This is a genomic window from Hyalangium ruber, from assembly GCF_034259325.1.
Taxonomy (GTDB): Bacteria; Myxococcota; Myxococcia; order Myxococcales; family Myxococcaceae; genus Hyalangium_A; species Hyalangium_A rubrum.
This window is the reverse complement of record NZ_JAXIVS010000015.1, coordinates 1-227,651: the sequence shown is the minus strand read 5'-3', so window position 1 is coordinate 227,651 and position 227,651 is coordinate 1. Positions and strand designations below refer to the sequence as shown.

Here is a 227,651-nt window from a genome sequence, read left to right as displayed (position 1 = left end):
GGTGCTCAAGGGAGCGCGAGGCTTGGTGACAAAGGCCCCCGGGTCCTGCTTCGCTGAGCCATGGAATGACCGAGCGTCCCTCTGTGCTACCGCTGATGTCGCTGCCGCCGGACGAGGTGCATGTCTGGATCACGGAGCCGGAACGGATCACGGATCCACGGCTGCTGGAGGCATACCTGGCGCTCCTGGATCGGGCGGAGCGAGAGAGACACCAGCGGTTCCACTTCGAGAAGCACCGGCGGCAGTACCTCGTCTCGCACGCGCTCGTGCGCCTCTGCCTGTCACGCTACGCGGCTGTGCCTCCCGAGGCATGGTCCTTCGTCACGAATGACCATGGCTGCCCCCGGATAGCAGGAGAGGGGAGCCCGAGGCTGCGCTTCAACCTCTCCCACACGGACGGGATGGCGATCTGCGCGGTGACGAGCGAGGCGGACGTGGGAGTGGATGTAGAGGACGCCATGCGCCCCGGGGAGACGGTAGGCATCGCCGACCGTTTCTTCGCACCCGCTGAGGTCGCGGCGCTTCGGGGGCTGCCGGTGGAAAAACAACGGGAGCGCTTCTTCGAGTACTGGACCTTGAAGGAGGCGTACATCAAGGCAAGGGGAATGGGGCTCTCCCTGCCGCTGGAGCACTTCGCCTTTGAGCTGCAAGCCGGGCAGTCGCCTCGAATCTCCTTTGATGCGCGGTTGCGAGATGACCCCGAGACCTGGCGGTTTCGCCAATGGCGGCCCTCGGAGCGACACCAGGCGGCGCTGGCTGTACGCCGGCCCTCGGACCTGTCACTTCAAGTTCGCTGCCAGCGAACAGTGCCCTTGTCCGGCGACGAACCGCCTGAGTTCATTGTGGCGACCTACTGACACTCGGCCCGCTCGGTCTATCCGCGGTCCGGCTTTCGTTGCGTGGATCGGTCGACCTGCTATAAACCGCTCGTTGTCCGGCCCCGTAGCTCAGTTGGATAGAGCGGCGGTTTCCTAAACCGCAGGTCACAGGTTCGATCCCTGTCGGGGTCACTTCTTTCTCGCCGGCGCGGCTGATGCTCGCGAACCTTCACAACGCCGACATCCCGCGTCCCGTCCTCGACGTCCTCCGCCGCCTGCGCGAGCTGGGGTTCGCCGTGTTCCTCGTCGGTGGCTGCGTCCGCGACATGGTTCGGGGCGTCCCACCCAAGGACTTCGACGTCGCCACCAGCGCTCACCCCCACGAGGTCCAGGGCGGGTTCAAGAAGGTCATCCCCACCGGTATCCAGCACGGCACTGTCACCGTGGTCATCGGTGGCACCCACGTGGAGGTCACCACCTTCCGCAGCGAGGGCGACTACCACGACGGCCGCCGCCCCAGCACCGTCACCTTCGAGAGCGACATCACCGAGGACCTCTCGCGCCGGGACTTCACCATCAACGCGATGGCCTACGATCCGCTCAGCCGCGAGCTGGTGGACCCGTTCGGGGGCCAGACGGATCTCCAGGCCCGTCTCATTCGATGCGTGCGAGACGCGCACGAGCGCTTCTCGGAGGACGGCCTGCGCCCCATGCGCGCCGTTCGCTTCGCGGCCGTTCTGGGCTTTACGATCGAGCCTGCCACCCAGGCCGCCATCCCGCCCACCCTGCCTGTGTTCCGCAAGGTGGCCCTGGAGCGCGTCCGCGAGGAGTTCGTCAAGCTGCTCCTGACTCCCCGCGCGGAGTTCGGTCTCACGCTGCTGGCGTACACCGGGCTGCTGGATGTCTTCCTCCCGGAACTGGCCCGGGCCGAGCCTGAGGCCGCGCGCCAGGCTCGCGCCGCGGCGCAGGCGGCTCCTGCCGAGGTGGAGATACGGCTGGCGGCCTTGCTGGCGGACCTCGTCAGTGGCTCCCAGGCCAAGGACATCGGTGTCCAGCTGAAGTTCCCCACGAAGGTCGCCGAGACGGTGGGGCTCCTCGTCGAGCACGCCAGGCTCGAAGCTCGCACGGAGGAGGGCGATCCGGCACTCCGGCGCCTGCTCGCCAAGCTGGGGCTTGGTTCCTTGGAGTCCTTGCTGGCGGTGGCTCATGCGCGCATTCAGGTCCGTGCGCCCGAGCGGCTCCCGGACTTCCTCCGACTTCAGGAGCGCCTGCGCGCCCTGGCTGCCGCGAAGCCCCCTCTGAGCGCCAAAGAGCTCGCGCTCACGGGCGGAGACATCATGGCCACGCTGGGCGTGGGGCCTTCTCCCATCGTCGGACAGGCCACCCGGTTCCTCTTGGACTCGGTCCTCGATGACCCGACGCTCAATCAGTCCGAGCGGTTGAAGGAAATGCTGCGCACCTGGCAGGCAGGGAAGGGGAGCTGAGGCGTTCTTCGCTTCCCGCTGGGCGCACAGTGGCGGTAAACCCGCACTGTCCGGCAGCGTTCGAGGCGCCCGTCCTCGAATCACACCCGGGCTCGCCGGTGTGTAGGAAGGATGTCATGCGAGTCGTCATTGCCATGAGCGGTGGAGTGGACTCCTCGGCCGCCGCTGCTCTCCTCAAGGAGCAGGGGCACGAGGTGATCGGCATCACCCTGCGCGTCTGGTCCTACGAGGGCAAGGCCCAGTGTGGCAGTTGCTGCAGCCCCGATGACATCGATGACGCTCGCGCCGTCGCTCAGACGCTCGGCATCCCGTTCTACGTCGCCAACGCCGAGGAGATCTTCAAGGACCGCGTCATCAGTCCCTTCGTCCAGTCCTACCTCGGCGGGCGCACCCCCATCCCCTGCGTGGCCTGCAACCGGGATGTGAAGTTCAACTTCCTCCTCAAGCGCGCCCGTGCCCTCGGTGCCCGCCTCGCCACCGGCCATTACGCCCGAGTCGAGCAGCAGGGCGAGCGTTACGTCCTGCGCCGCGCGAAGGATCTCGCCAAGGACCAGAGCTACTTCCTCTTCACGCTAGGGCAGAGCGAGCTCAGCGACATCCTCTTCCCCGTGGGTGACATGACCAAGGCCGAGGTTCGCGCCGTCGCCGAGCGCCACGCCCTGCCCACCAGCCACAAGCCGGAGAGCATGGAGATCTGCTTCGTGCCCGACGGCGACTATGCCGGCTTCGTGGAGAAGGTGGCCGGGCCGCAGCCCGCCGGCGAGATCGTCGACACCGAGGGCCAGGTGCTCGGGACCCATGATGGCATCCACCGCTACACCGTGGGCCAGCGTCGTGGGCTCAACCTCGGAGGCGGCGAGGCCCGCTACGTCCAGCGCATCGAGCCGGAGACGAAGCGCGTCGTCGTGGGCCCGGCCTCCACCGCGGGGCGTGACTCCTTCGGGCTGCTCCAGCCCCACTGGGTCGACGGCCCACCGCCGCCGGACCAGCCCGTGGAGGTCCGCATCCGTCACCGTCACGCGGGCGCTCAGGGCCGCGTGGAGATCTCCCCGCACGGCCTGGTCTCCGTGAAGCTCGATGAGCCCGCGCGCGCTGTGACTCCGGGACAGGCCGCGGTGGTCTACGATCGTGATCGCGTGGTCGGCGGAGGCTGGATCGTCTGACCGCGCGGGAGGTGGGCATGGCTCGGCACCCAGGCGTTCTCCTGATCGCAGTCCTCGCCCTCGCGGGAGGCTGCAAGAAGCCCTCGGACAAGCCCATCGCGGGCCTGCACTCCGCGGGTGCCCCGGTGTTGCTCATCCAGGAGAAGGAGAAGACGCCCATCCCCGTGGGTTCGCACCTGCGCGCCCAGGATCAGATCGTCGCCACCGGCCCCGCGCTCCTGGAGTACTTCGGTGGGGGCATGCGCTTCCTCGAAAGCGGCGACGAGCTGGAAGTAGGCGACGTGAATGAGGCCAAGCTGGTTGGCTCCAACATCCCGTCCCACCAATGGGTGGAGGGCCAGGTGCAGGAGGCCCCTCCTGCCCAGCGCATCGTCGCGGCGCGCTACACCAACGTCGCCGCCACACCGACCCTCGCCGGCGGCGGCCAGCTGACGAACGCCGACTACTTCAAAGCCTTCTTCGCGCCCGGCGGCATGGAGAACCTCATGTCCGGGCCTCGAGGGGAGGGGCCTTCGAAGAAGCTGCCCGCGCCTCCCTTCCGGCCCAAGGTGCCGTTCATCCACGCGGGGGCCCTCGGAGAGGGGGGCTTCGTGGCCGAGGTGACCGATGGCTTCGCGGTCGCCGAGACGGATGACCTCGCCACCGCCGTGCTGCTCGAGGATCGACAGGTACCCCTGGGGCGCACGGGCCGGCTGATCGTCCCACGTGGCGCCGAGGTGGTCCTCAAGACCCCCGAGGGCAAGGAAGTCGAGCTTGAGGGCCCCGCCGACCTGCGCTTCCGCTGAGCTTCCCCCTTGGTACCCGCTCGGGGACGTGTCACCCCCGGCCGGTAAAGTCCCTCGCTCCCCCCCGAGGCAGCCAGGCGTGGCCCCTCGGCTTCGAGAGTCGAGGTGCGGCCATGACCAAGAGCCAGCTCATCGAATGCATCGCGAAGAAGGCGCCGCATGTGCCTCCCCGGCGAATCGAGCAGATCGTCAACGCCATCTTCGAGCAGATGACGGAGGCCCTGAAGGCCGGAGAGCGCATCGAGCTGCGCGGGTTCGGGTGCTTCACGGTGAAGTCCCGCCGCGCTCGGCTCGGGCGCAACCCCAAGACGGGCGCCTCCGTGGCGCTCCCCAAGCGGATCGCCCTGTCCTTCGCCGCGGGCAAGGAACTGCGTGAGCGCATCAACCGCGCGGCGCTTCCACCTCCCGTCGAGCCCTCTCCGCGTCCCCTCATTCCGCGCGCACTGGAGCGGGGAGTAGAGGAGGGGCCGCGAATTTGACCCGCCCGGAGGCGGGGCGTACCTTCCGCTGCGTTGGCGCTACATGCCGCAACACGGCGTGCATGAGGCCGGCCGGATTGCCAGCGCGAGGAACTTCAGGACCATGCGGGATGCTCATCGGATGAAGGAGAAGTTCGACGTCTCCCTCGACAATCGGCAGATCGTCAGCCTGTTGATCGCGGGCATCGTCGTGATGGGCGCCGTCTTCGTGCTCGGTGTCGTCGTCGGCAAGAAGCTCGCTGGCAACGCCCAGACCGCCGCCGCCCCGGACCTGCTGTCCGCGCTCGACGCCAACGCCCAGGCGCTCCAGGAGGTCCAGAAGGAGCCGCCGCTCACGTTCCAGGACGAGCTGACCCGCAAGTCCGGCTCCGAGCCCGTGGCCCCTCCGCCCGAGCCCAAGCCCGCCAAGCCCGCGGCTCCCAAGCCCACCGCCACCGCGGCGGCCCCGGCCGTGCCCGCGCCGAAGCCCGCGGACAAGCCCGTCGAGAAGCCCGCCGAGAAGCCCGCGCCGGCCAACGAGTCGGAGACCGCCATGAACTCGGCGGATGACGAGCTCGCCGCGCTGGCCGCCAAGCGTCCCCAGCCCGCCGCTCCCGCCGCCACCGCTCCCGCCCCCGTCGCCGCGCCGAAGCCCGCGCCGGGCAAGGTGGAGGAGGAGCCGGTTCCGACCCGCACCGCGACTCCGAGTGGAGGCCTGACCGAGGCCATCGCCAAGGCCTCCCAGCGGCCCACCGAGGCCGTGCCGGGCGGGGCCTTCACCCTGCAGCTCTCCGCCTTCCAGACCCGCGAGGAGGCCGATCGCTTCGTTGCCCGGTTGCGTGACCGGGGCTATGCCCCCTATATCGTCGCCGCCGAGGTGCCCAAGAAGGGCACCTGGTACCGGGTCCGCATGGGCAGCTTCCCCAGTCGGGATGCGGCCACGCGGTACCTGGCGGACTTCAAGCGTGAGACCCAGCTCGACGCGTTCGTGGCCGGTGCGAACTAGAGCGGTTCAGGAAGAACGAGAAGCGACAATGACGACGAGGCGGGTGGAGAAGCCCTGGGGCCATGAGCTGATCTGGGCTCACACCGAGCGCTACGTGGGCAAGCTCCTGCACGTGAAGCAGGGCCACAAGCTCAGCCTGCAGTACCACAACAAGAAGGACGAGACGATCCACGTCCAGAGCGGCAAGCTCCTCTTCCAGGTGGACGAGGGCCAGGGCCTCATCGACAAGGAGATGAGCCCCGGCGAGAGCTACCACATCAAGCCGCTCACCAAGCACCGCATGGTCGCGCTCACCGACTGCGACATCCTCGAGGTCAGCACCCCCGAGCTGGACGATGTGGTGCGGCTCGAGGACTCGTACGGCCGCGCTGGCACCAGCAAGGCGTAGCCGCCTGCCGCGCGAGGGCCCTCCGCCGGGAAGGGGAGGGCTGGGCTACTGGGTGTTCGGGTTCTTCGTCCAGCGGTCCACGTTGCCGTCGCCATCCAGGTCATCGCCGATGCGATCCACCTGGCCGCCCTCCCAGTACTCCCAGTTGTCCACCTTGCCGTCGGCGTTCGTGTCGCGCTCCTTGCGGACCAGCTTGCCCTTCTCGTAGTACACCCACACGTCCGCCTTGCCGTTGCCGTCCACGTCCCGCTCGGTGCGCGTGTTCAGGCCCTTCTCGAAGAACAGCACCGAGTCCACCCGTCCATCGAAGTCCTGGTCCATCGACTCGCGCACCTTCTCCTCGCGCTCGTTGAAGTACTGGGTGATGTCGACGCGGCCGTCGCCGTTGAAGTCGATCTCCTTGCGCACCCGGCGCTCGCGCTCCTGTCCGTCCGGACCCTTCGCCATCACCGAGTACGTCCACACGTCCGGCTTGTTGTCGCGGTTGACGTCCAGCTCCTTCATCTTCTCGTCCTTGCTGCGCGGGGGACGCACCGGTTCGGGCACGTAGGGCGTCTCCCCCAGGGGCTCGGCGGTGATGGGCTGCCGCGAGGCGGCCTTGTCCCCCGAACAGCCCACCAGCCCCGACAGGGCCAGGAGGCTCGCGCAAACCCATGATTTCATTGAGGACATACCTGCTCCCGGAGAGTTCGGGCGCTGAAGATATCCACGACGGATGGCGGCAGTTCCTTCACGCGCCACGTCATTCCATATAGCTTCACGTATTGCCATGGCCCGAAAGAAGATCAGCACCACCATCTACATCACCCCTGAGCAGAACGAGCGCCTCAAGGCGCTGAACCAGAAGACCAAGGTGCCTGTGGCCGAGTACATCCGCCAGGGCATCGATCTGGTGCTCGACAAGTACAAGGCGCAACTCCCCGGTCAGGCCACCTTCGACGAGCTGAGCTAGGCGGGAGACACGTGGCCAACAGCATGCGAGGCAAGCGGGCGGTGGTGCTCGGTGGGGCGGGCTTTGTGGGCTCCCACCTGTGTGAGCGGCTACTCGAGGACGGGGCGGCCGTGGTGGCCGTGGACAACTTCATCACGGGTGCGGAGCAGAACCTGCGCACCCTGCGGGGCAGGCCGGGCTTCGAGTTCCTCCAGCAGGACATCATCGAGGGGCTCTCGGTCGAGGGGCCGGTGGACTTCGTGTTCAACATGGCCTCGCCGGCCTCGCCCATCGACTACGCGCAATTGCCGCTGGAGACGCTGCGCGTGGGCTCGCTGGGCACGGAGAACGGGCTGAAGCTGGCCGAGGCCAAGGGGGCGGTGTTCCTCCAGGCCTCCACCTCCGAAGTGTACGGTGACCCGCTGGTTCACCCCCAGCACGAGGGCTACTACGGCAACGTCAACCCCATCGGCCCGCGCGCCGTGTACGACGAGGCCAAGCGCTACGCGGAGGCGATCACCTCCGCCTACGCGCGCACGCGCGGGGTGAAGACGCGCATCGTCCGCATCTTCAACACCTACGGGCCGCGCATGCGCCTCAACGACGGCCGGGTGGTGCCCGCCTTCGTGGGCCAGGCCCTGCGCGGAGAGGACTTCTCCGTCTTCGGAGACGGCACCCAGACGCGCTCGTTCTGCTACGTAAAGGACTTGGTGGACGGGCTGGTGCGGCTGATGCTGTCGGACGTGGCGGACCCGGTGAACATCGGCAACCCGCGGGAGATGACCATCCTCCAGTTCGCCGAGGCGGTGCGCGCCGCCGCCGGCGGGGGAGGGAAGATCCTCTACCAGCCGCTGCCCCAGAACGATCCGAAGCAGCGCCAGCCGGACATCACCCGCGCCCGCACCCTGCTGGGCTGGGAGCCGAAGGTCCCCTTGGAAGAGGGTCTGCGGGAGACCATTTCCTACTTCCGCACCGTTGCCACACCCCCCGGTGCTCCTTAAGTTGGCGGCAACTTTGAATTTTTTTCAGGCCACGGCGGTGGCGGGAGTTTCAGCGTGAAAGTGTTGGTCACGGGTGGGGCGGGCTTCATCGGGTCTCACGTCAGCGACGAGTTCCTGCGCGCGGGGCACGAGGTGATCGCCCTCGACAACCTGTCGAGCGGTCGCAAGGAGAACCTCGATCCGCGCGTGCGCCTGGCGGTGCTGGACATCCGCAGCCCCGAGGCCGCCGCGCTCATCCGCTCCGAGCAGCCGCAGGTCATCTGCCACCTGGCGGCGCAGATGGACGTGCGGCGCAGCGTGGAGGACCCGCGCTTCGACGCGGACGCCAACATCCTGGGCATGCTCAACCTGCTGGAGGCCGCGCGCTCCTCGGGGGTGAAGAAGTTCATCTTCAGCTCCACCGGCGGCGCCATCTACGGCGAGCAGGACGTGTTCCCCGCGCCCGAGTCCCACCCGACGCGGCCTGTGTCGCCCTACGGCGTCTCCAAGGCCTCCGGTGAGCTGTACCTCGGCTACTACCGCGCGCAGTACGGGCTGCCCTATGTGGCCCTTCGCTACGCCAACGTCTACGGTCCGCGCCAGAACCCGCACGGCGAGGCGGGCGTGGTGGCCATCTTCGCCCAGCGCCTGGTCGCCGGCCGCGAATGCACCATCTATGGCGACGGCGGGCAGTCGCGTGACTTCGTCTTCGGGCCGGACGTGGCCCGCGCCAACCTGCTGGCCTTCGAGAAGGACTACGTGGGCTCGGTGAACATCGGCACTGGCATCGAGACGGACATCAACCGGCTCTACACGCTGCTGGCCGAGGGCGCCGGCTCCAATATCAAGGCCCAGCACGCTCCGGGCAAGCCGGGCGAGCAGCGGCGCTCCTGCATCGACGCCAGCCTCGCCAAGAAGGTGCTGGGCTGGGAGCCGAGCGTGGGCCTCGCCGACGGGCTGAAGAAGACCGTGGAGTACTTCCGCAAGCAGGCGCGGGAGCCGGCCCGCGCGCTGGGCTAGGCCGGGAGCAGGGCAGGGGGCCTGACTCGAAAGCCGACCCGCTGACCGCCGCGCCGGTCAGCGGACGCGCGGATGCATGGATTTTGGCCGGGTTAGGTGTTACTCACGCGCGCTTCGACACGCTGCGACGAGCCCTGATCCATGCCGGCCGAGAACGCCCACATCCGCAACTTCTGCATCATCGCCCACATCGACCATGGCAAGTCGACGCTGGCCGATCGCCTCCTCGAGAAGACGGGGACTCTCACCAAGCGTGAAGCCCAGGCTCAGTTCCTGGACAACATGGACATCGAGCGCGAACGGGGCATCACCATCAAGGCCCAGTCCGTGCGGATGACCTACAAGGCCAAGGACGGGCAGCAGTACGTCCTGAACCTCATCGACACCCCGGGACACGTGGACTTCGCCTACGAGGTCAGCCGCTCGCTGGCCGCGTGCGAGGGCTGCCTGCTCGTGGTGGATGCCAGCCAGGGCGTGGAGGCGCAGACGCTCGCCAACGTCTATATGGCGCTGGACCACAACCTGGAGATCATCCCGGTCATCAACAAGATCGACCTGCCCAGCGCGGACGTGGCGCGGACCCGGGAAGAGATCGAGGACGTGATCGGCATCGACGCCTCGGTGGCGGTGCCGGCCTCCGCCAAGGAGGGCATCGGCATCGAGGACATCCTCGAGGCGGTGGTCCAGAAGGTGCCGCCTCCGCGGGGCGAGCCGAGCGCGCCGCTCAAGGCCCTCATCTTCGACAGCTGGTACGACAACTACCGCGGCGTGGTGACGCTGGTGCGCGTGCTGGAGGGCACGCTCAAGCTCAAGCAGAAGATCAAGCTCTGGAGCAACAACAAGGTCTTCGAGGTGCAGGAGCTGGGCGTGTTCAGCCCCTTCTCCCGGCCGGTGCCCCAGCTCATGGCGGGCGAAGTGGGCGTGCTGGTGGCCAACGTCAAGGAGCTGCAGGACGCCAAGGTGGGTGACACCGTCACCGAAGAGGCGCGCTCCACGGACGCTCCCTTCCCGGGCTTCAAGGAAGTGAAGCCCATGGTGTTCAGCGGCATCTTCCCGGTGGACTCCGCGGAGTACGAGGGCCTGCGCGACGCGCTGGCCAAGCTCAAGCTCAACGACTCGGCCTTCACCTACGAGCCCGAGTCCTCCACGGCGCTCGGCTTCGGGTTCCGCTGCGGCTACCTGGGCCTGCTCCACATGGAGATCGTCCAGGAGCGCCTGGAGCGCGAGTACAACCTCAACCTCATCACCACGGCGCCCTCGGTGGTCTACCGCATCACCACCAGCAAGGGTGAGACGCTGCTCATCGACAACCCGGCCAAGCTGCCGCCGGTGCAGAACATCGAGAAGTTCGAGGAGCCCATCCTCACCTGTCACATCCACGTGCCCAACGATCACCTGGGCGCCATCCTCAAGCTGTGCCAGGACCGGCGCGGGGTACAGAAGGACATGAAGTACCTGGGCTCGTCCGGCCAGCGCGTGCAGGTGACGTACGAGATGCCGCTGGCCGAGGTGGTGTTCGACTTCTTCGACAAACTCAAGAGCGTCTCGCGCGGCTACGCCAGCCTCGACTACGAGCTCGCCGGCTACGTGGAAGCGGACCTGGCCCGGCTGGACATCCTCATCAACGGGGAGCCGGTGGATGCCCTGAGCGTCATCGTCCACCGCGAGCGCGCCTACCTGCGCGGCCGCGAGGTGTGCCAGAAGCTCAAGGAAGTCATTCCCAAGCAGATGTACGAGGTGGCCATCCAGGCGGCCATCGGCGCGAAGATCATCTCCCGCGAGACGATCTCCGCCATGCGCAAGAACGTGCTCGCCAAGTGCTACGGTGGTGACATCAGCCGCAAGCGCAAGCTGCTCGAGAAGCAGAAGGAGGGCAAGAAGCGCATGAAGCAGGTGGGCACGGTGGAGATTCCCCAGGAGGCCTTCCTCGCGGTGCTGAAGACGGAGGAGTAGATGACCGCCGCGACCACGCCCGTGAAGCTGGAAGAGGCCATGGCCTCGCGCCGCAAGCCGGAGCAGCTCCGGGCGCGGCGCCTGCTCATGTGGCAGCAGCTCCTCACCAGCCTCTGGACCCCGTTGCTGCTGGTGGGCATCGTTCTCCTGCCGTACCTGTTCATCATCGAGAGCTTCCCGGCGGCGGCTTCCTGGGCCAAGCCGGCGATGCAGTACTTCGGCGCGGCGATGTTCTTCGCCTGGGTGGGGCTCATCGCCTGGCGCTTCGTCTCGCCGAAAGAGCGCACCCTGCGCCGGCTGCGCGGCGAGGCGCGCGAGCTCGTCCACGAGGCCGAGCGCGTCTTCCAGCAGTTCCCCGGCAAGCTGCAGGCCAACGCCGCCGAGCGCATCGCCGAGCAGGCCGTGCGTGTGGAGGATGCCTCGCTGGCGAGCGACGTGCCCGTATTGGAGAAAGAGGTCAAGGCGCTCGACAAGCTCCACGAGGAGATGTTCGGCGCCTTCCGCAAGCAGTCCTCCTGGGAGACGGTGTCCGGCTTCGCCAAGGCGCTGCTCATCGCCTTCATCTTCCGCACCATCTTCATCGAGCCGTACCGCATCCCCTCCGGCTCCATGCTGCCCACGCTGGAGATTGGCGATCAGGTCTTCGTCAACAAGTTCATCTACGGGGTGCGCATCCCGTTCATCAACAAGGTGCCGTTCCAGATCGTCCGGCCGCCGGCGCGCGGAGACGTCATCGTCTTCAACAACCCCGTCGAGACGGACAAGGACTTCATCAAGCGCGTGGTGGGCCTGCCCGGGGACCGCGTGGAGCTGCGCAACGAGGTGGTCTACGTCAACGGCGTGGCGCAGGAGCGCACCCTCGTCTCCCGGGAGTTCATCGTCCGCAACCAGCACCAGGACAGCGGGCAGTGGTACGACGACGAGGAGGTCTACTACCGGGAGAACCTGGACGGCGTCGTCCACGCGGTGCTCCAGGATCCGCGCCCCATGACGCCGCGCAACGAGGGGCCCTTCAACGTCCCCGAGGGCCACGTCTTCGTGATGGGCGACAACCGGGACAACAGCTCGGACAGCCGCGTGGGCTTCGTCGGCTACGGCCACGAACCCGCCTACGTCCCCTATGGCCACATCAAGGGCAAGGCCATGGTGGTGTGGGTGTCCTTCGGTTACGGCGGCCTGTTCAACAGCTTCTTTGGCGGAACGGGCCTGCGCCTGGACCGCTTCTTCGAGCCCGTTCGGTGAGGGTCTCGGGGATGCTTGACGCACCGCATGGGCGCTGCTAGGGCGCGGCCCTGGTCTATGCGACACCTGCTCGGAATCGAAGGCTGGCGGCGCGAGGAACTCGAGACACTTCTCGATCGCGCCGAGGCGCACCTGCCCGGTGGCTCGGCGCGATCCCCTGTCCTTCAGGGGAAGGTGGTGGCCAACCTCTTCTTCGAGGACTCCACCCGGACGCGCACCTCCTTCGAGATGGCCGCCAAGACGCTGGGCGCCGAGGTGCTCAACTGGACCGCCCAGGGCTCCTCGGTCTCCAAGGGCGAGACGCTGCTGGACACCGCGCGCAACATCGAGGCCACGGGACCGGCCGCCATCGTCATCCGCCATCGCTCTTCGGGCGCACCGCACCTGGTGGCCCAGCACGTGCGCTGCGCCGTCATCAACGCCGGTGATGGTACCCACGAGCACCCCTCGCAGGCCCTGCTGGATGCCTTCACCCTCCGTCGCCACTGGGGGAAGCTCGAGGGCCGCACGGTGCTCATCATCGGCGACATCCTCCACAGCCGCGTGGCGCGCTCGAACCTCCTGTGCCTCAAGGCGCTGGGCGCGCGCGTGGTGATGTGTGGCCCGCCCACGCTGCTGCCGGTGGGCCTGGAGGAGATGGGCGCCGAGGTGACGACGAAGCTGGACGCGGCGCTGCCCGAGGCGGACGCGGTGATGTGCCTGCGGCTCCAGTTGGAGCGGCAGACGGAGTCCTTCTTCCCCTCCACGCGCGAGTTCTCCCGCCTCTTCGGCCTCACCCCGGCCCGCGCCGAGCGGATGAAGGCAGGAGCGCTCGTCATGCACCCGGGGCCCATCAATCGCGGCGTGGAGCTGGCGCCCGCGGTGGCGGATGGGGCCCGCAGCGTCATCCTCGAGCAGGTGGCCAACGGGGTCGCCGTGCGCCGCGCCATCCTGGAGGTGTGTACGTGAGCGCTCCGGTCCTCTTCAGCCGCGGGCGGCTCATCGATCCGCGCCATGGCGTCGACGGCGTGCGCGACGTGCTCGTTCGGGACGGGCAGGTGGCCCAGGTGTCCGAGGCGCCGCTGACGGTGCAGGGCGCCCAGGTGGTGGACGCCCGGGGGCGCTGGGTGCTGCCCGGCTTCATCGACCTGCACGTCCACCTGCGCGAGCCGGGCGAGGAGGGCAAGGAGACCATCCTCACCGGCAGCCGCTCTGCGGTGGCGGGGGGCTTCACCGGGGTGGTGGCCATGCCCAACACCAAGCTGGTGAACGACAGCGCGCTGGTGACGGAGCTGGTGCTCTCGCGCGCCCGGGCCGCCAACCTCTGCCGCGTCTACCCGGCGGGCGCCATCACCAAGGGCCTCAAGGGCGAGGAGCTGGCGGAGATGGGCGAGCTGATCTCCGCCGGCTGCGTGTGCATCACCGATGATGGCCGTCCGGTGATGAACGCCGCGCTGATGCGGCGCGCGCTCCAGTACGCCACGCTCTTCGACATCCCCGTCATGGTCCACGAGGAGGACCTCACGCTCTCCGGCAAGGGCGCGATGACGGAGGGGCCCACCGCCACGCGTCTGGGGCTGCTGCCCATTCCGCCGTCGGCGGAGGTCGCGATGGTGGCGAGGGATCTCATCCTGTTGGAGGAGACGCGCGGCCGCCTGCACATCGCCCACCTGTCCTGCGAGGGCAGCGTGCGGCTGGTGCGCGAGGCGAAGAAGCGGGGCCTGCGCGTCACCGCCGAGGTCACCCCGCACCACTTCACCATCGATGACACGGCGGTGGGCCAGTACGACACCCACGCCAAGATGAACCCACCGCTGCGCCTGCGTCGGGACGTGGAGTCCCTGCGCGAGGCCCTGGCCGACGGGACGATCGACGCCATCGCCACGGACCACGCCCCGCACGGGGTGCTCGACAAGCAGGTGGAGTTCGAGAAGGGCATCAACGGCGTGGTGGGCCTGGAGACGGCGCTCGGCTTGACGCTGGCCCTGGTCCACGAGGGCGTGCTGAGCCCGAGCCGCGCGGTGGAGTTGCTGTCGGCGGGCCCGGCGAAAGCGTTCGGCCTGCCGGGCGGTCACCTGGCGCCCGGTGCGCCTGCGGACGTCGTACTCGTAGACCCCGAAGCGGAGTGGGCCGTGGATGCCGAGCGGTTCTTCTCCAAGAGTCGGAATACCCCCTTCCACGGCCGGCTGCTCAAGGGGCGCGTCACCCAGACCTGGGTGGGCGGTCGCCTCGTCTTCGAGGACGGTCAGATCAAGGAGTCGCGGTCATGAAGCGGGCAGTGCTCGCGCTGGCGGATGGGAGCCTCTTCGAAGGCCGTGCGTTCGGCGCAGTCGGTGAGACAGTGGGCGAGGTGGTCTTCAACACCTCCATGTTCGGCTACCAGGAGATCCTCACGGACCCCTCCTACGTCGGGCAGATCGTCACCATGGCCTATCCGGAGATGGGCAACGTGGGGACCAACGCCGAGGACCAGGAGTCCGTCCGGCCGCACGCGGTGGGCATGGTGGTGCGCTCCTGCACGGAGCTGCACTCCAACTGGCGCGCCAACGAGACGCTGGATGCCTACCTCAAGCGCTTCGGCGTGGCCGGCATCCAGGGCCTGGACACCCGCCGCCTCGTGCGCCACCTGCGCACGCACGGCGCGCAGATGGGTGTCATCTCCAGCGAGAACCACTCGACTGCCGCCCTCGTGGAGCGCGCTAAGAACGCCCCCGGCATGGAGGGCATGGACCTGGCCACGGGCGTCTCCACGAAGGAGCCGTACACCTTCACCACGCCGTCTCCGGACGTGTTCAGCGGGGCGCCGCGCCCGGCTCCGGAGCTGCGCTTCGACGTGGTGGCCTACGACTACGGCCTCAAGCGCTCCATGCTGCAGTTCCTGGTGGATGAGGGCTGCCGGGTGACGGTGGTGCCCGCCAGCACCCGCGCCGAAGAGGTGCTCGCGCGCAAGCCCCACGGCGTCTTCCTGGCCAACGGGCCCGGAGACCCGGCCGCAGTGAAGGGCGCTGACAAGACGGTGGCCGCGCTGCTGGGCAAGGTGCCTGTGTTCGGTATCTGCCTGGGCCACCAGATCCTCGCCCTCGCCCTGGGCGGCCGGACATACAAGATGAAGTTCGGCCACCGTGGCGCCAACCAACCCGTGAAGGATCTGACTACCGGGAAGGTGGAGATCACCGCGCAGAACCACGGCTTCGCCGTGGATGACGCCAGTGTAAAGGGAGGGGCGATCGTCACCCACATCAACCTCAACGACGGAACTGTCGAGGGGTTGTCGATTCCCGACGCGCGGGCCTTCAGCGTGCAGTACCACCCCGAGTCTTCCCCCGGCCCACACGACGCGCGCTACCTCTTCAAGCGTTTCGCCCGGCTGATGGCGCAGTAAGATCCCCGCGCTCCATGGACGCTCCTTCCGCTTCGCCGCTGTCGTATCAGCCCTACCTGGACCAGCTCATCGCCTTCGGAAGCCAGGAGCCGCGCAAAGCGGATCTCCTGGAGGCCAAGGCGGAGTACTTCCGCCTCACGGGCGAGGTGTTCGAGGACGACAAGATCTTCGAGCTCCGGATGGCGTCCTTCCTGGACTACTACCTCTATGACCGGGTCTCCCCGCTCACGGGGAAGACGCCGGCCGCCGAGCTGTACGAGCAGCGGCTGCAGACGGCCGCGCCCGAGGAGGCCAACGCCTTCCGCAGCTTCACCGAGACGGTCCACGGCCTGTTCGAGGTGCGCAAGCTGGCCAAGGGCCTCATCCGCCTGCGCGAGCTGTTCTCCGGCAAGGACTTCGACGTCACCGAGCGCCGCAACATCGCCGGCCTCGAGGTTGGCGACGTCATCGAGGCGCGGCTCATCCCCTTCGGGGGGCACCTGCTGTTCTCCTCGGCCTTCTGCTACCACCCGAAGGTGGCGGTGAAGTCCATCAAGGCCGAGGTGAAGCGCCGCAAGAAGAAGCAGCCGGACGCGCCTCCCAAGGAGCTCGTCTGGGAGTGTGCCCTGCGAGCCCTCAAGGTCGAGCGCTACCGGCAGATCGCCGTCGAGAAGCTGTACGACTTCACGCAGAAGACGCTGTGAGCCTCAGATGCGGTGCACGGACATCATGTTCGTGTTCCCCGGCTCGTTGAGCGGCACGCCGGCGACGATCACCACCGGCGAGCCCACCTTGCACAGGCTTTGCTCCCGGCACAGGCGGCGCACCTGCCGCAGCATCGCGTCCGTGGACTGAAGCCGGCCCACCTGCAGCCCGCGCACGCCCCAGTAGAGCGCCATCCGGTTCACCGTGTCCGCGTTCGGCGTCAGCCCGATGATCTGCGCCCGGGGCCGGAACTCGGAGATGAGCCGCGCCGTGTGGCCCCGCTCGGTGTACGTGATGATGGTGTCGATGCCGAGCTGCTCGGCCGCCGCCACCGCCGCCGCCGCCACGCCCGTGGACAGGTCATTCGTGTGCTCGACCAGCGAGGGGTGCAGGCGGGTGCCTCCTCCGCGCTCCGTCTCCTCCACGATGCGCGCCATGGTCGCCGCCGCATCGATGGGGTACTTGCCCGCCGCCGTCTCGCCCGAGAGCATGACCGCGTCCGCTCCGTCCAGGATGGCGTTCGCCACGTCGGATACCTCGGCGCGGGTGGGGCGGGCGTTGCCCACCATGCTCTCCAGCATCTCCGTCGCCACGATGACGAGGCCGCCCATGCGGTTCACCTCGGCCACCGCGCGCTTCTGGATGCCGGGCAGCTGCTCCAGCGGCATCTCCACGCCCAGGTCTCCGCGGGCGATCATCACCCCGTCGGCCACCGCCGCGATGGCCTCCAGGTTGTCCACCGCCTGGGGCTTCTCGATCTTCGCGATGAGGGGCGTCTTCAGCTTCGCCACGTGCGCGCGCGCCTGCTTGATGTCATCCGCCGAGCGCACGAACGAGAGCGCCACGTAGTCCACGCCCAGCTCCTGGCCGAACGCCAGGTCCTCCGCGTCCTTCTCGGTAATCGTCGGCACCGAGATGGCCGCGCCTGGCAGGTTCAGCCCCTTGTGGTCCTTGAGCACCCCGCCGATCTCCACCTTCGCGGAGACATCCCGGCCCGCCACCCGCAGCACGCGCAGGCGCACCCGCCCGTCGTCCATCAGGATGACATCCCCGCGCGTCACGTCCTTCGGCAGGGAGCGGACCGGGGTGGGGATGATCGTGCCCGCGCCGAGCACGCTGCGCGTCGTCACCGTCACCGTCTGCCCCGGCTTCACGGTGATCTGCCCACCCTCGAACCGACCGAGCCGGATCTTGGGCCCCTGCACGTCCTGCAGAATGGCCACCGGAATGCCGAGCTTGCGCGACACCTTGCGGATGGTGTTCACCCGCCGACGGTGATCCTCCTGCGTCCCGTGCGAGAAGTTGAGGCGCGCCACGTTCATACCGGCGCGGATGAGCCCTTCGATGACCTCTGGCGTGTCCGAGGCCGGTCCCAACGTGCAGATGATTTTCGCCTTGCGCATGAGCGTCGCATCCTAGGCCGAGCCTGGGTGCTCTTGACAGCTTCACCGCGCCAAAGCGAAGGTGAGCCTCGCGCCCGCCGATTTGCGTTTGGCGATCGCGGCCCTAAGATCTCGGCCGTCGTCCCCGTAGAAAGTGAAAGCCCGGCGTCCCTGGGAGGGGGGGCCGGGCTTTCGTGTCTGAGGCGCGCGTGGGGCGGGCCTACAGGCTGATCTCCTTGGCCTTGTGTGGCGGCACGGTCGGCACCGCCTCCTGCTCCATGCCGCTCGGGCCGCTGCCGCCCACGGCGGGGCCCTCGTGCAGCGAGTCGATGTCCGAGCGGCTGATACCGGCCATCGCCAGCACCTTGCGCGTGACGCGGATGCGGGCCTCCCCGTCCAGCGCCATGGCGATGGAGTCGGCCGGGCGGGCGCTCAGCTCCAGGCGCTTCTTTCCCTGCTGGAGGAAGACGCGGCCGGTGTAGATGTCGCCGCGCAGATCGTCGATGCGCACCTCCGTCACCTCGGCCCCGAGCTTGGACACCACATCGTCCAGCAGGTCCTGAGCCAGGGGCTGGGGCGGATCCATGTGGGCCAGCCGGAAGGCGATGGCCACGGCCGCGGACTCGTCCACGAAGATGGGGAGCACCACCTCGCCATCCTGGGTGGTCAGCACCACGGCGTGGGTCTGCGCCTCGATCAGGGGAACCACGTCCCGCACCACGAGCTCGATGAGCTCCTTGCACGCGGCCGGATCCCCGCCGGCTTCAGTGAGGCAGGGTTCTTCCAGGGCCGCCTGCGCGGCCGGCGCGGCGACCGCGGGCCAGGTGGCGAACGAGGGCAGGAACAGCAGGCCACCCAGCGCCAGCGTCACGGCGGAGAGCGGAGCGAGAAACAGCCTGGCGAGATTGGGTGTTTTCACACCACAAAACTACGCACCCGCCTGGGGACGGGGAGGGCACGAACCATGCCTGGACGTGGCCCTCGAAGGCCTCCCGCTCCCTGGGACGAGGGGCAGGCAGGCAGGCGTGCTCAGCGCTCGTCGTCCTCGTCCTCGTCGTAGTCCTCGTCGTCCTCGACGTCTTCGTCCTCGTCGAAGTCGTCGTCGTCGTCCTCGTCGGACTCCTCTTCGTCCTCGTCGTCGTCCTCTTCTTCCTCGAGCTCGTCTTCCAGGTCCTCGGACTCGAGCGTCATGCTGACGGCGAACTTCTTGCCCAACGCGGCGATCTGCGCGCGCATCTCCGTGAGCGCCGCGACGAAGTCCTCGGAGAGGTTGGAGGGAGCCTTCGCATCGCAGTGAGGGCACACCAGCTTCTCGGTGCCTTCGATGAGATCCTGCGCGTCGAGCTCGAAGCTCGCCTCGCACTTCTGACAGGTGAAGTCGATGCTCATGGTCGTTGCGCGGAATACATAGCCGCCCCGTTGCCTGTCAACGCCGGAGACGCACCCGGTCGCCGAGACGACATGGTTCCCGCCGCCGGGTTTCTGTAGCCTCCCAGGTCATGGAACAGCCCCGGACGATGGTGCATGTGCTGCACGAGCAGGCTACCCGGCACGAACATCGCCCCGCGCTCTGGACGCGGCGCGGGAAGACGTACGTACCCACCTCCTGGCGCGAGTACGCCCAGCGGGTGACGCGCTTCGCGCTCGGCCTGCACGCGCTCGGCTTCCAGCAGAAGGGCAATCTGGCCATCCAGAGCTTCAACCGCGAGGAGTGGCTGGTGGCGGACCTCGCGGCCATGGCGCTGGGCGGAGCGCCGGTCGGCATCTACACCACCAGCAGCCCCGAGCAGGTGGAGTTCATCCTCGCCCACAGCGAGGCGGAGTTCTTCCTGGTGGAGAACGCGAAGTTCCTGGCGGGCGCGCTGGCCCTTCGCGAGCGGCTGCCGAAGCTGCGCCACATCATCGTCATGGACGCGCCCGAGCCGCTGCCGCCCGGGGTGCTGCGCTACTCGGACGTGCTGGACAAGGGCACAGGCGCGGACGAGGGGCCCTACTGGGAGCGCGTCAACGCGCTGGAGCCCGACGCGCTGGCCACCCTCATCTACACCTCGGGCACCACCGGCAACCCCAAGGGGGTGATGCTCAGCCACCACAACCTCGTGTGGACGGCGGGGCGGCTGCTCCAGGCGGTGAACTTCACGGGCGAGTCGCTGCGCCTGCTCTCGTACCTGCCGCTGTCGCACATCGCCGAGCAGGTGCTCTCCCTGCACGCGCCGCTGCTCTTGGGCGGCCAGGTCTACTTCGCCGACTCCGTGGACTCGGTGCCCCAGAACCTGCGCGAGGTGCGGCCCACCTTCTTCTTCGGCGTGCCGCGCGTGTGGGAGAAGTTCAAGGCGAAGGCGGAGGAGGGCATGCGCTCGCAGCCCGCGGTGCGCCAGAAGGTGCTCGGGTGGGCGCGCGGGGTGGCCACCGAGTACCACACGCTCTCGATGCGCCACGAGAAGGTGCCCCTGAGGCTGGAGGCGCAGTACCAGCTCGCCCGCAAGCTCGTGTTCGGGCCCCTGCACACGCGCATCGGCTTCGATCAGGGCCAGTTCTTCTCCACCGGCGCGGCGCCCATCTCCCGGGACGTGCTGGAGTTCTTCGCCTCCATCGACATCGTCATCCGCGAGGTGTGGGGCATGTCCGAGCTGACCGGGCCCGCCACCCTCAACACCGTGGAGGCCACCCGGCTCGGCTCCATCGGGCGGCCCCTGGTGGGGGTGGAGGTCCGCATCGCCGAGGACGGAGAGATCCTCGTGCGCGGCGGGCTCACCTGCATGGGCTACTACAAGGAGCCCGCCTTCACCGCGGAGCTGCTCGAGGGCGGCTGGCTGCACACCGGAGACGTGGGGCACCTGGATGGCGAGGGCTACGCCCACATCACCGGCCGCAAGAAGGAGATCATCGTCACCTCGGGCGGCAAGAAGACGCCCCCGGCCAACATCGAGGGCCTGCTCAAGGGGGTGTCGCCCGTCAGCCAGTCCGTCGTCATTGGCGAGCGGCGCAACTACCTGGTGGCCCTGCTGACGCTGGACGCGGAGAAGGCGCGCGCCCTGGCCAAGGAGAAGGGCTGGACGGAGGACGTGGGCGCGCTCGCCCGCGACGCCCGCCTGCGCAAGTACCTGGAGGAGGCCATCGAGCGGGACGTGAATCCGAAGCTGGCCCGCTTCGAGACGATCAAGCGCTTCGCGGTGCTCCCAGAGGACTTCTCCATCGACAAGGGGGAGATGACGCCCACCCTCAAGGTCCGCCGCTCCGCGGTGGAGCAGAAGTACGCCGACGTCATCGAGTCGATGTACGCGGAAGGGGCGGGCTCCGAGAGCAAGGCGGGCTGAGGAAAGCAAAAGGGGCGGGGGACCGAAGTCCCTCGCCCCTTCGTGCTTCAGGCGGCTTGCCGCGCCCGGGTTACTTCCCGGAGCGCTTGTCCATCGAGACGTAGTCGCGGCGCTGGGAGCCCACGAAGATCTGGCGCGGCCGGGCGATCTTCTGCTCCGGATCCTTCACCATCTCCTCCCACTGCGCGCACCAGCCCACCGTGCGCGGGATGGCGAAGAGCACCGGGAACATCTCCACGGGGAAGCCCATCGCCTCGTAGATGAGGCCCGAGTAGAAGTCCACGTTCGGGTAGAGCTTGCGCTTGACGAAGTACTCGTCCTGCAGGGCGATGCGCTCCAGCTCCACGGCGATGTCGAGCAGCGGGTTCTTGCCCGTCACCTCGAACACCTCGTCCGCCACGCGCTTGATGACCTTGGCGCGCGGGTCGTAGGACTTGTAGACGCGGTGGCCGAAGCCCATCAGCTTCTTCTCGCCCTCGCCGCTCTTCACCGCCTTGATGAAGTCGGGGATCTTCGAGACGTGGCCGATCTCGCGCAGCATGCGCAGCACGGCCTCGTTGGCGCCGCCATGCAGCGGGCCGTACAGGGCGCCGATGCCCGCGCTCACCGCCGAGTACGGATCCACCTCGGACGAGCCCACCGTGCGCACCGACGTGGTGGAACAGTTCTGCTCGTGGTCGGCGTGCAGGATGAAGAGCAGGTCCAGCGCGCGCTCCAGCACCGGATGCACCTTGTAGGTGGCCGTGCCGATACGGCGGATCATCGCCAGGAAGTTGGCGACGTAGGACAGGTCATTGTCCGGGTAGATGTACGGCAGGCCCATGCTGTGGCGGAACGAGAAGGCCGCCAGCGTGGGCATCTTGGCGATGAGCCGGGTGATCTGGATGCGGCGGCTGCGCTCGTCCTTGGTGTTCTTGGCGTCCGGGTAGAAGCCCGAGAGCGCCGCCACCGTGGAGCCCAGCATGGACATGGGGTGCGCGTCGTAGCGGAACCCGTCCATGAAGGTCTTGATGTTCTCGTGGACGTACGTGTGGTGCGTCACGAGGTGGATGAACTGCTCGAGCTCCTTGGGGTTGGGCAGCTCGCCGTTGAGCAGCAGGTAGGCCACCTCGAGGAACGAGGACTTCTCGGCCAGCTGCTCGATGGGGTAGCCGCGGTACTCGAGGATGCCCTTGTCGCCATCGATGTAGGTGATGGCGCTGCGGCAGTTGGCCGTATTGAGGAACGCCGGGTCGTACCCCATCAAGCCAAAGTCTTCGTCATTGACCTTGATCTGCCTGAGCGCGTGGGTGCGAACGCATCCGTTCTCGATCGGGACCTCGTACGTCTTCCCGGTTCGGTTGTCCGTGATTGTCAGCGTGTCCTTGGGCATGGGCGGGAGATTTCACGGGGGACAGTTTGCTTTCAACAAAAAAGAGAGCCCTCCGACCGTCCCCGACACTGTGGGTTGCCCGAATCATTCCGAGAGGCGTACACCCGCTTTTTCTAACTGCCGCCAGAAGCCCGGGAAGCTCTTCTCCACGCACTCGGGGCCGGTGAGCGTCAACCGGGCGCCCGACAGCACGGCGAGGGTGGCCGAAACCATGGCGAGCCGGTGGTCTCCGTGGCTGTCCATGGCGAAGTGCGCGGGAGGGGCCTTGGGGGGCGTCACCGTGAGCGTCTCGCCCTCCAGGGTGGTGGTTCCTCCATAAGCCGACACGAACTTGCGGATGCCCTCCAGCCGGTCGCTCTCCTTCAAGCGGAGGATGCCGACGTCCGTGAGGGTGGAGGGGCGCGGCAGGACGCAGGCGAGCGCCGCGAGGGTGGGGAGCAGGTCCGGGCACTCCTTGCCGGAGGCCACGAGCCCGTCGCGGGCCTGGCCCTCGACGCGCATGGTGAGGTCCGGCCCGGGAACCGGGGTGAGGCCCGCGGGCTGGATGAGCCGCAGGAGCGCCTGGTCCGGGTGGGCGCTGGACGGGTCCGCGCGCTCGACGCTGCCGCCCGTGCGCCAGGCGATGAGCAGCAGGTAGCCCAGGGAGGACCAGTCTCCGGGGATGGGTGGGGCACTCGGGGAGGGCTGGTAGCCGGTGACCGAGAAGCGGGAGGCGGTCTCCTCCACGGTGAAGCCGAAGCGCCGCAGCCAGGTGACGGTGAGCTCCAGGTAGCCGGCGCTCGTCAGCGGGCCTTGGATTTCGACGCTCCAGGGGCGCTTCTCGCGCAGGTAGAGCGCCGCGCAGCCCAGCAGCAGGCTGGAGGCGTACTGGCTGCTCTGCGCGCCCGGCACCCGGAAGACGGGCGCGCCGGCGGTGGTGGGCGCGTGAATCTCCACGGGCCAGGGCTTGCCCTCGGTGAGGACGAGCCCCGAGGGCCCCAGAGTTTCTCGGAGCGAGTCGAAGAGCGGGCCGTGTGGGCGCTCGCCCAGGCGAGGGGTACCGGTGAGCCGTACGCGGGCGCCGGGGGTGACCGCCGCCTGGGTGACGAGGATGCGGAACGGGGCGCCGCCATCCGCGCAGTCCACGTCCCGCACCGGGCCCGGAGGCAGGCGCAGGGCTTCCACGCCCCGCGTGAGGACGCGGACGTCCGCGGCCCGGTCCGACTCGGGCTCGGCCTGGAGCGTGGCCAGGGGCCAGTGACCCGTGAGGTGCGCGAGCACCAGCGCCCGCTGCGCGTCCGACTTGGACAGCGGAGGAGTGAGGCGCGCGGCGGCGAGGTGGCTGGGGTCGACGTGCAACTGACTCATGGGAGGATTCCCCGTGTCCAGGCGGGCCAGAGGGTGCGCCAATCGTTCTCGGTGACGTCCTTGATGTCGAAGGCGCCAATGGCGGAGAGCAGCACCATGCGCAGCTCGCCCGCCTTGCCCGCCTTCTTGTCGGCGGCGAGCAGGGTCGTCACGTCCTTGAGGGCGGCGCGCTTGCACAGGGCCGCGATGCGATCCCGGCCGAGGATGCCAAGCCCGCGGTTCAGCGCCTCCTCCACCTGGATCGCCACGTCCTGCGGCGTCACTCCGAGCAGCCGCCCCACGTCCAGCGCGCAGAGCATGCCCAGGCCCACCGCGTCCCCGTGGGACAGCTTGAAGCGGGACAGGCCCTCCAGCACATGGCCGAAGGTGTGGCCGAAGTTGAGCACCCGCCGCAGACCCGTCTGCTCGTAGGGGTCCTGCGCGCAGACGTTCTCCTTGAGCCGCCGCGCGTCTTTCACCAGCCGCTGCAGGGGCGGCGGCTTGCGCGAGTAGCGGCGGAAGAGGTCTCCGTCCAGGCAGACGGCCATCTTCCAGGCCTCGATGGCGCCCTCGCGGAGCTGGACCTCGGAGAGCGAGGTGTACAGCTCCGGGCAGATCCACGTCTCGTCGGCATAGTGGAAGACGCCCACGGGGTTCTTCACCACGGCGCCGCGCACGGACATGTCCACCGCGCCCTTGCCGCCGAGGCTGCTGTCCACCGCCGCCAGCAGGGTGGTGGGCACCTGCACCAGCCGCACGCCGCGCTTGAGCAGGTGCGCGGCCACGGTGGCCACATCTCCGATGGTGCCTCCGCCCACGGCCACCAGCGTGCCGGAGCGGGGCAGGGTGAGGCCGCCTGCGAGCACCTTCTGCAGCGTCTCGAAGTTCTTGGCCCGCTCACCGCCGACGAGCTGGAGGATGGCGCGGGGGTTGCGCGCCTCCAGGGCGGGGATGAGGCCGGGATGCAAGCGCGCCACCGTCCGGTCGACGACGGCCACGCTGCCCTCGGGCAGCCGCTTCGAGAGCTTGGTGAAAGTGCCCCAGTGATCTGCTGCGGGGCGATAGGCGCCAGGGGGAGTAGGGCTCATAGGGAGTGCGGTCGGGCGTTCATCTGCAGGACGAGATCGGCGATGACCATCGACACCATCGCCTCCAGGACGGGCACCGCGCGAGGCATGATGCACGGATCGTGGCGTCCGCCCTTCGCGTGGTCGGCGAGCGTGGCGGGCGGCTTGAAGAAGGCGCGCACCTGCATCGGCTCGCCGTTGGCCAGGCCGCCCTGGATGCCGCCGTACATCTCCTTCTGGGTGTGGAAGACGCTGCCGGGCTGCTCGATTCGCGAGAGCAGATCCGGCGGGCCCCAGACCACGCCCGTCACGGCGCCGACGCTGCCCAGCGCCTGGGCGATCAGCGCCTTGAGCTTGCCGAAGATGGGCTCACCGAGCCCCACCGGCAGGCCCTCGACGCGGATGTCGATGGAGCCCCCCAGGCTGTCTCCGGCCTCCTTGGCCGCGAGGATGCGCTGGGAGATCTCCTCGCGCAGCACCGGATCCGCGCAGCGCGTGGGGTGTGCGTCCACCTGCGCGCGCGTGAGACCCGGAGGGGGCACCGCCGCGACGAGGTTTCCCACCTGGGAGACCCAGCCCACCGTGCGCACCTGGGGCAGATCCCGGGCGAGGTAGGCCTCCGCCACCGCGCCGCCAATCACTCGGCAGAGCGTCTCGCGGCCGCTGGTGCGCCCGCCGCCCCGGTGGTCACGGTGCTTGTAGCGCTCGCGCCAGACCGCGTCCGCGTGGCCGGGCCGGTCCTCCGTTTTCAGCTTGTCGTAGTCGCCCGAGCGCTGGTTCGTGTTGCGCACGATGGCCGCGATGGGCGTGCCCAGCGTCTTGTCCTCGAAGACGCCGGAGAGGATCTCCACCTGGTCCGGCTCGGAGCGGGCGGTGACGATGGCCGATTGGCCGGGGCGTCGCCGATCCAGCGCGGCCTGGATGTGCTCGCGCGTGAGGGGGACGCCAGAGGGGCACCCGTCGATGATCGAGCCCAGCGCGGGGCCGTGGCTCTCGCCGAAGGTGGTCAGACGGAACAGGACGCCAAGGGTGTTCATGTCGCGCTCTCCCAGAGTTCACGCTGCCGCCGAGCTTGTGCGATGAACCACGCCGAACCCAGCATGACTGGAGTGCCGCCGCGTCGCGCAATCTCCTGGGCGACACGCCGACCCGGGGCACCGTAGGCGATCACCGCCACGCGCGCCCCATCAAACCGCAGGCCCTCGGGTGGGGCTATCCGATCCGGCCAGGTCCAGAGGCCCGCGCCGCGCAGGGGCTCGTGGACTTCCGAGCGCTTGAGGACGCGCAACTGGACGCCGGCCTCCGGGGCGATGGCGCGGAGCGCGGCGGTCGAGCCGCCGTCACCGAGGACGAACACCTCGCGGGCCCCGAGCCGCTCCAGCACGGCACGCGCTCCCGCGACGTCGGTGTTGAAGGACTCCCAGCGGTTGCCCCGGCGCACCAGGGTGTTGATGGCCTCCAGGGGCGCGCGGGTATGGCGGGCCAGCCGCAGCTTGAAGGGGCTGGTGACGGCGAAGCCGGCGTAGTGGGGCAGCAGCGAATCGACGAGCTCCTCGACGGGCCCATCCTCGGGGATGTCGATGCGATCGAAGGGCTGGCGGTGGATGCGCGGCGAGCGGGAGTGGACGATGCTCGTGCCCAGGATGCCGAGCCGCGAAGCACCCCCACGCGCGGTTCCCCGCTCCACCGCGCGCAGCTCGCGGACGGCGTCATCCAGCAGCCGTTGTCCCGGCGCCGCGCTCCAACTGCCTCCCGCGGCGACGTAGTCGAGCGCGTTGCGTCGGGCGAGCACCACGCGGGCCGGAAGCGCTGCGGGCCCCATTCCCAGCACCGTTACCCGACCGGCACCGAAGCGGGCAATGAGCCGGGACTGCGTCTCCAGCAACTCCTCCACGCGCGAGGAAGGGCCCAGGGGCTCGACATGCTTCACCCAGGCATTCGCGGGCAGCGTCTGCTCCCAGAGGCACAGGGCCTCGTCCGAAGAGAGCGGGCGCGCGGCATGGTGCGAGGCCACCAGCCGCCACTTCGACGAGGGGACCTCCACCGAGACCGTCACATCCCGGTCCACATAGGTGGCGGCCTCCATCCAGGAGGAGGGCAGGGGCTTTCCCCGCTCGGAGATGAGCAGCGGCAGCACCCGCGCCAGGGCCTGGCCGTCCACGGCCTCCGGCGCGTGCAGATCGGTTCGCACCTCGAGCACGTTCGCACCCCGGCGGCGGACCTCCTCCGCGAAGCGGATCGCCTCGGAGCCCAGCAGGGTGGGCGGCAGGGTGACGACACGTAGCAGCGGCGTCATGGCATCACCTCGCTTCGGAAGGCCCGGAGGAAATCCACCAGCGGCACGCTCGGGACACGGGCGTGCAACACTTCACGCTCGTGAAACACGGTGGAGAGCTCTTCTTCCAGTGACACGCCCGGACGGAGCCGGGGCCGCGTGGTATCGGCCAGCAGGCGCTCGCGGTACGTCTCGAAAGAGATCGGCACGACCAGGGTGAACCGTCCCGCCAGTGCCTCAGGGTGATGGGAGAGGAAGCCCCCTCCCACGGCGACCAGACTTCCAGGGGGTAGCTCCAGGAGCGCCCGGCGCTCGGCGGCGCGGAAGGTGCTGGGCTCCTCGGCTACCCAGGAGCGCAACGAGCGCCCCGTGGCGCGCTCCAGCTCCGCATCCAGGTCCAGCCCGGCACGGCCGAGGAGCCGTGCCACCAGCGGCAGGAGCCGCGTCTTGCCAGCCGAGCGGTGCCCGGCGATCACCACTGTCTGCCCCGCATCCGGCAGCGCCGTCGGCCCTGGCCGGGCAAGCTGGGCTCTCAGCCCCGGGGACAGCCGGGGGTCTACAGCATCGAGAATCTGTTCGAGAGTCTGTCGCCGTGCGTCAGCGGACCGTTCCGACATAGACGTAGGATGTCCCAAACGTCAGCGGATGGGCCACCCTTTCGCGATAGGCATCGGCTTGGTCCATGAGCGCCAGGAAGCGCTCGCCCGCGGGGAACGCCGCCGCGGTGCGAGGCAGGTACTCATATGCCGCCCTGTTGCCCGTAAGCAGCCCGCCGATCGCTGGCATGATCGTCTTGCTGTAGAAGCGGAAGAGCGCGCCGAACAGGCCCTCGGGCTGGCCGAACTCGAGCACCACCACGCGCCCGCCCGGCTTCACCACGCGCGCCATCTCCTTCAGGCACTTCACCGGATCATCCACGTTGCGGATGCCGAAGGAGATCGACGCCACGTCGAAGGAGTTGTCCGCGAAGGGCAGGGCCATCGCATCGGCCACCTGGAACTCCACCTGGAGCCCCGCCTGCTCGGCCTTCGCGGGAGCGCTCTGCAGCATCTCCGGGCAGAAGTCGGTGCCCACCACGCGGCCAGAGGCGCCCACCGTGCGCTTCCAGACCAGCGCCAGGTCTCCCGTTCCCGTCGCGCAGTCGAGGATGCTGTCTCCCTGCTTGGCTCCGCTCAGGCGCACCGTGGTGCGGCGCCACAGGCGGTGGATGCCAAACGAAAGCACCTCGTTCGTCACGTCGTAGCGCGTGGCGATCGAGGAGAACATCTGTCGGACTTCGGTGCTCATCGTGCTCCCGCCAGCTGGATCGGACTCTCCGGCTTCCAGAGGTGCCGGTCCACGGCATGTAACACAGCCGGCAGCCGCTGCATCAAATACTGGAACTGCTCGGGCGTGAGCGCCTGCTTCCCGTCGCACAGCGCCTGCTCCGGCCACGGGTGGACCTCCACCAGCAGCCCGTCAGCGCCCGCCACCGCCGCCGCCATCGCCATGGGCAGCACCAGCGAGGGGCTTCCCGTCGCGTGAGAAGGATCCACGATGACCGGCAGCGGCGAGCGCTCCTTCACGTAGGCCACCGCGGACAGATCCAGCGTGTTTCGCATGGCCGTCTCGAAGGTGCGGATGCCACGCTCGCACAGCATCACGTGGGTGTTGCCGCCATCCAGGATGTACTCGGCCGCCAGCATCCACTCCTCGATGGTGGCCGCCAGCCCGCGCTTGAGCAGCACCGGCCGCTGCACCTTGCCCAGCGCGCGCAGCAGCGTGTAGTTCTGCATGTTCCGCGCGCCCACCTGGAGGATGTCCGCGTACTCCACCATGAGTGGAATCTGCGAGGCGTCCATCACCTCGCTAATGAGAGGCATTCCGTGACGCCGCCCCGCCTCGGCCAGCATGTGGAGGCCAGGCTCTCCCAACCCTTGAAAGGAGCGAGGACTGGTGCGAGGTTTGAACACGCCTCCGCGCAACACATGCGCTCCCGCGGCCGCCACGGCCTCGGCGGTCACGGAGGTCTGCTCCGCGTTCTCCACCGCGCACGGTCCGGCCATGACCACGAAGCCGGGCCCTCCTACTTCGAGTCGTCCCACCGGAATGCGTCGGCACTCAGGGTTCGAGTTCTTCAGGGCTCGGCTCGGCTCTGGTTGCGGGGCAGTGCTCTCTCGCGTGGCTTCTTCAGTACGCCTCGCTCCCACATCGCCTCCCGGGGCATGAGTTCACGTGGTTTTGAACTCCTTAATCTTGTATAACGAGAATCACGATTAAAACAAGCGTGAGCCGTACACGAAGGAACATGACCCGTTGGCTCTAGAGAGGCTCAAATGCCGATGCTCAATCCTGAGAAAGCACAGCGTTGGGTGGCTGGGACGACGACCTTGAATGGCGTCGATCCGCTCTCGGGAGCAAGCGTGTTGGGCGTGCCCTCCGTCTATTGGGAGCGCCCCACGGTGGGGCAGGCGGTAGCGGGTTGGGGTGAGGCGGCGGTCCGGGAGGCTCGGAGCGCGGCCGAGGTGAATGAGGTGCTCTCGACGCTCGCCTCGCGGGCCGAGATTCGCTGGATGGAGGGCGTGCCGAAAGGGATGCCCGGTCCCTGGTTCGGGGGCATGCGCTTCGCCGCCTCGGCGCCGTCGGACGCGCGCTGGGAGGCGCACGGCTTCGCGCGGTGGACGATGCCCGAGGTGCTCGCCTGGCGGGTGGGGACGGGGGTGAAGGTGGCGGCGTTCGCTTTGGAGGATGCGGGGGGCGAGGATCTCGTCCGCTCGCGGCTGGAGCGGGTGCGCGCGAGCTTCCCGGACAGCTACTACCACCCGAAGGGTGGGGTGGTCGGGTTGCAGCTCTCCTCGTCGCGCCAGGATTTCGAGGCCCGGGTGAGCCGGGCGCTGGAGGCCATCAACGCCGGCTGCATCCAGAAGGTGGTGATGGCGCGCGCGGTGGAGGCGGTAGGGTCGGCCCCCTTCGATCTGGTGGAGGTGCTGGCCCGGCTGCGCGAGCAGAACCCGCGCTGTGTCACGTTTCTGTTTCGCGCCAAGAGCGAGACGGCGTTCCTGGGGGCCACGCCGGAGACGCTGTGCCGCGTCGAGGGGCGCACGTTGGAGACGGAGGCGCTGGCGGGCTCCGCGGCGCCCGGGCAGGCCGAGGGGCTGGGCGGGAGCGACAAGGAGAGCCGGGAGCACCAGTCCGTGGTGCGGTACATCCTCTCGGCGTTGCGGCCCGTCGCCGAGCACGTGACGGCGGACGCCGAGCCCTCGCTGCTCACGCTGAAGAACGTGGTGCATCTGCGCACCGGCATCCGCGCCGAGCTGCGCGAGGGCGTGAGCCCGGCGCAGGTGGTGGCGGCGCTGCACCCCACGCCGGCGGTGGGCGGTGTGCCGAGGGAGCACGCGCTGGGCTTCCTGCATGAGCACGAGGCGCTGGATCGCGGCTGGTACGCGGGGCCGGTGGGGTGGATCGGCCCGAGCGGGGCGCACATGGCGGTGGCGCTGCGCTCGGCGCTGGTGACGGGCGCGCACGCCCGGCTCTTCGTGGGGGCTGGCATCGTCCAGGGCTCCAGTGCGGAGGCGGAGTGGCGGGAGACGGAGATGAAGAGCCTGGCGATGTTGCGCGCCTTGGGAGGCAGTGATGTCCGACGCGAATCTTAACCAGCTCTGGGCGCGAGCCTTACTGGAGGAGCTGGTGCGCGGCGGCGTCCGTCACGCGGTGGTGTGCCCAGGCTCGCGCTCCTCGCCTCTGGCGCTGGCCTGTCTTCGCGTCGAGGGGCTGAAGATCTGGTCCGTCATCGATGAGCGCAGCGCCGGCTTCTTCGCGCTGGGCGTGGCCAAGCACTCGCGCGCGCCAGCGGTGCTGGTGGCCACGAGCGGCACGGCCGGGGCGCACTTCTACCCGGCCGTCATCGAAGCGGCGCAGTCGAATGTGCCCCTCATCGTGCTCACGGCGGACCGGCCGCTGGAGCTGCAAGGGTGGGGCGCGCCGCAGACCGTGCCGCAGGCGCGCATGTTCGGGGAGCACGCCCGCTTCTTCGCGGACCTGGGGCAGCCCGAGTCGAGCGACGTGGCGGTGGCCCACCTGCGCGCCACTGTCTCTCGGGCCGTGAGCACGTCCCTGCGCGCTCCTCGGGGCGCGGTGCAGCTCAACGTTCCCTTCCGCGAGCCGCTGGCGCCCACGCCGGAGCCCTTCGGCGCCGAGCGCCTGTCCGAGCTCGCCCGCGAGGGGCGCTCCGGGGCGCCGATGACGCGCATCACCCCGGCGGCGCGTCAGCCGGATGCCCAGGCCATCGATGAGGTGCGCCGTCGGATCTCCGCCACCGAGCGAGGGCTCATCGTCTGTGGGCCCCGGGACGAGGACGATGGCTTCGCGGAGGCCATCGCCGCGCTCTCCCAGGCTACTGGCTACCCCGTCATCGCGGAGGCCGTCTCCCAGGCGCGTTATGGAGGAGGCGCCGCGACGCTCTCCCTGTACGACGCGCTGCTGCGCCACCCGCCCTTCGCCCAGGCCCATCGGCCGGAGCTGGTGCTGCGCTTCGGAGGCGGGCTGACGCCCAAGGGCCCGCAGCAGTGGCTCGACGCCTCGGGGGCCCACATCGTCCTGTTCAGTGACGACGGCTCGCTCTTCGACCCCGCTCACCGTTCGGCGCAGGTCATCGAGGGCTCCGCCGTGGCTGCCTGCGAGGCGCTGGGGCTCGGGATGTCTCGCGGGCTGGGACGCTGGGCACAGGGCTTCCTCCAGGCCGAGCGCCTGGCCCGAAACGCCCTGGAGGCCGCGTTCGCCGAGCAGGCCGGGCTGAACGAGCCGCGCATCGCCCGCGAGGTGGTGGCCGCGCTGCCGTCCGGGGCGAACCTCTTCGTCTCCAGCAGCATGCCCATCCGGGACGTGGACGCCTTCGCACCCTCGAATGGCGTGGCGCTGCGGGTGCTCGCCAACCGGGGCGCCAACGGCATCGACGGCATCATCTCCAGCGCGCTCGGGGTGTCCGCGGCTTCGGGGCGGCCCACGGTGCTGCTCACCGGCGATCTGGCCCTCCTGCACGACGTGGGCGGGCTGCTCACCGCGCACCGGCACCGGGTCCCGCTCACCGTCGTGGTGGTGAACAACGATGGGGGCGGCATCTTCTCGTTCCTGCCCATCGCGAAGGCCACGGAACACTTCGAGCAGCTCTTCGGCACGCCCCACGGTGTCGATCTCTCGCACGTGGCGACGCTCTACGGAGCGCGCTTCCACCGGCCGGAAACTCCGGCCGCGTTGCGCACGGCGGTCCAGGCGGGCTTGGAAGGGGGGCTGCACCTCATCGAGGTGCGCACGGAGCGGACGGACAACGTGGAGCTTCACCGCGAGCTGTTCGCGCGGATGACCCAGGCCCTGGGCGCAGGCCCCTGGGCGTAACGAGAATCGCCGTTAGCCACGAGGAGTCACCGAATGCAGGGACGGGCCAAGAATCTCGGAGGCGAAGAGGAGCAGGGCGCGACACCTGATCAGGCGGCGCAGCTTCGAGGAGACTCGAAGCGGGAGTATGTGCGCTCGCTCTTCGACACCATCTCCCCGCGCTATGACTTCCTGCGGCTGTTGGTGTTCGCCGGTCATACCAGCCTCTGGTACCGGCGGGCGCTGCGCGATCTGGCCCTGCGCCCCGGAGATCGGGTGCTGGACGTGGGGTGCGGCACCGGCGAGTCGACCCGCTTCCTGAGCCGCCAGTACACGGGTGTTCGCGTCGAGGGCATGGATCTGTCTCCCGGTATGCTGAGCGTCGCGCGGAAGCACGATCCCCAGGGCGCGTACTTCGAAGGTGACGTGTGCGCGATTCCGCGGCTCACCGGTGCCTACGACGTGGTGCTCACGGCGTTCACGTACCGCAACTTCCCGGACCAGGAAGCCGCCATGCGGGAGATGCTGCGGGTGCTGGCGCCGGGCGGGCGGCTGATCATCCTCGACCACTTCTACCCTCGGGACTCGGAGGTGTGGCGCGCCGTGTACACGACGTGGATGCGGAAGGTGATGCCCCATGTCGTCAGCCCCTTCGTCAAGGACAACACCCCCTACCGCTACCTTGCCGAGAGCATCATCAACCAGCTGAGCATCTCCGAGTTCTCGGAGCTGATGTCCCGGTGTGGCGCCGAGCTGGTCCACAGCGAGCGCTACAGCGGCGGCGCGGCGGCGCGGCTCATCGCCAAGCACCACCCCTCCAGCAACCCCGGGAGCCGCTCGCGATGACCCAGAAGATCGACGCCTATACGCACCTGAGCCCCCCGGGGTTCCTGGACTTCCTGGAGGGGCTCAGCGGCAGCCCGCACGTCTTCCGCAAGCTCTTCGCCAACACGCCCACGCTGGTCGACACGGATCAGCGCCTGCGGCAGATGGACAAGTACGGCATCGACTCGAACGTCGTGGTGCCGTTGCCGTGGATCGAGGGGATCCGGGGCGTCTATGACGATCCCGCCCTGTCGGTGAAGGCCGCGCGGCTGTGCAACGACGGGCTCCGCATGGTGACCCTGGCGCACCCGGGACGCTTCCACGGGGTGGCGCTGCTGCCGTCGGCGGCGGGCCCCCAGCAGATGGTCTCCGAGCTGGAGCGCTCCGTGGAGGAGCTGGGCCTGGCGGGCGGAGTCCTCTTCTTCGGGCCGACGGTCAAGCCGCCGGATCACCCCGACTACGAGCCGCTCTATCAGAAGGCCGAGCAGCTCGACGTTCCCCTCTGGCTGCATCCGTGCCGGCCCGGCTCGCACGCGGACTACCCGGAGGAGAAGTTCTCCAAGTACCTCATCTGGCAGACGCTGGGCTGGGTCACCGACAGCAGCGTGGCGATGGCGAGGTTGGTGTTCAGCGGGGTGTTCCAGCGCTACCCCGACCTGAAGCTCATCACCCACCACCACGGCGCGCTCATCCCCACCTTCGCGAAGCGGATGCAGGCCTGCTACGAGTCCTTCGAGGAGTGCAGCGGCATCGATCTGCAGACCCCGATCGAGCAGCCGTACATCGACCACTTCAAGAAGTTCTACTGCGACACGGCCTCGCTCGGCTTCGAGCCGGCGACCATCCAGCTCGCCTGCGACTTCTTCGGCGTGGAGCGGGTGCTCTTCGGCAGCGACTCGCCGATGGACTCGCGCTCCGGAGAGATCTTCACCCCGGAGACCGATCGGACGGTCGCGGCGCTGAAGCTCACCAAGGCCGAGCGGCAGAGCATCTACGGCGGCAACATGCTCCAGCTCCTGAGCCGCGGCAGGAAGAAGAAGCAGAAGAAGGCCGCGGCGCGGACCGCGCCCCAGAGACCTGTGCGCCGGGCCGCCGGCAGGCGCTGAGGGACGCGGGCATCCAGCCAGGCGAGCAGCCGGGGTTCCTACTCGGTGTCCTGGTTTGTTCACCTTGCGCCCACATGGGCTCCTGATGTGGAGTTCACGAGGTTTTGAACTCCGTGCGCAGCTTCATCCGGGGTCACATAGAAGCGCTGGAGAAGTTCGATGGGTGTGACACTGGCATACAGCATGTGGGGGCAGGGGACTCGGCCGCTCGTGCTCCTGCATGGCTTCACTGGCAACCGCAGTTCCTTTGATCACCTGCGCCCGATGCTGGGCGGCGCGGTAAAGGCCATCGCGGTGGATCTGCCGGGGCACGGAGAGACGCCGCTGCCCGAGCGCAAGGGCCGAGAGGGCTTCATCGAGACGGTGCAGGCGGTGGTGGAGCTGGTGGAGCGGCTGGGGCTGCACTCCGTGGATCTGATGGGCTACTCGCAGGGAGCGCGGATCGCGCTGGGCGCGGCGCTGCACTCCCCGAGGCACTTTGGCCGGCTCATCCTGGAGAGCGGCTCGCCAGGCCTGCACCGGCGCATGGAGCGCGCGGAGCGGCGCGAGGAGGACGGCCGGCGCGCCTCCTTCATCCAGCTCAACGGCGTGGAAGCCTTCATCGATCGCTGGGAGGCGATGCCCCTGTTCGACGGCTTGAGGCGCCTGCCGCCCGAGCAGCAGGCCGCCCTGCGGCAGCGCCGTTCGTCCTGCACCGTCGAGGGGCTGGTGGGCGCGCTGGGGTGCCTGGGGCTCGGGGTGCAGCCGGATTACTGGTCCGAGCTGCACCGCCAGCGCCTGCCGACGCTGCTGCTCACCGGAGCGCAGGACGAGAAGTTCACGCAGCTGGCGCGGCGCATGGCGACCGAGCTGCCCGTCGTCTGGCGCCACACCTTCGAGAACTGCGGGCACGCTCCGCACCTGGAGGTTCCGGAGGCGTTCGCGCGCGAGGTGCTCGCCTTCCTCGATACGCCTTGGTACGAGTCGCCCGAATTCGAGAGCGCCTCGCCCGAGAGTCCTTCCTGAAGCCCGAGGCTGCCTCGCCCGTTATGAATTCTCCTGCTTTGTCTCTGGAGCCTCAGGCCCGCCCCCGTGCCACGCTCAAGACGTGGTTCATGGCTGCTCGTCCGAAGACGCTCACCGCCGCCCTCGTGCCGGTGGGAGTCGGCACGGGCCTGGCGTTTGGCAATGGGGTGGGGCGCTGGCTGCCGGCGGTCGCCGCGCTCGTGGGCGCGCTGCTCATCCAGATCGGCACCAATCTCACCAACGATTATTACGACTTCAAGAAGGGCGCGGACACGTCCGAGCGTCTAGGGCCGGTGCGCGTCACCCAGAGTGGTCTCATCGCCCCGGGCTCGGTGCTGGCGGGGGCGCTGGCGTGCTTCGCCTTGGCCATTCTCTCGGGCATCTACCTGGTGTCGGTGGGTGGGTGGCCCATCGTGGCGATTGGCCTCACCTCGGTGCTGTGCGGCTACGCCTATACGGGCGGGCCGTTCCCGCTGGCCTACAACGGCCTCGGGGATGCGTTCGTGTTCGTCTTCTTCGGGCTCGTGGCGGTGACGGGGACCTATTACGTCCAGTCGCTCACGGTGAGCCCGGGAGCGTGGTGGGCCGCGGTGCCGGTAGGCGCGTTGGGCACGGCGCTGTTGGTCGTCAACAACCTGCGCGACGTGCATACGGACGCGAAGGCCGGCAAGCGCACCCTGATCGTGCGGTTAGGCACCCGGGCGGGCAAGGCGGAGTACATCCTGATGCTCCTGGCCGCGTACGCCACGCCGTTCGCGATGTTCGGGCTCGGCCTGGCGGGCCCGTGGGTGTTCCTGGCGCTGCTGAGCGCTCCGTTGGCGTTGGGGCCGCTGCGGCTCGTGCTGGGGGCGCAGGGGGCGGCGCTGAACGCGGCGCTGGGTGGTACGGCGCGGCTCCAGCTCGTTTTTGGCCTGCTCTTCGCCGTGGGGTTGAGCCTGAGGTGAGGGCCGCATGCGTATTATCGAGACGCGGCTGGCCCCCTCGCGGCTGGAGTTCGTCCGCCCGCTGAAGACGGCGCGGGCGACGTACGCGGCTCGGGAGGGCTTCCTCGTCCGGCTGGTGGATGAAGAGGGGCGCGTGGGCCAGGGCGAGGCGATGCCCCTGCCGGAGTTCGGCACGGAGTCGCTCGACACGTGCGAGCGTGTCCTGCGTGGCCACCTGGCGCGGTTGGGTGAACAGCTGATCGCCGACCGCCTCGAGGCCATCCCGGAGGTGTTCACCGAGCCAGGTACGGGCAGCTCTTGGGCTCCCGCCGCGGCTCACGCGGTGGAGCTGGCGCTGCTGGATCTGCTCGCCCAGCGGCGGAAGGTGCCGCTGAGCCAGCTCCTCGAGCCGAACGCGCGCTCCGAGGTTCGGGTCAACGCGCTGCTCACGGCGGAGAAGCCGGAGGCGCTCGCGGAGGAGGCTCGGCAGGCGGTGGCGGAGGGCTTTCAGACCCTGAAGCTCAAGGTCGCGGGCCGTCGGCTGGCAGAGGACGAGGCGCGTGTTCGCGCGGTCCGGGAAGCGGTGGGTTCCCAGGTGAATCTCCGCCTCGATGCCAACGGAGGATGGTCGGAAGGGGAGGCGGCCCAGGCCTTGGACCGGTTGAGCGCATACCGCCCGGAGCTGTGCGAACAGCCCATTCCGGCGAACGAGCTGCAAGGCCTGGGGCGGCTGCAGCAGCAGGCGCCGTTCCCACTGGCAGCGGACGAGGCGATCGCGTCGCCAGAGCTCTTCCCCCTGCTCCTGAAGACCGCCAGCGGGGTGCCCGCCGCGCGCGTCTTCGTCCTCAAGCCGATGGTCCTGGGAGGGCTGCTGCCCGCGCTGAGGTTCGCCCAGCAAGCCGCCCAACTGGGCTTGGAGTCCTTCGTGACGAGCTCGCTCGATGGTGTCGTCTCGCGCGCGGGTGCGTCACATCTGGCGGCGGCGTTGCCCTCGGGGCGTCTGGCTTCGGGGCTGGGCGTCGGCAGGCTCTTCGTGCGCGAGGAGCCTCCGGAGCACCCCTTTCGCCCGGTCCAGGGCTGCATCCGTCTCCCGGAGACACCAGGGCTCGGACTTTCCACATGAACTTCACGTGTCCCATCCGAGAGGGTGCCTCACTCTGGCCGGAGCAGGAGGCCCTGACCTTCGCCGGACGCCGCTGGACCTACCGCGCGCTGGACGCGGAAGTGGGGCGCTGGGTGGGTGCGCTCCAGTCGCGGGGCATTCGCGTGGGAGATCGGGTCGCATCGCTGGCGACCAGCCACGCCAGCTCCGTGTTCCTCTTCTTCGCGCTGGGACGCCTGGGGGCAGTACACGCTCCGCTCAATGCCCGGCTGACCTCGGCGGAGCTGGCGCCGCTCGTCGAGGACATCTCCCCACGGCTGACACTCGCCCTGAAGGCGCTGGTGGATCGCCTCCCGAATGCCGAGCCCCTGGAGACCTGGGCCGATGCCGTGGAGGCTCCCTCTTCGACCTGTGAGTCCCTGGAGGAGGCCACCCCGCGCGTGGTGCTCTTCACCTCCGGCACCACCGGTCGGCCCAAGGGAGCGGTGATCACGGAGGGCAATTTCCGAGCATCGGCGCGGTGCTCGGCGGCGAACCTGGGAGCTCATCCGGCGCCGCGTTGGCTGGGCACGCTCCCGCTCTTCCACGTGGGCGGGCTGGCGATGATGACCCGCACGGCCTACGACGGCGGCTGCCTCGTCTTGCACGACCGGTTCGAGCCGGAGTCGGTGAACCAGGCCATCGATGCCGAGGGCGTGAGCCACGCCAGCTTCGTGGCCACCACGCTGGAGCGGGTGCTCGACACGCGCGGCGATCGTCCGATGCCCGAGACCTTCCGGCTCGCGCTGATCGGCGGAGGACCGGTGCCCGCGCCGCTGCTGGCACGGGCTCGGGCGGCGAGGCTGCTAGCGCTGCAAACCTATGGATTGACGGAGGCGTGCTCGCAGGTGACGACCGAGCGCCCCACCGAGGCGGACGGACGCACGGCGGGACCCGCGCTGCCCGGGCTGGAGGTGCGCATCGTCTCCCCCGAGGGCGAGGTGCTCGGGCCGGGGAGGGAAGGGGACATCGAGGTCCGAGGCCCCACGGTGATGGCGGGCTACCTGAACCGCCCGGACGCCACGCGCGAGGCGCTGCGGGACGGCTGGCTGCGCACGCGAGACATGGGGATGCTGGACGAGCGCGGGCGCCTGACGGTGCTCTCCCGGCGCACGGACCTCATCGTCCGGGGAGGAGAGAACCTCTACCCGGCGGAGATCGAAACCGTGATCGCCGCGCACCCCGCGGTGCAGGAAGTGGCAGTGGTGGGCGTCGCGGACGCGCGCTGGGGCGAGGTGCCGGTGGCCTTCGTGGTGCTCCGCTCCGGGCAGGCGCTCCCGGAGGATCTCGACGGCTGGTGCCGGCGCTCCCTGGCGGGCTTCAAGGTCCCCGCGCGCTTCCTTCCCATCGACGCGCTGCCACGCAACGCAATGGGCAAGGTGGAGCGCACGGTGTTGCGCCAGCGAGCCTGAGGCCGTACCGCATCAGCACTCGGCGGACGGGTGGCCCCAGGGGTTGGTGCGTGGGCAGCGGCGCAGCAGCGACTGCAGGTGATAAGCCTGTGCCAGGGTGACCTGGGGCTTGGCTACCGGCTGCGAGAGCGTGTGCAACCGCGCCGCCTGGTTCGCGAGGCGCTGCTCCACTTCCCGGGTCCACGGCTTGAACTCGAGCCACTCCATGTGCCAGCTCCTTCGCGGGGGTCTAACGAAGCACCCATCCTGGAACGCGGGCGCCAGCGAAATCACGACGCCGCGCGTTGAGAACGTCAGGGGGTGACGCTTTCCCGACGTTCCCGGAGCTACTTCTTCGGAGGCGGGCTCTTGGGCGGAGGCTTCACGTCCGTGTTCTGTCCGGAAGTGATCTGCCACTTCCCGCCGCTCTTCTTCATCACGTACTTCATCCGGGTGCGCAGCACGCCGGGCTCCTCGGTGTTCTGCACGCCCGGAGGCAGGCCGGAGTGCCCCGTCACCTCGTGCTCCGTGTCCACCACGGCCACGTCGGGCCCGAGGAACACCAGCCGGCGCACGGTCACCTTCGATCGGCTGCCCTTGAAGATGCTGGCGAAGATGCCGGCATGCCGCTTCTCGATCTCGGCGCGCCCCTGGAACACGGTGCCGACGATGTTCACGAAGTCGGCGTCCGGTGAGAAGTCCTTGCTCCACTCCGCGGCGTCCTGGCGATTCCAGGCCTCGGTCTGGGTGGCCACCATCTGGCGCAGCGTCGCCTCGTCCTGGCTCTGGGGTGCATCGGCCCAGGCGCCCCTCGTCAGCAGCAGCGAGACCCCCAGCACCAGCAACGACGCTCTCGAAACTTGGTGTGTCACGGGCAATCCTCCCTCTGGATTCGATAAGTCCGGCCTCTTGTCGGGCAGCCAAACAGCTTGACTGCAAGAGGCGGGTTCCGGACTATCCGCCACCCTCCTTACACGGTCACACCTTCCAGGAGCTCTTTCAAATGGCGCCTCCGTCTGGGCAGAAGATCACCCTTCAGAACGGCAAGCTGAACGTGCCGGAAAATCCGATCATCCCCTACATCGAGGGTGACGGCACTGGCCGCGACATCTGGCGTGCCTCACAGGCGGTGTTCGACGCCGCCGTGGAGAAGGCCTACAAGGGCAAGAAGAAGATCTCCTGGTACGAAGTGCTGGCCGGCGAGAAGTCCTTCAAGCAGGTCAACAACTGGCTGCCGGACGAGACCGTCGAGGCCTTTCGCACCTACCTCGTGGGCATCAAGGGCCCGCTGACCACGCCGGTGGGCGGCGGCATCCGCTCGCTCAACGTGGCGCTGCGCCAGATGCTGGACCTGTACGTCTGCCTGCGTCCCGTGCGCTACTTCAAGGGTGTTCCCAGCCCGGTGAAGGCGCCCGAGAAGGTGGACATGGTGATCTTCCGCGAGAACACCGAGGACATCTACGCGGGTATCGAGTTCGAGGCGGGCTCCGCGCAGGCCGAGAAGTTCCTCGGCTGGCTGAAGCAGGAGTTCCCCAAGGACGCCGGCAAGGTCCGCTTCCCCACCAACGTGGGCATCGGCATCAAGCCCGTGTCGAAGGACGGCAGCGAGCGGCTCATCCGCGCCGCCATCCAGTACGCCGTGGAGCACAAGCGCAAGAGCGTCACGCTGGTGCACAAGGGCAACATCATGAAGTTCACCGAGGGCGCCTTCCGCAAGTGGGGCTACGAGCTGGCCGCCCGGGAGTTCGGTGACAAGGTCTACACCTGGGATCAGTGGGAGGCCACCAAGGCCGCCAAGAGCGAGGAGGCCGCCAACGCCGAGCAGAAGGCCGCCGTCTCCGCCGGGAAGATCATCATCAAGGACTCCATCGCGGACATCACCCTGCAGCAGGTGCTCACCCGTCCGGACGAGTTCGACGTCATCGCCACGCTGAACCTCAACGGCGACTACCTCTCGGACGCGCTGGCCGCGCAGGTGGGCGGCATCGGCATCGCGCCGGGCGGCAACATCAACTACCTGTCCGGCCACGCCGTCTTCGAGGCCACCCACGGCACCGCGCCCAAGTACGCGGACCAGGACAAGGTGAACCCCGGCTCGGTCATCCTCTCGGGTGAGATGATGTTCCGTCACCTCGGCTGGCACGAGGCGGCGGATCTCATCATCCAGGGCATGGACAAGGCCATCGCGCAGAAGACGGTCACCTACGACTTCGCCCGCCTGATGAAGCTCGAGGGCCAGGGCACGGTGACCGAGGTCAAGTGCTCGGAGTTCGGGCAGGCCATCATCAAGAACATGTAGTCCTCTCCACGGGAGACATTCCTCATGGCTCAGACTCGCAAGAAGAAGATCGGTCTCATCGGCGGTGGCCAGATCGGTGGCAACCTGGCGCTGCTCGCCGTCCAGAAGAACCTGGGCGACGTGGTGCTCTTCGACATCCCGGCCGCCGAGGGCCTGGTCAAGGGCAAGGCGCTCGACATCAACCAGCTGTCCGCGGTGGATGGCTATGACTGCCGCGTCACCGGCTCCACGGACTGGAAGGACGTGGCCGGCTCGGACGTCATCATCATCACCGCCGGCGTGCCGCGTAAGCCCGGCATGTCCCGCGAGGACCTGCTGGACATCAACCTGAAGATCATGCGGGACGTGGCGGCCAACATCAAGCAGCACGCCCCCAACGCCTTCGTGATCAAGGTGGCCAACCCGCTGGACGCGATGGTGTTCGCGCTCCACAAGATCGCCGAGCTGCCCAAGAACATGGTGGTGGGCATGGCGGGCGTGCTGGACACCAGCCGCTTCAAGTGCTTCGTGGCCGAGGCGCTGGGCTGCTCCATCCGTGACGTGGAGGCGCTGGTGCTCGGCGGTCACGGCGACGACATGGTGCCCCTGGTGCGTCACAGCACCGTGGGCGGCGTGCCCCTCACCGAGCTGATCGCCAAGGACAAGCTGGACGCCATCGTCAAGCGCACCCGCGAGGGCGGCGCCGAGCTGGTGGGCCTGTACAAGACGGGCAGCGCCTACTTCGCTCCCGCCTCCAGCTCCATCGCCATGGCGGAGAGCTTCCTGCTCGACCGCAAGCGCGTCCTGCCGGGCGCGGCGCTGCTCGAGGGCCAGTACGGCATCAACGGCTACTTCTTCGGCGTGCCGATGCAGATCGGCGCCGGCGGCGTGGAGAAGATCCACACCGTGCAGCTGGATGACGCCGAGAAGGCCCTGCTGGAGAAGTCCTTCCAGTCGGTGAAGAAGACGGTCGACAGCGTCAAGCTGTAGGCCCGTACGTAGGGCGGTCCGGTCTGCCTGGAACCTGCCGGGTAGGCCGGGCCCTTATGCCCGGGATGGCGCGTGCTTATCGCGCGCGTCGCCCCGATTGCGGCGAACATTCGCCAAGTTATCTAGCCTGTAGGTCCCGCACCAGGGGTCCGTCGTGGAGCGCTCGTCCTTGCGGGCGAGCCAGCCGCTCCCAGGCCCCCGGCAGTGAAGGAGACGAAGCATGGCAGCAGCAGCGCGGTTCACGGTGGTGGGTGGTGGTCTGGCGGGGCTGATGACGACGATCAAGCTGGCCGAAGCCGGCTACCACGTCGACGTCCTGTCGATCGTCCCGGTGAAGCGCTCGCACTCGGTCTGCGCCCAGGGCGGCATCAACGGCGCGGTGAACACCAAGGGCGAGGGTGACCACCCGGACATCCACGTGAAGGACACGCTGCGCGGCGGCGACTTCCTCGCGGAGCAGACGTCCGTGAAGGGCATGTGCTACGCGGCTCCGGGCATCATCTACATGCTGGACCGCATGGGGGTGACGTTCAACCGCACCTCCGAGGGCCTGCTGGACTTCCGGCGCTTCGGCGGCACGCTCCACCACCGGACGGCCTTCGCGGGCGCCACCACGGGCCAGCAGTTGCTCTACGCGCTGGACGAGCAGGTGCGCCGCTACGAGTCCGAGGGCAAGGTCACCAAGTACGAGTTCTGGGAGTGGCTGGGCACGGTGAAGGACGAGTCCGGCCGCTGCATCGGCAGCGTGGCGCTGGACCTGCGCACCATGGAGATCCGCACCTTCCCGGCCGAGGCGGTGTGCTTGGCGACGGGTGGTCCGGGCATCGTGTTCGGGCGCTCCACCAACTCCATCATCAACACCGGTACCGCCGCGGGCCGCGCCTACATGGAGGGCGCGATCTACGCCAACGGCGAGTTCATCCAGGTTCACCCCACCTCGATTCCGGGCGAGGACAAGCTGCGCCTGATGAGCGAGTCGGTGCGTGGCGAGGGCGGCCGCGTGTGGGTGCCCCGGAAGAAGGGCGACACGCGCAGCCCGCTGCAGATCCCCGAGAGCGAGCGCTTCTACTTCCTCGAGGAGAAGTACCCCAAGTACAAGAACCTGGTGCCCCGCGATGTGGCCACGCGAGAGATCTTCATGGTCTGCCGCGAGCTGGGCCTGGGCATCGGCGGCAAGGATGGCGTGTACCTGGACGTGACGCACATCCCCGCCCCCACGCTCGACGCGAAGATCAAGGGCGTGATGGAGATCTACGAGAAGTTCGTGGGCGATGATCCGCGCAAGGTGCCGATGGTCATCTTCCCGGGCATGCACTACTCGATGGGCGGCCTGTACGTGAACTTCGAGGCGGATCCGCGCACGCAGACGCCGGCCGAGGGCAGCCCGAAGAACCAGTCCACCAACATCCCGGGCCTGTACGCGGCCGGAGAGGCGGACTACGCCTTCCACGGCGCGAACCGCCTGGGCGCCAACTCGCTCCTGTCCTGCATCTACTCGGGGATGATCGGCGGGCCGGCGATGGCGGCGTACGCGAAGAACAACGCCACCAGCGCGGCGGCCAAGGGCGACAAGTACTTCAACGACGCGAAGAAGTACTGGGAGGACCGCTTCGCCACCCTGAAGGCGATGAACGGCCCCGAGAACCCGTACCAGATCTCCAAGGAGCTCGGAGAGCTGATGACGGAGAACTGCACCGTCGTCCGGTACAACGATCGGCTGAAGAAGACGGTCGAGCAGATCCGCGAGATGAAGTCGCGCTGGCACAAGTGCAACGTGCTGGACACGGGTGGGGTGGCCAACCGCTCGCTGTCGTTCACCAACCAGCTCTGGAACATGCTGGAGCTGGGCGAGGTGATCGCCAAGAGCGCGCTGCTGCGGGATGAGAGCCGCGGAGCCCACTACAAGCCGGACTTCTCGCTGCCGGAGCCCAAGAGCAAGGATCCGCGCGAGGACGCCGACTGGATGGGGCTGTGGAAGAAGCGCCACGAGAAGTGGGCGAAGACGACCATGGCGAAGCACTCGGTGGAGGGGCCGCAGATCTCCTACGAGGACATCGCCACGCCGGTGCTGGATCCCGAGCCGCGCTGGTACGCGTAAGTTGAAGCAACCGTTCTGGAAGTGAAGGGAAGGGCGACCGCATCTATGGACACCGCACAGCCGAGCACCGTCTCCACCCGGACCGTGACCTTCCGCATCTGGCGGCAGGATGGGCCGGAGAAGGAGGGCCGCTACGACGAGTTCCGCATCCCGTACGCCAAGGGAGCCAACGTCGTCTCCTGCCTGATGGAGATCCAGCGCAACCCCGTCACCGTGGATGGCCGCAAGGTGGCCCCGGTGGTGTGGGACGCCGCGTGCCTCGAGGAGGTGTGTGGCAGCTGCGCGATGAACATCAACGGCCGGGTGCGCATGGCCTGCTCGGCGCTGATCGACAAGCTGGAGCAGCCGATCACGCTGGAGCCGATGAAGAAGTTCACGGTGGTGCGCGACCTGACGGTCAACCGCGACCGGATGTTCGAGGCGCTCAAGCGGGTGAAGGCGTGGATCCCGGTGGATGGCACGCACAACCTGGGCCCGGGGCCTCGGCAGTCGCCGCATGACCAGTCGACGATGTACGTGCTGTCCACGTGCATCACCTGTGGAAGCTGCCTGGAGGCGTGCCCGCAGGTGACGCTGGGCAACGACTTCGTGGGCGCGGCGGCGATCAGCCAGGCGCGGCTGTTCAACATGCACCCGACGGGCAAGATGAACTCGGAGGAGCGCGTGCGCTCGCTCATGGGGCCCGGGGGCGTGCAGGACTGCGGCAAGGCCCAGAACTGCGTGAAGGTGTGCCCGAAGGAGATCCCGCTGACGACGTCGATCGCGGCGATGAACCGCGAGATGACCAAGGTGCTGATCAAGGATCTCTTCTTCCAGGAAGAGGAGAAGAAGGGGCACGCGGGTCCGGGATAGTCCCTCGGTCCACGGCTTCCGTTTACACGGCCCTGCACTCGGGACTTCGCTTCCCGGGTCGGGGCCGTGCCATTTGGGGGCCCCCACATTGCCAAACTGTATAGTTGCCTCCAAAGCCCCGTAATCGGCCGTGCGCATGATGGAACTGTTCAGGCATGTCGCCTGAGCGGTTCAGGGAGATGACCCATGGCACGGCTGAAGAACCTGTTCACTGCGGTCGCGGTACTGGCGGGACTGGGAGCTGGCTCGGCACTGGCTTCCGATGCGGACGAGATCCGGATGCTCGGGCAGACGAAGATCACCTTGGTGCAGGCCATCGAGGCGGCCCAACGGCACCAGGGCGGGCAGGCGTACGAGGCCTCGATCGACGACGACAGCTTCGAGCCGGTCTACGAGGTCAGCGTCGTCAAGGACAACCGCGTCTATGACGTCCGGGTGAGCGGCACGGACGGCAAGGTGCTGGGGGCGCGCGAGGACCGGAAGGACTGACGCCAGGAAGGCTCGCTTGCGCATTTTGCTGATCGAGGATGACGCGCAGACGGCGGAGTACATCCGCCGTGGCCTGACCGAGCTAGGGCAGGTGGTGGACCATGCGAAGGATGGCCAGGAGGGCCTGCTGATGGCGACTTCTGGCCAGTACGACGTGCTGGTCATCGACCGCATGCTCCCCAGGCTCGACGGGCTGACCGTGCTGCGGATGCTGCGTGAGGGGCATGTCCGGACCCCCACGCTGTTCCTCACGGCTATGGGCAGCATCGATGACCGGGTGAAGGGGCTGGAGTCGGGGGGAGACGATTACCTGGTGAAGCCCTTCGCCTTCTCCGAGCTCTATGCCCGTATCTGCTCGCTGGGCCGCCGGCCGCCGCTTCAGGACGTGCAGACGGTCTTCACGCTCGCGGACCTGGAGATGGACCTCATCAAGCGAACGGTGGTGCGCTCGGGGAGGAGCATCGAGCTGCAGCCGACGGAGTTCCGGCTCCTGGAGTACCTGCTGCGTCACGCGGGCCGGGTCGTCACGCGCACCATGCTGCTGGAGCACGTCTGGAGCTTTCACTTCGACCCGAAGACCAACATCGTCGAGACGCACATCAGTCGCCTGCGCGCCAAGGTGGACCGTGGGTTCGAGCCGGAGTTGATCCACACGGTGCGCGGCGCGGGGTACAAGCTCGATGTGGCGCCCTAGGGTCCTGCGCACGGCGAACTTTCGCCTGGCCCTGAGCTACGCGGCCGTCTTCAGCCTGTCCGTGTTCCTGCTGGGGCTCATCGTCTTCTTTGGTGTCCGGTCGTCGCTCGAGCAGCAGCTTCGGGGACAGATCGAAGCGGAGGTTGGTCAGCTCCTGGTGGACTACCGCGACGATGGGGTGGAGGAGCTTCGCCACGACATCCGGGAGCGCATCGAGTCCAACCCGGCCCGTCGGCTGCGCTACTTCCTGCAGAGTCCGGAGGGTAGGGTGGTCTTCGACCGGCTGCCCGCCATACCCACCCCGGACGGCTGGCACACCGTGCGAGTTCCCGTCGAGGGCTCGCGAGACGCCACGACCTCCGTTCTGCTCCATGCGCTGACCCTGGACGAGGGCTACAAGCTGGCTGTGGCGGCGGATCTGGATCCCATCCAGGACGTCGCGCGGGCCATCCGCCGGGCCTTCGGGTGGGCCTTCCTGTTCACCCTGGTAGCGGGGGCAGCGGGAGGGCTGTGGCTCGGTCAGCGCTTCCTGTCGCAGGTCGATGCCATCACCCAGGTGGCGGACCGGATTGGCAAAGGCGATGTGACGGAGCGGCTGCCCATCCGGGGGACTGGGGATGACCTGGACCTGCTCGCAGCGGTCATCAACCGCATGTTGGATCGGATCCAACAACTGCTGGAGAACGTGCGGCAGGTCAGCACGAGCATCGCCCATGACCTGCGGACGCCGCTGGGGCACTTGAGACAGAAGCTGGAGGCCATGCGCGTGGAGGCGCCGCAGGACACGCTGCGGAACGAAGCCTTGCAGCAACTGGACGCCATCCTGGACACATTCACCGCCTTGCTGCGGATCGCCGAAGTGGAGTCCGGTTCACGGAAGGCGGGCTTCGAGATCCTCTGCCTCTCGGAGGTGTTGGAGACGCTCGTGGACGCCTATGGGCCCGTCGCGGAGGACAACGGCCAGCGCCTCACGGAGCAGATCGCTCCGTGGATCTATGTGTACGGCGACCGGAATCTGCTGATGCAGCTCTTCGCGAACCTGGTGGAGAACGCCTTGCGCCACAGTGGTAAGGGCAGTGCGATCCACCTGGGGCTGGAAGCGGGGGCGAACGGGGAGTTCACAGCAACCGTGTCCGACACGGGCCCTGGCATTCCCACCGCCGAGTATCCGCATATCTTCAAGCCCTTCTACCGGCTGGATGCGAGCCGCACCGACCCGGGCAGCGGGCTGGGGATGGGCCTGGTGTCGGCCATCGCCAACCTCCACGACCTCTCCATCACGCTTGGGAACAACGCTCCAGGCCTGAAGGTGCGCCTCCAGGGGCATTGCCGGATGCCGGCCCTGGAGGGTGACGCGGCGCCTTGACGGTATGGAGGCACCAAACCAGATAGGGAGGGTGCCTGCGGGTCCACCCATGAGGTAGGGTACCGTGCGGAGCGGGCGAGGCCGTCCGCTCTCTCTCGGAGAGGATGCCCATGGAGACAACGCGGCCCTGGTTGGAACTGAACCCAGCCTCCCTGCCCGTGGAGACACTGGTGGGGCCGTGGCGGGTGAAGGGCTGGCGCGGCATCGGCACGTATGGCGCTGTCTACCGAGTGGAGCGCGTGGGCGGGGAGGCAGAAGGCTCATTCGCTCTCAAACTGGCCCTCCGCTCGCGGGATGAGCGTTTCGAGCGTGAAGCGGACCTGCTTGCGCGCATCCAACATCCGAACGTTCCGCGGTTTCAGGAACGTGGCTTGTGGCAACACGCCGCCGGGGCCTTCCCCTATCTGGTCATGGATTGGGTGGAAGGGGTGCCGCTGTACACATGGGCTGAGGAGCACAACCTCACTTCACGCCAGACGTTGCGGTTACTCGCGCAGGTGGCCCGTGCGCTGGAGGCAACGCACGCGGTGGGCGCTGTGCATCGAGACGTCAAGGGCGACAATGTTCTGGTGCGGCCGGAGGATGCCAAGGCCTTCCTCACGGACTTCGGAGTAGGGGACTACCGCGGCGCGGCGACGATCACCCAAACACCGCTGCCGCCGGGGACGCCTGTCTACCGCAGCCCCGAGGCGTGGGCCTACGAGCAACTGTTCGCCCGTCATCCCGACGCGCATTACGAGGCCTACACCTGCGATGACCTGTTCGCTCTGGGAATTACGGCGTACCGACTGGTGACAGGCAGGTACCCTCCGCCTACAGACCCGAGTCTGCCAGGTTCCATGGTGTGGAAACCGCGTGGGCCTGGGCCGCGCTCGCCGAGGGCGATCAACGACCGGGTGATCCCGGCACTGGAGGCGATCATCCAGAGGCTTGTGGCGGTATCGCCCGTGGAGCGCTTCAAGGGCAGTGCCCAGAAGGCGGCAGAGGCGCTGGAGCAGGCGGCGGAGAGTGCTGGGCCAGAGGCGGATGTGCTGCTGTTCAATCCCGAAGGCGACAGGTCCATGTCGACCACGGAGAAAGAGGAGGGAGTATGGGTGGAGCCGCCGCGCCACCATCCTCAGTGGCAGGAACCACCTGCTGTGCGGTCGGCCCACGGGCAGGAGGCCCCTGCTCAGGGGGCAGTACTGAGTAGGTCGCCCTCCGTGCCCGCTTCGAGCTGGGGTGTTTGGCACACGCTCACGGCCTTGGGGCTTGCACTGATCCTCGTGAGCGTGCGGTGGCAGGAGCATCCTCCTCAGAACAGTGCGCCTCCAGCGGTGGTGGATGCTGAGCCGGTCGAAGAGTCCCGTGATGGAGGTGTCACCTCTCTAGGCGACACGGCATTGACCGCACACGTGCCTCCCAGTGGAGCGCCGGCGCCATCGAGGAACCTGGCACTCGAGATGCCCAAAGAGCCATTCGCGGGACAACGCCGCCCGCCCTGTCCGAAGGGAATGGCGGCGATTCGAGGAGGGTGTTGGGTCGAGTTGGCCGCCAGGGGTAAGGGATGCGAGGAGTACGCCTACGAGTGGCAGGGAAGCTGTTACATGCCCTTCTTCCCTCCGCCGCGAGAGCCGACGTCCGATCCTCGGTAGGCCCGTAGAGCCGTACCTCCCTACGGGTCACCAGCAACCCAGCCCTGTCAAACGCCCTTGCACTCCGGGCCGTCTTGGGCGAAGAGGCTGCCCGCGCTGGCGCTTCAGGGCCATCGCCATTCAGCCGGAGCCTCGATGAAGATCCACGAGTACCAGGGCAAGGAAATCTTCCGGAAGTACGGTGTCCCCACTCCCCGGGGAATCCTCGCGCTCTCGCCCAATGAGGCGGAGGCTGCTGCCAAGGAGCTGGCCACGCCGGTGGTGGTGGTGAAGGCCCAGATCCACGCGGGTGGCCGCGGCAAGGGCGGCGGCGTGAAGCTGGCCAAGAGCGCCGCCGAGGCGAAGGACCTCGCCAAGGCGATGCTGGGCATGCAGCTCAAGACCATCCAGACCGGCCCCGAGGGCCAGACGGTCCACAAGCTCTACATCGAGGAAGGTCTCGCCATCGCCCAGGAGCTGTACCTGGGCGTGACGCTGGACCGCGCCACCTCGCGCATCACCTTCATGGCTTCGAAGGAGGGTGGCGTCGAGATCGAGGAGGTGGCCGCTCATCACCCCGAGAAGATCCTCCGCGAGTCGGTGGACCCGGCGGTGGGCTTCCTGGACTTCCAGGGCCGCAAGCTCGCCTACGGCCTGGGCCTCACCGGCGCCACGGTGAACAAGTTCGTCCAGTTCTGCTCGGCGCTCTACAAGATGTACGTCGAGACGGACTCCTCCCTCGTGGAGATCAACCCGCTGGTCATCCTCAAGGATGGCGGCGTGGTGGCGCTCGACGCGAAGGTGAACTTCGACGAGAACGCGCTCTACCGGCACAAGGATCTGCTGCACTACCGCGACATCGCCGAGGAGGATCCTCGCGAGGCGCAGGCCAAGGAGTTCGACCTGGCCTACATCGCGCTGGACGGCAACATCGGCTGCATGGTGAACGGCGCGGGCCTCGCCATGGCCACCATGGACACCATCAAGCTGGTGGGTGCCAACCCGGCCAACTTCCTGGACGTGGGCGGCGGCGCCAGCAAGGAGAAGGTGACGGCGGCCTTCAAGCTGATCCTCGCCGACCCGAAGGTGAAGGCGGTGCTCGTCAATATCTTCGGCGGCATCATGAAGTGCGACGTCATCGCCGAGGGCATCATCGCCGCGGCGAAGGAAGTGCAGCTCAAGGTGCCGCTGGTGGTGCGGCTTGAGGGCACCAACGTGGAGAAGGGCAAGGAGCTGCTGCGCAACTCCGGCCTGGCCATCACCCCCGCGGACAACCTGCGGCAGGCGGCTGAGAAGGCCGTCGCCGCCCTCAAGGCCTAGAGAGCGCTACCATGAGCATCCTCGTCAACAACGACACGAAGGTCCTCTGCCAGGGCATCACCGGCTCGGCGGGTTCGTTCCACGCCAAGCAGATGCTGGAGTACGGCACCCAGCTGGTGGGTGGCGTCACCCCGGGCAAGGGCGGCACCGACTTCGAGGGGAAGGTCCCCGTGTTCAACACGGTGGCCGATGCGGTGAAGCAGACCGGCGCGAACACCTCGGTCATCTTCGTCCCGCCCCCGTTCGCCGCTGACTCCATCATGGAGGCCGCTGACGCGGGCGTGGCCCTCATCATCACCATCACCGAGGGCATCCCGGTCAACGACATGATCCGGGCCAAGCGCTACCTGCAGGGCAAGCCGGGCGTGCGGCTGATCGGCCCCAACTGCCCCGGCGTGATTACCCCGGGCGCCAAGTGCAAGATCGGCATCATGCCGGGCCACATCCACAAGCCGGGCCGCATCGGCGTGGTGTCCCGCTCCGGCACGCTGACCTACGAGGCGGTGCATCAGCTGACCCAGCTCGGCCTGGGCCAGAGCACGGCGGTGGGCATCGGCGGTGACCCGGTGAACGGCACCGACTTCGTGGACTGCCTGAAGCTGTTCAACGCCGACCCGGAGACCGACGCGGTCATCATGATCGGCGAGATCGGCGGCAGCGCCGAGGAGACCGCCGCCGAGTACGTGTCGCGCGAGTTCACCAAGCCGATCGCGGGCTTCATCGCCGGCCAGTCGGCGCCCCCGGGCAAGCGCATGGGTCACGCCGGCGCGATCATCTCCGGTGGCAAGGGCACGGCCTCCGAGAAGATCAAGGCGATGGAGGCCGCGGGCTTCCTCATGGCCCCCAGCCCCACCGAGCTGGGTACGACTCTGCAGGAGGCGCTCAAGCGCGGCGCCCCGAAGAAGCGCTAGCTGTTTCCACCTTTCACTCAAGACTCAACGAGGACCACGACAATGGCCATCGAGCGTACGCTGTCCATCATCAAGCCGGACGGGCTGGAGAAGGGCATCATCGGCAAGATCATCTCCAAGTTCGAGGAGAAGGGCCTGAAGCCCGTTGCCGTTCGCCTGCAGCACCTGTCCCAGGCGCAGGCCGAGGGTTTCTACGCCGTTCACAAGGCCCGGCCCTTCTTCAAGGATCTGGTCAGCTTCATGATCTCCGGCCCCGTGGTGCTCATGGTGCTGGAGGGTGAGAACGCCGTGGCCGCCAACCGCGAGATCATGGGCGCCACCAACCCGGCCAACGCCGCCCCGGGCACCATCCGCAAGGAGTTCGCCACCAGCATCGATCAGAACACGGTGCATGGTTCCGACAGCCTGGAGAACGCGAAGAACGAGGTCGCCTACTTCTTCCGCGAGACCGAGATCCACTCGTACGAGTACAAGGGCAAGAAGTAGTCCCTCTCGCCCCGTCGAAGCTCGAGGCCCGGCTTCCGCGCACCCCGCGCGGGACCGGGCCTTGTGCTTTGTGCGACCATCGCCCCCATGGCGAAGCCCGGTCGACTCCTCCTGCTCCTCGTGGCCCTGCGGACGCTCGTGGCCTGCGGGGAAGAATCGCCCTGCGTGACCCCGGACACGTCTTCCCCCACGAGCGGGGCGATGGCGATGGCGGGAAAGCTGGCGAACCTTCGGATCTTCTCGCATGTCGCCATCCCGTGTGAGGGGCCCGTCCCCACGCCCGCCTCGGTCACCGTGGAGATCTCCGATCCGGACAACCTGCCGGTGGGGCACCAGTCCTTTCTCAATACGTCGCCCAAGGCCTCCGCCATCGTCGAGTTCACCCCGACGAAGGCGGGCCGCCACCACATCCTCGCTGCGTTCGAGCCCGTTGGAGGCATCCACCAGCTCGAGCTGCAGGTGGTGGGGGACCGCTCCGCCAAGGCCACTCGCCTCGAGTACGGGAAGACGTGCAATGCGCTGGAGCGCACGTGCCTGGGCGCCTGGGTGTGCGACTCGAACGTCACGCGCGAGGGCGCGGTGCTCAAGAGCTTCCCGAATGGCCGGCTGGCGGTCGCGGGAGACGTGGTGTGGGTGGTGGAGCCCCTCCAGATCCAGCGCTACGTGGACACGGGCGTGGCCCTGGAGCTCACCGCGACCCTGGCGCACTTCCATGGCGCCGCCGAGTTCCTCCTCGCGTCGGAGGAGGAGTTGGTGGTGCTGCATTCCGCCGTGCTCCAGCGCATCTCCTTCAGCGGGGCAGGGCTGAGCTCCACGGGGCCAACTGGCTGGGAGAAGCGCGAGAGCCCATTCACCCAGGACGGTCCCCCGGGACTCCTGATCCGGTCTGGAGATCGGCTGGGCGTCGTCACCCGATTCACCCCAAGCCCGGGCACTCCCCCCGTGAATCAGGTGTGTCCCTACCGGCTGGAGGGAGGGCATTTCGTGCGCACGTCCGAGCCCTGCCAGCAGTTCAGCGGCACCATCGTGGGCTTCGAGCCCCAGGGGCTGTGGGTTGGAGATCCGAGGTTTGTCTTCATCGAAGGCGAGTTCGTCGGCCTGAAGTGGATGGAGTGGACCGCCACCGGGCTGGTGGAGCAGGCCTCACTGTCCCTGAACTCCGACCTCGAGCTCATCGACCTCCCGGTGCGCCAGCGCCTGTCGGTCGCGCCTGTCCTCAGCCACAAGTTCGCCCTGGGGAATGGGTCGCTCATCGCCGTGGCGACCTATGCGCCCGAGCGCCACACCATCCTGCTGGAGCATCTGGGCGGGGAGGTGCTCGAGCCCTTGGTGTCCACCTCCCTGCTGTGGGGCGTCCCCGTCACCGGGAGTCCCGCCACGGGCATCTCCGTGCGGCTCCGGCCGCCTCGGGACTGAGGGTTCCTGGGGAGCAGGGGAGGAGCCGAGCCTTCCTTTGACTTACCGGCCTGGGATGTGGGAAGGCTCCCCCCACACCTCCCGTTAGAACCTGAAGATGTCCGAGCCTGCTCTCACCACTCCCGACACCACGCCGCTTCCGGCTCCCGCGCCGGCCAAGCTCGTGGACGTCTCCAGCCTCACGCTGGAGGGCCTCACCCGCTTCCTCACCGAGCAGCTGGGTGAGCGCTCGTTCCGCGCTGGCCAGGTCTACCGCTGGATCCATCAGCGCGGCGTCACCTCGTTCGACGAGATGACCGACCTGTCCAAGGGCCTGCGCCAGAAGCTCAAGGAGCGCGCCGAGATCGTCCCGCTGATCAAGGACCTCGAGCAGCGCTCCATCGACGGCACCATCAAGTACCGCTTCAAGACGCGCGACGGGCGCTTCATCGAGTCCGTCTACATGCCCTCCGAGGACCGCAAGACGCTGTGCGTGTCCACCCAGGTGGGCTGCGCCATGGCCTGCTCCTTCTGCATGACGGGCACCCTGGGCCTCAAGCGCAACCTCACCCCCGGTGAGATCGTCGCGCAGGTCCACACGGTCAACCGCGAGGTCCGCAAGAACGAGCAGCTGGAGACCTGGCGCCCGCTCTCCAACCTGGTCTTCATGGGCATGGGCGAGCCCCTGCACAACTTCGAGAACCTCAAGACGGCGCTCAACATCCTCCAGTCCGAGGAGGGGCCCAACTTCTCCCACCGGCACATCACCGTCTCCACCGTGGGCCTGGTGCCGATGATCGAGCGCTTCGGGCAGGAGACCGACGTCAAGCTCGCCATCTCGCTCAACGCCAGCACCGATGAGCAGCGCAGCAAGACGATGCCCGTCAACCGCAAGTGGAACATCGCGGCCCTCCTGGAGGCCTGCCGCAAGTTCCCCCTGCGCCAGGGCCGGCGCATCACCTTCGAGTACGTGCTGCTGCGGGGCTTCAACGACAGCGACGAGGATGCCCACCGGCTCATCGAGCTGCTCCAGGGCATCCCCGCCAAGGTGAACCTGATTCCCTACAACGAGAACCCCGGCCTGGGCTTCCAGACCACCATGGAGGAGCGGGCGGAGACCTTCCGCGCCATCCTCGCCGAGGGTCACATCGCCGCCTTCATCCGACAGAACCGCGGGCGGGACATCGCCGGCGCCTGTGGGCAGCTTGCCAATCGGAGCGGGGAGGATGCCTCGCAGCCGACGCAAGCTACCGAGCTTCCTTGACAATCCCGAGGCAGGGACGCTAATAGCGCGCCCTCGTTCACAAATTTTTACCAGCTGTTTTCATCTGGAGCATCCGAAATGGCCGTTGTCCTCCGTCTCGCCCGCGCGGGCGCCAAGAAGAAGCCGTACTACCACGTGGTTGCCACCGACTCCCGGAACCCCCGGGATGGCAAGTTCATCGAGGCCGTGGGCGCCTACGATCCGAACCTGAACCCCCCCAAGGTGGAGTTCAACCAGGAGCGGCTCCAGTACTGGCTGAAGACGGGCGCGACGCCTTCCGAGACCGTGGGCGAGCTCATCAAGCGCGCCGCCAAGAACGCTCCTCCCGCGGCCTAAGCCCCCTGGGCTGACCGGACGTGGAGCAACTCCTTACGTATCTCGCGCGGGCCCTGGTCGATCAGCCGGACCAGGTCGGCATGCGTGTGTCCGAGGTGGACGGCGCCCGGCTCTATGAGCTGAAGGTCGCCCCCGAGGACGTCGGCAAGGTCATCGGCCGTGACGGGCGGACCGTGAACGCCCTCCGGACGCTGCTCAATGCCGCCGCGCACAAGCAGGGGCAGAAGGTCCGTCTCGAGATCCTCGACGATCGGCGCGCGGCGCCCGCCCCTGGCGCGGCTCCCGCGGCGCCTCCTGCCCCCGACGCCCAGTGACGCCCCGCCCTCTGCTGGAGCTCGGCTATGTGGCCCGGGCCCACGGCATCCGGGGCGAGGTCGCCGTTCGCCCCTTCGATCCCGGCTCCGAGACGTTGGACGCCGTGGAGCGCGTGCGCGTGCGCACCAAGTCCGGCGAGGAGCGGGACTTGAAGATCGAGTCCGTGCGGCCCACCCCCAAGGAGGACATCATCGCCTTCGAGGGGGTGAAGGGTCGCGAGGCCTCCGAGGCCCTGGTGGGCTCCACCGTCTTCGTCTACCGCGAGGATCTGGAGCCTCCGGCCGAGGGTGAGTACTTCCAGGGAGACCTGGTGGGCCTCTCCGCCGTGGATGAGGCGGGCCAGGAGCTGGGCAAGGTGGTGGAGGTGTGGGCCACCGGCGAGGTGCCCAACCTCGTCATCCGCGCCCCGGGCAAGCCCGAGCTGGTGGTGCCCTTCGCCGATGACTTCGTTCCCTCGGTGGACATGCCGGGCGGGAAGATCGTCATCCGCCCGCCCGAGTTCCTGGACGCGGGCGACAAGGAGGGCTGATGTACCCGGTGGAGATCCTCACGCTCTTCCCGGGCATGGTGTCCGGGTACGTGGGGCAGAGCATCCTCGGCAAGGCCCAGGAGCGGGGCAAGCTGGCCGTCACCGCCACGGACATCCGCGAGTACGCCGAGGGCAAGCACCGCGTCACCGACGACACCCCGTACGGGGGCGGCGCGGGCATGGTGATGAAGGTGGAGCCCCTGGTGGCGGCCATCGAGGCGGCGCGGGCCCGGCACCCGGGCGCCAAGGTGCTGCTGATGAGCCCCCGAGGCCCCGCCTTCACCCAGGCGCGGGCGCGGGAGCTGGTGGATCATGCCGCGGGCCTGATCCTCGTCTGCGGCCGCTACGAGGGCGTGGACGAGCGGGTGATGGCGCACCTGGACGGGGAGCTGTCCCTGGGGGACTTCATCCTCACGGGTGGGGAGATCGCCGCCCTCGCGGTGGTGGACGCGGTGGCGCGGCTGCTCCCTGGAGTGCTGGGCAACCAGGCGTCCCACGTCAGCGAGAGCTTCGAGGAGGGGCTGCTGGAGCACCCCCAGTACACCCGGCCGCCGGTGTTCCGGGGCGCCGAGGTGCCCGCGGTGCTCCAGTGCGGCGACCACGCGCGCATCGCCCGCTGGCGGCGCTGGAAGGCGCTGAAGCTCACCCAGGAGCGACGGCAGGACCTCTTCGCCCGCCTGGAACTCGGGCCGGCGGACCGGAAACTGCTCGCCCTGCGGGAGGAAGAGCTGTAGCGCTGGCGTTGGTCCGGAGAACAACGGATGATCTCCAGACTTGTCGGGTCCGCCGCTCTCTGCTAGTAGGCGCCCCTCTTACTGGTCATTCGCACCACAAGATTTCTTGAGGTTCCGTCATGCGTCGCAGCGCTATCGAGTACGTCGAGTCCAAGTTCCTCCGCAAGGAGGGGGTGGTCGACTTTCGGACCGGTGACTCCGTCCGGGTCCACTGGAAGGTGAAGGAGGGCGAGAAGGAGCGCGTGCAGGCCTTCGAGGGCGTCGTCATCCGCAAGAAGCGGGGCTACAACCGCTCGACCTTCACGGTTCGCAAGGTGTCCTTCGGCGTCGGCGTGGAGCGCATCTTCCCGCTGCACAGCCCCCGCTACGAGAGGATCGAGGTCCTCAGCCGCGGCGACGTGAACCGCAACCGCCTGTTCTACCTCCGCGACCTGAAGGGCAAGGCCTCTCGCGTGGACGTGCAGGAAGAGAACGAGAGCAAGAAGGCGACCAAGCCCGCCACCGGCGCTTAGTCACCGGGGGCCCCGCGGGGCTCTTCTCAGTGTTCGCTGTACCGAAAGAGGAGTGTCCGTGCTCGGACGCTCCTCTTTTCGTTGGCGCCAGGTAGGATGGGGGGCGCATGAACTTCGTTGAGGTCGCCGTCCAGAACGTCCGGGGTTTCTCGGCGCAGGGCCGCTTTCCGCTCAAGCCGGGCTACCTCGTCCTCAAGCCTCCCGCCTCCGAGACCAGTCCGTTCGCCGGGCTCGCCCTGGCCTTGCTGTACTCCGATGGCCGAGGCGGAGACACGGGCTTCGTGGCTTCGGGCCAGAAGGGTGGCAAGGCCGCCTTCACCTTCGTCGGCCAGGACAACCTCACCTACCGCCTGCTGCGCGATCTGGGAGGGCAGGGGACGCTGCACAAGCAGACCGTCCCCGGTCAACCGCCGGAGCTGGTGTCCGATGAGACGGCGGAGATCTCCCAGTATCTGCGCTCGCAGGCCGGGCTGCCCTCGCGCACCATGTTCGAGCAGGTGTACTGCTTGATGCCCAACCAGCTGCCCTCGCGGCGGCCCAGGCCTCGCACCTCGCGGCCCGATGTGAAGCGGCCCTCGCTGTCCTCCGGCTCCGGGCTGGCCAGCAATCAGGCCGTGCAGCCCGCCGAGGACATCCCCGCCGCCGAGGCCCGGGTGCGCGAGCTGGAGCAGGAGATCATCCGCTCGCGCGACGTGGACGAGCTGCAGTTCAAGCTGGACGGGCTCAACTCGACGCTCTTCGAGGTGGAGCGCAAGCTCAACAGCACCGAGGGGCTCAAGGTGGCCATCCGCGACGCGGAGAACGCCTGGAGCGCCGCGCCCACGCCCGAGTCGCTGGGCCTGCCGGCGGACATCCTCACCCGCGTGGAGCGCTACCCCAAGGCGCTGTCCCGGCGGGACGACGCGCTCAACCGGCTCAACGCCGAGCGCGAGCAGGAGGCGCAGGCGGTGCCCGTCGCGGTGCAGCCCCTCAAGCGCAACCCCTTGTTCTGGGTGGGGCTGGGCGCGGGCGCGCTGTTCCTGCTCGCGGGCATCATCCTGAGCGTGGTGCTGGAGAACGTCGCCTGGCGCTATCTGGTGCTGCTGGACATCCCCGCCTTCGGCTGGGCCGCCATGCTGGCCGTGCGCTACGTGGACGACTTGTCGCAGACGACGACCGTGCGCAGCAAGGAGGGCATGTTCGCCGCGCGCGAGAAGAAGATCCTCGAGGAGTTCGAAGCCGAGACCCTGCCGGTGCGCAAGGCCATCAAGGCGCTCGAGCTGGAGAGCCACGAGGAGCTCCCCGCCGTCTTCGAGCGCAAGGCGCTGCTGGAGCAGAAGGTCCACGAGCTGCGCGATCAGCTCACCGCCATGGAGTCCGCGCCGGACTTCCTCGCCGCGGGCGAGCAGCGCGAGTCGACCAAGCGGGAGATCGAGGAGCTCAACGCGCAGATCGGGAAGATCGGCACCTACGTGCGCGACGTGCGCGAGGTGGAGCGCGAGATGGCCCGCACCAAGGAATCCATCGCGCTGGCCAAGGCACCGCCGTCGCCCTCCGCGGGGCCGGTGGGTGGGCCCGCCGAGCCGCTGGAGGATCCCTCTCCGCTGTTGATGGCGCAGGCGGCCGACATCTTCTCGGTGGACATCTCCACCGTGGCGGGTCAGCTCCGCGAGCGCTGCAACCAATACCTCACCGCCCTCACGGATCGGCGCTACCAGGGCGTCGACTGGGACAGGGACGGCCGGGGTTATGTCATCGCCGCGGGGCGCCAGGTGCCCGTGGGGGAGATCATCCCCCGGGATCTCGACATGTACTACCTGGCGCTGCGGATGACGGTGGTGGAGAAGGCCAGCGCCAAGGTGAAGTACCCGTTCCTGCTGGAGCACCCCTTCGCGGGCATGGACGAGGTGAAGCTGCCGCTCGTGGGGCGCATGCTCAAGCACCTGGGAACGTTGACTCAGGTGCTCCACGTCACCGCGCACCCCGGCTTCGCCCAGCTGGCGGATGGGACTGTGAACATTTGACTCCCCAGGTGGATGACCAGTGCCATGCAGGTGCGGTAGCGATGGCATTGAGACCATCTCTTCTTGGGTGAGCGTTGACCTCGATGGCACAGGTCCCCGTAGGAACCATGGCCCTCCTGGAGGGCATGAGTGATGCCTTCTTCGCGATCGACCGGGACTGGCGTTTCACGTACGTGAACGCCGCCGCCGAGCGCATGCTGCGCAAGCCCCGCGAGCAGTTGCTCGGGTGCAAGCTCTGGGATGAGTACCCGGAGGCGCTCGGCACTTCCTTCGAGCTCCACTACCGACGCGCCATGGCCGAGAACGTCTCCTCGCGCTTCGAGGAGTTCTTCGCCCCGCTCGCCGCCTGGTTCGAGGTGCAGGTCCACCCCTCGCAGACCGGCATCTCCGTCTTCTTCGACGACATCACCACCCGCAAGAGCGTGGAGGAGGCGCTACGGCAGGAGACGGCCCTCGTCGAGGCGCTGAACCGTACGGGCCAGACGCTGGCCGCGGAGCTGGACCTGGAGCGGCTGGTGCAGCTGCTCACCGATGAGGCCACGCGGCTGACCGGCGCCCGCTTCGGCGCGTTCTTCTACAACGTGCTCAACGACGAGGGGCAGTCGTACATGCTCTACACCCTGTCCGGTGTCCCTCGGGAGTCGTTCGAAGGCTTCCCCATGCCGCGCAAGACGGACATCTTCCGGCCGACCTTCGATGGAGAGCGCCCGGTGCGGCTGGCGGACGTGACGAAGGATCCGCGCTATGGCCAGAACCGGCCCTACCACGGCATGCCCAAGGGGCACCTGCCGGTGCGCAGCTACCTCGCGGGGCCGGTGAAGGCCCGCTCCGGCGAGGTGCTGGGAGGGCTCTTCTTCGGCCACCCGGAGACCGACGTCTTCACCGAGCGGCACGAGCGCATCCTCCTGGGCATCGCCTCGCAGGCCGCCATCGCCATCGAGAACGCGCGGCTCTACCAGAAGCAGCTCGATGCCGTGCGCCAGCGCGACGAGTTCCTCACGGTCGCCTCGCACGAGCTGAAGACGCCCCTCACGTCGCTCCAGCTGCAGCTGCAGCTCATCGCCCGAGGACTCCACGCCGAGCCCCCGGTCTCGGGGTCGCGGCAGGAGGAGCGGCTGGAGCGGGCCCAGCGGCAGATCCAGCGCCTGGCCAACCTCGTGGACAGCTTGCTGGATGTTTCCCAGGTCGCCGAGCGCCGGCTGGAGCTGAGCCGCGAGCCGGTGGACCTGGCCAGGCTGGTGCAGGACACCGTGGACATGCAGCGCGAGTCCTTCGTGCAGGCCGGCTGCGATGTGCTCCTGAAGGCGGAGCAGCCCGTGTGGGGGGAGTGGGACGGCTCCCGGCTGGAGCAGGTGCTCACCCACCTGCTCGACAACGCCGCGAAGTACGGCTCCGGTCAGCCCGTGGAGGTGGCCGTGAACGCCGAGGGCGAGCAGGCCGTGGTGACCGTCTCGGACCGGGGCATCGGCATCGCCTCGGAGGACCTCGAGCGCATCTTCAGCAAGTTCGAGCGCGCCGTCCCGGTGCGGAACTATGGAGGGCTCGGCCTGGGGCTCTACCTCACCCGGGAGATCGTCCGCGCCCATGGCGGCACCGTCTCCGTGCGCTCGCGCCGGGGCGAAGGCGCTACTTTCGAGGTGCGGCTGCCGCGCATCATGTAGGTCCAAGGGTGTGAAAGACGCACAGAAACCCGGGCATCTCGATTTCCGATAATCCTGAAGCAGAATTCCGGATTTCGAAATTCGAGCGCTCCCCGTTTCTCCAGCGCTCCCCCAGGAGACCAGGCCATGACCGTCAATAATTCCGCTGCCGCCGCAGCCGCCGCCCGTGCCGCCGCCGAAGCCGCACGACGGGCCGCCGAGGCTGCCCGGAAGGCGGCGGAAGCAGCCGCCAAGAAGGCTGCGGAGGCGGCCCGGAAGAAGGCGGAGGCGGCCAAGGCGAAGGCGGAGGCGGCCAAGAAGGCCCAGGCCGAGGCCAAGAAGGAGGCCGCCGCGGCCAAGAAGGAGCTCGCCGCCGAGAAGGCGAAGCTGGCCGAGCAGGAGAAGGCCCTCAAGCCCAAGGAGGAGCCCAAGGCCAAGGAAGAGCCCAAGGCCAAGGAGGACCCCAAGAAGCTCGAGGAGGACAAGAAGGCCCTGAAGGAGGCCGAGGCCCAGAAGGCCAAGGTCGCCGAGGCCGAGAAGAAGCTGGAGGCCGCGGAGAAGAAGCTGCAGGCCGCCGAGGAGCAGACGGCGGTGGCCTCCAAGGAGGCCGAGACGCGGATGAAGGAGGCCAACGAGGCCGCCAAGTCCGAGGGCCTGAAGCCCGCCTACTCCGACCAGGAGATCAAGGCCAACGAGCTCACCGCCGATCAGGTGAAGGCCGCCTTCGACGGGGCCGCCGGCCGCCGCAAGGAGGACATGGCCAAGGCGCTGGGCGTGGATGGGACCCAGGACACGAAGGCCATCTCCCGCGAGCTGGACGCGGACCGTGAGCTGGCCAAGCTCTCCTCGAAGCCCGAGAACAAGGCCACGCTGGATCAGCTCGGCATCCGGGACGGCAAGGACCTCGTCAAGCTGGCGGACCGGGTGGACGCGCAGGCCAACCGCGCGGACGGTGCGCAGCGCACGGGCGACCTCGACTTCAGCAAGGTGAAGGACAAGGAGGCGCTCTCGCGGGTGCTCCAGGGGGCGGGCAACACCCTGGAGGGCAACAGCAAGGCGCTGCTCACGGACAAGGCGTTCGCCGACGCGGTGGCGGGCGGCAAGTCGCCCCAGGAGGCCGCGAAGAACCGCACGGACCTGAACGCCGAGGAGAAGGCGGCGGCGACGGGTGATGCGCGCCAGGGCCTGGACAAGCTGGGCGTCAGCCAGCAGCAGTTCCAGGAGCTCAAGCCCGAGGAGCAGGCGCAGTACCTCAAGGCGGCCGAGGCCACCTCGACGGGCAAGTACTCGGAGGCGGTGAGCGCCTTCGGCGACAACGTGCCCAAGGACGTGGCCACCCGCATCTACGACACGCCCGAGGTGAAGCAGGGGCTGGACAAGCTCGGCCTGGACAAGGAGACGTTCCTGGCCTCGGGCAAGGGCATGGCGAACCTGACGGCCGCCTCGCAGGCCAAGGATCCCAAGGCGGCCATCGCGGACCTGACGCGCGCCTCCGAGAGCAACCCCGAGCTGCGCAACGTGTCCAGCGAGGCGATCTCGCGCAAGGCCGCGGAGCTGCCCGAGGGCCCCGAGCGGAAGATCCTCGAGGACCGCGCGCTGGTTCGGGACATGCTGCAGAAGCCCGAGACGCAGCAGACGCTCAACAAGCTGGCCGAGGGTGACCTGTCCGCCATCTCGGGCGTGCAGGACGAGAAGGTGCGCAACGGCCTGCTGGACAAGGCCGCCACCGACCCGAGCATCAAGGCCACCCTGGACAAGGCCGGCCTCAAGCCCCAGGACCTCAAGGGGCTGGGCCAGGGCCAGGCGGACGTGCTCAAGGCGCTGGAGACCTCTCCGGAGCCCTCGCTGCTCAACCGGATCAACCCCTTCGACAGCAACCCGAAGACGGATCCGGTGAAGTCGCTGGAGCTGTTGCAGAAGGCCGCCTCCGCCGACCCCAAGGCCAAGGCCGTGGCGGACAAGCTGGCCAACTCGACGATCGACTCGGCCAGCAACGATCCGCGCTTCAAGGAGGGCCTGGACAAGCTCGGCCTGGATGCCAAGGCGCTCCAGTCGAAGAACATCGCCGCGGGCGATCTGCTGAAGGCCTCCGAGGCGGCCACCCAGGGCGACACCGAGGGCACCCTGAAGGCCCTGCGCACCGCCAGCGCGGGCGCGCCCAACGTGGCGCTGGACGCGGTGACGAAGTACGCGGGCGGGCTGAAGTCCGAGGGCACCGAGGGCCAGATCAAGACGCTGCTCGGTGACAAGAAGACGGCCGAGGCGCTGCTGAAGGATCCGGCGAGCGCGGCTGCCTTCGACTCCATCGCCAAGGGCGAGGTGGGCAAGGCGCTGGAGCAGCTCGGCCCGAATGCGCAGCTGCGCAACCAGGTCATCGACCAGGCCGCCACCAACCCCGAGTTCAAGAAGGGCCTCGAGGAGGCGGGCCTCACCGCCCAGCAGCTCAAGGGCTACAACGGCCCGGCCATGGAGCAGCTGTACAAGGCCGTGGAAGGGGCGGGGAAGGGTGACTTCGAGGGCTCGCTGCGCACCTTCCGCGACGCGGTGACGAAGGATCCCCAGCTGGCGGACCTGGCCACCGACGCCGTCACCAGCTACGCGAAGAAGGCCATCGACGGCACGGATGGGGCGAGCAAGGCGCTCCAGTCGATGCTGGGCGACAAGGCCACGGTCAAGTCCCTGCTGACCAACCCGAAGCTGTCGGGGGCCTTCGACGCGCTCTCCAGCAAGGACCTCATCTCCGGGCTGAAGGACGCCAAGGGCAACCAGGAGGCCGCCAACGCGGCGGTGGACGCGCTCTACCAGAACCCGGACGTGAAGAAGGCGTTCGGGGACCTGGGGCTGTCGGCCGAGACGCTGAAGCAGAACCCGGCGGGCCTGGACAACTTCGTGGGCGCCGCCGTGGCGATGATGGACGGCGACAAGCTGAAGGCCGCGGGCGCCCTGCGCGACGCGATGGTGGACAACAAGGTCCCCTTCAAGCCCGTGCTGGAGGAGTCCTTCAAGAAGCTCACCGAGCAGCTCTCGGACAAGGGCCAGGAGGGAGTGCTCAAGACCCTGCTGTCGGGTGAGAACACCGAGAAGCTGCTGGCGGCGGACAGCAAGGGCTTCGACTCGATCGCCAGCGGGGACATCGCCAAGGGCCTCACCGAGCTGATGGCCACCGACTCGATCAAGGAGGACGTGGCCAAGCAGGTGATGGAGCATGAGCCCACGGCCGCCTTCCTGGGCAAGCTGGGCATCGACAGCCCGGAGAAGCTGCTGCAGTACCGTGACTCGGTGGGCAGCCTCATCTCGGCTGGCACGAAGATCGCCGACGGGAACATCGCCGAGGCCCTCAAGGATCTGGGCTCGGCCGTCACCACGCTGCCCTCCAATCTGAAGACGAAGCTCACGGACGCGCTGGCCACGGCGCTGCCGCTGCCGGCCAAGTACGAGGGCCTGTTCTCCGCGGCGGCGGGCATGCTCTCCGAGCCCGGCTTCCTGGAGCACATGGGCAAGGGCATCGAGGAGCTGACGAAGAACAACAACCCGGCGGCCTTCATCCGCGAGCTCTCCACCGGCCTGTCCTCGGCGGTGGAGAGCAACCCGGAGGCGGCCACCGCGTTCCTGGACGAGCTGCACAAGTCGCTGCCCAAGGACAACCCGGTCTCGAAGTTCCTCAGCGATCCGCAGCTCAATGCGGCGCTGGTGGAGACGGGCTCCATCTCCCAGGTGCTCAACGGCGTGGCGAAGCTGGCCGAGGGCGACATCACCGGCGCGCTGGGGGAGATGGGCGGTGCGTTCGGCAGCCTGATCGGCGCGGGCGACGGCTTCCTGGGCCAGGACACGGTGGGCAAGGAAGGCCTGGAGTCGGTGGGCCGCCTCTTCAAGCAGATCTACGGCGTGCTGCCCGAGGGCGTGCAGGACAAGATCGAGAAGAAGGCCGCGGAGATCGCCGGCAAGGGCCTCATCGGCAGCATCCCGTTCGTGGGGGATGCCATCAACATCGCCGGCTCCATCGGCCCCTTCGTGGATGCGCTCCAGGGCGACGACAACATCGAGAAGATCCTCACCGGCTCGCAGTTGGCCCTCGACGTGGTCGGCGTGGTGCCCGGCGCGGACGTCTTCACCACGCCACTCAAGCAGGGCGTGGCCATCGTCCAGACCGTCCGCGACCTGTCGCAGTCGGCCGAGACGATCAACGACTTCAAGAACGCCTTCGCGCCCTGATCAGCGCGAGAGCTTCTGGACGAACTGCACCGCCAGCTCCTGCTTCTCCTTCTCGGAGGAGAAGCCCTGGAGCTGGAGGATGCGGTCGGCGGGCAGGCGCTTCTTGGCCTCGGCGAACAGGTAGCTCTTCACCTTGAAGAACTCGTCGTCCATCTTCTTCTGGGCCACGCCCTCGACGCTCTTCTTGCGCTGCTGCTCCAGGCCGGCGTAGTCGAGGATGCACAGGTCCACCTTCTCGGCGAACACCAGCCACCCCCAGCCGTGCAGCGCGACCTTGGGCTCGGGGACCTTCGTCTCCAGCACCTTGAGGTAGTACGGCGTGAGGCTGGGGTCCGGGTTGGAGAAGCTCTTGATGTTCGGGGCCATGATGGCCTTGCGGAACTCCGGATCCTCCGAGAGCCACTTGCCCACGTCATCCTGCTGGACGAGGGTCAGCCCGCCCGCCTTCGCGGCGGCCTCCATCCACGGAAGGACGCCGAGCGGGGCGCAGTCGAACACGGCGACGAAGCTCTTCATGGCGGGCTCCTGAGCGGGGCGCGAAGCGGCGCCGCGCCCCGAACTGTCCTCCAGCCCGCCGCCGGGCACAACAGGGTGCTACTCGTAGAACTTCAGGCTCCAGCCCGTGTTGCTCGCCGAGCCGCGCGTGTACGTGATGTTGCCCCACCACTGGAACGTGCCCGAGTACCAGTAGCGGCCCGACCAGAAGGGGTTGGGGTAATCGTTCTTGGGCACGCCGTGGTAGGCCAGGGGGAACTGCGGCCCCGCCGGCGGGCTGGTGTTGGGGTCTCCGTTGAGCAGCACGAAGGAGTTGTGCCCCACGCCCTTGGCATACAGCGTCGGGTGCCAGCCGCTCATCATGATGCCGCCATTGGCGCCGAACAGGCAGCCGTTGGACTTGAACCAGTCCCAGACGTAGGTCGGGTCGCCGCCGGCCCGCAGGCGCAGGTCCGCCAGGCAGTAGTTCGTGTCCCAGCTCCCGTTGGCCGAGTACACGACGTGCAGCTGTCCGCTGGGATCGATGAGAACCTCGGGGCCCTCGTTGACGCGGGTGGGCGGGTTGACGTCAACCTTCTCCCACCACTCGCGAGGCTGGGAGATGACGAAGCGCGCGCCCGTCACCGTGGTCGGGCTCGACATGCGGGCGATGTACAGCGTCTGCTCCCCGTTGGTGTCGCCCTCCCAGCCGGACCAGACGAAGTAGCGCTGGCCCTGGTAGACGAACATCGTCCCGTCGATGGCCCACTTGTTGTTGGGTAGCGCCATCAGCGTCTCGCGCGAGTAGCCCGAGGCGGGCGACTGGGACTGGATGACGTACATCCGGTGGGCGCTGCCGGCCCCCGCCGTGAAGTAGATGTAGTAGGTGCTGCCGTCCTTGACGAGCTGCGGCGCCCAGACCTCGGCGAGGCCCGCGGGGTTGCCCCAGATTTGGGTGCGGACCGCGCTCGCCAAGGCATCGACGGAGGAGGCCTGCCGCACGTAGATGCGCCCGCCCTCCGTCTCCGCGGAGATATAGGTGCTGTTGACCCGGATGACCGTGGGATCGGCGTTGCGGATGGAGAGCCGCCCCACCTCCTGCTCGACGGCGCTCGTGGACTCGGGCACGGGGGCGGCTTCGGGGCCACAGGCCTGAAGTGAAGCGAACAGGGGCAGGGACAGCAGGGCTTTCAGGACGCGCATCGCTCTCTCCTTGGGGGGCCCGGCCTTATCGACCGTCCTGGATAGGACCTCCAGTAAAATCTGATTAATCCGCCATCCTGGATGGTTATGGAGTCAACCCTGTGTCGGAGTGGGCTGGAAGGATGGGCAGGTCAGCAGGGAGGGGTGGATGGGACGGGCGGGAGTGGATCGGCGGGGGTATGGGAACGAGGCGGAAGGAGCGGCGGTGCGCTTCCTGGAAGCGCGGGGCTACCGCATCCGCGCGCGCAACTTCCGGTGCCGCTACGGCGAGCTGGACGTGGTGGCCGAGCGCGGCGACACCGTGTGCTTCGTGGAGGTGCGGATGCGCTCCTCGGCCGTGTGGGGAGACCCGGCGCACACGGTCTCGTTCGCCAAGCAGCGTCGGGTGGTCAAAGCGGCGCTGCATTATCTCTTCGCCCACGAGCTCCGGGACCGGATGATGCGCTTCGACGTCGTCTCGGTGGTGGGCCAGGGCGAGCAGGCCCGTGTGGAGCACATCCCGGACGCCTTTGACGCGGGGATGTGACTTCATGGCTGGGACGCTCTACCTCGTTGCCACGCCCATCGGGAACCTGGGGGACATCTCCTCCCGGGCGCTGGAGACGCTGCGGAGCGTGGCCTTCATCGCCTGCGAGGACACGCGGCACTCGCGCGTGCTGCTGGACCACTTCGGCATCTCCCGCGAGACGGTGAGCCTGCCCGCCTTCGCGGAAGGGCAGCGCGCCGGGCGCATCCTCGATCGGATCGCCGCGGGCGAGGATTGTGCCCTGGTCACGGATGCGGGCAGTCCGGGCATCAGCGATCCCGGGGAGCGGCTGGTGGCCGAGGCGCTCGAACGAGACGTGAAGGTGGTGCCGGTGCCGGGGCCCACCGCGCTGGTAGCGGCGCTGAGCGCCTCTGGGCTGCCCACGGGGCGCTTCCACTTCCTGGGGTTTCCGCCGCGCAAGGGCCCCGAGCGCCGCGCCATGTTGGAGGAGGTGGCGCAGCTGTCGGCCACGCTGGTGCTCTACGAGTCGCCCCGGCGGCTGGGGGAGACGCTGGCGGACCTGCAGGAGGCCTGGGGAGACCGGCGCGCGTGCGTGGCGCGGGAGCTCACCAAGCTGCACGAGGAGTTCGTGCGGGGCTCGCTCTCGGAGCTGGCGGCGCGCTACGGAGCCGAGGAGCCCCGGGGCGAGGTGGTGGTGTTGGTGGAGGGGCGCACCGGTGAGCGTCGCTGGTCCGAGGAGGAGCTGCGGCGGGCGCTCGCGGAGGGGCTGGAGCGCGGCGAGAAGCTCAAGCCACTGAGCACAGAGCTCGCTCGGCGCGCGGGCTGGTCCGGCCAGGACGTCTACCGGCTGGGGCTGAGCCTCAAGCGGTAGTTGCACTCAAATACACGAAAACACTCTTCCTCCTGTCTCGTGAGACAGGGGGGAGGCGGGCCTCGTGTGTGCTTCGACCCAACTTATAAGGTTCTGTCCGCTTTCTTGTCCAGCGACGGAGCGAAGGGGCCTCGCCCTCTCAGGAGCCCAACGCATGGGGTAGGATCGGCAATCCAATTACGCTATTCTCCCGGTAGGCCTCAGCCGATTGGTTGTGGCGGCCCTCATCGGGAGAGACATTCATGACAACGCGCGTAGTAATCGTGGGGGGCGGCACCGCTGGCTGGATGACCGCCTCGTATTTGAAGCGGGCCCTCAAGGAGAACGTGGAGGTGACCCTGGTCGAGTCCTCGCACATCAAGACGGTGGGCGTGGGCGAGGCGACTTTCAGCACGCTCAAGCTGTTCTTCGACTTCCTGGGACTCAAGGAGTCCGACTGGATGCCGTCGTGCAATGGCACGTACAAGCTGGCCATCCGCTACGAGAACTGGTCATCCAAGGGCGGGCACTTCTACCACCCGTTCCAGCGGTTCGAGACCATCCAGGGCTTCAACACGGGCGAGTGGTGGCTGAAGCTCAAGCGCAACGAGCTGCCCTTCGACCAGGCGTGCTTCACCATCCCCGCCATGTGCGAGGCGAAGCGCTCGCCCAAGTTCCTGGATGACACGGTGTTCGACGAGGGGGTCAGCGCCTACTTCGATCCGAAGGCGCCTCCGCCCAACAACGTCATCGCCCACCACATGGTGCAGTACCCCTACGGGTACCACTTCGATGCGTCCCTGCTGGCCGACTTCCTGATGAACTACGGGACGAAGCTCGGGGCGCGCCGCATCGTGGACGACGTGCTCGAGGTGGGGCAGCGCGAGAACGGCTTCATCTCCCACGTGCTGACCAAGCAGAACGGGCGGGTGGAGGGAGACCTGTTCATCGACTGCACGGGCTTCCGCGGGCTGCTCATCAACCAGACGCTGAAGGAGCCCTTCATCGCCTTCAACGACGTGCTGCCCAACGACAGCGCGGTGGCCCTGCAGCCGCCCTGGGACGTCGAGGCCAACGGCATCCGGCCCTATACGACGGCCACGGCGCTCAGCGCGGGCTGGGCGTGGACCATTCCCCTCTACCACCGCAATGGCAACGGCTACGTGTACTGCAGCCGCTACCTGAGCAAGGAGGAGGCCGAGAAGGAGCTGCGCGCCTTCATCGGGCCGGCGGCCGAGGGCTGCACCGCCAACCACATCAAGATGCGGGTGGGGCGCAACCACAACTCGTGGGTGAAGAACTGCGTGGCCATCGGGCTGTCCAGCGGGTTCGTCGAGCCGCTCGAGTCCACGGGCATCTTCTTCATCCAGCACGGCATCGAAGAGCTGGTGAACCACTTCCCGGAGGGCGCGGACACCTCGGACGGGCAGCGGCTCAGCTACAACAAGGTGATCAACAACTGCATCGACGGGGTGAAGCAGTTCCTCATCCTCCACTACCGTGCCAGCGACCGGGCTGACACGCCGTACTGGAAGGCGACCAAGACGGAGCTCAGCATTCCGCCTGATCTCGAGGAGCGCCTGAAGATCTGGCGCGCGCGCCTGCCCGGGCACCGCAACATCTACCCGTCGTTCCACGGCTTCGAGGCCTACTCGTGGGCCGTCATCAGCATGGGCGTCAACTACGTGCCGGAGAACCACCTGGCGCTGTTGGATCTGCTGGATCCCGAGCCGGCGAAGAAGGCGTTCGCGGCGCTCCAGGAGCGCTCGCAGCGGCTGGTGAGCACGCTGCCCTCGCACCACGAGTACCTCAAGCACATGCGAGCCCGCTGAGGCGAGCAGGGGCGGCGGCGCTCCAGGATGAGTGCCGCCCGCCCTCGGGGAGGCCTGGGTTGGGGGGCCCAGGCCTCGCCGGTGGAAACTACGGCTGCTGCTCGGCGATCATCTCCGAGTACTCCTCGGCGGAGATGGAGTTGCGCCACTTCGAGGAGAAGCCCAGCGCGTGCTGCGGGTTCACCACGTGGGAGGCCGAGTCCTTGGCCAGCTCCAGGCGGGAGATCTCGTTGCGGAAGAGATCCAGCATCAGGCCGTACTGGGCCGCGGTGATGTAGGTGCGCTTGAGCATCTTCTCCGCCATCTCCTGGCGGGAGATCTCGTTCGACTGGCTCTTGAGCGACTCGTAGAAGCCGGCCCAGGTCTGCGCGTCCATCGGGTACTTGCCGTCGCGCATCATGGAACAGCCCGCGTCGTTCCCGGTGCCACAGTCACGAGCTGCGACCGGCGGGGGGGGAGGGGGCGGGCGGTGACGGGTGGGGGCCTGCTGGTGGACCTGCTCCTGCTCCTGCTCCTGCATGGGCTGCATGCCGGAGCCCTTCACCTTCACCTGCATGTTGGCGCTGTTGCCGCCAGCGCGAACGCGCATGTTCACGTTCTGCTCTTCGCCGTTCTCGTCCTGGCCCTTCATCTGGATGTTGGTCGAGGGCATGCCGTTCTCATCGACCTGGATGTTCATGTTCATCTCCATGTCCTGGGCCAGGGCGGCGGAGGAGGCGAACAGAGAGGACACGAGTACTGCACGCAGGATCTGCTTCAAGGGAAACTCCGTAGCGATGGAAGAGGCGGCAGCCTGCTCGCATGGGCAGGTGCCGTGCCTTCTGTACGCCGCCTGACGGAACTTATTCAAGCGGGGGGCCCCGGAGCTCCTGGAGGCGGAGGCTTGCTGCTCCGCGTCAGAACATGAAGGTTGCTTGGAGGTCCAACCGGAACGTCTTGCCTTCGCTGGCCCGGAAGCGCCGCGAGGGCAGGTCGATGCGGAAGTCGTAGTTGGGGTTGACGTCGCCAGGGCGCTCGTCGATGGCGTCCGGTTGCACCACGAGGTCCTCGCCCGTGAGCGCGTGGTCCGTGGTGTAGAGGAAGGTGCCGGCGGCACGCAGCCGGAAGGAATTGCCAGCGATCGCGGTGGCACCCAGCTGGCCACCCACCTGGAAGTAGTCCTGCGTGGCCAGCAGCTTGCGCAGGGCCGCGCTCAGCTCGTTGTAGTAGCGGCCCGAGGAGACGTAGTTGCCGATGCCGCGCAGATCGAGCGAGAACTTCTGCCCCTTGGTCCGGTCATTGAACGCGGTGAACTCGGAGCCGAACATGAAGCCGCCCTGGTGCGGGTACTTGATGCCGGTCTCCTTGCGGTTCCAGCGCCCCGTGAAGCAGTTCTCCGGGGTGCCCAGGGTGGGTGAGGTGAAGCCCTCTCCAGCAACTTCCGCTCGGTTGAAGCAGTTGGAGTAGATGCCCGGGCCAGCTACCGGCAGCGTGTAATGGACCCGGAAGTAGGGGTCCGCTACGCCCATGCGGCGCGAGAAGGCCGTATAGAAGGTGTACTTGTGTACGCGGTCACCCACGTTGCCGCGGTTGTCCTCAACCGTGTTGTCCAGGCTGGGGTCACGCATCTTCGCGGTGGGGGCTTCGTAGTCGATGCCGACGACCCACATCGGCTTGGTCGGGTCCTTCTCCTCGTTGAAGAAGGCGTAGGCCAGCCCGAAGCGCATGTTACCCAGGCCGCCACGGCGGTGCGTGGAGGGGACGGTGAAGAGCGAAGCGGAATTGGCGGGGTTACTCGGCGTGCAGTTCGTGCGGAACGAACCGTCGGGGTTCACGCAGTTAAGGACGATCGTGGAGTTGGTCGTGTCCGTCCCACTGATGAACCCGTAGCTGTCGTTCTGCTGAAGGATAAGCGGCAGCGAGAACGAGAACTGCAGATCCTGGTAGAGCCCGATCGCCAGATCGATGTTCAGCCGAGAGTCGACGGCCGAGTGCCAGATCTCGGTGTGCTCGCTGATCGTGGTGGTACCAGGTTCTAGCTGCTCGCGGACGATCTTCGATCGGCTCTGCGTGCGCGCGAAGCTCACGTCCAGGAACAAGTCGAATGGATCATCCTCGTCGAGCGAGGAAGCGATGCGGGTAATGTCCGCCGCGTTGGCAGCCAGTGGTGCGCCCAGCAGCAGCGCGGCGAGAACGGCGCGAAGCCTCAACATCCGACCTCCGAAGAGCCCTCAGGGAGCCCCCAGGGCCCGCGGATGCCGGCAGCCCCCTCAGGACTGCTGCTTACGGTGGCCTAACCCCTGGGAACTGTTGAGAAATTGCCAGGGACGCTAGCCCCCATGGTTGGGGGTGTCAAGAAATGGGTGGCTCAGTTTCCGGCGACGGAGGGCGCCAGCAGCGAATCCAGGCGGCGAATCTCCGCCTCGAGCGCCGAGCGCTGCTCCTGCGGCAGCGAGCGCCGGAAGGTGCGGTGGCTGTCGAACGGGTCCAGCACCCGGTCATCCTGCGTCATGAGCTGGTAGTGCAGGTGAGGGGCGAAGGACCTGCCGCTGTTGCCACTGGCGGCGATGACCTGGCCGGTCGAGAAGCGCGTGCCGGGCTTGAGATCGCGCGGCAGCTCCGAGAGGTGGAGGAAGAGCGCGCGGCGACGCTTGCCGCCGAGCTCCTCCAGCTCCACGCAGTTGCCGTTGCCGCTGAAGTTCCAGTTCTTGCGCTTGACGATGCCGGTGAACGGGGCCTTCACGGGGGTGCCCACGGCGGCCTTGAAGTCCACGCCCTTGTGCCGGCGGCCATCGCGCAGCAGCGAGGTGATCTGCTCGTAGTGCTCCAGGGGCGAGTGCTCCAGGCGCATCTCCATCTCCTCTCCGGAGGGCAGGTAGTAGCGCGCGTTGCTGTCGCCCTGGGCCTGGAAGCGGTAGGCGGCGTGCGTCTGGCCGGTCTTGTTGCTGGTGAAGCGCACGGCATGCACCAGCGGCTCCTCGTTCGGGCGCACCTGGTAGAGCACGTCCAGGGTGTCGCCCCGGAGGATCTCGTTGGGCACCGCGACCCACCACACGAGGCTGCGCGTCACCACCTGTGCCAGCGCGGGGCCGACCGTCGGGTCCGTGCCCTGCACGAGCGCCGTCTCCAGCGGGCCGTCGATCTTCACCGAGGCGCGCGCCAGGCCTGCCGCCACGAGCGGATCGGCGGGGGGCGGGGGTGGGGTAGGCGCCGCCGCGAGCGCCGCGCCCGCGTCCGGCGTGGCGTTGGCGGTCACCGCGGTGGGCGCGCCCGAGGGCAGCATCCCGCCCTTGTTCTGCTTCCACCACCACACGCCGCCGGCGACGCCGCCGAGTACCAACGAGACGAGGACGACCGAGCCAAACCGGCTGCGCTTCGGAGGTTGACCGAGAGTGGGGAGAGATGGCCGCATGCTGGCTTCCTGGGTCGAGCGGGTTCGCCGGGCCGAAACCACCGTCTTCACGGCGTTATTTCGGCCTCCGTCATTCGTCCGGGCCTTCGTCCTTGCCTGCTCCCTCGTCCTTCCCATCGGGAGCGGTGTCGCGAAGGCCGAACTCCTTCATCTTCGTCTGCAGGGACTTGCGACTGATCTGCAGCAGCTTGGCGGCCCGGGTGACGTTGCCGCTGGTTTCCTCGAGGGCCTTGGTGATGAGGTCCTTCTCGAGCTCGGCGGACTTCATGCGGATGATGTCCTTGAGCCCGGTCTCGCCGGTGGGCGCCTCCACCGTCGAGGAGCCAGCGAGCGAGCCTGCCTGCCCCCCACCGCCTTGACGGACGGGCTCGGGCAGGTCCTTGGCGGTGATGAAGGGCCCATCGGCGAACAGCAGCACGCGCTCGATGAGGTTCTCCAGCTCGCGGATGTTGCCGGGCCAGGAGTAGCCCTGCAGGGCCGCCATGGCGTCGTCGGCGATGCCCTCGATCTTCTTGTTGAGGCGGCGGTTGTACTTGTCCACGAAGTGCCGCGCGAGCATGGGGATGTCGCTGCGGCGCTCGCGCAGGGCCGGCAGCCCGATGGGCACCACCGCCAGCCGGTAGTACAGGTCCTTGCGGAAGCGCCCGGCCTCGATCTCCGCCTGCAGGTCGCGGTTGGTGGCGGCCACCAGGCGCACGTCCACGCGCGTCGTCTTGATGCCGCCCACGCGCTCGAACTCGCCCTCCTGCAGCGCGCGCAGCAGCTTCACCTGCATCTCCACGGGGATCTCGCCGATCTCGTCCAGGAAGAGGGTGCCCCCGTCGGCCAGCTCGAAGCGGCCGGGCTTGGAGGTGACCGCGCCGGTGAAGGCGCCACGCTCGTAGCCGAACAGCTCCGACTCGATGAGGTTGTGGGGAATGGCCGCGCAGTTGATCTTGATGAAGGGCTTGTCCCGGCGGCTGGAGGCGCCGTGCAGGGCGGTGGCGATGAGCTCCTTGCCCGTGCCGCTCTCTCCGGTGATCAGCACCGTGGAGGGCGTGTCCGCCACCTTGTCGATGATCTTGTAGACCTCCTGCACCTGTGGGGACTCGCCGATGATGGCCGCGCGCGCCTTGATGTCCGGGCGCACCGAGCGACGGGCGTTCTCGTGGGCCTTGGTGGCCTTGTTGATGACGGCCGACAGCTCCGCCTGATCGAAGGGCTTGGTGATGTAGTCGAACGCGCCGGCCTTGATGGCCTCCACGGCGGAGTCCACCGTGCCGTGCGCGGTCATGATGATGACGGGCACGTCCGGGTTGGCGGCCTTGACGGAGCCCAGCACCTCCATGCCGCCCACCTTGGGCATGACGAGGTCCGTCACGACGATGTCTGCGCCGTTCTTGTTGAACTCGGCGAGCCCCTGCTCGCCGTTCTCGGCGACGGTGACGTCATAGCCGTCTCGCCGCAACATGGCGGCGAGCACCTTGCGGAGGTTCGCCTCGTCGTCGAGGACCAGGACTTTGGCCATGCGCGGGTTCGGCGCCCAGTTACTTGCGGGGGGCGCCGCCTTCGAGCGTGCAGATGGCGTCCGGGTGCTTGATGCGCAGGATGAGCGCCTCGAGCACGCGGAAGGGGTGATTCATGCGCGAGGCGCCCAGGTAGGCGGTGACCATGTCCATGGCCACGGCCAGATCCATGTTCTCGCGGCCCGTGGACACCACCACGCCCGAGTCGCCGCGCAGCCGGTTGGACTGGAAGACGCCGTCCGAGGCGAGCTGGCGGATGGTCTCGATCTCGAGCACGCCCGTCTTCTCGAAGATGCGGTGCAGCAGCGAGAACAGGCGCGGCGAGAGCACCACGGCATAGGGCCCGTAGTGGCCGTGCTCGTTGAGCTTCCGAGTGGCCTCGACGATGGCCATGTAGCCGGCGCCCGGGGTGCTCCAGTCGCCCAGCGGCACGGTGAGCCGGCCGTTGGCCGTCATCAGCCCCTCGTGGCCGAGCTTCGGATCCCCGTAGAAGATGAGCTCGTCTTCCTGCTGCGCGCAGAGGGCGGCGGCGCCGGCGGCGGCCGACACGTCCAGCGGCATGTTGTGGATGCGCGCCGCCTCGATGTCCCGCCAGTGCAGCAGGAAGTCCTTGTAGATGATGGGGATCGTCTTGAACTTGCGAGCGTCGGTGAAGACGGTGGCCGTCTCCTGCTCGCCGACGATGTCCACGGCGCCCGGGGACACGCCCTGGTACTCGTCGTGGGGCACCGTCTGCACGCCCGCGCCCAGCGGGCCATAGATGTCCAGGATGCGACGGGCCACGAGGGAACGGCGCGCGACCTGGATGACGGTCTCGTTCAGGCGCGCCCACTCCTCCTCGCGCAGGGGGTTCTCGGCATGTCCAAGGAAGTCAGGCATGAAAGGCTCCTCTAAAGGAGGAATCGTCAGCGGTTGCCGCCACGGCCACCGCCCCCCTGGCGCCGGAGCGATCCCACGGTGAGCGGGTAGGCATTCTCGGAGGGGGGAGCAGTCAGTCCGTACATCAGGCGTTCAGGGGGAAGGTTGACAGCAGGCTCGAAGACCGAGCGGCCGTTGGGGCCAGCCGCGGCAGGCGCGGGAGGAGCCGAGGGCGCGGGGGAAGGCACCGAGGCGGCTGGAGCGCCCACGGCCTTCTGGAAGTGGCCCGGCGCGATGGGCTGGGCAAAGTGGGCATTCTGGGCGGCGTCCAGCAGGCGGAGCATCTGGGTCGCCTCGGCGACGTGCTCCTTCTCCTCGGCGGCCAGGTGGGCGAAGAAGGCGCGGACCTCGGGGTGGCTGGAGGCCTGAGCGAAGGCTTCGTACTCGTTGATGGTCTCCAGCTCGCGCGCCAGCACGCGGCGGATGCGCGCCACGTCGTTCAGCAGCTCGGTGTTGGAGTCGGAGGGACCAGCCATCGCGCAGGGACCATTGCGGCCTGCCGGGGGGACCGTCAAGCAAAACAGTGGTCGGGTGTCTTCTTGCTTCATGGAGGTGAACGTCCCGCGTAGATTGCGACGCCCGCTTGACTGTTCCCCCTCCACGCCAGAGTCCCTCTCCGGATCCCACCCCCAGCGCGCCCGTCCGGCCCCCGGACTCGGGAGGTGCGGGAGGTGGACGGGGCGCGCTGCTCGTGGCGGCGGGGATCCTCGCCTCGCGCCTGATGGGGCTGGTGCGCGAGCGCGTCTTCGCGCACTACCTGGGCAACGCGGAGGCGGCCGCCGTCTTCAAGGCCGCGCTGCGCATCCCCAACTTCCTGCAGAACCTCTTCGGAGAGGGCGTGCTCTCCGGCTCCTTCATCCCCGTCTATGCCCAGTTGCTGGGGCAGAAGGAGCACGAGGAGTCGGACCGGCTGGCCGGGGCCATCTTCGGGCTGCTCGCGCTGGCCACCAGCGTCATGGTGGCGGTGGGCATGGTGGCCACGCCCCTGTTCGTGGACGCCATTGCCCCGGGCTTCGAGGGCGAGTCGCGGGCGCTGGCCGTGCGGCTGGTGCGCATCGTCTTCCCGGGCACGGGGCTGCTCGTGCTGTCGGCGTGGTGCCTGGGCATCCTCAACAGCCACCGGCGCTTCCTGCTGTCCTATCTGGCGCCGGTGGTGTGGAACCTGGTGCTCATCGCCGCGCTCGTCGTCGCGGGAGGGCGGGGGGACGAGGCGTATCTGGTGGAGGTGCTCTCGTACGCGGTGGTGCTGGCGGGCTTCTGCCAGTTCGCCGTGCAGGTGCCCTCGGTGATGCGCCTGCTGGGGCGCTTCCGCCCGTCGCTCTCGGTGGCGAGCGCCTCCGTGCGTCGGGTGCTGCGCAGCTTCGTCACGGTGGTCATCGGGCGGGGCGTGGTGCAGATCAGCGCCTATGTGGACACGGCCATCGCCTCGCTCCTGTCCGAGCGGGCCCTGTCCTCCCTCTTCTATGCGCAGACGATCTACCTCATCCCGGTGAGCCTCTTCGGCATGGCGGTGTCCGCGGCCGAGCTGCCGGAGATGGCCCGCGCCAGCGGCGGCGCCACCGAAGAGGTGAACGCGAAGCTGCGCGAGCGCATCGAGGCCGGGGCGCGCCGCGTGGCGTTCTTCGTGGTGCCCTCGGCCGCCGCGTTCCTCCTCATTGGAGACGTGGTGGCCGCCACGCTGCTGCAGACGGGCAAGTTCACCGCCGCCGACTCTCGATATGTCTGGTACCTGCTGATGGGCTCCTCCGTGGGGCTGGTGTCCTCCACGGTGGGGCGGCTCTACGCCTCCGCCTTCTATGCCTTGAAGGATCCGGGTACGCCCCTGCGCATGGCCATCGTCCGTGTCTCCCTGGGGGCCGCCATGGCCTGGGGGCTCGGGCTGTATCTGCCCGAGGTGCTGGGCCTGCCACGGCACCTGGGCGCCGTCTTCATCACCGTGGCCAGTGGGCTCGTGGCCTGGCTGGAGTCGTGGCTGCTGCGTCGGCAGCTCTCCCGGCGTGTGGGGGCCGCCGTGGGCGCGCCTCCAGGGCTGATTCCCAAGCTGTGGGCCTGTGCCGCCGTGGCGGGAGCCGTGGCGCTGGGCGTCAAACTGGCGCTCGCCCGGGCCCTGGGCCCCATGGTGGGGGTTGCCCAGGAGTGGGGTGGGGGCCTGCTGGCGCCCCCCGCGCTGCACCCGGTGTTCACCTGTCTGGCGGTCGTTCTTCCCTTTGGCGCTGTGTACTTCGCTCTGACGGGAGCCCTGGGAGTCCCCCAGGCGCAGGCGGTGTTCCGCAGGGTGAGAAGGCTCATCCGGCGGTAGAGACGAGGCTGGCAGGTAGGTGAGAAACCGGGCGGTCTTTGGTGGTAAAGAGGGATGGAGCGGCGATCGTGCCGCGTTAAACGAGGATTGGGTTGTGCGCGAAAGGACGCAAGCGACTTCCGTCCCAGCTTGCGCCGTGTGTAGAGTGCGCCGCCTTTTTCAGGAGCCCGGTTTTCCTGAAACCTGGGCAGGAATTCCTTCAGGAAGGTCTCGGCAGTGAGCGACGAGAAGAGCGGCGGTTCTGGAGCAGGTGGGTTTGGCCCTAAGAAGCCGAAGGCCACCTTCGGTGACGTGATGCTCGGTATCCCTTCGGGCCGCGGTGGTGAGCGCGAGGGCGGCCGAGGGGGTGACCGTGGCGGCGATCGGGGGGGTGACCGAGGCCGTGGTGGTCCTGACCGCCGGGGTGGCGGCGAGCGAGAGGCTCGTCCGAAGCCCGAGGGCGAGGCCGGAGGCGCGGCTGCCTCCGCGCCCCGTGAGGAGCGCCGCCCCAAGGGTGGCGATCGCGGCCCGCGTGGCGGCGGTGGTGGTGGCGGCGGTGGCGGTGAGCGCCGTGGCGGGGGCGGGGGCGAGCGCAAGCCGCAGGGCCCGTTCGTCGTCGTGAAGCGTGCCTCGGGCGTCATCGAGACGCGTGGCCCCGTGGGTGACCAGCCTGCGGCCGGGACCGAGACGGCTCCCGCGACGGAGGCGGCTTCGACGGTTGCTCCCGCGGCCGAGGCGTCCGCGCCCACGCCTGCTCCCACGCCGCGTCCGGCTCCGGCTCCGGCTCCGAGCAGCGCCCTCTATGAGGAGGTGCCGGAGAACGAGACCTTCGCCGAGATGTTCGAGGCGCAGGTAAAGGAGGGCGGCGTTCCCGCGCGGCGCAGCGTGCGCATCGGCGAGAAGGTCACCGGCAAGATCTTCCAGCTCGGCGCGGATACGGCCTTCGTGTCGCTCGATGGCGTCAAGAGCGAGGCGATGATCGAGCTGCGCGAGTTGAAGGACGACGAGGGCATCCTGCGCTACGGCGTGGGCGATCCCATCGAGGCGCACGTCATCGAGGCGGGCGCGCGCGGCGTGCTCCTGAGCCGGGCGCTGGCCAAGGGCAGCGCGTCCATGGCCATGCTGGCCGAGGCGCGCGCCTCGGGCATGCCCGTCGAGGGCATGGTGCTGAGCGTGAACAAGGGCGGCGTCGAGGTCGCCATCGGCGACATGCGCGCCTTCTGCCCGATCAGCCAGTTGGACATCCGCTTCGTGGAGAAGCCGGACCAGTTCATCGGTGAGAAGCTGAAGTTCCGCGTCACCGAGGTGCGGGAGCGCAACGTGGTGCTGTCGCGCCGCTCGCTGCTCGAGGAGGAGCAGCGCAAGCTGGCCGACCAGACGCGCAAGACGCTGTCCGAGGGCAAGGTCCTCAAGGGCAAGGTCACCGGCGTGCGCGACTTCGGCGCCTTCGTGGACCTGGGCGGCGTGGAGGGGATGATCCCCGTCTCCGAGATGTCCTACCAGCGCATCGGTCACCCGAGCGAAGTGGTGAAGGTGGGCGAGGACGTGGAGGTGGAGATCCTCCGCATGGAGGCGGCCCAGCCCAACTCTCCGGACAAGGCCAAGCAGAAGGAGCGCATCACGCTCTCCATGCGCGCCCGTCAGGAGGATCCGTTCAAGGCGGCGCTGGCCTCCATCAAGGAGGGCGACCGGCTGCAGGGCAAGGTCGTCCGCATCCAGCCCTTCGGCGCGTTCGTGGAGCTTCGCCCGGGCGTGGATGGCCTGGTGCATATCTCCGCGCTGTCGGATCGCCGCATCGCGCACCCGCGCGACGTGGTGCAGGTGGGTGAGACGATCTGGGTGGCGGTCGAGAAGATCGACACCAACGAGAAGCGCATCGGCCTGCGTCGTATCTCCGAGGAGGACGCGCAGCGTCCCGTCGAGGAGATCCAGGCGCAGCATCAGGCGAAGGAGGCCGCCAAGGCCGCCGAGGCCCAGATTCCTCGCCCGAAGGTGGGCCAGGTCGTCACGGGCAAGGTCGATCGCATCGAGCCCTACGGCGTGTTCCTGGTCTTCCCGGGCGGCAAGGGGCTGATTCCCGCCGCGGAGACGGGCACGGATCGCGGCACGGATCTGCGCAAGCACTACTCGCTCGGCCAGGAGCTGAAGGTGGCCGTGCTGGACATCGACGCGTCCGGGAAGATCCGCCTGTCCATCACCGCGGCCGAGCGTGCGGAGGAGCGCGCGGAGCTGGAGGCCTGGACGAAGACCCAGAAGCCGGCGACCGGTGGCGGCCAGAAGGGATTCGGAACCTTCGCTGACCTGTTGAAGAACAGGAAGTAGCCGAGGGGTGGACTCCGGAAAAAGGAGTTGACGCACCAGGGGGAGGGCGGTACTTAGCCTCCCGCTTTTGCCGCGGGGTGGAGCAGCCTGGTAGCTCGTCGGGCTCATAACCCGAAGGTCGCAGGTTCAAATCCTGCCCCCGCAACTGAAGGTCCGGGGGCCCTTCCGGAATAAACGGAAGGGCCTCTGGTGTTCTAGAAAGAGTCGCAACGGTTATCGCGGGGTGGAGCAGCCTGGTAGCTCGTCGGGCTCATAACCCGAAGGTCGCAGGTTCAAATCCTGCCCCCGCAACTCAGACGGCCCGAGACCTCGAAAGAGATCTCGGGCCGTCTTCTTTTCAGCCTCGGCGCGCGGCAACGACGTCGGCCAGATAGGCGCGAACGGCGGGCTCCGCGGACGAGCGCTGGCACGCGTCCGCTGGACGGAGTTGCTCACGGAGCGTGGTGTAGAGGTCGACGGCTGCGCTCAGCGCTTGAAGGCACTCCGCCGCGTCATGCCTCGCGCAGACCCGCGAGAGCGCTGCGGCCTGGGGAGAAGCCTCGAGCCGTCGTGCGCCCCGCCACTCGCCTCCCTCGGTGAGTCGGATCAACGGTGCCAGTGACTGGGCGCGCAGGAACGCCAGCATGTCCAGGCTCTCGAAGAGTTCGCCGCGCTGGATCTTGTCGAGGCCATAGTGAATCCAGATCCAGAAGCGATCTTCGATCCACTGGGCGGAAGGTGCCGTTAGTGGCTTCGGTCGGGTGGCGCGCAGGCGTGAGGTGATGACGCCCTCTCGCTCGAAGAGGACCTCTGGATCCTCGATGCGGACATCGAGTTCGGCCACGGAGATGAACTTCAGGTCCACATGGAGCAGGGGAGGACCGTACAGGCAGATCAGCAGGCGAGGCTCGCCGACATGCTCTCCCGTGAAGCCTTGGAGTAGAGGCCCTGCGGCTCGCGCGATCGCGGTGCGCTCCTGGGCGATGGTGGCGCGCAGCGCATCCGAGAGTACGAGGACGAGATCCAGGTCCGAGAACGCGTCCATCTGCCGAGTGAGGAATGAGCCACCGGCAGCGACACCCAGGATGCGAGGGTCCGCGCGCCAGGCTTCGAGCGCGGCGCTCAGGAACTCACGGTGTTGGGGAGGCATGTGGTCCATGCCTTCTTGATATCACCGCGGACTGGGGGGGGAGGCGTGCCGCTCCCGGTGTGAGTCCAGATAGGCCCCGAAGCCCGCTTTGGAATGGATGCGGAAGGGAGTGATGCGCGCCAGGGCCTCGGGGCCAAAGGTGTACTGCTCACAGACCAGGCTCGCGCGCAGCGCTCCCTCCGGGCCGCCCGTGAAGGGTTGGACCTCGTGCTGGAGATCTCCGCGGAACTGCACGAGCAAGCCAGGGCGGGGACGCACATGGCCTACGGGGCGATCCTCCCGCAGTAGACGCAGAGCGCCGCCTTGGATGCCTGTGGGCACCTCCAGGTAGAGGACGCTGACGTGCTCGGGCACCGCGCCTGGAACGCCGCTGGGTTCCTGGAGCGTGGCGTCGATGTGCCGCCCCACGGCCTTGCCCTCCTCGAGCAGCAGCAGGTTCACGTAGAAGGCGTTGGGACGAGGGCGCTCCTGGCGCGGACCGAAGAGCCGCTCACGCCAGGGCCTCAAGCCGCGCGTCGTCGCCGGATCCCGCACCCGTGCCAGGTAGTCCGTGAGGAAGGGGAAGCGCTCCAGCAGCGTGGCCTGGCCCGCCTCGGTGAAGACGAAGGCGAAGCCACGGCTGGCCTCGAACGTGCCCATGAGCGGGCTGCTCGCCACGAAGCGCGATGAGAGCAACGCCTCCCGGAGGGAGCCGAGCTGGGGGCCCGCTAACGCGGCGCGGTGGGTGACGTACTCGCTCACGCGCTGAAGCGTAGCGGGTTCTGGCCAGGGTGGGGACTTCAGTCCCCGGAACCTTGCAACTGGCCCGGTGAGTTTCTCGCCCTCCAGGCAGGCGTCAGCGGGGGGCCGTGGGTTGCCTTTTCAAGCCCAGAGGGACGTTACTCCATGGGTCTCTTCCGTTGCTCCACGGGCATCTGCTTAGACTGCGCGCTCCTCGGAGGAACGACATGGCCCGCTCCACTCCCGCACTCACGCTCACCCTCGATCGCGCGCGTGGGCACTGGCACCGCCGGCAAGGGCTCGCCGAGCCGGGGAAGGGGAGCCTCGAGGAGATCGTCGCCTCCACGAGCTGGCCCCGCACGCTCGGAGGCGTGGACGTCTACCTCGCGGTTCGTGCGCGCCTGCCCAGCCTGCGCCGGCAGGACCTCGATGAGGCGGTGGCTCAGTCCCGGCTCCAGGTCATCCCCGCCGTGCGTGGCTGCATCTATCTGGTGCCCCGGGCGCAGGTGCCGCTCGTGCTGCGCTTCGCAGAGGACCAGTCTCGCAAGCGCATCGAGAAGGAGATGGAGAAGGTCGGCGTCCCCCAGAAGGAGCTGGCCGATGTCGGGGAGGCCGTGATCAAGGCGCTGCGCAAGGGGCCACTGACGACGGACGCGCTGCGCAAGGCCCTGCCCGAGGGCGTGGTCCGCAGCCTGGGCGAGAAGGGTAAGAAGGTGGGGATTTCCTCGACGCTGCCGCCCGCCCTGCGCCACCTGGAGTTCGAGGGCAAGGTGGAGCGCACCCTGGACACGGGCCGGCTCGACACCGAGCGCTACCACTGGCGGCTGCCGGCGAAGAACCCCTTCACGGGCGCCAAGGTTCCGAGCGACGTGGCCGAGCGGAACGCGCGTCTGGCGGAGATCTTCCTGCGGCAGACCGGGCCGGTGGCGGTGGCGAGCTTCGCGGCCTGGTCAGGGCTGTCGCAGCGAGATGCCCGCGCGGCCATGGAGCGTCTGCCCGTGGTGCCGGTGGTGGTGGAGGGCTACGACGACGAGGCCTTCGTGCTGGAGCAGGACGTGGCGGTCCTGAAGGAGGCGGTGCCCGCGGCCACCTCCATCTCGTTGCTCTCGTTCGAGGACAACTACCTCACCTTCCACGGAGGTCCCGGGCTGCTCACCGAGCTGAAGCACCACGGGGTGAAGGTGACGAAGTGGGGGAACACGAAGGGCACGACGCTGGGAGACGTGAAGCACGTCTCGGCACGCACCCTGTTCGATGGGGACAAACTGGTCGGCTTCTGGGAGTTCGATCCGTCCTCCGGAACCGTCGCGTTCAGCACCTTCGACCCGCTGCCGCCCAAGCGGAAGCGCGCGGTCCAGGAGCAGGCCCAGAGCGTCGCCACCTTCCTCAAGGACGACGTGGGGCACGCGCGCAGCTTCAGCCTGGACACCATGGAGGCCGTCCAGGAGCGCGCCGACCTCATCAAGAAGATGTGAGTCGGCGCGCGACGGCCCCGCTCAGGACGTCGGCCGACCGGTGGTGGCCTGAGCCAGGCGCACCGCGCGGTCCATCAGCTCGCTCTGGGCCCAGCGCTTCTCGCCCTGGGGTGCCCGCCGGCGCCAGGTGCCATCCGCTTCGAGATCCCACGCGTGGGTGTTGTCCGCGAAGCACCGATCGAGCAGGTCTCGTATCTGGGAGAGCAGGTTCGCATCCTCCACGGGCGTGAAGGCCTCCACGCGGTGGTCGAGGTTGCGCGGCATCAGGTCCGCCGAGCCGATGAAGCACCGCGTCTCGCCACCCCGATCGAAGAAGTAGATGCGCGCGTGCTCCAGGAAGCGCCCCAGTGTGGACACCACGCGGATGTTCTCCGAGACGCCCGCGAGCCCGGGGCGCAGGCAGCAGATCCCTCGGATGTTGAGGTCCACCTTCACTCCGGCACGAGAGGCCTCGTAGAGCGCGCGGATCATTACCGGGTCCACCAGCGCGTTCATCTTCATCTGGATGCGTGCGGGGCGCTCCGCCGAGTGGGCGGCCACCGTGCGGCGAATCTCCGCGAGCAGTCCTTCGCGCATGTTGATCGGCGCCACCAGCAGCTTGCGGAAGGACTTTGGCCGGGCAAAGCCCGTCAGGTAGTTGAACAGGTCCGCCACGTCCGCGCCGATCTCCGGATCCGTGGTGAACAGCCCCAGGTCCGTGTAGAGCCGCGCCGTCTTCGGGTTGTAGTTGCCCGTGCCGATGTGGACGTAGTGCCGGATGCGCTCTCCCTCCCGGCGGACGATGAGAATCGCCTTGGCGTGCGTCTTCAGCCCGGGGATGCCGTAGACGACATGCACTCCCGCCTCCTCCAGCGAGAGCGCCCACTGGATGTTGGCGCGCTCGTCGAACCGGGCCTTGAGCTCCACCATGCACACCGCCTGTTTGCCGCGCTCCGTGGCGCGGATGAGCGCGGGCACCAGCGGTGAGCTGTCCGACGTGCGGTACACCGTCTGCTTGATGGCCAGCACATCCGGGTCCTCCACCGCCTCGGTGACGAAGCGCTCCACCGAGGTGGAGAAGGACTCGTATGGGTGGTGAACGAGCAGATCTCCCCGGCGCATCGCCGCCATCACCGTGCCGCCGCCCTCCGCGTCCACCTCGGGCCGCAGCCGGGGCTGGGTGATGGGCGTCCACGGTGGATCCCTCAGCTCGGGGAAGCCGGGCGTGGCCACCACCGCGTGCAGATCCGCCAGCGCCAGCAGGTTCTGCTCCGCGTACACCTGCCGCGGCTCCAGCCCCAGCGCCTCCTCCAGCGGCTCGAGCAGCTTGGGGTTCATCCCCGCCTGCACCTCCAGGCGGATGACGTCCCCGAAGCGGCGCTGGCGCAGCTCGGTCTGCACCGCCACCAGCAGATCCTCCGCGTCCTCGGACACGGTGAAGTCCGCGTCTCGGGTGACGCGGAACAGCCCGTAGTCGAGCACCTCCATGCCCGGGAAGAGGGTGCCCAGGTGGTGGGCGATGACATCCTCCAGCGGGACGAAGGCCGAGGTGCCCTTGATGGGCAGGAAGCGGGGCAGCAGCTCCTTGGGCACCTTCACCCGGGCCACGTTCTCCACCTCCGCCACCGGATCGCGCAGCAGCACCGCCAGGCTCAGCGAGAGGTTGGAGATGTACGGGAAGTGGCGCCCCAGCCCGATGGCCAGCGGGGTGAGCACCGGGAAGATCTGCTCGCGGAAGCGCTGGTCCACTTGCGCCCGGGCCTCCGCGTCCAGCTCCTTCATGGAGAGGATGCGCAGCCCCTTGTCCGCCAGGGCTGGGCGCAGCAGCCGCTCGAAGCAGTGGCTGTGGCGCCGCCCTTGCTCGTGAAGGCGCGCGTGCAGCTTGTCGAGCGTCTCCCCCGGACTGGTCCCATCCGGGACAAGCCGCGCCACCCCTCCCGTGCGCGCCTGTTCGTGTAGCCGCGCCACCCGGATCATGAAGAACTCGTCCAGGTTGCGGGCATAGATGGCGCAGAACTTCAGCCGTTCCAGCAGGGGCACCGAGCTGTCCTCGGCGAGCTGGAGCACCCGGTCGTTGAAGGACAGCCAGGACAGCTCCCGGTTGAAGAAGAGGTTGAAATCCGAGACCTCCACTCCTGCGGGGATGATGTCCCGCTCGCTGGGCTTCTGACTGGCCCCCCGGCTCCTGGAGGCGCGCTTCGGCATACCCGGACTCCCCGTCTGGATTCGCTACAACCCGGCAAAGGTGTGGCCGGTGGGCGCCAGACGCCATCGGCCCACCGCGTCATTCCGGCCTACCCCTCAGATGGGATTTGGGCTCACGTCGGGTTTGAGACAGAGTGCGCCCCGCAAATGTCGGGAGGGGTCATCGTGTCTAGACGTGTTCATCTCGCCCGTGGGCTGTGTCTCGTGGCCGTATTGCTCGGCTCGGGGGCGCTGGCTCAGGGTAACTCGGTCATCACCGGCACCATCTTCAACACGGAGAACAAGCAGCCACTCGTGGATGCCGTCGTGACGGCCACGTCCCCCTCGCTCCAGGGCGAGCGCACGGTCCTCACGGACAAGACCGGCCTGTATCGGCTGCCGCAGCTGCCGCCCGGCGACTACACCCTCCGCGTGGTGGCGGATGGCTTCCGGCCGTATGAGCGCGGTGCCATCGCTCTGCGCATCGACCGGACCATCCGCGTCAACGTGGAGCTGCTCCCCGAGTCCATGAGCGAGGAGCTGATCGTCACGGCCGCTCCGCCCACCGTGGACCTGGGCTCCAGCTCGATGGGGGTGAGCATCGACGCCGACTTCCTCAAGAACGTGCCCGTCATCCGTCCCGGCTCGAAGGGCTCGGCGTCACGCTCCTTCGAGTCCCTGGCCGAGCTGGCCCCCGGTGCCGTGGATGACCGCTACGGCGTGAGCGTGAGCGGCAGCAGCTCGCCCGAGAGCCAGTTCGTCGTGGATGGCCTGTCCGTGAATGACCCCAGCGTGGGCACCCTGGGCACGCCCCTGTCCGTGGAGTTCGTCAAGGAGGTCAACGTCATCACCAGCGGCTACATGCCCGAGTTCGGTCGCTCCACGGGTGGCGTGCTCAACGTGGTCACCAAGTCCGGCTCGAATGAGTTCCACGGCTCGGTCTTCGCCAACGTGGCCCCGGGTTTCCTGCAGACGACGCAGACGGCGGTCCAGAGCTCGGGCACCGTCATCACCGCCCAGGGCCGTCCGTGGAACCTGGGCGACTTCGGCTTCGATCTCGGCGGCCCCATCGTCAAGGACAAGCTCTGGTTCTATGCGGGCGTGGCGCCCTCGTTCAATCGCATCCGGGTGGAGCGCCAGCTCAACACGCTGGACATCTGCACCGCGCGGGACGTGGAGAACGGCTGCAGCGGGCCGGGCGTTGCTCGGATCGATCCGGTGACCCGCTACCAGATCTCGACGCCCATCGAGGGCACGCGCGTCGACCGGTTCGCGGACGAGCGCAGCCTCCAGTACACGGCCAAGCTGACCTACCTCTTCAGCCCCGATCACAACCTGTCGCTGTCCGTCTTCGGTGTCCCGCGCTCCTCGGGCGGGCAGGGCAAGTACTCCTTCAGCGATGACGGCGATCCGGAGGTGTGCTCCGGGCTGTCCTGCACCGCGTTCGTGCAGGGCGCCTACAACTCCATTGCCACCCAGCGGGAGAACAACGCGCTGGACCTCGTGGCCAAGCAGTCCTCGTCCTTCTTCAACAAGAAGCTGCTCATCGACGCCACGGTGGGCTGGCACCACCAGGAGGACTCCATCCTGCCCTCGGATGACTCGGGGCTGAACACGGGGGAGGGGCTCTCGTCGCAGTCGCGCATCAACTGGCGGCGCACCCGTCGCGAGGGTGTGGCCGGTGGCCGCGCCGTGCGCGACTACCACAGCATCACGGAGTTCGAGTCGCTGCTGGATCCTTCCATCTGTGACTCGCCCATGGAGCTGCCCGAGCACCAGCGCGCGACGCGCTGCCCGGTGACGTCGTACGCGACGGGCGGGCCCAACACCATCAGCATCCAGGAGCTGGATCGCATCCAGGGCAAGGTCCTGGGCACCTACCTCTTCGAGGCGGCCGGCCACCACATCATCAAGGCTGGCTTCGATCTGGAGCGGACGAGCTTCTACAACAACCGCGCGCGCACCGGCGGCACCCCCTGGACTGAATGCACTGACGGCACGTGCTTCTTCACCTCCACCCAGTACGGCTTCCTGGAGGCGCCGGACCAGCCCGTCTTCCTCCCGAACAAGGAGGGCACCTCCCGCTCGATGACGATGGGCGGCTTCATTCAGGACAGCTGGGCCGTCGCCGACAAGGTCACCCTCAACGTCGGCGTCCGCTATGACGTGCAGACGATCTGGGGCCTGGACGACAAGGTGGGCCTGTACCTGCCCAACCAGTGGTCGCCGCGCCTGGGCCTCATCTACGACCCCACGCAGCAGGGGCGCTCGAAGCTCTTCGTGAACTTCGCGCGCTTCTTCGAGAACGTGCCGCTCGACATGGCGGATCTCTCGTTCCCGCAGCAGCAGCTGCTCACGTCCACGTATGACACGCCGCCGTGCAAGCCCTCGGAGCTCGACAGCCTGGAGAGCGACTGCACCCTCGACGAGAATCGGCAGGTCATCGGCAACCCGGAGAACCCCAACCAGGTCTGGGGCGACGAGGGTGGAGACCGGGTCCCCGTGGATCCGCAGATCAAGCCTCAGTCCGTGGACGAGTTCGTCGTCGGCGCCGAGTACGAGGTGCTGCTGGGTCGCTTCGGCCTGGCCTATACGCGCCGCGAGCTCAACGACGTCATCGAGGACATGAGCCGGGATGACGGCAGCACCTTCTTCATCGGCAACCCGGGCAAGGGCTACTCGACGGACTTCCCGGAGGCCGTCCGCAAGTACGACGGGGTGAGCCTCTACTACCAGAAGAACTTCTCGAACAAGTGGCTGGCCCAGGCCAGCTACACGTGGTCGCGCCTCGTGGGTAACTACTCGGGTCTGTTCCGCGCGGACACCGGACAGCTCTCGCCCAACCTCACGCGAGACTTCGACCTGCTGTCGCTGACCTTCAACCGGTACGGACTGCTGCCGGGCGATCGCACCCACAGCCTCAAGGCCTTCGGTGCGCGCGAGATCGACATCACCCGCGGCATCAGCCTCAACCTGGGCGGCGGGTACCGGGGTCGCTCCGGCACGCCGCTCAACTACCTGGGCGCCCACCCGCGTCGCAGCGGCTCGGAGACGTTCATCCTTCCGCGCGGCGCTGCTGGACGGACGCCCTGGGTCCACAACTTCGATGGGCACCTGGCCTACAACCAGAAGCTCGCCGGCAACTACACGCTGAGCCTCTCGCTGGACGTCTTCAACATCTTCAACTTCCAGCAGTACACGGCCGTGGATCAGACCTTCACCTTCACCCGCGTCATGGCCCTGGAGAATGGCCAGGCCACCGCGGCGGATCTGGAGGCCTGTCGGTCTCAGCCGGCGTCCCAGCCTTGTACGAAGGTCGTCACGGCCACCGCCACGCCGACGCCCATCACCTCCGGGGAGATCAACCCCAACTTCAAGCGTCCGATTGCCTACCAGTCGCCGCGGTCCGTCCGCCTCGGCGCCAAGATCAGCTTCTAGCCAGCTCTTCCGGAGAACACCTTCCATGAAGCGAAACCTGATGGAACTGGGCATGGGCGTGGTGGCCGTGGCGCTCATGAGCAGCGGCTGCAACACGCAGGACCCCGAGCGGCAGTGCTCGGTGGCGCGGGCCTCCTCGGATGGCTCGTTGGGCTCGTTCGCCGCCACCTACACCTTGAAGGAGGGGCAGGATCCGGAGGCGGTCTGCGCCCAGCTCGAGTCCGGGGCCGTGGGCCTTCAGAAGTACTTCAATCGCGATCCCAACGCGCCGGACAGCGTCGCCATCCGCACCGAGCGGATGAACGAGCTGCTGGAGCTTTACTCCTCTCGGCAGGATCCGGACTCCTCGCACGAGCCTTACGCGCTGGGCTCGCTGGCGAGCGAGCTGCCGGGGGCGGACAACTTCTGCACCGTGCCGGAGCTCGCACCGGCGCGCCTGGAGGTGCCGGCCTCGGGGGCCGATCCCGCGCAGAGCTTCGCCTATGAGTGGTCCAACCTGCGCATCTACAACACGCCGGAGATCCCCGGTACGCAGTTCGTCGCGGACCTGCGCTACACGGAGAACGGCTGCACCGCGGAGTACCAGGTGAAGGGCATCTGGCCCGTGGTGGGCTGCGCGACGGGCTCGAGGCCGAATGATGACCTGTGCGATCCGTATCCGAACCCGGAGCAGGGCCGGCTGCGGGGCTCGGGCATCAACCCCCTGTTTCCGGTGAAGTGCGACCCGGTCGCGTTGATCTGCGTGCTGACCGGAGACGTGCCCTCGCCCTCGAAGCCCTGAATCCGGGTGCCTTCCGCCCCGCTGGAGTCCGGCGGCGGGGCGGGGGCCGGCTCGAGCCACCCGCGCCCTACACGAGGGCCGTGTCCTTCGCGCAGTCCTTGAGCAGGTTCAGCAGGGACTTCTCCGAGCAGTGCAGGTCCGGCCCCTCGTGGTTCGTCAGCTCCTCCACGGATTCGAAGTAGCGGCCCACGACCTTGCCCTGCTCGAACATGGCCAGCACGGACGGGTAGATGTACGAGGAGCGCGCAACCGCCGGCGTGTTGCCCAGGTGCTCGGCCGCCTCCTTCACCGCGGCCACCACGGTCTTCTTCACCGCCGTCTTGCCCCCTTGTGCCGCCGCCTGCTTCACCCGCTGCCGGGCCCGGGCCAGCGCACACGCGCAGATCAGCGTCCCCGCCCACGTCCGGAAGTCCTTGGCGCTGTACTGCGCCCCCATCACCTCGCGGATGTACTCGTTGATGTGGCGGCGCCGCACGTCCACCACGAAGCCGTCATCCAGTACGAACTTGAAGACGTCTCGCCCCGGCACCTTCAGCAACTGCCGGATGACTGCTGCCACGCGCCGATCCTTCAGCTCCCGGTGTTGCTGCTGGCCGCTCTTGCCCGGGAAGTCGAAGTACACCGTGTCGCCCTTCACCTTCACGTGCTTGGCGCGCAGCGTGGCCAGCCCGAAGCTGCCGTTCTCCTCCGCATACACCTGACTGCCGGGCCGGATGAAGCAGGTCCCGAGGATGCGCAGCATGCACGCCAGCACCTTGTCCCGCCCCAGCCCTGGCCGCCGCAGATCGGCGCTCACCCGGTGCCGGATCTTCGGCAGGGCTCGCGCGAAGCCCACGATGCGCCGGTACTTCGCCTCCTGCCGCCGCTGGGAGAACGCCTCGCTGTAGCGGTACTGCCACCGTCCCGCGCCGTCCTTTCCCACCGCCTGCAACTTCGCCTTCACGGAAGGTGAGATCGCCACGTCCGTCCAGGCGGGCGGAATCTTCAGGGCCTCGATGCGCTCGCGCTCCTGGCGGGCGACCGGGCGACCGTCCGAGCGAACGTACCGGAAGCCCCGCTTCGGGCTCCCCACCCGCCGGACTCCCTCGCTCTGCAGCCGCTCGATCTGAGTCATCCTCGATAGCTGCGCAGCCCGGCTCCTTGTTGCAAAGCGCTACAGGCAGGTGGCACCCAGGGCAGGCAGGCTTCCGCGGGGGAGGGCTTCCCCGAGGGGTGGGGCCCTGGTCTAGACTTCCGCGAAACTCCTGTCGTGGGACCGATGACCACCTTCCTCGAATCGATCCTGGCGTTCCCTACCGTCTTCTTCACCATCCTGCTGGGGGTGACGCTGACGTATTGGACGTGCGTCATCCTCGGGGCCGTGGGGGTGGACATCCTCGATGGAGACGTGTCCGGCGCCGCCAAGGCCGCCGGGGGAACCCTGGAAGGAGCCGCCAAGGCCGCCGGGGGCCTGCTCGAGGGTGGTGCCAAGGGCGCCGCCGAGGGGCTGCTGGGTGGCTCCAAGGGAGCCGCCGAGGGCCTCGTGGGCAGCGCCAAGGCCTCCGGGACGATGGAGGGTGCCAAGGCCGCCAGCGGTCACGACATGGACGCGGATGGCGGAGGCCTCTCCGAGGCGCTCGGCTTCGCCGGCATTCCGATCACCATCTCCGGCAGCTTCGTCATCTTCGCCTCCTGGGTCCTGTCCCTCATGGGCCGCAACGTGGCGTTCGATCTGCTCGGCTCCATCCTTCCCACCGTCGCCATCAGCGGTGGGGTGGCGCTCTTGAGCTTCGTGCTGGGCACGCTCCTGGCTTCCCTCGCCGTGCGCCCGCTGCGTCCCATCTTCGTCGCCCAGAAGGCTCCGGGCCGCGACTCGCTCATGGGCCGCGTGTGCATCATCAACAGCGGCAGCGTCAGCGGTAACTTCGGGCACGCCACCTTCGAGGATGGCAGCGCGGGGATGATCCTCAACGTCTTCTGCGCCAAGGAGAACCAGCTCAAGCGCGGGGACCAGGCGCTCATCCTGGGATACGACCCGGAGAAGGACATCTACGAGGTGGAGCCGGTCGACTGGCTGCTGCCCGAGGAAGTAGCCCAGATTCAGGATCCCTCGCGGGCCGCCGCCATCGCCGCCCGCGCAAGGGACCGCGCTCACTAGGTTTTTGGAACTTTCGGCGACGCGCCCGCGTCGCCTCATCGGCCGCTCGGGGGCTGTTTGCGGGGGACTCCGAGCGCGTATTACAAAGCCCGCCGGTTCTTAATCAGAAGGAAAGCAATGGATCTCCCTACCGTAGCTGGAGCCGTGGGCGTCGGCAGCGTTCTGCTGTTCGGCACCCTCGTCATCATCGCCCGGTTCTACCGCCAGGTGGACCAGGGCAAGGTGCTGATCATCAACACGCTCAAGAGCGAGCCGACCGTCACCTTCACGGGCGCGGTGGTGATCCCCATCATCCACCGGGCCGAGGTGATGGACATCTCGCTGAAGACGGTGGAGATCGACCGGCGCGGCAAGGAAGGCCTCATCTGCAAGGACAACATCCGCGCGGACATCAAGGTCACCTTCTTCGTGCGCATCAACAAGACGCGCGAGGACGTGCTCAAGGTGTCCGGCGCCATCGGCTGCGTGCGCGCCAGCGACCAGTCGACGCTGGAGAACCTCTTCGAGGCCAAGTTCTCCGAGGCCCTCAAGACGGTGGGCAAGAGCTTCGACTTCGAGGAGCTCTACACCAAGCGTGAGGAGATCAAGGACCAGGTGGTCCGCGTCATCGGTCGCGACCTCAACGGCTACATGCTCGAGGACTGCGCCATCGACTATCTGGAGCAGACCCCGGTCGAGATGCTCGACAAGGACAACATCCTCGACGCTGTCGGTATCCGGAAGATCACCGACCTGACCACGGTGCAGAACGTCAGCACCAACGAGCTGCGCCAGAACGAGCGCATGGCCATCACCAAGCGCAACGTCGAGGCGGACGAGGCCATCTTCGCCCTGGACCGTCAGCGCGCCGAGGCGGCCGCCAAGCAGAAGCGCGAGATCGAGAGCATTCAGGCGCGCGAGACGGCCGAGGCCGAGCGCGTGAAGAGCGAGGAGCACGCCAAGAGCGAGCTGGCGCGCATCAAGGCCGAGGAAGAGATCCAGATCAACGAGCAGAACAAGCAGCGCCAGATCGAGGTCGCGGAGAAGAACCGCGAGCGCGTGGTGGGCGTGGAGACCGAGCGCGTGGAGAAGGATCGCGCGCTGGAGGCCATCAACCGCGAGCGCGAGACGGAGCTGCAGCGCATCGCCAAGGAGAAGGCGCTCGAGGGCGAGAAGAAGCTCATCGCCGACGTCGTCCGCGCGCGCATCGCCGTGGAGAAGACGGTGGCCGAGGAGGAGGAGCGCATCAAGGACCTGCGCGTGAAGGCCGAGGCCATGCGCCACAAGGACGCGGCCATCATCAACGCCGAGGCGGAGGCGCAGGAGAAGCTGGTCAAGGACATCAAGGCCGCGGAGGTCAGCGCCGAGGTGGCCAAGAACATGGCGAAGGAGCGGCTGATCCTCGCCGAGGCGGACCTCGAGGCCGCCGACAAGACGGCCAAGGCGAAGGCGCGGCTGGCCGAGGGCGTTCAGGCCGAGACGGCCGCCCCCGGCCTGGCCAACGTGCGCGTGCGCGAGGCGGACGCGGTGGCCAGCGAGAAGCAGGGCATGGCGCAGGTGCGCGTGAAGGAGGCCGAGGCCGAGGTCATCCGCAAGCAGGGCCAGGCGCAGGCCGAGGTCGTCCGCGAGCGGCTGCTGGCGGAGGCCGCCGGTGAGCAGGAGAAGGGTCTGGCCAAGGCCCGCATCCAGGAGGCCGAGGCGCAGGCCACCCAGAAGAAGCTGCTGGCGGAGGCCGCTGGCGAGCAGGAGAAGGGCCTGGCGCACGCCCGCATCCAGGAGGCCGAGGCTCAGGCCATCCACAAGCGCGGCGAGGCCGAGGCGCACGCGGTGCGCGAGAAGATGATGGCCGAGGCGAACGGTACGCAGGAGAAGCTGATGGCCGAGGCGAAGGGCCTGGCCGAGAAGGCCGCCTCCATGAAGGCGCTGGACGGCGTGGGCCGCGAGCACGAGGAGTTCCGCCTGCGGCTGGCCAAGGAGCGCGATGTGGAGCTCGAGGCCATCCGGGTCCGCAAGGACATGGCCGAGGCCCAGTCCAAGGTGCTCGCGGAGGCCTTCAGCCACGCGAAGTTCCAGATCGTCGGCGGCGACGGCCAGTTCTTCGAGCGGTTCGTCAAGGCCGTGTCGATCGGCACCTCGGTGGACGGCGCGCTGGAGCACAGCGACTCGCTGCGCACGGTGATGCAGGGCTACCTGTCCGGTGAGAAGGATCTGCCGGCGGACCTGAAGGAGATCCTCTCCAAGCCGGGCCTGACCAACGACGCGCAGAACCTGGCGGTGGCGGCGCTGCTGCACCGCATGGTGAGCAGCGCTCCTCCTCCGGCGGCCGCCGCGCAGACGCGGCCCGTGGTGGAGGGCAGCTCGCGCCCCGTCTCCGGCGAGAAGCTGGCCGAGTAGTCGCAGGCGCGAAGCGGCAGTGAAGACCCTCACCCTTTGCCCTCTCCCACGGGAGAGGGGCAGGGGTGAGGGTGTGTGTTCCCTTTGATTTTGATCTCTGTTCGATCCCGGTGAATCACCATGGCAACTGACGGCGCGAAGCCCCAGGGCAACGCCCCCGCGGGCGAGACGACGCTGGAGGGCGGCAGCTACGAGGTCATCCGCGCCCGCCTGCTCTCCCAAGCGGAGGAGCTGGGCACCCGGGCCGCGGACCTCAACACGCGGCGCAAGGCGCTCTTCGGCGGCACGGAGCTGACCGTCATCGGGAACGAGCGGGTCCGCACGGAGAACAACTGCGTCCCGCGCGACATCGTCAGCGTCGGGAAGTACCTGCTCTTCGGCTACAACGTCTTCATCGGCCTGAAGAAGGAGACGGCGGTCGCGGACGTCTTCTCGCTGCACAAGTTCGAGAAGACGGCCGAGGGCTTCGACTTCTCGCCCGTGCCCGCCACCGAGGCGGGCGGCTTCCTGGCCGATCCGCGCTTCGTCAAGGACTTCGGCGAGCTCTACAAGTACTACAAGGACGCGAAGCTCACGCAGCTGCGGCGCACCGAGTCGCGCCTGCTGGCCATCTTCCAGACGGGCCAGTCGCTGCGCGACATCAAGGTCTTCCGCTTCAGCGTGGACGTCGAGGGCCGGGCCACCTACGTCGACAACCAGGGCGAGCGAGACCACGTCTTCCCGCCGTCGCACGACTTCGAGTGGACGGTGGCCACGCGCGAGAACTACGTGCTGGGCACCCACCCGCACGTCAACGTGCTGGACCAGGTCTTCGTCGAGACGGTGAAGGGCGACCTCACCATCAAGGTGGAGAACAACACCAGCTCGGGCCTGGGCATCTACAGCGAGCAGGTAGATGACGCGGACCAGTCGCTGGACGACGCGGAGGTTGCCTACGCGAAGGTAGGCGGCCTCATCCTGCTGCGCGTGCTGCCGTTCCGCGAGCGGGCGCACCGCTACCTGGTCTTCAACACGCGCACGCAGCACGTGGTGCGCGTGGACGCCATCGGACAGGCGTGTGTCCGGCTCCCGGAGGATCAGGGCGTCATCTTCCCCGGTGGTTTCTACCTGCAGACCGGCGACTACAAGGTCTTCGAGGGCACCTCCGAGGGGATGGAGTTCAAGCAGGCCATCCGCTCTCCCAACGGAGAGGACGTCCTCTACATCTTCTATCGCCGCGACGAGGGCAGCTACGTCCTCTTCCCGTACAACCTGGTCCGCAAGGAGGTACAGAACCCGCTGCTGGCGCACGGCTTCAGCACCTTCGCGGACGGGCGCCTGGTGGTGTTCCGTGCCGCCACGAACGAGCCCACCCGCGTGCATCCGATGCAGGTGTGGCAGACGCCCTTCGTCTCCGCCGAGCACGCCGCCGCCACGCCCCCGGCTCCGGGCTACCTGGGCAAGGTGGGCAACGCGGAGCTGGTGCGCGGTATCTCCGACGCGCTCACGCTCCAGCGCGTCGCGAAGACGGACAAGCCCAGCCGGCGCACCTACGAGGACCTCATCGCCGGGGTGACGCGCGCGCTGGATGCGTACTACTGGCTGGGGCACGCGGAGACGGGGCTCCAGGCGCCCATGGAGGCGCTGCGGCGCACCGCCGATCTCATCATCGATGAGTTCGAGAAGGTGCAGGCGCTGCGCAAGCGCGCCACCGAGGCCATCACCGAGGCGGACGCGAAGCAGGCGTCCCTGCTGCTGAAGGTGCGGCCCGAGGAGCTGGCGAACGCCGAGGCGTACATGCAGGCGCTCACCGAGCTGCGTCAGCAGCGTGGGCACCTCATCACCCTGAAGGAGATCCGCTACATCGAGCTGGGCCGGGTAGAGGGCCTGGAGAAGCAGATCATCGAGGAGACGGACCGGGTCAGCGCCGGGTGCGTGGAGTTCTTCCAGAAGGGCGAGGCGCTGCAGCCGGTGGGTGAGCGGCTGGACGTGCTGCTCGCCAAGCTGGAGCCGGTGCAGACCACGATGGAGCTCGCGCCGCTGGGCGAGGACATCGAGAAGGTGGGTAAGGGCCTGGAGGTGCTGGGCGAGGTGGTGGGCAGCCTGCAGGTGGGCGATCCGCTGGCGCGCGCGAAGATCCTCGAGGGCATCTCCGAGCTGTTCTCGCGCCTCAACCGCGTGCGCGCGGGCCTGCAGGTCAAGCGCAAGGAGCTGGTGGGCCGCGAGAAGCGGGCGGAGTTCGGCGCCCAGTTCAAGCTGCTCGGGCAGAACATCGAGAGCGCGCTGTCGGTGGCGGACTCTCCGGAGAAGTGCGACGAGGGCATGAGCCGCCTCACCGTCCAGCTCGAGGAGCTGGAGGGGCGCTTCGGCGAGTTCGATGAGTTCCTCGAGCCGATCACCCAGAAGCGCGAGGAGCTGCTCGAGGCCTTCGGCGCCAAGAAGCAGGCCCTGGTGGACGAGCGCCAGCGCCGCGCGCAGAACCTGTTCAGCGCCGCCGAGCGCATCCTCGTGGGCGTGCAGCGCCGGGCCAAGTCCTTCAAGTCGGACGACGAGCTGAACACGTACTTCGCCTCGGACGCGATGATCCAGAAGCTGCGGCAGCTGGCCGATCAGCTCATGGAGCTGCAGGACAGCGTCCGCTCGGACGAGGTGCTCTCTCGGGTGAAGACGGCGCGCCAGGACGCGCTCCGGGCCCTGCGAGATCGCCAGGATCTCTTCGAGGACGGCCAGGCCGTCATCAAGTTCGGTAAGTACCGCTTCAACGTCAACACCCAGGCGTTGGACCTGACGTTGGTTCCGCGCGAAGGCGCGCTGTTCATGCAGCTGTCCGGCACGGACTACGCCGTGCGGCTCGAGGATCCGGCGCTCGAGAAGTACAAGGAGCTGTGGGAGCAGCACCTGGTCTCCGAGACGCGCGAGGTGTACCGCTCGGAGTACCTGGCCGCGTGCATCCTGTCGGACGCGGAGGAGGGCAAGGGCGGCCTGGGCCTGACGGCGCTGCACGAGGCTTCGACCTCGGGCACCTTGCTGGAGCGCATCCGCGCCTACTCCGCCGAGAAGTTCGACGAGGGCTACGAGCGCGGCATCCACGACACGGACGCCGTCGCCATCCTGGAGAAGCTGCTGCACCTGCACCAGGGCGCGGGCCTGCTGCGCTTCGCTCCCACGCCGCGCGCCTGGGCGGCCTTCTACTGGGCCTTCGATACGGACGAGGCGGGTCGCGCCGTCCTCCACCGCCGGGCGCGCAGCCTGGCCCGGCTGCGCACTGTGTTCGCCAGCGGGGCGGAGCTGGTGGCGCTCGGGGATGAGATGGGCGAGCGCGTGGAGGCCTTCCTCACAGCGCACAAGATCGCGCACTCGCCGGCGGAGGCCCGTCAGGCTGGCCGCTACCTCGTGGAGGAGCTGGGCGCCGACCGGCCGCGCTTCACCACCAGCGGCGAGGCGGTGGCGCTGCGGGACGCCTTCAGCGCGCAGTTGGAGCGCCAGGGCAATCGCTCGGCCTTCGAGGACGATCTGCGAAGCCTGGAGAAGAACCTGCCGGAGCGCCTGCGCATTGCCCGGGCGTGGCTGGCCGGCTACCTGGCCCAGCGCGAGGGGGGCCCTGGCGAGGCAGCCTATGTGGCCCTGGAGGCCGCCGTGCTGCTGCTCACCGAGCGCAAGCTGGATCGCGAGGAGGCAGGCGCGCTCAGCTCGCTGGAAGTGACGGGCCTGCTGGGACAGCACCCGCGCATCACCGACCGCAAGATGATGGTTCGGTTGGATGAGTTCCTGGCGCGGCTGGGCGAGTTCCGGCAGCTCCGGGTGCCCGCCTACCATGCCTACCGCGCGCTGCTTCGCGACTTGCTGGATCGCGAGCGCCGGAAGCTGCGGCTGGAGGAGCTCAGCCCCAAGGTGCTCAGCTCCTTCGTGCGCAACCGGCTCATCGACGAGGTGTACCTGCCGCTCATCGGCGCGAACCTGGCCAAGCAGCTGGGCGCGGCAGGAGAGAACAAGCGCACCGACCGCATGGGCATGCTGCTGCTCATGTCTCCGCCCGGCTACGGCAAGACGACGCTCATGGAGTACGTGGCCAGCCGGCTGGGGCTCACCTTCGTGAAGGTGAACGGCCCGGCGCTGGGGCACGCGGTGAAGTCGCTGGATCCGGCGGAGGCGCCCAACGCCACCGCGCGGCAGGAGGTGGAGCGCATCAACCTCTCGTTCGAGATGGGCAACAACGTGATGCTCTACCTCGACGACATCCAGCACACGGATCCGGAGCTGCTCCAGAAGTTCATCTCGCTGTGCGACGGCCAGCGCCGGATCGAAGGCGTGTGGAACGGCCGCACGCGCACGTATGACCTGCGCGGCAAGAAGTTCTGCGTGGTGATGGCGGGCAACCCGTACACCGAGACGGGCGAGCGCTTCCGCATCCCGGACATGCTCGCCAACCGCGCCGACACGTACAACCTGGGCGACATCCTCGACGGCAAGGAGGAGTTGTTCGCGCTCAGCTACATCGAGAACGCGCTGACCTCGAATCCGGCGCTGGCGCCGCTGGCCACGCGGGACCCCGGCGACATCCACAAGTTCATCCGGATGGCGCGCGGCGAGGAGATCAACAGCAGCGAGCTGTCGCACGGCTACGCGGCCGCGGAGATCCAGGAGATCTCCTCGGTGCTGCAGCGGCTGTTCAGCGTGCAGAAGGTGCTGCTGAAGGTGAACCTGCAGTACATCGCCTCGGCGGCGCAGGACGAGCGCTTCCGCACCGAGCCCCCGTTCAAGCTGCAGGGCAGCTACCGCAACATGGGCAAGCTCGCCGAGAAGGTGGTGGCGGCGATGACCGACGAAGAGCTGGAGCGGCTCATCGACGATCACTACCAGGGCGAGTCCCAGACGCTCACCACGGCGGCGGAGCAGAACCTGCTCAAGATGCAGGAGCTGCGCGGCCGGCTCACGGCGGAGAAGGCGAAGCGCTGGGAGGAGATCAAGCAGGGCTTCGCGCGCGTCAAGCGCATGGGCGGCAAGGAGGACGATCCGGTCGCCCGCGTCACCGGCCAGCTCAGCGCCATCGAGGAGCAGCTTAGCGCGGTGAGCCAGGCGGTGTCGCAGGCGGCGGAGACGGTGCGCAAGGGCCAGCAGGACAAGAAGCCCGGCGCCGATCCGGTGGCCGCCGTCACGCCGCGCCTGGAGGCCCTGCGCGAGGCGGTGCTCGAGGTGGCCAAGGTGGCGCGAGAGGCGAAGGAGAACCCGCCGCCTCCGGCTCCCGCGCCGGTGGTGAACGTGCCTCCGGGACCGGACCTCTCGCCGTACCTCCAGCACCTGGCCAAGGTGCTGAAGGCCCTGGCCGAGCGGTCGCTGCAGCCCGCGACCGCCCCGGTGGCTTCCGCGCCCGCGGCGGACATGGCGCCATACATGGAGCAGCTCACCAAGGCCGTGGCGGCCATGGCGGAGCGGCCGGTGCAGGTCGCGCCAGCGCTCGCGCGGGCCGCCTCCGGGGCGCTGCCCGTGGATCTGCCCCGGCAGCTCGTGCTCATCCAGGATGCCCTGGAGCCGCTGGAGCGCGCGGCGAAGCGCAGCCTGCAGACGAACCAGGAAGCTCTCAGCCCCATGCAGGTGTGGCAGGCCATCGATCAGGCGCTGGAGCTGGTCAAGGCCATCACGCAGCAGCGCTGATCCCCCCACAGACCTGGCGCCCCTCACACCTCGAGGCCTTCACCGCATCTGCGCGGTGAAGCGCCCGAGAGGTGCGTCTTTGTCCACTGAATGACGGGGAGCACGGGAATTGCAGCGATTCCGCGATGAGAGGGGTGTGGTCAGTCAGACCCGTTCCTCAACGTAGCGACGAGCGCGCAGTTCACCTGTGAATAGGAGGAGCCATGGTCGTCGTAGGCGGCGTTCTGGTCCGCAGCCTGTCGAGAGTTGTCTTCGCAGTAACACTTTGCGTGAGTGTGCTGGCGGGTGGAACGTCACCCACTGCGTCCGCGTTTACCCTCTTCGAGAGCGGCCAGGTTCGCCCCCTGGCCATGTCGCCCAACGGCAAGTTCCTCTTCGCCGTCAACACCCCCGACAATCGCCTGGAGATCTTCGAGATCTTCTCGAGCGGCCTCGTCCACCGCTCCTCGGTACCCGTGGGGCTCGAGCCCGTCGCGGTCGCGGCGCGCACCAATGACGAGGTTTGGGTCGTCAATCACCTCTCCGACAGCGTGAGCATCGTGAAGGTCGGCACGGGTGGGTACAGCGGGGTCGTCACGCGGACCCTGCTCGTCGGCGACGAGCCTCGCGACATCGTCTTCGCTGGCACCGCCAAGAACCGCGCCTTCATCACCGCGGCCCACCGTGGCCAGAACGTTCCGTTCGATCCGCAGTTCACCACGCCGGGCGTCGGCCGGGCCGATGTCTGGGTCTTCGACTCGGGCAGCCTGGGCTCCACGCTTGGGGGAACGCCCCTCACGATCCTCACGCTCTTCGCCGACACGCCCCGCGCGCTCGCGGTGACGCCTGACGGTACGCGCGTCTACGCGGCGGCGTTCCACTCGGGTAACCGCACCACCACGCTCCGCGAGACCTTGGTGCCCGACGGGGGCCAGACGGCGGGCGGAGTGCCCGGGCCGAACACCAACTTCGCGGGAGCGCCGGCGCCCGAGGTCGGCATCATCGTCAAGTTCGACGGGCAGAACTGGGTGGACGTGCTCAACCGCTCGTGGACCAACGACGTGAAGTTCTCCCTGCCGGACAAGGACGTGTTCGTCATCGACGCCACGACCAACCCTCCGGCGCAGGTCTCGGGCGCCTCCGGCTTCTACGCCGGCGTGGGCACGATCCTGTTCAACATGGCCGTCAACCCGGTGAACGGGAAGGTGTACGTGAGCAACACCGAGGCGCGGAATGACCTGCGCTTCGAGGGACCTGGCACCTTCGCAGGCACCACCCTCCGGGGGCACCTGCACGAGAGCCGGATCTCGGTGCTCAGCTCCACGGGAGTCGCGCCGAGGCACCTCAACAAGCACATCAACTACGGGACCTGCTGTGCAGCGATCCCCAACACCGAGAACGATAAGAGCCTGGCGCAGCCGCTCGGGATGGCGGTGACGGCCAACGGCGCCACCCTGTACGTGGCCGCGTTCGGCTCGTCGAAGATCGGCGTCTACGCCACCTCCGCGCTCGAGGGCGACACCTTCGTGCCCAGCACGGCGAACCAGATCCCGCTGAGCGGCGGAGGCCCCACCGGCATGGTGCTGGATGAGGCCCGCTCGCGCATGTACGTGCTGACGCGCTTCAACAACGCGGTCTCCGTCGTCAACACCACCACGAACCAGGAGATTGCCAGCCTGTCCATGTACAACCCAGAGCCCGCGAGCGTGGTGCAGGGGCGCCCGTTCCTCTATGACGCTCGGAACAGCTCGAGCCACGGCGACTCGTCCTGCGCCAGCTGCCACATCTTTGGCGACCTGGACACCCTGGCGTGGGATCTCGGCAACCCCGACGGCGCCGTGGAGACCAATGGGAATCCCTTCGCGCCTCCGGTGGTGCCCGGCTTTGGCACCGACGGGACGTTCGGCCAGGACATCAGCTTCCATCCGCTGAAGGGGCCAATGGTCACCCAGAGCCTGCGCGGCATGGCCAACCACGGGGCGATGCACTGGCGCGCCGACCGCACCGGCGGCAACGACGAGGCCAGCGTGCAGCCGAATGACGGGACGTTCGATGAGCAGGCCGCGTTCAAGGAGTTCAACCCGGCCTTCATGGCCCTGCTCGGGCGCGACGCGCAGCTCACCCCCAGTGAGATGCAGAAGTTCACCGACTTCATCCTTCAGCTCGCGTACCCGCCCAACCCGATCCGCAACCTCGACAACTCCCTGACGCCCAACCAGCAGGCGGGGCGAGACTTCTTCTTCAACCAGACGCTCGCGCCTCAGGGCACCTGCGAGACGTGCCACCGGCTCGATCCCACCGCCAACCCGGGAGAGGGGCCCTTCGCGGGCTTCTTCGGGACGGACGGCACCTCATCGATCGATCCCGAGCCGCAGGTCTTCAAGACTCCGCAACTGAGGGGCATGTACCAGAAGATCGGCATGTTCGGCGTCGGCTACGCCATGGGCTTCGTTCCCCCGGATCCCTTCCTGGGCGATCAGATCCGGGGCTACGGCTTCGCCCATGACGGAACGATCCCCGACCTGTTCCGCTTCAACAGCAGCTTCGACCAGAGCACGATCAACCCCGTGGGGCTTCAGAACACCCCCGCGAACGTCACCGGCAAGCACAACCTGGCGGAGTTCATGCTGGTGTTCGACAGCAACCTCGCGCCGATCGTCGGCCAGCAAATCACGCTCACGAGCAGCAACCTGTCCGTGGTGGGCCCTCGGATCGATCTCCTCGTGGCGCGCGCGGAGGAGGACGAGTGCGACGTGGTGGTGAAGGGCCGGGTCTGGCTGCAAGAGGTGGGCTTGCTCTACGTGGGGAATGATCAGTTCACGAAGGATCGCGTCTCCCTGCCTGCCATCTCGAAGGAGGATCTCCTCGAGAGCTGCACGGGAGAGTGCGTGCTCACCTTTACCTGCGTTCCTCTAGGGGCCGGCACGCGTATCGGGCTGGACCGCGACCTCGACGGGTTCCGGGATGGGGACGAGCGCGTGGCGGGGAGCAACCCGGCGGATCCCACCAGCACTCCTTGATGGGAAGTGGGCCGAGGTCGCCAGGATTCAGGCGGCCTCGGCCACCTCGTCCATGCACTCGTCGATCAGCGTCTGCACCTGACCGATGACGCGCATGCAGAGCAGGGCGCCCAGGGTGATGAGCACGCCGGTCACGAAGCCGGCGAGCAGGGCGGGGGTGAACTGGAAGGGATCCATCGCCAGGGTGCCGAGCAGGTACACCTGGACGCACCAGGCCACGACGCTGAGGACCCACGCCGTCCACCACGTCGATACGGACGCGCCCGCCTTGGGCGAGCCGCCCAGGCACAGCCACAGGCCGCGCACCACGAGGTAGGGATCATAGAGGTTGGCCAGGGGAACGAACCACCAGCCCACGGCCCAGCCGGGCGTCGTTCCAGGCTCCAGGCCGAGCATCTTCGCGGTCCGCACCGCCAGGTGCAGCCATCGCAGGAAGAAGAGGGCCGAGAGCCCGGTGGCCAGCACCACCAACACGTTCAGCAGGAGCGAGAGCCGGAGGTAGGTCCCCACGGCCGTGGTGGTCACCGCTCCCTCATGGAGGCGGGAGATCAACCAGCCGTTGAGCGCTCCTTCGACCGAAGCGACCAGCGCGACCAGGCTCAGCACCCGCTGGGTCCATCGGCCTCGGGAGGCCGAGGAGGGCATCTCCCGAAGCCGCCGGTGCTCACAGGCCGCGCAAAACTCTCCCCAGGTCTCGCAGCGAGCACACAGGAAGCGCCCACAGCGAGAGCAGGTCTCCACCGGCTTGAAACCCGAGTGTTCGGGGCAGGTGGCTCCGAACACTCGGGCTGCGGGAGAAGCAGAGGTCATCCGTGGTGGGGATTATCGCCCAATCCGCTCGGCGGAGGCACCCTTGAGCGCCTGGGCTTGTGTCACCAGCTTCACGAACTCGGCGCGCTCGGCCTGGCCCTCGGTGGCGCCCTCCGCGAGCTTGCGGGCGGTGACGAGGCTCCAATCCTGGGCGGACGGGCTGGCGCGCAGGATGTCGGCCGTGGAGGCCACCGCCAGCGCGAAGCGGAAGTCCGAGGAGGCCGTCTCCACCGAGGAGCGCATCATGTTCCGCTCGAAGGCGAAGCTCTGCTCGGAGGCCTCGGTGCCGTTGGGGGCCTTGGCGCGGATGCGCACCGTGGCCAGCGAGGCCGCCTCGCCCGTCAGCTCCACCTCGTAGAGCGCGGTGACGTTGTGGCCGGCGCCGATCTCGCCCGCGTCCACCTTGTCATTGCGGAAGTCGCGGTCGGCCACGTCCCGGTTCTCGTAGCCCACCAGCCGGTAGCGGCGCACGGCCTGCGGGTTGAACTCGACCTGGATCTTCACGTCCTTGGCGATCACCTCGAGCGTGCCGGTGAGCTGCGTCTCGAAGACCTTCTTCGCCTCCTGCCAGCTGTCCACGTAGAAGGCATTGCCGTTGCCCTTGTCCGCCAGCTTCTCCATCAGGTCGTCACGGTAGTTGCCCATGCCGAAGCCGATGGTGGACAGCGTCACGCCCTCGGCGACGTACTTCTCGATGCTCTCCAGGATGGAGTTCGCCGAGAGGTTGGGGCCGATGTTGGCGTCGCCATCCGTGAGGACGATGACGCGGGAGACGACGCTGCCCGAGGCCTTCTTCACCGCGTGGCGGTAGGCCATCTCCATGCCCGAGCCCATGGCCGTGCCGCCGCCCGACTGGAGAGCGTCGACCGCCGCGTAGATGCGCTGCTGGTCCGTGGCGGGGGTAGGCGCGAGCACATCCCGCGTGGAGCCCGCGTACGTGACGATGGCCACCGTGTCGTTCTCATTGAGGTTCTTCACCGCGAGCTTGATGGCCTCCTTGGCCAGCGGCAGCTTGTCCTGCGACTGCATGGAGCCGCTCGTGTCCACGAGGAAGACGAGGTGCGCGGGCTTGCGCTGCGAGCGCGAGATGACCTTGCCCTGCACGCCCACGCGCAGGAAGTGGCGGCCCGAGGCGAACGGGGAGGGCGCGCCCTCGAGGTGGACGGTGAACGCGCCCTGCTGCGGCGGGGCGTAGCGGTACTTGAAGTAGTTGACGAACTCCTCGACGCGCACGGCGCCGGCCGGGGGGAGGCTGCCCTGGTTCAGGTAGCGGCGCGCGAGCGAGTACGAGGCGGTGTCCACGTCCACCGCGAAGGTGGAGAACGCGTCCTCCCGGGCGTCGGTGAACGCGTTGGGAGTGTGCGCCTCGAAGGTGTTACCGCCCTCGACGCCGGTGTTCAGCGCGTCGTCCGAAGAGGCGGTGGCGTCCTTGCGATCCAGGACCGGCCCTCTCTTGCCCCGTGCTTCTCCCTGCATGAAGTCCTGCTTTGCAGGTTGCTGCGTGCTGGCCTCCCGCGTCCGTTTGGCGGGCTCCGGGCGCGCGGGGGACATGGGCGGGGGAGGGGGAGTCGTCGGGGAAGGTGCCACCACGCCCATGGGAGCGGGCATTGCCGCCAGGGCCTTCTCCTCCGGTGCCTCGGCCCCATCCATGCGCTGGTCCTGTGCGGGGACGGACTCCGCCCGCGCGGCGGTCTCCACCTGAGGCGCCTTCGCCGACATGCAGGAGGGCAGGAGGCTCACGGCGAGGAAGGCACTTCCCCAGAGGGACAGGCGGTGCAGCGTGGACGAGGGCATGGGGTCTCCGTGTTCGGTAGGGACGCGACTCGAACGCACGGGGCCCGCGTTGGGTCTAAACGCCTTACGAAACTTCATCCACGCGGGTCCACGCGGCCGTGGCCCAGGTCAGAAAAGCCCAAGCATTTCCTTGGGATTGCTCACCTGGCCCGAGGCTCAGGGAGCGCAGCTGAGGCCCGGCTCTGGCGCATCCTGATCCTGGAGCGCCAGCAGGCACCGGAGGGCTTCAGGGTCCGCGCTGTCCGTCAGATACGCGCGCCGCCACAGGATGGCGGCCACCCGGTTGGGGATGTTGGGATCCGGGGCCACCAGTGCCCGGGGAACGTCGTTGCCGCCGCGCCGCGCGCTCCGCTGGGCCTCTTCGAGCTTGGCCACCTCCTCGGGGCAGCCCTCGGGGCAGTTGTAGAGGAAGACCGCGTGGCCGTGCTCCAGGTTGTGCAGCCAGACACACGAGGGCTGCTCGGTGTCATGGACGCGGCAGGAGAGGGTGCTGCTGCAGTGCCGGCCCGCGGTGGGCGGATTCAGCCCGTTGCCACAGCTGGTGCTCGAACAGGTGACGTGGAGCGCGGACGCCTCGGGAGCGAGCGCGAACTCGAAGCGCTCACAGCCCTGGGGCTGCGGGTCCGTGGTTCCACAGGCAAGCAGAGAGGGGAGCAGGAGGAGAGGGAGGGCCAGAGGGATTCGGAACATGGCCGCACCTCATACCGCACCCGGCTCAGCCTGGCGCCACACCCCGGCGCTCCACCTCTTCCGTACGGAGACCTCGGAAGCCCAGCGCCTCGGCGAACAGGAGGAACTCTCGCGCGGGGAGGCTGCCGCCCGTGGCGCGGGCATGGCCGTTGGCGAACTCTCCCTCCAAAGGTGGCAGACCCAGCCCCTTCAGGAAGGCGATGAGATCCTGCGGGAGCCGACTGCGCAGGGCGAAGTTCACCCGCCCGGGCAGATAGCCCGTGTTGGCGGCGATGACGATGTGCTCGGGCAGGCGCTGGGCCCAGCGGACCGCCACCAGGGGGTGGATCTGGGCACCGGAGCTGAACAGCAACAGCGCCACGTTGCCCGTGAAGCGGGGCGGCGTCTTCGCGCAGCGGGCCACCTCGCGCTGGACCTCCAGGCGGCAGTCGCGGAGCGCATCCACCCCGGAGACACGACCCTCCGCGATGTCCGCGGCACTCCCGGCCTTCATCAGCACGTCGAGTGCCAGGGGCGCGGCGAATCGGGACGAGCGGCGCGCGGCGTTGAGCAGTGCGACGGCCTCGGTCACGGCCTTTCGGCCCGCGCGGCGCAGCGCGTCCTTCAGATAGGGCAGGGGTGCGTCCGCGCCCAGGTCCGCCACCGCCCCCATCACCGCCAGCCACTCCAGGGGACCGGGGATGATCATGGGCGAGACGAGCGCGTAGGTCAGCACGCTGGTGGGGGCAATGGGCTCGTGGCCGTAGCCCGAGAGCACCAGGGCCCCCTCGGGGAACTCAGTGGACGGGTGGTGGTCCACGATGAGGGTGGGGAGCTCCGGGAGGATGGGTCCGGCGCGGCTGCCCATGTCGAGCACCATCAGTGCATCGGCTCCCACGCGGCGCAGGCGCTGCTGGAAGGGAGGCGAGTGGGCGTGCTCTCCCTTCCCAGGAAGCTGCACGGAGGGGCGAGCGCCCATTGCTCGGAGCGCTCGCAAGGCGAGCACCCCGGAGGACAGCCCATCCACATCCGTGTGGGGCGCCACCAGGACCTGACGGTCCCTCAGGCGCTCCAGGAAGTTACGCGCATCAGCCAGCGTCTCGGCGGGCGCTGGCCACCTTGGATCCCCCATCAAGCCCAGCAGCATGGCTTCAACTTGTAGCGTCGAGTGGGGTTGCGGGAGGAAAGGGGTGGGGTGCCTGCCAGCTCCTCGGGCAGGCCTGGAGGGGCCTCGCAACGATCGGCCCATGGCGAATCTGAAGAGCCATGGAAGGCCTCTCCTCGTATCGCCTGGGCTACGTCGCCAACTGCCTCTCGCTGGAGCTGGGCGCGAGCCACACGTGCCGGCTGGCGGGCGTCACCCCGCGCCGCCTGTCGGAGCTCATCGAGCTGAATCTCGCCGAACTGGAGCAGATCCTCCTGTTCAACGAGAAGCACGGCATCGAGCTGTTCCGCATCGGCTCCTCGCTCATTCCCTTCGCCTCCCATCCGGTGAACACGCTGCCGTGGTGGCGGACCTACGCCTCCACCTTCGCGCGCCTGGGCCAGATCGCCCAGCGCTCCCGCCAGCGGCTCTCCCTGCACCCTTCGCCCGCGGGCGCCTCTCTTTCATCCCGCCACCCCCACGTGCGCGAGGCCGCCCTCGCCGAGCTGCGCTACGGCGCCCGTGTCCTGGATCTGCTCGGCCAGGGCCCCGAGTCGCGCGTCGTCATTCACGTGGGAGGCGCGGCCCCCAGCCGACCCGAGGCCCTGGAGGCCGCCCACCGCATGCTGGACACGATGCCGGAGGAGCTGCGCGACCGGCTCGTCATCGAACACGATGACAAGGTGTGGACCGCGCGCGAGGTGCTCCCGCTGGCTCGCGAGCATGGCGTCCCGTTCCTCGCCGACAACCTGCACAACGCGGTGCTGCCCTCGAACCCGGTGATGCCCCTGGACGAGCTGCTGCGCGAGTCCGCCGCCTCCTGGCACGCGCTGGGCCTGCGTCCCAAGTACCACCTGGCCAGCCAGAAGAAGGACGGCAAGCCCGGAGCGCACGCCGACCGCATCGCTCCGGCCGACTTCCGCGCGGTGCTCGCCGCGCTCGAGTCCCCCGCGGACCTCATGCTGGAGGCCAAGGACAAGGACCTCGCGCTTTTCGCACTGCGTCAGCAGGCGGCACGCAGAGTGCGAACGGTCGAACACGGCGCGGCTTCCCTCTGAGCCTCCGATGTTTCGGAGTGCCTTCGGTCGGCGCTTCCTCTAGGGTCGCCGCCCATGATCCGAAACCTCACCGTGCTGCCCCTCTTCCGTGCGGCCTGTGCGGCCGCGCTGCTGTTCGCGCTGCCCGCGACGGCGCAGGGAACGCCCCCCGCGAGCGCCGCGGCTCCCCAGGCCAAGGCCACCGCCGAGGAGGCCAAGAAGTTCGCCGAGCGCGTCAACGCCGACCTCAAGCGGCTGTGGACCCGTCAGGCCACCGCCGAGTGGATCAAGTCCACGTACATCACCGACGACACCGAGCGGAACGCCGCCTGGGTGAACGAAGAAGTCCTGGCCTACATGAACCAGGCCATCAAGGACTCGCGCCGGTTCGACGGGCTGAAGCTCGACGCGGACACCGCGCGTACCATCCACCTGCTGCGCGTCAGCTCCGCGCTGGCCGCGCCCTCGGACACGCAGAAGCGCGCCGAGGTGGCCGCCATCGCCGCGAAGCTCGAGGGCCTCTACGGCAAGGGCAAGTACTGCAAGAAGAGCAAGGACGGCAAGGAAGCGTGCCGGGATCTCGGCGAGCTGTCGGACGTGCTGGCCGCTAGCCGCAACTACGACGAGCTGCTGGACGCGTGGGTGGGCTGGCACGCCATCTCCCCGCCGATGCGCCCGCTCTACGAGCGCTTCGTGACGCTGGGCAACGAGGGCGCCAAGGAGATCGGCTTCTCCAACATCGGCAACCTCTGGAAGTCGGCCTATGACCTGCCTCCCGAGCAGTTCGAGCAGGAGACGCAGCGCCTGTGGCAGCAGGTGAAGCCGCTCTACGACGACCTGCACTGCTACGTGCGCGCCCGGCTGGCCAAGCACTACGGCGAGGCCAAGGTGCCCGCCGGCAAGCCCATCCCCGCGCACCTGCTCGGCAACATGTGGGCGCAGGAGTGGAACAACATCTATCCGCTGATGGAGCCCTTCCCCGGCCAGGCCAGCTTGGACGTGAGCGCGGCGCTCAAGGCGCAGAACTACGACCCGAAGAAGATGGTGCAGCTGGGCGAGAAGTTCTTCACCTCGCTGGGCCTCAAGCCGCTGCCGGCCACCTTCTGGGAGCGCTCGCAGTTCACCAAGCCGCAGGATCGCGACGTCGTCTGCCACGCCAGCGCGTGGGACGTCACCTACGAGAACGATCTGCGCATCAAGATGTGCATCAAGCCCACCGAGGAGGATCTCGTCACCATCCACCACGAGCTCGGGCACAACTACTACTACACCTACTACTTCACGAAGCCGGCCCTGTATCAGGCCGGCGCCCACGACGGCTTCCACGAGGCCATCGGTGACGCGATCACCCTGTCGATCACCCCGGGCTACCTGCAGCAAGCGGGGCTGTTGAAGGACGTGCCGAAGAACGAGAAGAACCTCATCAACCTCCAGATGAAGGACGCGCTGGAGAAGGTGGCGTTCCTGCCCTTCGGCCTGCTGATCGATCAGTGGCGCTGGGACGTGTTCGCGGGCAAGACAGCGCCGGGCAACTACAACAAGGCGTGGTGGACGCTGCGCGAGAAGTACCAGGGCGTGGCCGCTCCGGTGGCGCGCTCCGAGAAGGACTTCGATCCGGGGGCCAAGTACCACGTGCCGGCCAACGTGCCGTACACGCGCTACTTCCTGGCGCGCATCCTCCAGTTCCAGTTCCACAAGGCGCTGTGCGAGGCGGCCGGCTTCAAGGGCCCGCTGCACGAGTGCTCCGTCTACGGGAACAAGGAGGCCGGCAAGAGGCTCCAGGCCATGCTGGAGATGGGAGCGAGCAAGCCGTGGCCAGAGGCCCTGTTCGCCATGACGGGTCAGCGCCAGATGGATGCCACTCCGCTCATCGAGTATTTCGGCCCGCTGCGCGGCTGGTTGCAGGAGCAGAACAAGGGCCAGAGGTGCGGCTGGTAGATGTGGACACGGGTATAGGCGCCGCTTACATTCAACTTGCTCTAACGAATTTTCTCGTGGGGACCGGACGACGGCTATTCGCGTCCGTGAAGTCAGGAAGAGAAGAAGAAATGGCTACTGGTACCGTGAAGTGGTTCAACGATGCGAAGGGCTTCGGTTTCATCACGCAGGATGGCGGTGGCGAGGACGTGTTCTGCCACCACACCGCGATCAACATGGACGGCTTCCGCACCCTTCAGGAGGGTCAGAAGGTCCAGTTCGAGGTGACCCGCGGTCCCAAGGGCCTGCAGGCCCAGAACGTGCGCGCGGCGTAATTCGCCTCGTTCTTCGTTGCGCATGAGGGTCCGATCCGAGAGGGTCGGGCCCTCGTCGCTTTTCTGGAGGTCCCCCGTGCGTTCGTACCTGCCCCGATCCGCTCGCCTGCTCTCCCTTCTCTCCCTGCTGGGTTGTGCCTCAACACCTCAGGGGCCTGCCTCGGAGTCAGCCGAGCCGGCCAGCCAACCCGCCCCTGCTTCCTCGGAGGCCCGTCCCGTGACGACCGCATCGAGCCCCGCCGCGCCCACGTCCGCGAAGAAGCCGGACACTTCGGCCCTGAAGGCGGAGCTGGTGGCGAAGCACGGTGAGGCCCAGCGAGCTCGCATCGAGCGTGGCGTGGAGCAGGTAGCCGCGCAGTGGCGCGAGGAGGACGGGGACATGGCGGCCTTCGTCCGCGAGCACTTCATCGCGGACCCGAAGGCGCTGGATGCCACCTTCGCGCGGCTGGAGCGCAACTTCGAGCAGCTCGACGGCTACTTCAACGCGCTGGGCCGCGAGGTGCGCTGGGCCACGGACGTGGACCTGGGGCCGCTGCTGCCGGTGGATCCGCTGTTCGCTTCGTATGATCCGAGCGCGCACACGACGGAGGATCTGTTCCAGTCGAAGGTGGGCTTCGTGGTGCTGCTGAACTTCCCGCTCACCACGCTGGCCGAGCGCGCCGCACAGGCGAAGAGCTACACGCGCCGCCAGTGGGCCGAGGCGCGGCTGGCCGGGCGCTTCAACCGCCGCGTCCCGGCGGAGGTGCAGCAGGAGGTGTCTCGCGCGGGCGCGGAGGCGGACCTCTACATCGCCGAGTACAACATCTGGATGCACCACCTGGTGGACGAGAAGGGCGAGCGGCTCTTCCCGAAGGGGCTGCGGCTCATCACCCACTGGAACCTGCGAGACGAGCTGAAGGCGGACTACGCGGACAAGGCGAAGGGGCAGGCCAAGCAGCGGACGATCATCAAGGTGATGGAGCGCATCGTCACCCAGACGATCCCTGCGGCCGTCATCGACAACCCGAAGGTGGACTGGAACCCGTTCACCAACACCGTCACGGCGGCGCCCGCGAATACGGTGGAGGAGAACGCTCCGGCGCGTCAGGCGAAGGTGGACACGGCGGCCGAGCCGGACATCCGGTACGCGCGGTTGCTGGCGCACTTCAAGGCCGCGCGCCGCGTGGACCCCTACGTGCCGGTGGCGCCCACACAGATCGCCCGGAGCTTCGAGCTGCAGCGGGAGCTGCCCGAGGAGCGGGTGAAAGCGCTGCTGACGCAGGTGCTCACCTCGCCGCTGGTGCCGAAGGTGGCGAAGCTGATCGAGCAGCGGGTGGGGCGCAAGCTGGAGCCGCAGGATCTGTGGTTCAACGGGTTCCGGCCGGGCTCGTCGCGCTCCTCGGAGGAGTTGGACAAGCTGACGCGGCAGCGCTACCCGACGGCGCAGGCGTTCTCCAAGGACATCCCCCGGCTGCTGCAGGGGCTGGGCTTCACCAAGGAGCGGGCGGCGTATCTGGCCGAGCGCATCGAGGTGGATCCGTCCCGTGGAGCGGGCCACGCCATGCAGGCGATGCGGCGCGGCGACTTCCCCCACCTGCGCACGCGGGTGGAGAAGGACGGGATGAACTACAAGGGCTACAACATCGCCGTGCATGAGCTGGGGCACAACGTGGAGCAGGTGTTCTCGCTCTACAACGTGGACCACACGCTGCTGCAGGGCGTGCCCAACAACGCCTTCACGGAAGCGCTGGCGTTCGTGTTCCAGGCGCGGGACATGGAGCTGCTGGGGCTGGGCAAGCCGGACGCGGCGGCCGAGAAGGAGCGGGTGCTCAACGACTTCTGGGCCACGTGGGAGATCGCCGGCGTGGCGCTGGTGGACATCGCGGTGTGGCACTGGATGTACGAGCACCCGGAGGCCACGCCGGCGCAGCTGCGCGAGGCCACGGTGGCGATCGCCAAGGAGCACTGGGAGAAGTACTACGCGCCGGTGCTGGGCGGGCAGGGCACGCCGCTGCTGGGCATCTACAGCCACATGATCTCGTACCCGATGTACCTGCCGGACTATCCGCTGGGGCACCTGATCGCGTTCCAGATCGAGGAGCACCTGCACAAGAAGGGGCCGCTGGGCGCGGAGTTCGAGCGGATGTCCAGCTACGGGGCGGTGACGCCGGACCAGTGGATGGTGAATGCCACGGGCCTGCCGGTGAGCGCCGAGCCGCTGCTGCGCGCCACGGAGGCGGCGCTGAAGCGTTAACGGACCCAGGGGCGCATCCCCGGGCCCGTGACTCCCGCTACTGCCGGGAGGTATCGCCGGGGATGCCCACCAGCTCGATCTCGAACTCCAGCACGGCGTTCGGGGGAATCTTCGAGCCCATGGGCGGGCGATCGCCGTAGGCCGCCTTGGCGGGGCAGACGAGCCGGGCCTTGCCGCCGACCTTCATCTTCTGCACGCCCTCGGTCCAGCAGGGGATGACGCCGTTGAGGGGGAACTCGGCGACCTGGTTGCGCCGGTAGGAGCTGTCGAACTCCTCGCCGGTCATCAGCGTGCCCCGATAGTGGACGGCCACGGTGTCCTTGGCCTTGGGGTTGGCGCCGGTGCCAGCCTGCACCTCCTTGTAGATGACGCCGGAGGGGAGCTTGACGGCGCCCTTCTCCTCGGCCGCCTTCGCCAGGAACGCGTCGTTGGCCTTGGCCTGGCGTGACTTGGCGAGCCCCTGCAGCTTTCCGGAGTACAGATCCACATCGACGGCGGAGGGCGCGCCGGTGACGGAGTCCGTGAGGCCGCGCTTGATGATCTCGAGCTCGGCGGGGCTCAGGCCGAAGACCGCGAGCCCCTTCCCGAAGCCATGCCCGAGCGCGTAGAGGGTCTTCTCTTCCTCCGTCTGGAGCTGCGCGGTCGGCGCCGCGGCCGGCGCTGGCTGCGCCTTCGCCTTCCCCTGGGCCTGCGCCTGGGACGCCAGGAGGCCGACTACCACCGTCGCCAGCAATGTCATTCGCATCGATTTCTCCTCGTACGAGAGCCGGGAAACTATAGGGCCACCCATGAGTCATGAGGCGTGGGCGGCGGCCGTTTTCTTGCCAGCTTGCTGTTTGCCTCTACCCTCGCGACACCCTGCTTCATCCTGGAAGCGGGCTGTAGCAACACGCGAGGGACGAGATGAGCGACAAGCGGAAGACGAAGCGGGCACCGATCGACATCTACCTGAACAAGTACATGGGTGGCGTGCCGTACATGACCCGTGCTTCCGACATCAGCCCTGAGGGGCTGAGCCTGGCGCAGCTCATCGAGCCGAAGCACCACGCCCGGCGCGTGGGGCTCCAGTTCCAGCTCCCGGGCTCCGAGGAGGTCATCTACGCGGAGGGCGAGGTCGTCCGCGAGTGGGCGGAGCTGGACACGGCGCGTCGCGAGCGCTCCGGTGTGCGCTTCACGCTGCTCACCGAGCGGCACCGCCGGATGATCGACACCTACGTCACCCAGAACGGTCAAGAGAACTGACGCAGCGCGTCGCGCCTCGCGTCACGGGAACGCGATTTCTAGAGAGCAGGCGTGCTTGGAGGGGGGAGCGCGCCTTGACTTCACTGAAAGCCGGTCGATTGAATGGCCGACATTTCAGTGGCGTCATCTCGCCGCGTTCTCCGAGGACGGAGGCCCCCTTTGAAGCGTTCGTTGTGGATGCTGGCCCTGGTCGTACCGTTGTCCGCGGTGGCCCAGGGTAAGGATGTGAAGCCTGCGGCCCCCGCGGCTGCGGCTGCGGCGAAGCCCGAGACCGGAATCAACTGGGAGGGGCAGATCCTGCGGGCCACCGGCGCGGGCTCGCCGGACATGAAGGCCGCCAACCCGGCCCAGGCGCGACTGGGGGCCGAGCGCGCGGCGAAGATGGACGCGTTCCGCAATCTGCTGGAGCAGGTCAAGGGCGTGCAGATCAGCGCCGGCCGCACGGTGGGCGACGCGATGGGCAGCGAGGAGCTCCGGGGCCGCGTCGAGGGAGTCATCCGCGGCTTCAAGGTCGTCAACAAGCGCTACTACTCGGACAGCGGAGTGGAGTTGGACGTGGAGGTGCCGCTGTCGGCGCTCACGGCCACGCTGCTGCCAGCCGCGGATGCGGCGATCTCGGTGAACGAGCAGGGCACGAAGAAGTACACCGGGCTGGTGGTGGATGCGCGCGGCCTGGGCGCGAGTCCGGTGCTGGCGCCGCGACTGCTGGACGGCGCGGGTAAGGCCGTCTACGGCGCGGAGGCGCTCTCGACCGACGCGCGCAAGGCCTCGGCGGTGGCGGCGTACTTCAAGAGCCTCGAGGACGCGCGCAAGAGCACCTTGGTGGGCGAGAAGCCGCTGGTGGTGAAGGCCTCGCAGCTCCAGGGCTCGGACCTGGTGCTGGCCGAGGAAGCGCTGAAGCAGCTCACCGAATCGAACGCATCGTTCCTGGCCGAGGGCCGGGTCGCGATCGTCACGCAGTAGCGCGAGAGGGCGGACATGAAGGCGTTGAAGCTCACGGTGGTGTCCTGGCTCCTGGTCGCGACTGCGCTGGCGGCAGGCAAGCAGCCCGACTTCGTGACCCAGGAGGTGACGGGCGAGGCCGCGATCGTCGCGGGTGACACGGACAAGGCGGTGCGGGATGCCCGCAACGCCGCCTTGCGCGAGGCGGTGGAGAAGGTGGTCGGCGTGCGGATCTCCGCGCAGACGCTGACGTCCAACAACCAGCTCATCCAGGACAAGATCCTCTCCCGGAGCGATGGCTACGTGCGCAAGTACGACATCGTGGACCGCAAGGAGGAGGGCGGGGTGATGAAGGTCACCCTGCGCGCACAGGTGGGGACCACGCAGCTCGACAAGGATCTGCAGGCCGTGCAGGCCCTCATCCAGCAGCTCGGCAACAAGAAGCTGGTCATCCTGGTGTACGAGCAGACGGTGACGCCCGATCAGGCCTCGATCACCAGCCAGACGATGAGCACGGTGCTCACCGAGGCCTTCATGAAGGACGGCTGGACGATCATCGACCCGGCCTTCGCCATGGGGAAGGTGCGGCTGCAGCCCGGCGCCACCGCGCTGAGCAACGCCGAGGCCAAGGAGATCGGGGACCTGACGAAGGCGGACTACATCCTCTACGGCAACGTGACGTATCAGCAGATCGCGCCGAACAAGAAGGCGTGGGGCGAAGTGGACGATCAGGGCAACCAGCTCCTGTTCTTCGTCTCCGGAGGGTACGATCTCTCGATCTTCGAGACGGCCAGCGGGAGCCAGCTCGCCAAGGTCTCCGGCGGCTTCGACAACAAGCAGAACAACGTGGGCGAGCAGGGCAAGCTCACGGTCTCCTATGAGCGCACGGCCTACGAGGTGGCGCGGGTTCGGGGCGAGAAGGTCGTCGCCGAGGTGCGTACGCCGGTCGTCGCGTACCTGAACAACGCGTTCTTCAACGGCAGCCGCGTCAGCATGAGCGTGGTGGGCCTGACGGACTACGCGGCGGTCCAGGGCTTCAAGAAGGTGCTGGCCAAGGAGCTGTCCTCGGGGCTGCGCGAGTTGGGGCAGGGGACCTTCAGTGGAGGCAAGGGTCAGTTTGACCTGACCTTCCTGGGCACCATGGACGATCTGGCCGAGGCGGTGAGCGGCAAGACGTACAAGGGCAAGAAGGTCAGCGTGACGGGAGTGGGCAACAGCACCATCGAGCTGACGCTGGCGCGCTGATGCGCGGTGGGCTCTGGCCGGTGGGGTTGGTAGTGGCGCTGAGTTGTGCCGGGCGCCAGGAGGAGCCAGCGACGCTGGGCCAGGCCCGGGAGCTTTTGCGCAACGCCGGGACGCCGAGCGGAGATGTGGTGTTGCGGTGCGAGCCTCCGGACGCGGAGGTGTACCTGGACGGTGTCATCCAGGGGATCTGCACCGACTTCCGGGGCTCGCCCCGGGGGCTGAGGGTGGGCAAGGGGCTGCACCAGATCGAGGTGAGGAAGCAGGGCTACTGGCCGTACACCACCTATTTCGAGCCCCATGGCGCCCGGGCCGCCTTGGACGTGCGGCTCCAGACGATGGGGACCGGGACTCCCGAAGGAGGTGCTCCGTGAAGGGCTTGCTCAGGTCGACCGTTGGTGGACGAGCGGCGGTGCTGGCCGCGCTGGTGCTGCCCGGACTCGCGCTGGCGAGCGTCGGGAAGGTCCTCGTCATGGAGGGGACGGCGACGCGCACGGACGCCAGCGGACAGCAGCATGTGCTCCTGGCCGGCGCGGAGATCGAGGTGAAGGACTCGCTCCAACTGGGGCCGAAGTCCAACCTCAAGATCCAGTTGAATGACAACAGCGTGCTCATGCTCGCGGAGAACAGCCAGCTCTACATCGACGAGGCCACCTTCGAAGGAGTGAATCGCAAGAGCTTCTCGGCGAGGTTGGGGCTCGGCAGCCTCTGGGCGCACGTGAAGAAGGTGATCTCCGGTTCGGAGGCGAAGTTCGAGGTGAAGACCGAGCGCGCGGTGGCCGGCGTGCGCGGCACCATCTTCCGGGTGGACTACGTCAGCAAGGTGCAGGGCATGACGCCCGGGCCGAAGCCGGACGTGGTGGTGCGGGTGGTGGAGGGGCGCGTGGTGGTGGAGGCCCAGGTCCTCAAGACGGTGAAGAACCAGACCCAGCCAGCCCCCGGTGCCAAGGGTGACAAGAAGCAGGCGCGGACGGAGAGGCCTCCGCCCCGAGAGGTCACCCAGGAGCAGTGGGAGGCGGGGTTCGCCAACCTTCAGAAGGAGCAGCAGGTCAGGGTCGGCAGTACGAATCTGGGAGAGGTCGAGCCATTGGACTGGAAGGCCATGGAAGACGACTTCGGCCGCTTCGTGAATCGCAACAAGTAGTCACCTCGAGAGGAGCCCCGTCATCGGACGTCGCAAGAAAGGCAGCGCACGCGCGGTGAAGTCCCCGGAAGAGTCTCGTGCCACGCCCGTGGCGCCTGAGGCCGCTCCCGAGCCGCCCCCAGTCCTGCACGTTGTCCCCCCAGAGGAGACACTGCCGCTTCCCGAGGAGGAGGCGCGGCGGATCGATCTGCTCTGGTCCCTGGTGATGGTGGGCATGCTGGGGCTGGTGTTCGTGTTGATCTCGGTGTTTGGCGGGGTGGCGGTTCCCGTGCTGCTGGCGCTCACGGGGGCGTACGTCTTCAACCCGCTGGTGACCGCGCTCGAGCGCCGCAAGCTGAGCCGCACGTGGGGCACGACGCTCGTCTTCGCGGGCTCCACGCTGGCGCTGGTGGGCGCGGTGCTCTACCTCATCCCGGTGTTCCGGGAGGAGGCGGCCAAGCTGCCGGAGTTCTTCCGTCGGGCCAGCACCCAGGTCATCCCCCGTGTGGAGGCGCTGCTGGGCGTGTCCGTGCCGGAGTTCGTGAACCAGCGGACCGCGGAGCTGGGCGCCCAGGCCTCGGATCTGCTCCAGAGCGCGGGGCCCACGGCGGCGAGCCTGGCCGCGCGCTTCGCGAGCAACACCGCCCGGTTCGTGACGACGTTGCTGGGGCTGGCGGTGGTGCCGGTGCTGGGGTTCTTCTTCCTGCAGGACTACCCTCGGCTCATCGGGCTGGTGCGGGAGGTCATCCCCCGGCGCGCGTTGGGGCTGGTGAGCCGCCGCTTCAGCGAGGTGGACGATGTGCTCTCGGCCTTCGTGCGAGGGCAGCTCACCGTGGGCTCCATCCTGTCGGTCATCTACGGCACGGGGCTGGCCATCGCGGGGGTGGACATGGCCATCGTCATCGGCGTCATCGCGGGCTTCGGGAACATGGTGCCCTACCTGGGGACGGCGATCGGGCTGGTGCTCACCATGGTCGGGCTGATGCTGTCGTGGCAGGGTCCCTGGCAGCTGGCGGTGGTGGCGGGGACCTTCGCGGTGGCCCAGCTGTCCGAGGGGCTCGTCATCACCCCTCGGGTGGTGGGTGAGAAGGTCGGGCTGGCGCCGGTGGCGGTCATCATCGCGGTGCTCGCGTTCGGCGAGCTGTTCGGCTTCGTGGGGATCCTCCTCGCGGTGCCCTTCAGCGCCATCCTCAAGGTGGTCTTGCGCGTGGTGGTGCAGCGCTACCAGAAGATGCCGCTGTACACAGGTGAGGCACCCAAGGGGTGAGCGTCGAGGCCCGGGTCCAGCAGTTGGAGGCCGCGGTGCGAGGTCGGAGCAGGTGACGAAGCTCGAGAAATTGCAGGCGGAGATCATCCAGTGTCGGGCCTGTCCTCGCCTGGTTGAATGGCGAGAAGAGGTGGCGCGGGTGAAGCGCCGCGCCTACCGGGACTGGACGTACTGGGGCCGGCCGGTAGGGGGCTTTGGCGATCCCCAGGCGCGGCTGGTCGTCATCGGCCTGGCACCGGCGGCCCACGGGGCGAACCGGACCGGCCGGGTCTTCACCGGGGACCGCTCCGGAGACTTCCTCTACGCGGGGTTGCACCGCGCGGGCTTCGCCAACCAGCCGACCAGTCAGCATCGGGACGACGGCCTCACGCTCAAAGGCGCCTACATCACTGCGTCCGCCCGCTGCGCGCCACCGGAGAACAAGCCACTGCCCGAGGAGCTGGCCCGCTGTGCGCCCTTCCTCGATCGGGAGCTGGCGCTGTTGCCCGCCCGGGTGTTTCTGGCGCTCGGGGCCATCGGCTGGAACGCCACCCTGGTGGCCCTGTCCCGGGCCGGGGTGAGCCTGCCTTCCCCCAAGCCGGCGTTCGGACACGGGGCAGAGGTCCCCCTGCCAGGCGGCCGGACGCTCGTGGGCTGCTACCACGTCAGCCAGCAGAACACGCAGACGGGCCGGCTTACCCCGACCATGTTCGATGCGGTGATGGGCCGAGTTCGCCAGTTGCTGGAGGCAGCGCCCCCCTGAATCGGCACAGGGTCAGGGAAGAGGAAGCGTCCACGTCCGTGTTTCCTTGACAGCTGCGGGAGGGCACTGCTATTCCCGCCGCGCTTTTCAGACAGGGGTCGTTAGCTCAGCGGTAGAGCACTACCTTGACACGGTAGGGGTCAGTGGTTCGATCCCACTACGACCCATCCCATCAGGAAGTCTGACACCGGGCGGCAAGGCTTCCAGTAAGCCTGCCGCCCGATGCATTTCGAGGTTCTGACATGTCCGACATGATCACGGTGACACTCCCCGACGGCAGCCAGAAGCAGACGGCCCGGGGGACTCCCATCGGGGACTTCGTGCGGGAGGGCATCGGCGCCGGCCTGGCCAAGGCCGCTCTCTTCGCCCGGGTCAACGGCCAGGACATGGACCTGGCCCGTCCGCTGAACGAGGACGTGAAGCTCCAGATCTTCACCACCAAGAGCCCCGAGGCCCTGGAGCTCATCCGCCACGACGCCGCGCATGTGGTGGCCAGCGCCGTGCAGCGGCTCTTCCCGGGCACCCAGGTGACGATCGGCCCGGCGACGGAGGAGGGCTTCTATTACGACTTCTTCCGCGAGAAGCCCTTCACGCCCGAGGACCTCGAGAAGATCGAGGTCGAGGCCAACAAGGAGATCGCCCAGAACCTGCCCTTCGTCCGCAAGGAGATCTCCATGGAGGAGGCGGTTCGCCTCTTCGAGGAGAAGGGCGAGAAGTTCAAGGTGGAGATCATCCAGGACATCGCCGCCAAGGGCGCCAAGACGCTGACGCTCTACAGCCACGGGGACTGGGTGGACTTCTGCCTCGGGCCCCACGCCCCGTCCACCGGCCGCATCGGGGTCATCAAGATCCTGTCCTCCAGCGGCGCGTACTGGCGCGGTGACCACCGCAACCCGATGCTCCAGCGCGTCTACGGCACGGCCTTCTTCGACAAGAAGGCCCTGCAGGAGCACCTGACGCGCATCGAGGAGGCGAAGAAGCGCGACCACCGCAAGCTGGGCAAGGAGCTGGACCTGTTCCACTTCCACCAGTACGCGCCGGGCTCGGCCTTCTGGACGCCCAAGGGCACCGCGATCTACCAGACGCTCTCGGGCTGGATGCGGCGGCTGACGGCCGAGCGCGGCTACGTGGAGATCAAGACGCCGCTGCTGTTCAACAAGGGCCTGTGGGAGATCAGCGGCCACTGGGGCAAGTACAAGGAGAACATGTTCCTGGTGCTCGACAGCGAGTCCGGCGAGCACGACTTCTCCCTCAAGCCGATGAACTGCCCCTCGCACCACCTGTACTTCGGCTTCAAGCGCCACAGCTACCGCGACCTGCCGCTGCGCTTCCACACCCAGGACGTGCTGCACCGCAACGAGGCGGCCGGTTCGCTGGGCGGCCTCACCCGCGTGCGCCAGTTCGCCCAGGACGACGCCCACATCTACTGCATGGAGAGCCAGATCGGCGACGAGGTCCGCCGCTTCGTCGAGTTCCTGGACCACGTCTACAACGCCGTGGGGCTGAAGTACTCGGCCAAGTTCTCCACCCGCCCTGAGCAGCGGCTCGGTGACGACGCCACATGGGACCGCGCGGAGGCCGCGCTGGAAGGTGTGCTCAAGACACTCAACGTGCCCTACGAGGTGAAGCCGGGCGAGGGCGCCTTCTACGGCCCGAAGATCGACTTCGACGTGTCCGACAGCATCGGCCGCAAGTGGCAGCTGGGCACCATGCAGCTGGACTACCTGGCCGCGCAGCGCTTCGACTTGTCCTACATCGGAGAAGACAACGCCGAGCACAAGCCGGTCGTGCTGCACCGCGCCATCTTCGGCTCCTTCGAGCGCTTCATCGCCATCCTGATCGAGCACTTCGCGGGCGCCTTCCCCGCGTGGCTGGCCCCCGTCCAGGCGACGATCGTCACCGTGGCCGACCGGCAGCTCGAGTACGCCCGCAAGGTGCGCGATCAGCTGCGCGCCAAGGGCTACCGGGTCGAGCTGGACGAGCGCGGGCAGACGCTCAACGCGAAGATCCGCGAGGCCCAGATCCAGAAGATCCCCTTCACCCTGGTGATCGGCGACAACGAGGTGGCGGCAGGGGGCGTGGCCCCCCGGCGCTACGGCGGCGAGGACCTCAAGAGCATGAAGCTGGAGGATTTCGAGGCCCTCCTGGTCAAGGAGGCCACCATCTCGTGATGTCGCACCAGGTCGGGAAGTCGATGACCTCCCTTGACTCCCTGGTGTAGAAAAGTATCTTGCGCCTCTTCCAAGGGAGGGAGGCAGGCCCGAACTCCCGTTTTTGGAGGGTTCTCCCATCGTACGCGATCAAAGAACCAATCGCCGTATCCGTGCTCGCGAGGTCCGTGTCGTAGGAGCGGCAGGCGAGCAGTTGGGTGTCCTTTCGATCGAGCAGGCCCTTGAGCGCGCTCAGTCCGAGGGGTTTGACCTGGTCGAGGTCAACCCGATGGCGAAGCCGCCGGTCTGCAAGATCATGGACTACGGCAAGTTCAAGTACGAGGAGAAGAAGAAGGCTTCAGAAGCCAAGAAGAAGCAGGTCGTGGTCCACCTCAAAGAGGTGAAGCTCCGTCCGAAGACCGAGGAGCACGACTACGAGTTCAAGGTCCGCAACATCAAGCGCTTCCTCGAGGAGGCGAACAAGGCCAAGGTCACCATCGTCTTCCGCGGTCGCGAGATCACCCACAAGGAGCTGGGCAGCGCGATTCTGGATGACGTGGTCAAGGATCTGAAGGAGACCGCGGTCGTCGAGCAGGCGCCTCGCATGGAAGGGCGCCAGATGTTCATGATCCTCGCGCCCAACCCGAAGGTGGCGCAGCGCGCGCGTGATCAGGCTCGGCAGCAGGCGGAGGCGGCGGCGAAGGCGGACGCGGCGGGCAAGAAGCACGAGGGTGAGGCGGGGGGCAAGAAGCAGGAGGCTGCCAAGCGGGAAGGCAAGCCTGCGGACGGCAAGGTGGACGCCCGGCCGGAGGGCAAGCCCTCGGAGGCGGCTCCCACGGCGGCGGCTCCAGCGGTAGAGGAGCAAGCTGCCCCAGTTAGCGCGGCTGGTGGGACGAAGTAGAGAGATTTGGCTGTCGGCTTCGGCTGTCGGCCTGTAACAGAAGGCCGAGAGCTAAAGAGCCGACGGCGCAACGTGAAGGAAGGATTGGGACGATGCCGAAGTTGAAGACCCGTAGCGGTGCGAAGAAGCGGTTGCAGGTGAAGAAGAGCGGCCAGGTGAAGCACGGCAAGGCCTACGGCAAGCACCTTTTCACCCACGGCAAGACGCCGGCCCAGAAGCGCCGCAACCGCGGCACGGGCCACCTTCGCGACATGGATGCGAAGAAGGTCATCAAGGAGATGTTCCCCTACGGGGCGAACTAGTTACTAACTACCCACGGACCCTGGCGGAGCGGCGTGAGGCCTGCGCCACGGGGTTCCCAGCTTGAGCAGTCGAGGAGTGTGTCATGCGCGTAAAGAAGGGTTTCAAGGCTCGCCGCCGTCGTAATCGGATTTTGAAGCTGGCCAAGGGTTACCGTGGCCGTCGGAAGAACTGCTACAAGCGGGCCAATCAGGCCGTGGAGCGCGCGCTGGACTACGCCAGCCGTGACCGCGCCGCCCGCAAGCGCAACTTCCGCTCGCTGTGGATCGTCCGCATCAACGCGGCGGCTCGCACCGTGGGCCTGTCCTACTCGAAGCTGATCGCGGGCCTGGCCAAGTCGAAGATCTCGCTGGACCGCAAGGTCCTGGCCGACATGGCCGTGGCGGATCCCGCGGGCTTTGCCGCCGTCGCCAACATCGCCAAGGCGGCCTGACGACTCCGGCCTGAGGGGCCGGCGGACAGAATCGCTGGGGAGGCTCCGGTTGGGGTCTCCCGGGCGTGAACGAGTACACGGGCTGCCTCGCCAGGGCGGCCCTTTTTTTTGCCCCCGCTCGCAAGGCGGGCGGGGAGGGGAGCAGAGCGATGCGGGATCGGTTGCAGTCTCTCGCGGAGTCGGCACGGCGTGACATCACCGTCGCCTCGGAGGTGTCCGCCGTCGAGGCGCTGAGGATCCGCTATTTGGGCAAGAAGGGCGAGCTGTCCGGCGTGCTCGGGGGCATGGGCAAGTTGCCTCCCGAGGAGCGCAAGGCGCTGGGCGAGGTCGCCAACCAGGTCAAGGCGGAGATCGAGAAGCTGCTCGCGGATGCGCTCAAGCGCGCCGAGGAGGCCGCGCTCGAGGCCGAGCTGAAGGGCGCGAAGCTGGACGTGACGCTGCCCGGTCGCGCGGTGGCTCCCGGCAGCCGGCACCCGGTGTCGCGGACGATGGAGGAGATCGTCCGGACGTTCGCGCGGCTCGGCTTCGAGGTGGCGGTGGGTCCGGAGATCGAGCTGGACTACTACAACTTCGAGGCGCTGAACCTGCCGAAGGATCACCCCGCGCGGGACATGCAGGACACCTTCTACGTGGACGAGGCGACGCTGGGCCACGCGAAGAAGGCGGACAGCCCGGTTCTGCTGCGCACGCACACGTCCCCGGTGCAGGTGCGGCACATGCTGTCGCACAAGCCGCCCATTCGCGCGGTGATGCCGGGCCGGGTGTACCGGCGCGACTCGGACATCACCCATACGCCCATGTTCCACCAGGTGGAGGGCTTGCTGGTGGACAAGGACGTGAGCTTCGCGGAGCTCAAGGGCACGCTGGACGCGTTCGTGAAGGCGTTCTTCGGCTCGGACACGCGCACGCGGTTCCGCCCGTCCTTCTTCCCGTTCACCGAGCCTTCGGCGGAGGTGGACATCTCCTGTACCTCGTGCGGCGGCAAGGGCTGCCGGGTGTGCAAGTCGACGGGCTGGCTGGAGGTGCTGGGCAGCGGCATGGTGCATCCCAACGTCTTCAAGTACAGCGGCTATGACCCGGGTGAGGTGACGGGCTACGCGTTCGGCATGGGCGTGGAGCGCATCGCCATGCTGCGCTACCGCATCGATGACCTGCGGATGATGTTCGAGAACGACGCACGCTTCCTCGAGCAGTTCTGAGTCCGGGAGAGGGTTGACCTGTGAAGATTTCGGTGAAGTGGCTCGGCGAGTACGTGAAGCTGCCGGCGTCGGTGGACGAGCTGGCGCGCAAGCTGACCGCGGCGGGGCTGGAGATCGAAGGCCTGGAGCAGCCCGGCGCGGCGCTCAAGGGCGTGGTGGTGGCGCAGATCCAGGAGTCCGTGCAGCACCCGAACGCGGACAAGCTGTCCGTGACGAAGGTGGACGCGGGCGGCTCCGCGCCGCTGCAAGTGGTGTGCGGCGCGAAGAACTACAAAGTCGGGGACAAGGTGCCCCTGGCCACCGTGGGCACGAAGCTGCCCAATGGCGTGGAGATCAAGCAGGCCGCGCTCCGGGGCGTGGACAGCTTCGGCATGCTGTGCTCGGCCAAGGAGCTGGGGCTGACGGAGGACTCCTCCGGGCTGCTCATCCTCTCGCCGGAGACGAAGCCGGGCACGCCGATCGCCGAGGCGCTGGGGCTGGATGACGTGGTGCTGGAGGTGAACGTCACCCCGAACCGGCCCGATGCCCTGTCGCACCTGGGCGTGGCGCGAGAGGTGGGCGTGGTGACGGGCGCCGCGTTCCGTTCGCCGGAGCCGAAGCCCGCTGAGTCTGGGGGCTCCGCGGCCGACAAGGTGAAGGTGCGGATCGAGGACTCGGCCCGGTGCCCGCGTTACGCCGCGCGCATCGTCGAGAACGTCACCATCAAGCCCTCGCCCCAGTGGATGCAGGACCGTCTCAAGGCCTGTGGCGTGCGCGCCATCAACAACGTGGTGGACGTGACCAACTACGTCAACCTCGAGTATGGCCAGCCGCTGCATGCCTTCGATCTGGAGAAGCTCGCGGGGCAGGAGATCGTCGTTCGCTGCGCGAAGCCGGGCGAGAAGATCCGCACGCTCGATGGCAAGGAGCGCACGCTCGACGCGGATGACCTGGCCATCTGCGACCGGGATCGGCCCCAGGCCATCGCCGGAGTGATGGGCGGGGCGGACAGCGAGGTGACGGAGGGCACGAAGCACATCGTGCTCGAGTCGGCGAACTTCCAGCCCTCCAGCGTGCGCCGCACGTCCAAGCGCCACGGCCTGCACACCGAGGCATCGCACCGCTTCGAGCGTGGGGCGGACATCGACGCAGTGGGGCCAGCCATCGATCGGGCCGCGCAGCTCATCTCGGAGCTGTCGGGTGGCACGGTGCGCTCGGGCCGGGTGGATGTGCATCCGAGCCCTCAGCCGCCGCGTCGGGTGGCGCTGCGCTATGCGCGGGTGGAGAAGTTCCTGGGCGCGGCGGTGCCGGAGGCGGAGTGCCGCCGCATCCTGGGCGCGCTCGGGTTCCGGGCGGCGGAGGACGGCAGCGGCCAGACGACGTTCGAGGTGCCGCGGGCGCGCGTGGACGTGGAGCGCGAGGAGGATCTGCTGGAGGAGATCGCTCGCGTGTACGGCTACGACAACATCCCGGCCCGGCTGCCGCGCGGGATCGCGGAGCTGGCTCCCGAGCCGGCCCAGGCCGAGGCCGAGCGGCGGTTGCGTCAGGCGCTCTCCGGCGTGGGGATGAACGAGGTGGTGAACTACTCGTTCGTGGCGCCCAAGAGCCTTGAGGTGCTGGGCGGGAAGGACGCACCGGTAGTGCTCATCAATCCGCTCAGCGTGGAGCAGTCGGTGATGCGCACCAGCCTGCTGCCAGGACTGCTGGAGAACCTCTCTCGCAGCGTGCGGCACCAGGTGGAGCGGGTGGCCATCTACGAGACGGGCCGGGCCTACTTCCGGGATCCGGAAGGCGGGCAGGGTCGGCGTCCGGCTACGCGCGAGGTACACCGGGTGGGCGGGCTCGTGTGGGGCCTGCGCTCCGGGCGTAGCTGGACTCAGAAGGACGCTCGGATGGACTTCTACGACGCCAAGGGCGCCGTGGAGGCGGTACTCCATGCCCTGCACCTGGATGGGGTTCGCTTCGTGCCGGCCGAGGCTCCCGCGTGGCATCCGCGTGCCTGCGCCCAGGTGCTTCTGGCCGATGGGACGGCCCTCGGGTACGTGGGCGAGCTGCACCCGCGCATCACCAAGGCCCTGGAGCTGCCGCAGGGCGTGTTCGCCTTCGAGCTGGACACCGAGCCCCTGTACGCCTCGGCCCGGCTGGTGCCCGAGTACCACTCGCTGCCGCGCTTCCCGGCCGTGCTGAGGGACCTGGCGGTGGTGGTGCCCGCGGAGCTTCGCAATGACGAGGTCCGCCGCGTGATTCTGGAGGTGGGAGGCGCGCTGGTGGAGGACGCCCTCATCTTCGACGTCTACACGGGCAAGCCCATCCCCGAGGGGAAGAAGAACCTGGCCTATGCCATCCGCTACCGCTCGCCCGAGCGGACGCTCACCGACGCGGAGGTGAGCGAGGCGCACCAGCGCATCATCTCCGAGGTGAACCAGCGGCTGGGCGGGGCCCTGCGCGCCTGAATTCCTGAGTGAAGTCAGAGGGTTGACACCCCTCTGGGAAGGCTGTCAGCATCCGCAGGCTTCACCGCACAGAAGGGTTGCCGAGGGAGCGTATGACGAAGGCGGACATCATCGAGGGCGTGTACGAGAAGGTCGGCTTCTCCAAGAAGGAGTCGGCGGAGATCGTCGAGCTCGTCTTCGACACCTTGAAGGAGACGCTGGAGCGCGGGGACAAGATCAAGATCTCCGGGTTCGGCAACTTCCAGGTGCGGCAGAAGAAGGCGCGGGTGGGGCGCAATCCGCAGACCGGCAAGGAGATCGAGATCTCGGCCCGTCGGGTGCTGACCTTCCGGCCGAGCCAGGTGCTCAAGAGCGCGCTCAACGGCGAGGCGCCTCCGGAGAACCACGCGGAGATCGACGCGCGCGAGGAGGAGGCGGACGAGCATGACGAGTTCGACTCCGAGGAGTTCGAGTCCGAGGAGGAGTCGGACGGGAAGTCCTGAAGCGAGCTGGTGGTTTTTGTACGGCTGCCTGCGGCTCTTGCTTGACGATGACGTCGTGTGGGGGCATAAGGGCGGCCCGTTTCTGACGGGAAGTACCGGGGCGTAGCGCAGCCTGGTAGCGCACTTGCTTGGGGTGCAAGTGGTCGCAGGTTCAAATCCTGTCGCCCCGACCATCGAAGGCCCTGGAGTTTCCGGTGAAAGCCGGTGACTCCAGGGCCTTCACCTTTTGGGCCCTGGCCTTCAGCCGCAAACTGGCAGCAAGCGGAGCGGGCCCAGATCCAGCAGCAGCCAGGGCCAATGGAACCTCATGGGTAGATGTAGGAGCCATGGTTCGGAAGGCGAGCTGGTTGAGGCTCTTGCGCATGTCCTCCACGACGAGGTGTCCGTACACCTCCGTGATGATGGCTGGGCCCTAGCGGTGGAGGATTCGCTGCAGGGTGGCCAGCGGGACTCCGGCCTTGAGCAGCAGGGTGGCAGTCGTGTGTCGCAGGTCATGGAAGTGTGGCGAGCGGGGCAGCGGCTTGGGTCAGAGCTTCATGCCACAGCAGAGGCAGAGCTCTGGACGGTGTGGCTCTTCGTCGCTACGTAGCAGCAGCCCTTGCGTCGGCAGACCCTTGTGCAGGGCGCTGTCTGGCGCACAGCAGTCCTGGAGGGACGCTCCTGCTTTCGATCTCGTCTGGGCGCGGGAACTGCACGACGCTTGCGAGAACGTGGGCGTCCCATACTTCCTCAAGCAACTCGGCACCAGGGTCCAAGACGACGCTTCCGTGCTCAAAGTTTGCCGAGCTGATTCACTTTACCGCGAGTGAGCGCCTGCCCGAGGGCAACATGCATGCTAGGGGGCTGACGTAGTCAAAGGCGACGGCGATATGAAGTCCCCCTCGGAACTTACGTCTAGTCGAGCGGAACGTGATGGACGTAGAGTAGATTCATTCTCCCTCGTTCGAACATCCTTCTACATCCAAGGATTGCCGATGAACTCTCAGCTCAGGTGCAATTTCCGCAAAGAAGAACTGGAGCTTGCTGCTCTCATTGGCAGTGGCGATGGAACTCCAACTGAAAAGGTAACTAGTCTTTTCGTGCAGTTGGACGACCCACTTCTATCTGAAAAGGATGTTGAGCAGTTGCTCTCTGGGGTCAGCACTGCAGACGTGCGCTCGGCGCTCGCGAAGTTGGTTGCTGATGTCATCCTTGAGGTGAGTACTCAGACTCAGCGTCCCTTCGATCCTGATGGGATCATGCTCTATCGGAAGGCAGGGACTGCGCCGGAACGGCTGCGATTGATTGCTGTCGAGGCGGACCTCGGCAACGAAGAGCGACGGTTCCAATTCACTTGCGAGGCGCGGCTCATTAGGTCAATTGCTCGTATTGATCGGCTTGACTCTCTTGCAGGGACCGGCAACCAACGCGGCGAGATCGAGAAGCATGTGGCCGAGATTGCGCAGGGGATCAGCAATGGAACGCAGATCCCTAACTCTGTGTTGTTGGTACTTCAGGAAGACCGTGTAGTTGAGCCCGAAGCCGAGGACGAAGCGCCCGAGTCGTTCATTCGAATCAAGCCTTTGTCGGAATTCACAACGGTTCCTATTCCGCACCAAGCGAACATGATGGCGCAACGGTTTCGTACCGTTGAGCTTGATTTCCCCTTCCGCAGAGCCGCGTTCGATGAAGAGAAGTCAGCGGTGCTTGTAGATGGTCAGCAGAGAACTGCTGCTTTGGCTTTGGTGGATGTCGACAAGGTTAAAGCGTTTCAGATCTCTGTGAACGCGAACGTGGGAGATGCTGATGCGGCCAAGCGCGTATTCATGATTGCAAACAGTACGCAAAAGATTGAAACGCAGTTTTCGCGTGCTCTGTTGGCCTCCATGGATGATCAGAGCGTTGGCTACCTCCAGAAGGAACGTGCGCGGGCGCTTGCCGCCAAGGCGCTGGCGCTTGATGATCCTTCCTCGCCATTTAAGGGGCTTATTCAATATCCTGGTGTTAAGAACGACAAGCGCCCGCCGATTGCGTACAACTCGCTGTTTCAGGTCGTGAGCACGTTTGCGAACTCAAGCGTTGACTTTGGTGAGAATCCAGAGCGACTCGCGTCAGTTGTGAAGCGCTCGTACGAGTTGGTTAAGAAGGTTTGGCCAGTGGCATGGGGGCAGAAGCCAAAGGACTCAAGGCTGATGCACGGGGCCGGGCTGCGGGCAATGGCGTTCCTTCTAGCCAACAAGCTCGAACAATTGTTCTCCAACCATGGGGATCTGGATAGCCCGGAACTCTGGTCCGACCTCGAAGCGAGCTTGACCCGGTTGCGAACGAGGGTGGTTTGGAGCTTGATTGAGACACAGGACTCAACCGAGAAGGCGAAGACAAACTACACCAAGGAAGTTTCGACTCGCCAAAACACCAACAACGATATCGCAGAACTCGCTAACTTCTTGAAGAAGGAGAGCCTGCAGTTGGATACGAATGCGCGAGCCAGGAAGTCTTGAAAGGCAAGTGCGAAATGGATGCCTCAAAGCAACTGCTTGAAGAACTGACTCAAGCATGTGCTGAACTCGGCGTCGACCTCTCCGAAGCTCTTCAGGAGAAGTTGCAAGAGGTGAAACTGCGAGGGTTCTGGCGGTGTGTTCCGAATGCTCGTGTAAAACCAGAGCACCTTGAAGGATTCCTCGAAAGTGTTCTCGGGGTGACGCCTCCCGAGAGTTTGGTGGAAAGACTGGAGGAAACCAAGCGCGGGCCGCGACTAAGTCACGATGAATATCTGAGGATTGAGGAGGCGCAGAACTATCGGTGTGCGCTTTGCGGAATTGAACTCAGAGCAGGGGTGAAACCTCAGGTTGATCATATTGTCCCGGTTGCTTTCTTTGGTAGGTCGGAAGTCGATAATTACCAACTGCTTTGCCAGAAGTGCAACTTGGGCAAGAGTTCGCTGCTGCATTGGGTAATGGGAATGCCGTTTTTTGACGATCCTGGCGACATTACCTATCGAATGCGATTTTGCGTTCTGTCTAGATTTCGAGGACGCTGTGAGGTGCTTGGATGCGACGAATCATCTGTCTCAAGCGAGATGAACGTGGCTCCGAGAATACCCGTGGCAAATGGCGGCCGACTAATCTTCGACAATCTTCGCGTCCTCTGTGATATGCACATGCGAAAGAATCGTGAGGAGCAAATGCGTCGCGCGGAGATGCAGGTTCGACGTTTGCGTCTAGGCGTTGCGGCGTAGAAGTCGTTGCACTCGCGCTGGTTGCGCAACTTCGGTCGACTTACCACCCGCAGTGACGTGTGTCGCTTGGAAATGTGATGTGCGATGGAAGAGAGTGGCGGGGGGCTTCATGAGAGTGGGCTCCGTGTATGCCCGCCACCTCGTAACAATGATGAAGTGTTTTATGCTTGCGGGCTCAGCTCTAGTTGCCGCCCTCGAGCGGTGGGGGCACGGTTCCACACTAGGGCTTTGTACTGAATGACCAGGTGATTGGATAGCAGGGCGATGTCCTTCTTGGTGTTCTGAATCTCGTCCCACTTGCGCTGTTGATTCTGACCGAAGTCCCAGTAGCCGTCGGACCAGCGGCAGAGTTCCTTAAGGGGAGAGAGGTCCTTGGCGAACTGGTCCTTCGTAGGCAATCCCTTGTTGCGGTAGCGCTCGGAGATGGCATCCATGAGGAATCCGAGACTCACCACGCCCGCGCCGTGCAGCAGGCGTGAGTCCTTGGGTTTCTTGCCCCATTCTTTGGAGAAAACCTCCCTTACTGCGGACCAGAAGGAGAAAAGGACGCCGAGTATCTGCTCGACCTCCAACTCGTCCCCGCCCGCTTGGTTCATCCTGTAGAGCACTCCGTCGCTCAAGGAGTTCTCCAGCATCTTCAGGATGGAGTTGTCCTTAATAATTCCGCCCGGCGTTGTGGCAGTCTGGATCATCCCCTTCAATGGTGATGAATCACGGGTATTGAGCCGCGTGAGCAGCAGAGAGGGCAGCTTTCGCCGCGACAGCAGTGAGGGTAGCTGCGCATCCGTGTTCGGAAGCAACTCGTAGATAAGTCCTTTAGGAAGGGGCTTCGTAGAGTTTACGAGGATGAACTGCTCCGTTTGCTCGCGCACATCATCCGTAATGAAACCACTGGCGCACACCGGGAACTGCGCGACGTTCGCATCGCGGATGGCTGCCAAGCGTTGTTGCCCGTCCACGATGAACCCCGGACGCCGCTCCTCAGGCAGGCTCTCATCTACGGGAACGACGAGTTCGCCCATCCGAGAGTAGGGGCTTTGGGGCCCGGCGAAAGGTTCGAAGCGCACCCGCGAGTCGAAAGCGATGACCACGGCATTGGGCACCATAGGCGACTCGCTCTCTACGTAATTGCGGATCTCCTCGATGTGCGAGAGCACCTCGGGGCGCTGATAGCCACTTAAATTCCCGTCCTCGGAGCGGCGGATGCGGGAGATCGTGGCGAAGCGGTGCACGAGCTTGCCGTCCACCGCGAAGGTATAGAGCGTGCGGCGCTCGGACTGCTTCACCTCGATGGCCGGGATGCGTAGCGTCTCGTTCATTGTGGTCCTCGCGTGGAGAGGAGTCAGGCTGCAGCAAGCCCCAGTTCGCGCTGCAGGCGGCGATAGAACACCCAGGTGTTGTGGAAGCCGCGGCGCCGGTTGCGCTCGGCCCCGCGAAAGAGAATGATGTGGTAGCCAAGTGTGCGGCACACGTCGCACGGGCAGTGCTTCCAGGGGCGCACTTCTAGGACTTCCCGGTAGGCGTCCTGGTGCGAGGCCTCCCCGTCGTAGAACTCTTCATAGCGACTGAGGCGCTCAAGGACGTGGTCTACCTTGACCTCGCCCGCGTCGAAGCGGCGCATGGCCTCCAGACAGGCCTTTTCGAGTTCCCGCGCCCGCTCCTGATTTAGCTTGCCTGAGGAGATGAGTTTCTGAAGCTTCGGGTTACCCTCGACCTGCGGAATTCGCACTGCAGTATAGGTACGCTGGAGAGTGTAGAAGTTGTCCTTGCCGTCTTTAAATGCTTGCCGAAGCGGCGCGGTGCTGTCGAAGCTAGCCACGCCGAGCCGGGCGAAGTCCTGAACGGTCTCAATGCGGCTGATACCGAGCAGGTGCAGGCGCGTGTCGTCGCGCCGCACGCAGTTCATTTCCCGAAGCGTCGCCAGGATTTCGTGCGTCTTGAGCGGGACCATGCCCCCTACTGCCACGTACCGGTAGCCGATTCGCTGGAGTTCCTTGAGCGAGCGCGCATAGGAGCGCGGGCTCCATCCCTGCGCCACGCCGAGCGGGGTGAAGGGGAGGGCGTCGCGCTGATGAAGGTCGAAGAAGTTCTGGGCTAGCGAAAGCGTGAGCTCTTGGCGCTCCTGCATCTCCGCCAACGCACCAGTTTGGTCCCACTCGGGCTGGTAGGCCAAGATGACGTGGTCGAGTGAGATACCGTAGTCGAAGCCGCACTCTACGTAGAAGGAGGCTAGATCTTCCACGGTGTACGGTGGCTTCTCTTCCTTCACGTAGGTGAACGCGCCGCAGTCCCCCATCATTGGGATGGCGCCCCACTTCACCCGCGAGAGTCGGAAAAAGTCCGGCGCCCCGGTGCGCAGCAGGCGCTGTCGCTGGGCGAGGGTATAGCGGCTCGTGGTGGCACCGAAGCCGTCCACGATGCCCTTGGACACCAGGATGCCGTCGTAGGCGCGCTCGGTGAAGACCTCGTGCGCGTAGAGGTCGTCTCGCTGCCGCTGGCGCGTAGCCAACCGGCGCTCGGTGTCAAAGTCGAAGCTAGGGTCGACGAGATCCTGGCTGTCGGGGAGGAAGTACCTCATCGTCCCGTTCCTGCACCGTTCAGGTGAAGTCGCTGAATGTGGTTCGTCAGAATGCGGACATGGTTTGGGACATTTTGAAGCTCATTCCAACGCAGTCCGCCGAGCTCCTCCCAGGTCCCGGCGGTCCAGTTGCACTTGGTACGCAGCGGGGCCAGTTCCTTCCTGACGCGGTTCGGCAGGGACCGGTCATCAACGTCCGCAGTGCTCATCACGCGGTCCATAAGCCGCGCCATGGCCTTGAGACCGACGCTGTGCATAAGGCGGCTCTGAGTCGGAGGCAGGCCCCAGGCGTTCGGGAACGTGTCCTTCACTGCGCTCCAGTACACCTGGAGGAGCCGCTGGATACGCTCGAAGTCCGTCTCCCCTGTCGCAAGATTGCGGTACGCAAAGAGGCAGCCATTCGGGGAGCTGAAGCTCTCCTGCAAGACCTGAATGAGGGCTGTGTCCGACACCACGGTTCCCTTGCGCTGCCGCCGGTCTGCTGAAGAGCGCCGGATCAGGCCATAGAACGGCGAGGACGGGTCCCGGTTCAGGGACTCGCACAATGCAGCCGGAGCACGACGGGCAGACAGATTGGGCGGAAGAACCGTGGAGACCTGGGGCAGAAGTTCGGAAATGAGGCCGCGCGGGAGCGGTTTGGAGCTGTTGACCCGAAGGAACTGCTCGCGCTGCGTTTCCAGGTCATCCGCGATGAATGCGCTCACCGGGATAGGAAGATCGCTCCTCCTCGCCCGAGAGATCGCTAGGGCACGCTGCTGGCCGTCCACAATCCAGGCGGGCTTGCGCTCACCGGAGCGCGGCAGGCGCAGAATGAGCGTGCCGGCCTCACCAACGCCGTCGCCCTCAACTTTCGGCCCGCGTACTTGAACGAATCTGACTGCCGAAGAAAGGGCGAGAATGAGGGTGTTCGGGAAGAGCACCTGCCCCGAGTTGCTGTTCAGATAGTCGACGATGTTCTGGACGTGCTTCCGGACCTCCGGACGCTGGTAGCCGATGAGATCGCCTCCACCGTCACGGGACACTCTCGAGATGTCCGCGATCTGGAACAGTTCATCAGGTTTAAGCGCGAACAGGTAGAGCGGATGTTTGCGGTCTTGGACCAGCCGAAGTGCACGCCTGCGCAGGTCTCTAGGGGCGTTGGAGGTCATGATGTGGGCTTCACCGAAAGATAGAGTTCGCGGAAACGACCCTGCTCACAAGCGCGGCCAGAGGCGCGGAGTTCCCGGAGCAAGCGGCTGTGGGAGAGCGATGGCTCCTGTGTGAGTCGGCTTCGAATGAACTGAAGAACTTGGACGTCGCGCTGCTTCTCGCGGTCGTACTGCTTGAGGCTCGGGCACGCGCGCACCCAGTCGGCGCACATCGCTTGAGCAGTGGGAGCGTTCAAGTGCTCAGGAGGCAGTGCCTCCAGAAGCTTCCGCGCTACGCGCGCGTGGAGAGAGGTGCGCCCGCCCGCTACGAGATGCTGAAGTTCCGCGACGGACTGGACGAGATTCTCCTCAAGGATTGCAGCATCCGGTGTCAATCCGCTCGATACGATGACGAGGCGGTCCGGAGACGAGAGTGCCGCTCGTGTCTCCACCAAGTCGTTGGCCATCGCGGTCAGGTACATGGGGGACGCAACGACGAGGATCGTGCTACGCGGCGAGCGTTCCGCCAGGTGCATGATCCGCCGCGGAGCCCCGGCTACGGGGCCCGGATGCTTAGCAAGCCCCTCCCACCAGCTCTGGAGCGCGCCCGCTGCTTCGGCCGCAGCTCCCACATGCACGGAGTCGGCTACTCCGCGCCTGAACGTCGCGGAGTAGGGGACAAGCACTGCGTCAGCGGGAACAAGGCCGTAACCGGCAGAGGCTACCCAGAGGTAGGCTACCTGCCATGCATGCTGCGCGACCAGTGGCAGATCGCACGTTACGGACCAAAGGTCACCGACGTATAGGTCGGTCGCAGTGAGCTTGGGGCTGGGATCACTGCTGAGTGCAGTCCACCACGACTCAAGGCGGCGCGAGCCCTTCGGGATGTCCCCGAGCCGAAGAGGCACAGCCTTGCCCCGGCGCTTTCGGTCCGTGCAACTCGCGATGATGTGGATGTGCGACGACACGATGTCCCTACAGTTTCCAGGTGTAGCTCTCGGCCGGAAACTGCAGCGGCTCGGGCCACCAAGGATCGTGCAATTTCGGCGCTCGGGCAAGAGATCCGCAACCACCGACATGTCGGAACTTCAGTATCTCCCGCTATGCACCACTGGCGGCCGCTAGTCGTCCTGCCCCTGAGTACACCAACAAGGCGCTACCTGCAAGGTAGGGTGGATGCAGGCAGGGGGCGTTTGCTCCGGACACGACGATATGTCGTGAGGCCGCGCAAGCGGTCCGGTGCATTTTTCTAAATCGCGGGTGGGAAACTGTAGACCCGTAGGTTATCCGGGGGGGTGGAAACTGCTGTGGCCGCAGTTCGTAGGCTTGCGCGCGATGAGATCGCCCAGATCGATCTCCGGATGTTCGGGAACTCGGCGCTATCTTCGGTGTCAACGTACTAGACCACTCAGGATACCTGGACTCCCCTCTGGCAGCCCAGATGGGGGCGAGGGCGCCAGCGGCTTCAGATCTACACCCCGTTCATCGCCTTCACCACGGCGCAGATCATCCTCCGTGGGAACGCACTTAGGGTGGATTACGGGCTCACCTTGAGTCGTTATGCTCCGTTGCCCTTCCTCGATGCGTGTGGCAGTTGTGCCCCCTGCCAGCTGCGGTTAAAGGGCTTCCGCGAAGCGGGCGTGCAGGATACAGCGCGGTACTTAGTGGGGTAGTGGGATGGGCTACGCGGTCAAGGAACTCTTTTACACCCTCCAGGGAGAAGGTGCGCAAGCGGGCCGGGCTGCCGTCTTCCTGCGGTTTTCCGGCTGCAACCTCTGGAGCGGTCGAGAGGTGGACCGCCAGCATGGCCCGGGCGGGTGCTCAAGGTGGTGCGATACCAACTTCATGGGCACGGACGGCCCTGGAGGGGGCAAGTTCCGCGACGCCTGGGAGTTGGCCTCAGCGGCGGAGGCAACCTGGAAGGGGGGGGATGCACGGAAGCTCGTGGTTTGCACCGGGGGCGAACCGCTCCTCCAACTCGATGCGGCCTTGGTGGATGCGCTCCACCGTTCTTCCTTCGAGGTGGCGATCGAGACCAATGGGACCCTAGTGCCGCCTCCTGGGGTCGATTGGATCTGCGTCAGCCCCAAGGCGAACAGCCGGCTCGTGCTCCAAGAAGGCAATGAGCTCAAACTGGTCTACCCGCAGGAGGGGATGGCTCCGGAGAGCTTCGAGTCCCTCTCGTTCACCCACTACTTCCTGCAGCCGCTCGATGGGGCGGACCGGGAACAAAACACCCAGGCCTGCGTGCGGTTCTGCCTTGAGAACCCCCGCTGGCGCCTAGGGCTGCAGACCCACAAATTCGTTGGTATTCCCTAGGGTGGCGGATGGAGATCTTCAAGACATTCACCTTCGAGGCAGCCCATCGCCTCCCGTTCACACCAGAGGGCCATAAGTGCCGGCGGCTGCACGGGCACTCCTTCACGGTCGAGATTCACATCAGAGGAGAAGTCGACCCGAAGGCTGGTTGGATCCGAGACTTCGCGGACCTCAAGGCGGCTTTTCAGCCCCTATATGAGATCCTCGATCACCACTTCCTGAACGAGGTTCCGGGACTGGAGAACCCCACCAGCGAGAATCTGTCGCGCTGGATCTGGCAACGACTCAAGCCAAACCTCGCCGAATTGTGCCGGGTGGTGGTGAGGGAGACTTGCACCAGCGGGTGTGTCTACGCCGGTGAGGAAGATGACCGGAGCCGCATGTAGCTGCCCCGGTAACGCATGCAGGTCACTTGAGTTTCCGGAGATGTGCCGGTGACTCCAGGGCCTTCACCTTTTGGGGCAAATTCCACTCTCCGAGTCGTGTAGATCGCTGGCAGGCAACCTTGATGGAGCCTCGCCATGCGCCACCGCATTTCCTGCTTCCTTGCCCTGGCCTTCGTCGTCGCGCTCGTTCGCTGCGCACCGCCTGAGTCCGACACCGAGTCCGCTGCTCTGGCTGAACAAGCCCAGGCGCTCACTCCGGGTGGGGGGCTGCGGCTGATGACCTACAACATCAAGCATGCCGAGCTGAGCAGCCTCGAGAGCATCGCGAACGTCATCAACGGCCAGGGGCCTGATCTCGTCGCGCTTCAGGAAGTTGATGTGCTCACCAACCGCTCGGGCAAGGTGGATCAGGCCGCGCGGCTCGGGCAACTCACCGGCATGTACCACGCGTTCGTGCCCTCGCTGCTCAGCTATGACTCGGGCCAGTATGGGCTCGCGCTCCTGTCCCGCTATCCCATTCGCTCCGCTCAGCGCATTCCGCTTCGCTCCGCCGCTGAGCAGCGTGCTCTCGCTCTGGTTGAAGTGGAACTGGACTCGCAGCACGTCATCCCCGTGGGGATTAGCCACTTCGGCACCACCGGCTCCGCCGAGCGGCTCAATCAGGCCGAGGACGTCAAGGCCGCCATGGCCGGCAAGCCCTGGGCTCTCTTCGCGGGGGACCTCAATGCCAGCCCCTCGGAGGCCGGGATCTCCAGCTTGCTGCAGATGTTCTCCGATGCCTGGACTCGTGGGGGATCCGGCAGCGGCTATACCCACTCCGCCAGCTTCCCGACCAAGCGCATCGACTATGTGATGCTTGGGACCGCTTGGACCTCGCCTGTCTCGTCCAGCGTCGTCGGCGCCACGTCTCAGTCCGACCATCGCCCCGTGGTGAGCACCCTCATTCTGCCCTGGAGCCAGACCCTCTTCGGAGATCGTGTTCCCGGCACCGCTGTGCAGGCGGATACCCGGGCTGTCGAGCTCGGCGTCAGGTTCCGCAGCAACGTCGCCGGTACCATCGAGGCGCTCCGGTTCTACCGCGGTGCCGCCAACTCCCAGGGCTACGTCGCTCGGCTCTGGACGAACTCTGGCGCTCTCCTGGCTCAGGTCTCCGTGAACGATGGACGCATTCCGGGTTGGCAGGAGGCCAGGCTTCCTTCTCCTGTCTCCATCTCCGCAGGGACCACCTATGTGGTGTCCTACTACTCGTCCAACGGACAGTATCCCCGTGATGTCTCGGGCTTCGCTGGCTCCATCGTCAGTGGCAACCTGACGGCTCCCAGCAGTGCCAGCGTGGGCGGTAACGGCGTCTACTTCTATGGCACCGGCGGAGGCTTCCCAGCCACGTCCTTCAAGGACGCCAACTACTGGGTGGATGTTCGCTTCAAGCCGGCTCCGTAGGCGAGGGGAGGGAACTCAGGCCACCTGCTTCAGCAACCGCTCCGCCTGCTCGCGCACGCTGGGATCGGTGCTCTTCTGCGCCTTGCGCGCGTGCTGGGCCGCCGCTGCCTTGTCCGTCTTCGCCAGCGCCAGTGCCATGTTCAGGTTCGCTCCCGGCTCGTCCGGGTGCGTCTCCAGCACCTTCCCCAGCAGCTCCTTCGCCTTGGCCGCCGTCTCCGGCTTCTCCAGGTAGTGAACCGCCAGCTCGTTCACCGGGCCTGGCTCGGTCGGTGCTCGTGCCACTGCCTCCTCCAGCAGCTTGCGCGCCTGCGCCACGTCCGTATCCGCGCCCAACTGCAGCGCTCGGGCCAGCCCCAGCCGCGCCTCCCACGAGTCCGGTGCCAGCACCAGCGCCTCGCGGAAGAGCCGCCGCGCGTCCTCCACCTTGCCGCTCGTCAGCATCACCAAGCCCTGCAGATAGGGCCCGTTGGGGTTCTTCGGATCCAGCTGCCGCAGCTCGAGCGCTGACTGCAGCGCCGCCTTCGGGTTGTTGGAGAAGATGCTGAGCTTGATGAACTCCTCGTGCAGCTCCGCCTTCCGCGGCGCGCGCTGGAGCGCCTTCTGCAACGCCAGCTGCGCCTTGCCGATCTCTCCCTGCTGCACCAGCACCTTGGCGGCCAGCTGCAAGGGCAGCGACTCGCGCGTCGCCAGCGTCGAGGCGTACTTGAAGCACTTGAGCGCCTGTGGCAACTGCCCCTGGCGCCACACCGCCACGCCCAGGTACGTCGTCGCGTGCGGGTTCTTCGGCTCCACCTTCAGCGCCTGCACGAAGGCCTGCGCCGCCTCCGCCTCCTTTCCAGGGAGGCACAGCAGCGCGTGGCCCAGGTTGTAGAACTCGGTGAAGCCCGCCTTGGGCGCCTTCGCCAGGGCACGCAGCTCGTTCAGCGCGCCTTCGTCCTTCTCGCCCTCCGCCTTCAGCCGCGCCAGGAAGCCTCGCGCCTCCGGGTTCTGTGGGTGGAGCGCCAGCAGTCGCTCCAACAGGGGCCGGGCCTCGTTCGGACGGTGCTGCGCCAGGTGCAGTCGCGCCAGCCCCAGCAGGGCCGTCGCGTCTTGCGGATCCTTCGCCAACGCTCCGTCGAACTCTCGGGCTGCTTCCTTCAGCAGCCCCATCGTCATCAGCTTCATGCCCTCTTTGGCACTGCGCGCGGTCGCCATGCCGGGAGGATGCTACCAACCTTCGAGTCGAATCAATTCCAGGGCGTCAGGTCGATGTCCGGGATGAGGTCGTCGATGAAGTCCTTCACGTCCTCGAACCGGTCGCCGGCCCAGTCGCCCACGTCCTCGAGCTTGTCCCCGGCCCACTCCACGCCCTCCTCGGCCAGGCCGCCCAGCACCTCGCCCAGGAACTTCACCGTGTTGCCGCCGTTGATGTTGCCGCTCACGTCCACGCCGAAGCCCGCGCCCGCCGCTGCCTCCGCGCCCACGTCGAACGTCAGCCCGCCATCCTTCAGCTCGATGTTGGCGTGCGCATCGCCACTCACGCCCGCCGTCGCGCTCAGCTCCACGCTGCCCGAGGCGATCTCTCGGCCCTCGTGCGACACCGTGATTCCGCCCGTCAGCGCGCCGCGCGCGCCCGCGAAGCCCTCGGCGCCCGCCTTGATCGACACGTTGCCGTCGGTGCCGATGTGGATGTCCAGGTTCAGCTTGCCGTCGGCACCCACCACGCCCTCGGCGCTCAGGTCCACGGTGATGTCGATCTTCTCGCCGCCCACCTCCACCTGGAACGTCTTGGTGGCGCTGGCGCCCGCCTCCACCGCCGTGGCGCTCACGTCCACCGACACGTTCACGTCGATGCCGCCCACGCCCACGCTGGCGTTGGCGTTGCCGTCCACCTTCAGGCTCGGGCCGTTGACGTGCGCCTCGCCCTGCACGCCGCCGGGCAGCGTGCCCGAGGTGCTCGCCTCGAACGCCGAGCCCGAGTCATAACCGACGCTGCGGTTGGCGCTCGTGGCCGTGGTGCTGCCCGAGGTGGTGACGCGGCTCGCCGGCTCCTGCGCGGGAGTCTGCGGAGTCGTGGTACGCGGAGTCGACTGGGGGCGGGTGACGTTCAGGCCGGACATGGGAATCCTCGGCGGATTTCAAATGGGGTGCAGGGACAGCGATACCCTCATTCTCCGAGAATTCCGTTGGAAGTTTCCTACCTCGTGAGCAGCGGGCCCACATCCGCGCTGCGTCGGGGCTCGCCACTCGCCAAGTGCCTGGAAGGACAGGCTTCGTCCTCAGCTCCGGTCCCGACGCACGGGCACCTTGCGCCCCCGCAGGGTGGCCTGGCGGAGGGCGGAGACGATCTGATCGGCGAGAGAATCGGGCACCTCGACCAGGGAGTACGCGTCGGTGATCTGGATCGCTCCGATGCGGGAGGACTCGACGCCCGCCTCTCCGGCGATGGCGCCCACCAGGTCCGCCGGGCGCATGCCCACGTTGCGGCCGGCGCCGATGTAGATCCGGGTGATGTCGCCATCCGGTTCGGGCGCACGGCGCTTGGCGCCACGCTCCGGCCGGGAGGGCCCCTGCCTTGGACCTCGCGCGTCGGGGCCGGGGCGGGGGCGCTTCTCCGGGGCCAGGTTGACGGGGGGGATCTCCGCCTCCTCCTCGGCTCCGGCGCCATCCTCCTGGGTGTCGTGGAGCAGCTTCACCGCGGCGGCGGCGACCGACATCGGATCGAACTCGCTGGCCAGGCTCTCCACCACGCCGCGGAAGGTGTCGAGCTCGCCCGCCACCAGCACCTCTCGCAGCGAGGCGCGCGTCAGCTCCATGCGCTTGGCGCGCAGGTCCGCCACCGTGGGCACCGAGGCCATTTCGATCTTCTGGCCGGTGAGCCGCTCGATGTTGCGCAGCAACCGGGTCTCGCGAGGCTCGGCCAGGGTGATGGCCACGCCTTCGCGGCCCGCGCGGCCCGTGCGGCCGATGCGGTGGACGTACGCCTCGGGGGCATTGGGCACGTCGTAGTTCACCACGTGGGAGAGCTTGTCGATGTCGAGCCCGCGAGCGGCCACGTCCGTGGCCACGAGCAGCTCCACCGAGTGGGCCTTGAACTGCTTGAGGACCCGGTCCCGCTGATCCTGCGTCATGCCGCCGTGGAGCGCCTGGGCCCGCCAGCCGTGGCTGTTGAGGGACATGGTCAGCGTGTCCACCTCCGTGCGGGTGCGGCAGAAGATGATGGCGGCGGTGGGCGCCTCCAGGTCCAGCACCCGGCCGAGCGTGGCGTCCTTGAAGCCGCGCGGGACGACATAGGCCGTCTGCCGCACCCGGGGGCCGGTGCCTGCCTTGAGCTTCTCCGGGGCGATGCGCACGCGCACCGGCGCGTTCAGGTGCCGCTCGGCGATGCTGACGATGCGGGGGGGCAGGGTGGCCGAGAAGAGCGCCGTCTGCCGCTCCGGGGGCGTGGCCTCGAGGATGGCCTCCAGGTCCTCGGCGAAGCCCATGTCGAGCATCTCGTCGGCCTCGTCGAGCACCACGGTCCGCACGGCGTCGAGCTTCAGCGACTCGCGGCGCAGGTGGTCCAGTGCGCGGCCCGGGGTGGCGATGACCACGTCCACGCCCCGCTTGAGCACCCGAAGCTGCTGGCCGATGGGCTGGCCTCCATAGAGGGGGAGCACGCGCACTCCGAGTCCCTGCCCATACTTGTGGACGGCCTCGGCCACCTGCATGGCCAGCTCGCGGGTGGGCACGAGCACGAGCGCGGAGGTGCAGAACGGGCCGCACGCACCCGGAGTGATTCGCTGCAGCAGGGGCAGGGCGAAGGCGGCCGTCTTCCCGGTGCCGGTAGCGGCGATGCCCAGCAGATCCTTGCCGTCGAGGAGCGGCGGGAGGGCCGCGCGCTGAATGGGGGTGGGCTCCTCGTAGCCGAGCGCGGTGAGCGCCTCGATGAGAGGCGCCTTCAGGCCCAGGGAGTCGAAGGTGGTGGCCGCGGGAGGCGGAGAGGCTGATGGCATATGGAGCGGCTTTTAGCACCCATGTCGAGGCGCACCGGTGGAGATACGACGGCTCCTGTTCGCGGGGCGGAAATGTCTGGAAGTACGAGCTGTCCGCCACCCGGCGAGGCCCTGGAGTGCAGCTTGCCGTCCCGGTCGCAGGTGGCCTCCCTTGCCGCACCTCGACTCACGGGAGGCGGTGGCGCGCATGTCCTTCTCGAACTTCGGAACCCACAGGCAGGTGGTGGCCCTGGCCACGCTCCTGGTGCTCTCGGGCTGCCTGGGCGCGAACGCTCCTGGCAAGCCCGGTGCCCCCGCGGTCTGGACGCCGGCGAACAAGGACGGCTTCGGCACCGCCCGGAGTGAGACCAGCCGCGTCTGGTACACGCTCGCCGGTGGGGAGCTGACGGAGGTCTACTACCCCAGCCTGGACTCTCCGAGTGTGCGGGAGCTGAGCTTCATCGTCTCCGACGGTCGGACGTTCACCGAGTCGGAGCTCGACGCGACCGAACACCGCGTCGAGCTGGCCGACGCGCGCAGCCTCACCTACCGCCAGGTGAACACCGCCCGCTCCGGCAAGTACCGCCTCACCAAGACCTATGTGACGGACCCCGAGCGGAACACGCTCCTCATCGACGTCCGCTTCGAGTCGCTCTCGGGGGAGCCGTACTCGCTCTATGTGCTGTACGACCCGTCCCTGGCCAACGATGGGATGAATGACTCGGCCTCCAGCGAGGACGAGGCGCTGCTGGCGTGGGATGGCACGGCCGCCAGCGTCGTGCTCGCGCAGCCCTCCTTCGACAAGACCTCCAGCGGCTACCTGGGCTCGAGCGATGGGTGGAGCGACCTGCGGGGAGACCACGGGATGGACTGGGGCTACCGCTCGGCGGCCAACGGCAACGTGGTGCAGATGGCGCGGCTGCGGGTGAACGGCCTCGACTCGCGACAGCAGGTGACGCTGGCCCTGGGCTTCGGCGCCGTGCCCCGCGAGGCCCGGGAGGCGGCTCGGAACTCCCTGCAGCTCGGCTTCGAGCAGGTGGCACAGCGCTATGCCGAGGGCTGGCATGCCTGGCTGGACTCGCTGTCCCCGGCGCCGGCGAGCGCCGCGCCGTGGCGAGAGACCTACGACGTCTCGCTGATGGTGCTGGCCGCCTCGGAGGACAAGATCCACCGAGGTGCCTTCATCGCCTCTCCGAGCATGCCGTGGGTGTGGGGCACCGGGGAGCTGGAGAACCCTTCCGGTCCCTACCACCTCGTGTGGTCGCGTGACCTCTACCAGATCGCCACGGGGCTCCTGGCCGCCGGGGACCGGGCTGGGGCGGAGCGCTCGCTGGATCACCTCTTCCAGGTACAGCAGAAGCCGGACGGCTCGTTCCCGCAGAACGCCCGGGTGGATGGCACTCCGCATTGGACCAGCTTGCAGCTCGATGAGGTGGCGCTTCCCATCGTCCTGGCGTGGCAGCTCGGCCGCTTCGAGCAGGCGACGTACACGGGCCACATCCAGAAGGCGGCCGAGTTCCTCATCACCCAGGGGCCCTCCACGCCCCAGGAGCGCTGGGAGAACCAGGGCGGCTACTCGCCCGGGACATTGGCCGCCGAGATCGCCGGGCTCATCTGTGCCGCGGATATCGCCCGGCGCAACGGAGACACCGCCAACGCGGAGCGCTACGAGAAGATCGCGGACACCTGGCAGGCGCAGGTGGAGGCGTGGACGGTCACGAGCAATGGTCCGCTGGCCTCGCACCCGTACTACCTGCGCCTGACGAAGGATGGGAATCCCAACGCGGGGACTACCTACTCCCTGGGCGACGGAGGCCCGTCCGCCATCGATCAGCGTCAGGTGGTGGACCCGAGCTTCCTTGAGCTCGTGCGGCTGGGAGTGAAGCCCGCGGGCGATGCGATGATCGCGCGGTCCCTGGAGGTCGTCGACGCCCAGCTCAAGGCCGACACCCCGAATGGCCCCTTCTGGCGCCGGTACAACCTCGATGGCTACGGGGAGATGGCCGACGGCAGCCAGTGGGTGATCAGCGAGCCGAACACGGCGAGGACGTTCGGGCGGGCCTGGCCGATCTTCGCCGGGGAGCGCGGGGAGTATGCGCTTACGGTGGGCCAGCCGGCGGAAGGGTACCTGGCCGCGATGGCGCGTTCGGGCAACGAGGGGTACATGTTGCCCGAGCAGGTCTGGGATGGGCGGCCTCCGTCTGGACAGCCTGGCTTCTCGACAGGGGAGGGCACCTTCTCGGCCACTCCGCTCACCTGGTCTCACGCCCAGTTCGTACGGCTGGCGTGGTCCATCCAGGCGGGTTACCCCGTCGAACAGCCGAGTGTCGTCGCCTGCCGGTACACCCCTGTCTGTCGTAAGTGACGGGGCACTGAGGGGGACTCAGCTCGCGTCGAGGACCGCGCGGACCTCTCGCGCTATCCCCACCGCGCCCTGGGTGTCGCCGTGGACGCACAGCGTGTCCACGGTTCCGCTCTGAGACAGTCGGCGGGCGTTCTCCCGCGCCACAGTGGGATCGGTGATGACGGCGCCCGGCTGTCCTCGGGGCACGAGCGTTCCGTCTGGCAGGGTGGCGCGATCGGCGAAGCCCTCCCGTGCGTAGGAGAGCCCCTCCGCCAGGGCCGCCTCGCGCAGGGCTCCGGCGCCTGGACCGATGACGGTGACGCGCGGGCCGAGCACCTCTTTTGTTGCGGTGACCACCGCTCGGGCTAGCGCAGGATCGCGGTTCGCCGCGTGGTAGAGCGCGCCGTGCGGTTTGGAGAACTGCACCGGCACCCCCACGGCCGAGGCCTGCGCGGCGAGCCGTGCGCACTGGGCGGCGACCTGGGCGCGCAGCACCTCTGGCGTCACCTCCAGGGCCCGGCGCCCGAAGCCCTCGCGATCCTCGTAAGAAGGATGCGCCCCCGCCTGGGTGCCATGGCGCACGCACCGCTCCAGCGCCTCGCGAATGGAGCGCTCGTCACCCGCGTGCCCGCCACACGCGATGTTGGCCACGTGGGCGAGCGCGTAGAGTTGCTCGTCTTCGTCGGGTAGCTCTCCCAGATCGATGTTGAGGAGACACCGCGTCGTCAGTTGCCCTGTTCCCATGTGTTCAAGGCCTCCTTGCGTGCGACCGCTCCCTCCAGTTCACCCCGTCCCTGGACCGGCAACAGGAACGCGAGCACGCCCGCCACCAAAAAGGCCCCGGAGACCAGGAGGAACGCCACTCGCAGGCCATGGGTCACCGCCAGCGAGCCCACCGCGAAGGGCGCCACCGCGCTCAGGGCGCGCCCCACGTTGTAGGTGAACCCCTGGGCCGTGGCGCGGATCCGCGTGGGGAACATCTCGGCCGTCATCACCCCGAAGCCCGTGAAGTACCCCGTGCCGAAGAAGGCGACCAGGGGCCCCAGGAACAGGAGCACCGTCGAGTCGCGCACGCGCGAGTAGATGAGCACCAGCCCCGCCGCCACCAACAGATAGGTGATGTACGTGGGCTTCGGACGGAACCGGTCGCTGATGAAGCCGAAGCTCACGTAGCCGACCCACATCCCCACCTGCATCAAGACGATCCAGGTGGTGCTCTTCACGATGTCCAGGCCGGCGCCTCCCTGCTCGATGGGAACGCCCAGGAACCGGGGGATCCACGTGAAGAGCCCCCACCAGGCGAACATCGTCGCCGCGTTCACGGTGGCGGCGATTCCCATCCTGCGCAGCACCACCGGGTTCCGGAGCACCTCGCCCATGCCGACGTGGGGCACTCCCTCGGTCCGTGGGCGCTCGTGGAGATCCTTCCACTGCTGGGACTCGGGGACCTCCTTGCGGATCCAGAGCGTGAGCAGCGCCGGAAGGATTCCCACGAAGAACACGGCCCGCCACCCGAACCGAGGTAGCACCAGCGCCGTCACCACCGCCGCGATCGCGTAGCCCACTGCCCAGCTGCTCTGCATCAGCCCCAGCGCCTTGCCGCGATGCGCCCACTTCCGCCCCAGGCGATCGGCGAGGACACCAAAGAGCGCGCCTCCCACGGCGGACGACAGCAGCGTGAGCGAGCCGAGCAGCCCTGCCTCGCGCTCCGTCATCGCGAAGTCCCGCATCAGGTGCGTGAGGACGAGCGCGTACAGCATGGTGTCCATGCTGTCGAGCATCCACCCCAGGGAGCCCGCCCAGAGCGCTCGGCGCTGCTTCGAGTCCGCTTCCAGGTACCAGGCGAAGATCATGGGACCGCTCCTTCGAGCCAGGCCTGCAGCTCGCGCAAGGACTGCCGCGCTTCATCCAGTGTGACGGCACGGAAGGACAGCGTGTCTCCCAGCCAGCGCTGGGCGAGCTTGGGCACATCGGCGCGGATGACCTGCCCCAGGCGCGGGTAGCCGCCCGTGGTCTGTCGATCCGCCATCAGCACGATGGGCTGACCGTCTGGAGGGAGTTGGATTGTGCCCGGCGCCACCGGCTCCGAGAGCTGAAGCGCCGAGGGCACCACCGGCAGCGCGGGCCCCTCCAGCCGGTAGCCCACGCGGTTCGACCGGGAGGAGACGCGAAAGCGCGTCGAGACGAAGCGCTCCTGAGCCTCCGAGGAGATGCGCGGGCTGGCCTCGGGGATGAAGCGCACCTCTTCCCAGGGCTGCGGGTACCCATGCTCCCGGGCGCCCCGTACCGCCCGCGCCTGAAAGGGAGGTTGCGGCTTGAGCCGCAGCGCATCCCCCGCGCGCAGCGGGCGGCCGCTCAGCCCGCCGAGGCCTGCTTCCATGTCCGTCGCGGTGCTGCCCAGGAAGGAGCGTGCGCTTTGGCCCAGCCCACCTCCAGCCACGGCGACGTAGGCCCGGGCACCCCACACCCGGGTTCCAAACCGGAGCGTCTGCCCCACGTGTGCCCGATGCGCCAGGCCTGGGGCGAGGCCGGCTCCGTCCAGCGTGGCGCCGAGGTCCGCCCCGGCGATGGCGAACGTCGCCTCTTCCTCGAACACCAATTCCGGGCCCAGCGCGGTCACCTCGAGCGCCGGAGCGCCCGGGGCGTTGCCCACGAGGAGATTGGCGAGCGAGAGCGCCAGCGGATCCATCGCGCCACACGGCGAGACGCCCCACCGTCCAAAGCCCGGGCGACCCAGGTCCTGGATCGTGGTGAGCATCCCCGGCTTGCGAACGCGGAGGCTCATGCCGGCACCTCCCCGCCGAGCGCGCGATAGCGCTCCTCGGAGATGGGGACGAAGCGCAGCCGGTCGCCCAGGCCCACGGCGAAAGGCGGGTCCGCCTCGGGCGAGAAGAGCCGCAGGGGCGTCCTGCCGATGAGCCTCCAGCCTCCCGGGCTCCTCACGGGGTAGATGCCCGTCTGCTGTCCGCCGATGCCCACCGAGCCCGCGGGCACCGCGACGCGTGGGGAGGGCAGCCGGGCCGAGAACAGCCGAGGGTCGAGCCCTCCGAGGAACGGAAAGCCCGGCCGGAAGCCCAACATATAAACGAGGTACTCGGGCGCGGTGTGGAGGGTGACCAGCTCCTCCACCGTGAGCTCTTTTTCACGCGCCAGGGGCTCGAGATCGGGGCCCACGGCGGGGTGGTACCAGACGGGCACCTCGATGGCGCGGCGACTCGGGGGCTCGGGCCAGGCACGCGGGAGCGTCTCTTCCAGCCACCGACGCACTTCCTCGGGCGAGGCCCTCAGCGCGTCATAGAGGACCATCAGGCTCGCGTAGCCGGGGACGAGGTCCACCACCCAGGGCTCACGCGCCGAGTCCAGTGTACGCAGCGCCCCGGCGACTCGCGCATGGATCTCCGGGGAGATGCTCTCCCCGAAGCGCACCATGAAGGCCGAGTCGCCCATGGGCTGGAGGTGCGGTGCCTCATCCATGCGCCACCTCCGGTGCTCGAAGTCCCCGCGAGGTGGAATCCTCGCGGGGCTCATGCAACTCAGCGGACTACGCCGAGGGCCGGCGCGAGATGCGGTAGAGCACGAAGCCCATCACCGCGAAGAGGATCACGCCCAGCAGCTGGTAGCCCCCCGCGCCGATGGAGTGCTCCAACGCCTTCTCCACCGAGAGGCCCTCGATGGACTTGCTGACCCCCTCGTTCACCGAGAGGATGGCCACCAGCACGCCCGCCAGCGCACCGCCGGCCACCAGGCCCGTGGCGAACAGGTTGCCGGGCCCCAGCTCGGACTCCTCGACCTTCTCGCCCTTGCGGTGGGCCACGAAGTCCGCGATGCCCTTGATCGCGCCGCCCACGAAGATGGGCGCCGTGGTGGACAGCGGCAGGTACGCGCCCACCGCGAAGGACAGCGACTTCACGCCGCACAGCTCCATGGTGATGGCCAGGAAGACGCCCACCAGCACGAACTGCCAGTCCAGGTTGAACGAGAGCAGGCCCTTGATGAGCGTGGCCATCAGCGTGCCCTGCGGCGCGGGGAACTTCTCCGTGCCGATCATGTGCTCGATGCCCTGGGCGCGCATCGCCTCGGTCGGCGTGTCCAGCACCTTCATCGTCAGGCCGATCACCACCGCCGCCGCCACCGCGCCGATCATCAGGCCGATCTGCTGCGCCCGGGGCGTGGCGCCCACCAGGTAGCCCGTCTTCAAGTCCTGCGAGGTGGCGCCCGCGTTGGCCGCCGCGATGCACACCATGCCGCCCACGCACAGCGCCATGGGCTGGTAGACGTCGCCCGTCCAGCCGATGCCGATGAAGATGAGGCAGGTGGCCATCAGCGTGGCGATCGTCATGCCCGAGATGGGGTTGGACGAGGAGCCGATGATGCCCACGATGCGGCTGGCCACCGTGACGAAGAAGAAGCCGAACACCACGATGAGCACGCCGAGCAGCAGGCGCCCGAACACGCTGCCGGGCAGGAAGGGCAGCACCGCCATCACCACGATCAGGCCGATGCTGCCGAAGAGCACCACGGTGATGGGCAGGTCCCGCTCGGTGCGCCGGATGGTGCCGCCCGTGGCGCCCTGACGGAACGAGGCCAGGCTCTCCTTGAAGGCCGAGATGATGGTGGGCAGCGTCTTGAGCAGGGTGATGAAGCCGCCGGCCGCCACCGCGCCCGCGCCGATCTGCCGCACGTAGGCCCGGTAGATGGCGGTGGCCGTGTTGCCGAACGAGTGCGTCACCGGATCCCAACCGCCAGGGCCGCCCGCGGTGGCCACGTTGGTGAGGTAGCCCAGCTTCACCAGCTGCTCGGCCACCACGTCCGGCGGCACCAGCGAGGCCAGCAGGGGAATCAGCCCCAGCCACGCCAGCACGCCACCGGCCACCAGCACGCCGGCGATGCGCGGGCCGATGATGTAGCCCACGCCCAGGTACTCGGGGGTGATCTCCCCGTTGAGCGTGGCGGAGGGGAAGTACTTGTTCGTCTGCGCCGACACCAGCGCCGGCGTCTCGGCGATCAGCTTGACGATCTTCTGCAGCACCGCGTAGGCGAACGCGAAGCCCACGCCCTGGAAGGCGATCTTCGCCAGGTTGCCGCCCTTCTCGCCGGCGATGAGCACCGAGGCGCACGCCGTGCCCTCGGGGTAGGGCAGGTTGGCGTGCTCCTTGACGATGAGCGAGCGCCGCAGCGGCACCATCATCAGCGTGCCCAGCACGCCGCCCAGCAGCGCCAGGGTGAAGATGGTCCAGTAGTCGAAGAAGTCCGAGCCCTTGCTCTCGGCGCTCAGGAAGAGGAAGCCGGGCAGGGTGAACACCACGCCCGCGGCGATGGACTCACCCGCCGAGCCGATCGTCTGCACGACGTTGTTCTCGAGGATCGTCGAGCCACCCAGCTTCTTCAGCAGCGAGATGGCGAGCACCGCGATGGGGATGGAGGCCGACACCGTCAGGCCCGCCTTCAGGGCCAGGTACACGGTCGCCGCCCCGAAGATGATGCCGAAGATCACCCCGATGATGATGGCCTTGGGGGTGAACTCGGCGACATCGCTTCGGTCCGCGGAGATGTAGGGTTGGAAATCGACTTCCGGCTTGGCAGCGGCAGGCGTTGCGGTTTCGGACATGAGGTAACCCAGGAGGGAGGGTTCGGGCGCATCTTCTACAGGGCCCGGCCGGATAAGCCAATGGTTGCCATGCGACTCAAGGACGCTCAGGCCCTCGTGGACCGCTGCTTCGCCGGGGTGGCGCATGGCGCGCCGCGTCTCCACGAGCCCGAAGATCCCCGCTTCTCCGAGCGTCCCAGCGCCGTCTGGCTGGAGTATCGCTGGTACGTTCACGAGCGCGGGCTCGCGGAGCTCTTCCTGAAGTGGCCCCGTGTCCCGGTGGCACAGTGCCCCGAGGCGGAGATCTCCGTGGTGCGCGTCCACCTGCTGGGGGACTCGCCCGAGCTGGCCACGCGCGCCCGGGGCCTGCTGGAGGGAGGCACCCCGAGCCAGGAGCGCATCCTCGGCCTGTTCGGCGGCGACGGCGTCGAGCGGGAGTGCGTCTCGCTTGGCGCGACCAGCGTCACCCTGGAGCACTGGGCGAAGGCCGGCCCCCGAGAGCTGCTGGACGCGGAGCGCTTCCTCGCCCTCTCGGGGACGCTGTCCTCCCCGGACTCCACCCCCGAGGAGCGCCACGAGGCGGTCCAGCGCATCTCCGACGAGCGCAGCGAGCGGGTGGTGGCCGTGCTGCTCGGGCTGCTCGAGCAGCGCTCCTCCTTGATGGCCCTGCGCGTGCTCTCGGAGTGGGGGGTGACACAGGCGCGCGAGCCGCTGCGGCGTGCCCTCGAGGCGGTGGCGCCCGACAACCCAGCCGATCTCTGGGCGCTCACCGCCCTGGACCGGAGGCTGGAGGCCTGGGAGGCGGTGGCCCGCCTCGGTGGGGAGGGAATTTCTCCTCGGTGAGGGCCACCGTGGCAGGGCACGCGTGCGAGCAGGACGTGACACGTCTCCAGCCTGCTCCCAGACGGGTGGAGTGATTGCATTGTCTTCTGCTCACCCTCCACAATCGCCCTTTCTCCTCCTCTCGAGCGCTCTCCTCGATGCGATTGTCCCTGTCCATGAAGCTCAGCCTGGGGCCGCTCAGTGTGGCGGTCCTCACCGGGCTCCTGGCCTTTGGCTACTTCCTTCCCCGCGTGGAGTCCGCCTTCGCGGAGCAGGGGCGGGAGCTGGGCGCGGAGCTGCCCGCCACGCTGGCTTCCTCGTTGACGGAGCTGATCGCCGCCCACCAGGTCGCGGCGGTGCAGACCGCCATCGACGAGATCGCCTCCAGGCCTCGCGTGGCCTACATCGCGGTGACCAATCCCGACGGCGAGCTGATCGCCGCCTCCGGAGTGCTCCGGGACACGGTCCGCGAGAAGCACCGCGAGCTGCTGAGGAACCAGGAGTCCCACACCCATCAGCACAAGGGGGATGAGATCCTCGACATGCGAGCGCCGGTGCGCCAGGGCACGCTGGGCCATATCCACGTGGGCTTCAATCGCTCCGCCGCTCGGGCGCGCATCCAGGTCCTCATCGTGCGCTTCAGCCTCGTGCTCGCCGCCGCCCTGGCGGCCTTCAGCCTCGGGGGCTTCCTCCTCAGCCGCCGCATCGTCGCCCCCCTGCTGCGGCTCACGGCCGCGGCGCGGCGCATCGCCCAGGGAGACCTGCGCGAGACCATCGAGGTGGACTCCCGGGACGAGGTGGGCGAGCTGTCCCAGGCCTTCGCCTCCATGGTGGGCCGGCTCAAGGCCGTGCTGATGCAGCTACAGACTTCCTCGGAGCTGATGGCTCGCTCGGTGCGCGTGCTCAACCAGTCCGCCCTGGACCAGAACCAGATGGCGACCCGCTACGCCAGCGCCCTGCAGGAGACCCAGGCCACGGCCCAGGAGCTCCACCAGACGTCCCTGGCCGCCTCCGAGTCGGCCGAGACCGTGCTCAAGGTGGCCGCGCGCGCCGACGAGCTGGGGCGCACCGGCGAGGCCGCCATCACCGAGTCCATCAATGGCCTGGTGGAGCTGCGCAATCAGGTCAAGGAGATCGAGACGCAGATCAACGCCCTGGGCGAGCACACCCGGCAGATCGGCGGCATTACCCAGACGGTGAAGGATCTGGCCGATCAGTCCCACATGCTGGCGCTCAACGCCGCCATCGAGGCGGTGCGCAGTGGCGAGCACGGCAAGGGCTTTGGCGTGGTGGCCCGGGAGATCCGCGCCCTGGCCGACAAGTCCATCCGCGCCACCTCCCAGGTGCGCGAGCTGCTGACCGATGTCAGCAACGCCATCGCCACCACCGTGCGCATCACCGAGGAGGGCGCCCATCGCATGGAGGCGGGGCTCTCCCAGGTCCGCCAGTCCGGCGACAACCTCCGGGCCCTGTCCTCCATCGTCCGAGACAGCTCCTCCTCCGTCCGGCAGATCGCCCAGACGGTCAACCAGCAGACCGCCGGCGTTGAGCAGATCTTCTCCGCCGTGGTCGAGCTGAACTCGCTGATGGAGGACACCCTGCAGCGCATCACCGCCACCAGCAACTCGGTGGGCTCGCTGCAGTCACTGTCCGATCGCGTCTCGCGCGTGGTGAGCGACTACCAGCTCTGAGCCCGTGAGGCGGGACGCAGGCGGGCCCACACCGCCTCGAGCAGCGCGCCCAGCGAGCGGATGGGGCGGCTGTCCGGCTCGATGATGCGCGTGGCCAGGAAGGCCGCGCCGAAGCGGGCCACCGCGGAGATGACGAAGAGGACGTGGAGGTTCGCCCAGGCGTGAGCGCCTAGGGTGAAGTGGGCCGGAATGGCGCTGGCCAGGGCACCGCCCAGCGCGGAGGCGGCCGCGTAGGACAGGCCTCCCGCCGTGGCGAAGGCGGCCAGGTAGAAGGGCCGGCCCTTGCGAGGCGCCACCGACAGCGGCAGCGCGAACACCGCCAGGCCGTGGCCGCTCCAGAGCGCGCCCGCCATCACCACGTCGAACGCCAGGGGCCACAGCGTGCCGGCGGTGGGCAGCAGCCAGAGCAGGGGGATGAACGAGATGCCCAGGGAGCAGGCCAGCACCACCGGCTGCGCGCCCACCCGATCGATGAGCCGCCCCCAGAGGGGCGCCGTCAGCATGCGCATGGCCGCCACGGACGCGGCGTACAGCGCCAGGAGGACGAACGTCATCCCCAGGTTCTGGATCATGTGCAGCGTGTAGTAGGGCGCGGAGAAGCCCACCGCCGCGTTCCACGCCACCTGGTACAGCAGCACCTTGCGCGCCCGCGTGTCTCTCAGGGGCACCGTGGCGGCCTGGAAGTCCAGCTGGATCACGGAGCTGCCGGGCGCCGGATCGTGCTGCCTCGCCATCAGCCACGTGGTGAAGAGCCCCACGACACACGAGAGTCCGGCGAGCAGCGGCAGCGCCACCCCCACGCCGGTGCTGCCCTGGCGCGAGTGGTCCAGGAGCACTCCGGCGACCAGCGAGGCCAGCGTGCCGGCGAGGGTGCAGAGCGCGGTGCGCCGACCGAAGAAGCGCCCCCGCAGGGAGCGCGGCACGAGCTCGCCCATCCACGCCACCCAGGCGTTGTTGCCCACCACTCCCAGCACGGCGGAGGCGGCGGCGATGCCCACCAGCAGGCGCTGCTGCCCCGCGAGCGTGAGCGGCAGCCAGGGCACCAGACACAGCGGCAGCATCACCATGCGGGACAGGCCCACGGCGGTGAGCGCCACGCGCCGGTGGCCGAAGGTGGAGGTGAGCCACGCCGCGGGGAACTGCACGAACTGGGCGAAGAAGGGCAGCGCCGTCATCACCCCCACCAGGAACGGCCCGAGCTGGAGCGCGATGGCCCACGCGGTGAGTACCGTGGCGCCCGCACAGGCGGTGAACACCTCGGCGAACATGCCCTCGGTCACCGAGGCCTTCAGCGACAGGCGCACGGCGGAGGCGGGGGCCGCCGGAGTCGGCGTTTCACGGGGAAGCGGCGCGCCCTGCAGCGGGGCCGAGGCGCCCGGCAGCGAGCTGCCCGGACGCAGCAGCGGAACGGTGGTGGCGAGCGCCGTGAGGTGGCGCAGGAAGTGGCGACGCAGAGCGGCGGGAGACACGCGATCCAAGCAGAGAGGGGGACTCCTGGTTCTGTCTCACGAGCCGCGCGGGGACTCAAACGCGCCAGCGCGCCGGTGCGGGAGGCTGACCGGAGGGTAGACGGCTTGGGGCTCGTCATACCCACACCTTCAATGTCTCACATGCATTCCAGGGCGCTTTTCTTCCTTGTGCAGTTCACGTGGTCTTGAACTATATGAACGCGCGAGGAGAGGGTGCTCATGGAAACGGCTGGTGAGTTGTCGGACTTTCTCAGGGTGGTGGAGCAGCGGCTCAATGCCGCGCTGGCGGATGGGGACGCGGGCCCTGATGTGAAGGGCGACACCTTGATGGAGGCCGCGCGCCACCTGTGCCTGGGAAGTGGTGGCAAGCGCGCGCGCCCCATGCTGGTGCGCCTCTTTGGTGCCGCGGTGGGCGTGCCCGCCGAGCAGCTGGTGGAGATCGCCGTCTCCGCGGAGCTCATCCACTCGGCCAGCCTCCTGCATGACGACGTGGTGGATGCGGGCATGTTCCGGCGCGGTCGGCCCACGGTGAACGCGCGCTGGGGCAACATCGTCGCGGTGATGAGCGGCGATCTCATCCTCTCCACCACGCTCTCGCGGCTGGCGCAGCTCGACCCGCGCGTCATCCAGAGCGCCCTGTCCGTCGTCTCCGAGATGACCCGTGCCGCCATCGCCGAGGTGGAGGCGCGCTCGCAGATGGATCTGCCCATGTCGCGGCTGCGCTACATCGCCGAGGGCAAGACGGGCTCGCTCTTTGGCTGGTGCGGCCACGCGGCCGCCCTGCTGGCCAACAAGCCCGAGGCGGTGGAGCGCTTCGATGGCTTCGGCCGGCACCTGGGCGTGGCCTTCCAGATCGCCGACGACATCCGCGACATCCTCGGCACGGACGTGGGCAAGCCGCAGTACGCGGATCTCGTCTCGCGCACGCCCTCGATGCCCATGCTCCTGGCGCTGGCCAAGGACGACGGGCTGCGCCGCAAGCTCAAGGACGCCTGGGCCTTCTCGAACATCACCCCGGAGCGGCTGCAGGACATTGGCGCTGGCATCCTCGCCAGCGGCGCGGTGGAGCAGTCCCTGGAGCGGATGAACGCGGAGATCGAGGCGGCGCTCGATCGGCTCGGGCCCTTCGCGAGCCAGCCCGGTGGCGATGAGCTGATGGGCTGGGCCCACAAGCTGTCGGCCGGGATCACCGAACAAGTCAGGAGCCGTGCCGCGTGAAAGGCTATCTGTGGACGGGGGGGACCACAGCACCAGGGCCGGAGACGGTCGTCGCAGCGGGGCAGCTCGCGCCATGGGAGGCGCTTGCCATCGAGGCGGTGGGCAACGTCATCGAGTTCTGGGGGTTCAAGCGCAACCAGGGCCGGGTCTGGGCGCTGCTCTACCTGCGCGGTGAGCTGCTCACCGCCGGGGAGATCGAGCGCGAGCTGGATCTGTCCAAGGGCGGCGTGTCGATGCTGCTGAGGGACCTGGAGCGCTGGGGTGTGGTGCAGCGGGTCCGCCAGCCGCAGGACGCCGTGTGGCGCTATTCGGCGGAGACGGATCTGATGCGCATGGTGTCGCGCGTCACCGAGGAGCGCGAGGCCTCGCTCGTGGCGCGCGTCCGGGCGGATCTGGCGGAGGCGCGCCGGTTGGCGCAGGCCACGGGCGGGGTGGCCGTGGATCGGCTCCAGCGACTCCAGAAGATGGCCCTGCTGGCGGAGCACGTGGAGAAGGCGCTGCGGCTGTTCATCCGCACGGCGCGGCTGGACGTGGGCGGGGTGCTCTCGGCCTTCCGTGACGAGACCGGCGCGCTGCGCAAGAAGTCCCGCTAGCGCTTCACCGACGGGGCAGGGTGCAGGTGAAGGTGGTCTCCTGCTCCGTCGAGCGGACCTGGACGGTGCCGCCGTGGGAGCGGGAGATCTGATCGACGATGAACAGGCCCAGCCCGAGCCCCTGCGGGAGATGATCCGCCGCTCTGCGGACGAAGGGCTTGAAGAGCTGGGTGATGAGCCCCGTCGAGATGGGCTTGCCCTGGTTGGTGACGCTGAGCACCACCTTCTCGCTGTCGCCGCGCACCAAGACCTCCACCGGCGCCACCGGATCGCCATGGGTCAGCGCGTTGGCGATCAAGTTCGAGACCAGCTGGGCGATGCGCTGTCGATCGCACCGCAAGGTGCCGCAGTCATCCTCGGTGAAGTGAATCGTCCGGGAAGGGTGCGTCGCCCGCAGCTCCTCGGTGACGTGCTGCAACATGCGCCCCAGATCGTTCACCTCGCGCAGATCCATCGGGATGCCGGCGCCCAGCCGGCCCCGCGCGAAGTCCATGACATCCTCCAGGAGCCGCGTGATGCGGCGGCTGCTCTCCTGGATGCGCCGGACGATCTTCTTCTCGGCGGGGTCGAGCGCGCCCCGGTCCAGCATGTCCGCACCCAGCCGGATCGAGCTCACGGGGGTGCGCAGATCGTGTCCCAGCACGGCGATGAACTGCTCGCGGAGCTCCGCCGTGTGCTGCTCGTCCTGGAGGGCCGCGCGCGTCACCTCCTGTCGCTCCTCCGCCTCCATCTGCAGGGCGATGAGCTCGGCGAACAGCTTGAACATCTCCAGCGTCTTCCGCTCGGTCAGCTGTGCCGGCCGGGCGTCGAGCGCGCACACGTTTCCGAAGTACTCCCCGTTCTTGCGGAAGATGGGAACGGAGATGTAGCTCTCGAAGCCATAGAGCTTGGGTGTCCGGTGGTCGCAGTACCGCAGGTCCTGGCTCGCATGATCGATGACGATGGGCTGGAGCGAGCCGCGCACCTCGCTGCACAGGGTCGTCGCCACATCCAGCTCGGCGCCGACCGTGAGGCCAAAGTCCATCAGGTCGCGCACGGCGCAGGCGGTCCAGGACCCCTGGGTGACCTTCGCCACCAGGGCCAGGCGAAGGCCGGTCGTCTCGGTGATGACCTTCAGAATGGTGGGCACCGCCTCCAGGCGGGAGACGAGCGCGATATCCCTGTCATTGCTTGAAGTCATCGCAGCCCACTCATAAGAGGACGACTGTGCCCGCGCACCGGTGCGTGTACAAGGCACGTGGGCATCCCAGGGGCGGGTTGGACGCTCGTGTGCCTGCTGAGCAAGGAGAAGTGAAGGCTATGGACTCACATTACGATCAGGTGATGAAGGCGCGGGACGCGGCGGATGCGTCCGCCACGAGGCTGTACTTCGCCTATTCAACAATTCTCGATCGCGCGGCGTTCGAGGAGTGGCGCTCGCAGCACAGCTACGACTTCTTCAACCTCCCCGAGGGGAAGGTGGCCGAGGCGCTGGACGTGGACCTCGTCTACGACTTCCCCTCCCGGTGGTGGGGCGGGCGCGTGGCGGGTCTCCAGGATGTATCGGGCAAGAGTGTGTTCGGGCGCTTGTTCGAGATCGCCGGCAAGGACTGGCCCATCATCCAGCACAAGGAAGGCTTCGTGACGGGCATGTGCATCGAGCGCCCCGTCCGCGTGCGCGTGGAGGGGCGGGATCTCGAGGCCACCGCCTTCGTCACCTCGCCCAGGCGCGCCGCGAAGGAAGGGCCCGTGAGCCCTCGCTTCGTGGAGGCCCTGGTGCGCGGCGCGGAGAGCGCCGGGTTGCCCGCCGCCTACCTGGAGCGGCTGCGGCGGGGCGAGTAATCAGCCGGGCATGAACCAGACCACCGAGAGCGGCGGCAACGTCACCGCCGCCGAGGCCTCCTGGCCGTCCCAAGGCTTGGCCTCGGTTTGGATCTGCCCCATGTTCCCCATGCCCGAGCCGCCGTAGTTGCCGGCGTCCGTGTTGAGCACCTCCTGATAGGTGCCCACGCGGGGGAAGCCCACGCGGTAACCCTCGCGCGGCGAGGGTGAGAGGTTGGCCACGCACACCACGTGCCGGCCCGGGTTGCGCGAGCGCCGCACGAACGCGAACACGTTCACCGACGCCGAGTCCGGCTGCAGCCACTGGAAGCCCAGCGGCTCGTGGTCCGCGTCGTACAGCGCCGGCACGTCCCGGTACACCCGGTTCAGGTCCGCCACCAGGCTGTGGATGCCCTTGTGCCCCGGGTCCTCCAGCAGGTGCCAGTCGAGGCTCCGATCGCTGCTCCACTCGCGGTGCTGGCCGAACTCGCCGCCCATGAAGAGCAGCTTCTTGCCCGGGTGGGCCCACATCCATGCGAGCAGCGAGCGCAGGTTCGCCCGCTTCTGCCATGCGTCGCCCGGCATCTTCCCGTACAGCGAGCCCTTGCCGTGGACCACCTCGTCATGACTCAGCGGCAGCATGAAGCGCTCGCTGAAGGCGTACAGCAGGCCGAACGTCATGTTGTTGTGGTGGTACTGCCGGAAGATCGGATCCTTCGAGAAGTAGAGCAGGGTGTCGTGCATCCACCCCATGTTCCACTTGAAGTGGAAGCCCAGGCCGCCCTCGCTCACCGGCTGGCTCACCTTCGGCCAGGCCGTGGACTCCTCGGCGATCACCACCACGCCCGGGTGCTTGCGGCCAACGGCCTCGTTCAGCTCACGCAGGAAGGCGATGGCCTCCTCGTTCTCCCGGCCACCCCAGCGGTTGGGCACCCACTCGCCGTGCTTCCGGCTGTAGTCCAGGTAGAGCATCGAGGCCACCGCGTCCACGCGCAGCCCGTCGATGTGGTACTCCTCGATCCAGAAGAGCGCGTTGGCGATGAGGAAGTTGCGCACCTCGTTGCGGCCGAAGTTGAAGACCAGCGTGCCCCAGTCCGGCTGGGAGCCCTGGCGCGGATCGGCGTGCTCGTACAGCGACGTGCCATCGAACTTGCCCAGCGCGTGCGCGTCGCGCGGGAAGTGGCCCGGCACCCAGTCGACGATGACGCCGATGCCGTGCTCGTGCAGGTGGTTGACGAGGAAGCGGAAGTCATCCGGGTGCCCGTAGCGCGCCGTGGGCGCGTAGTAGTTGCCCACCTGGTAGCCCCAGGAGGGCCCATACGGGTGCTCCGACACGGGCAGCAACTCCACGTGCGTGAAGCCCGTCTGCTTGAGGTACTCGGTCAGCGCGGGCGCCAGCTCCCGGTACGTCATCGGCCGGTCCCCGTCCTCCACCACGCGCTTCCACGAGCCGAGGTGAACCTCGTACACGCTCCACGGCTTGTTGGCGGCCTCGCCCTCGGCGCGCGTGGCCAGCCACTTCGTGTCCGTCCACGAGAAGCGCTTCAGGTCATGCACCACCGAGGCGGTGGCCGGAGGCACCTCCGTGCGGAAGGCGAACGGGTCCGACTTGAGCAGGGCCGGGCCGCCGTGGTTGGGGCGGATCTCGAACTTGTAGCGCGTGCCCTCGCCCACCTCGGGGATGAACAGCTCCCAGATGCCGGAGGCGCCCATGCGCCGCATCGTGTGCAGGCGCCCGTCCCAGCCGTTGAAGTCGCCCACCACCGACACGCCGGCCGCCGTGGGCGCCCAGACCGCGAAGGATGCTCCCGCCACCCCGTTGTGGTGGATGAGGTGGACGCCCATGCGCTCCCAGAGCCGCTCGTGCCGGCCCTCGCCCGCGTAATACAGGTCCATCTCCCCCAGCGTCGGCAGGAAGCTGTAGGGGTCTCTCAGAGTGAAGACCTTGTTGCCCGGGTACTCCACCTCGAGCAGGTAGTTGAAGGTCTGGTCCTTGCCGTTGAGCCGCGCCTCGAAGACGCCGCCCTTGCGGTGCGTCATGGCGATGCGCCCGCCGAAGTCCGGAATCACGTGGATGGCCGTGGCATCCGGGCGGAAGGCACGCACCACCACGCCGTCCCCATCCGGGTGGATGCCCAGGATGTGGTGCGGATCGGAGTGGCGCAGCTCGATGATCTGCTGGATCTCCGCGTCAATCTGATGCTTGTCGGCGGGCTTCCTCACTTCGGTTCCTCCATCCGCAAGAGTGCCTGGACGGGGATACGCACCCAGTCCGGGCGGTTCTGCATCTCATAGCGCACTTCGTAGAGCAGCTTCTCCAATTCGAAGGCGCGCAACATCGTCCAGAACGTCGCGTCGTCCGTGGGCAGGAAGGGTGCGCCGCGGGTGGCCTCGCGGTAGCCCGCCAGGAACGCGTCGCGCGAGGGCACCATGCGCGGGCCGGGCGCGCCTCCCTCCAGCAGCACCGTGGCCTCGGCATAGTCGAACGAGCGCACCATGCCCGCGACATCCCGCAGCGGCGAGTACTTCTCGCGCCGCTGGGTGAAGGTGCGGGACGGCTCTCCCTCGAAGTCGAAGATGAGCCACTGCCCTTCGGCGCGCAGCACCTGTCCCAGGTGCAGATCCCCGTGGATGCGGGTCTTCTGCCCCGAGGGCGTCACGTGCGCCAGCCGCCGCGCGTGCTCCATCAGCCGCTCGCGCTGGCGCTCCAGGTCCGGGTGATGCTTGCCGGCCTCCGCCAGCGTCACCCCCAGCTCGCCCATGATGGAGGCGCTCCAGCGCTGGAGATCCTCCTGGAGCACCGGCTCCGGCGTGAAGGCCGGCTCGGTCGAGTCCGAGGACAGGGCGCGGTGCAGCTCGCCCAGGCGCCGGCCCAGCTCCTTCATCTCATCGAGGAAGGTCGACTCCACTCCGGACTTGCGGAACTGCTCCAGCGTGTACTTCCAGCCATCCACCGCGTTGGGCACGAAGCGGTGGACCACCGCCAGGGTGGCGCCGGCGGCTCCCTCCAGGTGCAGGGCCCCCAGCAGCGTGGGCGTGGCGCGGAACGAGGTGCGCGTGGCCAGGAAGCGCCCCATCTCGTGCTCCGGGTTCACCCCCGACTCCAGCTTGCGGATGATCTTCAGGATGGCCTTCTCGCCGATGACGACGGAGGTGTTGCTCTGCTCCACCATCAACCGGCGCACGGCCGGCTGCTCCGGCAGCGACACCATCCCGTCCGAGGTGGACAGCCACTCGCCATGGACCTTGCCCGAGGCGGAGCTCACCTCGCGCTTCTCGCGGATGAGCTGGAACAGGGCGCGCAGGCACTCGACGTCATCCAGCGCGTCCTGGATGCCGTCCGCGGAGGGCTTGACGGGCAGCAGGTAGCGCTCCGGGTGGCCCAGCTCGTACTGCACCTCCACGATCGCGAGGCTGAAGGCGCACGGGCCGAAGTCCAGGGTGGCGTGGTCCACCACCGAGACGGATTTGATGGGCCACGCCTTGCCGCTGAACCAGCGCTGTTGCTTGAGGTAGTCGGGCAGCTTCGTGAGATCGACAGGCGTCACGCGATCGTCCTTCCCGGCACGGGCTTCTCCAAACGGAACCACAGGAACATGTAGGGGCCCAGGGACAGCTGATAGGGCATCGACGAGATGCGAGGAAACGGCGTCTCGCCCATCAGCTCCACGGGCACGTAGCCCTCCCAGTCTCGCAGATCCACCACCGCCGGTTGCGCGAAACGCGAGAGGTTGCAGATGATCAGGATCGTCTGGCCCTCGTGCTCGCGGGTGAAGGCCAGCACGCGGCGGTTATCCGGGTTGACGAAGCGCAGCTTGCCCAGCGCGAAGGCCGGGTAGCGCTGGCGCACCTTGATGAGCCGCTTCACCCAGTGCAGCAGCGACGTCTTGATGCGGTCCTGCGCCTCCACGTTGATGGCCTGGTAGCCATACACGGGATCGCCGATGACGGGCGCGTACAGGCGCGCCCCGTCGGCCCGGCTGAAGCCCGCGTTGCGGTCGCTGGTCCACTGCATGGGCGTGCGCACGCCGTTGCGATCGCCCAGGTAGATGTTGTCCCCCATGCCGATCTCGTCGCCGTAGTACATGACGGGCGTGCCGGGCAGGGTGAAGAGCAGGCTGTGCATCAGCTCAATCCGCCGCCGGCCGTTGTCCATCAGCGGCGCGAGCCGGCGCCGGATGCCGAGGTTGATGCGCATCCGGGGATCCATCGCGTACTCGCGGTACATGTAGTCGCGATCCTCGTCCGTCACCATCTCCAGCGTCAGCTCGTCGTGGTTGCGCAGGAAGATGGCCCACTGGCAGTTGTCCGGAATCTCCGGCGTCTGCTGGAGGATCTCGACGATGGGCGTGCGGTCTTCCTTGCGCACGGCCATGAAGAGGCGGGGCATCACCGGGAAGTGGAAGCCCATGTGGAACTCGTCACCGTCTCCGAAGTAGACGCGCACGTCCGCGGGCCACTGGTTGGCCTCGGCCAGCAACATCTTGTTCGGGTACTCGGTGTCGATCGTCTTCCGCAGCCGCTTGAGGAAGGCGTGCGTCTCCGGGAGGTTCTCGCAGTTGGTGCCCTCGCGCTCGAAGAGGTAGGGCACCGCGTCGCAGCGGAACCCGTCCACCCCCATGTTCAGCCAGAAGCGCATGACATCCAGCATGGCCTCCTGAACCTCGGGGTTGTCGTAGTTCAGGTCCGGCTGGTGGCTGAAGAAGCGGTGCCAGAAGTACTGCTTGGCCACCGGATCCCACGTCCAGTTGGAGCGCTCCGTGTCCAGGAAGATGATGCGCGTGCCCTGGTACCTGTCGTCCGCGTCGCTCCACACGTACCAGTTGCGCTTGGGGCTCTTCGGATCCCTGCGCGACTCCTGGAACCAGGGGTGCTGGTCGCTGGTGTGGTTGACCACCAGCTCGGTGATGATGCGGATGTTGCGCTGGTGCGCGGCCTCCACCAGGCGCTGGAAGTCGGCCAGCGTGCCGTAGTCCGGGTGGATGCCGTAGAAGTCGGCGATGTCGTAGCCGTCGTCCCTCAGCGGCGAGGGGTAGTGGGGAAGCAGCCAGAGACAGTCCACCCCCAGGTCCTCCAGGTACGGCAGCTTCTCGATCAACCCGGGGATGTCACCGTGGCCGTCGCCGTTCGAATCATGGAACGCGCGGATGTGCAGCTCGTAGATGAGGGCCTTCTTGTACCAAAGCGGGTCCTGTTCCATACGCCTCTCGGAGGAACTACTCGTAGTAGTCGAACGCGTGCTCGGACTTGCGGAAGCGGTACACCGCCCAGATGGCGGCGGGCTGCTCGGGGGTGAGGCGCACCTGGGCGTGCGGACCCTGCCAGAGTCGACGCTCGTCCGTCATCAACTCGTGTACCTGGTACGTCTCGTCCGGGTGGATGCCCAGCTCCGCCAGGGGCACGGTGAGCACCGCCTCCTGGGCCGAGTGCGGATCCAGGCTCACCGTGACGAGCACCTGGCTGCTGCCGTCCTCGGTGCGCTTGCCATAGAAGAGCACCCGCTCGTTGTCCGACGTGTAGAAGCGCAGGTTGTCGTAGAGCTGGAGCGCCCGGTGCTGCTTTCGGGCCGCGTTCAGCTTGGTGATCCACTCCCGGATGTTGCCGGGCCGATCGAGATCCCACGCCACCAGCTGGTACTTCTCCGAGTCGAGGTACTCCTCCTTGCCGTGCAGGCCACGCGCCTCGCACAGCTCGTAGCCGCAATAGATGCCGTACGAGGAGGAGAGGGTGGCCGCCAGCGCCACGCGGAGGCGGAAGCCCCCCGGGCCGCTGCGCTGCAACATCTCCGGGAGGATGTCCGGCGTGTTGGGCCAGAGGTTGCCCTTGAAGTACTCGGAGACGGGCGGAGAGGTGATCTCCGTGAGGTACTCCTCGATCTCCTGCTTGAAGTTGCGCCACGTGAAGTAGGTGTAGGACTGGCTGAAGCCGATCTTCGCCAGCGCCTTCATCACCTTGGGGCGGGTGAAGGCCTCGGAGAGGAAGACGACCTCGGGGTGGACCTCCTGCACGCGGCGGATGAGCCAGGCCCAGAACTGGAGCGGCTTGGTGTGCGGGTTGTCCACGCGGAAGATGCGCACCCCTTGCGTCACCCAGTGCAGCACCACCGACTCGAGCTCGGGCCAGAGCGTGTCACGCCCCGGGCCCATCCAGTCGAAGTTGACGATGTCCTCGTAGCGCTTGGGCGGGTTCTCCGCCGTCTTGATGGTGCCGTCCGGGCGGCGCAGGAACCACTCCGGGTGCTCCTTCACGTAGGGGTGATCCGGCGAGCACTGGAAGGCCAGATCCAGCGCGATCTCGATGCCGTGGACATCGGCGGCCTGCAGGAAGTGGCGGAAGTCCGCCAGCGTGCCCAGGGCGGGGTTGATCGCCTTGTGGCCACCTTCCTTGGCGCCGATGGCCCACGGGCTGCCCGGCTCTCCCGGCTCCGCCTTGAGGCTGTTGTTCTTGCCCTTGCGCGCCGTGACGCCGATGGGGTGGATCGGCGGCAGGTAGATGATGTCGAACCCGAGGGACTGGACGTACGGCAGCCACGCCTCGGCGTCCTTGAAGGTGCCGTGGGTGCGGCCATCACGCAGGGCCGAGCGTGGGAAGAACTCGTACCAGGCACCGGTGCGTGCCTTCTCCCGCTCCACGAACACCTCGAGCACGCGCTCGTACTGGGTGGCCAGGGAGCGATCCGCGTACCGGCCCGCGGCGCGCGCCAGCTCCGGCGCCAGCGCCACGGCGATGAGATCGGGAGAGGGCGGCTGCTTCAGCTTCCGTGCCGCCTCGGCGAGCACCTGGGCATCCTCGGTGCTGAAGGCGCGGGCGCGCTCGGCGGCGCCCTCCAGGAGTCCGGCGCCTTCCAGCAGCTCGCTGCGCACGTCCCGGCCCACGTCCACCTTGCGCTTGAGCTCCGAGGCCCAGGTGGCGAAGAGGTCCGGCCAGGCCTCCACCGTGTATTCGTAGCGGCCATTGCGCGCGAGCGGGAAGTCGGCGGCCCAGAGATCATTGCCGAGCGCCCGCATGGGGACTTCGCTCCACTGCGTCTGCTGCGCCGCGGGGCTGGACTGGCGCCAGCGCACGACGGCGACGAGGATGTCATGGCCTTCCTTGAAGAGATCCGCCTTGACGGTGAAGGTGTCGCCGACGACGCGCTTGACGCCGGACCGGCCTCCATCCACCTCGGGGCGGACGCTCTCGATGACGACGCTGCCGATTCGTGAGTTCATAAGGTCCGCGCGCCCTTATAGGGCGGGGCTCCGTGCTTTCCGGGCGCCATGACACAAGGACGTTGATGCCGGACGGCTCCGTGCATGGACGCGTTGGCGAGTGAACGTTCAGGACACGCCGGGGGGCCACCCACGGCGGGCGAGAGAGCAGTGGCATCGGTGCTAAAAAGTGGGGCCCCACCCGAGGTTGCGGTATCCGGCAAATCGATGGCGCCTTCCGATCCCCCCGCTACACGAGCGAGCGACCCAGCGGATGACCGGGCACTCCTCCAGCAGGTCGCCCTCGGCGACAGCGAGGCGATGCGAGCGCTGTACGCGCGCTGCTCCGGGCGGGCCTGGGCGGTGGTTCTGCGCATCCTCGCCTCGCGCGCCGACGCGGAAGAGGTGCTGCAGGAGACGTTCCTCGAGGTGTGGCGTCGCGCCCGGGAGTTCGATCCGGGGCGCGGTGGGCTGGAGACGTGGGTGATGACGATTGCCCGCACGCGGGCGATCGACCGTCGGCGGAGCCTGGGCACGGTTGCCCGCGTGGTCGAGGACGTGGCGTCCCAGCCTCCGCCTGTCAGCGCGACGCCCCCGGACCCCTCCGAGGTGGCCTCTCGGGAGCAGGAGCGGACGCGGGTCGCGACCGCCTTGCGAGCGCTTCCCACCGAGCAGCGCGTGGTGGTGGAGCTGGCCTACTTCGAGGGCCTGTCCCAGCGGGAGATCTCCGAACGCACGGGAGATCCGCTGGGCACGGTGAAGACGCGGGCCCGGCTCGCGCTGGAGAAGCTCGCCGCGCTGCTTCAGGAGTAGGTGCGGCTTCCGGGGGAGGGCGATCTAGATGGGGCTCGCGTGCTCCGCGTTGTCCACGATCTCGGTGGACCCTTCCGCGTGGGCACAGTGGGCGCAGCAGTAGAACGAGCCCCGCGCCTCGATGCCGTGGCCCAGGATCTTGCAGCCGCAGTGGTCACAGATGGGCGCCAGCTTGTGGATGGCGCACTCGAAGCAGTCAAAGGTGTGGGTGACGCCCGCGGTGACGACCTGGAAGGCCAGGTAGTACTCGTTGCCGCACACTTCGCACTGGGCCATGGAGCCTCCTCCTGAGCGTGGTGCCGGGCACCACGTGCTTCGAAGGATGGAGGCGGAAGCCCCGCGCGCAATTGGAGCGCGGGGCAGGTGGGTGTCCGCTCAGGGCAACAGCGAGGTACGGCGCAGCCGCTCGCGCAGTTGCTTGAGCCGCTCCTGGGGTTCGTAGCTGAACACGAGGCGGATGTAGCGCTCGGCCACCGAAGAGCCCCAGTTCGTCATCGGCGTGGCCGCCACCTTCGCCTGGCTCATCAGGATCGAGGCCGCGTCCGTGGCGCTGTAACCCAGGGCGTGCGCGTCCACCAGCATGCTCCAGCCGCCCTCGGGGATGACCAGCGGTAGCCCCTCGAGCTGCTCGATCATCAGATCGCGCCGCTGCTGCCACTCGGAGATCGCCGCCGAGACGCCGCCGTCCTCGGCCCGCAGCGCTACCTCGGCGCCCTTCTGGGCGATGCCCGGCGGGGCAATCACCAGGTAGCTGTGCGTGTAGAAGACGTCCGCCATCACCTTGGGTGGGCCGGCGATCCAGCCGATGCGCCAGCCGATCATCCGGTACTCCTTGGAGACCGAGCCGACGATCAGCGTGCGCTCCGGCATGCCCGTCAGCGTCGCCGGGTGGCGCAGCTGCAGCCCGTCATAGAGCACGCCCTCCAGCGCGGCGTCATAGAGCAGCCACAGGTTGCGCGTGACGCACAGCTCGCGGATGGCCAGCCACTCGGCCTCCGACAGCACGTGTCCCGAGGGCATGTTCGGGTTGGACAGCACCATGGCGCGCGTGCGGCTCGTCACCATCGCCCGCAGCATGTCCAGGTCCAGCCGCCAGCGACGGTCCACCACCTTCATCGGCACGAACATCGGCACGCCGCCGGCGAACGTGACACGGTGAATCATTCCCGCGTACGTCGGATCCGTGAGCAGCACCTCGTCGCCCGGCTCGATGATCGCCAGCAGCGCCGAGATCAACCCCTGGGTGCCGCCGGCGGTGATGACGATCTGCCGGTCCGGATCATAGGAGAGGTTGCACTGGCGCTTGAGCCGCGCCGCCACCGCCTGGCGCAGGCCCGCGTTGCCCGTGAACGGGACATAGCTGTTCGCGTCACTGGTCCCCACCGCCTCCCGCGTGGCGGCGATCGCCTCGGGAGGAGGCGGCAGATCCGTTCCGAAATTGTCGAGGCGGAGGACCTCGGGATCCGTAGTGGCATCCGATACCACTCGGTCGACGTTGAACCCCACCACCCGCATCATTCGCGACGGACGCATTTTTCCTCCGGTGCGGCGCGACTATAGCCGCGACAGGTAGGAGGAGTGGATCCAGGTTTTGGTCCCTCCTTCGCTCCTGCTAGGGGGATTATACCTACCTGTACCTTCATAAGGCTACCGAGTGACGCTCTGGGTAGGGGCGAGTACGCTGGGAGTCCATGAAAACCCTGTTTACGTTGAGCCGTCCGGTGCTCCCCGTGGGCACTTCGTCCAAGGTCGATGTTCTCGTGTCCTTTCGCGCGGAGTCCGCGGGCGCCGCACGGCGAGGCTTGAACCTGAGCCTCGTCATCGATCGCTCGGGCTCGATGGCGGGCCCGCCGCTGAAGCACGCGCTGCAGGCCTCGCGCAACCTCGTCGAGCGGATGGGGCCCGAGGACTGGATCTCGATCGTCGGGTACGACGACTCGCCCACCACGTTCCTTTCTCCTCAGCGCGTGCAGGATCGCGCGGCCATCGAGAAGGCGCTGTCGAAGGTGAGCGCCGCGGGCTGCACCAACCTCACTGGCGGCTGGAAGCAGGGCCTCGACCATGTGAAGACCCAGCAGAGCAAGGAGCGGATCAACCGCGTGCTGCTGCTGACCGACGGGCAGGCGAACGTCGGCGTCACGGATCCGGCGCAGATCCTCGCCCGGGTGAAGGAGGGCGCGGGCAGCGGCATCACCACCACCACGCTGGGCTTTGGCAGCAACTTCAACGAGGACCTGCTCATCGGCATGGCGGGAGCGGGAGAGGGGCACTTCTACTTCATCCAGTCGCCGGATGACGCCGTGGGCGTGTTCGGCATCGAGATGGAGGGCCTGTCCTCGGTGGCCGCGCAGAACCTGGTGGTGACGATCCAGCCGGCGCCCACGGTGAAGGTGTCCAGCGTGCTCAACCGCTACCGCTTCGAGGCGCGCGGCGCGCAGGTCGAGGTCGGGCTGGGCGATGTGTCCACGACCGAGGATCGGCAGCTCGCCATGGAGCTCTCCGTGGACGCGGGCGCCGCCCCGGGCAACGTGCCGCTGCTCACGGTGGCCTACAAGTACCAGGCGCTCGTGGACGGTGCCCTGAAGGAGTTCTCCGGCGAGCTGCCCGTCACGGTGACGCTGGGCTCGGAGGAGGAGGCCAGCGCCCTGTCCGCGGACAAGAACGTGCTGGCGCAGACGAACCGGCTGCGCATCGCCCAGGTGAAGGAGCAGGCCATCACCCTGGCGGACCAGGGCGACTTCAAGGGCGCCTCGCAGCAGCTGCGCAACACCATCGCGACGCTGTCGGCGAACATCGACAAGAGCAGCTTCGAGATCCTCGAGGAGGTGGACCAGCTCGAGCACTACGCCAAGCGGCTGGAGGCCCGGAAGTACGACTCCGTCATCCGCAAGGAGCTGAGGGATCAGTCCTACCAGGCCGGCACGCGCAACCGGAATGATCTGGCGCTGCGTGGCACGGCGGGCGGCTCGGCCGATGAGCTGGAGTCGGTGTCCAGTGCCGAGGGCGGCATCATCGTGAAGTGCGAGCGTGAGGGCGGCAAGCTGCGCGTGCGCGCCGTCTCCGAGGGCTACGACGCCTCCTTCAACATCCAGTTCCCGCGCAGCGCCCGCGAGGAGGGTGTCACGTACGTGGTGGAGAAGCTGGTGCCGTCCGCCGATGGGACGTTCTACCGCGCCCAGGGCACCATCAAGCGGCTGGTGCAGCCGGGCCAGGAGCGCGGCGCCCGCGCCTCGGGTGGCTCGGCGGCGAAGAAGAGCGGCAAGGCCTCCAAGGTCACGGGCTCCGCGCAGGATCTGCCCACCACCAACGCGGTGGGCGCCGGCGTGCTCGTCCAGTGCGTGAAGGAGGGCAGCAAGCTGCGCGCCCGTGTCGTCTCCGACGGCTTCAATCCGAACCTCAACATGCGCTTCCCGCGCGACATCCGCGAGGAGAACGTCCTCTACGTCGTCGACGAGGTCATCACCGTGGCCGGCGGCGGCTCGTACATCGCCTGCGGCGACATCAAGCGGCTGGTGCAGTGATGGCGAGAAAGTCACTTCTAGACCTCTAGAAGTGACCTTTTTTCGGACAGGGGGCTACTTCACCGGGAAGTAGCCCACCTGCGTGACGATCCGCTGGCCCTCGGGAGAGAGCGCGAAGTCGATGAACTGCTTCACGGCCTCGGTCGGCTCCCCGCGCACGTAGAAGAACAGATCGCGTGAGAGCGGGTATTTTCCGCTCTGGATGTTCTCCTGCGAGGGGGCGATCTCCTCGGCGCCGATCTTGATCTTCAGCTCCTTGATGCCCTTGGCGTAGGCGGCGCCGCCGTAGCCGATGCCGTTCTTCTCCTTGGACACCGCGTTCACCACCGCCGCCGTGCCCGGCAGTGTCAGCGCCCGGGGCGTGAAGTCTTGCCCTCCGAGCAGGTGCTCCTTCACGAAGGCGTAGGTGCCGGAAGAGTTCTCGCGCGAATAGACGACGATCGTCTCGTCCGGTCCGCCCACGTCCTTCCAGTGGGTGATGTCGCCCAGGTAGATGCCCTTGAGCTGCTCCAGGGTGAGCGCGGTGAGTGGGTTGGTCTCGGGGACGTAGAAGGTCACTCCGTCCTTCGCCACCACGATCTCTCGGGCCGCCGTCTTGTGGCGGGTCTGGAGTTGCTGCGACTCCGCCTCCTTGATGGCGCGGCTGGACATCGCGATGTGCGTGGTGCCGTTGAGGAGTGCGGCGATGCCTGTGCCGGAGCCGCCCCCCGTCACCTGGATGGTCGCTCCCGGGGTCTGCTTCATGAAGTCCTCCGCCCAGCGCTGGCCCAACTGCACCATCGTGTCGGAGCCCTTCACCGTGACGGGGGTGCCACTCTGGGCCTGGGGCTCGGAGGCGCGCTCGGAGCGGCTACATGCCGACAGCAGCCCGAGTGCCACCAGCGAGGCGAGGAGCGCGCGGAGCGTCGTCTTCATGGAGACGATCTACTCCACGATCTCCACCTTATGAGCGACCCACTCGCCCTCCCGTTCGTCGTAGACAGTTCGGACCTGCTTGCCTTCCTGGAGCTGCAGTCGCTCCACAGGCTTCCCACGGCTGAAGAAGTCCGTCTTGTCGTCGATCTCGAACGGATGTTCCTCTCCCTGGGAGTCGCGGAGGATGAACTGGGTGCCGCTCACGGCTGTCACCGTCCCGCGGAACTCGGCGACGTCCCGGCCGCCCAGCACGCCCTCGCTCTCCAGCGGCGCATCCTTCGTACAGGCTGCGAGCCCCAGCCCCACCAGCGCTCCCAGGCTCCACCACGACCGACGCATGAAGTGCCTCCTTTCCTGCAAGGTGGGGGCTCGGACGGGGTGTCACAACCACTTCCACATGGAGAGGGCCACACGCTCGCCTGCCCTCCAGACGGGTGGGCACGGGTGCGCAAAAGCCCGCGAGATAGCAGGGGAAACAGTTCGGCCGGGCACCGATTGAGCGGAGGCCCGCTCGGGCCTACGCTGCGGAGTCATGGTTACGGTCGTCCTCCTCTCCATGATGCTGGGCGCGGCGCCGAATGAAGGCGCGCAGCCCTCTGCCGCTCACTCTCTCGAAGCGCCTCCCGTGGCGGATGAGTCGCCCACGGCGTGGTCCTGCACCGTGGACACACTGCGCGCGGGCAAGGAGTGCGTCTTCGAAGCCCAGGTGACGGCCTCCGAGCCCAACCGCGAGCAGGCGGCCAACAACGTGCGACTCGTGCAGGAGCTGGGGCGCGCGCTGTGCGCGGAGGCGGCCCGTCCTCCCTCGAGCGAGGCCAAGGCCGACAAGGGGCTCTCGGGCGCGTGCGAGAAGAGGTACTCCGCCGCCACCGAGCGCTGCGGGCTGGAGGGCACCGTGTCCCTCATCGACGCGAAGGGGCGCTTTGCTCCCGCCGCGCGCGCCTGCTACCAGGCGCTGTCCACCGTGTTGCAGGAGACGCAGGTGAAGGCCGCCGTGGACACCGTCTCCGCTCCTCTTCCCAAGGCCGAGGCGCGCTCGAGCCGTGGCTCGACGTCGCTGTAGGCGCAGCAGAAGGTGACCGCCATGAACCAAGACATCCGGCTTCCCTCGAAGCGAGTGGTGCGCCAGGCCTGGGCCCTGTTGGGCGCGCTGGCGATGATGGGTTGCTCCAGCTCCCGCCCCAACGTGCAGGAGGAAGCGGAGGCCGAGCGGCCCTCCTCCTCCGGTTCGCTGAAGGCCGAGCTGCCTCCCGATCCCCTCAATGTGAAGACGTTCGCCGCGCAGTACCCGAACCCCTCCGTGTGCGAGCGCCAGGCCCGGCGCTACCTGCCCACATCCCGAGAGGACGCGTGGGCGGCGTTGAAGGCTTGCGCGGAGGGCACCTACTTCACGCAACTCCAGGCCCTGCTGTCGCCCGAGTGGGCCCCGGAGCTGCGCAGCCGGCCCGAGGCCGCCGCGCTGCTCGCCCGCGTGGTGGCCCTGCGCGGTGGCAGCGTGGATGGGGACCTGCGGCTGCTGCATGAGCGCAGGCTGCCCATCTTCTCGCTCTCCTCGGCCATTGCTCAGCCGGACACCTACAAGGGCCGCTACATCCTCGTGCGCGCCCAGGTGGGCGACATGCGCAGCGAGGATGAGAAGCCCACCGTGTGGCTGGTGGAGCAGGGGCTGGGCTCCGTCGCCAGCGAGCAGCCCGTCGGCGTGGTGCGCCGCAAGGAGTCCAACGCCACCACCTCGGGCAACCTGGGTGGGCAGACGACGCTTGGCGGCGGGCAGCTCGCGGGCTCGTTCTCCAAGAATGAGACCCGCCGCAGCGGGGACACCGTCATCCACTATGACAACGTGTCCTCCGACACGGGCCGCGAGGCGCTTGGGCGGCTGACGAAGGCCGATCCGTTCCTCTCTCCGGGCAAGGACTTCGTCATCCTCGCGCGCTTCGACGGGATGCGGACCACCTCGGGCGCCATCGAGGGGGATGACGACGGCCCGCGCATCCCCGTGCTGAGCATCGTCAGCTACTACATCCCGCACCCGCTCGTCGTTTACTGAGCGGCGCGCGGTTCAGGGAAAGCGCGCGAGGAAGGCCGAGAGCAGCGGGCCTCCCACGCGCGCCCCCTCCTGTGCGTTCCGAGGGCCGCCCTCGGGCAGGCGCGAGGCGAGCTCCACCAGAGCGGGGCGCATCTCCTCGAAGGCGGCGAACGCCTCGCTGGCGCCGCCGAAGAAGCGGGTGTGGAGCATCCACCCGGTGATGCCGCAGGTGATGGCGTGGAAGGAGCGGCTCTCGTCCTGCTCCAACGTGAGCCGCGCCTGCCCGCCGTACTCCTCGTCCCAGGTGATGGTGCCCCCCTGCGAGCCGGACAGGCCCAGGGTGCTACCGCCCTCGAAGGGCCGCCAGGAGGCGCTCTCGCTCATTCAGTACCCGAGCTGGGGCTGGCGGGGCTTGCCCGCCTTGTCCGGGGCGTACGCGGTGCGCTCGGCATCCGTGGTGACGGTGGCCGTGATGGTGACGACGCCCTCGGTGATGGTGACCCGCTGCGTGCTCGGCTTCGCGGACAGCTCATGCCACGCATGTAGCACGTACTCGCCCGCAGGCACGCCACGCAGGGTGAACTGGCCCTTGCCATCCGCCTGGGTGTACCAGGGTGAGTCCACCACGTAGACGAACGCCGACATGGACGCGTGGATGTTGCACAGCAGCCGCACCACGCCTGGCGCGTCGAAGCGCTGGGAGCGGGCGATTCCCTTCTCGTAGAGCCCCAGATCGAACTCATTGGGCCGGCTGAGCGAGAAGACGTTGTGGAACATCTTGTCCTCGTTGAGGAAGACGACCTCCGTGCCGACGGGCACCGCCAGCACGTGCGGCAGGAAGCGCTTCCCGCGCTGGACGACGGTCTGCTTCGGCGCGGCCCTGGGCTTCGGCGTGGGGCCGTTGGCCCGCGTCAGCCACACCACCGCGCCGCCCGCGCCCCCGGGGCCGCCCTGCACCGTGCCCTCGAGCGTGCCCAGGGGGCTCGCCTGCGAGCGGCGCACCTCCACGCGCGGCTTGCTGGGAGCCTTTCGGGAAGGCTTTTCGACCTTCGTGGGCATCAGGGAATAGCCCTGGGGCGGAGGTGGCATGGGCAGCTCGACCTTGGCTCCTGCGCTTCCGGCGCCTCCAGTGCCTCCGGCCTTTTGCCGGGCTTCCTGCGCCAGCGGCTTCACCACGGCCTCCAGCTCCATGGGCAGGCCAGGCACCTGCAGCAGCTCTTCCCAGTGCGACGCGGCGGTGGCCATGTCGCCCCGGTCATACGCGAGGCGGCCGCTCGCCAGCAGGTTGAAGATCAAGTACTGGCGCTCCGCCGTGGCCTGGAAGGCCTTGTCTTCCGGGGTGCGCACCACCACGGGCAGCGGCATCCGGGCCACGGAGGCCTCGGGCGGCGGGGCGGAGCGGGCGGGGAGGGCGAGCAGGACCGCGACGAGGAGCGCCAGCGGAGAGCGTGCGTGCGAGGACATGGCAGTCACTCCAGGAAGAAAAGGGCTCAGAAGAGGTAGACGGCCGAAGCGGCGAACACGTCGTTGTCCACGCGCGGCGCGCCGGCGTTCTCTCGGTTGAAGAGGTACTCGGCCTTGAGCGACAGCACGCTCCAGAAGTCCAGCCGCGTGCCCACCGTGAAGCGCGAGGTGAGGATGCCGCCGAAGCCGTGGAACTCGGCCGCGCGCCGGTCATACCGGCCATACACGGTGGCGGTGCGCAGCGCGTCGCGCTCCACGGGCAGCGCCAGCGCCAGCGTGCCGTAGAAGCCGTCCACCGCGAAGCTGGAGGCGTAGAAGAAGTCCCCGGTGCCGGTGTGCTTGCCGGGCGCCGTGCCCGCTCCGTCCCGCGCGCGCACGTACTCGGCCGCGAGGCTCAGCCACCCGGCCGTCAGGCGCGCGTCCGCGCCGAGCTGCGTCTGCCGCACGTGGGCATCGTTCTGATCGTTGCGCGCGCCCGTCTGTCCGCTCAGGCCCAGCTTCACCTGCAGCCGCAGCAGTTGCAGCTCGTAGCCGAGCCGCGCGCTCACGTAGGGCGCTCCCGTCAGGCTCAGGTCCGCCGTCTGGAGGCTGTCCACCCGGCTGCTGCCGTTGGTCACCGCCGTGTTCAGCGACACCGCCGAGTTGATGGAGGGCAACTGCCGCCGGTAGAGCGCCTTGGCCCCGAGCTGGTGCCCGGTGGTGTAGCGGGCCATGAGCGAGGGGGTGATGCCGGTGCGCAGCGGCGCCTCGTTCTCCAGGTACTCGATGCCGAACACGGAGTCGAACCGGCCCAGCGTGACGGTGAACTCGTTGCCCGCGAACGGGGTGACGCGGCCGAACGCCTGCTGGAGCAACAGCCGTGTCCCGCCGCTGCCCTTCTCGAAGCGCGGAAGGAACTGCGCCCGCGCGAAGACGAGCACCGGCGCAGACCCGGGCTCATAGAAGAGATCCAGGCTGGCGGTGTTGAGCAGGAACGAGCCATGCCCGCCAATGTCCACCGTGTGAGGCAGGAAGCCGTTGACGAAGCGGCCGCTCGCATCCAGCGAGGCCACCTCGCCGCGCGAGTTCACCGCCGGAGCGAAGGCATCCGCGCCGTAGTCGGCCGGCACCCGCGTGTCATCCGGGTGGAAGGAGCTGCCCCGGCCCTGTGCCTTGGCGAAGCCCACGTCCACGTAGCCGGAGATGCGGAACGGCGAGACCTCCACTTCCTCCTCCGGGGTGTAGCCCGTGGGAACCGGAGTCTCGGGAGGAGCCTCGGGTTCCTCCGCGATGCCTGGCAGGGACTCCGGGAGCACTACGCCCGAGGCGTCCGCCACGGGCTCGGAGGAGGAGGAAGGGGCCTCGGACTCCTGGGTCGCCTGCGCGAGCGGCGCGGCCAGCAGCAGCAGGGCGAGGGGCGGAGCCAGCAGCGGGTGCGCACTCATCTACCCACCTTCTTTCCGTCATAGAAGAGGACCGGCGAGGTGAAGAGGACGTCCTGCGCCTGGAGACTCGAGGGCGCCAGGTTCGTCTCCACGGCCGCCTGCGAGTCCAGCCAGCGGCACGTCCCGGGGAACTTCGCCGGGTCCTTGAAGCACTCGGGGTTGAGCGCCACCCGGAGCACGTAGTCCTTCGCGTCGGCGCGGGCCTCGATGTCCGGGTGGACGTCCACCACGGCGAGGGCGCCTTCGCCGCGCAGCGCCTCCTTCAAGAGGTCCAGGGTGCCGGGGATGAAGGGACCGGCGGTGTTCGGCAGCAGCGCGAAGTGCGGCCGGGTGAGCGTGCCGAACTGGGGCACTCCGGTAGAGGAGATCCGTGGCGCGCGGCCCGCCCCGCGAGGCCCGGTGCCAAGGATCGCCGGGAGCCCGAGCGGCCGCGGACGCCCATCCTCCCCGGCGCGCGCGAAGACATAGAGGGCCACCTCGTCGATGATGCCGACGCGGTTCGCCTCCGTGCTCCAGGTGAAGGTGTTCGAACCAAAGCTCAGGTACGGCACGCGCCGTCCGTGCAGCCACACCTCGCCCTTGCCCGCGTTGCCCACGCTCTCTCCCGTGAGCGGACGCACCGGGCCGGTGTGGCCCTCGGCGATGGCCGGCAGCACGTCCTCCGGTGTGAGTGGCGCCAGCAGGCCTCCGCCCCGGTGCATGGGCAGCCCGGCGGCGAAGAGGGCCGCGGCGCTCGTGTACCGGTCGGGCGGCGTGTCCTGGGGGACGACGACGTAGATGATCTCCCAGAAGGGACTGTAGAAGAGGCTCTCCTCCTCGATGTCCACCAGCGCCAGCGAGTCCTTGAGCCGCTTGGAGCCAGGGTTGGAGGGCACGTATTCGGTGACGAGCACGTACCAGGGCTGGACCCAGACCTCCGGTACGCGCTCCCACACCTCCGGCACGGAGAAGGCCGCGGGCCGACCCTCGCTGAAGGCGGGCAGCACGTTGAGCCCATCCTGCTCCGTCGACTGCACGAGCGCGGCGGAGGCGTAGGGCGGCGACCACTGGGCGATGGGCTGGCCCCGGGGCGTCACCCACTCGGTGGCGGAGACGCCCGCGATGGTGCCCGAGGCGGCGGAGGCCTCGCGCATCTGGCGCAGCGTCCAGATGTGGGGCGTGGGCTCCGAGGCTGTGCTGGAGGGCCCACAGGCCGGCAGCAGGAGCCACAAGCCCAGGGCGAGCGCCGCGCGGATCGAAGGGTGGGACTCACACGTCATGGGGTACCTCGCGTGGGGCTGGACGGGAGGCGACAGGGCGCGAAGCGCGGCGTCAGCCTGTGTGGATCTGTCCGAGCGGAGAGGCCGTCGCGCCCGACACGGTGGACAGGGCCTTGCGGTAAGCCGCCTCGGCGCGAAGCTCCTCGCCGAACAGGCGCAACATGGTTCGGCCCAGGCCCGCCACGTCCTCGGAGCTCACCGGAGGCAGCGCCAGGGCGAACTCCTCGGCGGACTGGAAGCGATCGGCGGGGTGCGGCTGCAGCGCGCGGTAGAGGATGGAGGCGGCGGGCTGGGGCAGCCGGGCGATGCGCTCCCAATGCGCCTCGCTCGGGCCCTCGGCGGCGCAGAGGAGCCGGTCGAAGTCGTTGTTCCCGTCGTAGAGCAGCTCCCCGGTGAGGCACCAGTAGAGTGTGAGGCCCAGCGAGAAGAGGTCCGCGCGCCCATCCACCTCGAGCCCGCGCGCCTGCTCCGGGGAGATGAAGTTCACGTTGCCCTTCACCAGGCCCGCCTGGGTGCGCGTGGAGCGCTCGGTGCTCTTGGCGATGCCGAAGTCCAGCAGCTTCACCTCGCCACGCGCGGAGGCCAGGATGTTCATCGGCGACACGTCCCGGTGGACGATGCCCAGCGGCCGGCCCTGCGAGTCCGTGCGCGTGTGCGCGTACCCGATCGCCTTGAGCACCTCTTGCGCCACGAAGAACACGGTGGCGGGCTCCAGCGGGTAGCCGTCCCGCTCGAAGGCACGGCGCAGCACCGCGTCGAGATCCCTGCCGAGGATGTACTCCGAGGCCATGTAGTACTCGCCCTCGACCTGGCCGAAGTCATAGACGGGCACGATGTTGGAGTGGACGAGGCTGGCGCCCAGCCGGGCCTCGTCCATGAACTGCTTCACCGCGTCGGACTGGCGCGCCAGCGGCTCGTGCAGGCGCTTGATGACGAACAGGCGCTCGAAGCCGCCCGTGCCCCGCGCGAGCGCAAGGTACACCCGCGCCATGCCGCCCTCGCCGAGTTGCCGCAGCAGCTCATAGCGGCCGAAGGGGACCGGCGCCGACAGGGAGGGCTCGGTGCGCGTGCGTGGCGCCACCGGGAGCATGGAGTCCTTGATGGCCGGCATGCCCGTGAGCGACACCCGGGCCAGCTCGAGCTCGGCCTTCACGGCGGCGAGCTCCTGGGTCCGCCGGGCGAGCATCTCCGCGGTGGCCTTGTCGCGCTGGGGGCGCAGGCCGAGCCAGAGGGCGACGCCCGAGGCCAGCAGGGCGGTGAGCCACACGGGCACCATGATCGCCCGCGCCGCGCCGCGCGCCTGCGCCGCTTCCACATGCGTGTCCGCCCGGGCCCAGAGGAACAAGCCGGGAGCCACCTCCGCCCGCGCCAGGGCCCACTCGCCCCGAGGCCCGGTGAGCGGCGCGTCCAGCGAGGGCACGGCCTCCAGGGGCGCGACACCGGCGCGCGAGAGGGGCTGGCCCTGCGCATCCACGAGCAGCAGCGAGGCGCGGGCCTGCCTGGCGATCGCCTCGAGCTCCGGAGCCGCCAGCGGACGGGCGAGCACCAGCAGGGCGCGGCCAGGCTGTCCCACGACAGGGACATCCACCGCCGAGGCGGCGGCCAGGTGCGGCACGCCTCCGGCGAGCAGCAGGCTCGAGGCCAGGGGGCGTGTCTCCGCGGCGCTCAGCAGGGCAGAGAGATCCGCCGGACGGGCCACGCCGTCCGGGGTGAAGTCGAAGCGATGGGAGCCCTCCACGAGAGCGTGGACGGTGAACTCCTCCCGGAAGGCCTGCCACCAGGCCTCGGTGCCAAAAGCATCCAGCAGCGTCGCGTCGTCGACGCGCTCGGCGACGAGGGCGCGCACGGGGTTGAGGGAGGCACCCGCCACGGCCCGGGCCTCCACCTCGCGCAGCCGGGCGCTGAGGTTCTCCCGGGCTCCGGCCAGGGCCGTACCCGAGACCTGAGCTGCGCGCGCGCGGGCCATCTTCTGTCCGCGCGCATCGAGTTTGAACGTGGCGAAGCCAGCCCCCGCCAGGATGGCGGTGGTCGCGAGGAGTCCCAGAGTGCGTCGGTACACGGGCCGCATGGTGTGAGCCGAACGCTGTGCATGGTGTGGGGTACCGCAAGGCCTACATGAAGAATCCGCGTACCCAAGGGGGTAAAGAATTTCGTTAGCGGACGAACCGATCGCGCGGATGACGGCTGGAGAAAGTTTTCGCTCGAGTGGGTCCTCGCATGGCCTGAATGGCCAGTTGATTCCCACTTCCTGGTGCGTACCTCACCCAGCCAAGAGGATGCGGTTCGCTGAGGGCCGCGCCTCTCCCCGAATCTTGGGGTTTCGTCCGGAGGCCGACATGCGGGTGGGACGCAGGGGTTGTAGGTGGGTCGCTTCGTGGTGCTTCATGGGCGCTCTGGTGGTGCTGGCCGCTTGTGCTCCTCCCGCGGAGGAGGGGGAGGAGCTCCAGGTCACCGCCGCGCGCCAGGACGAGGTGGTGGACCTCGCCGCGATCGATCCAGCGCGCGAGCTCTTCATCACCGACGTGAGCGTGGTGGACGACTCCTTCTATACGAAGTGGGCGCCAGGCAAGTCGAACACCGATCCCGAGGGAGGCTGGTCCTTCGGGCGGCTCATCGACTCGATGATGCCCGAGCAGTGGCAGTCGCCCTATGGGCGCTCGCAGTACGTCCTCTATTGGCTGAAGACGTGGGAGCAGGACCAGACGGTGAATGGGCAGGTGATTCCGGCCCGGCCCCGCATCCGCTCGCTCATCGTCGATCCGTGGCGCGCGGCCAGCGGCTGCACGGGCAGCGACGATCGCTGCGTGCTGGACTTCGCCAAGGCGCCCTTCCGGCTGCTGGCCATCGTGTACCGGCCGGACCTGCGGCGCCTGCCCACTTCCACGGATCCAGGGCACGCGGGGCAGGGGCGCTTCGTCTTCGGCGCGCTGGGGCCTGACGGAGAGCGCCTGGCCTTCACCGTCATCTTCGAGTACCAGCTGCCCATCTCCCACAAGAAGGACATCCACACCTGGGCGCGCCGCTGGCATGAGCTGAGCACCCATCCATTCGGCCGGAACTACAATCAGAAGCTGCACAGCGTGACGCGCGAGTTCACGAAGGAGAAGGCGGCGCGCGGCAGGGTGAATGGCAGCGCGTTGCTACAGATTCGCACCAATGAGGTGCCGCTCTCGCCGGTGGAGCCGAAGCTGTGGGAGCTGCGCGAGTTCGTGCTGGGCAGCTACGGGGTGCTCCGGCCGGCGACGGTGAAGCAGGAGGTGAACGCGGCGCTCATCGGCTCGGCCACGCTGGGGGCCTGGGCGAGCGCGAACGCTCCGGCCATCCTCGCCGGGCAGCACGTGGTGCCCTCCTCATACCAGGGGCAGCCCTTCCTCGCGGCCGCCGCGCCGGTGCCCAGCACCCTGGCCTGGCCGGTGCCAGGCGTCACCGAGGAGGTGCGCCGCGCCTTCGCCGTGGCCACGTGCAGCGGGTGCCACAAGTCGGAGACTGGGACGAACTTCCTCCACGTGCGCACGCGAGAGGTGGGCAGCCCCGCGTTGCTCTCGGAGTTCCTCACGCAGGAGTTGAGTCCCGGCGGCCCGCGCAAGGCCGACTACCAGCAATTGCTCAACACGGCCGCGGACCAGGTGAAGGACGGCAAGGGCAAGGACCACAAGGAGCGCAAGCACGACGACGACGACGACGACGGGAACGACTGAAGCCTCGCCCGTTACCGGAGCGTGCCGTCATGGGACGGCACGCTCGGGCTTGGCGAGGCCTGAGGAGAAGCCCCCGAGGACGCTCAGGGGCGCAGCGGGTAGGGGAGCGGTCCTACTGCTGGGACTTCGCTTTGTAGAAGAGCACCAGCGTATAGCAGTGGAACTCGTTGTCGCTCGACTGGCACACCACGCGGTCGACGATCTCCAGATCGGCGTTGCTCTTGAGCCAACGCGTCACGTTCTCGCCGAGCTCCTCGCGCTCCTTGGCCTTCGTGGCAGAGAAAACCTTCACGCCCGTGAACATCGCCGACCCCTCCTGTGGTGATACGACGTAGCGTGTAGTGGTTATCGCACACGCCCTTTCAGGGTGTCAAAAACCTGGCGAGCAAGCGTGATCCGGCATGTGGGGGTTTGCAGGTGGGGGAACGTGCCTAGATTTCGCAGGTCGCATCAAGGTCCGAGCCTGGGAAACGGGTCCTGGGGAGGGTGGGGGCGACGGGGGATGGGTAACGTGGACGTCAAGAGCAAGAAAGACCTGGCGGTGGACTTCATCAACGCGATCCGGACGATGGACCCGGCCGCGCTCAACGCGTTGATCGTGAAGGAGGCGGGCGAGGATCTGGCCCAGTTCTTCCTCAACTACAGCGCGAACTTGATCTCCAAGGACCCCTCGCGGGTGCTGGAGAACACCTCTTCGCTGATGCTCATGGGCTACCTCATCCGCACCTATGAGGAGAAGAACACCCAGAATCAGAAGGGGCTGTTCCAGTCCTACGCGTACGCCTGATCGGCGCCGGTGAGCGCCGAGACTCGACAGGCTCCATCGAGCCTGTTAGGGAGCGGCGCCCATGCTGATCGACTTGCACGCGCATTCACATCTCTCGAAGGGTTGCGATCTGGATCCGCGCGCCGTGCTCGATCGGGCGGCGCTGTTCGGACTGGATGCCGTGGCCTTTACCGAGACGAACACCCAGGACGGCTGCGACGAGTTGTTCGAGATCGGCGCCAAGGCCAAGGTGAAGGTGTTCGTGGGGCTGGAGCTGGTGACGGACAAGGGCCAGTACCTGTGCTTCTTCCCGAAGCCGGAGCTGGCGCCCGAGCCGGTACAGATGTGGGGCAGCAACCGCGAGAAGCCGTGGAGCGCGGTCGAGTGCCTGCCCAAGGTGAAGGGGATGGGGGCGGCGATCGTCGCGGCGCGGCCGTATGATCGCGACTTCCCCAACCCGCCCATGGATTTCATCCGCTCGCTCAACCTGCTGAGCGCGGTGGAGGGCTACAACGCCAAGGTGAAGCAGACGGCCAATGACCTGGCCGTGGAAGCGGCCGAGGCCCTGAACCTGCCCTGCATCGGCGGCAGCGACGCGCGTGGCTCGCTGGACGAGGTAGGGCGCGGGGCGACCTTCTTCAAGCGGCCGATCGCCACCCAGGAGCAACTGGTGGTGGAGCTGCTCAAGGGCGAGTTCTGGCCGGTGATGGCGGGCGAGCTGCCCCGGCTGACGCGGCCCGGAGAGGCCCAGGCGAGCAAGGGCGGCGGTAAGGGCGGCGGCAAGCGGGGCGGTGGGGGCGGTGGGGGTGGTGGTGGTAACCGCCGCCGTCGCCAGCGCTGAGCTTCAGAGCGGCTACTTCGGGGCCGCCGGAGGAGCGCCTTCCTCCACGCGGACCAGCACCCCATCGCTGAGGTAGGCCCGGCGCCGGCCCCGGGGGTAGATCCACTCCTCGTTGCGGGTGGTGCCCTCGAGGGTGCGCTTGATGGTCTCGGGGTAGCCCCAGGCCATCTCCAGCGCCTCGGAGGGCATGCCGGTGACGGCCTTCTTCTGGCGGACGGCCTCGCGCACCTGCTCGTTGAAGGCGGCGATCCGCGGGGCGAGATCCTGGACCGCCAGGGAGCGCTCCACCTCGGCGAGGAACTCCTCGCGCGTCTTGTGGTGGGGCGGCAGCACGAGCACCAGCGGAGGCCCGGGCGGCGCCCCCTCCACGTCCACGTAGACCCAGGGCCAGGTGCGCGGCGTATAGAGGACGCGCTCGGCCACCACCCAGGCGGTGGGGAACTCCACCTTGCGGATGCGGGCCTTGGCGCCCGCGGCCAGCGTGGCCTCGACCGCGCCGGGGTTGATGGGCTTGCCGAGCCGATCGTTGAGCATGTCCACGTCCTCGGGCGGATAGGGCGTGAGCAGCCGCCGCGACGCGTCCCCGAAGAAGGGGGTGACGTAGAAGGACACGCGCAGGAAGCGATCCGCGTCCGGGCCGGTGAGCGTCTGCTCCAGCGTGGCGCGATCATCCGGGGCGACCTGCGTGTGGGACTTGCAGCCGGCTGCCACCAGGACCAGGAGAACTACCGACAATCTCTTCACGAAGGGCCTCCCGAGGCGTGAAGCGCGTGGGAGCCCTGCTTTAGCTCACCGGGTGGCCTGCGTCAGCGGCTCCGTGGTCCGAGCCAGGGAATGACACCCCCGCTGGGACGGGCACACGGGGCCTCGGCCATCGGGATCCGGCACGAGCAGGAAGCGGCCCAGGCCCCGCGCATCCGTCAACTCCGGGTGGCCGCACAGGACACAACGGCGGGGAGGGCGCTTGGAGGGAGCGAAGGGCACGAAGCGAAGTGTGCGTCGCCCGCGTGGGCCTCGCCAGTTTCCGGCCAGCGCCGCTCAGCGTGGCGCCTCGCCCAGCAGTCCGAACAGCCGGGCCGCGGTCTCGGCCAGCAGTTGGCCCTCTTCGCCCTCGGCGCCGGAGCGCAGGCACGCGGTGGGCTCGTGCAGCAGCTTGTTGACGATGGCCCGCGCCATGGCCTCGACGCTCTTGCGCTGCTTGTCCGTGAGGCCCTCGCCCAACGCCACCAGTGTTCGCTCCGACTCGGCCCGGGCGATCTGCTCGGCCTGCTGCCGCAGCCGCGCCAGCACGGGAACGCCATCCCGCACCGCGCGCTCCCGGCTGAAGCGGGCCACCTCCTCGAGGATCAACCCGTGGGCCCTGCGAGCCTCCTCGGCGCGCGCCGCCTCGTTCTCGGCGACGAAGGCCTGGATGTCGTCCACGTTGTAGGTACGCACCCCGGCCAGCTCGGCCACGTCCGGGCTGATGTCCCGGGGGACGGCCAGGTCCAGCATGAGCAGCGGGCGGAGCGCGCCAGCCGCGCCCACGTTCTCCCGGGTGAACAGGGGCAGCGGCGAGGCGGTCGAGCACACCACCACGTCCGCCTCCTTCAGCAGCAGGTGCAGCTCCTCGAAGGGCCGTGCCGTGCCGCCCACCTCGGCGGCCAGCGCCTCGGCGCGCGCCTGTGTCCGGTTGGTGATGAGCAGCCGCCCGGGCCGGGCCTGCTTCACGTGCCGAGCGGCGAGCTGGCCCATCTCCCCGGCGCCCACCACCAGCACCGTCTTGTCCGACAGCGTGCCGAAGGCCTGGGTGGCCAGCGCCACGGCCGCCGAGGCCATGGAGGTGGCTGCCTGGCCGATGGCCGTTTCGGTGCGCACGCGCTTGGCGCACGAGAAGGCCGCCGCGCAGATGCGCGTGAGCCCCCCACGCGCCGCTCCCGCCTGCCGAGCCTGCGCGAAGGCGGCCTTGAGCTGGCCCAGGATCTGCGCCTCGCCCAGCACCAGGGAGTCCAGGCTCGCGGCCACGCGGAACAGGTGCTCCAGGGCGGTGGTGCCCTGGTGCTCATAGAGGTGCTCCAGGACTTCGGGGCCGCCCAGCCGCCCGAGCGCCTCGCGCACCCGCGCCCGGGCCCCCACCGCGTCCGGCGTGGCCACGTACACCTCCACCCGGTTGCAGGTAACAACCAGCATGGCCTCGCCGGGCGCCTGTCCCCACTGTTGCAGGAGCCCGGCGCGATCTACTTCTGTCAGCGCCAGCCGCTCGCGCACCGCCAGCGGGGCCGTCCGGTGGGACAGCCCCACGCACACCAGCTCCAGCGCGACGGCCGGTGCTGGCGCGGGAGAGGGCTCGGGCCGAGCCGATCGGGTCCTCCAGCGGGGCGAGCGGGGAGGGCCCTTCCTCGCGAGAAGGGCTCCGCCACGGCGGGGCGAAAAGGTGCTCCGGGGAGTTCGCGCGGTCATATCCGTAACCCTCCACTCCCCCCTCTCCCGAAGGAGAGAGGGGCATTGCGCTTCGCTACGCCACGCCCGCGAACTTCAGCAGGTCACCGATGAAGAACTCCCCGGGCTTCGAGCCCAGGAAGGGCTTCCAGTCCGGATCGGCCCGCAGGTACGAGAGCCGATCGCCCTCCACCAGTCCGACGAAGACCTCCGCCACGATGCGGCCGCCCACCGGCCCCAGCGTCTTGCCCTCCGCGCGCCGCTCCGCCTCGCGGAGGATGTAGAACCACGGCGGCGTCGAGCGATCGAAGCGCAGGTGCTTCACGTCCGACAGCTCCTCGGGACTCAGGGGCTTGATGCGCATGGCGCGCGCCATGTCCTGGCCCGAGGGCAGCCCGAACACCAGCCCGCGCAGCAGGTTGCGCTGCGCCAGCGACTGCGGATCGGTGGTCGGAGCCCCCGGCGGGATGAAGGGCAGCTCGAAGAGCGCGGGCGACAGCGTGGTGTCGATGCGCAGGCCCACCTGCGTCGAGTTGGGCTCGATGCGGAAGAAGAACTTCCACTCCACGAAGCGGCGATCGGAGCGCTTGCCGCCGCGCAGATCATTCGGATCGGCCACCGAGGCATCGAGCGTGGCGTTGAAGATCGGCGCCGCGAAGTTGGCGTTCACGCGGTAGCCGGGCCGCACCTGCGAGTGGCCGAAGCGGTACGCCGCCACGGCGAACTCCACGGGGATGAACGGCTCATGCCGCCAGGTGTAGCAGCGGTTGTCGCGGCGGTTCTTCAGGATGTCCTCCACCACCGAGGCTCCCACGGTGTGCGGCAGGAACTCGTGGAGCACCATCCACTGGTAGTGCCAGCGGACGATCCGCTGCGCCTCCGCGAAGATCTCCGTGCGGTGAACCGTTCCCTTGGAGGTCAGGTCATCGACGACGGCGTTGTGGAACTTCAGGAACGCCAGGTGCAACTGCGAGACGATGAGGTTCTCGTCGTTGCGGGGGTCGCCGATGATGGCCGTGAGCTGGCTGTTGCGCGGCAGATCCTTCGGGGCCGACGCGTCGATGAGGAACTTGTTCGGGTTGCTCGCGTCGTACAACTGGGGCGAGGCCACTGGACCAGCGCCGTACACGTTGTCCAGCTCCAGCAGCGGCGTGCGGAAGTTGGAGATGGCCTCGGGATCGTTCTGCCGCTCCAGGCTGGAGGTGGGATCGAACGTGATGTCGTGATCAATGAACTGCCCGAGGAAGGTGAAGCCCGCCGAAAGGTTCGCCGGGTTGGGCGGGTTGGCGGCGGGGTCCGCGCCAGGGTCCATCACGCCGCCGCGCTTTCCCATCTCGAGCAGCCGCTCCCGGACATCCTGCGTGTCTACCGCGAACGGCGATAGCCCCGGGAAGAGCCTGCCGAAGCGCCCACGCTCGTGATAGCGCGAGCGAGGGGGGTTGATACCGCGGATCTCCATTGCGCCGTGATGCACCATATCGACGTACCTCCCTTTGGGCGGGGGGACTCCCCCACCGCTGCTGGGTGGAGGGGGCACGGGGCAGACGTGAGGCCGGAGGTGTTTGCGCGCGGCCTCGCTCGCCTGGAGGGCAGGGAGGCGGGCGTGCCCCCCCAAACGACAACGCCGCGGTAGCGAGCCTGAGCGCGCCACCGCGGCGTGAGTTCGCCGCGCACTGCTGGAGGGGAATCAGGACCCGCTCGGAGCGTACGTAGGGGTAGGTTCCCGCTTGGGCAGGGGCCGCACCAGGAGGACCAAGGCAGCCAGCCACAGGGCGGACTCGAGCGGGAATCTCCAGACCTGATGGGTGACGGCGATGCCCTCCAGTCGCACCGGATCGCCCATGAGGTTGGGCACCCCCACGGTGAGGATGGCCACCGTCATGTCCATGAAGAGGGGCAGCGCGGTCAGGCGCGTGAGGATCGCGGGCGCGGGGAGGAAGGCGCTGAGCACCAGGCCCACGCCGCAGATCATCTCCACGATGCAGACCATGTACGCGGAGAGGAGCGGGAAGGGGACGCCGATGGCGCCCAGGTACTGCGCGAAGCCCTCGGGCCCTGTCGGCAGCGTCACGGCATCGGTGCCCAGCAGGATGCTGTCGAAGAACTTCATCTGCCCCAGCGTGATGAAGACGGCGCCCGCGACGATGCGCAAGGCGAGCCGGAGCGCGGTCTCCGAGGTCTTCGGGAAGGTGAGCCCAGGAGGCGTCGAGCGTCCGCGGTGGACCTGCCGCGTGTGCCCGGGCTCGGAGTGAGCCGGAGGAGGAGTGAGGAGAGGAGCTGCTGCGTATCGCGATCTGGCTTTCATGAATGTCCCTGCGAGTGAAGTGAAACGACGGTGGCTGATGGGCTCCGTCATTTTTCAGGACGGGGAGCCCGCCATTTCTTGCGGCTCCTCATCCGAGAGGCGGGCCACGAGTCGCGCGCGCAACACCTGACGTGCCTGGAAGATCCTGCCGCCCACGGTGCCCACCGTGGCGCCGACCCGCTGGGCGATGTCCTTGTAGCGAAGCCCCAGCGCGTGCAGCTCCAGGGGCTCGCGCAACGAGGGCTTCAGGTGCTCGAAGGCCTCGCGCAACTGTTCATCGGAGACGCGCTCCCAGAGGAGCCACTGCCGCTTCTGGCGGATCAGCACGGGCGCCTCGATCAGCTCCAGCGTGGCGCCGACGAGCTCTTCGACGCGCTGGTGGCGGCGCAGATCGAGGAAGCGGCGGCGCAGCGTGGTGTAGAGCCAGGCCAGGCGCATGCGCTCGTTCTGCGCGGCGAGCCACTCCCGTCGGCGCAGCGCGCGCTCCAGCGTGTCCTGGACCAGATCCTCGGGTTCGACTCCTCCCTGACGGCAGAGTCTGCGCGCGAACCCGTGGAGTTGAGGCTGGTGTTGGCGGATGAGCGCTTCGAAATGCCGAAGCTCTCCGTCGTACGTGGGTTCCATGGCAGCCCTCCTCGGAGATGGAGTGGGCTCCAACCAAAGCGGAGGACTGCCGGGCTGCTACGTGGCTGCCTGTTCGGGCTCCAGGGTGCCAGCGGGGGCCGCCAGCCGCCGCAGCGCCGCGAGCCCTGGGAGGAAGAAGTACCCGCCTCCCTTCACCGTCACGAATCGCGTGAGCCCTCTCACACTCTGGCGGAGGGGCTGCGCCGAGAGCGTCAGCCGGCCGCTGTCCTGGTTCGAGGTGACCGGATCCCGCTCGTCATAGAGCCCACCGGCCTTCTCGTTGTTCATCCAGCTCTCCTGGACGAACTCGAACTGTCGCCCGAGGTTGGCGTTGAGCGCGATGAAGAGCAGGCCCTGCTCTCCGGCCCGTTCGTAGGGGATGCCTCGGCGGAGGATCCGGTGCCGGCGGCTCAGCTTCATCGACAGCTTGCGATCGGGAGGCAGTGAGTCGCGCGGGTTGGCGCGCCGCACGTGGGACGTCAGCGGACACCCGAACCCCTCCTTGTCGGAGCGGAAGTTGAAGTCGTTGGCGATCCCGTGCGCATCCATGTGCGGGCACTGGGGTTGTTCGTGTTCACCGGGCCGCAGGTAGGCGCCGTTGGGCCAGCGGCCGATGAGCTTCGCCTTCAGCCAGGTCCGCTGCTTCTCCGGCTCCGAGGTGTAGCGGGCGGCCAGGTCCTGGTGCTCCTTGACGAAGGCCTCGAAGGCGGCGACGTCCTGGTGGAGCTTGCGCAGCACAAGGTAGGTGCCGTTGTGGCCCAGATCCGTGTCTCCCTTCGCGGCGGGGATTCGGGGAGACATCGGCTTCTCGCCGTACTCGTTCTCGTAGCCGAGGATGAACTCTCCCGCAGCGATGGGCCGGTCGTAGTCGGCGGCGCCGACGTCGGGATCCCGGAACCCGGCGATCCGAGGCTGGGAGAGGGAGTCGCGGAAGCCGAAGTGCTCCTTGAAGAACACGTGCTCCTTGCCCTGGACCGTCACCTTCTCCTTCATGTGAGCCGCGGGCTGGCAGTAGAGCTCCACCAGCCCCGCCGCCGCGAGCCGATCCCGGTGCCGGGCAAGGACCTCCTTCATCGCGTCCTCGTCCGTGGCGTAGAGCATCAGCATCACGTGGATGCGCTCCTGGGGGACTCCCTGGGAGCCCTGGCCTCCGAACTCCCAGCGCTCGGGGTGGCTGTCCCCGGAGTCTCCCAGCAGGTGCGCTCGCTCGGCCATGCCCTGGCGGAACTCGAAGGGAAACGTCTTCAGCGCCTCCGGCTCCAGCCCCAGGGCTTGCAGCCCCGGCCAGGTGAAGGCGACGTTCGCGCACGAGCTCTCCTGGTCGAGCACCTCGGGCGACTTGTCCGCGCTGCTCGTGAGCTCGGGGAGCAGCTCCCGCAGCCACGCCCTGCACCCACGGGCCTCGCTGATGCCCAGGAGCAGGAAGCGGGCGACCTCCATCCGCTTGTAGCCATGCAGGAGGAGCCCCTGGATGTCCTTGCGCTCCTGCTCGTAGTCAGGGGCGACTCGCCTCTTGCGCCACGAGAGCGGGCTGGGACGCGACCCCGAGGGTTCCTCGCTCGGCCTTCTTCCCCAAAGCGACATGCAGTCTCCTCCTGTAATCCGTCAGTCCCTGGCCGAGGCGGGACAGCAGCACCGCCAGGACGAGGTAGCTCGACTCGCCCACGCTCATGAGCTTCTTCTGGAAGGGGAACCGGCCCTGCTCCAGGAAGGTCTTCAGCATGTGGCGGGCCAGGGTGTTGCCCAGGCCGTGCAGGCTCGGACGGGTGAGCACCCGCCGGAGCTGCAGCGCCTCGTGCAGATCGGTGACGGAGATGCCCACGGAGGTGTCCGCGTGGAGGCGCGTCTTGCCGTGCCGGTAGGCGCTGTACCAGGCGAGCGTCGGAGACTGCACGCTGCGGATCCACTCCTTGAAGGGCTCCACGAAGGGAATGCCTTGGGGAAAGCCCTTTGTAGGGCTCCAGATGGCCTTCAGGAACCGGCTCACATCGTCGTTGTCGATGAACGAGTCGATGTACGCGTCCCAGCTCTCGTCGTAGGCGACCATGAAGATCAGCCGCCGCTGCCCGTTGCGCTCGAAGGTGAGCCACCGGGCGAAGTGAATGGTCCGGATGTCGTTGAGCCCCACCACGTTGCGCTGGAGCCGCAGGTTGATGAGCTTCAGGAAGAAGCGCTGCTTCTTCCGGGCGAACCAGCTCTCGGGAATGGCGGTGATCAGGATCATCGAGTTCTGCACCGGCTGCTGGCGCGCCTCGATCTCCCGCCGGGTCCGATCCGAGACCTCGGGGTACTCGCGTGTGTGCTCCTTCTTGCGCAGCCGCTCCAGGGCGTTGACGACCAACCCCAGGAGGAAGCCAGGGACCAGGTAGCCCAGCCGGATGCTCGCCGCCTCGAACTGCGCGGCGGCGAGGTCTCTCTCCCACCGCACGTCCGAGAGTTCACCCGAGAGGAGCTTCTCGAGCTTGCCGCGCAGGGTCTCGTGGACCTGGCGGGGCTCGAGCTGCTCCGGCCGCGAGCCCAAGGAGGGCGTGTCCAGGTGCTGCTCGACCGCGCTCCGCAGCTTCATGATCTCCCGGATGCCCCGCACCGGGGCGACGCGGTAGGCGAAGTCCACGTGCCTCGCGGTGTAGTCCACCGCGTTGAGCCGCAGGTAGTCGGTGACCTTGCCGGGGTGGCTCTGGAGCGGCCCCGGATAGTCCACGCAGTGGCTGTAGAGCGTGTCGAACGTCGCGGCGCAGTCCGCGTTCCGCGGCTTCGCCAGGGTGGCCACGAACTGCTCGACGCAGGCCTGGAGCCGGGCCTTCTTGCCTGGCGGAGCCCCCTCCAGGCAGAGATCGGCGCCGAAGAGCAGGTAGCGATGCTCGAGGATGCTCCAGTGCGCGAAGTGAATGGCCTCCAGCCCGTCGAAGGGGTGGGCCTCCTGGGTGCGCATCTCCTGGTCGAGTTGCCGCAGGAGCGCAGCGAGCGGCTCCACCGCCTCGGGTTTCACCTGGGTGATGAGGGTCAGGGTGCCGTTGAAAATCATCCCGTGAACTCCTCCAGCGCACGTTCTCCGTCGGCCGCGAGGCGGGCGGAGTCACACCCACTCCGGGTGTGAGGTGGCTGGCGTGCGGGATGATGGAGACGAGGCAGCCGGATGGCTCGCCTGCTCTCAAAGGGGTCGGGGTGAAGCTCAGGCGCTCCTCTGCCTGGCCCGTCGAACCCCGGCCCTCCTGGCGCATCGGCAAGATGCCCCAGGGAGCAGGTGACTGCTCACGCCTTCACGCACGGGGACGGGGGCCTCGATGACCGGGCCCCTGACATCCCCGTGCCTGAGCCGCGAGGTGCGCTCAGGAAGACTTGCTGGCGGCTGCGGCGGCGGGCGCCGGGGAGGCGCTGGATGAGCTGCTGCTCGACGAGGACGAAGACGAAGTCGAAGTCGACGAGCTGCTGGACGAGCTGCTGGACGAGCTGCTGCTGCTGGAGTCCGAGCTGCTGCTGGAGCCATCCTTCTTGGTGGAGCTGTAGAGATCGGCGTACCAGCCACCACCCTTGAGCACGAAGCTCGAGCGGCTGATGGCGCGGCTCAGCGAGCCCTCGGCGCCGCACTCGGTACACGCGGCGGGCGTCGGATCGCTGATCTTCTGGAGCACGTCGATGGTCTTCCCACAGCTCTGACAGGAGTACTCGTAGATAGGCATGGTTGAACCTCGGTCAGGGCAAAGAGTGATCGGAGTCGGCGCCCAGCTGCTCACGCAGTGAGTCCGCCAGCCCCAGGCGTTCGATGGCGCGCAGGACGAGCTCCTGCGGGGCGCCGTGCTTGCGCGAGACGGCCTCGGCGAGCCCGGACAGGCTCTGGGCGTCCGGCAGCTCGTCGTCCACCAGCGCCTCCAGATCCTTGCGGAGCATCTCCGAGAAGCGCTTCTTGATTCCCAGATCCACCAGGTACTTGTCGCGGCCGAGCATATCCAGGCGCTGCGTGAGCTGGCGGGAGCCCAGCGCCTCACGACGGAAGCGCTCGCGCACGTCCTCGACCTCCTGCTGGAGCTGGAGCGTGGAGATGAGCCGCTGCAGCTCCGAGGGGCTGAGCCCCAGGGCCCAGGCCACCCGACCCGCGGCGCCCCGGTGCTCGGTGTACGCGGCGAGGATGGCCTGCCGCTCCCGGTCCGCCAGGGGGTCCAGCAGATCGTGCAGGCGCAGCACGCTCTCCACGTCGGGCATCTTCAGCTCGCCCTTGGAGCCGTTGTACTGCTCGGCCAGGGACTTGAGCAGCGCGAAGCGGTGCTCGTTCTGCTCGATGGCCGGCTCCAGGACGTCCTTGCCCTCGGCGCGCACCAGCGTCTGGTAGCTGCCCTTGGGCGCGGCCACCTGGGTGAAGCGGCCCCGGGGCTTGGGCAGATCCCGCTTGAGGAAGCGCGGCGCATCGTCCTCGGACTCGAACGGCTCGGGCGCCTCGGCCTCGGTGGCGCGCTTCCGGGGAGCAATGCGCTCCTGGACGGTGGGCGCACCCGAGCGGCTGGCCTTGCCGTCCTTCCCTTGGCTGCCTTCGGCGGAGGCCTCTCCGGCGGGCGCGGGGCGGGGCGGGGGCGCGGCGAACGTGGGCACCGCGGGCTGAGCGGGGAGGGGATCGGGCTTCTTCTCCTCGTGGACCCGAGCCAGCTCCTGAACGACTTCGTAGTAGCCGCAGGCCTGCCGCTGAGAGGCCAGGGAGGCGGCCGTCCCGCGCAGGATGTCGATCACGGCGAAAGGCCCCAGGGGCGAGGCCTCTGGCTCGGTGTCGGTCAGGGTGCGCACACGGAAGTCCTCCTCCTCGGTGAGGAGCGCGAGGGCTTCACGGACCTCGGAGGGGGAGGCGGCCGCTTTGGCGCGCCGACAGAAGTCGGAGACGGCCACCGCGACGGGTGTGGGGACATCATCGGGCTGCCGTCTTCTCTGCCACTGGCTATTCATGGGGAAAGTTTCGGAAAAATGCTCGTTTACGAAGGCGGTTGCCTCTATCTTCCACGCTGGACGGGTGTCAATGAGCCAGACAGAGTCCAATGTAAACAGCCTGAGCCCGGCGCAAGTTCAAGTTCACGCCGAGGTAGCGGCGGAGGGAGCGCTTCTCCGCCCAGTGGGTAGGAGAAGGTAGCGCCATGGGGCCGAGGACCCGTCAGATAGAGGATGAAACCCTGTTGGGGGGAGGCACGCTGCTCGTGAACGCGGAGTCGAAGGAAAAGGAAGAGGTGCTGAACCGCTACATGGCGCAGCACGGGCTGAAGAGCACGCGCCAGCGCAGCCTCATCATCGATACCTTCTTCTCGGTGGGCGGCCACCTCTCGGTCGAGGAGCTGTGGAACAAGGTCCGCGAGCAGGACACCAAGGTGTCGGTGGCCACCGTGTACCGGACGATGAAGCTGCTCAACGACTGTGGGTTGGCGCACGCGCGCAACTTCGGAGACGGGCAGACGCGCTACGAGGCGGCCGCGGGGCGCCACCACCATGACCACCTCATCTGCACCCGGTGCGGGCGCATCGTCGAGTTCGAGAACGATCGGATCGAGGCGATGCAGGAGGCGGTCGCGAAGAAGCACGGCTTCACGGTGACGTCGCACAAGATGGAGCTGTACGGCCTGTGCAAGGACTGCCAGCGCATTCCCGGCTCGCCCAAGACCGAGGCATGAGGCCGTCGCGCCGCGCCCTGGCGTGGGCCCTGGTATTGGGGCTTGCCGCGTGCCGGACGACGAAGGCCGTGGAGGCTCCGGGCGAAGGGTTCCTCGGAGCGTTGGAGCTGCCCGGGGTGGGGCCGGTGCGCTACAGCCCGGCGGAACTCTCGGGGCAGGTGGTGCTGGTGACTTTCTTCGCCACCTGGTGCTTTCCGTGCGTGGCGGAGATCCCCACGCTGCAGGCGCTGCAGCGCGACTACGGCCCGCGAGGCTTCCGGGTGGTGGCGGTGGGGATGGATCTGGATGGGAAGCGGGTGCTGGCGCCGTTCGCCGAGCACTACGAGCTGAACTACCCGGTGCTGCTGGCCAGCGAGAGCATCATCGCGGGGCAGAGCGCCTTCGGGCCGATCCGGTCGATGCCCATGGCGGTCATCCTGGACCGACAGGGGCGCGCGGTGTCCGCCTGGCAGGGCGTGGCGAGCCACGAGGACGTGGCGAAGGAAGTCGAGAAGGCGCTGGGCAAGTAGCGACGCCGGGTCAGGGCAGGCGATCGGGCTCGCTCGTGAAGAACGCGTGAAAGAGCGTGGTCTGTGGTGGCTTGAGGGGCTCCACGAAGAGCGGAATGGGGGTCTCGGCGATCTCACGAGGAAGCGCGGTCACTGTGAAGGTGGCTTCAATCCTTCTGGCGATGACCTCCGCCGTCTGCCGCATGTCCGAGGGGAGCGGCTCGAAGTAGACCCGGGTCTTGCGTCGCTTGATGTCACTGCTCGCGTACTCCACGCCGTAGAGGGTGTAGACGGGCGCGAGGATGCTGACGCAGCCGACGACGATGAACCGGGTGGGGCGCTCGGGCTCGCTCGTACGGGGTGAGTATGCGGCACAGCGAAAGCAGGCATCGGGCGTCGCGGTGGCGTCCCCAATGGTGAGTCCTGGAAGTTCCTTCCTGAGGCTATCCAGGAACGCCCACCACTCTTCGAGCTTGCGCAGTTCCTGCTCCCAAAGATCCTGGAGCCTTTGATTCTCAAGGCTGGTGTCGAAGCTGTAATCGTAGGGCCTGTCAGAGCGCCAGTAGCGTCTCGCCACAGCCAGTAATTCGTCTGCTGAGAAGGACATGGTTCTACTGGCCGACGACAACGGGCTCAGTGGCCTTATGGCAGATCGTCTTGACGACGGAGCCTCTGAGGGCGTTCCTCAGCGTCGAGTGAAAAGCTCCCTTGAAGCTTTCACAGGCAAACCCCAGTGGCGTTGTGGGCGTAGTGGAGCCTAGGGCGACTTGTGCGGCCAGGTTGGCACAGTCGGCGGCGATGCGTTGCGCCAGCGGCGCGGAGATCATGCCATCCACTTCGGTCTTGATTGGCATTTCAATACCCAGTTTGCAGATGAACGCGTCACCGATGTCTCTCCTGATGGGCACGTGGAGACAAGCCGCACGCCATCCACCCGGCTCATCGCCTTGCTGGTTGACGACCGTGACGAACTGGAAGTGCTTGGGGTAGAGGCTTCCTTCAACCAGGGTCAAGGTGCCCGTGGCACAGCCTGGAAGCATGGGGAGCAATAGAACGAGCACGCGGACCCGCAGCATCACGTGCGGCAAGGTACACGAGCGTGGGTGCGCCCCCGGTCCAGCCCCTTCTCATGCGTTGTGGCCTCAACAGGAGGACGAGTGCTACAGGCCTGGAGCGGAAATCTTGCCTGGCCCTCGGTCGCTGGTACCGTCCAACCGCTCATGACAGCGCGGAAAAAGTTCCTGGTGGTGGCGGCGGTGGTGGCGGGGGTGCTGTCCCTGGCCTCCGTGGCCGATGCCCGGGGCTTCCGGCGCTACCTCAAGCTGCGCCAGGACGTGGAGTCGCTCCAGGAGCGCAACCGCGTGCTGGCTGAGCAGAACGACACCTTGCTGCGGGAAATCAACGCACTGCGCAAGGATCCCGCCGCCCTCGAGCGCGCCGCCCGCGAGGAGCTCGGCTACGTCAAGCCGGGCGAGCTCGTCTTCCACCTGGAGACGCCATGAACGCGCTCTCGTCCGTCCCGCTGATGCCCAAGGTCGTCCGTCACGCGGTGCGCGCTGTGCCCGCGGCGTCCGTCCTGCTGGTCTTCGTACACCTGGCGCGCAACGGCTTCCGGGGGCTGGACACCCTGGAGTGGACCGAGGCGTGCCTCGTCTCCTTCCTGCTGGTGGGCCTGGGGCTGACGGCGTGGCGGCGCATCCGGCGCAACGCCCTGGGCGCCGTGCTGGAGCTGCGCGACGACCTGGAGCTGGGCGGTGGCCTCATCGCCGCGGCCTTCATCGTCGTGGCCATCGGGGGCGGGGAGCTGTTCCCCATCGTCTACCTGCTGATGGCGTTCCTGGTGGCCTTCCTGCCGCGCAACGCCGGGCTGACGCTGCTGGGCGTGGCGCTGGTGTTCGACGGGCTCGTCACCCTGGGCGCGCCGGGCGGAGGCAACGGGGCCTCGTTCGGCATGCACGCGCTGTTCCTCGCGCTCTTCGCGGGCCTGTACCACCTGGTGCTCTCGGCGCGCATCGCCGTCGCCCGCCGCGCGGAGAACGACGCGGTGCAGAAGCGCATCAAGGAGGTGGAGGAGCGCGCCCGCACCTTCCGCCTCATCAACTCCGGCACCCAGGACAGCTTCACCGGGGGGATGAACCAGGACGAGAAGTGGCTGGTCGCCTCGGTGAAGGAGATCGAGGGCGCGGTGGGCGCCGCGCTCGAGGTGGCCGAGACCGCCCTGCGCACCCACACCTGCGCGGCCTTCCTGCTCGCCTCGGATGACCGCAGCCTGAAGCTGTACGACTGCCGCTCCTCCTCCGAGCGGGTGCAGCGCGAGCGCTTCCACGCCGGCGAGGGCATCATCGGCGGAGTGCTCAAGCGCCAGGCTCCGGTGCGGATGAACTCGCCCAACGGGCTCAAGGGCATCACCTATTACGACGGCGGCGGGACGCAGCTGGCGGCGGTGCTGGCGGTGCCCATCATCGAGGCCAGCGGGCTGGTGCGCGGCGTGTTGGTGGCGGACCGGGTGACGCACGAGCCGTTCTCGGACCAGGACGAGCGGCTGTTGACCACCATCGCCGGCGAGGTGCTGCGCGCCATCGAGGTGGAGCGGGTGATGACGTACATCCGCAAGAGCCGGGACGAGAAGGACCGGTTCTTCCGCGCCATCGAGGAGCTGAACCGCGCCGGCAGCCCGGAGCAGGTGTTCATCGCGGTGCTGGAGAGCGCGCGGCAGATCGCCAGCCTCGACTTCTGCGCGGTGACGCTGGTGTCCGAGGTGGAAGGCAAGCGCATGCACCGGGTGGCGCGGATGACGGGCGTCACCGCCTCGGGCAAGGCGCTGGAGGGCAGCGCGTTCCCGGACAACAACGGGCTGGTGGCCAACGTGGTGCGCTACGGGGCGCCGCTGCCGGGCCGGGACATCAAGGCGATGGACCGGCAGGTCATCTTCGACGAGGAGACGCAGATCCGCGGCCTGGGCGCGCTGAAGATCTTCCCGCTCACGGCGGGCGATCGGATCCTCGGTACGCTGGTGGCGGGCTCGCGCAAGAAGGCGTTGGACCAGGACGTGCTGCGGATGCTGGAGGTGATGGCGATCCAGGCGGCGCAGGCGGTGCTGCGTGCGCAGCTCTTCGAGCAGATGGAGCGCATGGCCACCACGGACGGCCTCACGGGGCTGCTCAACCACCGCACGTTCCAGAGCAAGGCGGACGAGTCGCTGGCGCAGGCGCGGCGCTACCAGCGCAAGCTGTCGATGATCCTCACGGACATCGACCACTTCAAGAGTGTCAACGACACGTACGGCCACCCGACGGGAGATGCGGTGCTCCGGGGTGTGGCGAAGATCCTCCGGGACAAGGCGCGGGACACGGACATCGTGGCGCGCTACGGCGGCGAGGAGTTCGCCATCATCATGCCGGAGACGGATGCGAAGGGCGCGCAGGTCATCGCCGAGCGCATCCGCGAGGCGGTAAAGGCCGAGGTGTTCCAGACGGAGATGGGGCCGCTGAAGGTGACGATGTCGCTGGGCATCGCCACGGGGCCGGACCACGGCTACGAGAAGCAGCAGCTCATCGACCTGGCGGACCAGTGCCTGTACCACGCGAAGCGCAACGGCCGGAACCAGTCGGTGACGGTGGCGCAGATGCAGGGCGGCAAGAGGCTGCAAGTGGCGGAGGCGGGGTAGTTCTTCGGGCGAATGCGCGTCCCCCTGGCCGTCACCACCAGCGCCCGCCCGCGCGAGGAACTCGTCACCCGGGCGCGGGCCTCCGCCAAGGCGTGGGGCGTTCCCTTCTTCCCGCGCCGCTCTGGGGAGGGCATCGCCGACTGGTTCGACGCGCGTGCCGAGGCGCTGATCGTCTTCGGGCATGACGGCGTGACGCTCTGGGACAAGGAAGGCCACCACGGCTTCCACGCGGGCATGGCCCACCTGCGAAGGATGCGGCTGGCCGCGGGCGAGGGGGATACCTTCGTCCGGGTAGCGGAGCTGCGAAAGGGCGACGCCGTGCTCGACTGCACGCTGGGGCTGGGCCAGGACGCGCTGGTGGCCTCGCTCGCCGTCGGGCCCACGGGCAGGGTGGTGGGGGTGGAGAAGAACCTGGCCCTCTACGCCCTCGCCTCGGCCGGGATGAAGACCTACGCGTTCGGACCGGACTCATGCCACGTGGAGGTGGTGCATGCGGATGCGCACGAGCACCTGCGCACGTTGCCGCCGCGCTCCTTCGACGTCGTCTTCTTCGATCCGATGTTCGCGCGGCCCGGGAAGGCACAGCCCGGGTTCGACGTGCTGCGCCGCTTCGCCGACCACGCACCGCTCACCCCGGAGACCCTGGAAGAGGGCAGGCGCGTGGCGCGGCGGTGGGTGGTCGTCAAGGGTGCCCGATACACCGACGATCTGAGGAAGCTCGGGCTCCAGCCCGAACCCGGCTCCCACTTTAGCGATGTCGTCTGGGGCCGGGTCGGGCCGTCCGAAGGCTCTCCGTAGCTCTGGTCGGCTTCGGAGGGCGACGCAAGCTGGGCATCCACCGGTCGGGTGAGACTCGAGACGTGTTAACGGCAGTGCGGTTTCATGAACTGACGTGTGGCGCTGTTGACGATTCTGCGCTTCCGGATCGTGCTCGGGTTCGTTCCCTCCTACGCTTTCACGACAGGGAGGTGCGCCTGATATGGAACTGTGCTGCATCAGCGTGTCTCACAAGAAGACCCCCCAGGGTCTTCGCGAGCGGCTCTCGCTGCCTGAGGCGAAACAGGTGGAGGTGCTCCAACGCCTGGCCCAGGCGCCTACCGAGGCGATGCTCGTCTCCACTTGCAACCGGGTGGAGCTGTACGTGGCTTCGCCGGACCTGAACGCGGCGGTCGAGCTTGCACGCGCCGAGCTGCTCCAGCTGGGAGGGCTGGAGATATTTGAGCATCTCCAGGAGTACCAGGGAGATAAAGCCCTGGAGCACCTGTTCCGCGTGGCCGCCAGTCTGGACTCGATGGTGGTGGGCGAGGCGCAGATCCTGGGTCAGCTCAGGGATGCCTTCGAGCAGGGAAAGCGAGTGGGCGCGGTGCGCGGCGTGCTCAGCTGCGTGTGTTCGGCGGCCTTCAAGTGCGCCAAGCGTGTACGTGCGGAGACGGCCATTGCTCGAACAGCGCCCTCCATGGCCTCGGCGGCTGTCGAACTGACGTCGAAGGTGTTCGAGGAACTTGGGCACAAGACGGCGCTGGTGGTCGGGTCGGGGGACATGGCCAAACTGGCGGCACGGCATCTGAAGCTCGTGAAGGTGGGACAGCTGATCATCACCAACCGTACGCTGGCACACGCCGAGACATTGGCCTCCAAGGTGGGAGGCGTGGCGCGCCCCTTCGAGGAACTGCAAGAGTTACTGAAGAAGGTCGATGTGGTGGTGAGCGCGACGGCATCGCCTGTACCCATTTTCACCCGCGAGAACGTGAGCCCGGTGGCCAGGGCACGCCGGTTCCGGCCCTTGTTCATGCTGGATCTGGCGGTGCCCCGGGACATCGCCCTGGACGTGGCCGAGTTGGACTGGGTCACAGCCTACGACGTGGACGATCTCGCGAAGTTCTTCGAAGCCAACAAGGCGAATTGGGCTGTAGCCGAGCAGGAGGCCTGCGTGCTGGTCACCCAAGCGGTGTCACACTTCATTCGCGACCGAGAGGCGCGACACAAGATGCCGGTGTTGTTGCGCCTGCGCCAGTGGGCAGCTCGAATCGCCCAGGAGGAGGTGGCACGGACGCTGTCCGTGGTAGGCGAGGGCCTTACGGGCCAGCAGCGCAAGAGCATCGAGGCGATGGCACGCGCTATCGTCAACAAGCTGTTGCACAAGCCCACCACCTGCCTGCGTGCAATGGGGCACGAGGGCATCTCGGACGTTGCAGCCAAGTTGTTCGGCCTGATGGAAGAGCCCTCCGGAGGAATCCGTCGAACTCTCCATGAGGTGCCTGTGCTGGAGCGACTCTGGAAGAGGGCCGAGCAGATCGCCAAGGACGAGACGGAGAAGACCCAGGCTGTCATGGCCCGGATCATTCGCAACCTGGGTGGAGTGCTCACAGACGCGCAGCGCGAGAGCATCGAGCGCTTGGGGCAGACGCTCATCGGCAAGTTGCTGCACGAGCCTACCGTGCGCCTTTGTGCTGTCGGGCCCGGAGAAGAGGCCCACCAGCTCGCAAGCGCTGCCGCCGAGTTGTTCGACCTTCCGTAGGACTAGCAGTTGTCCCAGGTGTTGGCCCGGACCTGGTCACAGCTCGCCTTCTTGAGACACGTCTCGCTCTTCTCGGACTGGTCGGCGAGGTTCTGGGTGCATTCGAGCTTCTCGCCGTCCTCGTCGGAGTCGGGAGCGCTGATGCTGCACTCCTTGTAGCGGTCCTTGAGGGTGCTCTGGAACGAGTCGCACGCATTGGAGCAGCCGGTGGAGAAGACGGCAGCGGCCGCCAGCAGACCCGCCAACATGACCTTCTTCATGAATTCCTCCCTGGGGTTCCCAGGGCATCTGGTGGCGCTGGCCCAGAGAGTCAAGTCACACACTTCACTCTCGCCACGTGTGTGGACAGTAGCGGCACTGCCGGGCCTGGGGTGTCCGCGCCAGACCGCCGCACTTCGGGCAGCGGTTGATGAAGACCTTCCCGGGGTGCTCCGTGAGCAGGCGCTGCTCGAGGGCATGGACGATGGCGTGTTTCCCTCCGGCCAGAAGCGCCAACACCTGGGGATCATCCGTCGCCCATTGCTCACCCTCGGGGGTCCGCAGCTTCCCCATGGAGAGGGCCTTCTCTTCCTGCGGAGTCATCCATTCCGAGTAGTAGCGCTGGATGTAGCTGACCAGGGGGATCACCTCCGGCGGTGGGGCCTCCTGTAGGGATGAGCCGCGGAGTGCTTCATCCCGGGTGTGTGGCCCCACGTCCTCGTGCTCGAGGAGCGTGTACTCGAAGCCGAGGAGCTGCCGCACGATGCTGGAGACGCCCTGCTGGAGCGCGGCATCCACCTCACGTCGCGCCTCGTCGAAGCGACCCGCGCGCCGCAACACGTCCACGAGGAATACCCGCTCCACGCCCTTCCAGTCGGCCTCGTCGCCCCTCCAGCGGCGCAAGGCCTCGCGCCGGGCGAGGAGCGCGTCCGCGACGGCCGAGCGGTACTTGTGGGCAAGTGCGCGCTCTTGCGCGTCATCCGCCACCCAGGCGGCATGCAGCCGCTGCTGGGCGGCATCCGCGTCCCGGCCGGCCGCCTCCTTCAATAGCGCCAGGCAGAGGAAGCGATTGGCGAGGAACGGTGTGTCCGCCGCGTGGAGCTGCTCCTGGTACGTGGGGCGCTGGACGGCCTCGCGCGCGGAGGGATCGCCTTGGGAGAGCTCCGTCGCGCAGTAGCCGCACTCGGGGCATGTCTGGACCCAGACGGGCATCGTCGAGCGAGCCATCTCCGGCGGTCGTCCATCCAGATCGGGCGAGCCTCGCGAGTGGGTGCTGTAGGGCAGGCGTTGCTCGCTAAGAGTACCGCAGACGAAGCACCGCAGGAGTTTGTCGACGATTCGAGTCATGGAGGAGCCCCTGGGGTGAACAGCTTCGCCTTGCGGATGCGGACCTTCAGCATCTGTCCGGCGCGGACCTCTATCGGAGGGCCCACCACGCGCAGGAGCGTGTCTCCTACGGGGAAGCGGTACTCCGCCGCGTGTCCCAGAAATAGACGCGCGGAGAGGGGAAGCGGGGTGCCGTCTTCACCCAGATCCAGATCTTCCGGCCGGACCACCAGCGTACACGGGCCGGGGCGGTGGCTGCCCTCGGACGGGAGTGCGAACACGACGTCCCGACCGGAGCAGTGGAATGCGCCCTCTCGCACCTCGCCCGCGAAGACGTTCGCCCCGCCGACGAAGCCAGCGACAAAGGGGGTTGCCGGCTCGTGGTACAGCCGCTCGGGAGCATCCACCTGTTCGATCACGCCCCGGTTCATCACCGCGATGCGGTCCGACAGGGCGAGCGCCTCCGCCTGGTCGTGGGTGACGAAGATCATCGTCGTGCCCAGCCGTGCCCGCAGGGTGGCGATCTCCGCGCGCAGCTCCTCGCGGAGCGCGGCGTCCAGGTTCGACAGGGGCTCGTCCAGCAGCAGCACGCGCGGGCTCGATACGAGCGCCCGGGCCAATGCCACGCGCTGGAGCTGCCCACCGGACAGCTCGTGCGGCATCCTCGCGGCGAGCGCCTCCAGTCGCACCCAACGCAGGGCTTCCCGGACGCGCGTGGCGATCTCCGCCTTGGGCAGGCGGCGCAGCGTCAGTGGATAGGCCACGTTCGCCTCTACCGAGCGATTGGGCCACACGGCGTAGCTCTGGAACACCATGCCCAGCCCGCGCCGCTCGGGAGGAATCCGTATCCCAGGCCCCGCCACCGTCTCGCCGCCAATGCGGATGACGCCCGCATCCGGGTGCTCCAGCCCGGCGAGCATCCGCAGCGTCGTCGTCTTGCCGCACCCGGAGGGCCCCAGCAGCGAGACGAGCTCTCCCTCGCGCACTTCGAGGGAGAGTCCTCGCACCACGGGAGTGGTGCCGTAGGACTTCACCAGATCCTGCAGCGCGATGGCCGCCATCACCGCACCTCCGCCGTGCCCCGCCGCATGAGGGCCAGGAGTACCTGCCCCAGCAGCACGAGCGCCACGAACGCGCAGGCGAGCACCGCCGCGGCCGAGGGATCCGCGTAGCTCTGCAGCTCGAACAGGAGTGTCCCCAGCACCTCGGAGCCGGCGGGGACGAGGAGCACGGACATGGTGATCTCCGTGGCACAGGCGAGGAACGCCAGCACGAATGCCGCGATGAGCGCCGGGCGTAACAAGGGAAGGGGTGCGTCGAGGAAGGCCCGCAGCGGACCGGCCCCGCTCACCCGTGCAGCCTCGGCGAGGGATGGATCCACCTGCGCCAGGGCCTCGGCGCTGTTCTGCGTGCCCAGCGCGAGGTACTTCGCCGAGTAGGCGATGAGGAGCAGCCACGGCGTGTGCGCCAGCGCGAGCACGAATGCGACGCGGTCGAGCAGCACGAACCGCAGATCCCGCGAGAACGCGACGAGGAGCGAGATGGCCAGCACCGTGCCCGGGACGGCATAGGGCCACGCGGCGAGCGCCTCCACGCCGGCCCCGAAGCGACGGAAGTGGCGCCGGAGCACCGCGCCCGCGAGCCCGAAGGCACAGACGAGCAGGCCCGCTCCGGCGGCGAGCAGGAGGCTGCGCCCGGTGGCCCGCAGTGTTCGAGGCTCGAGGAGCACTCCCGACCAGTGCGTGAGCGTCAGGCTCTCCCAGGCCAGCTCCGCGCCGAAGCTGCGCTGCACGGACGTCAGGACGACCGCGCCGAGCGGCAGCAGGACCAGGATCGCGCAGAGGGCGCCGACCCCCACGGTGGCCAATCCTCGGCCCCGTCCCAGCGGGAAGGGACGCGGAGAGACGCCCTTGCCCGCGCTCAGGCGTACCCGGCCCGAGCGCCCGAGAACCCAAGTGGCCCACAGGGCGAGCGGGGTGAACAGCAGCAGAGCGGCGGCGAGGACCACGGCGCGCGCGAGGTTCCCTTCGCCACCCAGGAGGATGAGTTCATAGATGCGGGTGGTGAGCACGCGCGTCGGAGGCGAGGCCGACACCCCGAGGATGTACGGCACACCGAACGCCGAGGCCGTCATGAGGAACACCATCACCGCGCCCGAGAGCAGCGAGGGGAGGGCGAGCGGGACGGTGGCCGCGAACAGGGCACGGAGCGGGGAGGCGCCACACACGCGCGCGGCCTCCTCCAGGGCGGGATCCACCCTGCGGAGCGCGGCGGCCCCCGCGAGCAGCACGAGCGGCAGACCGGACAGCCCCTCGACGAACGCGATGCCCGCCGCACCATAGATATCGATCGAGCCTTCTCCCAGGAGTCGATTCAGGTAGCCCGCGCGAGGGCTGGCCAGCAGGAGCCAACCCATCCCCCAGATGAACGGAGGGATGGCCGAAGGGAGGGTGAAGAGCACCGCGAAGCCACGCCGCAGCGGCAGGTCGGTGCGAAAGAGCAGGATCGACAGCGGAGCCCCGACCCCGAACGCGAACGCCGCCGCTCCGAGGGAGATGAGGAGCGTGTTCCCGAGGATCCCCGTCTCGCTCGCCAGAGCGGCGAGCGCGCCGCCGTCCAGGGCGCCCACGCTCCGCAGGATGAGCACGGCAACCGGACCGACGGCGAAGAACAGGATGGGCACCAGCCAGGCGCCGAGTCCCCACCACCGTGCCTCGGGGGCGCGCACGTTCATCGGGAGAAGGCCCGGCTGAACAGCTCCTTGGTGGCGCCGCCGCGCGTCAGGCCCCGCTCGACCAGCTCGGGCGTCCACGGCTGAGACCGCGACAGCAGCGTCTCCAGTCCTGGCTCTCCGCGAGGGCCTTCGAGTCGAGGGTCCACCGCGTGCATATCGCCCTTCTCCACGATGATGCGCTGGCCCTCGGGGGACAGGAGCAGGTCCACCAACGCCTTCGCGGCCACCGGATTGGGCGTGGTCTTGAAGATGGCGACAGGGCCGGGAATGAGGACCGCGCCGTCCTCGGGCCACACGAAGGCGATCGGACTCCCGCGCGCCTGGGCCGCCAGCGCGTTCTCCAGCAGCAGCACCCCACAGTCCGCCTCGCCGCTCTCCACCTTTTGCAGCACGGCCGCATTGCCCCCGGCGACGAACGCCCCCCGCTCACGAAGCTGCTCGAAGAACCCATCGCCATACTTCCCCTGGACGAACACGGCCCACGTGAACGCGGTCCCCGAGGTGAGCGGATCGCCAAGGGCCGCGCGTCCCTTCCATCGCTCGCTCGCGAGGTCCGCGAAGGAGGTGGGTGGGGCGCTGGCGCCCTTCCGATGCACGAGGACCATGGTGGCCAGGCGCGCCGCCGTGTAGTGCGCGTCGAGTTCGAGCAGCGAGCGCGGCACCCGGAGCCCGTTCGGAGAGGCGTAGCGCAGGAAGGCGCCCTCGCGCGTGAGCCGCTCGTACAGGAAGGGATCCGAGACGGCGAGCACATCCGCGCGAACGGCACCCGCGGCGCGCTCGGCCTCCAGGCGGCTGGCGACCTTCTCGCTCCCGGCCTGGTACCACTGGACGTGTACCTTGGGCAGCTTCTCCTTCAGCAGTGGCTCGAACGCATCGATCACGTGCCGGTACATGGACGTGTAGACCCACACCTCTCCCGAGGGCTCACTGTCGCGGGCCGCCGAGACGGACGCATCCGACGGCGCGGCGGTCTCGATCCGGCACGAGGCGAGGAGGAGCACCGCGACCGCGAGGCCGGCTCGAAGGAGGGGAGGGGAGAGGCTCATTCGCCGCCGATTATGCGGCACGCGCCCCGATGTGCCACCCCACTCACTCGTACCAGGTGGGCGCGATTCCCGAGATCGCAGGATCCGCCGCCACCCGACAGAGCGACGCCCAGGCCTCATCCGTGAGCGCGCCGTGCGGCTCCAGACACCTGTTGTCCGTGGGGAAGAAGTAGAGGTCCTCGCGAGACAGATCGCACCGGATGCGTCCGGCACCGCCCATCGGACCCTGGATCTCTGGAGCCAGCCGCCGCACGCGCTCCACCACCTGCGCATCCTTCGGCAGGCAGAACTCTACCGAGCCATCGTTGCGACAGCTCGTCTCCCGCGTGAATCGCAGCTTCTCCGTAGGACACGCGGGAGCTGGGGCAGCAGGAAGCTGCGTCACAGACCCGGATGCGCACCCTGCCAGGAGAATGGAGAGAACCCGGCAGGCCACCCTCAGCCGCATGTCGATACCTCCTCAGCCTGGGGCGGCGCTTCCGCCAAACCTGTCTGGTTGTCTGACAGGTTCATCCAGCGCCTGCAGCCGGCGGGCGCTTCCGCCCGAAGGTGAGACGTTCGCCTTGAAGCCTACGGAGGGCCGTAGCCCTGCACGCGGGAGTTCAGCTCCACCGCGGTGGCGTAGATCTGCGCCCAGGTGCGGAACTTCCAGCGATCCACCATGCCCTTCTGATCGTTGGCGTAGTCGAACAGGTCCTCGCGGAACTGCGCGTCGGCCGCCTTGCGAGCATCGGCGTTCAGCGGCGTGCCCTTCTTCGCGTAGTAGCGCAGCAGGTCGTAGCCGTAGTCGTGCGTCTTGGCCGCCGGATCGAACTCCTTGTCCGGGCCGATCTTGCCGGGGGCCGAGGCATCCCCGTGCGGATCCTGCATCCGCTGGCCGTGCTTCGTCTGGATGGCGTAGGGCTTGTAACCCATCACCTTCTCGAAGTCGGCCGGAGGCGGGCGGGCGCCGGTGAGGTACTCCGACATCAGCTTGCCGTGGTCCCCCGCGGGCGCGCCGGCCACCTGCGCCGTACGCTGCACCGAGGTGGCGCCCTCGAACGAATCACGGACGACGTTGCGCGAGGGCTCGGTCGCCGCCGGGCGGGCAGAAGAGGCCTCCGAGCCGGAGGACACCGGGAGGCGGGACGAAACGCGATCATTGCGGATGATCATGGGGATCTCTTGAGGAAGGCTTTCTTACTTTGTCGGAAGATGTAGTCCTAAAGTTGCGTCGAAGCGGATGACGCACCGCGCGGAACGGAGGAAGCGCTGTGGGAACGGACCTTTATCGAGACGGAATGGCGCGGTTGGAGCAAGGCCAGGTGGAAGAGGGGCGCCGCCTCCTGGAGGAAGCGCTGCGAGCCGACCCCAGCTCCGTGTCCGCCATGCACGGCCTGGCCCGGGCGCTGGATCTGGCCGGGGAGCGGCTCGAGGCCCGCGCGCTGCTGGAGCGGGCCCACGCCCAGGCGCCGACGGAGCCAGAGCCCGCGTGCGATCTGGCGATGCTGTACCTGGAGAAGGAGATGGACTCCCGGGCCGAGCAGGTCCTGGCGCCGGTGTTGAAAGCCCAGCCGGAACACCCGCGCGCCAACCTCCATATGGCCATGGCCCTGGCGAAGACGGACCCGGCGCGCGCACGCGGCCACGCGGCTCAGGCGCTCCGAACGACTGATCCCGAACTGAGGAAACAAGCAGAGGAACTCCACCGCGTGCTCGTTCAACCGTAGCGGCACGTTCTTCCCTCGACAGAGCGGAGAGGGTGACTTGCACGGTAGTGCGCAGAAGGGCCACAATTCACGTTCTTCGATCCTCTTCCTGTGCTCGGCTTTCACCCTTTCTCTGGAGGGACAGCCATGTCCAATCCCGCAATGAAGACCCTTCGTTCCGCCGCGATCGTGGCGGCCGCTCTCACTGCTCCGGTCGCGCTGGCGGGCGCTGAGGACACGGGCGACGTCGCATGTGGCAGCACCGCCGCCGGGTGGAACGTACCCAACGGGGGCCTGGTGCTCAGCCGTGGCGGTGGCGGAGGTCCGATCGCGGCCGTGCTGGACGCGGTCGGCGAGTACCGCACGCACTCGATGTTCTCCCACGGTCCGGGCGGGGACGTGACGCACGAGACGATGTACACGCCGGGCACGAACGGCTGGCCCACCTACTGCAGCACGCCGGTGAAGGCCGGTGAGCTGACCTCGGGCTTCCCGGGCGCCGGCCGCATCAACCAGGGCGCCATCTACCAGTACCTCTATGGTGGCGGCGGCGCGCTCCAGTACCTCGCCTATCAGCGCAGCCGCTCCACCGCAGGCTACGACACCAAGGGGGAGGCGGTCTCCAACTGGCTGCTCAACTCGATGCCCACGGTGGCGGCCACCTCGAAGCAGGACGGGGGCCAGTCGTTCCGCCGCTACCTGGGGCCCAACGGCGCCCCGCTCAACTACACGCTCTACCAGTACCGAGACCTCGAGACGGTGCATATCGGCGGCGCCGGCTGGAACAACGGCATGGTGTGCTCGACGATGATCGCCCACGCCCAGTACAAGGCGGGCTTCGGCGCGGTGGAGCCGAAGATCTACGGCCACTCCACGCTGGTGACGGCGGGCAACTCGCTCTACAGCTCGGTGGAGAACGAGTGCAACTCGGGCCTCGGCTTCTGGGGCGGAGTGGGCTCCAGCATCTCCTGCTTCGAGAACATCTGTGACGACGCCGGCCGCCAGGTCCGCAACTGTATGTCCGCGGGCCGCTGCGACACCGACAGCGGCACCGTGTGGAACAACATCGCCAACGACGGCAACACGGTCGCCCGGTCCATCAGCCCGGACCGGCTCGGCGGCTGGAGCGGCCACCCGTACACGGGCCCCGGCGTGAGCGTGTGGGCCTACGACTCCTCGAACACGATCCAGTGGAACTCGGGCGGCAACGTCTACGGCTGCTGGTTCTAACGCTTGGAAGCGACCGCGAGCAGCAGGCGTAAGGTCGGTGTTGCCACCCTGGGCGTAGGCATGGTGGCGGCGCTCCTGGCATGGCTCCTGTGGGACCGCTCTCCCGCCGAGTCCACGCCCCCGCCGCCGCCCGCGATGCCCGGCCCGAGGCTCACCGAGCCCGGGCCGGGGCCCTCCGCGCCTCAGCCCGAGCCCGAGGCGCCGGTTCCCCCGACGGAGCCTCCCGCCGCCCAGGCCGCCGCCGCCGCGCCGGTGATCGATGAGATCACCGTCGAGAAGAAAGAGGTGTGCGAGGGCGAGGAGAACCTGATCACCGTCCGCGCGCACACGCCGGATGGGAGCGATGCCTACCTGCACTACACGATCGGCGGCCGGCAGGGCCCGCGCGTGCCGGTGCGCTCGTGGATCGCCGATGACGGTGAGTCTCCGAAGCTGGAGGTACGCGTCTTCGGCAAGAACAACGTGTCCACGGCGGCGCCGGTGCCCGAGTTCACGGTCAAGCCGTGCAAGCCCGTGCGCATGGCGCTGGTCACCTCGCGGCTGCGCGCCAACACCTGGGGCGAGTTCGACTTCGAGGTGAAGCTCACCGAAAACCCAGGCCCCGAGAGCACGCCGGGCGTCTCGTTCAAGCCGCGCTCCTATGAGTGGTCCTTCGGGGACGGTGAGAAGCTCACCACGCAGCTGCCGTACGCCTCCCACAACTACGAGGGGCGCAAGCAGGACGCGATGTTCTCCAACCTCCTCGTCGAGGTGACGGTGCATGGCGAGGTGGGCGAGCCGGTGCGCGGCCGCACCTCGCTGCAGCTGATCAACCCGGTGTTCGAGGATCTGACGACCAAGGGCGTGGTGACGCTGCTGGTACAGCTCACGCCGCGCTTCCCGGAGCTGGGCAGTGACGGGGTGGTGCGCCAGAAGGTGCGCCTGTTCCACCACCGCGACAGGCCCGTGTACATCCACAACGCGGTGCTCTTCCGACACAAGCTGACGCCCTCGGAGGCCGTGGGGCAGCAGGTGGTGGACCCCTCCGGGCTGCTGGGCACCAGCATCATCCCCCCCGGCAAGGGCATCGAGTTCGAGGCGAAGCTGGACACGAACCGGGACGCGGACGTGTTCTCGCTGGAGCACTACCTGGAGGGCAAGGACTCCGAAGGCCTGCCTGCACGCGGCGCTTTTTCGGTGATGCGCCCGCCGCCCAAGCCCACCAAGGAGAAGAGCAACCCGGTGACGGATCCGCTCTTCAAGGCGAAGATCCTCGAGGCGCGCAAGCTCCTCAACCGGCCCTACGTGACGGACGAGGACCTGTGGGCGCTGGAGCGCCAGGGGAAGTTCGCGGAGCTGGAGGCGAGGTTCCAGGCCACGCAGGGGCAGACGACCGCGCCCGATGGGCGTGACGCGGTCTCGAAGGATCCTGGACCACCGCCTCCGGGCCCCACGGCCCCGCCAGGCACCGGCGAAGAGAACACCGGGGCGCAGCCCCCGAAGCCTGGCTCGAAGCCGAACGAGCGCTAGACTTCGGGCTGAGCGCGGCCTACTTGTCCTGGCCGATGCCCGACAGCATCATCTGACGGATGTGGTTGGCGCCGTGGCCCTGGGCCCGCAGCTGCCGCGCGTACTCCAGCCACTTGGCGCGCTCGGCCCCGGTGGGCACCCGGTTCGCGTCGTAGGTGGCCTTGAAGTTCTCGTCGATCATCTTGTTGATCGCCGCGTCGCTGGTGTCGTTGCCGCCCTGCTTGTCGCCGCTGATGCCCGACGACATCATCTGCTTGATGTGGTTGGCGCCATGGCCCTCGGCGCGCAGCTGGCGGGCATAGGCGAGCCACTTGGCGCGCTCGGCCCCGGTGGGCACCCGATCCGCGCCGTAGGCGTCCTTGAAGTTCTGATCGATCATCGCGTTGAGCGCGGTGTCGCCGGTGCTGTCACCGCCGCCCTTGTCCCCACCAATCCCGGACAGCATCATCTGATTGATGTGGTTGGCACCGTGGCCCTCGGCGCGCAGCTGGCGGGCGAAGTTCAACCACTTCTGGCGCTCGGAGGCCGACGGAACCTTGTCGTCGCCGTAGGCGGCCTTGAAGTTCTGGTCGATCATCTTGTTGAGCGCGGTGTCGCTGGTGTCGTTGACCCCGCCCTTGTCCCCGCCAATCCCGGACAGCATCATCTGATTGATGTGGTTGGCACCGTGGCCCTCGGCGCGCAGCTGGCGAGCGAAGTTCAGCCACTTCTGGCGCTCGGAGGCCGACGGGACCTTGTCGTCGCCATAGGCGGCCTTGAAGTTCTGATCGATCATCTTGTTGAGGCCGGCGTCGCTGGTGTCGTTGCCTCCGCCCTTCTCCTGGGAGATGCCCGACAGCATCATCTGCTTGATGTGGTTGGCGCCGTGGCCCTCGGCGCGCAGCTGGCGGGCATAGGCGAGCCACTTGGTGCGCTCGGCGCCAGTGGGCACCCGATCCGCGCCGTAGGCGTCCTTGAAGTTCTGGTCGATCATCGTGTTGATCGCCGCGTCGCTGGTGTCGTTGCCCCCGCGCTTCTCCTGGGAGATGCCCGACAACATCATCTGCTTGATGTGGTTGGCGCCGTGGCCCTGGGCCCGCAGGGTCCGGGCGAACTCCAGCCACTTCTGGCGCTCGGCGGGGGTGGGGACCCTGTCGTTGCCGTAGGCGGCCTTGAAGTTCTCCTCCACCATCGCGGTGAGCTTCGCATCGGTGACCGTGCTGGCCGGGGGCTGCGGGTCCAGCTGAGCCGCGTACTGCCGAGACGCCGGCTGCTCGAACCCATCGAGTGCCCTGCGCTGGCCTCCCGTTGCCGCGGGAGTCGTGGCGGACTGCCGGACCTCAGCGGTCTTGGCCGACGGAGGGGTGCGCGAGGTGCTGAGGGGCTGACGATCGCCAACGCGTACGGTCACGGGGGCTCTCCGGAGAGAAATTAAACGGTGGGTATGTAGGGTTTATCGGCGGCAATTGTGGGGAGTTGTGTGACTGGGTGCGTCATGCACCCCCTGTCGGAGTGGCGTTTGTCAGGGTCCGACGGGGTGTGTGAAGGTGAAGGCCCCAGCCACGAGGCATCGACATGCTTGCCCAGCCAGCCACGGGCTTCCCGGAACAGGTCCTCGCACTGCAGGAGTTGATCCGAGGAGGGTTCGAGCGCCACCACACCCACCGAGGCGTCTGCGCCTTCCGCTTCCCCCATGACGCGCGCCTGGACTTCTCCGCCCACCTCGAACCGGGCCAGATCCGGTTCACGCCGGGGGCCGCCGAGGGGGCGAATGCGGCGTTGACGCTCCAGGCCTCGGCGCTCGAGGCCATCACGTCGCTGGGGGGGCAGATCGACTTTCGAGACCCGCGGCTGGCCGAGGCGCTGAAGGCGGAGGGCGAGAACGAGCTCTACCTCCAGGTGGTGCACAGCTGGCAGCGGCCCTCGGCCTGGGCACTCGGGGTGCTCGCGAGGGCCGAGGAGACCTCGCGGCGGCGGACGCGGACGATCGAGCGGTTGGAGCGGCTCGCGGCTCCGTCCGAAGCCGAGGTGCTGGAGCGGATCCGTGCCGGCATCCCGTTCATCGTGACGGGCCTGGAGCCCACGCGCCTGGTGGGCATGACGATCGCGGAGTTCGGGAAGACGTTCGGACAGGCTCGGCTCGCGCTGCCCGGAGCGCCCGAGCCAGTCTCGCTGGCCGCACTCCTGGAGCGGATCTCCCAGAAGAGCGGGGGCCCGCTCTACACGTTGGGGACGGATCTGCCCGAGGATCTGGTGCCTCATTTTCCGCCGGCGTACTTCGCGGACCAGGTCCACCCTCCGCAGATCTGGTTCGGAGCGGGGAAGAACCCGAGCGAGCCGGTGACGCCGATCCATCGCGATCTCGGCACGGGGTTCCTCCAGCAGGTGTATGGCCGCAAGCGCCTCACGCTGTTCGCGCCGCATGAGGCGCCGTGCGTCTATCCCCGGGCCGCGTTCCTGAACTACCAGGCCTGCTGGGTGGCGCCGCATGCGGTGGATCTCCAGCACTTCCCGAGGTTCGCCGAGGCGCACCCGGTGGAGGCGGTCCTGGAGCCGGGCGAGCTGTTCATCCAGCCGCCCGGCTGGTTCCATCAGGTGTACTCGCTGGACGAGGTGACGCTCTCGGTCAGCCACTTCCTCTACGAAGGCCTCTAGCTACGGCAGCGAGAGGTCGACGCTCACCCGGATGCCGAAGTGGCACGAGGCCGAGTTGCCAGCGGCGTCCGTCGCGGTGCAGGCCACCGGCGTGAGCCCCAGCAGGAAGAGCGAGCCCGGAGGAGGAATGCACCGCATCTGCGGGGTGCCGCAGTCATCCGTGGCGCTGGCCGTGAAGTCGAGGACGAGGCCGATCTCTCCCAGGCGGATGCGGGCATCCAGGGAGACGGGGCAGGTGATGGTGGGGGGCGTGGTGTCGCCGACCACCGTCACGTCGAACCCGCAGGTGGACGCGTTGCCGGAGCCATCCGTGGCGGAGCAGGAGACCGCCGTGGTGCCCGGCGGGAACGTGGAGCCCGAGGGGTGCGAGCAGGAGACGGGCGCCTCGCCGCAGTTGTCGCTGGAGGGCGTCTCGTAGTGGACCGGGCTCCCCGCCGCGGCGCAGGTGTTGATGACGCGTGCGGGAGGGCAGCTCACGGCGGGCTTCGTGGTGTCCACCACGGTGACGGTGCCCACGCACTGCGCGGAATCGGCGCCGTCGTTGGCCGTCAGCGTGACGTTGTGGCTGCCCAGGCCGAAGGGCCCGTTGGGCGACTGGGAGACGGAGAACGGCCCGGGCTGCTGGTCGGGATCGTGGCTGCCGTTGTCCACGCTGGCGCTGGCCTGGCACTGGGCATCGGCGTTGACCGTGACGTTCTGGCAGAGCGCCACCGGCGGCACATTGGCCGGTGAGCAGGTGAGATCCACCGTGGCGGAGGCGGTGTTGTTGTCCTCGCGGCACTCGGTCTCGCGGCCGGTGCCCGAGCCATTGTCATCCACCACGACGAAGACCTCGGCCGACCCGGCGGGGACCGTGCCCAGGGTGAGCGAAGCCAGGACGCTGCCGTTGGCGGGGATCGCCTCGGCGAGGGTGGCGGTGCCGAGCAGGGTGCCGCCCGAGGCCGGGTTGCCACGATAGAAGGACACCTTCACGCCCGCGGCCACGCCGACGCCGCCCTGGTTCGTCACCTGGGCGCTGAGCTGCAGCACGCCGCTGAACTCCCCGTCACCGCACGAGGCCGTCACGTTGGCGGCGATGAGATCGACGGCGGCATAGGGGTTGTCGCCCTCGCCCAGGTAGTTGGCCGCGTTGCCGTGGAAGCTGTTGAGCTTGGGCCGCAGCCAGTGGCTCACGGGGTGGGCGGGGATGGAGCCGTCGTTGTTGACGTTGGTGATGGAGTAGGCCGACTGGTTCCAGATGCGGCGGGTGCGCGCCCAGCCCTCGAGCCGGTCGTGGTACACGCGGATGCCGTTGTAGGGCGGATAGGCGGTGTTGTTGGTGGCCACCACGAGGTCGGCGGCGAAATCGCCGTCCACATCGGCGATGACCGGGTTTTCGTGCGTGGTGGCCGAGCTGTGGCGCGTCTCGAAGCGCACCTGGCCGGTGGCGCCGTTGTAGATGCGCAGCGACACCTCGTCGGCGAACACCAGCTCGACCTGGCCGTCATCCTCGAAGTCGAAGACGGCGGCGCTGGCCTTGCCCGAGCTCCAGTCCTGGATGGTGCTCGTCCACTTGAGCGTGCCGTTGGTATCGAAGACGCTGAACGCCCTGTCGCCGCTCACGGCGACCTCGGGCAGACCGTCGCTGTCCACGTCCGCGAGGATGGGCGCGCCGCCGCAGCCATCCGCGCAGCCGCCGGGGATGGTGGCAGTCCACTTCAGGGCGCAGTTGTCATCCAGCAGGCTCACCTTGCCGTTGCCCGCCACGACGATCTCCCCCTGGGTGTCGCCGTCGAAGTTGCCCACGGCGGCCGTGCCATGGGGGATGTCCGTGTTGGCGCACAGCAGCGTGCCGTCCGCCTTGTAGATGGAGCGACCGTTGACGAGTTCCTGCGTGCCGTCCTGGTCGATGTCGGCGCCGAAGGAGACGGGGCCGGTGTACTGGGCGCCGCCCATGCCGTCGGAGCCCACCCACTTCAGCGCGCCCGTGTTGCTGTAGACGCGGTTGCCGTCGAGGATCTCCACGGTGCCATCACCATCGAGGTCCGCCAGCGAGGGGCCGCCCCACTCGTTGTAGTCGTAGGCGTCCTCGGCCGAGCGGAACTTGAAGGTGCCGTCGTTCTCGTAACAGATGATTCCGCGCCCGTTGAAGGGGATGCCACAGATCTCCACCAGCCCGTCACCGTCGATGTCGCCCGCGGCGATGCTCGCGCCGGCCTTGACGCTGTGGGAGGGATTCGTCACCGCCCACAAGTCGTGCCCGTCATCGCCGCTGATGGCGCGCAGCACGCCGTCGTTCAACTCGTTGCCGGCGAAGGTGCTGAAGACGATGTCGGGGATGCCGTCGCCGTTCACCTCCACGACGATGGGCGTCATGATCACCTGCTTGAACTCGGGGGCCAGCGCGCTCCCGGTCCACTCCCAGGCCAGCTCCGGCTCGAAGTTGGGGGTGAAGGGTGGGATGACCTCGCAGTCCGCATCCCCCAGGTTCCCCGTGTTCCGCCCGCTGCGCTCGTCCTCCGAGCCCGTGGCGCTGCACCCACCGCTCACCGCCAGCGCCACCAGCGCCGCCAGCAGCCGCTTGCGACCGTTTCCCATTCCACCCGTACGGTCAGGGACGCACTGTCTCTGCACCATGTCGCTTCCTCCGCTTTCGGGGCCTTGGCCCGCCGACCCAGAGTCCAGAGTGACTTGAGTCGAGCGGGTTTTTCGGGATCTTCCCGAGAGAAGGGGAGTGACACCTACGTTGGAGGACAGCGGCGCTTCACTCCTTGCCCGAGCCCTTCGGCGGGCCTTCGCTGCCGAGCGGAGAGAGCTTTCCGGACAGCGCGCCGGCCTGCTCGTGCGGCATGAGGTCGCGGGGCGAGCGGTAGTACTGCATCGGCGAGTAGTGCAGGAAGTTGGAGACGCGGCTCGTGTAGAGGCACGCGTACTGCTCCACCTGGTAGCCGAAGCGGCTGTTCTCGTTGCCCTCCTTGAACAGCAGCCCCCAGTACGGGTTGAAGCCCTCCTCCACGTCCTGCTCCAGCGTGTCGGCGATCTCCATCGACTCCTTGAGCGCCTTGCGCACCGTGTCCAGCTCCAGCTTGAGCTGCTTGCGCTCCTCCTCGAGCCGCGCCCGCTCGGCGCTCCCCGGCTCGGCGCGCTCCATTCGCCGCTCCACGCTGTTGAGCGACGTCTTGATGAAGTTCACCTCGTCATCCAGCCGCGCGCGGGTGAGCTCCACTTCCGAGAGCCGGGAGATCTCCTCTCGCCGCGAGTCGGTGTAGGTGATCTCGTCCTCGATCTCCTGCACCACCATGCACGTGCGCCACAGCGAGGACTTCTTCGACTTGAGGATGTCACCGTAGATGTGATCGCCCACGTAGAGGACGTTCTCGCCCCGGAACTGGGTGAACTCCTCGAACTGGACCAGGTTGCCGCCCGAGTACACCTTGCCGCGCTCCAGGCTCTTGGCCTCGCCCACCACGCGGCCCTCCTCGGTGGAGGTGTCCAGCTCCAGGAACGGGCGCTGCTGCGTGAAGAAGCCCGGCTTGCCCGCCGCCGTGACGATGAAGTCGAAGTAGTTGCGCCAGCTCGGGTACTCCGCCAGCTGCCCGTCCAGCAGGTAGCGCATGAGCGCGTCGGTGTAGTCCCACGCCGAGTTCGTCAGCAGGAACAGCCGCTTGTGCCCCGAGCGCAGCTTGTGCAGCGCCGGCCCCAGCTCCGGATCCAAGAAGACGTAGCGGCTGAGCTCCTTGCGCACCTCGCGCTTGAGCGAGTTGTCCCGGTGGACCGTGTCGATGGCCTCGCGGATGTCGTCGTACAGCTTGCCGTAGTCCACCCGCTGGCCCAGCGACTCCAAGAGCTCGATGACGCCCGCGTACAGGCACGTCTCCGGCAGCGCGAACAGGGTGTCGTTCCACGCGAAGCGCGGGTCGCTCGGGCGCACGCGCTTGTTGCGGTACAGCTCGCGCCGCACCTCGGTCTTCACCGGCCGCAGCCCGTGCCACACCCGCCCCACGTGCCCGAAGCGGTCCATCTTCAGGATGTTGCCGGTGAGCCGATCCACCGCCAGCCCGCGCATCACGAAGTGGTGGTCGTAGAGCAGGTGGCCAATCACCGGCGGGTAGCCGTACTCGCCCACCAGCTTGGCCAGCGTCATGTCGAACGAGAGCTGCTCGAGCCGGCGCATGTGGTAGATGGCCAGCGTGTAGTCCATGTCGAAGCCGATCAGCTCGACGGAGGCCATGCGCAGGTTGCGGTTGACGAACACGTCCCGCGCCCGGGGCACCTCGTGACGCTCCCGGGGCGCGGTGAGCAGGCGGGCGAGCGTCTCATCGGTGATGAGGTGCTGGGCGCGCTGAGCCGCTTGCTCTGCGTGCGCGCGGTCCAGGACGGAGCGAAAACTGCCATGGAGGGGGTCCGGGGCGGGCCCTCCGGGGATGGGGCTGTTCTTGGGGACGGTCGGAGCCAAGCGATCCTCAGACATAACACGCGCTCATCGAGCTGGCACCCCAGTCCCTCTGTCCTCCTTGCGGGTATCCGAGGGAGCGTGGCACGCTCTGGGGTGCGAATGCGGTCGCCAGCCAGACGCCAGCCCTCGGACGCCGAGATCCACGCGCGGCTGTCCGCCCGAATCGAAGCCCTGGAAGACCGGGTGCGTCGGCTGGAGCAGCACGTGCGCCGCGCCGTGTCATCCTCCCTGAGGGCCCAGCCGGCCACCAGCGCCCGGCACGCTCAGGCCGCGGCCCCGGCCCGGCAGGAGCGGCCCCGGCCCCGTTGCCCTGGCTGCACCCTGGAGCTGCCGCGCGGCCGCAAGCGCGAGACGTGCGTCTGGTGCGGGTTCCACTTCTCCGCCGTCCGGCGCAGGGCGAGGAAGGGATGAACACCTCCTACCGCCTGACAGGGCGGATCGAAGCCGGCGAGCTGGCGGACCTGTACAAGGCCACGCAGGACTCCGGTGGCGAAGTGGTGGTGAAGCTCTTCCACCCGAAGACCTCGGATCCGGGCTACGCGCGGGTGCTGGCGGAGACCTCGCGGGTGCTCAACCCGCTGAGCCACACCGGCATCGTCCACTACGTGGACCTGGGCTTCGTGAAGGAGCGGCTCGCGGTGGTGCGCGAGCACGTGGACGGCTACACCCTGGGCACGGCGCTCCAGCGGCTCAACACCAAGGAGGTGCTGCTCCCGTCGCCCATCGCGCTCTACCTCGTCATCCAGCTCCTGGAGACGGTGCAGAAGGCGCACGAGGCGGAGATCGTCCACGGCGCCATCACCCCGGGCAACCTGCTGCTGTCGCGGGACGGGCAGCCGGCCATCTGCGACTTCGGCGCGCTCAAGGCCCTGATGGCGGTGCCCGAGCTCAAGCGCACCTTCGCCACCCGGGGCCGCAGCGCCTACCGCGCCCCCGAGGTGACCCGCGGCGAGGAGCCCACGGTCCAGTCGGACATCTACTCCCTGGGCTCGATCGCCTACGAGCTGCTCACCCTGCGCGAGGCCATCGTCACCGGAAACGTGAGCACCCGCAGCGGCGGGCTGCCGCCTCCCAGCCGCATCGATCGCCGCATCAACGCGCGGCTGGATCCGCTCATCCTGCGAGCGCTGGATCCCCACCCCAACCGGCGCTTCCGCTCGGCGGGAGAGTTCTCCGGGGCGCTGCGGAACTTCTTCGCCGCCAACGGGGGCATGCCGAACACGGAGGATCTGCGCCGCTTCGTCCGCGAGCTCGTGCCCAACGAGGTGAATTTCTCCACGCTCGGGCCCCCGGCGTTCACCGAGCCCTTCAAGCTCACCGCCGTCACCGGCGCCGAGATCGCCCACCTGCACGCCGAGATCCCCGAGGTGTCCGTGGTGGTGCGGCCCTCCTTCAGCCGCTCCGTGAGCGAGGAGGAGTTCGCCGCGGAGACGCAGGAAGCCGCCCCCATCTTCGAGGAGTACAAGCCGGAGGCCTACGCGCCCCTGGAGGCCACCCGCGCCGGCCAGCCGGAGCCCGTGGCCGTCGCGGAGGACACGTCCCCGAGCAGCGTGGGGCCGCTGGAGCAGGCTTGGGAGGCCCCCCCGGGAGCCGCGCCGCCCAAGGCGAAGAAGCCGGCGGGTCTGATGATGGGCACCCCCGGAGTCAAGGAGGGCACCTTCGTCGGCCGCAACCCCCGCCTCAAGTGGGTCGATGATCTCTCCGAGGAGAAGACGCACGTCGCCGAGGAGCTCCAGGAGCCCGCCGCTTCTCCGCCCAAGGCGGCACCGGCGGCCCGTGCGGCGCCTCCCCCCGCGGCACCGCCACCCTCCGCCCGCCCTCCGCCTTCCCTGGTGCGCACGGCCCCCTCCAAGGAGCCGCCCGCTCAGGGCTACGTCCCTCGGGAGCGGAAGGAGATCCCGATGCCGCCGCCGACGGATGCCTCCATTCGCATTGGGATCTCCGGGAAGCGCCTGTTCACCGAGGAGCGGGACCTGCGCGCCATGGAGCAGCGCAAGCGCAGCGCCCTGGGCCTCGCCAGCGGAATCTTCCTGGTGGGGGTGATCGCCTTCGCCCTGGCGATCTGGCAGCTCGGCGCCACCAAGCCTCCGGCGCCTGCCCCGAAGCCGGATCCCCGCGCGGATGCCATCACCGGGGCGGTGAACCAGTACGTGGCCTCGCCCAAGCCGCCAGAGCCCAAGCCCGCGCCCCCCGAGGTCTCCCCTCGGAAAGAGCCCGTGGACGAGCCCCGGCCGGATCCGAACTCCGCGTTCCTGACGCTGCGCAGCAACGTGCCCGCGCGGGTCATCATCGATGGCACGGTGTTGAGCCGGCGCACGCCGCTGGTGAAGTACCCGGTGAAGCCGGGCACCCGGCACATCGTCCTGGAGGCCGTGGGGACGAAGGAGCGCGTGGAGTTCGAGGCGCGCTTCGAGCGCGGGAAGAACCACACCATCGAGCAGAAGTTCGACTCCACTCCGAGGCGCTGAACATGGACCGGACGCGCGTCTATGTCGTCGAGGATCAGCCCAACCTCCTCAAGAACCTGGTGAAGGTGCTGGCGACGTACGAGGAACTCGAGGTGGTGGGCACCTCCCAGGACGGGGAGGAGGCCGTGGAGGACATCGTCCGGGTCCGGCCACAGATCGTCCTGTTGGATCTGGAGCTGCCGGGGATCAACGGCATCCAGGTTACACAGCGCGTCAAGCGCCGGGCCTCCGAGGTGGAGATCCTCATCCTCACGTCCTTCGAGGATGAGCAGAAGGTGTACGAGGCGATCCAGGCGGGGGCCTCGGGCTACCTGGTGAAGCGGGTGGGGCCGGAGAAGATCCGCTCAGGAATCAAGGAGGTGATGGAGGGGGGCACGGTGCTCGAGCCCATCATCGCCCGCAGGTTCTGGAACTACTTCCAGTCCATCCAGGCCAGGCCCCCGGAGAAGAAGGAGAACCCCTGGGCGCTGACGCCCATCGAGTTCGAGGTGCTGCGCTACGTGGCCAAGGGGCTGTCCAACGCCGAGGTGGGGCAGGTGATGACGCTGGAGCGGCGCACGGTGCGCACCCATCTGTCGCATATCTACCGGAAGATGGGAGTCAACTCGCACGTGGAGGCGGTGGTGCTGGCCCTGCGCGCGGGCGTGGTGGATCTGTAGCGCCACCACTCGGCGCTGGGTATAGGCTGCCGCCCTATGCCCAAGGCTTCTTCGCGTCCTCCCGCTCGTAAGGCGGACCCCGCGCTGCAGTCCCTGCTGGATGTCCACGAGGCCCAGTTGTCCAACGGCCTGCGCATCCGGCTGCTGCCCAACCCTCAAACCCCCGTGGTGAGCCTTTACACCTTCTTCCAGGTGGGCTCGCGCAACGAGCGCCCCGGCATCACGGGGATCAGCCACCTGTTCGAGCACATGATGTTCAACGGGGCGAAGAAGTACGGCCCCAAGGAGTTCGACCGGGTGCTGGAGTCCAACGGCGGCCGGTCCAACGCGTACACCTCCAATGACATGACGGTGTACTACGACGACTTCTCGTCGGACGCGCTGGAGACGGTGCTGGACCTGGAGTCGGACCGGATGCGCTCGCTGCGCATCTCGGATGACACGCTGGCCAGCGAGCGCGAGGTGGTGAAGGAGGAGCGCCGCGTCCGCGTGGACAATGAGATCACCGGCATCCTGGACGAGGAGCTGGGCACGCTGGTGTACAAGGCGCACCCGTACCGCTGGCCGGTGATCGGGTGGATGGCGGACATCGAGAACATCTCCCGCCGCGACTGCGAGGAGTACTTTCGCACCTACTACGCGCCCAGCAACGCGGTGCTCTACATCTCGGGTGACATCAACCCGAAGAAGACGATGGCCTTGATTCGCCGCTACTACGGCGACATCCCCAAGGGGCCCAAGCCGATTCCGGTCATCGACGCGGAGCCGGCGCAGAAGGGCGAGCGGCGCGCGGTGGTGCGCCACCCGGCGCAGTCGCCCTCGCTGATGATCGGCTTCCGGGGCCCGCGCGCCACGGAGGAGGAGACGCTCGTGCTGGACGTCATCCAGTACGCGCTGAACAAGGGGGAGGGGAGCCGGCTGGTGAAGGGGCTGGTGTACGAGCAGCAGGTGGCCGTGTCGGTGATGCTCGACTGGGGCTGGCGGATTGACCCAGGGACGATCCTCTTCTACCTGGAGCTCAAGCCGGACTCGGATCCGCAGAAGGTGGAGGCGGCGCTGTACACCGAGCTGGAGCGCATGGCGCGCGAGGGCTTGAACGAGCGCGAGCTGCAGAAGGCCAAGAACAACCTGCGGGCGGACCAGCTCCGCGAGCTGGGCACCAACACGGGGCGCGCCCACGCGCTGGGCCACTACGAGGCGCTGCTGGGCTCGTGGAAGGAGCTGCTGACGCTGCCGTCCCGCTATGCCGGCATCACCAACGAGCAGGTGAAGGCCACCGCCGCGAAGTACTTCGCTCCCGAGCGCCGCTCGGTGGTGACGCTGGTTCCCGAGACAGACTCCGCCGCCAACGGCGCCGAGGATTGATGATGGCCACCCGTTCCCGAGCCACTCCGAAGACGAAGGACAAGTCGGCGGCCTCCCGGCCGTTGAAGCTCCCCACCGCCACCGAGACGACGACGTCGACGGGCCTGCAGGTGATGGCCGCCGAGCGCGGCCCGCTGCCGCTGGTGGCCATGCGCCTGGTGCTGCGCGCTGGCAGCGCCACGGATCCGAAGGACAAGCAGGGCCTGGCCGACTTCACCGTCCGCCTGCTGCGCCGAGGCACCGAGCGCATGAGCGCGGATGCCATCGACGAGGCGATCGAGTTCGTCGGCGCCAGCCTCGCCGCGGGCGTGAGCGAGGACTTGATGTCGCTGTACGTCACCACGCCGGCCGAGCACTTCCCGGCGATGCTCTCGGTGCTGGGGCAGTTGGTGCGAGAGCCCATCTTCCCCGAGAAGGAGGTGGAGCTGGCCCGGGAGCGCTCGCTGGCGCAGTTCGCCAACGATCTGGACGATCCGAGCACCATCGCGGACCGGGCCTTCACCCAGGAGCTGTGGGGAGACCACCCGTACGGGCATGACGTGGGGGGCACGGCCTCGCACGTGCGTACCTTCACCCGCGAGGACGTGGTGCGCTTCCACCGGGAGCGGATTGGCCCCAAGGGCGCGCTCCTGGTGGTGGTGGGCGCGGTAAAGCCGGAGGTGGTGGCCGCCGAGGCGGAGAAGGCCTTCGGAGGCTGGACGCAGCCGGAGCAGCTCGAGCTTCTGACTGTACCGCCGTTGGAGCGCCTGGCGCAGGCGGGCCGAATCCTCCTGATCGACAAGCCGGACCAGTCGCAGTCGCAGGTGCGCATCGGCGGGCCGGGCTACCGCATCGGCCACCCGGACTACTTCGCTGCGACGGCGATGAACATCGCCCTGGGCGGCGGTTTCACCTCGCGGCTGGTGAACGCCGTACGCGTGGAGCGAGGCCTGTCCTACAGCGTCGGCAGCTACTTCGACACGATGAGCGCGGGCGGCATCTTCGCCATCTCCACCTTCACCAAGACGGCCTCGACGCGAGAGATCATCGACGTGTCGCTGGGCGAGGTGGGCAAGGTACGCAAGGGCGGGATTACGCCCCGGGAGCTGAAGACGGCGCAGACGTACCTTGCGGGCCTCTACCCGCTGCGCACGGAGACGAGCGAGTCGGTGGCGTCGGTGCTCGCGGACATCCGGGTGCATGGGTTGGGGGATGACTGGGTGGAGCAGTTCCGCGACCGGCTGCGAGCGGTGACACCGAAGCAGGTGAAGACGGTGGCGGCGAAGTACCTGTACCCGCAGGCGCCGACGATGGTGCTGCTGGGCAAGGCCTCCGAGGTGAAGAAGCAGCTCAAGGGACTGGGTCCGGTCACGGTGGTTCCGGTCTCGGAGTACGAGTGACGGAGCTCCGCGTTCTCCATGAGGGCGCGGGGCTGCTCGTGGTGGCCAAGCCCGCGGGGGTGCTCGTCATCCCCGGGCGTGGCGAGGGCAGCGGCCCGTCCCTGCGGGAGCAGCTGGAGGCGCAGCTGCGCAAGAAGGTCTTCGTGGTGCATCGGCTGGATCGAGACACCTCGGGGGTGCTGGTGTTCGCGCTGGACGCGGAGCGGCACCGGGCGCTGTCGCAGGCCTTCGAGGCGGGCAAGGTGAAGAAGCGCTACCTGGCGCTGGTGGAGGGCCGGGTAGAGGCGCCCCAATTGGTGGACGCCGCGCTGGTGGCCGGGCGCAAGGGCCGGATGCGGGTGGCGCGACCGGGGGAGGAGGGGAAACCCTCACGCACGCGGGTGCGCCCGGTGGAGACCTTCGCGAAGGCCTCGCTGGTGGAAGCCGAACCGCTCACGGGCCGCACGCACCAGATCCGCGTGCATCTGCTGCAGATGGGGCACCCGCTGCTGGTGGACCACCAGTACGGCCGCGAGGAGCCGCTGACGGAGAAGGACCTGGGCGGGGCAGGGGAGGCGGTGGTGCTGGCGAGGACGCCGCTGCACGCGGCACGGTTGGAGTGGCCGGCCCTTCCGGGAGTGGAGGCGAGAGCGCTGGAAGCCCCCATGCCCGAGGACATGGCGCAAACCGCGGCCTTGTTGCGCCAGACCTCCTCGTGAGGAACTGCGGCACCGATTCGGGTGCGAAGTCCATGTGGGATCGCCGCGTGCGATATGGGTACCATTCCGCCACATGGTCCAATCACCTCGTCTTGTCTCCGCTACAGCATCCGTCCGTTTCCTCCCCCTCGTGGTCATCGGCGCTGTCCTCTTGTCGGGGTGCGGCGTCTTCGAGCAGGGCGCCTGCGTCCACGGCTCGAACCTGTACTTCTGCACGGAGGACACCGAGGGCGAGTGCCGCGACTTCTGGTGCGAGGACTGGGACTACTGCGGCTACTTCTCGGGCGACACGTGCGCGGACGTCGGATTTTCGGAGGGCACGTCCTCCCAAGACACCTTCTCGGAGCCGAGGACGCCCGAGTGGAGCTGGGGAACGCCTTCGGGCGGACCGGCTTCGCCCGGCGGCGGGAGCTCCGGCGCATGCGCCTACTACGACTCAAACCTGAACCGCGTGCTCTGCGAGCAACGCACGGGTGCCTCCAGCTGCTCGGGCAAGTGGATGGGCAGCGGCTCCACCTGTTCCGGTCTCAGCTGCTCGAGCGGCACTGATCCGTACAGCTGCACCGTCTCGGGCGGAAGCTCGGGCGGCTCCGGTGCATGCACGGCCACCTACCAAGGGCCTACCGGCGATGCACAGGTCTACACACAGTGCGCGTCCGTGTGGAACTACCGATGCCAGCAGAAGAACAACAGCGCCGCGGACCAGAACTGCCTCGTCTACGACTCGCTCGAGGCGACGGTGTCGTGCCCGTATTGTCCGTGAGGCGTGGCGTATTCCCTCTGGCCAGGCCCTCCGGCAAGAAGTTGCCGCTCTGTGTTGCCGGGCCAGGACTCCCGGCAAGAAGTTGCCGGCGCTCCCTCCCATCCACGTGCGCTGCGGGCTTCCACGGGACTTGGCATGGCGCTAGCTTCGAGGCCCGACGGATCACCACGGGAGGTTGAACAATGCAAATGCTTGGAAGAATGGTCCTTGGGATGGTCGCGCTGCTGGGAAACTCGGCTCTGGCCAGTCTCCCTGTCGTCAGCGTCGCTCAAACGGCACGGGGAGGCTGTGCTTATTCGATCAAGGTTCTCGAAGACGTGGACCCGATCCCATACCCCCGGCCGTTCTACAGAATCACTGTCGAAAGCTCCGTCCTCGTACCGAGCTGCACGGTGCAGCCTCGGTCCCTCGAGCTGACGACCTCGAGGCTCCTGCCCGAGGTCGCGATCCAATCCAACGCTGACGGCATCGTGGCGGCGTATTCCTTTGGAGAGCCCGTCCGGTTCATGGGGGACTTCAGGCGCATCAGCATCCGGAACCTCGACCCGAACACCCTGGGGACCCTGAGGGGCGCGGGGTTGACGTCCGGGTGGCTCCCCCCGAACGGTGGGGCCGGGTATCCTGGCGGCGTCTCCTTGGGCTCGCTCACCATCCAGGGCTCTTACGTCCAGCTGTCGGGCACCTTCACCGGCAACTCGATCGGGGAGGATCCCGCGGCCGTCCCCTGGCCCTACCCGATCTGGGAGGGGAATGAGTACGTCGCCTCCTATGCCAACTTCTTCACCACGACGACACCGCCCATCCTCGGCGCGCAGGCCTGTGCGTCGCTGCCTCCGGTGCTCACGATCAACGGCGGCTCGCCGCTGACGCTGGAGTGCGTCAAGGGTGGGACGTACAGCGATCCGGGTGCTCAGGCGGTGGATGGGTGCGGCAACCCGCTGGTGGTGCATGCGTACAACACGGGCGCGGACTCCTCCGGGCCGGGCCCTCTGCTGAGCTACGAGGGCGAGTACCCGGTCTCGTATGCCACGTGGAACTCTGCGGGGGATGCGAACGCCACCCGCACGGTGATCGTGGATGACACGACGGCGCCCTCCCTGACGCTCCTCGGCTCCTCGTCCATGGTGCATACGTGCAACACCCCGTGGATCGAGCCGGGCGTGACGGCGAATGATGCGTGCTCCGGCAACATCTCGCCGTGGGTGTCTCGCACGGGCGAGGTGAATGCCTGGGCCGTCGGTGTTTACACCTTGACCTACAACGTGACGGATGCAGGCGGCAACAGCGCCACGCCCGTGACGCGCACTGTCCAGGTCGTCAACTGCCCCTGGTAGGACTCAGACGCGGGGGGAGGGGAGGGGGCGCGAGGGCTCCCTTCCTCCTCCGGAATGAGCGCTAGGAGTGCGAGCCCGCGTGCAGGGGCTTTCCCGGATGAGCCAGCTTGCCCGAGGCCTCTGTGGGCACCGACACGGGGCGCCGTGGCCCAGCGAGGGCCTGCAGCAGGTTGCCCTTGGCGATGAAGTAATACATGAGCGTCAGCCACATCACGGTGAGGAGCACCCAGCGGATGTCGTTCAGAACCATCCACTGCTGGAGGAGTGGGGTCAGCTGCGACTGATCCGCCACACCGGCCTTGATGATCTTGTTGACGGGAATGATGTGGAGCTGGCCCACATAGGTGGCCGCGCTGATGCACAGCAGCGAGAGGATCGCCGTCCAGCGAAAGCGCGTCTTCCACTCCGTGACGAGGAAGATGATGCTGGCCAGGAACATGAGCGGCACCACGAGGGTGAAGAACCGCGTGGCGGCGCTCGTTGGCAGGATGAAGTGGTCCTGAACGATGTCCACCGTCATTTTCGTCCAGCTCGGGTACCAGAAGAAGTGCAGCGCCCAGAGGACGCCCACGTACAGCGTCGCTCCAAAGAAGAGATAGCTGTGATTGACGGCGAGCAGGATGCGCTTCATGGCTCCTCCCGTTGAGATGGACCTCGGGCAGAGGGAGTCGCGAGCCAGCGGATGTGACGGGAGTGGGCCTGGGTCTGCTTCCTCTCCTGGCAGCCAGGCGCGCCTCGCTTTTTCTGGGATGGGAGCCGGTTCGATCCCTCTTTCAGGTTGAGCCTGAATTCCTCAGCTCGCGTCGCGGCGAAGGTTCCCATGAATCTCAAGGACGTGGTCTCGGTGATGGTCTCCCTCTGCCTGGTCGGCTGTGGAGGCATCGAAGCACAAGCCCCAGCGGAGTCCGACGCTCCAGGCACGCTTGCCCAAGCGATCTCGGTGAACAACAACACCGACTTCTTGATGGTCTACAACGTGAATTACGAGAACCTGCCGACCGCGAGCGAGCAATGCGCTGGGGACTGGCAGGACCTCATCTATTACATGAAGACCCAGGCGTACTCTCCTGACGTCTTCATCGTCCATCAGATGAGCGGTGCGGGCCAGGCTGCCACGCTCGCCCAGTTCATCGAGGACAACCTGCCCGGGCAGTATGCCTCCATCGTGGCCGAGGCGAACCCCGATCCCATGAATAGCCCCTGTGGCGCCCCGAAGGATTACCAGACCAACGCCATCATCTATCGCACCGGGCGCCTGCAGCCCATCTCGGGCACGAAGGAGACGTGGCAGGTCTACAAGGGCGCGAACGGCTCGTGCGTGATGAACACCCAGGCGCGGTCCATCGGCGTGCGCATGGCCTTCACGGACCTCATCACGAACAAGAAGGTGGTCCTCGGCTCATCGCACTGGCCCACCAATCAGGAGGGTCCGGCGTCGGACCCCGGGTGCGCCGAGAAGAACATCCAACTCACGGACACGAAGATGCGGGCCATCAGCGGCGCCAACCTGCTCATCTGGGGTGTCGACTCCAACGAGAGTGATTACGGGAGCAACGGTTACAAGGACTGGTACAACCAGGCGAACTCCCAGATTGCCAGCACGCTCAACTACAACTGGAACGACCCGATCTACGAGGTCTGTTCTGGGAGCCGGAGCTGCTTGGAAGACAATTGGACGGTTGGCTCGGGTGCCCGCATCGACTTCCTCTTCTTCAATGCGGCGGCGACCTCGTCACATGGCCATACGGTGACCTACAACGAGGGCGATGCCGCCGACGTGCAGTTCACCGGGTCCGACCGGGACGATCTCAACTACTCGAGTCACCGTGCCATGAGCGCTCGCATCTACTACCCGTGACCGCTGTACGCATGGATGGGATGAAGCGGCCACGTACTAAGTCATCGGGGCTAAGTCTTTTCAGGGGGGGTACGCAGCATGAGGCGGCGTACTGCTCCTGGTCGCTGAAGACGGCGCAGGAGGCGGACGGCATCATCATAGAATGCCTCCCGCTGCTGGGTCAGCATGCGGCTGAAGTAGGTGTCCTTGAGCACTCCCCAGAAGCGCTCAATCCAGTTGAGCGTCTCGGAGGTGTAGAGAGGCAACTCGAAGGTGCGCACCCACGGCCGCGCCGCTTCAAGTGCTGTCTGGGCGAGCTGGGCCGAAAAGGGACGTCCGTTGTCGATGACGAGCACGATTCGTCTGCCGGTGCGCTTGGCGCGTGCCACCAACTGCTTCAGCAGGGGCGGGACGAGTGCTGCGGTGACGGTGCGTAGTTGGTGGGTGAAGAGGAGGTGCTGGTTGGGGTACCGGATGGCGCCCACCACGCCCACTCGAACGTTGGTGCCTGGAGTGGGCAGCGCCAAGCGGCTGCCCCGCCTCCTCCACATGGAGCGCGTCACCGGCAGCAGGTCGAAGCGTACTCCGTCCGCGTACCACAGCTCGAAGTCTGCTCCCGGACGGCTGGCCTGCTTCTGCAAGCGGTGGAGGCGCCGAGCGGCGCGCGCTTTTTTCCGCCTCGTCCGGCAGGTTGCGCGTCGTCAGCTGGGTGCGGCGCCAGACGAAGCCGTGGCAGCGCAACAACTCCCCCACCCAGTAGGCACTGACTTGCAGCCCGGTGCATTCCTCGAGGTAGGCGGCTAGGCGCGCACGCGTCCAGCGTGCGAAGGCGAAGCCCAACTGGTGTGGATCCGTCTCGGCCGTGCGCACCAGCAGCGCCAAGTACTCGGCGTCCACACGCGCAGGACGACCGGAGCGAGGCGCATCGGCCAGTCCTTCCAGTCCCAAGGCGCGCCAGCGCTGGCGCCATCCATACACTGTGCGCACCGTCACGCCCAAGGCTTGAGCGATGCGTAAGTCCTCGCCGTGCCCCGTCCCGACACGGAGCTGCCCCGTCCTTGGCCGCACGGAGGGAGAGGTGGTCAGCCCTGGGCCTTCGGCAGCGTGACGGTGCCCGGGTTCTCGATGGCAGCGAGCGCAGCGCGCCGCAGGTAG

196 protein-coding genes, 5 tRNA genes and 3 pseudogenes are annotated in these 227,651 nt (G+C 68.0%); 120 read left to right on the top strand and 84 right to left on the bottom strand.

Translation table 11 applies throughout. The features are described 5' to 3' along the window. The first annotated feature begins 65 nt into the window (after window positions 1-65). The 8 genes from SYV04_RS34990 to SYV04_RS34955 all read left to right on the top strand — a co-directional run bounded on the left by SYV04_RS34990 (window position 66) and on the right by SYV04_RS34955 (window position 6,102). Window positions 66-857 carry a 4'-phosphopantetheinyl transferase family protein gene (locus SYV04_RS34990; protein WP_321550352.1) on the top strand — a complete coding sequence of 264 codons (792 nt, stop codon included), beginning with the start codon at window positions 66-68 and terminating at the stop codon, window positions 855-857. Window positions 858-936: 79 nt separating this feature from the next. Then, window positions 937-1,010: transfer RNA gene (locus SYV04_RS34985), tRNA-Arg, on the top strand. A gap of 23 nt (window positions 1,011-1,033) precedes the next feature. Next, window positions 1,034-2,302, top strand: coding sequence for a CCA tRNA nucleotidyltransferase (locus tag SYV04_RS34980; protein WP_321550351.1), 1,269 nt, complete (start codon window positions 1,034-1,036; stop codon window positions 2,300-2,302). A 116-nt stretch (window positions 2,303-2,418) separates the two neighbouring features. Next, window positions 2,419-3,465 (top strand): tRNA 2-thiouridine(34) synthase MnmA, encoded by a 1,047-nt coding sequence (gene mnmA / locus SYV04_RS34975; protein WP_321550350.1) that lies wholly within the window; start codon window positions 2,419-2,421, stop codon window positions 3,463-3,465. Between the two features lie 17 nt (window positions 3,466-3,482). Further along, on the top strand, window positions 3,483-4,250 hold the full coding sequence (locus tag SYV04_RS34970) for a hypothetical protein (protein WP_321550349.1): 768 nt from the start codon (window positions 3,483-3,485) through the stop codon (window positions 4,248-4,250). A 113-nt stretch (window positions 4,251-4,363) separates the two neighbouring features. Beyond that, on the top strand, window positions 4,364-4,729 hold the full coding sequence (locus SYV04_RS34965) for an integration host factor subunit beta (protein ID WP_321550348.1): 366 nt from the start codon (window positions 4,364-4,366) through the stop codon (window positions 4,727-4,729). Window positions 4,730-4,832: 103 nt separating this feature from the next. After that, window positions 4,833-5,714, top strand: coding sequence for an SPOR domain-containing protein (locus tag SYV04_RS34960; RefSeq protein WP_321550347.1), 882 nt, complete (start codon window positions 4,833-4,835; stop codon window positions 5,712-5,714). Next, window positions 5,641-6,102, top strand: coding sequence for a cupin domain-containing protein (locus tag SYV04_RS34955; protein ID WP_321550346.1), 462 nt, complete (start codon window positions 5,641-5,643; stop codon window positions 6,100-6,102). The genes SYV04_RS34960 and SYV04_RS34955 overlap by 74 nt, the downstream gene beginning before the upstream one ends. 45 nt (window positions 6,103-6,147) lie before the next feature. Here the strand turns inward: SYV04_RS34955 and SYV04_RS34950 are convergent, their stop codons facing one another. Next, window positions 6,148-6,765 (bottom strand): hypothetical protein, encoded by a 618-nt coding sequence (locus SYV04_RS34950; RefSeq protein WP_321550345.1) that lies wholly within the window; start codon window positions 6,763-6,765, stop codon window positions 6,148-6,150. Between the two features lie 106 nt (window positions 6,766-6,871). On the opposite strand from SYV04_RS34950, the gene SYV04_RS34945 reads away from it, so the two are divergent. The 9 genes from SYV04_RS34945 (at window position 6,872) to SYV04_RS34905 (ending at window position 16,272) form a co-directional block, all read left to right on the top strand. Further along, window positions 6,872-7,054: a ribbon-helix-helix domain-containing protein gene (locus SYV04_RS34945; RefSeq protein WP_044185397.1), complete on the top strand. Its 183-nt coding sequence runs from the start codon at window positions 6,872-6,874 to the stop codon at window positions 7,052-7,054. 23 nt (window positions 7,055-7,077) lie between these two features. Beyond that, entirely contained in the window at window positions 7,078-8,034 is a 957-nt protein-coding gene (locus SYV04_RS34940) for a UDP-glucuronic acid decarboxylase family protein (RefSeq protein ID WP_321550441.1), read from the top strand. Window positions 8,035-8,088: 54 nt separating this feature from the next. Beyond that, window positions 8,089-9,033 carry an SDR family oxidoreductase gene (locus SYV04_RS34935; RefSeq protein WP_321550344.1) on the top strand — a complete coding sequence of 315 codons (945 nt, stop codon included), beginning with the start codon at window positions 8,089-8,091 and terminating at the stop codon, window positions 9,031-9,033. A gap of 141 nt (window positions 9,034-9,174) precedes the next feature. Next, window positions 9,175-10,986, top strand: a complete 1,812-nt coding sequence (gene lepA / locus SYV04_RS34930) for a translation elongation factor 4 (RefSeq protein WP_321550343.1) — start codon at window positions 9,175-9,177, stop codon at window positions 10,984-10,986. Next, entirely contained in the window at window positions 10,987-12,228 is a 1,242-nt protein-coding gene (lepB, locus tag SYV04_RS34925; RefSeq protein ID WP_321550342.1) for a signal peptidase I, read from the top strand. It abuts the gene before it with no gap. 57 nt (window positions 12,229-12,285) lie between these two features. Next, the gene (locus tag SYV04_RS34920; RefSeq protein WP_321550341.1) at window positions 12,286-13,176 is read left to right on the top strand and encodes an aspartate carbamoyltransferase catalytic subunit; all 891 of its coding nucleotides are present in this window, start codon (window positions 12,286-12,288) and stop codon (window positions 13,174-13,176) included. Continuing rightward, window positions 13,173-14,477, top strand: coding sequence for a dihydroorotase (locus tag SYV04_RS34915; protein WP_321550340.1), 1,305 nt, complete (start codon window positions 13,173-13,175; stop codon window positions 14,475-14,477). The genes SYV04_RS34920 and SYV04_RS34915 overlap by 4 nt, the downstream gene beginning before the upstream one ends. Beyond that, a complete protein-coding gene (gene carA / locus SYV04_RS34910) occupies window positions 14,474-15,589 on the top strand; it encodes a glutamine-hydrolyzing carbamoyl-phosphate synthase small subunit (RefSeq protein ID WP_321550339.1) in 1,116 nt (371 codons plus the stop codon). Before SYV04_RS34915 ends, carA begins: the two co-directional genes overlap by 4 nt. Before the next feature lie 14 nt (window positions 15,590-15,603). Further along, window positions 15,604-16,272, top strand: a complete 669-nt coding sequence (locus SYV04_RS34905; RefSeq protein ID WP_321550338.1) for a DUF7986 domain-containing protein — start codon at window positions 15,604-15,606, stop codon at window positions 16,270-16,272. Between the two features lie 3 nt (window positions 16,273-16,275). Here the strand turns inward: SYV04_RS34905 and pyk are convergent, their stop codons facing one another. The 3 genes from pyk to SYV04_RS34890 form a co-directional block, all read right to left on the bottom strand. Beyond that, window positions 16,276-17,676 carry a pyruvate kinase gene (gene pyk / locus SYV04_RS34900; protein WP_321550337.1) on the bottom strand — a complete coding sequence of 467 codons (1,401 nt, stop codon included), beginning with the start codon at window positions 17,674-17,676 and terminating at the stop codon, window positions 16,276-16,278. A 199-nt stretch (window positions 17,677-17,875) separates the two neighbouring features. After that, window positions 17,876-18,574, bottom strand: coding sequence for a bifunctional nuclease family protein (locus SYV04_RS34895; RefSeq protein ID WP_321550336.1), 699 nt, complete (start codon window positions 18,572-18,574; stop codon window positions 17,876-17,878). Window positions 18,575-18,684: 110 nt separating this feature from the next. After that, window positions 18,685-19,044, bottom strand: coding sequence for a hypothetical protein (locus tag SYV04_RS34890; protein ID WP_321550335.1), 360 nt, complete (start codon window positions 19,042-19,044; stop codon window positions 18,685-18,687). A gap of 110 nt (window positions 19,045-19,154) precedes the next feature. On the opposite strand from SYV04_RS34890, the gene SYV04_RS34885 reads away from it, so the two are divergent. Further along, on the top strand, window positions 19,155-20,972 hold the full coding sequence (locus SYV04_RS34885) for an AMP-dependent synthetase/ligase (protein ID WP_321550334.1): 1,818 nt from the start codon (window positions 19,155-19,157) through the stop codon (window positions 20,970-20,972). Between the two features lie 70 nt (window positions 20,973-21,042). Here the strand turns inward: SYV04_RS34885 and SYV04_RS34880 are convergent, their stop codons facing one another. The 8 genes from SYV04_RS34880 to aroF all read right to left on the bottom strand — a co-directional run bounded on the left by SYV04_RS34880 (window position 21,043) and on the right by aroF (window position 29,201). Further along, window positions 21,043-22,344 (bottom strand): citrate synthase, encoded by a 1,302-nt coding sequence (locus SYV04_RS34880; RefSeq protein WP_321550333.1) that lies wholly within the window; start codon window positions 22,342-22,344, stop codon window positions 21,043-21,045. 84 nt (window positions 22,345-22,428) lie between these two features. Next, window positions 22,429-23,691: a 3-phosphoshikimate 1-carboxyvinyltransferase gene (locus SYV04_RS34875; protein WP_321550332.1), complete on the bottom strand. Its 1,263-nt coding sequence runs from the start codon at window positions 23,689-23,691 to the stop codon at window positions 22,429-22,431. Then, window positions 23,688-24,758, bottom strand: coding sequence for a 3-dehydroquinate synthase (locus tag SYV04_RS34870; RefSeq protein WP_321550331.1), 1,071 nt, complete (start codon window positions 24,756-24,758; stop codon window positions 23,688-23,690). The genes SYV04_RS34875 and SYV04_RS34870 overlap by 4 nt, the downstream gene beginning before the upstream one ends. Then, a complete protein-coding gene (gene aroC, locus SYV04_RS34865; RefSeq protein WP_321550330.1) occupies window positions 24,755-25,774 on the bottom strand; it encodes a chorismate synthase in 1,020 nt (339 codons plus the stop codon). Before aroC ends, SYV04_RS34870 begins: the two co-directional genes overlap by 4 nt. Then, window positions 25,771-27,033 carry a shikimate dehydrogenase gene (locus SYV04_RS34860; RefSeq protein WP_321550329.1) on the bottom strand — a complete coding sequence of 421 codons (1,263 nt, stop codon included), beginning with the start codon at window positions 27,031-27,033 and terminating at the stop codon, window positions 25,771-25,773. The genes aroC and SYV04_RS34860 overlap by 4 nt, the downstream gene beginning before the upstream one ends. Next, entirely contained in the window at window positions 27,030-27,629 is a 600-nt protein-coding gene (locus SYV04_RS34855; RefSeq protein WP_321550328.1) for a shikimate kinase, read from the bottom strand. Before SYV04_RS34855 ends, SYV04_RS34860 begins: the two co-directional genes overlap by 4 nt. Further along, on the bottom strand, window positions 27,610-28,299 hold the full coding sequence (gene ubiE / locus SYV04_RS34850; RefSeq protein WP_321550327.1) for a bifunctional demethylmenaquinone methyltransferase/2-methoxy-6-polyprenyl-1,4-benzoquinol methylase UbiE: 690 nt from the start codon (window positions 28,297-28,299) through the stop codon (window positions 27,610-27,612). The genes SYV04_RS34855 and ubiE overlap by 20 nt, the downstream gene beginning before the upstream one ends. Beyond that, window positions 28,296-29,201, bottom strand: a complete 906-nt coding sequence (gene aroF / locus SYV04_RS34845) for a 3-deoxy-7-phosphoheptulonate synthase (RefSeq protein ID WP_321550326.1) — start codon at window positions 29,199-29,201, stop codon at window positions 28,296-28,298. Before aroF ends, ubiE begins: the two co-directional genes overlap by 4 nt. Before the next feature lie 126 nt (window positions 29,202-29,327). On the opposite strand from aroF, the gene SYV04_RS34840 reads away from it, so the two are divergent. From SYV04_RS34840 to menE, 8 genes are all read left to right on the top strand, one after another. Further along, window positions 29,328-30,644: an isochorismate synthase gene (locus SYV04_RS34840; RefSeq protein ID WP_321550325.1), complete on the top strand. Its 1,317-nt coding sequence runs from the start codon at window positions 29,328-29,330 to the stop codon at window positions 30,642-30,644. Then, window positions 30,622-32,382, top strand: coding sequence for a 2-succinyl-5-enolpyruvyl-6-hydroxy-3-cyclohexene-1-carboxylic-acid synthase (gene menD, locus SYV04_RS34835; RefSeq protein WP_321550324.1), 1,761 nt, complete (start codon window positions 30,622-30,624; stop codon window positions 32,380-32,382). The genes SYV04_RS34840 and menD overlap by 23 nt, the downstream gene beginning before the upstream one ends. A gap of 33 nt (window positions 32,383-32,415) precedes the next feature. Further along, complete coding sequence (locus tag SYV04_RS34830; protein WP_321550323.1) at window positions 32,416-33,207, top strand: class I SAM-dependent methyltransferase; 792 nt, start codon at window positions 32,416-32,418, stop codon at window positions 33,205-33,207. After that, window positions 33,204-34,292, top strand: coding sequence for an amidohydrolase family protein (locus SYV04_RS34825; protein WP_321550322.1), 1,089 nt, complete (start codon window positions 33,204-33,206; stop codon window positions 34,290-34,292). Before SYV04_RS34830 ends, SYV04_RS34825 begins: the two co-directional genes overlap by 4 nt. A gap of 159 nt (window positions 34,293-34,451) precedes the next feature. Continuing rightward, complete coding sequence (gene menH, locus SYV04_RS34820; RefSeq protein ID WP_321550321.1) at window positions 34,452-35,297, top strand: 2-succinyl-6-hydroxy-2,4-cyclohexadiene-1-carboxylate synthase; 846 nt, start codon at window positions 34,452-34,454, stop codon at window positions 35,295-35,297. A 23-nt stretch (window positions 35,298-35,320) separates the two neighbouring features. Then, entirely contained in the window at window positions 35,321-36,241 is a 921-nt protein-coding gene (locus SYV04_RS34815) for a 1,4-dihydroxy-2-naphthoate polyprenyltransferase (protein ID WP_321550320.1), read from the top strand. Between the two features lie 7 nt (window positions 36,242-36,248). Continuing rightward, window positions 36,249-37,343 carry an o-succinylbenzoate synthase gene (gene menC, locus SYV04_RS34810; protein WP_321550319.1) on the top strand — a complete coding sequence of 365 codons (1,095 nt, stop codon included), beginning with the start codon at window positions 36,249-36,251 and terminating at the stop codon, window positions 37,341-37,343. After that, complete coding sequence (menE, locus tag SYV04_RS34805; RefSeq protein WP_321550318.1) at window positions 37,340-38,773, top strand: o-succinylbenzoate--CoA ligase; 1,434 nt, start codon at window positions 37,340-37,342, stop codon at window positions 38,771-38,773. The genes menC and menE overlap by 4 nt, the downstream gene beginning before the upstream one ends. Window positions 38,774-38,785: 12 nt before the next feature. Here the strand turns inward: menE and SYV04_RS34800 are convergent, their stop codons facing one another. Both SYV04_RS34800 and SYV04_RS34795 read right to left on the bottom strand, forming a co-directional pair. Further along, entirely contained in the window at window positions 38,786-38,980 is a 195-nt protein-coding gene (locus SYV04_RS34800; protein WP_321550317.1) for a hypothetical protein, read from the bottom strand. A 119-nt stretch (window positions 38,981-39,099) separates the two neighbouring features. Beyond that, window positions 39,100-39,624, bottom strand: coding sequence for an SgcJ/EcaC family oxidoreductase (locus tag SYV04_RS34795; protein WP_422724002.1), 525 nt, complete (start codon window positions 39,622-39,624; stop codon window positions 39,100-39,102). A gap of 131 nt (window positions 39,625-39,755) precedes the next feature. Between SYV04_RS34795 and icd the strand changes: the two genes are divergently transcribed. The 21 genes from icd to SYV04_RS34690 all read left to right on the top strand — a co-directional run bounded on the left by icd (window position 39,756) and on the right by SYV04_RS34690 (window position 64,789). Continuing rightward, on the top strand, window positions 39,756-41,051 hold the full coding sequence (icd, locus tag SYV04_RS34790) for an NADP-dependent isocitrate dehydrogenase (protein WP_321550316.1): 1,296 nt from the start codon (window positions 39,756-39,758) through the stop codon (window positions 41,049-41,051). 24 nt (window positions 41,052-41,075) lie between these two features. Continuing rightward, window positions 41,076-42,020 (top strand): malate dehydrogenase, encoded by a 945-nt coding sequence (gene mdh / locus SYV04_RS34785; RefSeq protein WP_321550315.1) that lies wholly within the window; start codon window positions 41,076-41,078, stop codon window positions 42,018-42,020. 220 nt (window positions 42,021-42,240) lie between these two features. Further along, window positions 42,241-44,118, top strand: a complete 1,878-nt coding sequence (gene sdhA, locus SYV04_RS34780; protein ID WP_321550314.1) for a succinate dehydrogenase flavoprotein subunit — start codon at window positions 42,241-42,243, stop codon at window positions 44,116-44,118. Between the two features lie 45 nt (window positions 44,119-44,163). After that, entirely contained in the window at window positions 44,164-44,970 is an 807-nt protein-coding gene (sdhB, locus tag SYV04_RS34775) for a succinate dehydrogenase iron-sulfur subunit (protein ID WP_321550313.1), read from the top strand. A gap of 186 nt (window positions 44,971-45,156) precedes the next feature. Further along, window positions 45,157-45,459, top strand: coding sequence for a PepSY domain-containing protein (locus tag SYV04_RS34770; RefSeq protein WP_321550312.1), 303 nt, complete (start codon window positions 45,157-45,159; stop codon window positions 45,457-45,459). A 16-nt stretch (window positions 45,460-45,475) separates the two neighbouring features. Further along, entirely contained in the window at window positions 45,476-46,153 is a 678-nt protein-coding gene (locus SYV04_RS34765; protein WP_321550311.1) for a winged helix-turn-helix domain-containing protein, read from the top strand. After that, on the top strand, window positions 46,140-47,519 hold the full coding sequence (locus SYV04_RS34760; RefSeq protein WP_321550310.1) for a sensor histidine kinase: 1,380 nt from the start codon (window positions 46,140-46,142) through the stop codon (window positions 47,517-47,519). The genes SYV04_RS34765 and SYV04_RS34760 overlap by 14 nt, the downstream gene beginning before the upstream one ends. Window positions 47,520-47,629: 110 nt before the next feature. Then, on the top strand, window positions 47,630-49,153 hold the full coding sequence (locus SYV04_RS34755) for a serine/threonine-protein kinase (RefSeq protein WP_321550309.1): 1,524 nt from the start codon (window positions 47,630-47,632) through the stop codon (window positions 49,151-49,153). Between the two features lie 135 nt (window positions 49,154-49,288). After that, window positions 49,289-50,452: an ADP-forming succinate--CoA ligase subunit beta gene (gene sucC / locus SYV04_RS34750; RefSeq protein ID WP_321550308.1), complete on the top strand. Its 1,164-nt coding sequence runs from the start codon at window positions 49,289-49,291 to the stop codon at window positions 50,450-50,452. Window positions 50,453-50,463: 11 nt separating this feature from the next. Beyond that, a complete protein-coding gene (gene sucD / locus SYV04_RS34745; RefSeq protein WP_321550307.1) occupies window positions 50,464-51,363 on the top strand; it encodes a succinate--CoA ligase subunit alpha in 900 nt (299 codons plus the stop codon). Window positions 51,364-51,405: 42 nt separating this feature from the next. Further along, window positions 51,406-51,849, top strand: a complete 444-nt coding sequence (gene ndk / locus SYV04_RS34740; protein ID WP_321550306.1) for a nucleoside-diphosphate kinase — start codon at window positions 51,406-51,408, stop codon at window positions 51,847-51,849. Between the two features lie 201 nt (window positions 51,850-52,050). After that, entirely contained in the window at window positions 52,051-53,265 is a 1,215-nt protein-coding gene (locus tag SYV04_RS34735) for a hypothetical protein (RefSeq protein WP_321550305.1), read from the top strand. A 97-nt stretch (window positions 53,266-53,362) separates the two neighbouring features. Beyond that, window positions 53,363-54,508 (top strand): dual-specificity RNA methyltransferase RlmN, encoded by a 1,146-nt coding sequence (gene rlmN, locus SYV04_RS34730; protein WP_321550304.1) that lies wholly within the window; start codon window positions 53,363-53,365, stop codon window positions 54,506-54,508. A 78-nt stretch (window positions 54,509-54,586) separates the two neighbouring features. Further along, a complete protein-coding gene (gene rpsP / locus SYV04_RS34725; RefSeq protein ID WP_321550303.1) occupies window positions 54,587-54,844 on the top strand; it encodes a 30S ribosomal protein S16 in 258 nt (85 codons plus the stop codon). Between the two features lie 20 nt (window positions 54,845-54,864). Further along, window positions 54,865-55,158: a KH domain-containing protein gene (locus tag SYV04_RS34720; RefSeq protein ID WP_321550302.1), complete on the top strand. Its 294-nt coding sequence runs from the start codon at window positions 54,865-54,867 to the stop codon at window positions 55,156-55,158. Beyond that, window positions 55,155-55,688, top strand: coding sequence for a ribosome maturation factor RimM (gene rimM, locus SYV04_RS34715; protein ID WP_321550301.1), 534 nt, complete (start codon window positions 55,155-55,157; stop codon window positions 55,686-55,688). Before SYV04_RS34720 ends, rimM begins: the two co-directional genes overlap by 4 nt. After that, on the top strand, window positions 55,688-56,422 hold the full coding sequence (gene trmD / locus SYV04_RS34710) for a tRNA (guanosine(37)-N1)-methyltransferase TrmD (protein ID WP_321550300.1): 735 nt from the start codon (window positions 55,688-55,690) through the stop codon (window positions 56,420-56,422). Before rimM ends, trmD begins: the two co-directional genes overlap by 1 nt. 119 nt (window positions 56,423-56,541) lie before the next feature. Beyond that, window positions 56,542-56,934 (top strand): 50S ribosomal protein L19, encoded by a 393-nt coding sequence (gene rplS / locus SYV04_RS34705; RefSeq protein WP_321550299.1) that lies wholly within the window; start codon window positions 56,542-56,544, stop codon window positions 56,932-56,934. Window positions 56,935-57,041: 107 nt separating this feature from the next. Continuing rightward, window positions 57,042-58,937, top strand: coding sequence for an ATP-binding protein (locus SYV04_RS34700; protein ID WP_321550298.1), 1,896 nt, complete (start codon window positions 57,042-57,044; stop codon window positions 58,935-58,937). Window positions 58,938-59,044: 107 nt separating this feature from the next. Beyond that, window positions 59,045-60,598 (top strand): sensor histidine kinase, encoded by a 1,554-nt coding sequence (locus tag SYV04_RS34695; protein ID WP_321550297.1) that lies wholly within the window; start codon window positions 59,045-59,047, stop codon window positions 60,596-60,598. 126 nt (window positions 60,599-60,724) lie between these two features. Then, window positions 60,725-64,789: a hypothetical protein gene (locus SYV04_RS34690; protein WP_321550296.1), complete on the top strand. Its 4,065-nt coding sequence runs from the start codon at window positions 60,725-60,727 to the stop codon at window positions 64,787-64,789. On the opposite strand, the gene SYV04_RS34685 is transcribed toward SYV04_RS34690, so the two are convergent. Together SYV04_RS34685 and SYV04_RS34680 are read right to left on the bottom strand one after the other, a co-directional pair. Next, window positions 64,790-65,305, bottom strand: coding sequence for a hypothetical protein (locus SYV04_RS34685; protein WP_321550295.1), 516 nt, complete (start codon window positions 65,303-65,305; stop codon window positions 64,790-64,792). Window positions 65,306-65,383: 78 nt separating this feature from the next. Then, entirely contained in the window at window positions 65,384-66,466 is a 1,083-nt protein-coding gene (locus SYV04_RS34680; protein ID WP_321550294.1) for a glycoside hydrolase family 43 protein, read from the bottom strand. A gap of 148 nt (window positions 66,467-66,614) precedes the next feature. Between SYV04_RS34680 and SYV04_RS34675 the strand changes: the two genes are divergently transcribed. The 3 genes from SYV04_RS34675 (at window position 66,615) to SYV04_RS34665 (ending at window position 69,635) form a co-directional block, all read left to right on the top strand. After that, window positions 66,615-66,992 carry a YraN family protein gene (locus SYV04_RS34675; protein ID WP_321550293.1) on the top strand — a complete coding sequence of 126 codons (378 nt, stop codon included), beginning with the start codon at window positions 66,615-66,617 and terminating at the stop codon, window positions 66,990-66,992. Between the two features lie 4 nt (window positions 66,993-66,996). After that, window positions 66,997-67,824 (top strand): 16S rRNA (cytidine(1402)-2'-O)-methyltransferase, encoded by an 828-nt coding sequence (rsmI, locus tag SYV04_RS34670; protein WP_321550292.1) that lies wholly within the window; start codon window positions 66,997-66,999, stop codon window positions 67,822-67,824. Window positions 67,825-68,066: 242 nt separating this feature from the next. Next, complete coding sequence (locus SYV04_RS34665; RefSeq protein WP_321550291.1) at window positions 68,067-69,635, top strand: tryptophan halogenase family protein; 1,569 nt, start codon at window positions 68,067-68,069, stop codon at window positions 69,633-69,635. An 88-nt stretch (window positions 69,636-69,723) separates the two neighbouring features. Here SYV04_RS34665 and SYV04_RS34660 read toward each other — a convergent pair whose 3' ends face one another. From SYV04_RS34660 to SYV04_RS34635, 6 genes are all read right to left on the bottom strand, one after another. Further along, window positions 69,724-70,395 carry a proline and serine-rich protein 1 family protein gene (locus SYV04_RS34660; protein ID WP_321550290.1) on the bottom strand — a complete coding sequence of 224 codons (672 nt, stop codon included), beginning with the start codon at window positions 70,393-70,395 and terminating at the stop codon, window positions 69,724-69,726. A 136-nt stretch (window positions 70,396-70,531) separates the two neighbouring features. Beyond that, on the bottom strand, window positions 70,532-71,827 hold the full coding sequence (locus SYV04_RS34655; RefSeq protein WP_321550289.1) for a hypothetical protein: 1,296 nt from the start codon (window positions 71,825-71,827) through the stop codon (window positions 70,532-70,534). Window positions 71,828-71,982: 155 nt separating this feature from the next. Next, window positions 71,983-73,026, bottom strand: a complete 1,044-nt coding sequence (locus SYV04_RS34650; RefSeq protein WP_321550288.1) for a M23 family metallopeptidase — start codon at window positions 73,024-73,026, stop codon at window positions 71,983-71,985. A gap of 70 nt (window positions 73,027-73,096) precedes the next feature. Next, the gene (locus tag SYV04_RS34645) at window positions 73,097-74,533 is read right to left on the bottom strand and encodes a sigma-54-dependent transcriptional regulator (protein WP_321550287.1); all 1,437 of its coding nucleotides are present in this window, start codon (window positions 74,531-74,533) and stop codon (window positions 73,097-73,099) included. Between the two features lie 19 nt (window positions 74,534-74,552). Beyond that, window positions 74,553-75,410 carry a family 1 encapsulin nanocompartment shell protein gene (locus SYV04_RS34640; protein ID WP_321550286.1) on the bottom strand — a complete coding sequence of 286 codons (858 nt, stop codon included), beginning with the start codon at window positions 75,408-75,410 and terminating at the stop codon, window positions 74,553-74,555. Window positions 75,411-75,436: 26 nt separating this feature from the next. Further along, on the bottom strand, window positions 75,437-75,925 hold the full coding sequence (locus SYV04_RS34635) for a ferritin family protein (RefSeq protein ID WP_321550285.1): 489 nt from the start codon (window positions 75,923-75,925) through the stop codon (window positions 75,437-75,439). Between the two features lie 107 nt (window positions 75,926-76,032). Between SYV04_RS34635 and murJ the strand changes: the two genes are divergently transcribed. The 4 genes from murJ (at window position 76,033) to SYV04_RS34615 (ending at window position 80,340) form a co-directional block, all read left to right on the top strand. Beyond that, window positions 76,033-77,748: a murein biosynthesis integral membrane protein MurJ gene (gene murJ / locus SYV04_RS34630; RefSeq protein WP_422724001.1), complete on the top strand. Its 1,716-nt coding sequence runs from the start codon at window positions 76,033-76,035 to the stop codon at window positions 77,746-77,748. Between the two features lie 216 nt (window positions 77,749-77,964). After that, complete coding sequence (locus SYV04_RS34625; protein WP_321550284.1) at window positions 77,965-80,049, top strand: S1 RNA-binding domain-containing protein; 2,085 nt, start codon at window positions 77,965-77,967, stop codon at window positions 80,047-80,049. Window positions 80,050-80,120: 71 nt separating this feature from the next. Beyond that, a tRNA-Met gene (locus SYV04_RS34620) sits at window positions 80,121-80,194 on the top strand. 72 nt (window positions 80,195-80,266) lie between these two features. After that, a tRNA-Met gene (locus SYV04_RS34615) sits at window positions 80,267-80,340 on the top strand. Between the two features lie 46 nt (window positions 80,341-80,386). On the opposite strand, the gene SYV04_RS34610 is transcribed toward SYV04_RS34615, so the two are convergent. Together SYV04_RS34610 and SYV04_RS34605 are read right to left on the bottom strand one after the other, a co-directional pair. Continuing rightward, window positions 80,387-81,178, bottom strand: coding sequence for a hypothetical protein (locus tag SYV04_RS34610; RefSeq protein WP_321550283.1), 792 nt, complete (start codon window positions 81,176-81,178; stop codon window positions 80,387-80,389). 21 nt (window positions 81,179-81,199) lie between these two features. Continuing rightward, window positions 81,200-81,919 carry a 2OG-Fe(II) oxygenase gene (locus SYV04_RS34605; protein ID WP_321550282.1) on the bottom strand — a complete coding sequence of 240 codons (720 nt, stop codon included), beginning with the start codon at window positions 81,917-81,919 and terminating at the stop codon, window positions 81,200-81,202. A gap of 206 nt (window positions 81,920-82,125) precedes the next feature. Between SYV04_RS34605 and SYV04_RS34600 the strand changes: the two genes are divergently transcribed. Then, the gene (locus SYV04_RS34600; RefSeq protein ID WP_321550281.1) at window positions 82,126-83,373 is read left to right on the top strand and encodes a DNA glycosylase AlkZ-like family protein; all 1,248 of its coding nucleotides are present in this window, start codon (window positions 82,126-82,128) and stop codon (window positions 83,371-83,373) included. Between the two features lie 21 nt (window positions 83,374-83,394). Here the strand turns inward: SYV04_RS34600 and ppk1 are convergent, their stop codons facing one another. After that, the gene (gene ppk1 / locus SYV04_RS34595; protein ID WP_321550280.1) at window positions 83,395-85,557 is read right to left on the bottom strand and encodes a polyphosphate kinase 1; all 2,163 of its coding nucleotides are present in this window, start codon (window positions 85,555-85,557) and stop codon (window positions 83,395-83,397) included. Window positions 85,558-85,722: 165 nt separating this feature from the next. Here ppk1 and SYV04_RS34590 point away from each other — a divergent pair, with 165 nt between their 5' ends. Both SYV04_RS34590 and SYV04_RS34585 read left to right on the top strand, forming a co-directional pair. After that, on the top strand, window positions 85,723-88,974 hold the full coding sequence (locus tag SYV04_RS34590) for a TonB-dependent receptor (protein WP_321550279.1): 3,252 nt from the start codon (window positions 85,723-85,725) through the stop codon (window positions 88,972-88,974). Window positions 88,975-88,999: 25 nt separating this feature from the next. After that, the gene (locus SYV04_RS34585; protein WP_321550278.1) at window positions 89,000-89,755 is read left to right on the top strand and encodes a hypothetical protein; all 756 of its coding nucleotides are present in this window, start codon (window positions 89,000-89,002) and stop codon (window positions 89,753-89,755) included. A 67-nt stretch (window positions 89,756-89,822) separates the two neighbouring features. On the opposite strand, the gene SYV04_RS34580 is transcribed toward SYV04_RS34585, so the two are convergent. Continuing rightward, window positions 89,823-90,869: a DNA topoisomerase IB gene (locus tag SYV04_RS34580; protein WP_321550277.1), complete on the bottom strand. Its 1,047-nt coding sequence runs from the start codon at window positions 90,867-90,869 to the stop codon at window positions 89,823-89,825. A gap of 144 nt (window positions 90,870-91,013) precedes the next feature. Here SYV04_RS34580 and SYV04_RS34575 point away from each other — a divergent pair, with 144 nt between their 5' ends. From SYV04_RS34575 to SYV04_RS34560, 4 genes are all read left to right on the top strand, one after another. Then, entirely contained in the window at window positions 91,014-91,892 is an 879-nt protein-coding gene (locus SYV04_RS34575; RefSeq protein WP_321550276.1) for a hypothetical protein, read from the top strand. A gap of 117 nt (window positions 91,893-92,009) precedes the next feature. Continuing rightward, the gene (locus SYV04_RS34570) at window positions 92,010-94,265 is read left to right on the top strand and encodes a hypothetical protein (protein WP_321550275.1); all 2,256 of its coding nucleotides are present in this window, start codon (window positions 92,010-92,012) and stop codon (window positions 94,263-94,265) included. A 120-nt stretch (window positions 94,266-94,385) separates the two neighbouring features. Beyond that, entirely contained in the window at window positions 94,386-99,896 is a 5,511-nt protein-coding gene (locus SYV04_RS34565) for a DNA repair ATPase (protein WP_321550274.1), read from the top strand. A 203-nt stretch (window positions 99,897-100,099) separates the two neighbouring features. Next, window positions 100,100-102,895 (top strand): YncE family protein, encoded by a 2,796-nt coding sequence (locus tag SYV04_RS34560; RefSeq protein WP_321550273.1) that lies wholly within the window; start codon window positions 100,100-100,102, stop codon window positions 102,893-102,895. A gap of 27 nt (window positions 102,896-102,922) precedes the next feature. On the opposite strand, the gene SYV04_RS34555 is transcribed toward SYV04_RS34560, so the two are convergent. The 4 genes from SYV04_RS34555 to SYV04_RS34540 form a co-directional block, all read right to left on the bottom strand. Next, window positions 102,923-103,540 (bottom strand): DUF4328 domain-containing protein, encoded by a 618-nt coding sequence (locus SYV04_RS34555; RefSeq protein ID WP_321550272.1) that lies wholly within the window; start codon window positions 103,538-103,540, stop codon window positions 102,923-102,925. A 177-nt stretch (window positions 103,541-103,717) separates the two neighbouring features. Next, on the bottom strand, window positions 103,718-105,499 hold the full coding sequence (locus SYV04_RS34550) for a vWA domain-containing protein (protein ID WP_321550271.1): 1,782 nt from the start codon (window positions 105,497-105,499) through the stop codon (window positions 103,718-103,720). Window positions 105,500-105,655: 156 nt separating this feature from the next. Next, complete coding sequence (locus SYV04_RS34545; protein WP_321550270.1) at window positions 105,656-106,189, bottom strand: DUF3105 domain-containing protein; 534 nt, start codon at window positions 106,187-106,189, stop codon at window positions 105,656-105,658. Window positions 106,190-106,214: 25 nt separating this feature from the next. Continuing rightward, the gene (locus SYV04_RS34540; RefSeq protein ID WP_321550269.1) at window positions 106,215-107,315 is read right to left on the bottom strand and encodes a DHH family phosphoesterase; all 1,101 of its coding nucleotides are present in this window, start codon (window positions 107,313-107,315) and stop codon (window positions 106,215-106,217) included. 119 nt (window positions 107,316-107,434) lie between these two features. Here SYV04_RS34540 and uvsE point away from each other — a divergent pair, with 119 nt between their 5' ends. From uvsE to SYV04_RS34520, 4 genes are all read left to right on the top strand, one after another. Beyond that, entirely contained in the window at window positions 107,435-108,370 is a 936-nt protein-coding gene (gene uvsE, locus SYV04_RS34535) for a UV DNA damage repair endonuclease UvsE (protein ID WP_321550268.1), read from the top strand. 54 nt (window positions 108,371-108,424) lie between these two features. Then, complete coding sequence (locus SYV04_RS34530; RefSeq protein WP_321550267.1) at window positions 108,425-110,287, top strand: M2 family metallopeptidase; 1,863 nt, start codon at window positions 108,425-108,427, stop codon at window positions 110,285-110,287. A gap of 110 nt (window positions 110,288-110,397) precedes the next feature. Continuing rightward, window positions 110,398-110,601: a cold-shock protein gene (locus SYV04_RS34525; RefSeq protein ID WP_321550266.1), complete on the top strand. Its 204-nt coding sequence runs from the start codon at window positions 110,398-110,400 to the stop codon at window positions 110,599-110,601. Between the two features lie 22 nt (window positions 110,602-110,623). After that, window positions 110,624-112,834: a hypothetical protein gene (locus SYV04_RS34520; RefSeq protein WP_321550265.1), complete on the top strand. Its 2,211-nt coding sequence runs from the start codon at window positions 110,624-110,626 to the stop codon at window positions 112,832-112,834. Between the two features lie 37 nt (window positions 112,835-112,871). On the opposite strand, the gene SYV04_RS34515 is transcribed toward SYV04_RS34520, so the two are convergent. Then, window positions 112,872-113,579, bottom strand: coding sequence for an FKBP-type peptidyl-prolyl cis-trans isomerase (locus SYV04_RS34515; RefSeq protein ID WP_321550264.1), 708 nt, complete (start codon window positions 113,577-113,579; stop codon window positions 112,872-112,874). Window positions 113,580-113,737: 158 nt separating this feature from the next. Here SYV04_RS34515 and SYV04_RS34510 point away from each other — a divergent pair, with 158 nt between their 5' ends. The 16 genes from SYV04_RS34510 (at window position 113,738) to SYV04_RS34435 (ending at window position 127,462) form a co-directional block, all read left to right on the top strand. Then, window positions 113,738-114,076: a PilZ domain-containing protein gene (locus SYV04_RS34510; protein WP_321550263.1), complete on the top strand. Its 339-nt coding sequence runs from the start codon at window positions 113,738-113,740 to the stop codon at window positions 114,074-114,076. A gap of 159 nt (window positions 114,077-114,235) precedes the next feature. Then, a complete protein-coding gene (locus SYV04_RS34505; RefSeq protein WP_321550262.1) occupies window positions 114,236-115,039 on the top strand; it encodes an LPP20 family lipoprotein in 804 nt (267 codons plus the stop codon). A 15-nt stretch (window positions 115,040-115,054) separates the two neighbouring features. Further along, the gene (locus SYV04_RS34500) at window positions 115,055-116,263 is read left to right on the top strand and encodes a flagellar assembly protein T N-terminal domain-containing protein (RefSeq protein WP_321550261.1); all 1,209 of its coding nucleotides are present in this window, start codon (window positions 115,055-115,057) and stop codon (window positions 116,261-116,263) included. Further along, on the top strand, window positions 116,263-116,634 hold the full coding sequence (locus SYV04_RS34495; protein WP_321550260.1) for a PEGA domain-containing protein: 372 nt from the start codon (window positions 116,263-116,265) through the stop codon (window positions 116,632-116,634). The genes SYV04_RS34500 and SYV04_RS34495 overlap by 1 nt, the downstream gene beginning before the upstream one ends. Next, a complete protein-coding gene (locus SYV04_RS34490; RefSeq protein WP_321550259.1) occupies window positions 116,631-117,404 on the top strand; it encodes a FecR family protein in 774 nt (257 codons plus the stop codon). The genes SYV04_RS34495 and SYV04_RS34490 overlap by 4 nt, the downstream gene beginning before the upstream one ends. Before the next feature lie 124 nt (window positions 117,405-117,528). Then, entirely contained in the window at window positions 117,529-118,650 is a 1,122-nt protein-coding gene (locus tag SYV04_RS34485) for an AI-2E family transporter (RefSeq protein WP_321550438.1), read from the top strand. A gap of 52 nt (window positions 118,651-118,702) precedes the next feature. Continuing rightward, complete coding sequence (locus SYV04_RS34480; protein WP_321550258.1) at window positions 118,703-119,392, top strand: uracil-DNA glycosylase; 690 nt, start codon at window positions 118,703-118,705, stop codon at window positions 119,390-119,392. 95 nt (window positions 119,393-119,487) lie between these two features. After that, window positions 119,488-119,559 (top strand) — tRNA-Val (locus SYV04_RS34475). 75 nt (window positions 119,560-119,634) lie between these two features. Beyond that, complete coding sequence (gene thrS / locus SYV04_RS34470) at window positions 119,635-121,563, top strand: threonine--tRNA ligase (RefSeq protein WP_321550257.1); 1,929 nt, start codon at window positions 119,635-119,637, stop codon at window positions 121,561-121,563. 103 nt (window positions 121,564-121,666) lie between these two features. After that, window positions 121,667-122,443 (top strand): translation initiation factor IF-3, encoded by a 777-nt coding sequence (gene infC / locus SYV04_RS34465; RefSeq protein ID WP_321550256.1) that lies wholly within the window; start codon window positions 121,667-121,669, stop codon window positions 122,441-122,443. A gap of 92 nt (window positions 122,444-122,535) precedes the next feature. Then, on the top strand, window positions 122,536-122,745 hold the full coding sequence (gene rpmI / locus SYV04_RS34460; RefSeq protein ID WP_321550255.1) for a 50S ribosomal protein L35: 210 nt from the start codon (window positions 122,536-122,538) through the stop codon (window positions 122,743-122,745). Between the two features lie 83 nt (window positions 122,746-122,828). Further along, the gene (rplT, locus tag SYV04_RS34455; RefSeq protein ID WP_321550254.1) at window positions 122,829-123,176 is read left to right on the top strand and encodes a 50S ribosomal protein L20; all 348 of its coding nucleotides are present in this window, start codon (window positions 122,829-122,831) and stop codon (window positions 123,174-123,176) included. A 149-nt stretch (window positions 123,177-123,325) separates the two neighbouring features. Further along, window positions 123,326-124,375, top strand: a complete 1,050-nt coding sequence (pheS, locus tag SYV04_RS34450; RefSeq protein WP_321550253.1) for a phenylalanine--tRNA ligase subunit alpha — start codon at window positions 123,326-123,328, stop codon at window positions 124,373-124,375. A gap of 20 nt (window positions 124,376-124,395) precedes the next feature. Next, the gene (gene pheT / locus SYV04_RS34445; RefSeq protein ID WP_321550252.1) at window positions 124,396-126,807 is read left to right on the top strand and encodes a phenylalanine--tRNA ligase subunit beta; all 2,412 of its coding nucleotides are present in this window, start codon (window positions 124,396-124,398) and stop codon (window positions 126,805-126,807) included. Window positions 126,808-126,899: 92 nt separating this feature from the next. Continuing rightward, a complete protein-coding gene (locus SYV04_RS34440) occupies window positions 126,900-127,289 on the top strand; it encodes an integration host factor subunit alpha (protein ID WP_321550251.1) in 390 nt (129 codons plus the stop codon). Window positions 127,290-127,385: 96 nt separating this feature from the next. Next, a tRNA-Pro gene (locus SYV04_RS34435) sits at window positions 127,386-127,462 on the top strand. Window positions 127,463-127,701: 239 nt separating this feature from the next. Here SYV04_RS34435 and SYV04_RS43825 read toward each other — a convergent pair. Then, a complete protein-coding gene (locus SYV04_RS43825) occupies window positions 127,702-127,806 on the bottom strand; it encodes a tyrosine-type recombinase/integrase (RefSeq protein WP_422724003.1) in 105 nt (34 codons plus the stop codon). Between the two features lie 457 nt (window positions 127,807-128,263). On the opposite strand from SYV04_RS43825, the gene SYV04_RS34430 reads away from it, so the two are divergent. Both SYV04_RS34430 and SYV04_RS34425 read left to right on the top strand, forming a co-directional pair. Continuing rightward, complete coding sequence (locus SYV04_RS34430) at window positions 128,264-129,769, top strand: DGQHR domain-containing protein (protein ID WP_321550250.1); 1,506 nt, start codon at window positions 128,264-128,266, stop codon at window positions 129,767-129,769. Beyond that, window positions 129,766-130,506, top strand: a complete 741-nt coding sequence (locus tag SYV04_RS34425; RefSeq protein WP_321550249.1) for an HNH endonuclease — start codon at window positions 129,766-129,768, stop codon at window positions 130,504-130,506. Before SYV04_RS34430 ends, SYV04_RS34425 begins: the two co-directional genes overlap by 4 nt. A 161-nt stretch (window positions 130,507-130,667) precedes the next feature. Here SYV04_RS34425 and dbpB (SYV04_RS34420) read toward each other — a convergent pair whose 3' ends face one another. The 4 genes from dbpB (SYV04_RS34420) to SYV04_RS34405 are packed head-to-tail and all read right to left on the bottom strand — an operon-like array spanning window position 130,668 to window position 135,179. Further along, a complete protein-coding gene (dbpB, locus tag SYV04_RS34420) occupies window positions 130,668-131,825 on the bottom strand; it encodes a DGQHR domain-containing protein DpdB (protein ID WP_321550248.1) in 1,158 nt (385 codons plus the stop codon). A gap of 23 nt (window positions 131,826-131,848) precedes the next feature. Next, entirely contained in the window at window positions 131,849-133,084 is a 1,236-nt protein-coding gene (dpdA, locus tag SYV04_RS34415; RefSeq protein WP_321550247.1) for a tRNA-guanine transglycosylase DpdA, read from the bottom strand. After that, entirely contained in the window at window positions 133,081-134,232 is a 1,152-nt protein-coding gene (gene dbpB / locus SYV04_RS34410) for a DGQHR domain-containing protein DpdB (RefSeq protein WP_321550246.1), read from the bottom strand. Before dbpB (SYV04_RS34410) ends, dpdA begins: the two co-directional genes overlap by 4 nt. Continuing rightward, complete coding sequence (locus SYV04_RS34405; RefSeq protein WP_321550245.1) at window positions 134,229-135,179, bottom strand: hypothetical protein; 951 nt, start codon at window positions 135,177-135,179, stop codon at window positions 134,229-134,231. Before SYV04_RS34405 ends, dbpB (SYV04_RS34410) begins: the two co-directional genes overlap by 4 nt. A 498-nt stretch (window positions 135,180-135,677) precedes the next feature. On the opposite strand from SYV04_RS34405, the pseudogene SYV04_RS34400 reads away from it, so the two are divergent. From SYV04_RS34400 to SYV04_RS34385, 4 genes and pseudogenes are all read left to right on the top strand, one after another. Next, window positions 135,678-135,884: pseudogene (locus tag SYV04_RS34400) on the top strand (7-cyano-7-deazaguanine synthase); the annotation flags it as partial. Window positions 135,885-135,888: 4 nt separating this feature from the next. Next, window positions 135,889-136,530 (top strand): 7-carboxy-7-deazaguanine synthase, encoded by a 642-nt coding sequence (gene queE / locus SYV04_RS34395; RefSeq protein WP_321550244.1) that lies wholly within the window; start codon window positions 135,889-135,891, stop codon window positions 136,528-136,530. 8 nt (window positions 136,531-136,538) lie between these two features. Then, complete coding sequence (gene queD / locus SYV04_RS34390) at window positions 136,539-136,916, top strand: 6-carboxytetrahydropterin synthase QueD (protein ID WP_321550243.1); 378 nt, start codon at window positions 136,539-136,541, stop codon at window positions 136,914-136,916. A gap of 135 nt (window positions 136,917-137,051) precedes the next feature. Continuing rightward, entirely contained in the window at window positions 137,052-138,356 is a 1,305-nt protein-coding gene (locus tag SYV04_RS34385; protein WP_321550242.1) for a DUF4082 domain-containing protein, read from the top strand. Between the two features lie 15 nt (window positions 138,357-138,371). Here the strand turns inward: SYV04_RS34385 and SYV04_RS34380 are convergent, their stop codons facing one another. From SYV04_RS34380 to SYV04_RS34370, 3 genes are all read right to left on the bottom strand, one after another. Beyond that, complete coding sequence (locus tag SYV04_RS34380) at window positions 138,372-139,520, bottom strand: tetratricopeptide repeat protein (RefSeq protein ID WP_321550241.1); 1,149 nt, start codon at window positions 139,518-139,520, stop codon at window positions 138,372-138,374. A 62-nt stretch (window positions 139,521-139,582) separates the two neighbouring features. Next, window positions 139,583-140,455, bottom strand: coding sequence for a transporter (locus tag SYV04_RS34375; protein ID WP_321550240.1), 873 nt, complete (start codon window positions 140,453-140,455; stop codon window positions 139,583-139,585). Window positions 140,456-140,614: 159 nt separating this feature from the next. Then, window positions 140,615-142,330 carry a DEAD/DEAH box helicase gene (locus SYV04_RS34370; RefSeq protein ID WP_321550239.1) on the bottom strand — a complete coding sequence of 572 codons (1,716 nt, stop codon included), beginning with the start codon at window positions 142,328-142,330 and terminating at the stop codon, window positions 140,615-140,617. A gap of 187 nt (window positions 142,331-142,517) precedes the next feature. On the opposite strand from SYV04_RS34370, the gene SYV04_RS34365 reads away from it, so the two are divergent. Then, window positions 142,518-144,674: a glycoside hydrolase family 15 protein gene (locus SYV04_RS34365; protein ID WP_321550238.1), complete on the top strand. Its 2,157-nt coding sequence runs from the start codon at window positions 142,518-142,520 to the stop codon at window positions 144,672-144,674. An 18-nt stretch (window positions 144,675-144,692) separates the two neighbouring features. On the opposite strand, the gene SYV04_RS34360 is transcribed toward SYV04_RS34365, so the two are convergent. The 5 genes from SYV04_RS34360 to SYV04_RS34340 all read right to left on the bottom strand — a co-directional run bounded on the left by SYV04_RS34360 (window position 144,693) and on the right by SYV04_RS34340 (window position 150,261). Then, the gene (locus SYV04_RS34360; protein WP_321550237.1) at window positions 144,693-145,397 is read right to left on the bottom strand and encodes a 5-oxoprolinase subunit PxpA; all 705 of its coding nucleotides are present in this window, start codon (window positions 145,395-145,397) and stop codon (window positions 144,693-144,695) included. Next, the gene (locus SYV04_RS34355) at window positions 145,379-146,506 is read right to left on the bottom strand and encodes an MFS transporter (protein ID WP_321550236.1); all 1,128 of its coding nucleotides are present in this window, start codon (window positions 146,504-146,506) and stop codon (window positions 145,379-145,381) included. The genes SYV04_RS34360 and SYV04_RS34355 overlap by 19 nt, the downstream gene beginning before the upstream one ends. Continuing rightward, the gene (locus SYV04_RS34350) at window positions 146,503-147,438 is read right to left on the bottom strand and encodes a 5-oxoprolinase subunit C family protein (RefSeq protein ID WP_321550235.1); all 936 of its coding nucleotides are present in this window, start codon (window positions 147,436-147,438) and stop codon (window positions 146,503-146,505) included. Before SYV04_RS34350 ends, SYV04_RS34355 begins: the two co-directional genes overlap by 4 nt. Then, window positions 147,435-148,127, bottom strand: a complete 693-nt coding sequence (gene pxpB / locus SYV04_RS34345; RefSeq protein WP_321550234.1) for a 5-oxoprolinase subunit PxpB — start codon at window positions 148,125-148,127, stop codon at window positions 147,435-147,437. The genes SYV04_RS34350 and pxpB overlap by 4 nt, the downstream gene beginning before the upstream one ends. A gap of 67 nt (window positions 148,128-148,194) precedes the next feature. Continuing rightward, window positions 148,195-150,261: an OPT family oligopeptide transporter gene (locus SYV04_RS34340; RefSeq protein WP_321550233.1), complete on the bottom strand. Its 2,067-nt coding sequence runs from the start codon at window positions 150,259-150,261 to the stop codon at window positions 148,195-148,197. A gap of 69 nt (window positions 150,262-150,330) precedes the next feature. On the opposite strand from SYV04_RS34340, the gene SYV04_RS34335 reads away from it, so the two are divergent. Together SYV04_RS34335 and SYV04_RS34330 are read left to right on the top strand one after the other, a co-directional pair. Then, entirely contained in the window at window positions 150,331-151,083 is a 753-nt protein-coding gene (locus SYV04_RS34335; protein WP_321550232.1) for a M1 aminopeptidase family protein, read from the top strand. Window positions 151,084-151,220: 137 nt separating this feature from the next. After that, the gene (locus SYV04_RS34330) at window positions 151,221-152,753 is read left to right on the top strand and encodes a methyl-accepting chemotaxis protein (RefSeq protein ID WP_321550231.1); all 1,533 of its coding nucleotides are present in this window, start codon (window positions 151,221-151,223) and stop codon (window positions 152,751-152,753) included. Here the strand turns inward: SYV04_RS34330 and SYV04_RS34325 are convergent. Next, window positions 152,741-154,222, bottom strand: a complete 1,482-nt coding sequence (locus tag SYV04_RS34325; RefSeq protein WP_321550436.1) for an MFS transporter — start codon at window positions 154,220-154,222, stop codon at window positions 152,741-152,743. The genes SYV04_RS34330 and SYV04_RS34325 overlap by 13 nt on opposite strands. A 219-nt stretch (window positions 154,223-154,441) precedes the next feature. Here SYV04_RS34325 and SYV04_RS34320 point away from each other — a divergent pair, with 219 nt between their 5' ends. Beyond that, window positions 154,442-155,440, top strand: coding sequence for a polyprenyl synthetase family protein (locus SYV04_RS34320; protein ID WP_321550230.1), 999 nt, complete (start codon window positions 154,442-154,444; stop codon window positions 155,438-155,440). Next, window positions 155,437-156,033 carry a GbsR/MarR family transcriptional regulator gene (locus SYV04_RS34315; RefSeq protein ID WP_321550229.1) on the top strand — a complete coding sequence of 199 codons (597 nt, stop codon included), beginning with the start codon at window positions 155,437-155,439 and terminating at the stop codon, window positions 156,031-156,033. Before SYV04_RS34320 ends, SYV04_RS34315 begins: the two co-directional genes overlap by 4 nt. Window positions 156,034-156,037: 4 nt before the next feature. On the opposite strand, the gene SYV04_RS34310 is transcribed toward SYV04_RS34315, so the two are convergent. Next, window positions 156,038-157,213, bottom strand: a complete 1,176-nt coding sequence (locus tag SYV04_RS34310) for a GAF domain-containing sensor histidine kinase (RefSeq protein ID WP_321550228.1) — start codon at window positions 157,211-157,213, stop codon at window positions 156,038-156,040. 119 nt (window positions 157,214-157,332) lie between these two features. On the opposite strand from SYV04_RS34310, the gene SYV04_RS34305 reads away from it, so the two are divergent. After that, window positions 157,333-157,854, top strand: a complete 522-nt coding sequence (locus SYV04_RS34305) for a gamma-glutamylcyclotransferase family protein (protein WP_321550227.1) — start codon at window positions 157,333-157,335, stop codon at window positions 157,852-157,854. On the opposite strand, the gene glgB is transcribed toward SYV04_RS34305, so the two are convergent. The 4 genes from glgB to SYV04_RS34285 are packed head-to-tail and all read right to left on the bottom strand — an operon-like array spanning window position 157,855 to window position 165,044. Beyond that, window positions 157,855-160,056, bottom strand: coding sequence for a 1,4-alpha-glucan branching protein GlgB (gene glgB / locus SYV04_RS34300; RefSeq protein ID WP_321550226.1), 2,202 nt, complete (start codon window positions 160,054-160,056; stop codon window positions 157,855-157,857). Further along, on the bottom strand, window positions 160,053-161,381 hold the full coding sequence (locus SYV04_RS34295; RefSeq protein ID WP_321550225.1) for a phosphotransferase: 1,329 nt from the start codon (window positions 161,379-161,381) through the stop codon (window positions 160,053-160,055). The genes glgB and SYV04_RS34295 overlap by 4 nt, the downstream gene beginning before the upstream one ends. Continuing rightward, window positions 161,378-163,033, bottom strand: coding sequence for a maltose alpha-D-glucosyltransferase (gene treS / locus SYV04_RS34290; protein ID WP_321550224.1), 1,656 nt, complete (start codon window positions 163,031-163,033; stop codon window positions 161,378-161,380). The genes SYV04_RS34295 and treS overlap by 4 nt, the downstream gene beginning before the upstream one ends. Before the next feature lie 16 nt (window positions 163,034-163,049). Continuing rightward, complete coding sequence (locus SYV04_RS34285; RefSeq protein WP_321550223.1) at window positions 163,050-165,044, bottom strand: alpha-1,4-glucan--maltose-1-phosphate maltosyltransferase; 1,995 nt, start codon at window positions 165,042-165,044, stop codon at window positions 163,050-163,052. Between the two features lie 207 nt (window positions 165,045-165,251). Here SYV04_RS34285 and SYV04_RS34280 point away from each other — a divergent pair, with 207 nt between their 5' ends. Then, window positions 165,252-165,836: a sigma-70 family RNA polymerase sigma factor gene (locus SYV04_RS34280; RefSeq protein WP_321550222.1), complete on the top strand. Its 585-nt coding sequence runs from the start codon at window positions 165,252-165,254 to the stop codon at window positions 165,834-165,836. 24 nt (window positions 165,837-165,860) lie between these two features. Here the strand turns inward: SYV04_RS34280 and SYV04_RS34275 are convergent, their stop codons facing one another. Further along, entirely contained in the window at window positions 165,861-166,112 is a 252-nt protein-coding gene (locus tag SYV04_RS34275) for a hypothetical protein (RefSeq protein ID WP_321550221.1), read from the bottom strand. Between the two features lie 99 nt (window positions 166,113-166,211). Continuing rightward, window positions 166,212-167,369, bottom strand: coding sequence for a pyridoxal phosphate-dependent aminotransferase (locus tag SYV04_RS34270; RefSeq protein ID WP_321550220.1), 1,158 nt, complete (start codon window positions 167,367-167,369; stop codon window positions 166,212-166,214). Between the two features lie 158 nt (window positions 167,370-167,527). On the opposite strand from SYV04_RS34270, the gene SYV04_RS34265 reads away from it, so the two are divergent. Beyond that, complete coding sequence (locus SYV04_RS34265; RefSeq protein WP_321550219.1) at window positions 167,528-169,357, top strand: vWA domain-containing protein; 1,830 nt, start codon at window positions 167,528-167,530, stop codon at window positions 169,355-169,357. Window positions 169,358-169,411: 54 nt separating this feature from the next. Here the strand turns inward: SYV04_RS34265 and SYV04_RS34260 are convergent, their stop codons facing one another. Continuing rightward, window positions 169,412-170,272 (bottom strand): phosphate ABC transporter substrate-binding protein, encoded by an 861-nt coding sequence (locus SYV04_RS34260; RefSeq protein ID WP_321550218.1) that lies wholly within the window; start codon window positions 170,270-170,272, stop codon window positions 169,412-169,414. 9 nt (window positions 170,273-170,281) lie between these two features. Further along, on the bottom strand, window positions 170,282-170,611 hold the full coding sequence (locus SYV04_RS34255) for a hypothetical protein (protein WP_321550217.1): 330 nt from the start codon (window positions 170,609-170,611) through the stop codon (window positions 170,282-170,284). 193 nt (window positions 170,612-170,804) lie between these two features. On the opposite strand from SYV04_RS34255, the gene SYV04_RS34250 reads away from it, so the two are divergent. Further along, window positions 170,805-171,335 (top strand): hypothetical protein, encoded by a 531-nt coding sequence (locus SYV04_RS34250; RefSeq protein ID WP_321550216.1) that lies wholly within the window; start codon window positions 170,805-170,807, stop codon window positions 171,333-171,335. A gap of 21 nt (window positions 171,336-171,356) precedes the next feature. Beyond that, window positions 171,357-172,319, top strand: a complete 963-nt coding sequence (locus SYV04_RS34245) for a hypothetical protein (RefSeq protein WP_321550215.1) — start codon at window positions 171,357-171,359, stop codon at window positions 172,317-172,319. Between the two features lie 12 nt (window positions 172,320-172,331). Here the strand turns inward: SYV04_RS34245 and SYV04_RS34240 are convergent, their stop codons facing one another. Genes SYV04_RS34240 through SYV04_RS34220 form a run of 5 tightly spaced genes read right to left on the bottom strand, consistent with a single transcriptional unit; the run spans window position 172,332 to window position 178,504 of the window. Then, window positions 172,332-172,682 (bottom strand): hypothetical protein, encoded by a 351-nt coding sequence (locus SYV04_RS34240; RefSeq protein WP_321550214.1) that lies wholly within the window; start codon window positions 172,680-172,682, stop codon window positions 172,332-172,334. After that, window positions 172,683-173,762 (bottom strand): hypothetical protein, encoded by a 1,080-nt coding sequence (locus SYV04_RS34235; RefSeq protein WP_321550213.1) that lies wholly within the window; start codon window positions 173,760-173,762, stop codon window positions 172,683-172,685. Window positions 173,763-173,788: 26 nt separating this feature from the next. Further along, a complete protein-coding gene (locus SYV04_RS34230; RefSeq protein ID WP_321550212.1) occupies window positions 173,789-175,186 on the bottom strand; it encodes a porin family protein in 1,398 nt (465 codons plus the stop codon). Further along, entirely contained in the window at window positions 175,183-176,445 is a 1,263-nt protein-coding gene (locus SYV04_RS34225; protein ID WP_321550211.1) for a hypothetical protein, read from the bottom strand. The genes SYV04_RS34230 and SYV04_RS34225 overlap by 4 nt, the downstream gene beginning before the upstream one ends. 52 nt (window positions 176,446-176,497) lie before the next feature. Next, entirely contained in the window at window positions 176,498-178,504 is a 2,007-nt protein-coding gene (locus SYV04_RS34220; protein ID WP_321550210.1) for a serine/threonine-protein kinase, read from the bottom strand. Between the two features lie 325 nt (window positions 178,505-178,829). Between SYV04_RS34220 and SYV04_RS34215 the strand changes: the two genes are divergently transcribed. Beyond that, window positions 178,830-180,143 (top strand): hypothetical protein, encoded by a 1,314-nt coding sequence (locus tag SYV04_RS34215; protein ID WP_321550209.1) that lies wholly within the window; start codon window positions 178,830-178,832, stop codon window positions 180,141-180,143. Window positions 180,144-180,255: 112 nt separating this feature from the next. Here the strand turns inward: SYV04_RS34215 and SYV04_RS34210 are convergent, their stop codons facing one another. Further along, complete coding sequence (locus SYV04_RS34210) at window positions 180,256-180,447, bottom strand: hypothetical protein (protein WP_321550208.1); 192 nt, start codon at window positions 180,445-180,447, stop codon at window positions 180,256-180,258. Window positions 180,448-180,654: 207 nt separating this feature from the next. Here SYV04_RS34210 and SYV04_RS34205 point away from each other — a divergent pair, with 207 nt between their 5' ends. Together SYV04_RS34205 and SYV04_RS34200 are read left to right on the top strand one after the other, a co-directional pair. After that, window positions 180,655-180,930: a hypothetical protein gene (locus SYV04_RS34205; protein WP_321550207.1), complete on the top strand. Its 276-nt coding sequence runs from the start codon at window positions 180,655-180,657 to the stop codon at window positions 180,928-180,930. Window positions 180,931-180,991: 61 nt separating this feature from the next. Further along, window positions 180,992-181,750, top strand: a complete 759-nt coding sequence (locus SYV04_RS34200; protein WP_321550206.1) for a PHP domain-containing protein — start codon at window positions 180,992-180,994, stop codon at window positions 181,748-181,750. A gap of 12 nt (window positions 181,751-181,762) precedes the next feature. Here SYV04_RS34200 and SYV04_RS34195 read toward each other — a convergent pair whose 3' ends face one another. The 9 genes from SYV04_RS34195 to SYV04_RS34155 form a co-directional block, all read right to left on the bottom strand. Then, window positions 181,763-182,494 (bottom strand): hypothetical protein, encoded by a 732-nt coding sequence (locus SYV04_RS34195; RefSeq protein ID WP_321550205.1) that lies wholly within the window; start codon window positions 182,492-182,494, stop codon window positions 181,763-181,765. A gap of 294 nt (window positions 182,495-182,788) precedes the next feature. Continuing rightward, the gene (gene hemA, locus SYV04_RS34190) at window positions 182,789-184,045 is read right to left on the bottom strand and encodes a glutamyl-tRNA reductase (RefSeq protein ID WP_321550435.1); all 1,257 of its coding nucleotides are present in this window, start codon (window positions 184,043-184,045) and stop codon (window positions 182,789-182,791) included. Window positions 184,046-184,244: 199 nt separating this feature from the next. Then, window positions 184,245-185,645: a peroxidase family protein gene (locus SYV04_RS34185; protein ID WP_321550204.1), complete on the bottom strand. Its 1,401-nt coding sequence runs from the start codon at window positions 185,643-185,645 to the stop codon at window positions 184,245-184,247. Window positions 185,646-185,855: 210 nt separating this feature from the next. Continuing rightward, complete coding sequence (locus SYV04_RS34180) at window positions 185,856-186,473, bottom strand: DoxX family protein (RefSeq protein WP_321550203.1); 618 nt, start codon at window positions 186,471-186,473, stop codon at window positions 185,856-185,858. Window positions 186,474-186,527: 54 nt separating this feature from the next. Continuing rightward, window positions 186,528-187,097, bottom strand: coding sequence for an RNA polymerase sigma factor (locus SYV04_RS34175; RefSeq protein ID WP_321550202.1), 570 nt, complete (start codon window positions 187,095-187,097; stop codon window positions 186,528-186,530). 57 nt (window positions 187,098-187,154) lie between these two features. Next, window positions 187,155-188,681 (bottom strand): Dyp-type peroxidase, encoded by a 1,527-nt coding sequence (locus SYV04_RS34170; RefSeq protein WP_321550201.1) that lies wholly within the window; start codon window positions 188,679-188,681, stop codon window positions 187,155-187,157. Further along, entirely contained in the window at window positions 188,593-190,122 is a 1,530-nt protein-coding gene (locus tag SYV04_RS34165) for a hypothetical protein (RefSeq protein WP_321550200.1), read from the bottom strand. The genes SYV04_RS34170 and SYV04_RS34165 overlap by 89 nt, the downstream gene beginning before the upstream one ends. Before the next feature lie 304 nt (window positions 190,123-190,426). Further along, complete coding sequence (locus SYV04_RS34160; RefSeq protein ID WP_321550199.1) at window positions 190,427-190,777, bottom strand: FmdB family zinc ribbon protein; 351 nt, start codon at window positions 190,775-190,777, stop codon at window positions 190,427-190,429. Between the two features lie 13 nt (window positions 190,778-190,790). Beyond that, window positions 190,791-192,026 carry a hypothetical protein gene (locus SYV04_RS34155; RefSeq protein ID WP_321550198.1) on the bottom strand — a complete coding sequence of 412 codons (1,236 nt, stop codon included), beginning with the start codon at window positions 192,024-192,026 and terminating at the stop codon, window positions 190,791-190,793. Window positions 192,027-192,316: 290 nt separating this feature from the next. Between SYV04_RS34155 and SYV04_RS34150 the strand changes: the two genes are divergently transcribed. Beyond that, the gene (locus SYV04_RS34150; RefSeq protein WP_321550434.1) at window positions 192,317-192,739 is read left to right on the top strand and encodes a Fur family transcriptional regulator; all 423 of its coding nucleotides are present in this window, start codon (window positions 192,317-192,319) and stop codon (window positions 192,737-192,739) included. Then, entirely contained in the window at window positions 192,736-193,248 is a 513-nt protein-coding gene (locus tag SYV04_RS34145) for a TlpA family protein disulfide reductase (protein WP_321550197.1), read from the top strand. The genes SYV04_RS34150 and SYV04_RS34145 overlap by 4 nt, the downstream gene beginning before the upstream one ends. Before the next feature lie 10 nt (window positions 193,249-193,258). On the opposite strand, the gene SYV04_RS34140 is transcribed toward SYV04_RS34145, so the two are convergent. Together SYV04_RS34140 and SYV04_RS34135 are read right to left on the bottom strand one after the other, a co-directional pair. Further along, a complete protein-coding gene (locus SYV04_RS34140; RefSeq protein WP_321550196.1) occupies window positions 193,259-193,804 on the bottom strand; it encodes a hypothetical protein in 546 nt (181 codons plus the stop codon). Window positions 193,805-193,838: 34 nt separating this feature from the next. After that, window positions 193,839-194,306 carry a hypothetical protein gene (locus SYV04_RS34135; RefSeq protein WP_321550195.1) on the bottom strand — a complete coding sequence of 156 codons (468 nt, stop codon included), beginning with the start codon at window positions 194,304-194,306 and terminating at the stop codon, window positions 193,839-193,841. Between the two features lie 141 nt (window positions 194,307-194,447). On the opposite strand from SYV04_RS34135, the gene SYV04_RS34130 reads away from it, so the two are divergent. The 5 genes and pseudogenes from SYV04_RS34130 to SYV04_RS34110 all read left to right on the top strand — a co-directional run bounded on the left by SYV04_RS34130 (window position 194,448) and on the right by SYV04_RS34110 (window position 199,412). Further along, window positions 194,448-194,729, top strand: a complete 282-nt coding sequence (locus tag SYV04_RS34130) for an FtsB family cell division protein (protein WP_321550194.1) — start codon at window positions 194,448-194,450, stop codon at window positions 194,727-194,729. Beyond that, window positions 194,726-196,894, top strand: a complete 2,169-nt coding sequence (locus SYV04_RS34125) for a sensor domain-containing diguanylate cyclase (protein WP_321550193.1) — start codon at window positions 194,726-194,728, stop codon at window positions 196,892-196,894. Before SYV04_RS34130 ends, SYV04_RS34125 begins: the two co-directional genes overlap by 4 nt. A gap of 12 nt (window positions 196,895-196,906) precedes the next feature. Further along, window positions 196,907-197,692, top strand: a complete 786-nt coding sequence (locus SYV04_RS34120) for a class I SAM-dependent methyltransferase (RefSeq protein WP_321550192.1) — start codon at window positions 196,907-196,909, stop codon at window positions 197,690-197,692. A 181-nt stretch (window positions 197,693-197,873) separates the two neighbouring features. After that, window positions 197,874-199,124: pseudogene (gene hemA / locus SYV04_RS34115) on the top strand (glutamyl-tRNA reductase); the annotation flags it as partial. Next, the gene (locus SYV04_RS34110) at window positions 199,107-199,412 is read left to right on the top strand and encodes a hypothetical protein (RefSeq protein ID WP_321550433.1); all 306 of its coding nucleotides are present in this window, start codon (window positions 199,107-199,109) and stop codon (window positions 199,410-199,412) included. The pseudogene hemA (SYV04_RS34115) and the gene SYV04_RS34110, both read left to right, overlap by 18 nt. Window positions 199,413-199,414: 2 nt before the next feature. On the opposite strand, the gene SYV04_RS34105 is transcribed toward SYV04_RS34110, so the two are convergent. The 7 genes from SYV04_RS34105 to SYV04_RS34075 all read right to left on the bottom strand — a co-directional run bounded on the left by SYV04_RS34105 (window position 199,415) and on the right by SYV04_RS34075 (window position 205,652). Then, window positions 199,415-199,672, bottom strand: a complete 258-nt coding sequence (locus SYV04_RS34105; RefSeq protein ID WP_321550191.1) for a hypothetical protein — start codon at window positions 199,670-199,672, stop codon at window positions 199,415-199,417. Window positions 199,673-199,736: 64 nt separating this feature from the next. Further along, window positions 199,737-200,738: a tetratricopeptide repeat protein gene (locus SYV04_RS34100; protein ID WP_321550190.1), complete on the bottom strand. Its 1,002-nt coding sequence runs from the start codon at window positions 200,736-200,738 to the stop codon at window positions 199,737-199,739. Beyond that, complete coding sequence (locus SYV04_RS34095) at window positions 200,735-201,778, bottom strand: ABC transporter ATP-binding protein (protein WP_321550189.1); 1,044 nt, start codon at window positions 201,776-201,778, stop codon at window positions 200,735-200,737. The genes SYV04_RS34100 and SYV04_RS34095 overlap by 4 nt, the downstream gene beginning before the upstream one ends. Then, window positions 201,778-203,451, bottom strand: a complete 1,674-nt coding sequence (locus tag SYV04_RS34090; protein ID WP_321550188.1) for an ABC transporter permease — start codon at window positions 203,449-203,451, stop codon at window positions 201,778-201,780. The genes SYV04_RS34095 and SYV04_RS34090 overlap by 1 nt, the downstream gene beginning before the upstream one ends. Further along, window positions 203,448-204,497, bottom strand: a complete 1,050-nt coding sequence (locus tag SYV04_RS34085; protein ID WP_321550187.1) for an ABC transporter substrate-binding protein — start codon at window positions 204,495-204,497, stop codon at window positions 203,448-203,450. Before SYV04_RS34085 ends, SYV04_RS34090 begins: the two co-directional genes overlap by 4 nt. Window positions 204,498-204,540: 43 nt before the next feature. Beyond that, complete coding sequence (locus SYV04_RS34080) at window positions 204,541-204,882, bottom strand: hypothetical protein (protein ID WP_321550186.1); 342 nt, start codon at window positions 204,880-204,882, stop codon at window positions 204,541-204,543. 185 nt (window positions 204,883-205,067) lie between these two features. Then, window positions 205,068-205,652, bottom strand: coding sequence for a phospholipase A2 family protein (locus tag SYV04_RS34075; RefSeq protein WP_321550185.1), 585 nt, complete (start codon window positions 205,650-205,652; stop codon window positions 205,068-205,070). A gap of 125 nt (window positions 205,653-205,777) precedes the next feature. Here SYV04_RS34075 and SYV04_RS34070 point away from each other — a divergent pair, with 125 nt between their 5' ends. The 3 genes from SYV04_RS34070 (at window position 205,778) to SYV04_RS34060 (ending at window position 208,924) form a co-directional block, all read left to right on the top strand. Then, window positions 205,778-206,206: a tetratricopeptide repeat protein gene (locus SYV04_RS34070; protein WP_321550184.1), complete on the top strand. Its 429-nt coding sequence runs from the start codon at window positions 205,778-205,780 to the stop codon at window positions 206,204-206,206. 126 nt (window positions 206,207-206,332) lie between these two features. Continuing rightward, on the top strand, window positions 206,333-207,415 hold the full coding sequence (locus SYV04_RS34065; protein WP_321550183.1) for a hypothetical protein: 1,083 nt from the start codon (window positions 206,333-206,335) through the stop codon (window positions 207,413-207,415). Window positions 207,416-207,475: 60 nt separating this feature from the next. Further along, entirely contained in the window at window positions 207,476-208,924 is a 1,449-nt protein-coding gene (locus SYV04_RS34060) for a hypothetical protein (protein ID WP_321550182.1), read from the top strand. A gap of 19 nt (window positions 208,925-208,943) precedes the next feature. On the opposite strand, the gene SYV04_RS34055 is transcribed toward SYV04_RS34060, so the two are convergent. Beyond that, entirely contained in the window at window positions 208,944-210,314 is a 1,371-nt protein-coding gene (locus SYV04_RS34055) for a hypothetical protein (RefSeq protein ID WP_321550181.1), read from the bottom strand. 164 nt (window positions 210,315-210,478) lie between these two features. Here SYV04_RS34055 and SYV04_RS34050 point away from each other — a divergent pair, with 164 nt between their 5' ends. Continuing rightward, window positions 210,479-211,558: a cupin-like domain-containing protein gene (locus tag SYV04_RS34050; protein ID WP_321550180.1), complete on the top strand. Its 1,080-nt coding sequence runs from the start codon at window positions 210,479-210,481 to the stop codon at window positions 211,556-211,558. On the opposite strand, the gene SYV04_RS34045 is transcribed toward SYV04_RS34050, so the two are convergent. Both SYV04_RS34045 and SYV04_RS34040 read right to left on the bottom strand, forming a co-directional pair. Then, on the bottom strand, window positions 211,559-214,135 hold the full coding sequence (locus SYV04_RS34045; RefSeq protein ID WP_321550179.1) for an HYR domain-containing protein: 2,577 nt from the start codon (window positions 214,133-214,135) through the stop codon (window positions 211,559-211,561). A gap of 166 nt (window positions 214,136-214,301) precedes the next feature. Beyond that, window positions 214,302-216,008: an HAD-IG family 5'-nucleotidase gene (locus SYV04_RS34040; RefSeq protein WP_321550178.1), complete on the bottom strand. Its 1,707-nt coding sequence runs from the start codon at window positions 216,006-216,008 to the stop codon at window positions 214,302-214,304. 84 nt (window positions 216,009-216,092) lie between these two features. On the opposite strand from SYV04_RS34040, the gene SYV04_RS34035 reads away from it, so the two are divergent. The 8 genes from SYV04_RS34035 (at window position 216,093) to SYV04_RS34000 (ending at window position 224,659) form a co-directional block, all read left to right on the top strand. Further along, complete coding sequence (locus SYV04_RS34035; protein ID WP_321550177.1) at window positions 216,093-216,404, top strand: hypothetical protein; 312 nt, start codon at window positions 216,093-216,095, stop codon at window positions 216,402-216,404. Next, window positions 216,401-218,461, top strand: coding sequence for a serine/threonine-protein kinase (locus SYV04_RS34030; RefSeq protein WP_321550176.1), 2,061 nt, complete (start codon window positions 216,401-216,403; stop codon window positions 218,459-218,461). The genes SYV04_RS34035 and SYV04_RS34030 overlap by 4 nt, the downstream gene beginning before the upstream one ends. A 2-nt stretch (window positions 218,462-218,463) precedes the next feature. Continuing rightward, window positions 218,464-219,120 carry a response regulator transcription factor gene (locus tag SYV04_RS34025; RefSeq protein WP_321550175.1) on the top strand — a complete coding sequence of 219 codons (657 nt, stop codon included), beginning with the start codon at window positions 218,464-218,466 and terminating at the stop codon, window positions 219,118-219,120. Between the two features lie 36 nt (window positions 219,121-219,156). Further along, the gene (locus SYV04_RS34020) at window positions 219,157-220,485 is read left to right on the top strand and encodes a M16 family metallopeptidase (protein ID WP_321550174.1); all 1,329 of its coding nucleotides are present in this window, start codon (window positions 219,157-219,159) and stop codon (window positions 220,483-220,485) included. A gap of 2 nt (window positions 220,486-220,487) precedes the next feature. After that, window positions 220,488-221,864, top strand: coding sequence for a M16 family metallopeptidase (locus tag SYV04_RS34015; RefSeq protein WP_321550173.1), 1,377 nt, complete (start codon window positions 220,488-220,490; stop codon window positions 221,862-221,864). Further along, window positions 221,861-222,562 (top strand): RluA family pseudouridine synthase, encoded by a 702-nt coding sequence (locus tag SYV04_RS34010; RefSeq protein ID WP_321550172.1) that lies wholly within the window; start codon window positions 221,861-221,863, stop codon window positions 222,560-222,562. The genes SYV04_RS34015 and SYV04_RS34010 overlap by 4 nt, the downstream gene beginning before the upstream one ends. Window positions 222,563-222,713: 151 nt before the next feature. Continuing rightward, on the top strand, window positions 222,714-223,325 hold the full coding sequence (locus SYV04_RS34005) for a hypothetical protein (RefSeq protein ID WP_321550171.1): 612 nt from the start codon (window positions 222,714-222,716) through the stop codon (window positions 223,323-223,325). A 392-nt stretch (window positions 223,326-223,717) separates the two neighbouring features. Beyond that, window positions 223,718-224,659: a DUF5011 domain-containing protein gene (locus SYV04_RS34000; RefSeq protein ID WP_321550170.1), complete on the top strand. Its 942-nt coding sequence runs from the start codon at window positions 223,718-223,720 to the stop codon at window positions 224,657-224,659. A gap of 61 nt (window positions 224,660-224,720) precedes the next feature. Here SYV04_RS34000 and SYV04_RS33995 read toward each other — a convergent pair whose 3' ends face one another. Then, entirely contained in the window at window positions 224,721-225,290 is a 570-nt protein-coding gene (locus SYV04_RS33995) for a hypothetical protein (protein ID WP_321550169.1), read from the bottom strand. 189 nt (window positions 225,291-225,479) lie between these two features. Between SYV04_RS33995 and SYV04_RS33990 the strand changes: the two genes are divergently transcribed. Continuing rightward, complete coding sequence (locus tag SYV04_RS33990) at window positions 225,480-226,517, top strand: hypothetical protein (RefSeq protein WP_321550168.1); 1,038 nt, start codon at window positions 225,480-225,482, stop codon at window positions 226,515-226,517. Window positions 226,518-226,567: 50 nt separating this feature from the next. On the opposite strand, the gene SYV04_RS33985 is transcribed toward SYV04_RS33990, so the two are convergent. Both SYV04_RS33985 and SYV04_RS43820 read right to left on the bottom strand, forming a co-directional pair. Then, window positions 226,568-227,137, bottom strand: a complete 570-nt coding sequence (locus tag SYV04_RS33985; protein WP_321550167.1) for a transposase — start codon at window positions 227,135-227,137, stop codon at window positions 226,568-226,570. Window positions 227,138-227,213: 76 nt separating this feature from the next. Further along, window positions 227,214-227,564 (bottom strand): annotated as a pseudogene (locus SYV04_RS43820) (helix-turn-helix domain-containing protein); the annotation flags it as partial. Between the last annotated feature and the right edge of the window lie 87 nt (window positions 227,565-227,651).

Bases quoted from the DNA above. Each gene is read 5' to 3' on its own strand.
- SYV04_RS34990 (WP_321550352.1), top strand. From the start codon at position 66: ATGACCGAGCGTCCCTCTGTGCTACCGCTGATGTCGCTGCCGCCGGAC.
- SYV04_RS34980 (WP_321550351.1), top strand. From the start codon at position 1,034: ATGCTCGCGAACCTTCACAACGCCGACATCCCGCGTCCCGTCCTCGAC.
- mnmA (WP_321550350.1), top strand. From the start codon at position 2,419: ATGCGAGTCGTCATTGCCATGAGCGGTGGAGTGGACTCCTCGGCCGCC.
- SYV04_RS34970 (WP_321550349.1), top strand. From the start codon at position 3,483: ATGGCTCGGCACCCAGGCGTTCTCCTGATCGCAGTCCTCGCCCTCGCG.
- SYV04_RS34965 (WP_321550348.1), top strand. From the start codon at position 4,364: ATGACCAAGAGCCAGCTCATCGAATGCATCGCGAAGAAGGCGCCGCAT.
- SYV04_RS34960 (WP_321550347.1), top strand. From the start codon at position 4,833: ATGCGGGATGCTCATCGGATGAAGGAGAAGTTCGACGTCTCCCTCGAC.
- SYV04_RS34955 (WP_321550346.1), top strand. From the start codon at position 5,641: ATGCGGCCACGCGGTACCTGGCGGACTTCAAGCGTGAGACCCAGCTCG.
- SYV04_RS34950 (WP_321550345.1), bottom strand. From the start codon at position 6,765: ATGAAATCATGGGTTTGCGCGAGCCTCCTGGCCCTGTCGGGGCTGGTG.
- SYV04_RS34945 (WP_044185397.1), top strand. From the start codon at position 6,872: ATGGCCCGAAAGAAGATCAGCACCACCATCTACATCACCCCTGAGCAG.
- SYV04_RS34940 (WP_321550441.1), top strand. From the start codon at position 7,078: ATGCGAGGCAAGCGGGCGGTGGTGCTCGGTGGGGCGGGCTTTGTGGGC.
- lepA (WP_321550343.1), top strand. From the start codon at position 9,175: ATGCCGGCCGAGAACGCCCACATCCGCAACTTCTGCATCATCGCCCAC.
- lepB (WP_321550342.1), top strand. From the start codon at position 10,987: ATGACCGCCGCGACCACGCCCGTGAAGCTGGAAGAGGCCATGGCCTCG.
- SYV04_RS34920 (WP_321550341.1), top strand. From the start codon at position 12,286: ATGCGACACCTGCTCGGAATCGAAGGCTGGCGGCGCGAGGAACTCGAG.
- carA (WP_321550339.1), top strand. From the start codon at position 14,474: ATGAAGCGGGCAGTGCTCGCGCTGGCGGATGGGAGCCTCTTCGAAGGC.
- SYV04_RS34905 (WP_321550338.1), top strand. From the start codon at position 15,604: ATGGACGCTCCTTCCGCTTCGCCGCTGTCGTATCAGCCCTACCTGGAC.
- pyk (WP_321550337.1), bottom strand. From the start codon at position 17,676: ATGCGCAAGGCGAAAATCATCTGCACGTTGGGACCGGCCTCGGACACG.
- SYV04_RS34890 (WP_321550335.1), bottom strand. From the start codon at position 19,044: ATGAGCATCGACTTCACCTGTCAGAAGTGCGAGGCGAGCTTCGAGCTC.
- SYV04_RS34885 (WP_321550334.1), top strand. From the start codon at position 19,155: ATGGAACAGCCCCGGACGATGGTGCATGTGCTGCACGAGCAGGCTACC.
- SYV04_RS34880 (WP_321550333.1), bottom strand. From the start codon at position 22,344: ATGCCCAAGGACACGCTGACAATCACGGACAACCGAACCGGGAAGACG.
- SYV04_RS34875 (WP_321550332.1), bottom strand. From the start codon at position 23,691: ATGAGTCAGTTGCACGTCGACCCCAGCCACCTCGCCGCCGCGCGCCTC.
- SYV04_RS34870 (WP_321550331.1), bottom strand. From the start codon at position 24,758: ATGAGCCCTACTCCCCCTGGCGCCTATCGCCCCGCAGCAGATCACTGG.
- aroC (WP_321550330.1), bottom strand. From the start codon at position 25,774: ATGAACACCCTTGGCGTCCTGTTCCGTCTGACCACCTTCGGCGAGAGC.
- SYV04_RS34860 (WP_321550329.1), bottom strand. From the start codon at position 27,033: ATGACGCCGCTGCTACGTGTCGTCACCCTGCCGCCCACCCTGCTGGGC.
- SYV04_RS34855 (WP_321550328.1), bottom strand. From the start codon at position 27,629: ATGTCGGAACGGTCCGCTGACGCACGGCGACAGACTCTCGAACAGATT.
- ubiE (WP_321550327.1), bottom strand. From the start codon at position 28,299: ATGAGCACCGAAGTCCGACAGATGTTCTCCTCGATCGCCACGCGCTAC.
- SYV04_RS34840 (WP_321550325.1), top strand. From the start codon at position 29,328: ATGCCGATGCTCAATCCTGAGAAAGCACAGCGTTGGGTGGCTGGGACG.
- SYV04_RS34830 (WP_321550323.1), top strand. From the start codon at position 32,416: ATGCAGGGACGGGCCAAGAATCTCGGAGGCGAAGAGGAGCAGGGCGCG.
- SYV04_RS34825 (WP_321550322.1), top strand. From the start codon at position 33,204: ATGACCCAGAAGATCGACGCCTATACGCACCTGAGCCCCCCGGGGTTC.
- menH (WP_321550321.1), top strand. From the start codon at position 34,452: ATGGGTGTGACACTGGCATACAGCATGTGGGGGCAGGGGACTCGGCCG.
- SYV04_RS34815 (WP_321550320.1), top strand. From the start codon at position 35,321: ATGAATTCTCCTGCTTTGTCTCTGGAGCCTCAGGCCCGCCCCCGTGCC.
- menC (WP_321550319.1), top strand. From the start codon at position 36,249: ATGCGTATTATCGAGACGCGGCTGGCCCCCTCGCGGCTGGAGTTCGTC.
- menE (WP_321550318.1), top strand. From the start codon at position 37,340: ATGAACTTCACGTGTCCCATCCGAGAGGGTGCCTCACTCTGGCCGGAG.
- SYV04_RS34800 (WP_321550317.1), bottom strand. From the start codon at position 38,980: ATGGAGTGGCTCGAGTTCAAGCCGTGGACCCGGGAAGTGGAGCAGCGC.
- icd (WP_321550316.1), top strand. From the start codon at position 39,756: ATGGCGCCTCCGTCTGGGCAGAAGATCACCCTTCAGAACGGCAAGCTG.
- mdh (WP_321550315.1), top strand. From the start codon at position 41,076: ATGGCTCAGACTCGCAAGAAGAAGATCGGTCTCATCGGCGGTGGCCAG.
- sdhA (WP_321550314.1), top strand. From the start codon at position 42,241: ATGGCAGCAGCAGCGCGGTTCACGGTGGTGGGTGGTGGTCTGGCGGGG.
- sdhB (WP_321550313.1), top strand. From the start codon at position 44,164: ATGGACACCGCACAGCCGAGCACCGTCTCCACCCGGACCGTGACCTTC.
- SYV04_RS34770 (WP_321550312.1), top strand. From the start codon at position 45,157: ATGGCACGGCTGAAGAACCTGTTCACTGCGGTCGCGGTACTGGCGGGA.
- SYV04_RS34760 (WP_321550310.1), top strand. From the start codon at position 46,140: ATGTGGCGCCCTAGGGTCCTGCGCACGGCGAACTTTCGCCTGGCCCTG.
- SYV04_RS34755 (WP_321550309.1), top strand. From the start codon at position 47,630: ATGGAGACAACGCGGCCCTGGTTGGAACTGAACCCAGCCTCCCTGCCC.
- sucC (WP_321550308.1), top strand. From the start codon at position 49,289: ATGAAGATCCACGAGTACCAGGGCAAGGAAATCTTCCGGAAGTACGGT.
- sucD (WP_321550307.1), top strand. From the start codon at position 50,464: ATGAGCATCCTCGTCAACAACGACACGAAGGTCCTCTGCCAGGGCATC.
- ndk (WP_321550306.1), top strand. From the start codon at position 51,406: ATGGCCATCGAGCGTACGCTGTCCATCATCAAGCCGGACGGGCTGGAG.
- SYV04_RS34735 (WP_321550305.1), top strand. From the start codon at position 52,051: ATGGCGATGGCGGGAAAGCTGGCGAACCTTCGGATCTTCTCGCATGTC.
- rlmN (WP_321550304.1), top strand. From the start codon at position 53,363: ATGTCCGAGCCTGCTCTCACCACTCCCGACACCACGCCGCTTCCGGCT.
- rpsP (WP_321550303.1), top strand. From the start codon at position 54,587: ATGGCCGTTGTCCTCCGTCTCGCCCGCGCGGGCGCCAAGAAGAAGCCG.
- trmD (WP_321550300.1), top strand. From the start codon at position 55,688: ATGTACCCGGTGGAGATCCTCACGCTCTTCCCGGGCATGGTGTCCGGG.
- rplS (WP_321550299.1), top strand. From the start codon at position 56,542: ATGCGTCGCAGCGCTATCGAGTACGTCGAGTCCAAGTTCCTCCGCAAG.
- SYV04_RS34700 (WP_321550298.1), top strand. From the start codon at position 57,042: ATGAACTTCGTTGAGGTCGCCGTCCAGAACGTCCGGGGTTTCTCGGCG.
- SYV04_RS34695 (WP_321550297.1), top strand. From the start codon at position 59,045: ATGGCCCTCCTGGAGGGCATGAGTGATGCCTTCTTCGCGATCGACCGG.
- SYV04_RS34690 (WP_321550296.1), top strand. From the start codon at position 60,725: ATGACCGTCAATAATTCCGCTGCCGCCGCAGCCGCCGCCCGTGCCGCC.
- SYV04_RS34685 (WP_321550295.1), bottom strand. From the start codon at position 65,305: ATGAAGAGCTTCGTCGCCGTGTTCGACTGCGCCCCGCTCGGCGTCCTT.
- SYV04_RS34680 (WP_321550294.1), bottom strand. From the start codon at position 66,466: ATGCGCGTCCTGAAAGCCCTGCTGTCCCTGCCCCTGTTCGCTTCACTT.
- SYV04_RS34675 (WP_321550293.1), top strand. From the start codon at position 66,615: ATGGGACGGGCGGGAGTGGATCGGCGGGGGTATGGGAACGAGGCGGAA.
- rsmI (WP_321550292.1), top strand. From the start codon at position 66,997: ATGGCTGGGACGCTCTACCTCGTTGCCACGCCCATCGGGAACCTGGGG.
- SYV04_RS34665 (WP_321550291.1), top strand. From the start codon at position 68,067: ATGACAACGCGCGTAGTAATCGTGGGGGGCGGCACCGCTGGCTGGATG.
- SYV04_RS34655 (WP_321550289.1), bottom strand. From the start codon at position 71,827: ATGTTGAGGCTTCGCGCCGTTCTCGCCGCGCTGCTGCTGGGCGCACCA.
- SYV04_RS34650 (WP_321550288.1), bottom strand. From the start codon at position 73,026: ATGCGGCCATCTCTCCCCACTCTCGGTCAACCTCCGAAGCGCAGCCGG.
- SYV04_RS34645 (WP_321550287.1), bottom strand. From the start codon at position 74,533: ATGGCCAAAGTCCTGGTCCTCGACGACGAGGCGAACCTCCGCAAGGTG.
- SYV04_RS34640 (WP_321550286.1), bottom strand. From the start codon at position 75,410: ATGCCTGACTTCCTTGGACATGCCGAGAACCCCCTGCGCGAGGAGGAG.
- SYV04_RS34635 (WP_321550285.1), bottom strand. From the start codon at position 75,925: ATGGCTGGTCCCTCCGACTCCAACACCGAGCTGCTGAACGACGTGGCG.
- SYV04_RS34610 (WP_321550283.1), bottom strand. From the start codon at position 81,178: ATGCCTCCCCAACACCGTGAGTTCCTGAGCGCCGCGCTCGAAGCCTGG.
- SYV04_RS34600 (WP_321550281.1), top strand. From the start codon at position 82,126: ATGGCCCGCTCCACTCCCGCACTCACGCTCACCCTCGATCGCGCGCGT.
- ppk1 (WP_321550280.1), bottom strand. From the start codon at position 85,557: ATGCCGAAGCGCGCCTCCAGGAGCCGGGGGGCCAGTCAGAAGCCCAGC.
- SYV04_RS34585 (WP_321550278.1), top strand. From the start codon at position 89,000: ATGAAGCGAAACCTGATGGAACTGGGCATGGGCGTGGTGGCCGTGGCG.
- SYV04_RS34580 (WP_321550277.1), bottom strand. From the start codon at position 90,869: ATGACTCAGATCGAGCGGCTGCAGAGCGAGGGAGTCCGGCGGGTGGGG.
- SYV04_RS34575 (WP_321550276.1), top strand. From the start codon at position 91,014: ATGACCACCTTCCTCGAATCGATCCTGGCGTTCCCTACCGTCTTCTTC.
- SYV04_RS34570 (WP_321550275.1), top strand. From the start codon at position 92,010: ATGGATCTCCCTACCGTAGCTGGAGCCGTGGGCGTCGGCAGCGTTCTG.
- SYV04_RS34565 (WP_321550274.1), top strand. From the start codon at position 94,386: ATGGCAACTGACGGCGCGAAGCCCCAGGGCAACGCCCCCGCGGGCGAG.
- SYV04_RS34560 (WP_321550273.1), top strand. From the start codon at position 100,100: ATGGTCGTCGTAGGCGGCGTTCTGGTCCGCAGCCTGTCGAGAGTTGTC.
- SYV04_RS34555 (WP_321550272.1), bottom strand. From the start codon at position 103,540: ATGCCCTCCTCGGCCTCCCGAGGCCGATGGACCCAGCGGGTGCTGAGC.
- SYV04_RS34550 (WP_321550271.1), bottom strand. From the start codon at position 105,499: ATGCCCTCGTCCACGCTGCACCGCCTGTCCCTCTGGGGAAGTGCCTTC.
- SYV04_RS34545 (WP_321550270.1), bottom strand. From the start codon at position 106,189: ATGTTCCGAATCCCTCTGGCCCTCCCTCTCCTCCTGCTCCCCTCTCTG.
- SYV04_RS34540 (WP_321550269.1), bottom strand. From the start codon at position 107,315: ATGCTGCTGGGCTTGATGGGGGATCCAAGGTGGCCAGCGCCCGCCGAG.
- uvsE (WP_321550268.1), top strand. From the start codon at position 107,435: ATGGAAGGCCTCTCCTCGTATCGCCTGGGCTACGTCGCCAACTGCCTC.
- SYV04_RS34530 (WP_321550267.1), top strand. From the start codon at position 108,425: ATGATCCGAAACCTCACCGTGCTGCCCCTCTTCCGTGCGGCCTGTGCG.
- SYV04_RS34525 (WP_321550266.1), top strand. From the start codon at position 110,398: ATGGCTACTGGTACCGTGAAGTGGTTCAACGATGCGAAGGGCTTCGGT.
- SYV04_RS34520 (WP_321550265.1), top strand. From the start codon at position 110,624: ATGAGGGTCCGATCCGAGAGGGTCGGGCCCTCGTCGCTTTTCTGGAGG.
- SYV04_RS34515 (WP_321550264.1), bottom strand. From the start codon at position 113,579: ATGCGAATGACATTGCTGGCGACGGTGGTAGTCGGCCTCCTGGCGTCC.
- SYV04_RS34510 (WP_321550263.1), top strand. From the start codon at position 113,738: ATGAGCGACAAGCGGAAGACGAAGCGGGCACCGATCGACATCTACCTG.
- SYV04_RS34500 (WP_321550261.1), top strand. From the start codon at position 115,055: ATGAAGGCGTTGAAGCTCACGGTGGTGTCCTGGCTCCTGGTCGCGACT.
- SYV04_RS34495 (WP_321550260.1), top strand. From the start codon at position 116,263: ATGCGCGGTGGGCTCTGGCCGGTGGGGTTGGTAGTGGCGCTGAGTTGT.
- thrS (WP_321550257.1), top strand. From the start codon at position 119,635: ATGTCCGACATGATCACGGTGACACTCCCCGACGGCAGCCAGAAGCAG.
- rpmI (WP_321550255.1), top strand. From the start codon at position 122,536: ATGCCGAAGTTGAAGACCCGTAGCGGTGCGAAGAAGCGGTTGCAGGTG.
- rplT (WP_321550254.1), top strand. From the start codon at position 122,829: ATGCGCGTAAAGAAGGGTTTCAAGGCTCGCCGCCGTCGTAATCGGATT.
- pheS (WP_321550253.1), top strand. From the start codon at position 123,326: ATGCGGGATCGGTTGCAGTCTCTCGCGGAGTCGGCACGGCGTGACATC.
- SYV04_RS34440 (WP_321550251.1), top strand. From the start codon at position 126,900: ATGACGAAGGCGGACATCATCGAGGGCGTGTACGAGAAGGTCGGCTTC.
- SYV04_RS34430 (WP_321550250.1), top strand. From the start codon at position 128,264: ATGAACTCTCAGCTCAGGTGCAATTTCCGCAAAGAAGAACTGGAGCTT.
- dbpB (WP_321550248.1), bottom strand. From the start codon at position 131,825: ATGAACGAGACGCTACGCATCCCGGCCATCGAGGTGAAGCAGTCCGAG.
- dpdA (WP_321550247.1), bottom strand. From the start codon at position 133,084: ATGAGGTACTTCCTCCCCGACAGCCAGGATCTCGTCGACCCTAGCTTC.
- dbpB (WP_321550246.1), bottom strand. From the start codon at position 134,232: ATGACCTCCAACGCCCCTAGAGACCTGCGCAGGCGTGCACTTCGGCTG.
- queE (WP_321550244.1), top strand. From the start codon at position 135,889: ATGGGCTACGCGGTCAAGGAACTCTTTTACACCCTCCAGGGAGAAGGT.
- queD (WP_321550243.1), top strand. From the start codon at position 136,539: ATGGAGATCTTCAAGACATTCACCTTCGAGGCAGCCCATCGCCTCCCG.
- SYV04_RS34385 (WP_321550242.1), top strand. From the start codon at position 137,052: ATGCGCCACCGCATTTCCTGCTTCCTTGCCCTGGCCTTCGTCGTCGCG.
- SYV04_RS34380 (WP_321550241.1), bottom strand. From the start codon at position 139,520: ATGAAGCTGATGACGATGGGGCTGCTGAAGGAAGCAGCCCGAGAGTTC.
- SYV04_RS34375 (WP_321550240.1), bottom strand. From the start codon at position 140,455: ATGTCCGGCCTGAACGTCACCCGCCCCCAGTCGACTCCGCGTACCACG.
- SYV04_RS34370 (WP_321550239.1), bottom strand. From the start codon at position 142,330: ATGCCATCAGCCTCTCCGCCTCCCGCGGCCACCACCTTCGACTCCCTG.
- SYV04_RS34365 (WP_321550238.1), top strand. From the start codon at position 142,518: ATGTCCTTCTCGAACTTCGGAACCCACAGGCAGGTGGTGGCCCTGGCC.
- SYV04_RS34360 (WP_321550237.1), bottom strand. From the start codon at position 145,397: ATGGGAACAGGGCAACTGACGACGCGGTGTCTCCTCAACATCGATCTG.
- SYV04_RS34355 (WP_321550236.1), bottom strand. From the start codon at position 146,506: ATGATCTTCGCCTGGTACCTGGAAGCGGACTCGAAGCAGCGCCGAGCG.
- SYV04_RS34350 (WP_321550235.1), bottom strand. From the start codon at position 147,438: ATGAGCCTCCGCGTTCGCAAGCCGGGGATGCTCACCACGATCCAGGAC.
- pxpB (WP_321550234.1), bottom strand. From the start codon at position 148,127: ATGGATGAGGCACCGCACCTCCAGCCCATGGGCGACTCGGCCTTCATG.
- SYV04_RS34340 (WP_321550233.1), bottom strand. From the start codon at position 150,261: ATGTCCGAAACCGCAACGCCTGCCGCTGCCAAGCCGGAAGTCGATTTC.
- SYV04_RS34335 (WP_321550232.1), top strand. From the start codon at position 150,331: ATGCGACTCAAGGACGCTCAGGCCCTCGTGGACCGCTGCTTCGCCGGG.
- SYV04_RS34330 (WP_321550231.1), top strand. From the start codon at position 151,221: ATGCGATTGTCCCTGTCCATGAAGCTCAGCCTGGGGCCGCTCAGTGTG.
- SYV04_RS34320 (WP_321550230.1), top strand. From the start codon at position 154,442: ATGGAAACGGCTGGTGAGTTGTCGGACTTTCTCAGGGTGGTGGAGCAG.
- SYV04_RS34310 (WP_321550228.1), bottom strand. From the start codon at position 157,213: ATGACTTCAAGCAATGACAGGGATATCGCGCTCGTCTCCCGCCTGGAG.
- SYV04_RS34305 (WP_321550227.1), top strand. From the start codon at position 157,333: ATGGACTCACATTACGATCAGGTGATGAAGGCGCGGGACGCGGCGGAT.
- treS (WP_321550224.1), bottom strand. From the start codon at position 163,033: ATGGAACAGGACCCGCTTTGGTACAAGAAGGCCCTCATCTACGAGCTG.
- SYV04_RS34285 (WP_321550223.1), bottom strand. From the start codon at position 165,044: ATGAACTCACGAATCGGCAGCGTCGTCATCGAGAGCGTCCGCCCCGAG.
- SYV04_RS34280 (WP_321550222.1), top strand. From the start codon at position 165,252: ATGGCGCCTTCCGATCCCCCCGCTACACGAGCGAGCGACCCAGCGGAT.
- SYV04_RS34275 (WP_321550221.1), bottom strand. From the start codon at position 166,112: ATGGCCCAGTGCGAAGTGTGCGGCAACGAGTACTACCTGGCCTTCCAG.
- SYV04_RS34270 (WP_321550220.1), bottom strand. From the start codon at position 167,369: ATGCGTCCGTCGCGAATGATGCGGGTGGTGGGGTTCAACGTCGACCGA.
- SYV04_RS34265 (WP_321550219.1), top strand. From the start codon at position 167,528: ATGAAAACCCTGTTTACGTTGAGCCGTCCGGTGCTCCCCGTGGGCACT.
- SYV04_RS34260 (WP_321550218.1), bottom strand. From the start codon at position 170,272: ATGAAGACGACGCTCCGCGCGCTCCTCGCCTCGCTGGTGGCACTCGGG.
- SYV04_RS34255 (WP_321550217.1), bottom strand. From the start codon at position 170,611: ATGCGTCGGTCGTGGTGGAGCCTGGGAGCGCTGGTGGGGCTGGGGCTC.
- SYV04_RS34250 (WP_321550216.1), top strand. From the start codon at position 170,805: ATGGTTACGGTCGTCCTCCTCTCCATGATGCTGGGCGCGGCGCCGAAT.
- SYV04_RS34245 (WP_321550215.1), top strand. From the start codon at position 171,357: ATGAACCAAGACATCCGGCTTCCCTCGAAGCGAGTGGTGCGCCAGGCC.
- SYV04_RS34240 (WP_321550214.1), bottom strand. From the start codon at position 172,682: ATGAGCGAGAGCGCCTCCTGGCGGCCCTTCGAGGGCGGTAGCACCCTG.
- SYV04_RS34235 (WP_321550213.1), bottom strand. From the start codon at position 173,762: ATGTCCTCGCACGCACGCTCTCCGCTGGCGCTCCTCGTCGCGGTCCTG.
- SYV04_RS34230 (WP_321550212.1), bottom strand. From the start codon at position 175,186: ATGAGTGCGCACCCGCTGCTGGCTCCGCCCCTCGCCCTGCTGCTGCTG.
- SYV04_RS34225 (WP_321550211.1), bottom strand. From the start codon at position 176,445: ATGACGTGTGAGTCCCACCCTTCGATCCGCGCGGCGCTCGCCCTGGGC.
- SYV04_RS34215 (WP_321550209.1), top strand. From the start codon at position 178,830: ATGGGCGCTCTGGTGGTGCTGGCCGCTTGTGCTCCTCCCGCGGAGGAG.
- SYV04_RS34210 (WP_321550208.1), bottom strand. From the start codon at position 180,447: ATGTTCACGGGCGTGAAGGTTTTCTCTGCCACGAAGGCCAAGGAGCGC.
- SYV04_RS34200 (WP_321550206.1), top strand. From the start codon at position 180,992: ATGCTGATCGACTTGCACGCGCATTCACATCTCTCGAAGGGTTGCGAT.
- SYV04_RS34185 (WP_321550204.1), bottom strand. From the start codon at position 185,645: ATGGTGCATCACGGCGCAATGGAGATCCGCGGTATCAACCCCCCTCGC.
- SYV04_RS34180 (WP_321550203.1), bottom strand. From the start codon at position 186,473: ATGAAAGCCAGATCGCGATACGCAGCAGCTCCTCTCCTCACTCCTCCT.
- SYV04_RS34175 (WP_321550202.1), bottom strand. From the start codon at position 187,097: ATGGAACCCACGTACGACGGAGAGCTTCGGCATTTCGAAGCGCTCATC.
- SYV04_RS34170 (WP_321550201.1), bottom strand. From the start codon at position 188,681: ATGTCGCTTTGGGGAAGAAGGCCGAGCGAGGAACCCTCGGGGTCGCGT.
- SYV04_RS34165 (WP_321550200.1), bottom strand. From the start codon at position 190,122: ATGATTTTCAACGGCACCCTGACCCTCATCACCCAGGTGAAACCCGAG.
- SYV04_RS34160 (WP_321550199.1), bottom strand. From the start codon at position 190,777: ATGCCTATCTACGAGTACTCCTGTCAGAGCTGTGGGAAGACCATCGAC.
- SYV04_RS34155 (WP_321550198.1), bottom strand. From the start codon at position 192,026: ATGAATAGCCAGTGGCAGAGAAGACGGCAGCCCGATGATGTCCCCACA.
- SYV04_RS34150 (WP_321550434.1), top strand. From the start codon at position 192,317: ATGGCGCAGCACGGGCTGAAGAGCACGCGCCAGCGCAGCCTCATCATC.
- SYV04_RS34145 (WP_321550197.1), top strand. From the start codon at position 192,736: ATGAGGCCGTCGCGCCGCGCCCTGGCGTGGGCCCTGGTATTGGGGCTT.
- SYV04_RS34130 (WP_321550194.1), top strand. From the start codon at position 194,448: ATGACAGCGCGGAAAAAGTTCCTGGTGGTGGCGGCGGTGGTGGCGGGG.
- SYV04_RS34125 (WP_321550193.1), top strand. From the start codon at position 194,726: ATGAACGCGCTCTCGTCCGTCCCGCTGATGCCCAAGGTCGTCCGTCAC.
- SYV04_RS34120 (WP_321550192.1), top strand. From the start codon at position 196,907: ATGCGCGTCCCCCTGGCCGTCACCACCAGCGCCCGCCCGCGCGAGGAA.
- SYV04_RS34110 (WP_321550433.1), top strand. From the start codon at position 199,107: ATGGAAGAGCCCTCCGGAGGAATCCGTCGAACTCTCCATGAGGTGCCT.
- SYV04_RS34105 (WP_321550191.1), bottom strand. From the start codon at position 199,672: ATGAAGAAGGTCATGTTGGCGGGTCTGCTGGCGGCCGCTGCCGTCTTC.
- SYV04_RS34100 (WP_321550190.1), bottom strand. From the start codon at position 200,738: ATGACTCGAATCGTCGACAAACTCCTGCGGTGCTTCGTCTGCGGTACT.
- SYV04_RS34095 (WP_321550189.1), bottom strand. From the start codon at position 201,778: ATGGCGGCCATCGCGCTGCAGGATCTGGTGAAGTCCTACGGCACCACT.
- SYV04_RS34090 (WP_321550188.1), bottom strand. From the start codon at position 203,451: ATGAACGTGCGCGCCCCCGAGGCACGGTGGTGGGGACTCGGCGCCTGG.
- SYV04_RS34085 (WP_321550187.1), bottom strand. From the start codon at position 204,497: ATGAGCCTCTCCCCTCCCCTCCTTCGAGCCGGCCTCGCGGTCGCGGTG.
- SYV04_RS34075 (WP_321550185.1), bottom strand. From the start codon at position 205,652: ATGATCATCCGCAATGATCGCGTTTCGTCCCGCCTCCCGGTGTCCTCC.
- SYV04_RS34070 (WP_321550184.1), top strand. From the start codon at position 205,778: ATGGCGCGGTTGGAGCAAGGCCAGGTGGAAGAGGGGCGCCGCCTCCTG.
- SYV04_RS34065 (WP_321550183.1), top strand. From the start codon at position 206,333: ATGTCCAATCCCGCAATGAAGACCCTTCGTTCCGCCGCGATCGTGGCG.
- SYV04_RS34060 (WP_321550182.1), top strand. From the start codon at position 207,476: ATGGTGGCGGCGCTCCTGGCATGGCTCCTGTGGGACCGCTCTCCCGCC.
- SYV04_RS34050 (WP_321550180.1), top strand. From the start codon at position 210,479: ATGCTTGCCCAGCCAGCCACGGGCTTCCCGGAACAGGTCCTCGCACTG.
- SYV04_RS34045 (WP_321550179.1), bottom strand. From the start codon at position 214,135: ATGGGAAACGGTCGCAAGCGGCTGCTGGCGGCGCTGGTGGCGCTGGCG.
- SYV04_RS34040 (WP_321550178.1), bottom strand. From the start codon at position 216,008: ATGTCTGAGGATCGCTTGGCTCCGACCGTCCCCAAGAACAGCCCCATC.
- SYV04_RS34035 (WP_321550177.1), top strand. From the start codon at position 216,093: ATGCGGTCGCCAGCCAGACGCCAGCCCTCGGACGCCGAGATCCACGCG.
- SYV04_RS34030 (WP_321550176.1), top strand. From the start codon at position 216,401: ATGAACACCTCCTACCGCCTGACAGGGCGGATCGAAGCCGGCGAGCTG.
- SYV04_RS34025 (WP_321550175.1), top strand. From the start codon at position 218,464: ATGGACCGGACGCGCGTCTATGTCGTCGAGGATCAGCCCAACCTCCTC.
- SYV04_RS34020 (WP_321550174.1), top strand. From the start codon at position 219,157: ATGCCCAAGGCTTCTTCGCGTCCTCCCGCTCGTAAGGCGGACCCCGCG.
- SYV04_RS34015 (WP_321550173.1), top strand. From the start codon at position 220,488: ATGGCCACCCGTTCCCGAGCCACTCCGAAGACGAAGGACAAGTCGGCG.
- SYV04_RS33995 (WP_321550169.1), bottom strand. From the start codon at position 225,290: ATGAAGCGCATCCTGCTCGCCGTCAATCACAGCTATCTCTTCTTTGGA.
- SYV04_RS33990 (WP_321550168.1), top strand. From the start codon at position 225,480: ATGAATCTCAAGGACGTGGTCTCGGTGATGGTCTCCCTCTGCCTGGTC.